The organism is Comamonas aquatica (assembly GCF_018064205.1).
GTDB lineage: Bacteria > Pseudomonadota > Gammaproteobacteria > Burkholderiales > Burkholderiaceae_C > Comamonas > Comamonas aquatica.
Genome location: NZ_CP072916.1, coordinates 285,153 through 510,059, shown reverse-complemented (window position 1 = coordinate 510,059; position 224,907 = coordinate 285,153). Strand labels below are relative to the sequence as shown.

The 224,907-nt window shown below is 65.8% G+C and carries 211 protein-coding genes, 3 tRNA genes, 1 other RNA gene and 1 riboswitch (1 of these 216 cut by a window edge); of the genes, 93 read left to right on the top strand and 122 right to left on the bottom strand.

The features are described from left to right. The first annotated feature begins 455 nt into the window (after positions 1-455). The 8 genes from pilV (at position 456) to KAQ61_RS02340 (ending at position 11,108) form a co-directional block, all read left to right on the top strand. Positions 456-1,082 (top strand): type IV pilus modification protein PilV, encoded by a 627-nt coding sequence (gene pilV / locus KAQ61_RS02375; RefSeq protein WP_210930375.1) that lies wholly within the window; start codon positions 456-458, stop codon positions 1,080-1,082. 3 nt (positions 1,083-1,085) lie between these two features. Beyond that, positions 1,086-2,096 carry a PilW family protein gene (locus KAQ61_RS02370; RefSeq protein ID WP_045267275.1) on the top strand — a complete coding sequence of 337 codons (1,011 nt, stop codon included), beginning with the start codon at positions 1,086-1,088 and terminating at the stop codon, positions 2,094-2,096. A gap of 10 nt (positions 2,097-2,106) precedes the next feature. Further along, positions 2,107-2,718 (top strand): pilus assembly PilX family protein, encoded by a 612-nt coding sequence (locus KAQ61_RS02365; protein WP_045267276.1) that lies wholly within the window; start codon positions 2,107-2,109, stop codon positions 2,716-2,718. Between the two features lie 10 nt (positions 2,719-2,728). Continuing rightward, positions 2,729-7,096: a pilus assembly protein gene (locus KAQ61_RS02360; RefSeq protein WP_210930374.1), complete on the top strand. Its 4,368-nt coding sequence runs from the start codon at positions 2,729-2,731 to the stop codon at positions 7,094-7,096. Further along, on the top strand, positions 7,090-7,521 hold the full coding sequence (locus KAQ61_RS02355) for a type IV pilin protein (RefSeq protein WP_210930373.1): 432 nt from the start codon (positions 7,090-7,092) through the stop codon (positions 7,519-7,521). The genes KAQ61_RS02360 and KAQ61_RS02355 overlap by 7 nt, the downstream gene beginning before the upstream one ends. 3 nt (positions 7,522-7,524) lie before the next feature. Then, positions 7,525-8,115, top strand: coding sequence for a GspH/FimT family pseudopilin (locus KAQ61_RS02350; RefSeq protein WP_045267279.1), 591 nt, complete (start codon positions 7,525-7,527; stop codon positions 8,113-8,115). A gap of 38 nt (positions 8,116-8,153) precedes the next feature. Continuing rightward, entirely contained in the window at positions 8,154-9,245 is a 1,092-nt protein-coding gene (gene ribD, locus KAQ61_RS02345) for a bifunctional diaminohydroxyphosphoribosylaminopyrimidine deaminase/5-amino-6-(5-phosphoribosylamino)uracil reductase RibD (protein WP_210930372.1), read from the top strand. Positions 9,246-9,317: 72 nt separating this feature from the next. Next, positions 9,318-11,108 (top strand): phospholipase D family protein, encoded by a 1,791-nt coding sequence (locus KAQ61_RS02340; RefSeq protein WP_210930371.1) that lies wholly within the window; start codon positions 9,318-9,320, stop codon positions 11,106-11,108. Positions 11,109-11,138: 30 nt separating this feature from the next. Here the strand turns inward: KAQ61_RS02340 and KAQ61_RS02335 are convergent, their stop codons facing one another. Continuing rightward, positions 11,139-12,203 (bottom strand): tRNA dihydrouridine synthase, encoded by a 1,065-nt coding sequence (locus tag KAQ61_RS02335; RefSeq protein ID WP_210930370.1) that lies wholly within the window; start codon positions 12,201-12,203, stop codon positions 11,139-11,141. A 183-nt stretch (positions 12,204-12,386) separates the two neighbouring features. On the opposite strand from KAQ61_RS02335, the gene KAQ61_RS02330 reads away from it, so the two are divergent. Then, complete coding sequence (locus KAQ61_RS02330; protein ID WP_210930369.1) at positions 12,387-12,875, top strand: hypothetical protein; 489 nt, start codon at positions 12,387-12,389, stop codon at positions 12,873-12,875. Between the two features lie 18 nt (positions 12,876-12,893). Here the strand turns inward: KAQ61_RS02330 and KAQ61_RS02325 are convergent, their stop codons facing one another. The 5 genes from KAQ61_RS02325 to clpB all read right to left on the bottom strand — a co-directional run bounded on the left by KAQ61_RS02325 (position 12,894) and on the right by clpB (position 19,391). Further along, positions 12,894-14,066 carry a methyltransferase gene (locus tag KAQ61_RS02325; protein WP_210930368.1) on the bottom strand — a complete coding sequence of 391 codons (1,173 nt, stop codon included), beginning with the start codon at positions 14,064-14,066 and terminating at the stop codon, positions 12,894-12,896. Between the two features lie 61 nt (positions 14,067-14,127). Further along, positions 14,128-14,649: a GNAT family N-acetyltransferase gene (locus KAQ61_RS02320; RefSeq protein WP_042411160.1), complete on the bottom strand. Its 522-nt coding sequence runs from the start codon at positions 14,647-14,649 to the stop codon at positions 14,128-14,130. A gap of 206 nt (positions 14,650-14,855) precedes the next feature. Next, complete coding sequence (locus tag KAQ61_RS02315) at positions 14,856-16,301, bottom strand: coniferyl aldehyde dehydrogenase (protein ID WP_210930367.1); 1,446 nt, start codon at positions 16,299-16,301, stop codon at positions 14,856-14,858. 56 nt (positions 16,302-16,357) lie between these two features. Further along, complete coding sequence (locus KAQ61_RS02310) at positions 16,358-16,729, bottom strand: hypothetical protein (protein ID WP_154163741.1); 372 nt, start codon at positions 16,727-16,729, stop codon at positions 16,358-16,360. Between the two features lie 52 nt (positions 16,730-16,781). Further along, positions 16,782-19,391, bottom strand: coding sequence for an ATP-dependent chaperone ClpB (gene clpB / locus KAQ61_RS02305; protein WP_043379218.1), 2,610 nt, complete (start codon positions 19,389-19,391; stop codon positions 16,782-16,784). Positions 19,392-19,629: 238 nt separating this feature from the next. Here clpB and KAQ61_RS02300 point away from each other — a divergent pair, with 238 nt between their 5' ends. From KAQ61_RS02300 to KAQ61_RS02290, 3 genes are all read left to right on the top strand, one after another. Beyond that, complete coding sequence (locus KAQ61_RS02300) at positions 19,630-20,190, top strand: cytochrome b (RefSeq protein ID WP_210930366.1); 561 nt, start codon at positions 19,630-19,632, stop codon at positions 20,188-20,190. Positions 20,191-20,233: 43 nt separating this feature from the next. Next, the gene (locus KAQ61_RS02295; protein ID WP_210930365.1) at positions 20,234-20,806 is read left to right on the top strand and encodes a YceI family protein; all 573 of its coding nucleotides are present in this window, start codon (positions 20,234-20,236) and stop codon (positions 20,804-20,806) included. A gap of 141 nt (positions 20,807-20,947) precedes the next feature. Then, complete coding sequence (locus KAQ61_RS02290) at positions 20,948-21,520, top strand: YceI family protein (protein ID WP_210930364.1); 573 nt, start codon at positions 20,948-20,950, stop codon at positions 21,518-21,520. Positions 21,521-21,632: 112 nt separating this feature from the next. On the opposite strand, the gene KAQ61_RS02285 is transcribed toward KAQ61_RS02290, so the two are convergent. Both KAQ61_RS02285 and moaE read right to left on the bottom strand, forming a co-directional pair. After that, positions 21,633-22,166, bottom strand: coding sequence for a type 1 glutamine amidotransferase domain-containing protein (locus KAQ61_RS02285; protein WP_210930363.1), 534 nt, complete (start codon positions 22,164-22,166; stop codon positions 21,633-21,635). 193 nt (positions 22,167-22,359) lie between these two features. Beyond that, complete coding sequence (moaE, locus tag KAQ61_RS02280; RefSeq protein WP_210930362.1) at positions 22,360-22,833, bottom strand: molybdopterin synthase catalytic subunit MoaE; 474 nt, start codon at positions 22,831-22,833, stop codon at positions 22,360-22,362. A 116-nt stretch (positions 22,834-22,949) separates the two neighbouring features. Here moaE and KAQ61_RS02275 point away from each other — a divergent pair, with 116 nt between their 5' ends. Both KAQ61_RS02275 and KAQ61_RS02270 read left to right on the top strand, forming a co-directional pair. Next, positions 22,950-23,204 (top strand): hypothetical protein, encoded by a 255-nt coding sequence (locus KAQ61_RS02275; protein ID WP_045267287.1) that lies wholly within the window; start codon positions 22,950-22,952, stop codon positions 23,202-23,204. 9 nt (positions 23,205-23,213) lie between these two features. Continuing rightward, positions 23,214-23,540: a hypothetical protein gene (locus KAQ61_RS02270; protein ID WP_045267288.1), complete on the top strand. Its 327-nt coding sequence runs from the start codon at positions 23,214-23,216 to the stop codon at positions 23,538-23,540. 91 nt (positions 23,541-23,631) lie between these two features. On the opposite strand, the gene KAQ61_RS02265 is transcribed toward KAQ61_RS02270, so the two are convergent. Continuing rightward, entirely contained in the window at positions 23,632-24,519 is an 888-nt protein-coding gene (locus KAQ61_RS02265) for a LysR family transcriptional regulator (protein WP_183301097.1), read from the bottom strand. Positions 24,520-24,651: 132 nt separating this feature from the next. On the opposite strand from KAQ61_RS02265, the gene KAQ61_RS02260 reads away from it, so the two are divergent. Both KAQ61_RS02260 and KAQ61_RS02255 read left to right on the top strand, forming a co-directional pair. Beyond that, complete coding sequence (locus tag KAQ61_RS02260; protein ID WP_210930361.1) at positions 24,652-25,866, top strand: CaiB/BaiF CoA transferase family protein; 1,215 nt, start codon at positions 24,652-24,654, stop codon at positions 25,864-25,866. A 31-nt stretch (positions 25,867-25,897) separates the two neighbouring features. Next, positions 25,898-26,896, top strand: a complete 999-nt coding sequence (locus KAQ61_RS02255; RefSeq protein ID WP_042411189.1) for a Bug family tripartite tricarboxylate transporter substrate binding protein — start codon at positions 25,898-25,900, stop codon at positions 26,894-26,896. A 124-nt stretch (positions 26,897-27,020) separates the two neighbouring features. Here KAQ61_RS02255 and KAQ61_RS02250 read toward each other — a convergent pair whose 3' ends face one another. The 7 genes from KAQ61_RS02250 to KAQ61_RS02220 form a co-directional block, all read right to left on the bottom strand. After that, positions 27,021-27,356 (bottom strand): recombinase family protein, encoded by a 336-nt coding sequence (locus KAQ61_RS02250; protein WP_210930360.1) that lies wholly within the window; start codon positions 27,354-27,356, stop codon positions 27,021-27,023. Between the two features lie 3 nt (positions 27,357-27,359). Continuing rightward, positions 27,360-27,611 (bottom strand): molybdopterin converting factor subunit 1, encoded by a 252-nt coding sequence (gene moaD, locus KAQ61_RS02245; protein ID WP_042411193.1) that lies wholly within the window; start codon positions 27,609-27,611, stop codon positions 27,360-27,362. Positions 27,612-27,631: 20 nt separating this feature from the next. Then, complete coding sequence (locus tag KAQ61_RS02240) at positions 27,632-28,876, bottom strand: molybdopterin molybdotransferase MoeA (RefSeq protein ID WP_210930359.1); 1,245 nt, start codon at positions 28,874-28,876, stop codon at positions 27,632-27,634. Further along, the gene (mobB, locus tag KAQ61_RS02235) at positions 28,873-29,436 is read right to left on the bottom strand and encodes a molybdopterin-guanine dinucleotide biosynthesis protein B (protein WP_210930358.1); all 564 of its coding nucleotides are present in this window, start codon (positions 29,434-29,436) and stop codon (positions 28,873-28,875) included. Before mobB ends, KAQ61_RS02240 begins: the two co-directional genes overlap by 4 nt. Positions 29,437-29,515: 79 nt before the next feature. Further along, complete coding sequence (gene thrC / locus KAQ61_RS02230; RefSeq protein ID WP_045267294.1) at positions 29,516-30,940, bottom strand: threonine synthase; 1,425 nt, start codon at positions 30,938-30,940, stop codon at positions 29,516-29,518. A gap of 155 nt (positions 30,941-31,095) precedes the next feature. Further along, a complete protein-coding gene (locus KAQ61_RS02225) occupies positions 31,096-32,430 on the bottom strand; it encodes a homoserine dehydrogenase (RefSeq protein WP_154163753.1) in 1,335 nt (444 codons plus the stop codon). A gap of 73 nt (positions 32,431-32,503) precedes the next feature. Then, a complete protein-coding gene (locus KAQ61_RS02220) occupies positions 32,504-33,787 on the bottom strand; it encodes a pyridoxal phosphate-dependent aminotransferase (RefSeq protein WP_154163754.1) in 1,284 nt (427 codons plus the stop codon). A 171-nt stretch (positions 33,788-33,958) separates the two neighbouring features. Here KAQ61_RS02220 and KAQ61_RS02215 point away from each other — a divergent pair, with 171 nt between their 5' ends. The 4 genes from KAQ61_RS02215 (at position 33,959) to KAQ61_RS02200 (ending at position 37,350) form a co-directional block, all read left to right on the top strand. Then, entirely contained in the window at positions 33,959-34,327 is a 369-nt protein-coding gene (locus KAQ61_RS02215; RefSeq protein ID WP_210930357.1) for an Mth938-like domain-containing protein, read from the top strand. Positions 34,328-34,465: 138 nt separating this feature from the next. Continuing rightward, positions 34,466-34,954, top strand: coding sequence for a peroxiredoxin (locus KAQ61_RS02210; RefSeq protein ID WP_042411211.1), 489 nt, complete (start codon positions 34,466-34,468; stop codon positions 34,952-34,954). A gap of 170 nt (positions 34,955-35,124) precedes the next feature. Next, on the top strand, positions 35,125-36,942 hold the full coding sequence (locus tag KAQ61_RS02205) for a PhoH family protein (protein ID WP_210930356.1): 1,818 nt from the start codon (positions 35,125-35,127) through the stop codon (positions 36,940-36,942). After that, positions 36,943-37,350 (top strand): hypothetical protein, encoded by a 408-nt coding sequence (locus KAQ61_RS02200; protein ID WP_210930355.1) that lies wholly within the window; start codon positions 36,943-36,945, stop codon positions 37,348-37,350. It begins immediately after the preceding gene. A 164-nt stretch (positions 37,351-37,514) separates the two neighbouring features. Here the strand turns inward: KAQ61_RS02200 and dnaB are convergent, their stop codons facing one another. The 5 genes from dnaB to rpsF all read right to left on the bottom strand — a co-directional run bounded on the left by dnaB (position 37,515) and on the right by rpsF (position 40,617). Continuing rightward, positions 37,515-38,942: a replicative DNA helicase gene (gene dnaB, locus KAQ61_RS02195; RefSeq protein WP_043379136.1), complete on the bottom strand. Its 1,428-nt coding sequence runs from the start codon at positions 38,940-38,942 to the stop codon at positions 37,515-37,517. Between the two features lie 235 nt (positions 38,943-39,177). After that, entirely contained in the window at positions 39,178-39,630 is a 453-nt protein-coding gene (rplI, locus tag KAQ61_RS02190) for a 50S ribosomal protein L9 (protein WP_042411223.1), read from the bottom strand. A gap of 12 nt (positions 39,631-39,642) precedes the next feature. Continuing rightward, positions 39,643-39,924: a 30S ribosomal protein S18 gene (gene rpsR, locus KAQ61_RS02185; RefSeq protein WP_042411225.1), complete on the bottom strand. Its 282-nt coding sequence runs from the start codon at positions 39,922-39,924 to the stop codon at positions 39,643-39,645. An 18-nt stretch (positions 39,925-39,942) separates the two neighbouring features. Continuing rightward, on the bottom strand, positions 39,943-40,233 hold the full coding sequence (gene priB / locus KAQ61_RS02180; protein ID WP_045267300.1) for a primosomal replication protein N: 291 nt from the start codon (positions 40,231-40,233) through the stop codon (positions 39,943-39,945). A gap of 21 nt (positions 40,234-40,254) precedes the next feature. After that, on the bottom strand, positions 40,255-40,617 hold the full coding sequence (gene rpsF, locus KAQ61_RS02175) for a 30S ribosomal protein S6 (RefSeq protein WP_042411228.1): 363 nt from the start codon (positions 40,615-40,617) through the stop codon (positions 40,255-40,257). Between the two features lie 194 nt (positions 40,618-40,811). On the opposite strand from rpsF, the gene grpE reads away from it, so the two are divergent. The 4 genes from grpE to KAQ61_RS02155 all read left to right on the top strand — a co-directional run bounded on the left by grpE (position 40,812) and on the right by KAQ61_RS02155 (position 47,140). Further along, a complete protein-coding gene (gene grpE / locus KAQ61_RS02170) occupies positions 40,812-41,366 on the top strand; it encodes a nucleotide exchange factor GrpE (protein WP_043379129.1) in 555 nt (184 codons plus the stop codon). A 91-nt stretch (positions 41,367-41,457) separates the two neighbouring features. After that, complete coding sequence (gene dnaK / locus KAQ61_RS02165; RefSeq protein ID WP_210930354.1) at positions 41,458-43,407, top strand: molecular chaperone DnaK; 1,950 nt, start codon at positions 41,458-41,460, stop codon at positions 43,405-43,407. Between the two features lie 95 nt (positions 43,408-43,502). Beyond that, positions 43,503-44,645, top strand: a complete 1,143-nt coding sequence (gene dnaJ, locus KAQ61_RS02160; protein ID WP_043379119.1) for a molecular chaperone DnaJ — start codon at positions 43,503-43,505, stop codon at positions 44,643-44,645. Between the two features lie 380 nt (positions 44,646-45,025). After that, entirely contained in the window at positions 45,026-47,140 is a 2,115-nt protein-coding gene (locus tag KAQ61_RS02155; RefSeq protein WP_210930353.1) for a TonB-dependent receptor, read from the top strand. Here the strand turns inward: KAQ61_RS02155 and KAQ61_RS02150 are convergent. Then, a complete protein-coding gene (locus KAQ61_RS02150; RefSeq protein WP_210930352.1) occupies positions 47,118-47,390 on the bottom strand; it encodes a hypothetical protein in 273 nt (90 codons plus the stop codon). The genes KAQ61_RS02155 and KAQ61_RS02150 overlap by 23 nt on opposite strands. 41 nt (positions 47,391-47,431) lie before the next feature. On the opposite strand from KAQ61_RS02150, the gene KAQ61_RS02145 reads away from it, so the two are divergent. The 12 genes from KAQ61_RS02145 to accD all read left to right on the top strand — a co-directional run bounded on the left by KAQ61_RS02145 (position 47,432) and on the right by accD (position 61,110). Further along, positions 47,432-48,373: a LysR family transcriptional regulator gene (locus tag KAQ61_RS02145; RefSeq protein ID WP_154163759.1), complete on the top strand. Its 942-nt coding sequence runs from the start codon at positions 47,432-47,434 to the stop codon at positions 48,371-48,373. Positions 48,374-48,415: 42 nt separating this feature from the next. Next, entirely contained in the window at positions 48,416-49,837 is a 1,422-nt protein-coding gene (gene leuC, locus KAQ61_RS02140) for a 3-isopropylmalate dehydratase large subunit (RefSeq protein WP_210930351.1), read from the top strand. A 35-nt stretch (positions 49,838-49,872) separates the two neighbouring features. Further along, positions 49,873-49,998 carry an entericidin A/B family lipoprotein gene (locus KAQ61_RS02135; RefSeq protein WP_042411248.1) on the top strand — a complete coding sequence of 42 codons (126 nt, stop codon included), beginning with the start codon at positions 49,873-49,875 and terminating at the stop codon, positions 49,996-49,998. A 26-nt stretch (positions 49,999-50,024) separates the two neighbouring features. After that, on the top strand, positions 50,025-50,681 hold the full coding sequence (leuD, locus tag KAQ61_RS02130; RefSeq protein ID WP_210930350.1) for a 3-isopropylmalate dehydratase small subunit: 657 nt from the start codon (positions 50,025-50,027) through the stop codon (positions 50,679-50,681). Positions 50,682-50,805: 124 nt separating this feature from the next. Further along, entirely contained in the window at positions 50,806-51,882 is a 1,077-nt protein-coding gene (gene leuB / locus KAQ61_RS02125) for a 3-isopropylmalate dehydrogenase (protein ID WP_043379091.1), read from the top strand. 380 nt (positions 51,883-52,262) lie between these two features. Then, the gene (gene asd / locus KAQ61_RS02120) at positions 52,263-53,375 is read left to right on the top strand and encodes an aspartate-semialdehyde dehydrogenase (protein ID WP_043379089.1); all 1,113 of its coding nucleotides are present in this window, start codon (positions 52,263-52,265) and stop codon (positions 53,373-53,375) included. 402 nt (positions 53,376-53,777) lie between these two features. Then, the gene (locus KAQ61_RS02115) at positions 53,778-56,456 is read left to right on the top strand and encodes a motility hub landmark protein FimV (protein ID WP_210930349.1); all 2,679 of its coding nucleotides are present in this window, start codon (positions 53,778-53,780) and stop codon (positions 56,454-56,456) included. A 49-nt stretch (positions 56,457-56,505) separates the two neighbouring features. Continuing rightward, complete coding sequence (gene truA, locus KAQ61_RS02110) at positions 56,506-57,321, top strand: tRNA pseudouridine(38-40) synthase TruA (RefSeq protein ID WP_210930348.1); 816 nt, start codon at positions 56,506-56,508, stop codon at positions 57,319-57,321. 35 nt (positions 57,322-57,356) lie between these two features. Next, the gene (locus KAQ61_RS02105; RefSeq protein WP_210930347.1) at positions 57,357-58,082 is read left to right on the top strand and encodes a phosphoribosylanthranilate isomerase; all 726 of its coding nucleotides are present in this window, start codon (positions 57,357-57,359) and stop codon (positions 58,080-58,082) included. Further along, complete coding sequence (gene trpB, locus KAQ61_RS02100) at positions 58,082-59,350, top strand: tryptophan synthase subunit beta (RefSeq protein ID WP_210930346.1); 1,269 nt, start codon at positions 58,082-58,084, stop codon at positions 59,348-59,350. Before KAQ61_RS02105 ends, trpB begins: the two co-directional genes overlap by 1 nt. Then, complete coding sequence (gene trpA / locus KAQ61_RS02095) at positions 59,347-60,168, top strand: tryptophan synthase subunit alpha (protein WP_210930345.1); 822 nt, start codon at positions 59,347-59,349, stop codon at positions 60,166-60,168. Before trpB ends, trpA begins: the two co-directional genes overlap by 4 nt. Before the next feature lie 60 nt (positions 60,169-60,228). Further along, positions 60,229-61,110 carry an acetyl-CoA carboxylase, carboxyltransferase subunit beta gene (gene accD / locus KAQ61_RS02090; RefSeq protein WP_042411272.1) on the top strand — a complete coding sequence of 294 codons (882 nt, stop codon included), beginning with the start codon at positions 60,229-60,231 and terminating at the stop codon, positions 61,108-61,110. 87 nt (positions 61,111-61,197) lie between these two features. On the opposite strand, the gene KAQ61_RS02085 is transcribed toward accD, so the two are convergent. After that, complete coding sequence (locus tag KAQ61_RS02085; RefSeq protein WP_154163765.1) at positions 61,198-61,764, bottom strand: YggT family protein; 567 nt, start codon at positions 61,762-61,764, stop codon at positions 61,198-61,200. A 127-nt stretch (positions 61,765-61,891) separates the two neighbouring features. On the opposite strand from KAQ61_RS02085, the gene KAQ61_RS02080 reads away from it, so the two are divergent. From KAQ61_RS02080 to KAQ61_RS02070, 3 genes are all read left to right on the top strand, one after another. Further along, positions 61,892-62,512, top strand: coding sequence for an LON peptidase substrate-binding domain-containing protein (locus KAQ61_RS02080; RefSeq protein WP_210930344.1), 621 nt, complete (start codon positions 61,892-61,894; stop codon positions 62,510-62,512). A 250-nt stretch (positions 62,513-62,762) separates the two neighbouring features. Next, on the top strand, positions 62,763-64,310 hold the full coding sequence (gene lysS, locus KAQ61_RS02075; protein WP_045267311.1) for a lysine--tRNA ligase: 1,548 nt from the start codon (positions 62,763-62,765) through the stop codon (positions 64,308-64,310). 182 nt (positions 64,311-64,492) lie between these two features. Then, positions 64,493-65,116, top strand: a complete 624-nt coding sequence (locus KAQ61_RS02070; RefSeq protein WP_045268033.1) for a mechanosensitive ion channel family protein — start codon at positions 64,493-64,495, stop codon at positions 65,114-65,116. A gap of 72 nt (positions 65,117-65,188) precedes the next feature. On the opposite strand, the gene ppk2 is transcribed toward KAQ61_RS02070, so the two are convergent. Next, complete coding sequence (ppk2, locus tag KAQ61_RS02065) at positions 65,189-66,109, bottom strand: polyphosphate kinase 2 (protein ID WP_210930343.1); 921 nt, start codon at positions 66,107-66,109, stop codon at positions 65,189-65,191. A gap of 292 nt (positions 66,110-66,401) precedes the next feature. Here ppk2 and KAQ61_RS02060 point away from each other — a divergent pair, with 292 nt between their 5' ends. The 5 genes from KAQ61_RS02060 (at position 66,402) to KAQ61_RS02040 (ending at position 71,390) form a co-directional block, all read left to right on the top strand. After that, entirely contained in the window at positions 66,402-66,914 is a 513-nt protein-coding gene (locus tag KAQ61_RS02060) for a rhodanese-like domain-containing protein (protein ID WP_210930342.1), read from the top strand. 40 nt (positions 66,915-66,954) lie between these two features. After that, entirely contained in the window at positions 66,955-67,929 is a 975-nt protein-coding gene (gene epsC, locus KAQ61_RS02055; RefSeq protein ID WP_210930341.1) for a serine O-acetyltransferase EpsC, read from the top strand. Between the two features lie 2 nt (positions 67,930-67,931). Continuing rightward, complete coding sequence (locus KAQ61_RS02050; protein WP_210930340.1) at positions 67,932-68,219, top strand: helix-turn-helix domain-containing protein; 288 nt, start codon at positions 67,932-67,934, stop codon at positions 68,217-68,219. 93 nt (positions 68,220-68,312) lie between these two features. Continuing rightward, complete coding sequence (locus KAQ61_RS02045) at positions 68,313-69,251, top strand: family 2A encapsulin nanocompartment shell protein (RefSeq protein WP_045267315.1); 939 nt, start codon at positions 68,313-68,315, stop codon at positions 69,249-69,251. A gap of 174 nt (positions 69,252-69,425) precedes the next feature. After that, on the top strand, positions 69,426-71,390 hold the full coding sequence (locus KAQ61_RS02040; protein ID WP_476728543.1) for a family 2A encapsulin nanocompartment cargo protein cysteine desulfurase: 1,965 nt from the start codon (positions 69,426-69,428) through the stop codon (positions 71,388-71,390). Between the two features lie 247 nt (positions 71,391-71,637). Here KAQ61_RS02040 and purT read toward each other — a convergent pair whose 3' ends face one another. Then, the gene (purT, locus tag KAQ61_RS02035; protein WP_210930339.1) at positions 71,638-72,855 is read right to left on the bottom strand and encodes a formate-dependent phosphoribosylglycinamide formyltransferase; all 1,218 of its coding nucleotides are present in this window, start codon (positions 72,853-72,855) and stop codon (positions 71,638-71,640) included. 303 nt (positions 72,856-73,158) lie between these two features. Between purT and KAQ61_RS02030 the strand changes: the two genes are divergently transcribed. After that, positions 73,159-74,724 carry a methyl-accepting chemotaxis protein gene (locus KAQ61_RS02030; RefSeq protein WP_210930338.1) on the top strand — a complete coding sequence of 522 codons (1,566 nt, stop codon included), beginning with the start codon at positions 73,159-73,161 and terminating at the stop codon, positions 74,722-74,724. Positions 74,725-74,766: 42 nt separating this feature from the next. Here KAQ61_RS02030 and KAQ61_RS02025 read toward each other — a convergent pair whose 3' ends face one another. The 24 genes from KAQ61_RS02025 to KAQ61_RS01910 form a co-directional block, all read right to left on the bottom strand. Next, positions 74,767-75,249 (bottom strand): hypothetical protein, encoded by a 483-nt coding sequence (locus KAQ61_RS02025; protein ID WP_042411287.1) that lies wholly within the window; start codon positions 75,247-75,249, stop codon positions 74,767-74,769. 116 nt (positions 75,250-75,365) lie between these two features. Then, positions 75,366-77,159, bottom strand: coding sequence for a methyl-accepting chemotaxis protein (locus KAQ61_RS02020; RefSeq protein WP_210930337.1), 1,794 nt, complete (start codon positions 77,157-77,159; stop codon positions 75,366-75,368). A 192-nt stretch (positions 77,160-77,351) separates the two neighbouring features. Next, on the bottom strand, positions 77,352-78,416 hold the full coding sequence (locus KAQ61_RS02015) for a 6-phosphofructokinase (RefSeq protein WP_210931663.1): 1,065 nt from the start codon (positions 78,414-78,416) through the stop codon (positions 77,352-77,354). Positions 78,417-78,433: 17 nt separating this feature from the next. Continuing rightward, a complete protein-coding gene (gene nagZ / locus KAQ61_RS02010; protein ID WP_210930336.1) occupies positions 78,434-79,522 on the bottom strand; it encodes a beta-N-acetylhexosaminidase in 1,089 nt (362 codons plus the stop codon). 175 nt (positions 79,523-79,697) lie between these two features. Further along, on the bottom strand, positions 79,698-80,096 hold the full coding sequence (gene acpS / locus KAQ61_RS02005) for a holo-ACP synthase (protein WP_210930335.1): 399 nt from the start codon (positions 80,094-80,096) through the stop codon (positions 79,698-79,700). A 68-nt stretch (positions 80,097-80,164) separates the two neighbouring features. Beyond that, on the bottom strand, positions 80,165-80,938 hold the full coding sequence (locus KAQ61_RS02000; protein ID WP_042411298.1) for a pyridoxine 5'-phosphate synthase: 774 nt from the start codon (positions 80,936-80,938) through the stop codon (positions 80,165-80,167). Beyond that, positions 80,935-81,699 (bottom strand): DNA repair protein RecO, encoded by a 765-nt coding sequence (recO, locus tag KAQ61_RS01995; RefSeq protein WP_210930334.1) that lies wholly within the window; start codon positions 81,697-81,699, stop codon positions 80,935-80,937. The genes KAQ61_RS02000 and recO overlap by 4 nt, the downstream gene beginning before the upstream one ends. A gap of 165 nt (positions 81,700-81,864) precedes the next feature. Then, on the bottom strand, positions 81,865-82,995 hold the full coding sequence (gene era, locus KAQ61_RS01990; RefSeq protein ID WP_045267320.1) for a GTPase Era: 1,131 nt from the start codon (positions 82,993-82,995) through the stop codon (positions 81,865-81,867). Continuing rightward, entirely contained in the window at positions 82,992-83,675 is a 684-nt protein-coding gene (gene rnc, locus KAQ61_RS01985; RefSeq protein WP_042411308.1) for a ribonuclease III, read from the bottom strand. The genes era and rnc overlap by 4 nt, the downstream gene beginning before the upstream one ends. Beyond that, a complete protein-coding gene (locus tag KAQ61_RS01980) occupies positions 83,676-84,032 on the bottom strand; it encodes a DUF4845 domain-containing protein (RefSeq protein ID WP_043379037.1) in 357 nt (118 codons plus the stop codon). 69 nt (positions 84,033-84,101) lie between these two features. Next, a complete protein-coding gene (lepB, locus tag KAQ61_RS01975; RefSeq protein ID WP_042411314.1) occupies positions 84,102-85,076 on the bottom strand; it encodes a signal peptidase I in 975 nt (324 codons plus the stop codon). A gap of 11 nt (positions 85,077-85,087) precedes the next feature. Then, positions 85,088-86,896 carry a translation elongation factor 4 gene (gene lepA / locus KAQ61_RS01970; protein WP_042411317.1) on the bottom strand — a complete coding sequence of 603 codons (1,809 nt, stop codon included), beginning with the start codon at positions 86,894-86,896 and terminating at the stop codon, positions 85,088-85,090. 417 nt (positions 86,897-87,313) lie between these two features. Then, on the bottom strand, positions 87,314-88,831 hold the full coding sequence (locus tag KAQ61_RS01965; protein WP_420839369.1) for a DegQ family serine endoprotease: 1,518 nt from the start codon (positions 88,829-88,831) through the stop codon (positions 87,314-87,316). 248 nt (positions 88,832-89,079) lie between these two features. Beyond that, positions 89,080-89,694 carry a sigma-E factor negative regulatory protein gene (locus KAQ61_RS01960; RefSeq protein ID WP_210931660.1) on the bottom strand — a complete coding sequence of 205 codons (615 nt, stop codon included), beginning with the start codon at positions 89,692-89,694 and terminating at the stop codon, positions 89,080-89,082. A 50-nt stretch (positions 89,695-89,744) separates the two neighbouring features. Then, positions 89,745-90,374, bottom strand: a complete 630-nt coding sequence (gene rpoE, locus KAQ61_RS01955) for an RNA polymerase sigma factor RpoE (protein WP_042411650.1) — start codon at positions 90,372-90,374, stop codon at positions 89,745-89,747. Positions 90,375-90,451: 77 nt separating this feature from the next. Next, complete coding sequence (locus KAQ61_RS01950; protein ID WP_210930332.1) at positions 90,452-90,901, bottom strand: hypothetical protein; 450 nt, start codon at positions 90,899-90,901, stop codon at positions 90,452-90,454. 99 nt (positions 90,902-91,000) lie between these two features. Then, positions 91,001-92,245 (bottom strand): beta-ketoacyl-ACP synthase II, encoded by a 1,245-nt coding sequence (fabF, locus tag KAQ61_RS01945; protein ID WP_045267326.1) that lies wholly within the window; start codon positions 92,243-92,245, stop codon positions 91,001-91,003. Between the two features lie 42 nt (positions 92,246-92,287). Continuing rightward, entirely contained in the window at positions 92,288-92,527 is a 240-nt protein-coding gene (gene acpP / locus KAQ61_RS01940) for an acyl carrier protein (RefSeq protein ID WP_019575021.1), read from the bottom strand. Between the two features lie 105 nt (positions 92,528-92,632). Next, positions 92,633-93,370 (bottom strand): 3-oxoacyl-ACP reductase FabG, encoded by a 738-nt coding sequence (gene fabG, locus KAQ61_RS01935; protein ID WP_210930331.1) that lies wholly within the window; start codon positions 93,368-93,370, stop codon positions 92,633-92,635. Then, positions 93,367-94,311, bottom strand: a complete 945-nt coding sequence (gene fabD, locus KAQ61_RS01930; protein WP_210930330.1) for an ACP S-malonyltransferase — start codon at positions 94,309-94,311, stop codon at positions 93,367-93,369. The genes fabG and fabD overlap by 4 nt, the downstream gene beginning before the upstream one ends. Positions 94,312-94,371: 60 nt before the next feature. Beyond that, complete coding sequence (locus tag KAQ61_RS01925; RefSeq protein ID WP_042411331.1) at positions 94,372-95,349, bottom strand: beta-ketoacyl-ACP synthase III; 978 nt, start codon at positions 95,347-95,349, stop codon at positions 94,372-94,374. Positions 95,350-95,355: 6 nt separating this feature from the next. Next, positions 95,356-96,408: a phosphate acyltransferase PlsX gene (gene plsX / locus KAQ61_RS01920; protein ID WP_210930329.1), complete on the bottom strand. Its 1,053-nt coding sequence runs from the start codon at positions 96,406-96,408 to the stop codon at positions 95,356-95,358. A gap of 122 nt (positions 96,409-96,530) precedes the next feature. Beyond that, positions 96,531-96,713: a 50S ribosomal protein L32 gene (rpmF, locus tag KAQ61_RS01915; RefSeq protein WP_042411339.1), complete on the bottom strand. Its 183-nt coding sequence runs from the start codon at positions 96,711-96,713 to the stop codon at positions 96,531-96,533. 252 nt (positions 96,714-96,965) lie between these two features. After that, a complete protein-coding gene (locus tag KAQ61_RS01910; protein ID WP_183301055.1) occupies positions 96,966-97,520 on the bottom strand; it encodes a YceD family protein in 555 nt (184 codons plus the stop codon). 25 nt (positions 97,521-97,545) lie between these two features. Between KAQ61_RS01910 and KAQ61_RS01905 the strand changes: the two genes are divergently transcribed. Together KAQ61_RS01905 and KAQ61_RS01900 are read left to right on the top strand one after the other, a co-directional pair. Beyond that, positions 97,546-98,148 (top strand): Maf family nucleotide pyrophosphatase, encoded by a 603-nt coding sequence (locus tag KAQ61_RS01905; protein ID WP_210930328.1) that lies wholly within the window; start codon positions 97,546-97,548, stop codon positions 98,146-98,148. Next, complete coding sequence (locus KAQ61_RS01900; protein WP_210930327.1) at positions 98,145-98,918, top strand: SAM-dependent methyltransferase; 774 nt, start codon at positions 98,145-98,147, stop codon at positions 98,916-98,918. Before KAQ61_RS01905 ends, KAQ61_RS01900 begins: the two co-directional genes overlap by 4 nt. 140 nt (positions 98,919-99,058) lie before the next feature. Here the strand turns inward: KAQ61_RS01900 and KAQ61_RS01895 are convergent, their stop codons facing one another. The 4 genes from KAQ61_RS01895 to KAQ61_RS01880 all read right to left on the bottom strand — a co-directional run bounded on the left by KAQ61_RS01895 (position 99,059) and on the right by KAQ61_RS01880 (position 102,112). Then, on the bottom strand, positions 99,059-100,099 hold the full coding sequence (locus KAQ61_RS01895) for a S49 family peptidase (RefSeq protein WP_210930326.1): 1,041 nt from the start codon (positions 100,097-100,099) through the stop codon (positions 99,059-99,061). A gap of 78 nt (positions 100,100-100,177) precedes the next feature. Continuing rightward, positions 100,178-100,837 (bottom strand): HAD family hydrolase, encoded by a 660-nt coding sequence (locus tag KAQ61_RS01890; RefSeq protein WP_210930325.1) that lies wholly within the window; start codon positions 100,835-100,837, stop codon positions 100,178-100,180. Between the two features lie 28 nt (positions 100,838-100,865). Then, the gene (locus tag KAQ61_RS01885; RefSeq protein ID WP_338026741.1) at positions 100,866-101,870 is read right to left on the bottom strand and encodes an RluA family pseudouridine synthase; all 1,005 of its coding nucleotides are present in this window, start codon (positions 101,868-101,870) and stop codon (positions 100,866-100,868) included. Next, positions 101,867-102,112 carry a hypothetical protein gene (locus tag KAQ61_RS01880; protein WP_210930323.1) on the bottom strand — a complete coding sequence of 82 codons (246 nt, stop codon included), beginning with the start codon at positions 102,110-102,112 and terminating at the stop codon, positions 101,867-101,869. Before KAQ61_RS01880 ends, KAQ61_RS01885 begins: the two co-directional genes overlap by 4 nt. A 352-nt stretch (positions 102,113-102,464) precedes the next feature. Between KAQ61_RS01880 and KAQ61_RS01875 the strand changes: the two genes are divergently transcribed. From KAQ61_RS01875 to queF, 4 genes are all read left to right on the top strand, one after another. Next, complete coding sequence (locus KAQ61_RS01875) at positions 102,465-105,404, top strand: Rne/Rng family ribonuclease (protein ID WP_210930322.1); 2,940 nt, start codon at positions 102,465-102,467, stop codon at positions 105,402-105,404. A 78-nt stretch (positions 105,405-105,482) separates the two neighbouring features. Then, on the top strand, positions 105,483-106,259 hold the full coding sequence (gene yaaA, locus KAQ61_RS01870; protein WP_210930321.1) for a peroxide stress protein YaaA: 777 nt from the start codon (positions 105,483-105,485) through the stop codon (positions 106,257-106,259). Positions 106,260-106,312: 53 nt separating this feature from the next. Beyond that, a complete protein-coding gene (locus KAQ61_RS01865; protein ID WP_244982960.1) occupies positions 106,313-107,173 on the top strand; it encodes a 2OG-Fe(II) oxygenase in 861 nt (286 codons plus the stop codon). A 69-nt stretch (positions 107,174-107,242) separates the two neighbouring features. Further along, positions 107,243-108,091, top strand: coding sequence for an NADPH-dependent 7-cyano-7-deazaguanine reductase QueF (gene queF / locus KAQ61_RS01860; RefSeq protein ID WP_210930320.1), 849 nt, complete (start codon positions 107,243-107,245; stop codon positions 108,089-108,091). Positions 108,092-108,180: 89 nt separating this feature from the next. Here the strand turns inward: queF and KAQ61_RS01855 are convergent, their stop codons facing one another. From KAQ61_RS01855 to KAQ61_RS01825, 7 genes are all read right to left on the bottom strand, one after another. Then, complete coding sequence (locus KAQ61_RS01855; RefSeq protein WP_210930319.1) at positions 108,181-109,089, bottom strand: carbohydrate kinase family protein; 909 nt, start codon at positions 109,087-109,089, stop codon at positions 108,181-108,183. A gap of 29 nt (positions 109,090-109,118) precedes the next feature. Continuing rightward, positions 109,119-110,342 (bottom strand): zinc-ribbon and DUF3426 domain-containing protein, encoded by a 1,224-nt coding sequence (locus KAQ61_RS01850; RefSeq protein WP_210930318.1) that lies wholly within the window; start codon positions 110,340-110,342, stop codon positions 109,119-109,121. A 92-nt stretch (positions 110,343-110,434) separates the two neighbouring features. Next, positions 110,435-111,322: a 50S ribosomal protein L11 methyltransferase gene (gene prmA, locus KAQ61_RS01845; RefSeq protein WP_210930317.1), complete on the bottom strand. Its 888-nt coding sequence runs from the start codon at positions 111,320-111,322 to the stop codon at positions 110,435-110,437. A gap of 84 nt (positions 111,323-111,406) precedes the next feature. Next, complete coding sequence (accC, locus tag KAQ61_RS01840; protein ID WP_045267338.1) at positions 111,407-112,762, bottom strand: acetyl-CoA carboxylase biotin carboxylase subunit; 1,356 nt, start codon at positions 112,760-112,762, stop codon at positions 111,407-111,409. A gap of 81 nt (positions 112,763-112,843) precedes the next feature. Further along, positions 112,844-113,305 carry an acetyl-CoA carboxylase biotin carboxyl carrier protein gene (gene accB, locus KAQ61_RS01835; protein ID WP_042411374.1) on the bottom strand — a complete coding sequence of 154 codons (462 nt, stop codon included), beginning with the start codon at positions 113,303-113,305 and terminating at the stop codon, positions 112,844-112,846. Between the two features lie 134 nt (positions 113,306-113,439). Beyond that, complete coding sequence (locus KAQ61_RS01830) at positions 113,440-113,994, bottom strand: TlpA family protein disulfide reductase (RefSeq protein ID WP_210930316.1); 555 nt, start codon at positions 113,992-113,994, stop codon at positions 113,440-113,442. Next, positions 113,991-114,590 (bottom strand): hypothetical protein, encoded by a 600-nt coding sequence (locus tag KAQ61_RS01825; RefSeq protein ID WP_210930315.1) that lies wholly within the window; start codon positions 114,588-114,590, stop codon positions 113,991-113,993. Before KAQ61_RS01825 ends, KAQ61_RS01830 begins: the two co-directional genes overlap by 4 nt. A 417-nt stretch (positions 114,591-115,007) precedes the next feature. Between KAQ61_RS01825 and mpl the strand changes: the two genes are divergently transcribed. After that, the gene (gene mpl, locus KAQ61_RS01820) at positions 115,008-116,408 is read left to right on the top strand and encodes a UDP-N-acetylmuramate:L-alanyl-gamma-D-glutamyl-meso-diaminopimelate ligase (RefSeq protein WP_210930314.1); all 1,401 of its coding nucleotides are present in this window, start codon (positions 115,008-115,010) and stop codon (positions 116,406-116,408) included. A gap of 103 nt (positions 116,409-116,511) precedes the next feature. Here mpl and KAQ61_RS01815 read toward each other — a convergent pair whose 3' ends face one another. The 5 genes from KAQ61_RS01815 to rodA form a co-directional block, all read right to left on the bottom strand. After that, entirely contained in the window at positions 116,512-116,823 is a 312-nt protein-coding gene (locus KAQ61_RS01815) for a hypothetical protein (protein WP_043378962.1), read from the bottom strand. 214 nt (positions 116,824-117,037) lie between these two features. Next, on the bottom strand, positions 117,038-118,198 hold the full coding sequence (locus KAQ61_RS01810) for a 3-deoxy-7-phosphoheptulonate synthase (RefSeq protein WP_210930313.1): 1,161 nt from the start codon (positions 118,196-118,198) through the stop codon (positions 117,038-117,040). Between the two features lie 324 nt (positions 118,199-118,522). Continuing rightward, on the bottom strand, positions 118,523-119,983 hold the full coding sequence (tldD, locus tag KAQ61_RS01805; protein ID WP_042411388.1) for a metalloprotease TldD: 1,461 nt from the start codon (positions 119,981-119,983) through the stop codon (positions 118,523-118,525). A 64-nt stretch (positions 119,984-120,047) separates the two neighbouring features. Continuing rightward, positions 120,048-120,389, bottom strand: coding sequence for a YegP family protein (locus KAQ61_RS01800; protein ID WP_210930312.1), 342 nt, complete (start codon positions 120,387-120,389; stop codon positions 120,048-120,050). Positions 120,390-120,499: 110 nt separating this feature from the next. After that, positions 120,500-121,672, bottom strand: coding sequence for a rod shape-determining protein RodA (gene rodA, locus KAQ61_RS01795; protein ID WP_210930311.1), 1,173 nt, complete (start codon positions 121,670-121,672; stop codon positions 120,500-120,502). Positions 121,673-121,763: 91 nt separating this feature from the next. On the opposite strand from rodA, the gene KAQ61_RS01790 reads away from it, so the two are divergent. The 5 genes from KAQ61_RS01790 (at position 121,764) to KAQ61_RS01770 (ending at position 127,102) form a co-directional block, all read left to right on the top strand. Continuing rightward, positions 121,764-122,348: a YqiA/YcfP family alpha/beta fold hydrolase gene (locus tag KAQ61_RS01790; RefSeq protein ID WP_210930310.1), complete on the top strand. Its 585-nt coding sequence runs from the start codon at positions 121,764-121,766 to the stop codon at positions 122,346-122,348. A gap of 171 nt (positions 122,349-122,519) precedes the next feature. Beyond that, positions 122,520-124,595 carry a ribonuclease catalytic domain-containing protein gene (locus KAQ61_RS01785; protein ID WP_210930309.1) on the top strand — a complete coding sequence of 692 codons (2,076 nt, stop codon included), beginning with the start codon at positions 122,520-122,522 and terminating at the stop codon, positions 124,593-124,595. Beyond that, positions 124,592-125,452, top strand: coding sequence for an energy transducer TonB (locus KAQ61_RS01780; RefSeq protein ID WP_042411400.1), 861 nt, complete (start codon positions 124,592-124,594; stop codon positions 125,450-125,452). The genes KAQ61_RS01785 and KAQ61_RS01780 overlap by 4 nt, the downstream gene beginning before the upstream one ends. A gap of 52 nt (positions 125,453-125,504) precedes the next feature. After that, positions 125,505-126,359, top strand: a complete 855-nt coding sequence (gene aroE / locus KAQ61_RS01775) for a shikimate dehydrogenase (RefSeq protein ID WP_210930308.1) — start codon at positions 125,505-125,507, stop codon at positions 126,357-126,359. Continuing rightward, positions 126,356-127,102, top strand: a complete 747-nt coding sequence (locus tag KAQ61_RS01770; RefSeq protein WP_210930307.1) for a transglycosylase domain-containing protein — start codon at positions 126,356-126,358, stop codon at positions 127,100-127,102. The genes aroE and KAQ61_RS01770 overlap by 4 nt, the downstream gene beginning before the upstream one ends. Positions 127,103-127,209: 107 nt before the next feature. Here KAQ61_RS01770 and KAQ61_RS01765 read toward each other — a convergent pair whose 3' ends face one another. Both KAQ61_RS01765 and KAQ61_RS01760 read right to left on the bottom strand, forming a co-directional pair. Continuing rightward, positions 127,210-127,416 carry a hypothetical protein gene (locus KAQ61_RS01765; RefSeq protein WP_210930306.1) on the bottom strand — a complete coding sequence of 69 codons (207 nt, stop codon included), beginning with the start codon at positions 127,414-127,416 and terminating at the stop codon, positions 127,210-127,212. A gap of 42 nt (positions 127,417-127,458) precedes the next feature. Then, positions 127,459-127,995, bottom strand: coding sequence for a hypothetical protein (locus tag KAQ61_RS01760; protein ID WP_210930305.1), 537 nt, complete (start codon positions 127,993-127,995; stop codon positions 127,459-127,461). 140 nt (positions 127,996-128,135) lie between these two features. Between KAQ61_RS01760 and ruvC the strand changes: the two genes are divergently transcribed. Further along, the gene (gene ruvC / locus KAQ61_RS01755; RefSeq protein WP_183301037.1) at positions 128,136-128,693 is read left to right on the top strand and encodes a crossover junction endodeoxyribonuclease RuvC; all 558 of its coding nucleotides are present in this window, start codon (positions 128,136-128,138) and stop codon (positions 128,691-128,693) included. A gap of 190 nt (positions 128,694-128,883) precedes the next feature. Here the strand turns inward: ruvC and KAQ61_RS01750 are convergent, their stop codons facing one another. From KAQ61_RS01750 to KAQ61_RS01615, 28 genes are all read right to left on the bottom strand, one after another. Beyond that, on the bottom strand, positions 128,884-129,324 hold the full coding sequence (locus KAQ61_RS01750; RefSeq protein ID WP_052369779.1) for an RcnB family protein: 441 nt from the start codon (positions 129,322-129,324) through the stop codon (positions 128,884-128,886). 185 nt (positions 129,325-129,509) lie between these two features. Continuing rightward, a complete protein-coding gene (locus KAQ61_RS01745) occupies positions 129,510-129,692 on the bottom strand; it encodes a hypothetical protein (RefSeq protein WP_042411411.1) in 183 nt (60 codons plus the stop codon). A 33-nt stretch (positions 129,693-129,725) separates the two neighbouring features. Beyond that, on the bottom strand, positions 129,726-130,649 hold the full coding sequence (gene lpxC, locus KAQ61_RS01740; RefSeq protein ID WP_042411414.1) for a UDP-3-O-acyl-N-acetylglucosamine deacetylase: 924 nt from the start codon (positions 130,647-130,649) through the stop codon (positions 129,726-129,728). A gap of 170 nt (positions 130,650-130,819) precedes the next feature. Then, positions 130,820-132,073 carry a cell division protein FtsZ gene (gene ftsZ / locus KAQ61_RS01735; protein ID WP_210930304.1) on the bottom strand — a complete coding sequence of 418 codons (1,254 nt, stop codon included), beginning with the start codon at positions 132,071-132,073 and terminating at the stop codon, positions 130,820-130,822. A 121-nt stretch (positions 132,074-132,194) separates the two neighbouring features. Further along, positions 132,195-133,424: a cell division protein FtsA gene (gene ftsA, locus KAQ61_RS01730; RefSeq protein WP_042411421.1), complete on the bottom strand. Its 1,230-nt coding sequence runs from the start codon at positions 133,422-133,424 to the stop codon at positions 132,195-132,197. Position 133,425: 1 nt separating this feature from the next. Then, positions 133,426-134,280 carry a cell division protein FtsQ/DivIB gene (locus KAQ61_RS01725; protein ID WP_042411423.1) on the bottom strand — a complete coding sequence of 285 codons (855 nt, stop codon included), beginning with the start codon at positions 134,278-134,280 and terminating at the stop codon, positions 133,426-133,428. Beyond that, positions 134,280-135,260 carry a D-alanine--D-alanine ligase gene (locus tag KAQ61_RS01720; protein WP_210930303.1) on the bottom strand — a complete coding sequence of 327 codons (981 nt, stop codon included), beginning with the start codon at positions 135,258-135,260 and terminating at the stop codon, positions 134,280-134,282. Before KAQ61_RS01720 ends, KAQ61_RS01725 begins: the two co-directional genes overlap by 1 nt. Beyond that, a complete protein-coding gene (gene murC / locus KAQ61_RS01715) occupies positions 135,257-136,690 on the bottom strand; it encodes a UDP-N-acetylmuramate--L-alanine ligase (RefSeq protein ID WP_210930302.1) in 1,434 nt (477 codons plus the stop codon). The genes KAQ61_RS01720 and murC overlap by 4 nt, the downstream gene beginning before the upstream one ends. Further along, complete coding sequence (gene murG, locus KAQ61_RS01710) at positions 136,687-137,751, bottom strand: undecaprenyldiphospho-muramoylpentapeptide beta-N-acetylglucosaminyltransferase (RefSeq protein ID WP_210930301.1); 1,065 nt, start codon at positions 137,749-137,751, stop codon at positions 136,687-136,689. Before murG ends, murC begins: the two co-directional genes overlap by 4 nt. After that, positions 137,751-139,016 carry a putative lipid II flippase FtsW gene (gene ftsW, locus KAQ61_RS01705; protein WP_210930300.1) on the bottom strand — a complete coding sequence of 422 codons (1,266 nt, stop codon included), beginning with the start codon at positions 139,014-139,016 and terminating at the stop codon, positions 137,751-137,753. The genes murG and ftsW overlap by 1 nt, the downstream gene beginning before the upstream one ends. Next, the gene (gene murD, locus KAQ61_RS01700) at positions 139,013-140,908 is read right to left on the bottom strand and encodes a UDP-N-acetylmuramoyl-L-alanine--D-glutamate ligase (RefSeq protein ID WP_210930299.1); all 1,896 of its coding nucleotides are present in this window, start codon (positions 140,906-140,908) and stop codon (positions 139,013-139,015) included. Before murD ends, ftsW begins: the two co-directional genes overlap by 4 nt. 5 nt (positions 140,909-140,913) lie before the next feature. Further along, positions 140,914-142,092 carry a phospho-N-acetylmuramoyl-pentapeptide-transferase gene (gene mraY, locus KAQ61_RS01695; protein WP_042411443.1) on the bottom strand — a complete coding sequence of 393 codons (1,179 nt, stop codon included), beginning with the start codon at positions 142,090-142,092 and terminating at the stop codon, positions 140,914-140,916. Beyond that, a complete protein-coding gene (locus KAQ61_RS01690; protein WP_210930298.1) occupies positions 142,083-143,480 on the bottom strand; it encodes a UDP-N-acetylmuramoyl-tripeptide--D-alanyl-D-alanine ligase in 1,398 nt (465 codons plus the stop codon). Before KAQ61_RS01690 ends, mraY begins: the two co-directional genes overlap by 10 nt. Beyond that, the gene (locus KAQ61_RS01685; RefSeq protein ID WP_210930297.1) at positions 143,477-144,976 is read right to left on the bottom strand and encodes a UDP-N-acetylmuramoyl-L-alanyl-D-glutamate--2,6-diaminopimelate ligase; all 1,500 of its coding nucleotides are present in this window, start codon (positions 144,974-144,976) and stop codon (positions 143,477-143,479) included. The genes KAQ61_RS01690 and KAQ61_RS01685 overlap by 4 nt, the downstream gene beginning before the upstream one ends. After that, positions 144,973-146,715, bottom strand: a complete 1,743-nt coding sequence (locus tag KAQ61_RS01680) for a peptidoglycan D,D-transpeptidase FtsI family protein (RefSeq protein ID WP_210930296.1) — start codon at positions 146,713-146,715, stop codon at positions 144,973-144,975. The genes KAQ61_RS01685 and KAQ61_RS01680 overlap by 4 nt, the downstream gene beginning before the upstream one ends. Continuing rightward, on the bottom strand, positions 146,712-146,993 hold the full coding sequence (ftsL, locus tag KAQ61_RS01675; protein ID WP_042411451.1) for a cell division protein FtsL: 282 nt from the start codon (positions 146,991-146,993) through the stop codon (positions 146,712-146,714). The genes KAQ61_RS01680 and ftsL overlap by 4 nt, the downstream gene beginning before the upstream one ends. A gap of 37 nt (positions 146,994-147,030) precedes the next feature. Then, on the bottom strand, positions 147,031-147,957 hold the full coding sequence (gene rsmH, locus KAQ61_RS01670; protein WP_210930295.1) for a 16S rRNA (cytosine(1402)-N(4))-methyltransferase RsmH: 927 nt from the start codon (positions 147,955-147,957) through the stop codon (positions 147,031-147,033). 12 nt (positions 147,958-147,969) lie between these two features. Next, the gene (gene mraZ, locus KAQ61_RS01665; RefSeq protein ID WP_042411458.1) at positions 147,970-148,398 is read right to left on the bottom strand and encodes a division/cell wall cluster transcriptional repressor MraZ; all 429 of its coding nucleotides are present in this window, start codon (positions 148,396-148,398) and stop codon (positions 147,970-147,972) included. A 319-nt stretch (positions 148,399-148,717) separates the two neighbouring features. After that, complete coding sequence (gene hslU, locus KAQ61_RS01660) at positions 148,718-150,037, bottom strand: ATP-dependent protease ATPase subunit HslU (RefSeq protein ID WP_210930294.1); 1,320 nt, start codon at positions 150,035-150,037, stop codon at positions 148,718-148,720. A 122-nt stretch (positions 150,038-150,159) separates the two neighbouring features. Next, entirely contained in the window at positions 150,160-150,705 is a 546-nt protein-coding gene (gene hslV, locus KAQ61_RS01655; protein WP_042411461.1) for an ATP-dependent protease subunit HslV, read from the bottom strand. A gap of 69 nt (positions 150,706-150,774) precedes the next feature. Beyond that, a complete protein-coding gene (locus tag KAQ61_RS01650) occupies positions 150,775-152,463 on the bottom strand; it encodes an STAS domain-containing protein (protein WP_210930293.1) in 1,689 nt (562 codons plus the stop codon). 42 nt (positions 152,464-152,505) lie between these two features. Further along, on the bottom strand, positions 152,506-153,180 hold the full coding sequence (gene dksA, locus KAQ61_RS01645; RefSeq protein ID WP_406539789.1) for an RNA polymerase-binding protein DksA: 675 nt from the start codon (positions 153,178-153,180) through the stop codon (positions 152,506-152,508). A gap of 228 nt (positions 153,181-153,408) precedes the next feature. After that, positions 153,409-154,521, bottom strand: coding sequence for a CobW family GTP-binding protein (locus KAQ61_RS01640; protein ID WP_210930292.1), 1,113 nt, complete (start codon positions 154,519-154,521; stop codon positions 153,409-153,411). Positions 154,522-154,740: 219 nt separating this feature from the next. Then, positions 154,741-157,143, bottom strand: a complete 2,403-nt coding sequence (locus KAQ61_RS01635) for an EAL domain-containing protein (RefSeq protein ID WP_210930291.1) — start codon at positions 157,141-157,143, stop codon at positions 154,741-154,743. A gap of 181 nt (positions 157,144-157,324) precedes the next feature. After that, positions 157,325-158,260 (bottom strand): tyrosine recombinase XerC, encoded by a 936-nt coding sequence (locus KAQ61_RS01630; protein ID WP_210930290.1) that lies wholly within the window; start codon positions 158,258-158,260, stop codon positions 157,325-157,327. 8 nt (positions 158,261-158,268) lie between these two features. Continuing rightward, entirely contained in the window at positions 158,269-158,973 is a 705-nt protein-coding gene (locus KAQ61_RS01625; protein WP_210930289.1) for a DUF484 family protein, read from the bottom strand. Continuing rightward, entirely contained in the window at positions 158,970-159,848 is an 879-nt protein-coding gene (gene dapF / locus KAQ61_RS01620; RefSeq protein ID WP_154163828.1) for a diaminopimelate epimerase, read from the bottom strand. Before dapF ends, KAQ61_RS01625 begins: the two co-directional genes overlap by 4 nt. A 201-nt stretch (positions 159,849-160,049) precedes the next feature. Then, on the bottom strand, positions 160,050-160,640 hold the full coding sequence (locus KAQ61_RS01615) for a BPSL1445 family SYLF domain-containing lipoprotein (protein WP_045267360.1): 591 nt from the start codon (positions 160,638-160,640) through the stop codon (positions 160,050-160,052). Positions 160,641-160,918: 278 nt separating this feature from the next. On the opposite strand from KAQ61_RS01615, the gene KAQ61_RS01610 reads away from it, so the two are divergent. After that, entirely contained in the window at positions 160,919-161,308 is a 390-nt protein-coding gene (locus KAQ61_RS01610; RefSeq protein WP_210930288.1) for a DoxX family protein, read from the top strand. 66 nt (positions 161,309-161,374) lie between these two features. Here KAQ61_RS01610 and KAQ61_RS01605 read toward each other — a convergent pair whose 3' ends face one another. From KAQ61_RS01605 to KAQ61_RS01590, 4 genes are all read right to left on the bottom strand, one after another. Continuing rightward, positions 161,375-162,133 carry an RNA pseudouridine synthase gene (locus KAQ61_RS01605; RefSeq protein ID WP_210930287.1) on the bottom strand — a complete coding sequence of 253 codons (759 nt, stop codon included), beginning with the start codon at positions 162,131-162,133 and terminating at the stop codon, positions 161,375-161,377. Then, on the bottom strand, positions 162,120-163,799 hold the full coding sequence (locus KAQ61_RS01600) for an MBL fold metallo-hydrolase (RefSeq protein ID WP_210930286.1): 1,680 nt from the start codon (positions 163,797-163,799) through the stop codon (positions 162,120-162,122). The genes KAQ61_RS01605 and KAQ61_RS01600 overlap by 14 nt, the downstream gene beginning before the upstream one ends. A 186-nt stretch (positions 163,800-163,985) precedes the next feature. Beyond that, positions 163,986-164,323, bottom strand: an RNA gene (rnpB, locus tag KAQ61_RS01595) — RNase P RNA component class A. 34 nt (positions 164,324-164,357) lie between these two features. Continuing rightward, positions 164,358-164,528 carry a hypothetical protein gene (locus KAQ61_RS01590; protein ID WP_210930285.1) on the bottom strand — a complete coding sequence of 57 codons (171 nt, stop codon included), beginning with the start codon at positions 164,526-164,528 and terminating at the stop codon, positions 164,358-164,360. A 185-nt stretch (positions 164,529-164,713) separates the two neighbouring features. On the opposite strand from KAQ61_RS01590, the gene cysK reads away from it, so the two are divergent. The 4 genes from cysK (at position 164,714) to KAQ61_RS01570 (ending at position 170,290) form a co-directional block, all read left to right on the top strand. Beyond that, positions 164,714-165,634 (top strand): cysteine synthase A, encoded by a 921-nt coding sequence (cysK, locus tag KAQ61_RS01585; protein ID WP_042411483.1) that lies wholly within the window; start codon positions 164,714-164,716, stop codon positions 165,632-165,634. 231 nt (positions 165,635-165,865) lie between these two features. Then, positions 165,866-167,710, top strand: a complete 1,845-nt coding sequence (locus KAQ61_RS01580; protein ID WP_210930284.1) for an ABC transporter ATP-binding protein — start codon at positions 165,866-165,868, stop codon at positions 167,708-167,710. A 361-nt stretch (positions 167,711-168,071) separates the two neighbouring features. Beyond that, complete coding sequence (locus tag KAQ61_RS01575) at positions 168,072-169,742, top strand: methyl-accepting chemotaxis protein (RefSeq protein WP_244982959.1); 1,671 nt, start codon at positions 168,072-168,074, stop codon at positions 169,740-169,742. 293 nt (positions 169,743-170,035) lie between these two features. Beyond that, positions 170,036-170,290, top strand: a complete 255-nt coding sequence (locus KAQ61_RS01570) for a hypothetical protein (RefSeq protein WP_042411488.1) — start codon at positions 170,036-170,038, stop codon at positions 170,288-170,290. 17 nt (positions 170,291-170,307) lie between these two features. On the opposite strand, the gene KAQ61_RS01565 is transcribed toward KAQ61_RS01570, so the two are convergent. Further along, the gene (locus KAQ61_RS01565; RefSeq protein WP_042411490.1) at positions 170,308-171,264 is read right to left on the bottom strand and encodes a Bug family tripartite tricarboxylate transporter substrate binding protein; all 957 of its coding nucleotides are present in this window, start codon (positions 171,262-171,264) and stop codon (positions 170,308-170,310) included. 355 nt (positions 171,265-171,619) lie between these two features. Between KAQ61_RS01565 and sbcD the strand changes: the two genes are divergently transcribed. The 8 genes from sbcD to KAQ61_RS01525 all read left to right on the top strand — a co-directional run bounded on the left by sbcD (position 171,620) and on the right by KAQ61_RS01525 (position 180,333). Next, on the top strand, positions 171,620-172,855 hold the full coding sequence (gene sbcD / locus KAQ61_RS01560; RefSeq protein WP_210930283.1) for an exonuclease subunit SbcD: 1,236 nt from the start codon (positions 171,620-171,622) through the stop codon (positions 172,853-172,855). After that, positions 172,852-176,307, top strand: coding sequence for an AAA family ATPase (locus tag KAQ61_RS01555; protein ID WP_210930282.1), 3,456 nt, complete (start codon positions 172,852-172,854; stop codon positions 176,305-176,307). Before sbcD ends, KAQ61_RS01555 begins: the two co-directional genes overlap by 4 nt. A 153-nt stretch (positions 176,308-176,460) precedes the next feature. Next, on the top strand, positions 176,461-178,242 hold the full coding sequence (locus KAQ61_RS01550) for an NAD(P)/FAD-dependent oxidoreductase (RefSeq protein WP_210930281.1): 1,782 nt from the start codon (positions 176,461-176,463) through the stop codon (positions 178,240-178,242). Between the two features lie 24 nt (positions 178,243-178,266). Beyond that, positions 178,267-178,815 carry a VUT family protein gene (locus KAQ61_RS01545; RefSeq protein ID WP_045267369.1) on the top strand — a complete coding sequence of 183 codons (549 nt, stop codon included), beginning with the start codon at positions 178,267-178,269 and terminating at the stop codon, positions 178,813-178,815. Positions 178,816-179,023: 208 nt separating this feature from the next. Next, positions 179,024-179,941 (top strand): NAD(P)-dependent oxidoreductase, encoded by a 918-nt coding sequence (locus KAQ61_RS01540; protein ID WP_210930280.1) that lies wholly within the window; start codon positions 179,024-179,026, stop codon positions 179,939-179,941. A gap of 83 nt (positions 179,942-180,024) precedes the next feature. Continuing rightward, positions 180,025-180,100 (top strand) — tRNA-Lys (locus KAQ61_RS01535). A gap of 36 nt (positions 180,101-180,136) precedes the next feature. Further along, positions 180,137-180,212, top strand: a tRNA-Lys gene (locus tag KAQ61_RS01530). A 45-nt stretch (positions 180,213-180,257) separates the two neighbouring features. Next, a tRNA-Lys gene (locus tag KAQ61_RS01525) sits at positions 180,258-180,333 on the top strand. 255 nt (positions 180,334-180,588) lie between these two features. On the opposite strand, the gene KAQ61_RS01520 is transcribed toward KAQ61_RS01525, so the two are convergent. Together KAQ61_RS01520 and orn are read right to left on the bottom strand one after the other, a co-directional pair. Continuing rightward, entirely contained in the window at positions 180,589-182,592 is a 2,004-nt protein-coding gene (locus tag KAQ61_RS01520; protein WP_210930279.1) for a DEAD/DEAH box helicase, read from the bottom strand. A 317-nt stretch (positions 182,593-182,909) separates the two neighbouring features. Next, on the bottom strand, positions 182,910-183,524 hold the full coding sequence (gene orn / locus KAQ61_RS01515) for an oligoribonuclease (protein WP_210930278.1): 615 nt from the start codon (positions 183,522-183,524) through the stop codon (positions 182,910-182,912). 29 nt (positions 183,525-183,553) lie between these two features. On the opposite strand from orn, the gene KAQ61_RS01510 reads away from it, so the two are divergent. Next, on the top strand, positions 183,554-184,876 hold the full coding sequence (locus tag KAQ61_RS01510; RefSeq protein ID WP_210930277.1) for a M48 family metallopeptidase: 1,323 nt from the start codon (positions 183,554-183,556) through the stop codon (positions 184,874-184,876). After that, complete coding sequence (gene rsgA / locus KAQ61_RS01505) at positions 184,873-185,853, top strand: ribosome small subunit-dependent GTPase A (protein WP_210930276.1); 981 nt, start codon at positions 184,873-184,875, stop codon at positions 185,851-185,853. Before KAQ61_RS01510 ends, rsgA begins: the two co-directional genes overlap by 4 nt. A gap of 104 nt (positions 185,854-185,957) precedes the next feature. Here the strand turns inward: rsgA and KAQ61_RS01500 are convergent, their stop codons facing one another. The 6 genes from KAQ61_RS01500 to rpsP all read right to left on the bottom strand — a co-directional run bounded on the left by KAQ61_RS01500 (position 185,958) and on the right by rpsP (position 189,974). Continuing rightward, positions 185,958-186,944, bottom strand: coding sequence for a CobD/CbiB family protein (locus tag KAQ61_RS01500; RefSeq protein WP_043380335.1), 987 nt, complete (start codon positions 186,942-186,944; stop codon positions 185,958-185,960). Between the two features lie 57 nt (positions 186,945-187,001). Next, positions 187,002-187,715, bottom strand: a complete 714-nt coding sequence (locus tag KAQ61_RS01495; protein WP_270151531.1) for a CoA pyrophosphatase — start codon at positions 187,713-187,715, stop codon at positions 187,002-187,004. Between the two features lie 74 nt (positions 187,716-187,789). Beyond that, on the bottom strand, positions 187,790-188,179 hold the full coding sequence (rplS, locus tag KAQ61_RS01490) for a 50S ribosomal protein L19 (RefSeq protein ID WP_042411516.1): 390 nt from the start codon (positions 188,177-188,179) through the stop codon (positions 187,790-187,792). Positions 188,180-188,290: 111 nt separating this feature from the next. Continuing rightward, a complete protein-coding gene (trmD, locus tag KAQ61_RS01485; protein WP_210930274.1) occupies positions 188,291-189,055 on the bottom strand; it encodes a tRNA (guanosine(37)-N1)-methyltransferase TrmD in 765 nt (254 codons plus the stop codon). 13 nt (positions 189,056-189,068) lie between these two features. Beyond that, on the bottom strand, positions 189,069-189,638 hold the full coding sequence (gene rimM / locus KAQ61_RS01480; RefSeq protein WP_183301006.1) for a ribosome maturation factor RimM: 570 nt from the start codon (positions 189,636-189,638) through the stop codon (positions 189,069-189,071). An 81-nt stretch (positions 189,639-189,719) separates the two neighbouring features. Further along, entirely contained in the window at positions 189,720-189,974 is a 255-nt protein-coding gene (rpsP, locus tag KAQ61_RS01475; protein ID WP_042411519.1) for a 30S ribosomal protein S16, read from the bottom strand. Positions 189,975-190,100: 126 nt separating this feature from the next. Here rpsP and KAQ61_RS01470 point away from each other — a divergent pair, with 126 nt between their 5' ends. Both KAQ61_RS01470 and KAQ61_RS01465 read left to right on the top strand, forming a co-directional pair. After that, complete coding sequence (locus KAQ61_RS01470) at positions 190,101-190,625, top strand: GNAT family N-acetyltransferase (protein WP_210930273.1); 525 nt, start codon at positions 190,101-190,103, stop codon at positions 190,623-190,625. A 7-nt stretch (positions 190,626-190,632) separates the two neighbouring features. After that, positions 190,633-191,079 (top strand): TM2 domain-containing protein, encoded by a 447-nt coding sequence (locus KAQ61_RS01465; protein WP_210930272.1) that lies wholly within the window; start codon positions 190,633-190,635, stop codon positions 191,077-191,079. Positions 191,080-191,183: 104 nt separating this feature from the next. On the opposite strand, the gene KAQ61_RS01460 is transcribed toward KAQ61_RS01465, so the two are convergent. The 3 genes from KAQ61_RS01460 to KAQ61_RS01450 form a co-directional block, all read right to left on the bottom strand. Further along, positions 191,184-192,194, bottom strand: coding sequence for an inorganic phosphate transporter (locus KAQ61_RS01460; protein WP_042411527.1), 1,011 nt, complete (start codon positions 192,192-192,194; stop codon positions 191,184-191,186). A 25-nt stretch (positions 192,195-192,219) separates the two neighbouring features. Next, entirely contained in the window at positions 192,220-192,867 is a 648-nt protein-coding gene (locus KAQ61_RS01455; RefSeq protein ID WP_042411531.1) for a DUF47 domain-containing protein, read from the bottom strand. A 362-nt stretch (positions 192,868-193,229) separates the two neighbouring features. Next, positions 193,230-194,558, bottom strand: coding sequence for a replication-associated recombination protein A (locus KAQ61_RS01450; protein ID WP_244982958.1), 1,329 nt, complete (start codon positions 194,556-194,558; stop codon positions 193,230-193,232). A gap of 337 nt (positions 194,559-194,895) precedes the next feature. Here KAQ61_RS01450 and brnQ point away from each other — a divergent pair, with 337 nt between their 5' ends. Continuing rightward, positions 194,896-196,218 carry a branched-chain amino acid transport system II carrier protein gene (gene brnQ / locus KAQ61_RS01445; protein WP_210930270.1) on the top strand — a complete coding sequence of 441 codons (1,323 nt, stop codon included), beginning with the start codon at positions 194,896-194,898 and terminating at the stop codon, positions 196,216-196,218. A gap of 170 nt (positions 196,219-196,388) precedes the next feature. Here the strand turns inward: brnQ and lolA are convergent, their stop codons facing one another. Together lolA and KAQ61_RS01435 are read right to left on the bottom strand one after the other, a co-directional pair. Further along, positions 196,389-197,024 carry an outer membrane lipoprotein periplasmic chaperone LolA gene (gene lolA, locus KAQ61_RS01440; RefSeq protein WP_042411539.1) on the bottom strand — a complete coding sequence of 212 codons (636 nt, stop codon included), beginning with the start codon at positions 197,022-197,024 and terminating at the stop codon, positions 196,389-196,391. A gap of 42 nt (positions 197,025-197,066) precedes the next feature. After that, positions 197,067-199,391 carry a DNA translocase FtsK gene (locus tag KAQ61_RS01435; RefSeq protein ID WP_210930269.1) on the bottom strand — a complete coding sequence of 775 codons (2,325 nt, stop codon included), beginning with the start codon at positions 199,389-199,391 and terminating at the stop codon, positions 197,067-197,069. A gap of 308 nt (positions 199,392-199,699) precedes the next feature. On the opposite strand from KAQ61_RS01435, the gene trxB reads away from it, so the two are divergent. The 3 genes from trxB to rpmG all read left to right on the top strand — a co-directional run bounded on the left by trxB (position 199,700) and on the right by rpmG (position 201,305). Beyond that, positions 199,700-200,647: a thioredoxin-disulfide reductase gene (trxB, locus tag KAQ61_RS01430; protein ID WP_210930268.1), complete on the top strand. Its 948-nt coding sequence runs from the start codon at positions 199,700-199,702 to the stop codon at positions 200,645-200,647. A 233-nt stretch (positions 200,648-200,880) separates the two neighbouring features. Beyond that, the gene (gene rpmB / locus KAQ61_RS01425; protein ID WP_003058229.1) at positions 200,881-201,114 is read left to right on the top strand and encodes a 50S ribosomal protein L28; all 234 of its coding nucleotides are present in this window, start codon (positions 200,881-200,883) and stop codon (positions 201,112-201,114) included. A 20-nt stretch (positions 201,115-201,134) separates the two neighbouring features. After that, entirely contained in the window at positions 201,135-201,305 is a 171-nt protein-coding gene (rpmG, locus tag KAQ61_RS01420) for a 50S ribosomal protein L33 (RefSeq protein WP_042411550.1), read from the top strand. Between the two features lie 174 nt (positions 201,306-201,479). Here the strand turns inward: rpmG and KAQ61_RS01415 are convergent, their stop codons facing one another. Continuing rightward, positions 201,480-202,976, bottom strand: a complete 1,497-nt coding sequence (locus KAQ61_RS01415; RefSeq protein ID WP_210930267.1) for an aminotransferase-like domain-containing protein — start codon at positions 202,974-202,976, stop codon at positions 201,480-201,482. Positions 202,977-203,182: 206 nt separating this feature from the next. Here KAQ61_RS01415 and KAQ61_RS01410 point away from each other — a divergent pair, with 206 nt between their 5' ends. Together KAQ61_RS01410 and KAQ61_RS01405 are read left to right on the top strand one after the other, a co-directional pair. Next, positions 203,183-203,608, top strand: a complete 426-nt coding sequence (locus KAQ61_RS01410) for a hypothetical protein (RefSeq protein WP_210930266.1) — start codon at positions 203,183-203,185, stop codon at positions 203,606-203,608. A gap of 60 nt (positions 203,609-203,668) precedes the next feature. Further along, positions 203,669-203,823: riboswitch (FMN riboswitch) on the top strand. Between the two features lie 118 nt (positions 203,824-203,941). Continuing rightward, positions 203,942-204,466, top strand: coding sequence for a 6,7-dimethyl-8-ribityllumazine synthase (locus KAQ61_RS01405; protein ID WP_210930265.1), 525 nt, complete (start codon positions 203,942-203,944; stop codon positions 204,464-204,466). Between the two features lie 585 nt (positions 204,467-205,051). Here KAQ61_RS01405 and KAQ61_RS01400 read toward each other — a convergent pair. Together KAQ61_RS01400 and KAQ61_RS01395 are read right to left on the bottom strand one after the other, a co-directional pair. After that, positions 205,052-205,417 carry a hypothetical protein gene (locus KAQ61_RS01400; protein WP_210930264.1) on the bottom strand — a complete coding sequence of 122 codons (366 nt, stop codon included), beginning with the start codon at positions 205,415-205,417 and terminating at the stop codon, positions 205,052-205,054. A 170-nt stretch (positions 205,418-205,587) separates the two neighbouring features. Beyond that, entirely contained in the window at positions 205,588-206,358 is a 771-nt protein-coding gene (locus tag KAQ61_RS01395; protein WP_210930263.1) for an SOS response-associated peptidase, read from the bottom strand. 257 nt (positions 206,359-206,615) lie between these two features. Between KAQ61_RS01395 and KAQ61_RS01390 the strand changes: the two genes are divergently transcribed. Together KAQ61_RS01390 and KAQ61_RS01385 are read left to right on the top strand one after the other, a co-directional pair. After that, positions 206,616-207,113 carry a helix-turn-helix domain-containing protein gene (locus KAQ61_RS01390; RefSeq protein ID WP_210930262.1) on the top strand — a complete coding sequence of 166 codons (498 nt, stop codon included), beginning with the start codon at positions 206,616-206,618 and terminating at the stop codon, positions 207,111-207,113. A gap of 119 nt (positions 207,114-207,232) precedes the next feature. After that, complete coding sequence (locus KAQ61_RS01385) at positions 207,233-207,562, top strand: DHCW motif cupin fold protein (protein ID WP_154163223.1); 330 nt, start codon at positions 207,233-207,235, stop codon at positions 207,560-207,562. 102 nt (positions 207,563-207,664) lie between these two features. Here KAQ61_RS01385 and KAQ61_RS01380 read toward each other — a convergent pair whose 3' ends face one another. Further along, a complete protein-coding gene (locus tag KAQ61_RS01380) occupies positions 207,665-208,936 on the bottom strand; it encodes an RsmB/NOP family class I SAM-dependent RNA methyltransferase (RefSeq protein ID WP_210930261.1) in 1,272 nt (423 codons plus the stop codon). Positions 208,937-209,097: 161 nt separating this feature from the next. On the opposite strand from KAQ61_RS01380, the gene KAQ61_RS01375 reads away from it, so the two are divergent. Both KAQ61_RS01375 and KAQ61_RS01370 read left to right on the top strand, forming a co-directional pair. Continuing rightward, positions 209,098-209,397 (top strand): DUF1653 domain-containing protein, encoded by a 300-nt coding sequence (locus KAQ61_RS01375; protein WP_051519372.1) that lies wholly within the window; start codon positions 209,098-209,100, stop codon positions 209,395-209,397. Positions 209,398-209,422: 25 nt separating this feature from the next. Continuing rightward, the gene (locus KAQ61_RS01370) at positions 209,423-210,061 is read left to right on the top strand and encodes an FMN-binding negative transcriptional regulator (protein WP_210930260.1); all 639 of its coding nucleotides are present in this window, start codon (positions 209,423-209,425) and stop codon (positions 210,059-210,061) included. Here the strand turns inward: KAQ61_RS01370 and purN are convergent, their stop codons facing one another. Then, on the bottom strand, positions 210,062-210,643 hold the full coding sequence (gene purN, locus KAQ61_RS01365) for a phosphoribosylglycinamide formyltransferase (RefSeq protein ID WP_210930259.1): 582 nt from the start codon (positions 210,641-210,643) through the stop codon (positions 210,062-210,064). It abuts the gene before it with no gap. 21 nt (positions 210,644-210,664) lie between these two features. Here purN and KAQ61_RS01360 point away from each other — a divergent pair, with 21 nt between their 5' ends. The 3 genes from KAQ61_RS01360 (at position 210,665) to KAQ61_RS01350 (ending at position 213,874) form a co-directional block, all read left to right on the top strand. Further along, a complete protein-coding gene (locus KAQ61_RS01360) occupies positions 210,665-211,342 on the top strand; it encodes a YceH family protein (RefSeq protein ID WP_210930258.1) in 678 nt (225 codons plus the stop codon). A gap of 126 nt (positions 211,343-211,468) precedes the next feature. Further along, entirely contained in the window at positions 211,469-212,650 is a 1,182-nt protein-coding gene (locus KAQ61_RS01355) for an acyl-CoA dehydrogenase family protein (protein ID WP_210930257.1), read from the top strand. Positions 212,651-212,755: 105 nt separating this feature from the next. Beyond that, positions 212,756-213,874: an acyl-CoA dehydrogenase family protein gene (locus KAQ61_RS01350; RefSeq protein ID WP_210930256.1), complete on the top strand. Its 1,119-nt coding sequence runs from the start codon at positions 212,756-212,758 to the stop codon at positions 213,872-213,874. A gap of 86 nt (positions 213,875-213,960) precedes the next feature. On the opposite strand, the gene KAQ61_RS01345 is transcribed toward KAQ61_RS01350, so the two are convergent. After that, a complete protein-coding gene (locus KAQ61_RS01345) occupies positions 213,961-214,908 on the bottom strand; it encodes a bestrophin family protein (RefSeq protein WP_210930255.1) in 948 nt (315 codons plus the stop codon). 54 nt (positions 214,909-214,962) lie between these two features. Further along, positions 214,963-215,562: an HNH endonuclease gene (locus tag KAQ61_RS01340; RefSeq protein ID WP_210930254.1), complete on the bottom strand. Its 600-nt coding sequence runs from the start codon at positions 215,560-215,562 to the stop codon at positions 214,963-214,965. A 159-nt stretch (positions 215,563-215,721) separates the two neighbouring features. Here KAQ61_RS01340 and KAQ61_RS01335 point away from each other — a divergent pair, with 159 nt between their 5' ends. From KAQ61_RS01335 to KAQ61_RS01320, 4 genes are all read left to right on the top strand, one after another. Continuing rightward, positions 215,722-216,756, top strand: coding sequence for a bifunctional riboflavin kinase/FAD synthetase (locus KAQ61_RS01335; protein ID WP_045267397.1), 1,035 nt, complete (start codon positions 215,722-215,724; stop codon positions 216,754-216,756). A gap of 103 nt (positions 216,757-216,859) precedes the next feature. Beyond that, positions 216,860-219,715: an isoleucine--tRNA ligase gene (gene ileS, locus KAQ61_RS01330; protein WP_210930253.1), complete on the top strand. Its 2,856-nt coding sequence runs from the start codon at positions 216,860-216,862 to the stop codon at positions 219,713-219,715. A gap of 139 nt (positions 219,716-219,854) precedes the next feature. Further along, positions 219,855-220,376 (top strand): signal peptidase II, encoded by a 522-nt coding sequence (gene lspA / locus KAQ61_RS01325; RefSeq protein ID WP_210930252.1) that lies wholly within the window; start codon positions 219,855-219,857, stop codon positions 220,374-220,376. A gap of 229 nt (positions 220,377-220,605) precedes the next feature. Then, entirely contained in the window at positions 220,606-222,261 is a 1,656-nt protein-coding gene (locus KAQ61_RS01320) for a Na/Pi cotransporter family protein (protein WP_042411598.1), read from the top strand. Between the two features lie 72 nt (positions 222,262-222,333). Here KAQ61_RS01320 and KAQ61_RS01315 read toward each other — a convergent pair whose 3' ends face one another. Continuing rightward, the gene (locus tag KAQ61_RS01315; RefSeq protein WP_234687702.1) at positions 222,334-223,137 is read right to left on the bottom strand and encodes an NUDIX hydrolase; all 804 of its coding nucleotides are present in this window, start codon (positions 223,135-223,137) and stop codon (positions 222,334-222,336) included. Positions 223,138-223,174: 37 nt separating this feature from the next. Continuing rightward, complete coding sequence (locus tag KAQ61_RS01310; protein WP_183303453.1) at positions 223,175-224,167, bottom strand: quinone oxidoreductase family protein; 993 nt, start codon at positions 224,165-224,167, stop codon at positions 223,175-223,177. A gap of 98 nt (positions 224,168-224,265) precedes the next feature. On the opposite strand from KAQ61_RS01310, the gene KAQ61_RS01305 reads away from it, so the two are divergent. Then, a protein-coding gene (locus KAQ61_RS01305; protein WP_210930250.1) for a DMT family transporter crosses the window boundary here: on the top strand, positions 224,266-224,907 show its 5' portion. The gene runs 270 nt beyond the window's last position; only the first 642 of its 912 coding nucleotides appear in the window; its start codon is at positions 224,266-224,268; its stop codon lies off the right edge, out of view.

Here is a 224,907-nt window from a genome sequence, read left to right as displayed (position 1 = left end):
GGCTTTTGCGGCCAATCGGTATCATTTCAGCAGCCAATGGCAGGACTGCACAAGAAAGTGACGACCACCACAATGCCTGTCATCTCCCTTTTATCAGAAGGCTCCATGCTCCGCCTGCCACCCTCTCGCTCATACATCCGCGGTTGACCACATGTATCCTGCTGCTGTCGCTGCTGGATTTCACTGCTCTTCGTACACGCCAAGCCCTACGACAATCGCGCAGCTACTGAAACTCCCTCCCCAAAGAAAAAGAACAACAAGCCGACGATCAAGCCTTCGCGCAACAACTCGGAAGAGGCCCGTACCGAGAGGTAGCACCGACTGATGCGGACCTGCAAGGGCGACACTAGCAGTCGCTGTGTATCTCCGCCCAGCGGTCATATGGCGCCGATGACCGGCTGTCTGCCTGCGTTTCATTTTTTTACCATGCGAAAGCCACACCCTCAGGTTCTCCCATGCGCAACCTTGCCCCGTATCCACTGAACCAAACTACAGCAGGCTTTACCCTGTTAGAGGTACTGGTTGCAATCATCATTCTGAGCTTTGGTGTGCTGGGCGCCGTCGGTTTGCAAGCCAGCTCCTTGCAGGCCAACCGTGAAGCACGTTTGCAATCCACCGGGTTGCGGCTGGCAGAAGAACTGGCCGAGATGATGCGAAGCAATCACACCATTGCCATCAAAACCGCCGCCGCAGACAACCCCTACATTTACAGCGCCACCAGCACCCTGACTAATCCCAACTGCGGCCTGCCAACGGCCAGCACAGCCAGTTGCGGCAGCGCATTGGCCATTGCCCAACGCGATATGCGGGAATGGTTGTTCCGGGTGCTCAACGAATTGCCTGGAGCGAGAGTGGTGGTCTGCCGGGATGCCACCCCTTATGAATCGTCGACCGGCTTGCCCCAATGGACATGCAGCAATACCGGCGACACCTTTGCCATCAAGATCGGCTGGACACGGGCCAACACCTTGCGTGGCGCCACAGGCACCGATGCCACCGCAACGGGTACAACCAACTCAGGGGCGTTTGACAAGGCCCTGCGCCCCGCCGTCATCCTGCCCCTTATTCCCGGAAGTGCGTGAACCATGCAGACGCAACCCTTCTCGCGCCAACGTGGCCTTACGCTGGTTGAACTCCTGGTCGCCGTAGCGCTGGCTTCCTTGGTTGCCATCGCTGCGGTGGCGTCGCTCATCGTCGCACGCCAAGGCTTCACCTCCGTGGACACCGCCACTCAATTGCGCGACAACGGCCGGTTTGCCGCCGGCCTTATGCGCCGCATCATCCTGCAGGGTGGTTATGTCAGCACCCAGTACGCGATTGATCGCTCGCATCAGTTCAAGCTAGACGCCACCGCTCCGGAACCCTATATCAAGGGCTTCAACAATGCGAGGTACGTCCAAAGCTTGGCGATAGGCACCACCAATACAGTGGGCAGTTCCGCGAGAGGAATTAACAATAGCGACATGCTGGTCGTGCGCTATCAGAGCGGCCAAACCATCACTGGCGGTGTTACCGATGCAGCCATGATCAATTGCAGTGGAGCCACTGCCACGGCCCCCGTGAACGTGGGCGATCGCATGTTCAGCGCATTCCACATCGCGACCAGCACAACAACTGGCGAGCCCACATTGATGTGTACATGGTTCAACGACTCAGGAACCGAAAGCAGGCAGCCCTTGATTGAAGGCGTGGAGAGCTTGCAGATTCTTTATGGCACTTATGGCGTCACACCCAACACAGCACCAACAGCCCTTGCAGCCAATACCTTGACACCTCCGCCGGACCGCTATCTGCGCGCTGACCAACTGGTGGTATCCGGCGACGATGCGGCCACCATTGCCAACTGGGAGCGTGTGCGTTCCGTGCGCATTGGCCTGGTGTTGCGCGGCCCCACCGGCTCCGCCCCTGAAACCACTGTTCCTGCCCAATATCCTTTTGGCAAGACCAAGCAGTCTGGCGATGCCAGCAGCGTGCCCGACAGCATGATGGCGAGCACCGACGATCCCGGCAGCAGCTTGGCGGCCCAGTCAGACGGGCGACTGCGGCAAACCCTGACCTTTACCGTGCATCTGCGCAACCCGCAGGACGCACTCTGAAGACCGCTATATGCAAACCCAGACCTTCGCCCATTCACAGTCGCGCCGGCAACAAGCCGGAGCTTCGCTGATCATCGTGCTCATCCTGCTGGGGGTCATGATGGCCCTGGGCGCCGGCGCAGTGCAACTTTCCATGATGGGCGAGCGCAGTGCCCGCAACGACCGTGATTACCAGGTCGCATGGCAGGCCTCCGAAGCGGCATTGGTGGATGCAGAGTTGGATATCGATATCAAAAATGCTGGCACATCCACCCGCATGGGCAGCTTTACCGAGAACAACTCCATCGATTTCCTGGCCAACTGCGGCAGCTCGGGTGTCAACAAAGGGTTGTGCCTGCCCAATCAAACGGGCAAGCCCGTGTGGCTGGCAGTGGACTTTTCGGCCACAGACTCCCCCAGCGTGGAACTGGGCGACTTTACATCAAGCGAGTTTGACAGCGGCACCAGCGGCCTCAAGCCACGTAAGAAACCGCGCTACATCATTGAAATTTTGACCGACACCGCATCACGTGGCGACGCCAGCATTGGCGGTGACCAGCGGTATGTGTACCGCGTCACCGCGATGGGCTTTGGGCCCCGCACCGACATCCAGGCCATGACCCAGATCATCTACCGCAAATAAGGTAGCAGCCATGAAACATCTACTGCCCCGCAGCAAAGCTGCACGTCTCACCTTTTTGACTCTGGCCCCTTGTATTGCCGGTTATGCGCTGCTTGCACTGAGTCAACAAATCAGTTCAAACCCCAATACCGCAAACGTGGTGGAAACGGCTTTGGCAGCAGACCCGTTGTATGCCCAGGGCGCAGGGCAAAAACCCACGCTGACCCTGGCTCTTTCGGTTGAATTTCCCACGGTGGGCGCCGCCTACCGTGACAACTACGCGCAAAGTACCACCTATGTAGGCTACTTCGACAGCGAGAGTTGCTACCGTTACAACAAGACCGACAACTATTTCGAGCGCTACGGCGCATCCACCAACCATGGCTGCGCCGGTGCGGGCTTCAGCGGCAATTTCATGAACTGGGCCAGCACCTCGGCCATCGATATTTTGCGGCTGGGCCTCACAGGCGGCGACCGCATCACCGACGATGCCAGCCTGACCGTGCTGCAACGTGCCGTAATTCGCACCGATTTCTACAACAACGGCAATTACTTTCCGGCAAAGACACTGCCAAGCGCCTCGGTCAACAACGCAGTTCCTACCGCTCTGAAAACCAAGAACGATGGCTCCACCCACACGGGCGACATCAAGATTGCCAGCTGCCTGAACCGCATTCACTTCGGCACTGAAACCACGGGCAATTGCACCACACCTGGAAACAACGCCAACCTGGGTTACACCGCTTATGCGGATGGCCGCATCGGTGACATCAATAAAAGCGAAGTCAGCACCAGAATAGATCTGACGCTGTATCAAACAGCCACTTGTGCAGATGGCTCAAACTGTTCATTTACAGGTGTAAGAAAAGTTTATTTTGGCAGACAAGAATCTGGAAGAAACGGAAAGGCATACTGGCATTGGGCTCATGTAAAAAACACGTTTAACTGCAATCAGTCCGAATCTTCCATGGGCGATCCGTCACCAGGAACCACAAAATTTTGCTATGTATCAAACGCTAGTTACGACCATCTTTTTCCTGGAATTGGGCTGAGCAATAACGCATATTTCTTTACGCGCGCCAAGGTTTGCGACTTCAGCGGATCAACATTGAGCGACCCCCGCGGCACCACATACTGCCAACGTTATCCCAATGGCGGCTACAAACCCGTGGGCAACATGCAGCGCTACAGCGACCGCATCCGCTTAGCTGCGTTCGGTTATTTGATGGAAGACGGCAACGCGCGTTATGGTGGTGTGTTGCGGGCACCCATGACTTACGTAGGGCCACGTGCTTATGACGCCAACGGTAATGCCATTTCCGGCACCAACACCTTCCAAGAGTGGGATCCGAATACCGGAATCTTTATCAGTAATCCTCGAGGTGCGACAGATGAAGCGAATAGTGGGGTGATCAACTACCTCAACAAATTCGGCCGAACTGCGGGCTACGAAGGCATCTACAAAAGCAACGACCCTGTGGGCGAGCTGTACTACGAAAGCTTGCGTTACCTGCAGGGCCTGCAACCCACTGCGGCAGCTGTGTCGAATATCGACTCCGCGAAGCGCGCGGGCTTTCCTGCATACAGCACCTGGACAGATCCATTTGATGGGGGCTCTGCCAACAATAACTACGCATGCTTGCGCAACAGCATCTTGCTGATTGGCGACGTCAATACCCATAATGACAAATCACTACCAGGCAATAACCGAACAAGCGGCAGTGGCGATTTTGATCGCACAGCCGAAGTCAATCTCTCCAACAATATCCCCGACTTCAAGGAGTGGACCCGCGTAGTGGGTGGTTTTGAATCTGGTAATGCGGTGAACTACACCGATGGCGATGGCAGAAACCGTACCACCAGCAATCCCTCAAGCAGCCCCAATACGGCTCGCTGGGGCATGGAGAACCAGAACACAGGCTCCTCCAATGCCGCGTACTACATGGCGGGCGCGGCCTACTGGGCGCACACCCACGACATCCGTGGCAGCCAGTGGAGCGTGGCGGCCAAACGGCGACCCGGCATGCGCGTCACGACCTATGTGATTGACGTCAACGAAAGCAACAACCAAAACAACAACAACAACAACCGCTGGAACAGCCAGTTTTTCTTGACCGCCAAATACGGAGGGTTCAGCGACTTGGATGGGGATGGCAATCCTTTTACGCCGGCCACCACAGATGATGCCCTGGGTACTAAATACTGGGCCAAGGACACTGCCCCCACCGAAGCCAAAACCTATTTTCTGGCCAGCGATGCCAATGCCATGCTCAAGGCACTGGATGATATTTTTGTGGCCGCCACCCAGGTGAGTAGCTCGATTGCTAAACCTGCGCTGTCCAGCAGCCGACTCACGACCTCGGACAGTTATGTCTACCAAGCAGATTTTGATCCCGAATACTGGTCAGGGGATGTCAAACGACGCGCACTGCGTGTCAACTCCAGTGGTGGTGTCGAATTGAGCGACGAAACCGATGCGCTGTCTGCGGCAAAAGTCCTGGATGCACGCACGAATGCAGACATGGCCAATCGCAAAATATTTGTCGGGAAAACCAGTGGCACCAGCAGCGGCTATGCCACGGCATTCACATGGAGCACCATCGAAAGTGCTTTGCAAACCGCACTCAACAAAGCGACGCCCACGGCCACGGCCGATAGCAACGGACAGCTCCGCCTGAGCTTTCTGCGTGGAGATCGGAGCCTGGAAGCAACCACCTTCCGCAAGCGCGCATCACGGCTTGGCGACATCGTGAATTCAGGCATCACCTACTCTGGAGCACCGACCACCCGCTATGCCGACACGGCATACAAAACCTTTTATACAAACAATCTGGCACGCACCAAAGCTGTTTTTGTGGGCGCCAACGACGGCATGCTCCACGCGTTCAATGCCGACACACTCGAGGAATTGTTTGCCTACATTCCCAGTTGGATGGGTACCAAGCTCTCCACCTTGACCACCAGCGACTACAACTCCAGCCGCCATACCAGCTATGTGGATGCCACGCCAGTTGTGGCCGAAGCCCAAGTGGGCAGCAACTGGAAAACAGTGCTTGTCTCTGGCACCGGCGGCGGGGGTCAAGGTGTTTTTGCATTGGACGTCACCGACCCCAGCCAGTTCAGCGCAAGCAGCGTCATGTGGGAATTCACTGATGCGGACGACGCCAGCCTTGGCAACGTCGTAGGCCAGCCTAAGATCCTGAAGCTGCGCACCAGCGCGCCCAATGCAAGCACCATCACATACAAGTGGTTTGCCGTCATTGCCAGCGGAGTCAACAACTACCAGGAAGACGGCACGGGACGTTTCAGCACCACCGGTGAACCGGCTTTGTTCCTGCTTGACCTAGCCAAACCCACCAGCACGAGCTGGGCCCTGGGCACCAACTATTTCAAGATCACCCTGCCCTTGATCAAAACCACCGATAGCGGCACTCAGCTTGTCACAAACGGCACCGTGGTAAAGCCATCGGGACTTATCAACTTCGATGCCATCGGCAATGCAGACGGCTCTGTGCAGTTCTTTTATTTCGGTGACCTGCATGGCCAGTTCTGGAAACTGGACATGAATGCGGCAAATCTATCCTCCAGCACAGCCAGCGCTTGGAGCTTGAACACTTTGTCCTATTACAAAAGCAGCGGAACCGCAAGGCCCATGTACATTGCCCAGTCTTCAGATGGGAAAGTGCAGCCGATCAGCATGACACCCAGTCTGGCGTATGGACCTCAAGGTGCTTACATCATCAGTTTCGGCACGGGAAAATATCTGGAAGCGACGGATAACGCCATCAGTGGCAGCCAGACACAGTCTTTTTACGTGCTGTATGACTTGCCGGATCAGCAGCTGGACACCAAAGGCACTGCGCGTTTCAATGGACGTGAGCGTTTACAGCAGGGCACCGTATCCGGCTCCACCGTATCCACCACCAGCTTCTTCTGGGTGGCACCGAGAGATGCCACCACGACAGATACCAACAAAAAGGCCGGCTGGTTCATTGACTTCCCCTACAGCGGAGACCGGGGTGGCGAGCGCCAGATCACAAATGCCGTACTGTTTGGCAAACAAATCCTGTTCAACAGTTTGTTGCCACCGACGGCCTCCGGCAGCGCATGCGGAGGGGGCTCAAGCTACTCCTACGCAGCAGACTTAGCCAGCGGCGCGGGGAGTGTGTCGGGTCTGTCAGAAGGTGCCCTGGGTGCCCCCATTCTGCTCAAGCTCGGCAGCGACCTGTCGGCGGCTAGCACCACAGGTGGCAGATTCAAAACAGAAAATGTTGGCGTACTCAACCCTTCGGCCAAGGGCCTGAGCAACATTTCAACGCAGAGCGCTACGTACCCCGTGGGTCGCCTGAGCTGGCGCCAGATCAACAACTACCAAGACCTGAAAAACAAATCATGGTGACCTTCCGTCGACCTCACGGTTTCACACTCATCGAATTGATGATCACTGTGGCCATCATCGCCATCCTGGGGGCTGTGGCGTTCCCCAGCTATATGGAGTCGGTGCGCAAATCCAAGCGTGCCGAAGGCCGGGTCGCCATGATGGAGGTGCTGCAGCAGCAAGAGCGCTACATGACACAAAACAATACCTACCTGCCGTTTGCGAGCAATGCCACCGATGTCCCCTTCAAAAATTTTTCCGGTGACCAGCGTGCCAGAGCTGCCTACCTGATAGGCGCAAGGGCCTGCACCGGGCAGACGATTGCCGACTGCGTGGAAATTTTTGGCGCCCCGCAATACTCCGACCCCTTTGTGACGGAGCTCACCATCACCAGCACGGGGGTCAAAAGCTGCACCGGCAACCGCACCAGCGTGTGCTGGAACTGAACCATGCGCCGCAACCACTTGCCCCACCTGCTTCCACGCGGCTTCACGCTGATCGAGCTCATGGTCACTTTGGCTCTGCTGGCCATCTTGGCGAGCATCGCAGCCCCCAGCCTAGGGACCTATCGCAGAAATGCAGAGCTGACTTCCGTCACCAACAGTTTGGTCGCCGCACTGAATGCTGCACGCAGCGAAGGCATGAAACGCAATATGAATGCCATGGTCACCCCCTTGAGCAATGACAACCAATGGGTGAATGGCTGGCGTGTGTTCATCGATGTCGATCGCAGCGGCGCCTACAACAGTGGGGACATTGTGGTCATGGAGCAGGCAGCACTCCCCAGCTACCTCGCAGTTACGGCCAATGGAACCAGCGCGGAGTCTCCCAGCTACATTCTTTATGACGGATCGGGCTTCTCCAAAACCAAGGCGGGAGCATTTGGTGCGAACACCCTGGAAATCAAACGCGGTGATGTTGGCACCACCAATTTCCGCGAGATTCGGCGGCTGAAAATTGCAGCGACCGGCAGAATTCGGACCTGCACGCCAAAATCGGCCAGCGATACCGCTTGTTCCGCCACTGGAGCCGATAGTTGACTGTTTGTTTGTTCCCTGAATCCTCCAGCGCCCCCTTCATGCCCCAGGCTCTGTCCCTGGCCGCTCAGGCGCTTTTCATTTCCAATCCCAACCCACGCGTTGGCTGCGTTTTAGTCAATACCCAAGGCCAAGTCATCGGTCAGGGCTTCACCCAGCAAGCCGGCGGGCCGCATGCCGAGGTCATGGCGCTGCGCGATGCGGCGGCGCAAGGCCACAGCACCCAGGGGGCCACGGCCTATGTCACGCTGGAGCCCTGCTCCCACACCGGACGCACAGGCCCCTGCTGCAACGCGTTGATTGATGCCGGCATCGCCAAGGTGGTCGGCGCCATCACCGACCCCAATCCGCAGGTGGCTGGACAAGGTTTTGCCAAGTTGCGGGCCGCCGGGGTGCAGGTCGAGGTGGACGCGGCCGCCGGCCTGGCTTCGCGCGAGTTGAACCTGGGTTTCTTCAGCCGCATGGTGCGGGGCACACCCTGGGTGCGCATGAAGGCGGCCACCTCGCTGGATGGCAGTACGGCCTTGCACAACGGCCGCAGCCAGTGGATCACCGGCCCCGATGCGCGTGCCGACGGACACGCCTGGCGGGCCCGGGCCTGCGCCATCCTGACGGGCATCGGCACCGTGCTGCAGGACAACCCGCGCCTGAATGTGCGCGAGGTGGCCACGCCCCGCCAGCCCAAAGTGGTGGTGGTAGACAGCAAGCTGGACATGCCACTGGATGCTCATGTTTTAAAAGCAGCTAGTGGTTGCACCATCTACACTTCAAGCACTAACCCATCTAAAACTGAGGCTTTGCAGGCGCTGGGCGCTACTGTGATTGCACTGCCAAACGCACACGGCAAGGTCGATCTGGCCGCCATGCTGCGCGATCTGGGCGCCCGCGGCACCAACGAGTTGCATGTGGAAGCCGGCTTCAAGCTCAACGGCTCCCTGCTGCGCGAAGGCCTGGTCGATGAGCTGCTGCTCTACCTGGCCCCCCAGTTGCTGGGCACCGGCGGCATGGGGCTGGCCAACTTCGGCCCGCTGGACGAGCTGGCACAGGGTGTGCCGCTGCAGTGGCAGGACGTCAGCCGCATCGGCAATGACCTGCGCATCGTGGCACGCGTGGCGGGGCGCGACCAGTTTTAGGTCTGCGCCCCCCGTGCAAAACCTCTGGCGTCTGACAGGCCCGCGCCACCGCGCCGTCTTATAAATTCCTGCATGCCTTTTCTTCTGCCTGCACGCTTTGGCCGCGCCCGGCGGCGCCTGGCCCTGTACGGCCTGCTCTGCGCCAGCGCCCTGGGCTTGACGGCCTGCGGCAGCCTGCCGCCCATGCCGCCACGCACGGCCAGCACGGCGTTAGCAGCCCCACAGGCCACGCCACTGGGGCAGATGGTGCAGACCCAGCGCCAGGCCGCCAGCACGCGCTACACCTCGGGCTTCACCCTGCTGGGTGGCGCCCAGGCGGCTTTCACCAGCCGCCTGGCCCTGGTGCAGGCCGCCACCCAGACGCTGGACCTGCAGTACTACGCCATCCACGCCGATGCCAGCACCGCCCGCCTGCTGGAGGCCCTGGTCCAGGCCGCACAGCGCGGGGTGCGCGTGCGGGTGCTGCTGGATGACTTCCATGGTGCCGGCAAGAACGCGCAGGTCATGCGCCTGGCGTTTGTGCCCGGCATCGAGATGCGCATGTTCAACCCGCTGACGGGGCCACGCGGCTCGACCGTGCTGCGAGCACTGTCCACGCTGACCGATTTCCAGCGCGCCCAGCAGCGCATGCACAACAAGCTGTTCATTGCCGACAACAGCATCGGCATCACCGGCGGACGCAACCTGGGCGACGCCTACTTTGACGCCCTGGACAGCGACAACTTCATCGACCTGGATGTGATGGCGGCAGGTGCCGCCGTGCGCCAGCTTTCCGCCAGCTTCGACCGCTACTGGAACGACGCCCGCGCCTACCCCGTCAGTGCGCTGGTGTCCGAGCCCGAACTGCTGCGCCTGCGCGCGCACGCCAGCGAGGACCAGGAACAGGCGCTGGTGCAGGCCGCCATCGCCACCAGCAAAACCGCAGGGCTGCAGCCCATGGATTTGCAGGCCGTGCCGTGGATCTGGGCACCTGCCCTGGTGCTGGCCGATGCCCCGGGGAAGATTCCGCCGCCGCCCGAGGACGCCCCGCCAGACACCGGCAGCGCCGCCGCCGGCGACACGGCCACACCGCCGGCCGATACTGAGGACAACCATGCCACCCAGTTGCTGCCGATCCGCCTGCCGCCCACGCAGGAGGCCGCGCCGCGCAGCCAGCCGACCTCACCCAACCGCCAGGCCCTGCGCCAGGTGCTGGCCCCGGTGGTCGGCCAGGACAATGTGGTCAGCGGCCTGCTGGCCCTGATCGACCAGGCCAGCAGCGACATCCTCATCGTCTCACCCTACTTCGTGCCGGGCGACGACATGAAGCAGGCCTTTGCCCGTGCCCGCGCGCGGGGCATCCGGCTGCGCATCCTGACCAACTCGCTGGCCTCCAACGATGCGCCGCTGGCCCATGCCGGCTATGCGCGCCACCGCCTGGCCTTGCTGCAGCAGGGGATCGAGTTGTATGAGTTGCGCAGCCTGCAGGACGGCCGCGTCGGCACCGGCACGCTGCGCGGCACGGCGGGCACGATCACCGGCTCGCAAGGCCAGTCGCGCGCCATGCTGCACTCTAAGATGCTGGTGCTGGACCACAAGCTGACCGTGGTCGGCTCCATGAACCTGGACATGCGCTCGCAGCTGCAGAACACCGAGATCGCCCTGCTCATCGCCTCGCGCCAGCTGGCCCAGGAAGCCACGGCCAACATCGAGGCCACGCTGCAGGAGGCCGCCTGGCGGGTCGAAGACACGCCGCACGGCCTGGTGTGGCGCGCCCCGGCGGGCAGTGACTGGGGCGACCGCCGCAGCGAACCCGATGCCAGCCTGCCGCTGCGGCTGATGATCCAGCTGATCGGCCCGCTGGCGCCTGACCATTTGCTCTGAAAAGCGCAGCTGCCTGCGCTGGTCAGTGCTTCATTCCAGCACGTAATCGCCGTCAGGCATCCGGTCTTCGTACGCGGCAAGCTCTTGTTTGTGTAGCAGGAAGGGCACGCCGCAGCGCGCGCACTCCTGCTCGATCCACGCCGTCACCAGGCTTTGCTGGGTGATCACACGCACGCACTGGAATGCCACCTCGGCCTCGGGGTAGCGGCGGCGCATCAGGTTCAGCCACTGCTTGAGCCGGCCAGCGCGCTGGTTGGGCGTCAGGTCGCGACAGACCATCCACCAAAAGCGCTGGATGTGGGGCAGCAAATCCGCCCAGGCCACCACGGGCGGCAGCGCGGCCGGCAGCGCGAGTGCCTCCTGCGCGCCCTGCGCCAGCGCCTGGCGCACCGCCAAGGCCAGACCCGGGTCGGCCACGCTGCCGCGGCCCAGCATCAGGTCGCTGCAGCCGGACTGCGCACGGCAGCGCAGCGCGTCCTGCACGGTCCAGATCTCGCCATTGGCCACCACGGGCACGCGCACGGCGGCCGCAATCTCGGGGATCAGCTCCCAGTAGGCCGGCGGGCGGTAGCCCTCCACCTTGGTCCGGGCGTGCACCACCAGCTCGCAGGCGCCGTTTTCGGCCATGGCCAGCGCGCACTCGCGCATCAGGCTTTTGTCGTTGAAGCCCAGGCGCATCTTGGCCGACACCGGCAGGTGCACCGGCACGGCGCGGCGCACGGCGGCCACCAGGGCGGCGATCGCCTCGGGGTCCTGCAGCATCGACGCCCCACCGCCGTGGCGGTTCACGGTCTTGGCCGGGCAGCCGAAGTTCAGATCGATGCCCTCGGGCTGCAGGCGCGCCAGCGCGGCCGCGTTCTCGGCCATGCTGACCGGGTCCGAGCCCAGCAACTGCGCCCGCACCGGCACGCCGGCCAGGGTGCGGCTGCCGTGCCGCAGCTCCGGCATGTAACGCAGAAACACCCGGTCCGGCAGCAACGAGCCGCTGACGCGGATGAACTCCGAGACGCAGCGGTCCACCCCGCCCACCCGGGTCAGCACATCGCGCAGCACAAAGTCCAGCAAACCCTCCATCGGGGCCAACATCAGTCTCATGGAATTTTCAGCGGCACCCATGGGTGCATTCAGATCAAAATCACGCTCCAGCGCTTGCCCAGCAAGCGCAGGCAGCTATCAATATGGAGGGCTTGTCGCCATCCAGCCTGCCATTGTCGCAAGCCTGGGGCATTCCTGCCGCGGCTTCATCGTGCTGTCACACAGCTTGTGTGCAATCGACCGATGTCCCTGCAACGCACGCCCAAAGCCCTGCTGGAGCTGGCCCCTGGCCAGCGCCACCTGAGCCTGCGCGAGCGTTCCCTGCTGCTGCTGGCCGAGGGCACGCCCCTGGCCCAGCTGCAGGCCATGTACCATGGCCAGGGGGCGGCGCTGGTGCAGCGTCTGCTGCAGGACGGCTACCTGCAGCAACCCAGTGCGGCACGGACCACGGCAGCGTCCGAGTCCCCCAGTGCCACCGCACCCATCAGCCTGGCGGGCGTGCGCATGCACCTGTTCGACCTGTGTGAACGCATGTTTGCCAACCGCCTGCACGACACCGCCCACCACCTGCGCCAGATGCTGCGCGAAGCCCGGGATGTGGACAGCATGCTGCACGCCCGTGATCAGCTGCTGCGTGCCGTGCACCTGCATGCCGGTGCCGAGCGGGCCGAAGCCCTGCGCCAGCAGCTGGCCGACATGCTGCCCGAGCGCAGCCTGGACACGCCCAGCTGAAGCCGTCTCAGCCCGCCATCAACGCGCCTGCAGGCGCCACAGCGAGGTGACTTCCTGCGCGCGCGCAGCGTGCAGCGGGTCGCTCGTATCCTGTGCCTTGCCATGGCGCGGGCGCACGTCCAGCTTGCCCACCACCTGCAGGCCGGCGGCCTCGATCCAGTCCAGCAGCTCGGCACGGCTGCGCAGGCCCAGGTGCTCGGCCAGATCCGACAGGATCAACCAGCCCTCGCCCTGCGGCAGTAGGTGCGCGCGCAGACCGGTCAGGAATCCCCGCAGCATGGCGCTGTGCTCGTCGTACACGGCCTGCTCGAGCGTGGTCACGGCGCGGGCCGGCAGCCAGGGCGGGTTGCAGACGATCAGGCCGGCCTGCCCTTCGGGGAACAGGTCGCAGGCCTGCAGCTGCACGCGCTGCGACAGGCCCAGGCGCTGCAGATTCTCCTGGGCGCAGGCCAGGGCGCGTGGCGACAGGTCCGTACCTACCACCTGGCGCACGCCACGCTGCACCAGCAGCGCCGAGAGCACGCCCGTACCCACCCCGATGTCGAAGGCCAGCGCCTGGCCCACGGCCGGCAAGGGCGCCTGGGCGACCAGGTCCACATACTCCCCGCGCACCGGCGAGAACACGCCGTAGTGCGGATGGATGCGCGCCTGCGCCCCCAGCACCGGCATGGCCACGCCCTTCTTGCGCCACTCATAGGCACCCACCACGCCCAGCAACTCGCGCAGCGCCACCGCCTGCACACCGGCATCACCGCTGGGCGCACCCCAGGCCTGGGTGCAGGCTTCGCGCCAGTCGGGCGCACGGCGCAGCTGCATGCCGTAATCGGGCTGCAACGGCACCAGCAGGCTGTTCAACACCCGGGCGCGCTGGCCCTGGGCCTGGCGGTGCAGGTGGAAGGCCTGGGCCGGGCTGACCGGCTCCGCGGCAGGGCGCGGCTTGCCCCGGCCTGCGGCCTTGCCGGCCGGCTTGCGCGCGGGCTTGTCCAGGCGGCGCTTGAGCGCATCCAGCAGGTGCCGCGCGTTCTGGAAGTCTCCCTGCCACAGCAGGGCCGTGCCCTCGCACGCCAGGCGGTAGGCGGTATCGGCGGACAGGGTGTCGTCCGCCACCACCACGCGGCGCGGCGCGGGCAGGCCGCTTTCACTGCGCCAAGCAGCTTGGTGGTCAACGCCTTGGTGGTGCCAGTGCAGCATGGAAATTTCCTTGGTCAGGGTACAAAAAAATCGGCCCGCCGAAGCGGGCCGTGGACAGCGATCAGTTCAAGGGCCGCTTGAGGCGGACTTCCTCGATCTTGATGCCGGCAATCACCGCCGTCTTGGCGGTCGACATCTCGCGCTTGAAGCCTGCCATCTCATGGAAATGCAGGGCACGCTCGTTGCGCAAAGGGACCCAGGCGGTGACGTTGGTGCAGCCTTCTTCAAGCAGGCCTTCGCGGGCAGCGTCCCACAGGGTCACGCCGACGCCCTTGTTCCAGTGCGAAGGGGCCGCGTAGATGGCCCAAATTTCGCCAGTGGTCTGGCGCGACTTCTCGTCACGGGAACGGTCAAAGCCAACAAAGCCTACGATCTTGTCGCCGTCGATGGCCACTTGCACTTGCGGCTCGCAGTACTCAATGGCCTCACGCCAGTAAGCTTGGCGCTTCTCGACGGAAGACATGGCTTTCAGTTGATCGTCAGGCACGATGCCACGGTAGGCTTCCAGCGCAGAAGCAGTGTGGATTTGTGCAATCGCCTTCGCATCGCGAAGGGTTGCAGGACGAACCTGGTAATTGGACATGGAAAAACCGGAAACGGGAACAGGTGTTGAAAACGAAAGTCGGCAATTGTCAGTGAAAACGGTTTTTCACCTCAGGCCTTTCGTTTGTAGCCATTTGCCCAAGTACGGCTGTATCCGGTTTCTTGCCCCTTCAAAAAGGATGTGCTAGGCCTGTCGCAGCGCAAGCCACGCCAGGCCATTCGGGGCGTTTTCAGAGTGGCAAGCGCTCAGTGCAAGCGCTTGAGGAGCGCCATGACACGCTCGAACTTGGCGCCATACGGGGGGTAGAGCCAAGCAGCAGGGCTCCATTTTGCTTGCAAAAAGACCCCCTTTTGGTGAGAAAAGCGTAAAAATCCATGCTCTCCGTGGTACGCACCCCAGCCGCTGGAGCCCACGCCGCCAAACGGCAGGTTGTCGTGCGCGACGTGCATCAGGGTGTCGTTGACGGTCACGCCACCGCTGACCGTGCGGCGCAGCACGCTGTCACGCTGCTGCACATCCTGCCCGAACCAGTACAGGGCCAGCGGCCGTTCCCCGGCGTTGATGGCCTTCACCACATCGTCCAGGTGGTCGTAGCTGATCACCGGCAACAAGGGACCGAAGATCTCCTCGCGCATGATGTCCATCTCGGAGTGCACATTCCACACCAGGGCCGGCGTCATCTGGCGCTGCACCGCATCGCCCCAGCCAGGGGCGGCCGAAGCGGGGCTGGCACTGGCAGGGCCGGCCTCCAGCCACTGCACATGCGCGCCCTCGCTTTCCGCCTGCTGGGCCAGGTTGCGCAAGCGGTTGAAATGCTTCTGGTTGATGATGGCCGCATAGTCCGGGTTGCCGGCCAGGGCGGGAAACAGCTGGGCCACGGCCTTGCGGTAGGCCTGCTCGAAGGCCTGCTCGCGCCCGCGCGGCAGCAGCAGGTAGTCGGGGGCGATGCAGGTCTGCCCGGCATTCAGCAGCTTGCCGTGGGCGATGCGCACAGCAGCCTGCGCCAGATCGCAGTCGTTGCCGATGATGCAGGGGGACTTGCCACCCAGCTCCAGCGTCGTCGGCGTCAGGTGCTGGGCCGCAGCCATCGCCACCTTGCGGCCGACGGCGGTCGAACCGGTGAACACCAGGTGGTCGAAGGGCAGGCCGGCAAACTGGCTGGCCACCTGGGCATCGCCCTGGATGACGCAGAACTCCTCGGGGCTGAAGAACTGGCCGATCACGTGCGCCAACTGGGCCGAGGTGTGCGGTGTCAATTCGCTGGGCTTGAGCATCACGCGGTTGCCGGCCGCCAGGGCCGCGATCGCCGGGCCCAGGGCCAGCTGCAGGGGATAGTTCCAGGGCGAGATGATGCCCACCACCCCCAGCGGCTGGCGCTCGATGCGCGCCGTGGCGGGCAACAGGTGCAAGGGGGTCCAGACGCGCTGCGTGCGCATCCAGCGCTTGAGCTGGCGCAGCGTCTGCTGCAGCATGGTGCGCAGCACCATGAGGTCGGCCATCTCGGTCAACTGGGGGGAGCGCACGCCGAAGTCGGCCTGCACCGCGGCCGCCAGGGTGGTGCCATGTTCGTGCAGCAGCTTCTGCAGGCGCAACAGGCGTTCTCGGCGCACCAGCTCGGGCACGTCCACGTGCTGGCGGCTGGCCTGGTATTGCAGCTCAAAGGCTTGCTGCCAGGGGGAAGGAAGGTGCATGCTGGCGTTGTCTCCGTCGCGTTCTCTCTCGTTGGGACCTTCCTGGGAAGGCCGGCTCAGCGCTCGTGGACTTCGCGGGGTTGCACGTCGCTCACATCACCGGCGACCTGGGACAGGATGCCGCCGCGCTTGCTGCCGGGCGCAGTGCTGAAAGGGGGCGCCGTTTCGGCAGCCGCCGCCGATTGCGCAGCCATGCCGCCAAAACCGCCGGCGCGCTGGTACATGCTGGTCCAGCTGCTGGCCGCGCGCATGGGCATGACCCAGGGCGTCACGGGCTGACCGGTGAGCTTGGCCCACAGCGCCCGCAGCCCCCACAGGGCCGCCAGCAGACAGCCCACGGTGAGCAGGCTCAGAAAGAACACGACACCGACCATGAGCAGGACGATGCGGACGGTCCAACGGGTGGCCCAGTTCAAAAAATCGTTCAAAGCAATCCCTTTCTCAATGCGGCCAGCCCCTTGCGGCGCTGGCCGTCCCGGATCAGGCGCCGCCGTCGGCGGCGACCAGACCGAAATTGAAGACTCCGGGGGCCTGGACAGGGTCCACCGAAACCTCGATCCGGCTCTTGGGCGGGAACTTGCCTTCCAGCAACAGGCGCGAGAGCGGGTTCTCGATGCGCTGCTGGATGGCCCGCTTCAGCGGACGTGCGCCAAAGACCGGATCAAACCCTACTTTAGCCAACTCTGCCAAAGCAGGCGCTGTCACGTGCATTTCCAGGTCCATCTTTTGCAGACGGCGCTGCAGCAACTGCAGCTGGATCTGGGCAATGGCCTCGATGTGCGCCGCATCCAGTCCGTGGAAGACCACGGTTTCATCGATGCGGTTGAGGAATTCGGGTCGGAAATGGGATTTAAGTTCCCCCCACACCGCGTCCTTGATGTCCTCGCTGTCCTCACCGACCATGGCCTGGATCAGGTGCGAGCCGATGTTGCTGGTCATCACGATGACCGTGTTCTTGAAGTCCACAGTGCGGCCCTGGCCGTCCGTCAGGCGGCCATCGTCCAGCACCTGCAGCAGCACGTTGAACACGTCGGGGTGGGCCTTTTCGACCTCGTCCAGCAGCAGCACGCTGTAGGGTTTGCGGCGCACGGCCTCGGTCAGGTACCCGCCCTCTTCATAGCCCACATAGCCGGGGGGCGCGCCAATCAAGCGTGCCACGCTATGCTTTTCCATGAACTCGCTCATGTCGATGCGCACCAGGTGCTCTTCGCTGTCGAACATGAAGCCGGCCAGCGCCTTGCACAGCTCGGTCTTGCCCACGCCCGTGGGGCCCAGGAACAGGAAGCTGCCCAGCGGCTTGTTGGGGTCGGACAGGCCCGAGCGCGAGCGGCGGATGGCGTTGGCCACGGCCGAGATCGCCTCGTCCTGACCCACCACGCGCTCGTGCAGCTTGGCTTCCATGTGCAGCAGCTTGTCCTTTTCGCCCTGCATCATCTTGGACACGGGAATGCCCGTGGCGCGGCTGACCACCTCGGCGATCTCTTCGGCCCCGACCTGGGTGCGCAGCAGCTTGTGCTTGGGCGCCTCGCCATCGGCCTCGCTGGCCTGGGCTTCCTTGAGCTGCTTTTCCAGCGCGGGCAGCTTGCCGTACTGCAGCTCGGCCACCTTGTTGAAGTCGCCCTTGCGCTTCCACTCCTCGATCTGGGTGCGGATGGCGTCCACTTCCTTGCGGATCTGCTCGGAACCCTGGGCGCTGGCCTTTTCGGCCTTCCAGATTTCCTCCAGGTCGGCGTACTCGCGCTCCAGCTCGATCAATTCGTCCTCGATCAGCTGCAGGCGCTTTTGCGAGGCCTCGTCCTTTTCCTTCTTCATGGCCTCGCGCTCGATCTTCAGCTGGATCATGCGGCGCTCGAGCTTGTCCATGCTCTCGGGCTTGGAATCGATCTCGATCTTGATCTTGGCCGCGGCCTCGTCGATCAGGTCGATGGCCTTGTCGGGCAGGAAGCGGTCGGTGATGTAGCGGTGGCTCAGCTCTGCTGCAGCAACGATAGCGGGGTCCGTAATGTCCACGCCGTGGTGCGCCTCATAACGTACTTGCAGACCGCGCAGAATGGCGATGGTGTCCTCCACCGAGGGTTCTTCCACCAGCACCTTCTGAAAGCGCCGCTCCAGCGCCGCGTCCTTCTCGATGTACTTGCGGTACTCGTCCAGCGTGGTCGCGCCGATGCAGTGCAGCTCGCCGCGCGCCAGCGCGGGCTTGAGCATGTTGCCGGCGTCCATGGCGCCTTCGGCCTTGCCGGCGCCGACCATGGTGTGGATTTCGTCGATGAACAGGATGATGCGGCCCTCGTCCTTGGCCACGTCATTGAGCACGGCCTTCAGCCGCTCCTCGAACTCGCCGCGGTACTTGGCGCCGGCCAGCAGGCCGGCCATGTCCAGCACCAGCACGCGCTTGTCTTTCAGGGTTTCGGGCACTTCGCCCTCGACGATGCGCTGCGCCAGGCCTTCAACGATGGCGGTCTTGCCCACGCCGGGTTCACCGATCAGCACGGGATTGTTCTTGCTGCGGCGCTGCAGCACCTGGATGGCGCGGCGGATTTCGTCGTCGCGGCCGATCACCGGGTCCAGCTTGCCCATGCGGGCACGCTCGGTCAGGTCCAGGGTGTATTTCTTCAGCGCCTCGCGCTGGCTTTCGCCCTCGGCGCTGTCCATGGTCTGGCCGCCGCGCACGGCGCTGATGGCGGCCTCCATGGCCTTGCGGGTCAGGCCATGCTCCTTGGCGATCTTGGCGGCCTTGGTGTCGCTGTCGGCCAGCGCCAGCACAAACAGCTCGCTGGCAATGAACTGGTCACCGCGCTTGATGGCTTCCTTTTCCGTGGCCTGCATCAGCTTGCCCAGCTCGGAGCCGATGGTGACCTGGTCGTGGCCCTGAACCTCGGGCAACTGCTTGACGGCGTTTTCCACGGCCGTGGACATGGCTGCCACATTGGCGCCGGCACGCTGCAGCAGGGCCTTGGGGCCGTCGTTCTGGCGCAGCATGGCGGCCAGCAGGTGCAGGGGGTCGATGTAGGCGTGGTCGTTGCCCAGAGCCAGGGTCTGGGCGTCGGCCAGGGCTTCCTGGAATTTGGTGGTGAGCTTGTCGATGCGCATGGGTGGCTTCCTTCAACAGCAAATCAATAACTGCTTCACAGCTAAGGGCTTGGCCAGGGTTTTCAAGGGCTGCCTGGCCTGAAAAGGCCCCATCCATCCGGCCCGGTGCCGGCCCGCGATGCCGGCTTGTGCCGCAAAGTTCCTTGCAATCTTTTGAATCTTGTCATCAAGTGCATTGAATGCTGTGTCAGAGGAGGCCTTCTAGACTGCCTGCTTTTGCCCCCCTTTGTCCCGCACCATGCCCACCTCCCCCGCCCACCGCTACACCACCACCGCGATTGCCCTGCACTGGGTGCTGGCCGCCGCCCTGCTGGGTCTGCTGGTGTTCGGCTGGTACATGGTGGGGCTGCCGTTCTCGCCCGCCAAGCTCAAGTACTACAACTGGCACAAGTGGGCCGGCGTCACCATCCTGCTGCTGAGCGTGCTGCGCCTGGTCTGGCGCCTGGTCCACCGCCCACCGGCCCTGCCCGCGCGCATGGCCGCCGCCATGCCGCGCTGGCAGCACCTGGCCCACCATGGCGTGCACCACCTGCTGTACGCGCTGTTCTTCGCCGTGCCGCTGATCGGCTGGGCCTACAGCTCGGCGGCGGGCTTTCCCATCGTCTGGTTCGGCCTGTGGCAGCTGCCCGACTTCGTGCCCGCCAGCCCGGCCCTGGCCGAGGCCATCAAGCCCTGGCACATGCTGACGGCCTACACCCTGGTGGCCCTGGCGGCCCTGCACATCGCCGCCGCGCTCAAACACCAGGTGATCGACCGCGACGGGCTGCTGCGCCGCATGTGGCCCGGCAGCGTGCGCTGACCCCCTTCCATCCCGTTGTTTGCGAACGCCACAAGGATTGACCATGACTTTCACCTCCCCACTGCGTGCCACCGTGCTGGCCAGCGCCGCCCTGCTGGGCACCGCCGCCATGGCGCAGCAGGCCCTGGTGCCTGCGCAAAGCAGCATCCAGTTCAGCGCCAAGCAGCTCGGCGTGCCCGTCAGCGGCCACTTCAAGCAGTTCAGCGCGCAGGTGCAGTTCGACACCGCCAAGCCCGAGACCAGCAAGATCCACTTCACCGTGGACACCGGCAGCGCCACCATGGGCTCCAAGGAGACCGACAGCAACCTGTTCAGCGCCGACTGGTTCAACATCGCCAAGTTCCCCAAGGCCACGTTCGACTCCAGCGCCGTCAAGGCCCTGGGCGGCGGCAAGTACCAGATCGACGGCACGCTGACCATCAAGGGCCAGGCGCAGAAGGTTTCCGTGCCCGTGCAGCTGACGCAATCGGGCACCATCACCACGGCGTCCGGGACGCTGCCGCTCAAGCGCCTGAGCTTCAAGATCGGCGACGGCGACTGGGCCGACACCTCCATGGTGGCCGACGAGGTGAACGTGCAGTTCAAGCTGGCCCTGACCGGCGTGGGCAAGCTCTAAGCCCTGTTTTGGAAGCAGCTGGCGCGCGCTGCACTTGGGTTTCCGATGCTTTACGGCTTGAAACCTAATGAATTCGCGCGCAGGCAGCTCTCTTTTTTATCTGTGTTCTTTGTTCCCGCTTTTCACCAAGGAGATTCCACCATGCGCTCGACCCTGATTGCCCTGACTGCCACCGGCCTGCTGGCCACCGCCGCCCACGCGGCCCCTGCGGCCTACGCCATCGACCCCACCCACACCTTCGCGACCTTCGAGATCGACCACTTCGGCGCCTCGACCAACCGCGTGCGCTTTGACAAGAAGAGCGGCACCGTGCAGTTCGACAAGGCCGGCAAGAGCGGCAAGGTGGAAGTGGCGCTGGACATGAACTCCGTGAACTCCGGCACCGCCGCCTTCGACAAGCACCTCAAGAGCGCGGAAATCTTCAACGCCGAGAAGTTCCCCGAAGCCAAGTTCGTCTCCGACAAGTTCGTCTTTGACGGCGACAAGCTCAAGGAAGTGACCGGCCAGCTGACCCTGAACGGCCAGACCCACCCCATCACCATCAAGTCCAACAAGTTCACCTGCTACGACAGCCCCATGCTCAAGCGGGAAGTCTGCGGCGGCGACTTCGAGGCCACCATCGACCGCACCCAGTGGGGCGTGAACTACGGCGTGGACTGGGGCTTCCCCAAGAACGTGCGCCTGGTGCTGCAGATGGAAGCCGTCAAGCAGTAAGCGCGACACAGCATGCGGGAAGGCGGCCTTGCGGCCACGCTTCCTCGCACAGCCAAAAGCGGGCCCCTGGGCCCGTTTTTTCATGCCCGCGCGGTGCAGCGGGGCGCGCGCTTCACAGCGGCGGGTGGTGCTCGGCCAGCAGTTGCAGCATGGCGGTGTTGAACAGCGGCAGGTCTTCCGGCGTGCGGCTGGTGACCAACTGGCGGTCGGCCACCACCACCGGGCTGTCCTCATAGCTGGCGCCCGCGTGCTGCAGGTCGTCCGCAATCTGTGCCACGCCGGTCATGGCGCGGCCGCGCACCACGCCGGCGCTGACCAGCAGCAGCGGGCCGTGGCAGATGGCAAAGATCGGCAGCCGGCGCGCATCGCAGTCGCGCACGAACTGCAGCACCCGCGGGTCGCGGCGCAGCACACCGGGCGAACGCCCGCCTGGGATCAGCAGGCCCGCATAGTCGGCCGCCCGCGCCTGCTCGATGCCCAGATCGATGCGCAGCGGCAGTTGCTCCGCGCGGCTCTTGACGATGCGCCCTGGCTCCACATCGATGTTGAAGATGGCATAGCCTGCGGCCCGCAGGGCGTCCACGGGCGAGAGGTATTCGCTGTCCTCAAACCCCTCGGTGACCAGCACCGCAATCGACCGGCTCATGGCAGCCCTCCTTGGCCCAGGTGGATCCTGCCGGCCATGGTGGCCCGCCGCGCAACCGACGTCTGTCGGCCAAGGTGGCGCCCCGCTGTCGCCCGGGCCTGACGCCGTCGTGCGGCCTGCGTTGGCGGCATGGCAGCACCGCCGGCCACCGGGGAGAAGCCCGTCGCGCCCCGGCCTGCGCCGGCGCAGGGTGTCAGTGGGCGGGTGTCTCGGCCCAGCGGGACAGGGCCTGTTCGTCGCTGACGCGCGCATCCACCCAGCGTGCGCCTTCGGGGGTCTGCTCTTGCTTCCAGAACGGGGCCTCGGACTTCAGGTAGTCCATGATGAACTCGCAGGCCTGAAAGCTCATGCCACGGTGGGCCGAGGTGACGGCCACCAGCACGATCTGGTCCAGCGGCTGCAGCGGGCCGATGCGGTGGATCACGCGCGCGCCGAAGATGCCGAAGCGCGCCACGGCGCGGTCGATGATGGCCTCGATGCACTTTTCCGTCATGCCGGGGTAGTGCTCCAGCTCCATGGCCGAGACACTGGCGCCCTCGTTGCGGTCGCGCACCGTGCCGACGAAGCTGCACACCGCCCCCACGCGCGCATCGCCCGCGCGCAGCGCGGCCAGCTCGGCGGAAACATCAAAATCTTGGTGCTGGATCAAAACACGGGGTGCAGTCATGGCGCAGATTGTGGCGTAGGTCGCGCAGCACATGCCCACATGCCAGCGAAACCCTGCCCAGCCACGGTAGCATTGCGGCCCCGCGGCTTTTCGCCACCCTCTTTTTTGTCTTTCGCATGGCCACCCAAACCATCGACACGCCGGAGTACATGCTGTACCCCTCGCCCCGCAACGAACACCGTGTGGTGTTCGAGCACCAGTGCTTCGTGCCCCACCCCTACGCCATCATCCACCTGCCGGACTACGACTTCGAGGGCCGGGCCACGCTGTTCTCGGCCCAGCGCAAGCAGGACGGCCGCATGGGCCAGCTGGTGACCTGCGAGCTGGAAATCGACATCGTGCGTTTCGAGCGCCTGTTCGACCCCGACTGAGCGCCCCCGATGGACGACACCAGCCAGATCCAGCCCCCGGCCAGCTTTGCCGACCTGTTCCGCAGCCGCGCCGGCGTGCTCAAAACCCCGATCGCCGAGGTCGTGGCGCGCTACGAGCTGTGCGAGGACCTGGCCTGCCACCTGGTGGAGCAGGCCCAGACCCTGTACCACAGCGGCAACTCCAGCGAGGAAGGCGTGCTGCTGGGCTTTCACAGCGCGCTGGCGGCCGAGGGCTCGGTCGTCACGGCCGTGGAGGCCGGCTGGGTGATCCAGCGCCTGGCCGAGCTGCTGGAGTGGAAGGCACCGCGACTGCCCGATGGCACGGAATCTGCCTGAAATACGCCTTCAGCCCAGCACCCACGGGCGCTGACTGCTCACAAAAAAGCCGCCTCCAGGGGCGGCTTTTGCATGCCGGCACCACCCCGGCTCAGGCGGCCACGGCCGGGGCCTGCGCCTTGTCCAGCAGGAAGGCCATCAGCGTCTGCTGGGCCTTGGTCTGGTAGCGCGACGGCATGTGCAGCAGGTACAGGTTGGAGCGCAGAAAGGCCAGGTCGCGCTGCGGCACAGACAGCCGCAACAGGTGGCCGGAGGCGATCTCGTCGGCCACCATGTAGTCCGGCACCAGGCCGGCGCCCAGGCCCTGCAGGATGGCGTCGCGCAGGAAGAAGAAGTTGGCCGACATCAGCCGCGGGCGGATGTCCGCGCTCTGGCCGGCCAGCTTGAGCTTTTCGCCCGTCAGCTCCGAGGTGATCAGCGGCAGTTGCTTGAGCGCGGCCAGCGTCTGCACCGGACCGTAGGTCGCCACCAGCTGCGGCGCGGCACAGGCTGCATATTCCACCGTGCCCAGGTTGTGCGTCACCAGGTGGCTGGGCGCATCGCCCATGACGCGGATGGCAAAGTCCACCGCGCCCTTGACCAGGTCCTCGATGGCGTTGTCGAAGATCACCTCCAGCGTCACCTCCGGGTAGCGGCGCATGAACTCCATCAGCCACGCCGCCATGGTGTGCTGGCCGTAGCCGCTGGGCACGCTCAGGCGCACCGTGCCGCCCAGGCTGCGCCCCAGGTGCTGCAGCGACTCCTCGGCCGCCATCAGCTCGTGGCGGATTTTCTTGCCGTGCGCATACAGCTGGCGCCCCAGCGCCGTGGGCTCCAGCTGGCGCGTGCTGCGCTTGAGCAGTTCGGCCCCCAGGCTTTTCTCGAAGTGGTTCAGCCGCTTGCTGACGTTGGCGCGGCTCATGCCCAGCTTCTGCGCCGCACGGCTGAGGTTGCCGCTGTCGATGATGTCCACCAACAGGGCCAGGGCGTTCAGGTCCATTGTCAACTTTCAGTTTTCATATCTGTTGAATATTAATTGCAATTGTCAAAAATTAATACCAATCCGACAATGCAAGCACTGTGCGATGGCCGCCGCAGTTGCGACAGGCCACCCTGACGGAGACCCACACCCATGCCTGCATCCATCCACGCAGCCCACCTGCCCCTAGCGGGGGTCCGCGTCCTTGACCTGTCCCGCGTGCTGGCCGGCCCCATGTGCGCCATGGCCCTGGCCGACCTGGGCGCCGACGTCATCAAGGTCGAGCACCCCGCCCGCGGCGACGACACCCGCGACTGGGGTGTGCGCGTCGGCACGCGCAACACTTCCTACTTCAACAGCGCCAACCGCAACAAGCGCTCCATCACCCTGGACCTGCAAAGCCCGCAGGGCGCGCAGATCGCCAAGGACCTGGCGGCGCAGTGCGACGTGGTGATCCAGAACTTCAAGGTCGGTGGCGCCGAAAAGCTGGGTCTGGGCTATGAGCAGCTGCAGGCGCTGAACCCGCGGCTGGTGTACTGCTCGATCTCGGGCTATGCCCGCTTCACGCCCGAGGCCCAGCGCCCTGGCTACGACCTGGTGGTGCAGGGCGAATCGGGCGTCATGGCCACCAATGGCGAATACGGCCAGGGCCCGCTGAAGTTCGGCGTGGCCGCCGTGGACATGTTCACGGGCATGTACTCCGCCCAGGCCATCCTGGCAGCCCTGTTCGCCCGCCAGCGCAGCGGCCAGGGCCGCCATGTGCAGATGGCCCTGTACGACTGCGGGGTGATGATCACCTCCTACTACGGCATGGAAGCCCTGCTCAAGGACGGAGACCCGCCCAAGTTCGGTAATGCCCACCCGTCCATCGTGCCCTACGGCGTGTTCGAGGCCGCCGACGGCCCGCTGGTCATCACCGTGGGCAACAACGGCCAGTTCCAGCGCTTTTGCCAGGACGTGATCCAGCGCCCCGACTGGGCGGCCGACGAGCGCTTTGCCACCAACACCGGCCGCTCGGCCCACCGCGAACTGCTGCTGCCGCAGATCCGCCAGGCCCTGCAGGGCTTCACGCGGGCCGAGCTGCTGGAGCGCCTGGTGCGCGCGCAGATTCCCTGTGGCGAGGTGCTGGGCATGCTGGACGCGCTGCAGTCCGAGCGCACCGCCCAGGCCGGCCTGCTGCACCGCTACGACGACGCCGAAGCCGGCACCCAGGCCGTGCTGGCCCCGCCCTATGCCATGGACGGCCAACGCCTGCCCGTGCGCCGCCCGCCCCCGCACCTGGGCGAGCACACCCACAGCGTGCTGCAGGAGCTGCTTCAGCTGGACACCGCGGCCCTGGCCGCATTGCAGGAAAACGGCGTCATCTGACGCCCGTGTTTGTACAACAAGGAGACATCGCATGAACCCCTCATCCATCCGCCGCCGCCAGTTGCTGGCCTGGAGTGCCGCCGCCCCGCTGCTGGGCTGGACCGGCTACAGCCGGGCCCAGGGCGCCTGGCCCAGCAAGATCATCAAGATGGTCGTGGCCTTCCCCGCGGGCGGCCCCACCGACACGGCGGCGCGCATCGTGGCGCAAAAGCTGAGCGAGCGCCTGGGCCAGCAGATCATCATCGAGAACAAGCCCGGCGCTTCCGGCTCCATCGGCACCGCCAGCTTCATCAAGAGCCCGGCCGACGGCTACAACCTGTCCATGTTCGGCATGCCGGCCCTGCTGGCGCCGCTGATGTACAAGAACAATGCCTACGACGTGACCAAGGACTTCGCCGCCGTCGCCACCGTCTACGACCTGCCCATGGCGATCGTGGTCAACCCCGCGGTGATTCCGGGCGTGGACGACCTGGCCGGCCTGATCCGTTTCATCAAGGAGAGCAAGGAGCCGCTGAACTTCACCAGCTCGGGCACCGGCAGCTTCGGCCACCTGGCGATGGAGCAGCTCAAGGAACTGGGCAAGTTCGACCTGATGCACGTGCCCTACCGTGGCAGCGCCCCGGCCGTGGCGGACCTGCTGGGCGGGCAGATCGGCATCATGTTTGCCGACGTGGTGGCGGCCCTGCCCCACATCCATGCCGGCAAGCTCAAGGCCATCGCCCTCAGCTCGCCCAATGCCAAGGCCTTGCTGCCCAAGACCAGGACCGTGTCCGAACAAGGCTTCCCGGGCTTTGACTTCGACTCCTGGGGCGGCCTGATCGCCCCCCTGGGCACGCCCCAGGCCATCCTTGACCGCATTGCCAGCGAGACGCGCGACATCGTGGCCAAGGACAAGGAGCTGCAGCAAAAGCTGCTGACGGCCGGCGCGATCGCCTCGTTCCAGGACGGCAAGCAGATGCAGGCGCGCCTGAACAAGGACTACGAGCGCTGGAGCGCCATCGTCAAGGCCAAGGGCATCAGCGCCACCTGAGCCCCGCCGCAGGACACAGCCCCCAAAGCCATCCCCGTGCCACATGGGGATGGCTTTTTTTTAGGGCCGGGCCCCAGCCGGGGCGCAGGGCCTGGAGGGTCCGCAGCCGCGCGCCGGGTCGCCGTCAGGCCGAAGCGGCCTGGGCCCAGTCGGCGTAGCGGTTCAGGATGCGCTGCACCTGGCCGTGGGTCCACGGCCCGCCCTTGGCGGCGGGAATGCCGCGTGCGTTGAGGACTTCGGCCATCTTGCGGTGCGTCAGGCCCTGCGCCACGAATTCGGCAAACAGCGCTGCGTGCTGCTTGGCAAAAGCGTCTGCGACGCTCTTGCGCTTTTCCACCGTGGCGCGGAGGTTGTCCGCACCGGCCTTGCCCAGCTGCACGCCGCGGGCCTTGGCCTCGCTCAGGGCCTGGCGCGTGCGGCGGCTGATGGCGGCATCCACCGCCTTGGGAGCATCGTTCATGGCTCAGCCCCCGGTGACAGGGGGAAAGAACGCGACTTCATCGCCGGCCTTCAGGGGCGCATCGCCCTGGCACAGGTCCTGGTTCAGGGCCATGCGCACAGCCTTGCCCGGGGCCAGGGCGGCCGCGGCCGCGGGGCTGCGGGCCATCAGCGCCTCACGCAGCGCCCCCACGGTGGTGGCACTGGTCTGCAGCGCTTCGCTGCCGGTGCCCATGGCCTCACGGATGGAGGCAAAGTAACGCACAGTGATATTCATAGAGTTGCTCTCCGGGGTGCTCACATCAACTCGGTGAAGGGGATGAAGCGCACGCTGTCGCCGGGCTGGATGGGCGTCAGCGGCGGGTTGTCGATCAGGCCATCGCCCCACACGGTCGAGGTCAGCACGCCCGAACCCTGGTTGCCGAACAGCTGCAGCCCGCCCTGGCCGTCGTGGCGGGCGCGCAAAAACTCGCGGCGCTTTTCCAGCTTGGGCCAGGCGAACTGCGCGGTGACCGTCGTGGCCCTGGGGGCGACGTCCTGCAGGCCTTGCAGGCGCAGGACAAAGGGCCGCACCAGCAGCAGGAAGGTGATGAAGCTGGAGACCGGGTTGCCGGGCAGGCCCATGAAATGCGCCACGCCCTGGCGGGCATCCTGGCCGTTGCGGAACACCTGGCCATACGCAAACGGCTTGCCGGGCTTCATGGAAATCATCCACAGGTTCAACGCGCCCTGCTGCTCCACGGCCGGCTTGACGTGGTCTTCCTCGCCCACGGACACGCCGGCGCTGGACAGCACCAGGTCGCAGTCCTGGGCCACACGGTGAATGGCCTCTGCAGTCTGCGCGCGGTGGTCGGGCAGGATGCCGCCATCCACCACCTCGCAGCCCAGCCGCTGCAGCAGCGCGCGCAGGAAATAGCGGTTGCTGTTGTAGATGCTGCCGGGGCGCATGTCCTGCGGGGCCACGGTGCCGGGCAGCACCAGTTCGTCCCCCGTGGAGAACAGCGCCACGCGCGGCTTGCGGCCCACGGGCAGCGTGGCCATGCCGATGCTGGCGGCCAGGCCGATGGCGGCGGGCGTCAAGCGCGTGCCGGCGGCCAGCACGGTGCTGGCCAGGGCAATGTCTTCGCCCGCACGGCGAATGTTCTGGCCCGGCTTGGGCGTCGCGTTGAACTGCACGCGCCCGTCTTCCAGCACGGTGGTGTCTTCCTGCATCAGCACCGCGTCGGCACCGGGAGGCACGGGGGCCCCGGTGAAGATGCGGGCCACGCTGCCGGGCTGCAGTTCGGTGCCGACATGGCCGGCGGGGATGCGCTGGCTCACGGGCAGGGCCACGCCGGCGACGGGGAGGTCGGCCACGCGCACGGCGTAGCCATCCATAGCGGAGTTGTCCTGGGGCGGCACCTGCAGGGCCGAGGTGCAATCGGCACGCAGCACGCGGCCATCGGCGTTGAACAGGTCGACATGCTCCACGCCCAGTGGCAGGGCCTGGGCCAGTACGGCGGCCAGGGCTTCGTCCAGGGTGGTCAGGGCTTGGGGCTTCATGCGTGCTCTCCTTGTGGGCGACGGTATTCAAAACGGCTGGCATTGGCCAGCATCCAGTCCGCGATCTGTGCGGGCTGGTTCATGTCGAGCAACTGCACATGGGCCGGCGGCTGCTGAGGCAGGGCCGCCGCATCGTCGGTGGCCAGCGCCACCACCTGCGGATCCTCGGGAAAGCGCAGGGGCTTGGCGGGCTTGCCACTGGCGGGGTCGGGCTGGCGCCAGATTTCCACCTTGGGCAGGTCGCCGTGCTTGAAGCCTTCGATCAGCACCCAGTCGACCTGGGGGCTCAGCTCGGCCAGCATGGCATGCACGTCCAGGTCCTGTGCGGTGCTGAACTCGCGCACCAGGGCCAGGCGCCGGTCGCAGACCAGCAGCACCTCCTGGGCACCGGCCTGGCGGTGGCGCCAGCTGTCCTTGCCCGGCAGGTCGATGTCCACGTCGTGGTGGGCGTGCTTGACGGTGGACACGGTCTGCCCACGCGCACGCAGTGCGGCGATCAGGTGCTCCAGCAGGGTGGTCTTGCCGGCGCCGGAGTAAGCGGCAAAGCCCAAGGCTTTCATGCGTTGTGCTCTCTTCCAAATAGCAACCGGCGCTTGTGGAACAAGCGCCGGCGCTCAGTTTCATGCCTAAAGCCCAGGCTCAGTCGCAGTGCTGCTGAATATAGGCTTTGACCTTTTCCACATCCGCCGGCATGACCACCACACGCTTGGGCAGGTCTTCGATGCCGTCGAACTTGGCGGGACGCTCGGGCTGGCGGCCCAGGGCTTCCTCGATGGTGGCCGCGAACTTGATGGGCAGCGCGGTTTCCAGCACCAGCATGGGCTCGTGGCGCAGGTGCTCACGGGCCACCTTCACGCCGTCTGCGGTGTGGGTGTCGATCATCTGGCCCAGACGCTGGTAGCAGTCCTTGATGGTAGCCAAACGGTCGGCGTGCGTGCTCTTGCCGCTGACAAAGCCGTACTTCAGGGCCGCATCCTGGAAGCAGGCGTCCTGGCTCAGGTCGAACTTGCCTTGCTTGGCTACGCCTTCGGCAAACAGCGCCTGGGTGCGCGCGCCATCCCGGCCGACCAGGTCGAACACAAAGCGCTCGAAATTACTGGCCTTGGAAATGTCCATGGACGGGCTGGAGGTCTCGTAGGTGTTGACCGCGCCGCGCACCTGGTAGACGCCGGTGCGGAAGAATTCGTCCAGCACGTCGTTCTCGTTGGTGGCCACCACCAGCTGGGCAATCGGCAGGCCCATCTGGCGCGCCACATGGCCGGCGCAGATGTTGCCGAAGTTGCCCGAAGGCACGGTGAAGCTGACCTTCTCTTCGTTGCGGGTCGTCGCCTGCAGGTAGCCGGCAAAGTAGTACACCACCTGGGCCAGCAGGCGCGCCCAGTTGATGGAATTGACGGTGCCGATCTTGTACTTGGCCTTGAACGCATGGTCGTTGGACACGGCCTTGACGATGTCCTGGCAGTCGTCGAACACGCCTTCGATGGCGATGTTGTGGATGTTGGCGTCCTGCAGGCTGAACATCTGCGCCTGCTGGAAGGGGCTCATGCGGCCGTGGGGGCTGGTCATGAACACGCGCACCCCCTGCTTGCCACGCATGGCGTACTCGGCCGCGCTGCCGGTGTCGCCAGAGGTGGCGCCCAGGATGTTCAGGGTTTCACCACGGCGGGTCAGCTCGTACTCGAACAGGTTGCCCAGCAGCTGCATGGCCATGTCCTTGAAGGCCAGCGTGGGGCCGTTGGACAGGGCTTCAATCCGCAAATTGCCTTCCAGCGTGCGCACGGGCACGATGGCCTCGGTGCCAAAGACTTCCTGGGTGTACGTCTTGGCGCACAGGGCGCGCAGGTCGTCGGCAGGGATGTCGTCGATGTACAGCGACAGGATCTCGAACGCCAGCGCGGCATAGCCTTGGGTGGCCAGCGTGGTGCGCAGCTGGGTCAGCTTGGCATCGTCGATCTGGGGGTACTCGACCGGCAGGTACAGGCCGCCATCGGGCGCCAGGCCTTCGAGCAGGATGTCGCAAAAGCGTTTGCGGTCGGCATGACCACGGGTGGACAGATAAAGCATGGTGCTTCCTCGTCAATATTCGATTCAAAAGCCCTGCTTGCGTGTCCATGCCAACTTTCGCCAAGGACGCCGAGCAAGGGCCGCCCCGCAGCGAGGGCGTCGTCCCCCTCCAGCGCAGCCAGAGAGGGGGAAGGCGCACAGCGCCTCAGGGGGAGTTAGTTCAATTCCTCTTTGCGGATGCGCGTGATCGGCGCCAGCACGGTGGGCAGGCCCTGGATTTCAGCCAGCGCCTTGTCCATATCGCCTTCGCGGGTGTCGTGGGTCAGGATGATCAGGTCGGTCTGGGTCGAACCTTCGCCGCCCACTTCATCGGCTTCGCGCTGCAGCACGGCGTCGATGCTGATGCCGGCATTGGCCAGCAGCGTGGTGATCTTGGCCAGCACGCCGGCTTCGTCGGCCACGCGGATGCGCAGGTAATAGCTGGTCACCACCTCGGCCATGGGCAGCACGGGCAGTTCCTTGCCGGCAGCGCCCAGGGTGCTGCTTTGGAAGGCCAGGGGCGGCACGCTGTGGGCGGGGTCTGCACCGTGCAGGCGGGCGATGTCCACCAGATCGGCAATCACGGCCGACGCGGTGGGCTCGGAGCCCGCACCCTTGCCGTAGTACAGCGTGGTGCCCACGGCGTCGCCGTTCACCACCACAGCGTTCATGGCGCCTTCGACGTTGGCGATCAGGCGCTTGGAGGGCACCAGCGAGGGGTGCACGCGCAGCTCAATGCCCTTGTCCGTGCGCTTGGTGATGCCCAGCAGCTTGATGCGGTAGCCCAGCTGTTCGGCGTACTTGATGTCGGCGCCTGCCAGCTTGGTGATGCCTTCCACATAGGCCTTGTCGAACTGCACGGGGATACCGAAGGCAATCGCGCTCATCAGCGTGGCCTTGTGCGCGGCGTCCACGCCTTCGATGTCGAAGGTGGGGTCGGCTTCGGCATAGCCCAGGCGTTGCGCTTCCTTGAGCACCACGTCGAAGTCCAGGCCCTTGTCACGCATTTCGGACAGGATGAAGTTGGTCGTGCCGTTGATGATGCCGGCCACCCACTGGATCTGGTTGGCGGTCAGGCCTTCGCGCAGCGCCTTGATGATGGGGATGCCACCGGCCACGGCGGCTTCATAGGCCACGATCACGCCCTTGTCGGCCGCCGCCTTGAAGATTTCGGAGCCGTGCACGGCCAGCAGCGCCTTGTTGGCGGTCACCACGTGCTTGCCCGCAGCGATCGCTTCCAGCACCAGGGCCTTGGCGATGCCGTAGCCGCCGATCAGCTCGACCACCACGTCGATGTCGGGGTTGGCGATGATGGCGCGGGCATCGCCCACCACCTGGACGGCATCACCGACGACTTGCTTGGCGCGCGTGGTATCCAAGTCGGCCACCATGGCAATCTCAATGCCACGACCCGCGCGGCGGCGGATCTCTTCCTGGTTGCGCTGCAGCACGTTGAAAGTGCCGCTGCCCACGGTGCCAATGCCCAACAGGCCTACTTGGATCGGTTTCATAGTCTCATTACGCTTTCACGTCAAAAAGGGCTGTAGCGCTTACGGGGTCTGCGCTTACAGCTATCAAAAATGCTTAGGCCGCAGCGTCGGCCTTGGGTTTGGATTTGGCGGCCGGCTTGTTCAGCAGCTTGTCCGTGCCATGGCGCTGGCGGTACTTGGCCAGGAAGGTGGCCAGGCGGTTGATGGCCTCGCGCAGATCGGGCTCATGCGGCAGGAAGACGATGCGGAAGTGGTCGGGATTGGGCCAGTTGAAGCCCGTGCCCTGCACCAGCATGACCTTGGTTTCCTGCAGCACTTCGAGGAAGAATTCCTGGTCGTCCTTGATGGGGTAGATCTCGGGGTCCAGGCGCGGGAACATGTACAGCGCCGCCTTGGGCTTGACGCAGGACACGCCGGGGATGGCGTTGATCAGCTCCCAGGCCACATCGCGCTGCACGCGCAGGCGGCCGCCTTCCTTGACCAGCTCGTCGATGCTCTGGTGGCCGCCCAGTGCCGTCTGCACGGCCCACTGCCCAGGCACATTGGCGCACAGGCGCATGTTGGAGAGCATGTTCAGGCCCTCGATGTAGTCCTTGGCGGGCTTCTTGTCGCCGGAGATCACCATCCAGCCGGCGCGGTAGCCGCAGCTGCGGTAGGCCTTGGACAGGGAGTTGAAGGTGATGGTCAGCACGTCGGCGGACAGGCTGCCCAGGGGCGTGTGCTTGACGTCGTCGTACAGCACCTTGTCGTAGACCTCGTCGGCAAACACCACCAGGCCGTGCTCACGCGCCAGTTGCAGGATCTCCAGCAGCAATTCCTTGGAGTACAGCGCACCCGTGGGGTTGTTGGGGTTGATGACCACGATGGCCTTGGTGCGGGGCGTGATCTTGGCGCGGATGTCCTGCAGGTTGGGCATCCAGCCGTTGTCCTCGTCGCACATGTAGTGCACGGGCGTGCCACCGGACAGGCTGGTCACGGCCGTCCACAGCGGATAGTCAGGCGCTGGCAGCAGCATCTCGTCGCCGTTGTCCAGCAAGGCGTTGGTGGCCAGGGCGATCAGCTCAGAGGCGCCATTGCCCAGGTAGATGTCGTCCAGCGTCACTCCCTTGATGCCCTGGCGCTGGGTTTCGTGCATCACGGCCTTGCGCGCCGCGAAGATGCCCTTGCTGTCGGAATAGCCGGCCGAGTTGGGCAGGTTGCGGATCATGTCCTGCTGCACTTCCTCGGGGGCATCGAAGCCGAACACCGCCAGATTGCCGATGTTCAGCTTGATGATCTTGTGACCGTCCTCTTCCATCTGCTTGGCCGCATCCATGATCGGCCCTCGGATGTCATAGCAGACGTTGGACAGCTTTGCGGATTTTTGGACAGTCTTCATGGAAATATGCCACCTATTGCTTCAACAGCGCCAAGGCGCGCCCGCGCCCCGGTGAAACCTATAATTTGACCACACTTCGGCCGGCCGCCCTCCCCGCAAAATGCGGTGGCCATGCTCCCGGTATACCAGGCAGCGCCCTGGCCCACGCCGCCATCACAAGGAACACCCTCCATGAAACTCCACGCTGACCACTCCGACGTGCAAATGGTCACGGGGTACGGCCCCGGCTGGCTGACCGTCAACAAGCAGGAACACCGCGGCAACCTGCTGCTGGGCGCCAGCGGCTTCCTGCGCCCCTGGGACTGCACGGACTTCGCCTCGCTCACGCCCCAGCACTTCGCCGCACTGGCCGAACTCAACGCCGAACTCATCATCTTCGGCTCCGGCAGCAAGCTGCGTTTCGTGCACCCCGCCTGGCTGCAACCACTGATGCACAAACGCATCGGACTGGAGACCATGGACACCCACGCCGCCTGCCGCACCTACAACGTGCTGGCCGCAGAAGGCCGCAATGTGATAGCCGCACTGCTCTTGGAGTAATATCCGCACGGGGCTCGTCAAAATTCGCGTTTCGGGGTAAAATCGCAGGTTGCGGTCGGGGGCGTACCTACCCATAAAAGCAATACACACCCTACACCCCTCGGCATTCCAACGACTACTCCCGAGAGATCAAAGCGCATGGCGATCGTTGTCAACAAACCCCTTCCCGAATTTGAAGCCAACGCGACAGGTGGCGTGAAGGTATCCAACACCTCGCACACCGGCCAGATTGTGATTCTGTACTTCTACCCGAAGGACAACACCCCTGGCTGCACCACCGAGGCCATGCAGTTCCGTGACAAGTTCAAGGACTTTGAAAAGGCCGGTGCCGTGGTGTTCGGCGTGTCGCGCGACAACATGAAGTCGCACGACGACTTCAAGGAAAAGCTGGAACTGCCCTTCGAGCTGATCGCCGACACCGAAGAAAAGATGTGCCACATGTTCGGCGTGGTCAAGAACAAGATCATGTACGGCAAGAAGGTCAAAGGCATCGAGCGCTCCACCTTCCTGGTGAATGCCGACGGCATCCTGGTGCAGGAATGGCGCGGCCTGAAGGTTCCCGGCCACGTGGACGAAGTCCTCAAGGCTGTCAAGGCACTGAAGACTGCCGCCAAGCAAGCCGCCTGAAATACCACGCCACAGCGCTGACATCGGTGTCGGCACCAAGGCATGCATAATGGGTCTCATGCCTTTGCGCGTTTTGACCCTGCATTGCAAACCCACCTCCCCCAAAGCCGCCTGGGCCTGTGCCCGGCGGCTTTGTGTTTTTTACAGCCCTCACAAGGACTGACTCGCTTATGCCATTGCCTCCCGCCCCGACCAAACGCGCCGCCCGTGTAGCCAAGGAAGCCTTTGACGTCACCGCACGCACCAGCAAACGCGCGACAGCCGCCGCCAGCCCGGACACCGAGGACACGCTGCCGACACCCCTGCCCAGCACGCCTGCGCCGGCCTTGACACCGCCGCCCGCGCGCAGCGGCAAGAAAGCCGCCAGCACCGCCACGGCCAGTGCAGCAACCACGGCAGCCGCGCAAAGCCTAGCGCAGCAACGTGCTGCCGTGCAGCAAAAGGCGGCGACCGCCGCCCCTGCGCCAAAGGCAACCCCTGCACCCGCACCGGCCACGCCCGCGGCCAGCAACCGCAAGCGCAGCACCACCCCCGCGACGGCGGCACCCGCAGCGGTCGCCAGCAACCCGGCACGCCCGACCAAGAAGCGCACGGGCCAATCCTGCCTGTTTGTTCTGGACACCAATGTGCTGCTGCACGACCCCACCAGCATCTTCCGCTTCGAAGAGCACGACATCTTCCTGCCCATGGTGGTGCTGGAAGAGCTGGATGCCCACAAGAAGGGCATGACCGAAGTGGCCCGCAACGGCCGCCAGGTCAGCCGCATGCTGGATGCCCTGGTGGACGCGCAGCAGAGCGCCGATCTGGCGATTGGCCTGCGCCTGGACGCCAGCGGCAACAAGGGCTCCACCGGCCACCTGTTCTTCCAGACGGTGCCGCTGGACTACCGCCTGCCCGCCAGCCTGCCCCAGGGCAAGGCCGACAACCAGATCCTGGGCGTGGTCCAGGCCCTGCGCGCGGCCAAGCAAGGCCAGCAGGAAGTCATCCTGGTGTCCAAGGACATCAACATGCGCGTCAAGGCGCGCGCCCTGGGCCTGCCGGCCGAGGACTACCGCAACGACAAGGCGCTGGACGACGGCGACCTGCTGTACACCGGCAGCCTGGCCCTGCCCGCCGACTTCTGGCGCAAGGCCAAGAACGTCGAAAGCTGGCAGCAGGGCGGACGCAGCTTCTACAGCCTGAGCGGCCCCGTCACGGCGCCCATGCTGATCAACCAGTACGTGTACTTTGAAGCGCCGGGCGAGCCCAGCCTGCATGCCCGCGTGACGGAGATTCGCGACAAGACCGTGGTGCTGGAGACCCTGCGCGACTACAGCAGCAGCAAGCACAACGTCTGGGGTGTGAACGCACGCAACCGCGAGCAGAACTTCGCCCTGAACCTGCTGATGGACCCCGAGGTGGACTTCGTCACCCTGACCGGCACGGCCGGCACCGGCAAGACGCTGATGGCCCTGGCCGCCGGCCTGTGCCAGGTGCTGGACGAGCGCCGCTACACCGAGATCATCATGACCCGCGCCACCGTCAGCGTGGGCGAGGACATCGGTTTCCTGCCCGGCACCGAGGAAGAGAAGATGGGCCCCTGGATGGGTGCCCTGGACGACAACCTGGAATTCCTGGCCAAGGGCGACGGCGGCAACCCCAACGAATGGGGCCGTGCCGCGACCAATGAGCTGATCCGCAGCCGCATCAAGATCAAGAGCATGAACTTCATGCGTGGCCGCACCTTCCTGAACAAATACGTCATCATTGACGAGGCCCAGAACCTGACGCCCAAGCAGATGAAGACCCTGATCACCCGTGCCGGCCCCGGCACCAAAATCATTTGCATGGGCAACCTGGGCCAGATCGACACCCCGTACCTGACGGAAGGCAGCTCCGGCTTGACCTTTGCCGTGGACCGCTTCAAGGGCTGGCCGCACAGCGGTCACATCCAACTGGCGCGCGGCGAGCGCTCGCGCCTGGCGGACTTTGCCAGCGAGGTGCTGTAAATGGCGATCAGCTGGGTGGCAGCCCTGAAGATGGTGCCCTGGACCGATGTAATCCAGGCGGCACCGCACGTGCTCAAGGCCGCCAAGGGGCTGATAAAGAAAAGCCCCGAGCAGGAGGCGGCCGACGCGATGGCGACGGCCGCCCCCTCCGCCCACCACACAGCCAGCCTGCCCAGCAGTGCGGGCGAGCTGGCGCTGCAGCAGGTGGCACAGCTGGAAGCCCGCGTGCAGCAGCTGGAGGCCGCCCAGCGCGCCTCGGCCCAGGTGCTGGAGCAGATGGCCGAGCAGCAGGCGCAGATCGTGCAGACCGTGGGCCTGCTGCGCACCGGCGCCACCCGCCTGGCCTGGGCCTGCGGCGTGCTGGGCGTGTGCGTGCTGGGGCTGCTGATCGCCTTGCTGCGTCAATAAAAGAAGCAGCCTGCGCTGGAAAGACGAGAGTTTCAACACCTCAAGGACTGCAACTCTATGAATAACCAGCGCTGACAGCTCCTCTTTTTGAGGCACCCTCCAACAAAAAGGGCCTTGCCGCCATGGCAAGGCCCTTTTTTCATTGCTTCGCGCCGGGTACGCCCTCAATAGGCGTCGCTGTCGTAGCCCATGGCCAGGTTCTCGAAGCGCGTCTGGTTCTTCTGGAAGAACAGCTTCACCGTGCCCGTGGGGCCGTTACGCTGCTTGCCGATGATGACCTCGGCAATGTTCGGCTCCTTGGAGTCCTTGTTGTAGTAGTCGTCGCGGTAGATGAACATGATGATGTCCGCGTCCTGCTCGATGGCGCCCGATTCACGCAGGTCGGACATCATGGGGCGCTTGTCGGTGCGCTGCTCCACCGAACGGTTCAGCTGCGACAGCGCAATCACCGGGCACTGCAGCTCCTTGGCCAGCATCTTCAGGCCCCGGGAGATTTCCCCCAGCTCGGTCGCGCGGTTGTCACCGCCACCGCCGCTGGAGCCACTCATCAGCTGCAGGTAGTCGACCACGATCAGACCCAGCTTGCCGCACTGGCGCGCCAGGCGCCGCGCATTGGCGCGCAGCTCGGACGGCGTCAGCCCTGGCGTCTCGTCGATGTGCAGCGAGATCTGGCTGAGCTTTTCCACCGCCTCGGTCAGGCGCGCCCACTCATCGTGCTCCAGCTTGCCGGTGCGCAGATTGCCCTGGTTCACCTTGCCGATGGAACCCACGATACGCACCGCCAGCTGGGCGGCGCCCATTTCCATCGAGAAGATGGCGACCGGCAGGCCTTCGTTGAGCGCCACGTGCTCGGCAATGTTCACCGCGAACGAGGTCTTGCCCATGGACGGGCGCGCCGCCAGCACGATCATGTCGCCGGCCTGCAGGCCACTGGTCATGCGGTCCAGGTCGGCAAAGCCGGTGGGAATGCCGGTCACATCTACCGGGTTGTCCGCCATCTCCTGCACCCGGTCCAGCAGGTCGCCCACCAGGGTGTCCATGCTCTGGAAGCCCTGCTTCATGCGCGAGCCTTCCTCGCCGATGGCGAAGATCTTCTGCTCGGCCTCGTCCAGGATGCGCTCCACCGGCTTGCCCTGGGGGTTGAGCGCATTCGTGGCGATCTCATCACTCACCGTCAGCAGTTTGCGCAGGATGCCCTTCTCACGCACGATCTCCGCATAGCGGCGGATGTTGGTCGCGCTGGGCACGTACTGGGCCAGTTGGTTGAGGTAGAGGATGCCCCCCACCTCTTCGGCCTTGCCCATGCTTTGCAGGTGCTCGAAGACCGTGATCACGTCGGCCGGTTTGCTGTCGTTGATCAGCTTGCCGATGGCGGCATAGATCTGCTGGTGCTCGTGGCGGTAGAAATCGCGCTCGGTCAGCAGGTCCCCCACCCGGTCCCAGGCGTTGTTGTCCAGCAGCAGACCGCCCAGCACGCTGGATTCGGACTCCATGGAGTACTGCGGCAGGCGCAGCTTGGCCACCTGCTGGTCCTCGGCGGCAGCCGGCGCGCCAAAAACATCATCATCCAACGGAGGCATCACAGAAGACATGGTCGACCCACAAAAAGACAAGCCCATGATCGTAGCGCCGCCGTCGGCTGCCGTCATCCACCGATGCAGGCAGCCCAGCGTCGGCATGGACTTCGCGGCCAGGGATAGCCCCTGAACCGCTGAAATAAAAAGAGCTGCAAGCGCAGGTTCAGCAAGCGCCAGCGCCTGTTTTCATCCTGAAAACACAAAAGCCGCCCGAGGGCGGCTTTTGGTGTGTCGGAAAGTTTCCGAAAGCTTAGGCAGCTTCGCCAGCCACTTCCACGGTCACTTCGACCAGCACGTCGGTGTGCAGAGCCACTTCCACGGTCGAAACCGACACGGTCTTGATGGGACCGTTGGGCATGCGCACTTGTGCCTTGTGCACGCCAAAGTTTTGTGCCTTCAGGGCGTCAGCGATGTCGTGGTTGGTCACGGAACCAAACAGACGGCCGTCCACGCCAGCCTTTTGCGACAGCTTCAGGGTGAAGCCGTTCAGCTTCTCGCCTTCGGCTTGGGCAGCAGCCAGCTTCTCGGCAGCAGCCTTTTCCAGTTCGGCGCGCTTGGCTTCGAACTCGGCCTTGGCAGCAGCCGTGGCGCGACGGGCTTGGCCCGAAGGGATCAGGAAGTTGCGAGCGTAGCCGTCCTTGACCTTGACGATATCGCCCAGGTTACCCAGGTTCACAACCTTTTCGAGCAGGATGATTTGCATGGTTGTGACTCCTTAGATCTTGTGCTGGTCGGTGTAGGGCAGCAGAGCCAGGAAGCGAGCGCGCTTGATGGCAGTGTTCAGCTGACGCTGGTAGATGGCGCGCGTGCCAGTCAGGCGAGCGGGGATGATCTTGCCGTTTTCGGCGATGAAGTCACGCAGGGTGTCGACATCCTTGTAGTCGATCTCTTCCACACCAGCCACGGTGAAGCGGCAGAAGCGCTTGCGCTTGAACAGCAGCGACTGGGTGTTGCGCTTGGGGCGCTTGTCTTTGTTGAATTTCTTGAACGTGGCCATTGCTGGACCTCTTGAAAATTAATTTTGTTGAATATCCTGGATGTGCAGCACCACGGTTTTGCTGTTGCGCGGTGTGGCCAGAAAACCTTGGAATCTCCAAGAACTTCCGGGTGCCTGGCGGGCGAGTCGCTCGGCCAACGCACCAAATGCCACCGCTTTCACAGCTGCCGAGACCTTGCGCGGGCTGCCTGCTTCCATCTGGGAGGATTCGTGCACCAGGCGCAAATCCAAGGCGGGCAATCCGGCGGGGGTGTACCGCAGAGCGGGCAGCTCATCGATACAGGCGGTCAGGACAACGTGGTTTTCCACTCTCCAAGCGAAGGCCTGAAATTAGGCTTCAGCGGCTTGGTTGGCCTTGCGGGCTTCTTCGCGCTCGACAGTCTTCATCATGGAAGAAGCGCCGGTGTCGGCCTTCTTCTTTTGCACTGTCAGGTGACGCAGCACGGCATCGTTGAACTTGAACGCGTGTTCCAGTTCAGCCATCACAGCCTGGTCGGCTTCGATGTTCAGGCAGATGTAGTGGGCCTTGGCGAGCTTGTTGATCATGTAGGCCAGTTGACGACGGCCCCAGTCTTCTTCACGGTGCACTGCACCGCCGCCGGCGGTGATCATGCCCTTGTAGCGCTCCAGCATGGCTGGAACTTGCTCGCTTTGATCCGGATGGATCAACAAAATGATTTCGTAATGACGCATGAAAACTCCCTTTTGGGTTAAGCCCCCCGCTGCGCCTGTAGCGGTGGAGCAAGGCAAAACGCGAGATTATAGACACTCCTCTCCAGGCTTGTACACTTGTCCCTGCAATACCCTTTGGGTGACCCGGCCCTTGAAAGCCGCCAAGGCACCCCCATGTGAACTGGCAAGGTTCATTCTTCTGAGACGCTATCCACATGTCCGAACAACACACTACGCCCCACACAGCCCCTGTTGACGCCTCGACCGAGGAACTGGAGGCTGCGATGGCTGCCAATGTGGCCGACGAAATCTCTCGCCTGCAGGCCGAGCTGGCCGAACTCAAGGCCAAGAACGCCGACATGGCCGACCAATTCCTGCGCGCCAAGGCCGACGCCGAGAACATGCGCCGCCGCGCCGAGGAGGAAGTCAGCAAGGCGCGCAAATTCGGCATCGAAAGCTTTGCCGAAAGCCTGCTGCCCGTGTGCGACAGCCTGGACGCCGCCCTGGCCATCCAGAACGCCACGGCCGAGCAACTGCGCGAGGGCTCGGACGCCACCCTGCGCCAGCTGCAGCACGCGCTGGAGCGCAACAAGGTGGTCACCATCGCCCCCGCGGCGGGCACCAAGTTCGACCCCCACCACCACCAGGCCATCTCCATGGTCCCCGCCGACCAGGAAGCCAACACCGTGGTCAGCGTGCTGCAAAAGGGCTACCTGATTGCCGACCGTGTGCTGCGCCCCGCGCTGGTGACGGTCGCGGCGCCCAAGTAAGGCCACGTAAAAAATCTTGACACCATGGCTTGAAGCCCCGGGAACAACCCTTAGCTAAGAGCCAATCAACCAAACATTCGGAGCATTTCAAATGGGCAAAATCATCGGTATTGACTTGGGCACCACCAACAGCTGCGTGGCCATCATGGAAGGCAACACCACCCGCGTGATCGAAAACAGCGAGGGTGCGCGCACCACGCCTTCGATCATTGCGTACCAGGAAGACGGTGAAATCCTGGTCGGCGCCTCCGCCAAGCGCCAGGCCGTGACCAACCCCAAGAACACCATCTACGCCGCCAAGCGCCTGATCGGCCGCAAGTTCGACGAGAAGGAAGTGCAAAAGGACATCGACCTGATGCCCTTCACCATCACCAAGGCCGACAACGGCGACGCCTGGGTGGAAGTGCGCGGCCAGAAGCTGGCACCTCCCCAGATCAGCGCCGAAGTGCTGCGCAAGATGAAGAAGACCGCCGAGGACTTCCTGGGCGAGACCGTGACCGAGGCCGTGATCACCGTGCCCGCGTACTTCAACGACGCCCAGCGCCAAGCCACCAAGGACGCCGGCCGCATCGCCGGCCTGGAAGTCAAGCGCATCATCAACGAACCCACCGCTGCAGCCCTGGCCTTCGGCCTGGACAAGGTGGGCGCCGGTGACCGCAAGATCGCCGTGTATGACCTGGGTGGCGGCACGTTCGACGTGTCCATCATCGAAATCGCCGACGTGGACGGTGAAAAGCAGTTCGAAGTGCTGTCGACCAACGGCGACACCTTCTTGGGCGGCGAAGACTTCGACCAGCGCATCATCGACTACATCATCAGCGAGTTCAAGAAGGAACAGGGCGTGGACCTGTCCAAGGACGTGCTGGCCCTGCAACGCCTGAAGGAAGCCGCTGAAAAGGCCAAGATCGAGCTGTCGAACTCCGCACAGACCGACATCAACCTGCCTTACATCACGGCCGACGCCACCGGTCCCAAGCACCTGAACATCAAGCTGACCCGCTCCAAGCTGGAAGCCCTGGTCGAGGACCTGATCGAGCGCACCATCGCCCCTTGCCGCACCGCGATCAAGGACGCCGGCATCTCCGTGTCCGACATCCAGGACGTGATCCTGGTCGGCGGCATGAGCCGCATGCCCAAGGTGCAGGAAAAGGTCAAGGAATTCTTCGGCAAGGACCCCCGCAAGGACGTGAACCCCGACGAAGCCGTGGCCGTGGGCGCTGCCGTGCAAGGCCAGGTGCTGGCCGGTGACCGTTCCGACGTGCTGCTGCTGGACGTGACCCCCCTGTCCCTGGGTATCGAAACCCTGGGCGGCGTCATGACCAAGATGATCACCAAGAACACGACCATCCCCACGAAGTTCGCGCAGACCTTCTCGACCGCGGACGACAACCAGCCTGCGGTGACCATCAAGGTCTTCCAGGGTGAGCGTGAGATGGCCTCGGGCAACAAGCTGCTGGGTGAATTCAACCTGGAAGGCATCCCTGCCGCACCCCGTGGCGTGCCCCAGATTGAGGTGAGCTTCGACATCGACGCCAACGGCATCCTGCACGTCGGCGCCAAGGACAAGGGCACCGGCAAGGAAAACAAGATCACCATCAAGGCCAACTCGGGTCTGTCGGAAGAAGAAATCCAGCAGATGGTCAAGGACGCGGAACTGAACGCGGCCGACGACAAGAAGAAGCTGGAACTGGTGCAGGCCCGCAACCAGGGTGAAGCCGCCGTCCACAGCGTCAAGAAGAGCCTGAGCGAGCACGGCGACAAGCTGGATGCCGCCGAGAAGGACGCCATCGAAGCCGCCACCAAGGAGCTGGAAGAAGCCCTGAAGGGCGAGGACAAGGACGCCATCGAAGCCAAGACCACGGCCCTGATGACCGCCAGCCAGAAGCTGGGCGAGAAGGTCTACGCCGAAGCCCAGGCTGCGGCCGCCGCCGGTGGTGGTGCCGAAGCCGCCGACGCGGGTGCCGCTCAGCAGCAGCAAAAGCCTGCGGGGTCCAACGATGACGACATCGTGGATGCCGAAGTCAAGGAAGTGAAGAAGTAATTCGAAGCAGCGGCATTCCTGACCGCTTGCCGCCGCGCCGCCCCAGCTGATGGGGTCTTGCGCGGCGTTCCTGTTTTTTATTGGCTGTAGCAACCATGTCCAAACGCGACTATTACGAAGTCCTCGGCGTCGCCAAGACGGCCTCGGACGATGAGATCAAAAAGGCCTACCGCAAGCTGGCCATGAAGTACCACCCGGACCGCAACCAGGGTGACAAGGCGAAGCAGGCCGAAGAGCAGTTCAAGGAGGTCAAGGAGGCCTACGAAATGCTCTCGGACAGCCAAAAGCGCGCGGCCTACGACCAGTACGGCCACGCCGGCGTCGATCCCAACCGGGGCATGGGCGGCGGCGAAGGCTTTGGCGGCGGCGGCTTTGCCGAAGCCTTTGGCGACATCTTTGGCGACATGTTCAGCCAGGGCCGGGGTGGCCGTGGCGCTGGCGGTGGCCGCCAGGTGTACCGTGGCAACGACCTGAGCTATTCCCTGGAAATTTCCCTGGAAGAAGCGGCCAAGGGCAAGGACGCCCAGATCCGCATCCCCAGCTGGGACAACTGCGACACCTGCCACGGCAGCGGCGCCAAGCCCGGCACCAGCCCCAAGACCTGCACCACCTGCGGTGGCAACGGCTCGGTGCAGATGCGCCAGGGTTTCTTCAGCGTGCAGCAGACCTGCCCGCACTGCCGCGGCACAGGCAAGATCATTCCCGAGCCCTGCACCACCTGCAGCGGCCAGGGCAAGATCAAGCGCCAGAAGACGCTGGAAGTGAAGATCCCCGCCGGCATCGACGACGGCATGCGCATCCGCTCCACTGGCAACGGCGAGCCCGGCATGAACGGCGGCCCTCCGGGTGACCTGTACATCGAGATCCGCATCCGCGAACACGACATCTTCGAACGCGATGGTGATGATCTGCACTGCCAGGTGCCGGTGAGCTTCATCACCGCCGCCCTGGGGGGCGAGATCGAAGTGCCCACGCTGCAAGGCAAGGCGGCGATCGACATCCCCGAAGGCACGCAAGCGGGCAAGCAGTTCCGCCTGCGCGGCAAGGGCATCAAGGGCGTGCGCTCCAGCTACCCCGGCGACCTGTACTGCCACATCGTGGTGGAAACGCCGGTCAAGCTGACCGAGTACCAGCGCAAGCTGCTGCGCGAGCTGGAAGAGTCGCTGAAAAAAGGCGGCGCCAAGCATTCACCCAGCGGCGAAGGCTGGACCGACAAGCTCAAGCGCTTCTTCAGCTGATCCAGCACACCCCATCCAGGCCCGCCGTCGCGGGCCTTTTTCATGCGGCGGTCGCTGCGGACCACCGCTCCTCCATCCATAGCTGCCTGCGCTGATGCTGCCTGGGCTGGATGCCTCCAGCGCGCTTCATGCTGAACACCCGCCTCCACACTGCGCGCCTGCGGGCTGCGGGCTGCACACCGATCACCGCACACCCGGGCGGATCCGCAACCCACCTACAGACAACGCCACACGACCCGGCGCATCCTCGCCAGCGGGGCCCCCAAAAGCTGCGGCGCAGATGGGGGTTCTTGGCGCCGATCCTGCCCACCAGTATGCCCGCCTTTAGCATTAGGAAAAGTTTATGTACTTTTTTGTCCATACGAATTTCTAATTTCCGCATGCCAGTCACCGCCACCTGCCGGCCGCCCGCCCTCGCCCTCCTGCTCACCGGCCTGGCCGCGTCGGCCCACGCCCAGACCGAGGCCCCCACGCTGGAGGCGGTTGAAGTGCGCTCCGCCCCCGGCACCCCCAGCCTGCAGGCCCTGCCCACCTCGGCCACGGTGCTGGATGGCGAGCAGTTGCGCGACCGCCAGCTGCAGGTCAACCTGTCCGAAGGCCTGACCGGCGTGCCCGGCCTGCAGATCAAAAACCGCCAGAACTACGCCCAGGACCTGCAACTGTCCGTGCGCGGCTACGGCGCCCGCTCCACCTTCGGCGTGCGCGGCGTGCGCCTGTATGTGGATGGCATTCCCGCCACCATGCCCGACGGCCAGGGCTCGCTGTCGCACATCGACATCGCCAGCCTGGAGCGCGTGGAAGTGCTGCGCGGCCCTTACTCGGCGCTGTACGGCAACTCGGCCGGTGGCGTGGTCAGCCTGTTCACCGAAACGCCCGAGGGCCGGCCCTTTGTCGAAGGTGGCGTCAGCTTTGGCAGCGACGGCCAGCAGCGCTTGTCGGCCAAGGCCGGCGGCCAGACCGCCCAGGGCCTGAGCTATGTCGTCAGTGCCAGCCGCTTCATGACCGACGGCTGGCGCGACCACAGCGCCGCCGACCGCAACGTGGCGAATGCCAAGCTGAGCACCGCGCTGGGCGACGATGCCCGGCTGACCCTGGTGGCCAACACCATGGCCTCTGACGCGCAGGACCCCCAGGGCCTGACCTGGGCGCAGTACCAGGCGACCCCGCGCCGCGCCTCCTACCGGGCCGACAACGGCGCGGCCGTGGCCGAAAGCTTCAACACCCGCAAATCGCTGCAGCAAACCCAGGTGGGCGCCACCTATGAACGCCGCCTGGACGGCGTGCACAGCGTGGCCCTGACGGCCTATGCCGGCCACCGCAGCATGGCGGCGCAGTACCAGTCGATTCCGGCTGCCACCCAGGCCGCTGCCGGCCATGCCGGGGGCGTGATCGACATGTCGCGCAACTACGCCGGCGTGGACGCCCGCTGGACCGGCAGGTTCAGCGACGCGCCAGTGCCCGTCACCGTGACGGCCGGCCTGGCCGTGGACCGGGTGGACGAAGACCGCCAGGGCTATGAGAACTTTGTCGGCAGCACCCTGGGGGTGCAGGGTGCACTGCGCCGCGACGAGAAAAACACCATCACCAACGTCGACCCCTACATCCAGGCCACCTGGCAGCTGGCCCCAGCCTGGAGCCTGGACACCGGCCTGCGCTACAGCCGCGTGAAGTTCGTGTCGGACGACCATTACCTGCGCCCCGGCAACCCCGACGATTCGGGCACGGTCACACACCACCAGGCCCTGCCCGTGGTGGCACTGTCCCACCAGGTCACCCCCGACGCCACGGTCTATGCCAGCGCCGGCCGCGGTTTTGAAACCCCCACCTTTGCCGAGCTGTCCCACCGCCCCGACGGCACCGGCGGCCTGAACCTGGCGCTGCAACCCAGCGTCAGCACCCAGTACGAACTGGGCTGGCGCCAGCGCCTGGCAGGCCACATCCAGGGCCTGTGGAGCGCGGCCGTATTCCACAGCCGGACCGACGACGAGATCGTCAGCGCCGGGGGCACGGGCGGGCGCACCACCTTCCGCAACGCCGGCACCACCCGCCGCTACGGCGCCGAGCTGCAGGCCGATGTGCGCCTGGCACGCCAGTGGGCGTTGCAGGCCGCCTATACCTACCTGGATGCCGAGTTCCGCGAGGGTGAGTTCGCGGGCCGCATGCTGCCCGGCCTGTCCAAGCAGCACCTGTTCGTGGGTCTCAATTACCGTCCCACCGCAGCTTGGCGCCTGGGCGTGTCGGCCCAGCACGCCGGCAAGGTGTACGTGAACGATGCCAACAGCGAAGCCGCGCCGGCCTTCACCATCGCCTCGGCCAGCGTGGGCTACACCCGCCAGCTGGGCGACTGGACGCTCAACGCCTTTGCGCGGGTGGACAACCTGTTCGACCGCCAGTACGTGGGCTCGGTCATCGTCAACGACGGCAACAGCCGCTATTACGAAAGCGCACCAGGCCGCAACTGGGCCACCGGGGTCAGCTTGCGCTACAACTTCTAAAGCACGCCCCGGCCATCGGGGCACCCAACTGCGGCACCCGCTTCTGAATCAGGAGCTGGTGCCGCTGTGTTTTCGGGCATCTCCATGCCCAATCCACTGTAAAAGCCGTGAAATCGCGCGCCAGCAGCTCCTGATTCTGGGTTCCGGCACGCAAACCATCGCGAAACACGATGGCTTGATTGGCACAACAATAGCCAAAGTCTTCGCATTGCGCGATGCCAAAGCGCTGAACATGGTGAGAAAATCGCATCAACTTCTCAAAATGAGAAGACTTGATAAGTGTGCCCCGCCATGAAGAATTCCGAGCGCAGTTTTGCCCGCCGTATCGACCTGACCTCGTTGCAGCTGTTTGTGGCTGTGTGCGAGCTTGGCAGCATTGGTCGTGCCGCCGAACGTGAATACATCGCCGCGTCTGCCGTCAGCAAGCGCCTGTCCGACCTGGAGGCCGCCGTCGACACCGCGCTGCTGTACCGCCACAGCCGCGGCGTAACGCTGACGCCCGCCGGCGAAAGCCTGCTGCACCATGCCCGCAACGTGCTGTACGGGCTGGAGCGCATGCAGGGCGAGCTGTCCGAATACGCCGACGGCGTGCGCGGCCATGTGCGCGTGCACGCCACCATCTCGGCCATCGTGCAGTTCCTGCCCGAGGACCTGGGCGCCTTCAGCAAGGAGCACCCGCAGATCAAGATCGACCTGCAGGAACACCTGTCGGCCGACGTGCTGCAGGCGGTGCACGAAGGCACGGCCGACCTCGGCATCTGCAACATGGGCCAGGCCAACACCAACGGCCTGCAGACCCGCCCCTACCGCACCGACCGCCTGGTGGTGGTCATGCCCGAGGCCCACGCCCTGGCCCAGCGCGAAGCCATCAGCTTCGAGGAAGTGCTGGAATGGGACATCGTCGGCCTGCAGGGCGGCAGCTCCATCAGCCTGGCCATGCGCGGCGCGGCCGCGCGCTCCGGCCACCCCCTGCACCAGCGCATCCAGGTCACGAGCCTGGACGCCATGTGCCGCATGATCGACAACGGCCTGGGCATCGGCCTGATCCCCGACCGGGCGTTCGAGCTCATGCACGGCGTCGGCCACCTGAAAAGCGTGACCCTGACCGACGCCTGGGCACAGCGCACCCTGAGCCTGGTGGCCCGCGACTTCGAGGCCCTGCCGGTGACATCGCGGTTGCTGGTGGAACACCTCGGCAAAGGCTGGGAGCCTGCCCCCAAACCCGCGGCCTAAAATTTCGAGAGACAACCTCCCTACCCACGAGAAGAGAACACCATGGGACGCACCCTTTACGACAAGATTTTTGACGAGCACGTCATCCACACCGAGGAAGACGGCACCTCCATCCTCTACATCGACCGCCACCTGGTGCACGAAGTCACCAGCCCGCAGGCCTTCGAAGGCCTGCGCCTGGCCGGTCGCAAGCTGTGGCGCATCAACTCCGTGGTCGCCACGGCCGACCACAACACCCCCACCACCGGCTGGGAGCGCGGCTACGACGGCATCGAAGACCCGATCAGCAAGGAACAGATCACCACGCTGAACACCAACATCGCCGAATTCGGCGCAGCCGCCTTCTTCCCCTTCATGGACAAGGGCCAGGGCATCGTCCACGTGATGGGCCCCGAGCAGGGCGCCACCCTGCCCGGCATGACCGTGGTCTGCGGCGACAGCCACACCTCCACCCACGGCGCCTTCGGCGCGCTGGCCCACGGCATCGGCACCTCCGAGGTCGAGCACGTCATGGCGACCCAGACCCTGCTGGCCAAGAAGGCCAAGAACATGCTGGTGCAGGTCAACGGCAAGGTCGCGCCCGGCGTGACCGCCAAGGACATCGTGCTGGCCATCATCGGCAAGATCGGCACCGCCGGCGGCACGGGCTACACCATCGAGTTTGCCGGCCAGGCCATCCGCGACCTGTCCATGGAAGGCCGCATGACCGTGTGCAACATGGCCATCGAGGGCGGCGCCCGCGCCGGCCTGGTGGCCGTGGACGAAAAGACCATCCAGTACGTCAAGGGCCGCCCCCTGGCGCCCACCGGTGCCGAATGGGAGGCCGCCGTCGCCTACTGGAAGACGCTGCACTCCGACGCCGATGCCCAGTTCGACCACGTGGTCGAGCTGAACGCCGCCGACATCGTGCCCCAGGTCACCTGGGGCACCAGCCCCGAGATGGTGCTGGGCGTGGACGCCACCGTGCCCGATCCCGACAAGGAAAAGGACCCCAACAAGCGCGGTGCCATAGAGCGCGCGCTGACCTACATGGCGCTGGAGCCCGGCAAGCCGCTGAACGACATCTTCGTCGACAAGGTGTTCATCGGCTCGTGCACCAACAGCCGCATCGAGGACATGCGCGAAGCCGCCGCTGTGGTCAAGAAGCTGGGCCAGAAGGTGGCCAAGAACATCAAGCTGGCCATGGTCGTGCCCGGCTCCGGCCTGGTCAAGGAACAGGCCGAGCGCGAAGGCCTGGACGTGATCTTCAAGGCCGCCGGCTTTGAATGGCGCGAACCCGGTTGCTCCATGTGCCTGGCCATGAACGCCGACCGCCTGGAACCCGGCGAGCGCTGCGCCTCCACCTCGAACCGCAACTTCGAAGGCCGCCAGGGCGCGGGGGGGCGCACCCACCTGGTCAGCCCGGCCATGGCCGCGGCCGCAGCCATCCACGGCCACTTCGTGGACATCCGCAAGTTCGCCTGAGTCCGCCCCAGATCCCACGAGACACGGAGACCCTCATGAAGCCTTCCTTCACGATTCTTTTGCTCGGCCTGGCCTTCACGCTGGCAGCCTGCAACACCGTCCAGGGCATTGGCCAGGACGTGCAAAAAGCCGGCAACGCCATTGAGCGCGCCGCCCGCTGATCTGCCACCCCACCGATTCGAACGCCATGCAAAAATTCACCATCCACCAGGGCCTGGTGGCCCCCATGGACCGCGAGAACGTCGACACCGACGCCATCATCCCCAAGCAGTTCCTGAAGTCGATCAAGAAGACCGGCTTTGGCGCCAACGCCTTTGACGAATGGCGCTACCTGGACCAGCCCGGCCAGCCCGGCGTGCCCGAAGCGCAGCGCAAGCCCAACCCCGACTTCGTGCTCAACCAGCCGCGCTACAAGGGCGCCAGCATCCTGCTGACGCGCAAGAACTTCGGCTGCGGCTCCAGCCGCGAGCACGCGCCCTGGGCGCTGGACCAGTACGGCTTCCGCGCCATCCTGGCGCCCAGCTTTGCCGACATCTTCTTCAACAACAGCTTCAAGAACGGCCTGCTGCCCATCGTGCTGCCCGAGGCCACGATCGACCTGCTGTTCCACGAAGTGCAGGCCTTCCCCGGCTACGAGCTGACCATCGACCTGGAGCGCCAGGTCATCGTGCGCCCCCAGGGCGAGGAAATCCCGTTCGACGTGATTCCCTTCCGCAAGTACTGCCTGCTCAACGGCTTTGACGACATCGGCCTGACCATGCGCCACGCCGACAAGATCAAGGCCTTCGAAGCCGAACGTCTGGCGCAAAAGCCCTGGCTGTCGCGCAGCCTGGTCCAGGGCTGACCCGCTTTCCATAACTATGAATCCATGAGCTGACAGCGCGCATCACACAAGGGTTTCAGAGTCTTTTCCACTTGAAACCCTTGCAATACGTGCGCAAGCAGCTCTCAAAACTTCGAGGAACACCATGAAAATTGCAGTCTTGCCCGGCGATGGCATCGGCCCCGAAATCGTTGCCGAAGCCGTGAAGGTGCTCAACGCCCTGGACCTGGACATCGAGATGGAATCCGCCCCCGTGGGCGGCGCCGCCTACGAAGCCGCCGGCCACCCCCTGCCCCCGGCCACACTGAAGCTGGCCCAGGAAGCCGACGCCATCCTGTTCGGCGCCGTGGGCGACTGGAAGTACGACACGCTGGACCGCCCCCTGCGCCCCGAGCAGGCCATCCTCGGCCTGCGCAAGGCCCTGGGCCTGTTCGCCAACTTCCGCCCCGCCATCTGCTACAAGGAACTGACCCACGCCTCCAGCCTCAAGCCCGAGCTGGTGGCCGGCCTGGACATCCTCATCATCCGTGAGCTGACCGGCGACATCTACTTCGGCCAGCCGCGCGGGCGCCGCGTGGCCACCGACGGCCACTTCCCCGGCACCGAGGAAGCCTTCGACACCATGCGCTACTCGCGCCCCGAGATCGAGCGCATTGCCCACGTCGCCTTCCAGGCCGCGCAAAAGCGCGGCAAGAAGGTCACCAGCGTGGACAAGGCGAATGTGCTGGAAACCTTCCAGCTGTGGAAGGACGTGGTCACCGAAGTCGGCCAGCAGTACCCCGACGTGGCCCTGGACCACATGTACGTGGACAACGCCGCCATGCAGCTGGTCAAGGAACCCAAGCGCTTTGACGTGGTGGTCACCGGCAACATGTTCGGCGACATCCTGTCCGACGAAGCCTCCATGCTGACCGGCTCCATCGGCATGCTGCCCAGCGCCAGCCTGAACGACAAGAAGCAAGGCCTGTACGAGCCCAGCCACGGCTCGGCCCCCGACATCGCCGGCAAGGGCATCGCCAACCCCCTGGCCACCATCCTGTCGGCCGCCATGATGCTGCGCTTCAGCCTGGGTCAGGAAGCCGCCGCGCAGAAGATCGAGGCCGCCGTGCAAAAGGTGCTGGCCGATGGCCTGCGCACCGCCGACATCTACAGCGAAGGCACCACCCGCGTCTCCACCCGCGAAATGGGCGATGCCGTGGTCGCCGCCCTGGCCGCGGTCTGAGTCCGCGCCCTGAACCACCGCGCCCGGGGTGCGGCGGTTCAGGCAAACTCATGCACCTGCAGAAAATTTCATGGCCGGTGCACCGGGTTTCCGCGCCACAATGCGGAACCCAAAACCCTGCGGAGGGCAGAGATTAGTTTCTCTAAACCTGCATTAGTTCAGCTACAATCCACATCTTATGTTTGCCGCCCACTCCCCCACTGCCTCTCACAACGCTGCCTTGCTGGCAGGTGTGGCCGTGCGCGCGACAACCATTACGACGATCAAAGGCTGACCCAGCCCGGTTCGTCGCGCGCCCTCCCCCGGCCAGACGAGCCGGGCCCGGAAAGCAGGATTGAGCACATTCACATCTGTTTTCGCAACTCGGAAGGGCGTTTCAAATGAGCAAGCAATTGGTAGGTTTGGTGGGCTGGCGCGGCATGGTCGGCTCGGTGCTGATGGACCGCATGCAGGCCGAAGGTGACTTCGATCTGATCGATCCCGTGTTTTTCTCCACCTCCAACGCCGGCGGCAAGGCCCCGGCCATGGCCACGGTGCACACCCAGCTCAAGGATGCCAACGACATCGCCGAGCTGGCCAAGTGCGACATCATCATCACCTGCCAAGGCGGTGACTACACCAAGGAAGTCTTCCCCAAGATCCGCGCGGCCGGCTGGAACGGCCACTGGATCGACGCAGCCTCCTCGCTGCGCATGGAAGACGACGCCGTCATCGTGCTGGACCCCGTCAACGACGACCTGATCCAGGCCAAGCTGGCCGCCGGTGGCAAGAATTGGATCGGCGGCAACTGCACCAACTCCATCCTACTGATGGGCCTGGGCGGTCTGTTCAAGGCCGGTCTGGTGGAGTGGGTCTCCTCCATGACCTACCAGGCGGCTTCGGGCGGCGGCGCCAACCACATGCGCGAGCTGCTCAAGGGCATGGGCGTGGTGCACGCGGCCGTGGCCGACGAGCTGGCCACGCCAGCATCCGCCATCCTGGACATCGACCGCAAGGTGGCCACCACCATCCGTGAAGACGTGCCCACCGAGTTCTTCGGTGCGCCCCTGGCAGGTGGCCTGATCCCCTGGATCGACGTGCAACTGCCCAATGGCCAGTCCAAGGAAGAATGGAAGGGCCAGGCCGAGGTCAACAAGATCCTGGGCACTGCCGCCACCATCCCCGTCGACGGTCTGTGCGTGCGCATCGGCGCGATGCGCTGCCACTCGCTGGCTTTGACCCTGAAGCTGAAGAAGGACCTGCCCCTGGCAGAGATCGAAGCGCTGATCAAGGGCGGCAACCCCTGGGTCAAGTTCGTGGCCAACGACCGCGCCGAGACCGTGCAGCAGTTGACCCCCGCCGCCACCACCGGCGGCCTGGAAGTGGCCGTGGGCCGCGTGCGCAAGCTGAACATGGGCCCCGAGTACGTGTCGGCCTTCGTGATCGGTGACCAGCTGCTGTGGGGCGCGGCCGAACCGCTGCGCCGCATGCTGCGCATCCTGCTGGCACGTTAAGCACGGCGCCGGCCCAGCCCACAGGGAAGCCACATGGCTTCCCTTTTTTTGTGGCTGCAGCGCCTGCGCCGACCCCGGCAGACCCGGGTGTGGCTGTGTCGCAGCGACAACATTGCTTAACAATTCACTGCGCCAATCCACGGGCGCGCGGGCTGCCCGCCGAAAATCCCAGGCAGCCGGACAATCGCGCGCGGGGGCCGGCCATCCGGGGCAAGGGCTTGCCATAATGGCGTCCCGCCCCAGCGAAGCCTGGAAAAGGCTTGGATTCCCGTGCTTTGTGCGCGCTTGTCTGCCCCTGGTAATGCTGCTAAGGTCGTTCGCAAGTGCCTACGCCCGGGCGCGCCCCTCCCCATACTTGCTGCCACCGCAGCGGCACAACACCTTTTGAACGTGACTGCAAACATGCATCGTTGGAAACTTTCAGCCCTGGCCGCCGCGGCCTTTGTTTCTGTGGCCCTTGCCCCCACCGATGCCGCAGCCCTGGCCCTGGGTCCCATCCGCATCCAGTCGGCGTTGGGTGAAAACCTGCGCGCGGAGATCGCGATCCCGCAGATCACCGCAGCGGAAATGAACAGCCTGAGCGTGCAGATCGCCGCCCCCGAGGTCTTCCGTGCCCAGGGCATGGACTACAGCAGCGCCGCCCGCAGTGTGCAGGTCAGCCTGCAGCGCAACCCCGACGGCACGGCCAGCCTGCGCCTGAGCAGCAACACCCCGATCAATGAGCCGTTTGTCGACCTGGTGATCGACTCGCAGTGGAGCACTGGCAATCTGGTGCGCACCTATACCCTGCTGCTGGACCCCCCAGCCAGCCAGCGCCGCGCGGCCCCTGCGCCCACGCCTGCCCAGGTGACGCCCCCCGTGGCCGCTGCGCCGGCCGCAACGCCCAGCCCCGCCCCACGCCCACGCGCCACCGCACCCACCCCGGCCGCCGCGGCGCCTGCGGCAACAGAGCCCCGCAACGACAGCCTGCGGGTGCAGGCCGGCGACACAGCCGGGCGCCTGGCGAACGCCAACCGCCCCAACGGCGTGTCGCTGGACCAGATGCTGGTGGCCATGCTGCGCAGCAATCCCAAGGCGTTCATCAACGGCAACGTCAACCGCATCCGCGCCGGTGCCGTGGTGCAGATGCCCAGCCGCGAACAGGCGCTGGAGACCTCCGCCAGCGAGGCACGCCAGATCGTCGCCGCGCAAAGCCGTGACTTCAACACCTACCGCCGCAGCCTGGCCTCCAAGGCCCCGCAAGCGACCGTGCAGGCAGCCGACCGCAGCTCCGGTGGCCAGGTCCAGGCCCACGTCGAGGATGCCAGCGCCGCCGCGGCCACGCCGGACAAGCTGACCCTGTCCAAGGGCGCCGTCCAAAGCGCGGCCGCCGAAGAAAAGATGGCCATCCAGAAGCAGGCCGAAGACCAGAGCAACCGCCTCAATGAGCTGCAGCGCAATCTGGCCGAGCTCAACGAACTGGCCCAGAACAACGCCGCGGCCAAACCCGCCGTCCCTGCCACCGCGCCAGCACCCGCTGCGGGCGAGCAGCCCGCCAGCACAACCGCCACCCCGGGTGTGGAGGTCGCTGCCAACACCCCCGCGATCACGGCCGCCGCCCCCGAGGCGCCCCCCGCCAGTGGCGACAAGGCCCCCGAAGCCACACCACCTGCGGCCAGCGACGCACCGCCCCCCCAGGCAGCGGCCCAGCCGGCCCCCAAGCCAGCGGTCGCGCCGGCAGCGCCCTTGGCCGAAGCCTCCCTCACCGACGAGCTGCTGGACAATCCGCTGGTCCCCGCCGGGGGCGCCGCCGTGGCACTGCTGCTGGGCCTGCTGGGCTATACCGCCTGGAAACGCCGCCGTGCCCAGTCCAAATCCGAGGACCCCGCGCTGGGCGACAGCCAGTTGCAGCCCGATTCGTTCTTCGGCGGCAGCGGCGGCCAGCAGGTCGACACCAGCAATGCCGAAGGCAGCGCCACCACCATGGCCTACTCGCCCAGCCAGCTCGATGGCGGCGGCGATGTCGACCCCGTGGCCGAGGCCGATGTCTACCTGGCCTATGGCCGCGACGTACAGGCCGAGGAAATCCTCAAGGAAGCGCTGCGCAACCAGCCCGAGCGCCTGTCCATCCACCTGAAGCTGGCGGAAATCTACGTCAAGCGCCATGACATCAAGGCCCTGGAGAACACGGCCCGGGGCATGCAGCCCGTCAGCCAGCCCCAGGACCCCGAATGGCAGCGCGTGGTGGAAATGGGCCGCAGCCTGGACCCCACCAACACCTTCTTTGCCGGCGCCGACACTGGTGCCTCGGCCACTGGCAGCAAGCCCGCCTCCTCGTTTGCCGCAGCCTTGAATGCGGCCAAGCCCGAGCTTGCGACACCCGTGGCTGCGGCGGCGGGCGCGGTGGCGGCCGCCGCCGCAGCTAACACGCCCGATCTCCCGGATCTGGACCTCAACCTGGACCTGCCCGAGGGCTTGATCACCGCCAATACCCCTGCTGTGGCGGATGTCCCGGCGGCGCAGCCACCGTCGGACGACGACTTTGCGGCGCTGGAGCTGCCCTCGACCCTGGACAGCCAGCTCGACGTAACGGCCCCTCCGGCTGTCGAGGACCCACCCACCCTGGTGCAGGACACCGTCATCGGCGAAGAAAGCCGCCAGGGCCTGGAAGGGCTGGATCTGGACCTGTCCGGCTTTGACGTGCCTGCGCCTGTGGCGGACACCCCACCACCCGCCGCCCAGGGCGCCGAAACGGATCTGGGTGCTGGACTGGACTTTGACCTGGACAGCCCATCCCCCGACACCGCTGCACCTGTCGGCACGGCCGCCGAGCCCGCCCCCGCACCGGCGGTGCCGCAGGACCTGGAATTCGACCTGGGTTCCCTGGATCTGGATTTGGGCACCGACGCCGCGCCTGCAGCCGAACCCCAAGCCGTGCACAATGCCGCGGACGACCCCCTGTCGACCAAGCTGGACTTGGCCCAGGAATTCAACTCCATCGGCGACAGCGAAGGCGCCCGGGCCTTGATCGAGGAAGTGCTGGCCGAGGCCAGCGGCCCGCTCAAGGACCGTGCCCAGAAGATGCTGTCCGAACTTGATTGATGCACCGTATTTTTTCTGAAGCGGCCCGGCCGCTGGCCTGGGAGCCACCATGCGCATAGCCCTGGGCGTGAGCTACAACGGCCAGGCCTACAACGGCTGGCAAAGCCAGCCGAACGGCAACACCGTTCAAGACAAACTCGAAGCGGCCCTGGGCCGCTTTGCTACTCAGGGCGTGTCCACCTTGTGCGCCGGCCGCACCGATGCCGGGGTGCACGGGCTGATGCAGGTGGTGCACTTTGACACCGCATTGCAGCGGCCGGAAACCGCCTGGGTGCGCGGCACCAACACCTTCCTGCCCCCCGACATCGCCGTGCAGTGGGCGCGGGCCGTGCCCGACGCCTTCCACAGCCGCGCCTGTGCCACGGCGCGGCGCTACGCCTATGTACTGCTGCAGTCGCCGGTGCGCCCCAGCGTGGAAGCCGGGCGGGTGGGCTGGGTGTTCAACCCGCTGGATGGCGAGGCCATGCGCCAGGCCGCGTCCTGCCTGATTGGCGAGCATGATTTCACCTCGTTCCGCGCCTCGGCCTGCCAGGCGCTGACACCGGTCAAGACCCTGCACCGCATCGACATCACGCGCCGCACCGTGGCCTCGGCCCAGCACCGCGAGATGGAATGCTGCTACTGGCGCTTCGAGTTCGAGGGCAATGCCTTCCTGCACCACATGGTGCGCAACATCATGGGCTGCCTGGTCTACATCGGCCAGGGTTCGCACCCACCCGAATGGATGGCCCAGGTGCTGGCAGCGCGCTCGCGCGACGCCGCAGCGCCGACGTTTGCACCGCATGGTCTGTACTTCCTGGGGCCTGTGTACGATCCCCAGTGGCAACTGCCCGACCGTGTGCCCGGCTTCGACTGGCTGCCCTGAGCATCAATTCCACGCCAAATTGGCATGAGACCCTTATGGACCAAGCGCTGAACGCTCCTATTTCACGCACCCGCATCAAGGTCTGCGGCCTGACCCGCGAAGCCGATGTCGACGCGGCGGTGGCCGCCGGTGTGGACGCCCTGGGTTTTGTGCTCTACGCCCCCAGCCCACGTGCCGTGAGCCTGGCGCGCGCGGCCGAGCTGGCACGGCGCCTGCCCCCCTTCGTCACCCCGGTGCTGCTGTTCGTCAACGCCACGGCGGCCGAGATCGCCGCCGCGCTGGCCGCCATTCCCCACGCGCTGCTGCAGTTTCACGGCGACGAGAGCCCGGCCGCCTGTGCGGACGCCACGGACCAAGGGCGCCACCGCTACCTGCGGGCGGCACGCATACCCCTTGGGGATGACGCCCGGGACTTTGACCTCGTAAAATACGCCCATCAATACTCTCAGGCCCAGGCCATTCTGTTGGACGCCCATGTGGACGGCTACGGTGGTGCAGGCAAAGCATTCAATTGGTCACTCCTTCCAACAAGCGTCAACGCTCACCTCGTCTTGTCTGGTGGGCTTACGCCTGCAAACGTGACCGATGGCATCCGTCTGGTACGACCCCGCTGCCTGTCTTTGGCAGTTGATGTCAGCTCCGGCGTCGAAGCCACCCGCCCTGACGGCACGCCGCTCAAGGGTGTCAAGGATGCTGAAAAGATTCAACGCTTCGTTGCAGCCGTGCGTGCTGCCGATGCACCCATTGCCCCCCAATCCTGATGTACGAATATTCCTATCCCGATGCCCACGGTCACTTCGGCCCCTATGGCGGCAGTTTCGCCAGCGAGACGCTGACCCACGCCCTGGCCGAGCTGCGTGACGCCTATGCCAAGTACCAGCACGACCCGGCCTTCGTCGCCGAATTCCGCTCCGAGCTGGCGCACTTCGTCGGCCGTCCCTCGCCCGTCTACCACGCCGCGCGCATGTCCCAGGAGATGGGCGGCGCGCAGATCTATCTGAAGCGCGAAGACCTGAACCACACCGGCGCGCACAAGATCAACAACGTGATCGGCCAGGCCATGCTGGCCAAGCGCATGGGCAAGCCGCGCATCATCGCCGAGACCGGCGCGGGCCAGCACGGGGTGGCCACGGCCACCATCTGCGCGCGCTACGGCCTGGAGTGCGTGGTCTACATGGGTGCCGAGGACGTCAAGCGCCAAAGCCCCAACGTCTACCGCATGAAACTGCTGGGCGCCACCGTGGTGCCTGTGGAATCCGGCTCCAAGACCCTCAAGGATGCGCTGAACGAAGCCATGCGCGACTGGGTGGCCAACGTCGACAACACCTTCTACATCATCGGCACGGTGGCCGGACCGGCTCCCTACCCCGCCATGGTGCGTGATTTCCAGAGCGTGATCGGCGAAGAGTGCCTGACACAGATGCCCGAGATCTTCAAGGAACTGAAGATGGCCGGTGAGCAACCCGATGCCGTTGTCGCCTGCGTGGGCGGTGGCTCCAACGCCATGGGCATCTTCTACCCCTACATCCCGTTCGAGAACACCCAGCTGATCGGCGTGGAAGCTGCGGGCGAAGGCCTGGACACTGGCAAGCACTCGGCCTCGCTGCAAAAGGGCAGCGCGGGCGTGCTGCACGGCAACCGCACCTTCATCATGCAGGACGAGAACGGCCAGGTGCTGGAGACTCACTCCATCAGCGCCGGCCTGGACTACCCCGGCGTAGGGCCCGAACACGCCTGGCTGCAGGAGATCGGCCGTGCCCAGTACGTGGGCATCACCGACAAGGAAGCGCTGGAAGCCTTCCACTACCTGTGCCGCGTCGAAGGCATCATCCCCGCGCTGGAGTCCAGCCATGCTGTGGCCTATGCCATGAAGCTGGCCAAGACCATGAAGCCCGAACAATCCATCCTGGTCAACCTGTCAGGCCGGGGGGACAAGGACATCGGCACCGTGGCCGACCTGTCGGGCGCGGATTTTTATGACCGCCCATCGATGCGCGGTCTGACCGTCAAGGGAGGGCCCGCTGCATGAGCCCGCAACCATCCAGAATTGCTGCCACTTTCGAAAAACTGAACCAGGAAGGCCGCAAGGCCCTCATCCCCTTCGTCACGGCCGGCTACCCGTTTGCCGCCATCACGCCCTCGCTGATGCACGGCATGGTGGAAGCCGGCTCGGACATCATCGAGCTGGGCGTGCCGTTCTCGGACCCCATGGCCGATGGCCCGGTGATCCAGAAGGCCGGTGACCGTGCGATTGCCAATGGCGTGGGCCTCAAGCACGTGCTGGCCTATGTGCGCGAGTTCCGCCAGAAGAACCACACCACCCCCGTGGTGCTGATGGGCTATGCCAACCCGGTGGAGCGCTACGACCAGGTGCACGGCACGGACGCCTTCGTCAACGATGCGGCCGAAGCCGGCGTGGATGGCGTGCTGGTCGTGGACTACCCACCGGAAGAAAGCGAAGCCTTTGCCGCCAAGCTGCGCGCCAAGGGCATGGACCAGATTTTCCTGCTGGCCCCCACCAGCACCGACGAACGCATGCAGCAGGTGGCCCGCGTGGCCAGTGGCTACGTGTACTACGTCTCGCTCAAGGGGGTGACCGGCTCCAACGCGCTGGACCTGGACGCCGTGGGCGAGATGCTGCCGCGCATCAAGCAGCACGTGCACATCCCAGTCGGCGTGGGTTTTGGCATCCGTGACGGCCAGACGGCCCACGCGGTGGCCCAGATGGCCGACGCGGTCATCATCGGCAGCAAGATCATCCAGCTGCTGGAAGATCAACCCCACGAAAAGATTGTCCCGCTGACCATTGACTTTCTGCGCGGCGTGCGCAAAGCGATGGACGCATAATGCGACCCCGGGCGGCCGCCGCACCGGCCCGCTGCCCGATCGCCTTGAAGAGGAAACCGTATGTCCTGGCTCGAAAAACTTCTGCCTGCCAAAATTCAGCAAACCGAACCCAAGGATCGCCAACAGCAGATCCCCGAGGGCCTGTGGGTCAAGTGCCCCAGCTGCGAGTCGGTGCTCTACAAGACCGATCTGGAAAGCAACCAGAACGTGTGCCCCACCTGCGGCCACCACCACCGCATCGGTGCGCGTGCGCGCCTGAACCATTTTCTGGACGGCGAAGGCCGCTATGAAATCGGCCAGGAAGTGATTCCCGTCGATGCCCTGAAGTTCCAGGACAGCCGCAAGTACCCCCAACGCCTGAAGGAAGCCCTGGAAAATACGGGCGAGACCGATGCGCTGATCGTCATGGGCGGCACCGTCAAGGGCATCGAGCTGGTGGCCGCCTGCTTCGAGTTCGACTTCATGGGCGGTTCCATGGGCTCCGTGGTGGGCGAGCGTTTCGTGCGCGGCGTGGAAACCGCCATCGCACAGAAAGTGCCCTTCCTGTGCTTCACCGCCACCGGCGGCGCCCGCATGCAGGAAGGCCTGCTGTCCCTGATGCAGATGGCCAAGACCAATGCCGCGCTGACCCGCCTGGCACAAAAGGGACTGCCCTACATCTCCGTGCTGACCGACCCCACCATGGGCGGCGTGTCGGCCGGCTTCGCCTTCGTGGGTGACATCGTGATGGCCGAGCCCAAGGCGCTGATCGGCTTTGCCGGCCCCCGCGTGATCGAAACCACCGTGCGCGTGAAGCTGCCCGAGGGCTTCCAGCGCTCCGAGTTCCTCAAGGAAAAGGGTGCCGTGGACATGATCGTCGACCGCCGCGAACTGCGTGACACCGTGGCCAGCACCCTGGCCATGCTGCAGCGCCTGCCGGCCGATGCCGTGGTGCAGGACTGATCCAGCGGCTGTGTGCCCAACAAAAAGGCTCCCGGTTGGGAGCCTTTTTTCATGCCGGCACGCAGGCCGGGGCCATGGCGTGCCGCTTCAGCCACCAGTGGCCATGCTGGCCAGCACGCCGAACTGCACGTTGCCCAGCACCATCAGCAACACCTGCAGGGCGATGATGGCCACCAGGGCCGACAGGTCCACCCCGCCGATCAGGGGAATCAGCTTGCGCAGCGGCCGCAGCAAGGGCTCGCTCAGGCGGTGCAGGATGCCGGCGATCGGCGAGTGCGGCTGCACCCAGGACAGGATGGCGTAGACGATCAGGATGCCAATCAGCCCGGTCAGCACCATGCGCAACAGGCCGAACAGCGCCAGCACGGGCACCAGGCCGGGGTTGCCATTGGCGCCCAGCAGCAGCCACAGCAGCACGTACTGCACCAACATCACCAGCACCGCGGCCACCAGGCTCGACAGGTCGTACTGGCTGCGGCTAGGGATGATCTTGCGCAGCGGCATCACGATCCAGTCGGACAGTGCGAACACCAATTGCCCCACCGGGTTGTTGAATGGAATGCGCTGCGCCTGCATGTACAGGCGCAGCAAGCAGGCGCCAGCGATCAGGCCGCTGACGACCTCCAGCAGGAATTGAAGAATTTGAACAATCATGGAGATCACAAAGGTTGAAGAACTACGCGCACAACCATATCCCACATGCAGGTCCGCGCGTTGTCAGCCTACGCCCACCGGCAGGCACTGGCGGCCATCATAGCCAGCAGAATCACCGCATGCAGCCATGACCTCGCCGTTAACGCTCATTTCGCTACCGCTGTTTCCCCTGCATGCGGTGCTGTTTCCCGGCGGTCACCTGCCATTGCGGGTGTTTGAGGCCCGCTACCGCAACATGGTGCACGGCTGCCGCGAAGCCGGTGCGCCCTTCGGCGTGGTCACGCTGCTGAGCGGACAGGAAATCCACCAGCCCCACCTGCCGCCCGAAACCTTCTATGCCACCGGCACGATTGCCGCCATCGCCTCGCTGTCACCGCTGAGCACCGGACTGGAGCTGCTGCACTGCAGCGGCCGGGAGCGCTTTCACATCGCCACGGCACGCAAGCTGCCACTGGGCCTGTGGGTGGCCGACGTGGAGCTGCTGCCCGCCGACCACACCATCCCCATCCCCTCCTACCTGCGCCATACGGCCACGACCTTGCGCCTGGTGCTGCAGAAGATTCCGCAAAACCACCTGGAAGGCGCCACCGACGCCCAGTTCGCCGACTGCGGCTGGGTGGCCAACCGCTGGTGCGAACTGCTGCCCATGGAGCGCAAGCTGCAGCTGTGCCTGCTGGAGCTGGACAGCCCCCTGGTGCGCCTGGAGCTGGTGGCCGACACGCTGGAGCGCGCCGGCATCACGCCCTGAGGTCAGGCGCGCCGTACTACACAAAACCATAGCTGCTGGCGCAGATGGACAGCCCATCTTCAATACATTTGCGTGCAAAACCTATACAAATCAACCGCTTGCCGATCTTTTTCTGCAAGCACCGCGCCCCATCGCCCCCGGCCGTTCAGCGGATTCACAGAGATTCCCACGCCGGCCTGCCGATCGGGCGCAAAAAAACTAAAATCTCCGGTTTTGGCTTGTTTCCTCAGCCTTTGCGCTGCGCTCATCCATGTCTGAACAACACAACTCCCCCGAGGCAGAAGTCGCTGCCCCCCAAGACGAAAACAAACTGATTGCTGAGCGCCGCGAAAAACTGAAAGCCTTGCGCGAGTCCGTCAAGGCCCACGGTGGCGTGGCCTTCCCCAACGACTTCAAGCCCGCCGACCGTGCCCTGCCGCTGGTCGAGGCCCATGGCAGCAAGGAAGCCGAGGCGCTGGACACCGAAGCCATCACCGTCTCCGTCGGCGGCCGCATGATGCTCAAGCGCGTCATGGGCAAGGCCAGCTTTGCCACCGTACAGGACGCCACCGGCCGCATCCAGGCCTACATCACCCGCGACGCTGTGGGCGAAGAGGTCTACGCCGACTTCAAGAAGTGGGACCTGGGCGACATCATCGCCGTCGAAGGCCAGCTGATGAAGACCAAGACCGGCGAGCTGTCGATCAAGGCCACGCGCATCCGCCTGCTGACCAAGAGCCTGCGCCCCATGCCCGACAAGTTCCATGGCATGGCCGACCCCGAGCAGAAGGTGCGCCAGCGCTACGTTGACCTGATGATGAACGAAGACGCCCGCAAGCGCTTCGTGGCGCGCAGCAAGGCCGTGGCCGGCATCCGCGACTTCATGGTGCAACATGGCTTCCTGGAAGTCGAAACGCCCATGCTGCACCCCATCCCCGGTGGTGCCAACGCCAAGCCCTTCGTCACACACCACAATGCGCTGGACCAGGAGATGTACCTGCGCATTGCGCCCGAGCTGTACCTCAAGCGCCTGATCGTCGGTGGCTTTGAACGCGTGTTCGAGATCAACCGCAACTTCCGCAACGAAGGGGTGTCGGTGCGCCACAACCCCGAGTTCACCATGATGGAGTTCTACGCGGCCTACTGGAACTACCAGGACCTGATGGACTACACCGAACAGCTGGTGCGCGACGCCGCCATGAAGGCCGTGGGCACGCTGGAGTGCACCTACGGTGGCAAGCCCGTGGACCTGACCAAGCCGTTTGAGCGCCTGACCATCCCCGAAGCCATCGTCAAGTACACCGAAGCCGGTGACAACGTGACCAACCGCGACTGGCTGACCAACGCGCTGAAGAAGCTGGGCATGAACGAGGAGAAGGACAAGCTGTCCAGCCGCTCGCTGGCCAGCCTGCAGGTGCTGTACTTCGAGGAAGTGGTCGAAGAGAAGCTGTGGAACCCCACCTTCATCATGGAGCACCCCACCGAAATCTCGCCGCTGGCGCGCGCCAACGACGAGCGCCCCGAAGTGACCGAGCGCTTTGAGCTGTACATCACCGGCCGTGAATTCGGCAACGGTTTCTCCGAGCTGAACGACGCCGAAGACCAGGCCGCGCGCTTCAATGCCCAGGTGGAAGCCAAGGACGGTGGCGACGACGAAGCCATGTACTTCGACCACGACTTCGTGCGCGCCCTGGAATACGGCATGCCCCCCACCGGAGGCTGCGGCATCGGTATCGACCGCCTGCTGATGCTGCTGACCGACAGCGCCAGCATCCGCGACGTGATCCTGTTCCCCGCCCTGCGCCGCGAACAAACCTGATCCTCCGCGATCCAACCACTTCCAAAGGGACCTGCGGGTCCCTTTTGATTTCTGCCATGCCCCCAAGCGCCGGGGCATGGACCCCGCTTCGTTAGTATCGGAAGAAGAACACCGCTTTGAATTTACCGACCGTGACCCTGATCGACCGTATTTCTGGCCTGCGTACCCGCCTGCCTGCCTGGATGCAGGACTGGCTGGAAATCGCCATTCCTGTGCTGCAGATCCTGCTCATCGTGCTGGTGGCCTGGCTGCTGCACCGCCTGTTCAAGCGCGTCATCCAGCGCGCCAGCGACCACTACGAGTTCCCGAACGAGCTGCTGATGCCCATCCACACCGTGGTGCGCTGGCTGATCATTGCGGGCTCCGTGCTGCTGATCCTGGAGCGCATGGGCGTCTCGGCCAGCGTGCTGTGGTCGGCCTTCACCGGCTTTGCCACCGTGGGCGCCGTGGCCTTCTTTGCCGCCTGGAGCGTGCTGTCCAATCTGTTCTGCGCCTTCCTGATCTTCACCGTCGGCCCCTTCCGCGTGGGCGACCACATCGAGGTGCTGGACACGGCCGAGAAGCCCGGTGCCCTGGGCCGCGTGATCGACATCAACCTGCTCTACACCACGCTGGAAGATGCCACCGCGCCCATCCCCGGCACGCTGATCCAGATCCCCAACTCGCTGATCTTCCAGCGCGTGGTGCGCCGCTGGCGCATGGGCACCCCCTTGCCCGAGGACAAGCTGCACAAGCCCGCCGCGCAGGTGCCGGCCCCGGAAGCGGCAGAACCTGCCCCAGCCCCCAAGAGCGCCAGCTTCCCCTGACGCACCGGCGCCCCTGGCCCCAGCCCTGCTGCACCGCACCAGGGCTTTTTTCATGCCCCGGGGGCGTGTGGCTCAATACAGCTGGGGCACCAGCATGCTGGCGGGTACCGGATGGCGGATGTAATCCGCATGGCGCACGCGCTCCGGCAGGCTGGTTTCGGGCCGGGGCACCTCGTTGTAATCGAACTGCGTCAGCAGGTGGCGGATGCAATTGAGCCGCGCCTGCTTCTTGTGATCGGCCGGCACCACCCACCACGGCGCCTCCGGGATGTGGGTGCGCTCCAGCATCACCTCCTTGGCGCGGGTGTAGTCCTCCCAGCGGCGGCGCGACTCCAGATCCATCGGCGAAAGTTTCCACTGCTTGAGCGGATCATGGATGCGCCCCAGAAAGCGCAGGTGCTGCTCTTCGTCGGTGATGGAGAACCAGTACTTGATCACGCGGATGCCCGAGCGCACCAGCATGCGCTCGAACTCGGGCACGGAGCGGAAAAACTCCTCGTACTCGTCGTCCGAGCAAAAGCCCATCACCCGCTCCACGCCGGCGCGGTTGTACCAGCTGCGGTCGAACAGCACCATCTCGCCCGCGGCCGGCAGGTGGGCCGCATAGCGCTGGAAGTACCACTGTGTGCGTTCACGGTCGTTGGGCGCCGGCAGCGCCACCACGCGGCACACGCGCGGGTTCAGGCGCTGGGTGATGCGCTTGATCACGCCGCCCTTGCCGGCGGCATCGCGCCCCTCGAACAGGATCACGGCCTTTTGCTTGGTGGAGGCCACCCAGTCCTGCAGCTTGACCAGCTCGCCCTGCAGGCGGAACAGCTCCTTGAAATACGCCACGCGCTGGGCATGGCTTTCGGGGGCCCCCTCTGCCCTACCCGGCACGGCGCCCAGCACGCCCGTGCGGTCCTCGATCTCCAGCTCCAGCTCTTCGTCCAGGCTGTCCAGCAGGTCGCTCTCGATACGGCGCACCAGTTCTTCTCGGTTGTCCCAATTCATCAATCACCTTCGTGGTTGGCAGTTTGTGGCTTTGCCACACAGGCTACGCGCCGCCTGCGACGCTTTGATGACAACCGGGTACGCACTGCGCGCAGCGTCTGCGGGGCGCCTCCATCGCCAGGCAGCCGCAGCCCGCGCGCCACGACCGCAGGCGGCCGGCACACGGCCCGCAGCCCTTAGTCGTTTTGCGCGCAAGCACATCCATTTTTGTTCGTTGGAGCGCCCGCCACCGGCTCGCAAGATGGTGGCTATCGCCATCTTCCTGCGATGGATTGCACCGAAAGGCCACGCCATGACACACGCCACCACCGACACCCCCGCCGCAGCCGCGGCCGCCCCCCAGCAGCCCCCCGCACTGCCTGCCGTGCTGCAGCAAGCCCTGGCACAGGCCCAGGCACAAGGCCTGCCCTACGCCGGCAGCGTGACCCCGCTCCAGGCCTGGCCTCTGGTGCAGCAAGGCCAGGCCCTGCTGGTGGATGTGCGCACCGCCGAGGAACGCAAGTTCGTCGGCCAGGTCCCGGGCAGCGCCCATGTGGCCTGGGCCAGCGGCACGGCGCTGACCCGCAACCCGCGCTTTGCCCGGGAGCTGGCCGCCCTGCACGCCAAGCAGCCCCAGCTGCTGCCCGTGCTGCTGCTGTGCCGCAGCGGCAAACGCTCGGCCCTGGCGGCCCAGGAAGCGGCCAAGGCCGGCCTGGTCCATGTCTTCAACGTCAGCGAAGGCTTTGAGGGCGACCACGACGCTCTGCAGCAACGCGGCCATTTCAATGGCTGGCGCTTTTACGGCCTGCCCTGGGTGCAGGACTAGGACGAACGCCCCTCCTCCGCCCTTTCACCGGACTGCCCCCATGAGCACCTTCGACATCAGCACCATCGTTCAGCAACTGCGCCAGGTCCGCGACCATTGGCGCGAGCAGCAGAACCGCACCGACCCCGGCCACCGCGAATTTCCCGCGCGCGCCGCGATTGCCCAGGCCCTGGAGGGACTCAAAGGCGTGCTCTACCCGCTGCGCCTGGGCCCGCCCGACCTGCGCCACGCCAGCGAAGACTTCTACGTGGGCCACACGCTGGACACGGCACTGCAGGTTCTGCAGACCCAGGCCCAGATCGAGCTGCACTACCGCCACCGCAGCACGGGCGCGGCGGCCCAGGACCACTTCGCCCTGGCGCTGCAGACGGTGCAGGCCTTTGCGCAGCAGCTGCCCCGCCTGCGCCAGTTGCTGGACACCGACGTGCTGGCCGCCTTCCACGGCGACCCGGCCGCGCGCAGCGTGGACGAGGTGGTGCTGAGCTACCCCGGCGTGCTGGCCCTCATCCACCACCGCATCGCCCACGCCTTCTACCGCCTGGATCTGCCGCTGCTGGCGCGCATCGTGGCCGAGCTGGCCCATGGGCAGACAGGCATCGACATCCACCCCGGTGCGCAGATCGGTCCGGGCTGCTTCATCGACCACGGCACGGGCGTGGTGATCGGCGAGACCGCCGTCCTCGGCCAGAACGTGCGCATCTACCAGGCCGTGACCCTGGGCGCCAAGCGCTTCCCCAAGGATGCCCAGGGCCACCTGCAAAAAGGCTGGGCACGCCACCCCATCGTCGAGGACGACGTGGTGATCTACGCCGGCGCCACCATCCTGGGGCGGGTGACCATCGGCCAAGGTGCGGTCATCGGCGGCAATGTCTGGATCACCGAGGACGTGCCCGCCGGCGCCCATGTCAGCCAGGCCAGCCTGCGCCAGGCCGTGGAACACAGTGGCGGCGCCGGTGTCACCACACCGGTGGCATCTGCCATCCTCCCCACCACCACCGCCCGTGTGGCAGCCTGAACATGCCAGGGCCCCACGTGATCCAGGACTTCGGCCTGGCCGTGCGCCAGCTGCGCGAAGGGCGCGGCTGGTCGCAGGAGCAACTGGCGGCCCAGGCCGACCTGAACCGCTCCTATGTGGGCGAGGTCGAGCGCGGCCAGGTCGCCCCCTCGCTGCTCACGCTGCACAAGCTGGCCCAGGCGCTGCAAGTCAGCAGCACCACGCTGCTGGCGCATGCCGAACGCATCTGCCAGCAGCGCGACCACCAGCGCCAGCGCCTGGCGGCCAGCTTGGTGGCGATAGCCGGTTGAAGCCGCACCGCCCCCGTTGAACACTGGCGCAGAGCTTGGTGCTCCGCCTACCCCCATTTTTTCCCGCCCCGCATCCACCAGGAGCCTTTTCCCATGACAGCAACCGTCGGCGGCACCACCGCCCTGGGCGACAACGCCGCCCGCCAGCTGGCCAATGCCACCAAGACCGCACCGCAGCTAGCCAACATCACGCCCCGCTGGCTGACCCATCTGCTGCAATGGGTGCCGGTGGAGGCCGGCATCTACCGCGTCAACCAGGTCAAAAACCCGGAGGACATCCAGGTCACCTGCACCGCCAAGCAGCACGAGAACCAGCTGCCGCGCACCTATGTGGACTACGACGCCCAACCGCGCGAGTACTTCCTGAACGCGGTCTCCACCGTGCTGGATGTGCACACCCGCATCTCCGACCTGTACAGCAGCCCGCACGACCAGATCAAGGAACAGCTGCGCCTGACCATCGAGACCATCAAGGAGAACCAGGAAAGCGAGCTGATCAACAACCCCGACTACGGCCTGCTGGCCCAGGTGACGGACGAACAACGCATCTTCCCGCTGACCGGCGCGCCCACGCCAGATGACCTGGACGAGCTACTGACCAAGGTCTGGAAAGAGCCCGCCTTCTTCCTGGCCCACCCGCTGACCATTGCCGCCTTCGGCCGTGAAGCCACGCGCCGTGGCACGCCCCCGCCCACGGTCAGCCTGTTCGGCAGCCAGTTCATCACCTGGCGCGGCGTGCCGCTGATTCCGTCGGACAAGGTGCCGGTGGCCGACGGCAAGAGCAAGATCCTGCTGCTGCGCGTGGGCGACCGCCGCCAGGGCGTGGTCGGCCTGTTCCAGCCCGGCCTGCCCGGCGAACAAAGCCCAGGCCTGTCGGTGCGCTTCATGGGCATCAACAACCACGCCATCGCCAGCTACCTGATCTCGCTGTACTGCTCGCTGGCCGTGCTCACCCCCGATGCCGTGGCCGTGCTGGACGACGTGGAAATCCACAAGTACCACGACTACTCGGTGCTGGACACCTACAAGTAAGCCCCGCGCTGCGCGGGCGGTGGTTGTGCATCAAAACCGCCAACCGCGCATAGCCAGAGCGCGCAAGCAGCTCACCTTTTCATATCGCGCACCACAGGAGATGCGGTTTTGAGCACCACCCCCGCGCACGCGCCCACGCTGGCGGCCGCCCAGGCGGCCCCGCTGGCGCCCTCGCTGCCTTCGCCCCCCGCCGCACCGCTGGACACCGGGGCCCTGGCCCAGCTGGCCACGGCCCTGTTCCGCAGCCTGCCCGGCAGCGCCACGCCCCAGCCACCGTCCACGGCCGCCTTCGGCGCCCAGCCGCCCACCACCTGGGCCCCGGGCGGCTCGCCACTGGCCAGCCCGGCAGGCTTTTCCCCCAATGTGCCTGGCACGCCCATTCCCCAGGGGCAGATTCCGGGCACCAACCTGCTGCCCAGCGCCCCCGGCACCGTGCTGGCCCTGGGCCACCGCGCCGAAGCACTGCGCCCCCACGCGGTGGCCGGCAACGGCGTACCCGACCAGGCGTTTGCCGCCTTGCCCGCCTATGAGCCCCGCTTGGGCCATGCCACCGATGGCGTGCCCCAGGCCACCGCCGCCGACGCGGCCACACTGCGCCCCGCGGCGGATGGCGCGGTGCCCCAGGCCGGTTCGACCGCCGCGCCCCACGCCGGGCTGGATGCACTGAGCCAGCAGGCCGTAGCGGCCTTGGGCCGCTCTGGGCCTGCTTCCGGCACGCCCTTCGTGCCCGGCATCCCTGCGGGCCTGCTCGCGGCACCCGCCGCGCCTGCGGCCGGACTGCCTGGCAGCGGCCATGCCGCTGCCCCGCAGTTCTACTTTGTCGATGCTGTGCAGTTGCCCAGCGGTTTTGTCACCCCGGCCAAGGCCCATCCCCATGGGGAGCAAGCCAGCACACCGCAGGCCCAGGCCGACCGCCACCCCGGCTTTGACGTGCAGGCGGTGCGCCGCGACTTTCCCATCCTGCAAGAGCGCATCCACGGCAAGCCACTGGTCTGGCTGGACAACGCCGCCACCACGCACAAGCCACGCCAGGTGATCGAGCGCATTGCGCACTTCTACGCGCACGAGAATTCCAACATCCACCGCGCCGCCCACACGCTGGCGGCCCGCGCCACGGACGCCTACGAACACGCCCGGGAAGTGGTGCGCCGCTTCATCCACGCGCCCGAGGTGAACGAAGTCATCTTCGTGCGCGGCACGACCGAAGCCATCAACCTGGTGGCCAAGGCCTGGGGCGGGCAGAACGTGGGCGAAGGCGACGAAATCATCGTCAGCCACCTGGAGCACCACGCCAACATCGTGCCCTGGCAGCAACTGGCCCAGGCCAAGGGGGCCAGGCTGCGCGTGATTCCGGTCGATGACCAGGGCCAGATCCGCCTGGACGCATACGACCAGCTGCTGAACGACCGCACCAAGATCGTCGCCATCGGCCATGTGTCCAATGTGCTGGGCACCGTGGTGCCGGTCAAGGAGGTGGTGGCGCGTGCCAAGGCGCGTGGCATCACCACGCTGATCGACGGCGCGCAGTCCATCGCCCACACGCCGGTCGATGTGCAGGATCTGGGGGCGGACTTCTTTGTCTTCTCGGGCCACAAGATCTTTGCCCCCACCGGCATCGGCGCACTCTGGGGGCGCCGCGCCGTGCTGGAGGCCATGCCGCCCTGGCAGGGCGGCGGCAACATGATTGCGGACGTGACGTTTGAGAAAACCGTGTTCCAGCCGCTGCCCAACACCTTTGAAGCCGGCACCGGCAACATCGCGGACGCCGTGGGCCTGGGCGCCGCGCTGGAGTATGTGGAACGCATCGGCATCGCGGCCATCAGCCGCTACGAACACGCCCTGGTGGACTACGGCATGCAGCAGCTGGCCACCATCCCCGGGCTGCGCCTGATCGGCACCGTGCCGGGCAAGGCCAGCGTGCTGTCGTTCACGTTGGAAGGCTATACGACGGAGGAAGTCGGCAAGGCGCTGAACGCCGAAGGCATTGCCGTGCGCACTGGCCACCACTGCGCACAGCCCATCCTGCGCCGCTTTGGCGTGGAGACGGCGGTGCGCCCCTCGCTGGCCTTCTACAACACCTTCGAGGAGGTCGACCTGCTGGTGCGCGAGGTGCGCAAACTGGCGGCCCAGCGCCGCTAAAGCAGTGCACGCCCCTGTGGCGCTGCGCGCCTTCCTCTCGCGCTCGCCGTGCTGCGCACCGCGGGCAAGGGGACGACACCTTCGCTGCGGGGTGGCCCTTGCTCGGCGTCCCTGGCATGGGCCACGCCAGTTGCGCACACCGCGTGCGGTACCAAGCCGCTGTGTAGAAAGTGCTGCACAGCGGCTTGATGCTTTTTAAGCCGCTAGCCCTTATCCAGAGAGCGCCAGCAGCTATTTATTTTGCGTTTCAGGGCTTGCGCGGTTGGACCTTGCTGGCGGCCAGCTTGGCCGCCACGCGGGCCTGCTCCACGTCCGCAGCGCGCGCCAGGGCCACGCCCATGCGGCGCTTCACAAAGCTTTCGGGCTTACCGAACAGGCGCAGGTCGGTGCCAGGAATGGCCAGCGCTTCGTCCACACCGTCGAACACCAGGCCTTCGGCATCCTGGCCGCCGTAGATCACGGCGCTGGCGCCGGGGTTGCGCAGGCTGGTGTCCACCGGCAGGCCCAGAATGGCACGGGCATGCAACTCGAATTCGCTCTGCCACTGGGTGCACAGCGTCACCAGGCCGGTGTCGTGCGGGCGCGGCGAGACTTCGCTGAACCACACTTGCTCCCCCTTGACGAACAGCTCCACGCCAAACAGGCCCAGGCCTCCCAGGTTGTCGGTCACGGCCTGGGCAATCTGCTGCGACTTCGCCTGGGCCGTGGCGGACATGGGATGGGGTTGCCAGCTTTCCACATAGTCGCCCGCCTGCTGGATGTGGCCCACCGGATCGCAGAAATGCGTTGCGACCTGGCCATCCACCCCCTTGGCGCGCACGGTCAGCTGGGTGATTTCGTAGTCGAAGTCGATGAAGCCTTCAACGATCACGCGGCCCTTGGCCACGCGGCCACCGGCCATGGCGTAGTCCCAGGCTTGCTGCACATCGGCGGGGCCGTCGATCTTGCTCTGGCCCTTGCCCGAACTGCTCATCACCGGCTTGACCACGCAGGGGTAGCCGATCGCGCCCTGGCCGTCGCTGCCGTCGATGGCGGCCTGCAGCTCCTCCTGCGAATCGCAGAAGCGGTAGGGGCTGGTGGGCAGGCCCAGGGTTTCGGCCGCCAGGCGGCGTATGCCTTCGCGGTCCATGGTCAGGCGCGTGGCGCGCGCCGTGGGGATGACCGTGACCACGCCGGCGGCTTCCAGCTCTTCCAGCATGGGCGTGGCAATCGCTTCGATCTCGGGCACGACCAGATCGGGCTTTTCGGCTTCGATCAAGGCCTTGAGCTGGGTCGGATCGCTCATGGTGATGGTGCGCGCATGGTGGGCCACCTGCTGGCCGGGGGCGTGGTCATAGCGGTCGACCGCGATGGTCTCCACGCCCAGGCGTTGCAGGGCGATCAGCACTTCCTTGCCCAGCTCGCCGCTGCCCAGCAGCATGACTTTGGTGGCGTGGGGGGTGAGGGGGGTTCCGAGGGTGGTCATGGCAAGCTTCAAATCCAGAAAAAAGTGGGCATCCCGCACACCCCGGACAGCCCCCAGGGGCCCCGGCATGCGCACACTGCGCAGCATCATAAAGTTTTGCGCGCCCTCTACCCCCCAAGCGGCGTGCGTCGATCACGGCGCCCCCCCTCAGGGCCATGCAGCCGTGCGGTACCCCGCAGTGAGCCCCGCTTAACCCCTGGTCCCCCTTGGCTAAGGCGGCTGCCCGAAGATGCGGGCCTGCGCGCGCCAGGGCTGCCTACCGCTGCCCGCATGCGCCTGGTTCCGTCTGTTGCCCCCTCCCCTATGAAGCTCCGTCTCCAACTGCCGCTGGTGATTGCCAGTGCCCTGCTGCTCATGCTGTGCGCAGCCCTGTTTGGCTTGCTGCGCCAGCAACAGGCCCTGTCGCTGTACCACGACGATGTGGCCCGCCACATGGCGCACGAACGGCTGACCAGCCTGATGCTCAACGATTTCAAGCTGCAGGCCCAGGAATGGAAGAACATCCTGCTGCGCGGCCACCAGGACCAGGACCGCACCCGCTACTGGCAGGCCTTCGAAAGCCAGGAGCAGGCCATCCAGGCGCACAGCCAGCAATTGCTGGACCAGTTGCCGGCCGGCCCAGCCCGCCAGCAGGTCGAACAATTCCTGCAGGCCCACCGCCAGATGGGCCAGGCCTACCGCACCGGCCTGCAGGCCTTCATCGACAGCGGCCACGACCCGCGCGTGGGCGACGCCCAGGTCCGCGGCATCGACCGCCAGCCCGCCGCCCTGCTGGAGCAGGCCGCCCAGCAGATCGCCGCCGACAGCGCCGCCCTGTCCGAGCAGGCCCAGGCCATGGCCGAGCGGGCCCGCTGGCTCAGCCTGGGTGTGTGCCTGCTGGTGTTTGCCGTGGGGCTGGCGACCAGCGTGGGCTACAGCCGCCACATCACCCGCCCGTTGGCCCAGGCTGTGGACGTGGCCCGGGGCATTGCCGCGGGCGATCTGCGCCAACCGATCACCATCGCAGGCCACAACGAGATCACCGACCTGATGCAGGCCCTGCAGCACATGCAATCCAGCCTGTCCGAGCTGGTGCAGCAGGTGCGCGCCGACGCCGAGCAAGTGGCCACGGCCAGCCAGCAGATTGCCGGCGGCAACCACGACCTGTCACGCCGCACCGAAAGCCAGGCCAGCGCCCTGCAGCAAAGCAATGCCAGCATGGAGGCCCTGGCCGGCAACGTGCGCCACACCGCCGACAACGCCCAATCCGCGCTGGCGCTGGCGCGCCAGGCCAGCCAGGTGGCCACCGACGGCCGCGGCAGCATGTTGCAACTGGTGCAGACCATGCAGGACATCGAACACAGCAGCCAGCGCATTGCCGACATCACCAGCCTGATCCACAGCATCGCCTTCCAGACCAACATCCTGGCGCTGAATGCGGCGGTGGAAGCCGCGCGCGCCGGCGAGCAAGGCCGCGGCTTTGCCGTGGTGGCCAGCGAGGTGCGTGCCCTGTCGCAGCGCACCACGGCAGCGGCCAAGGACATCAGCACGCTGATCGCGCGCAGCGCCGAGCGCGTGACCGCCGGCGTGCAGCAGGCCGGCGCCACCGGCAGCACCATGGACAGCATCGAAGCCACCATCCACCGCGTGACCGCACTGGTGCAGGACATTGCCCAGGCCAGCCAGGCGCAGAGCACGGGCGTGCTGCAGATGGGCGGTGCCCTGTCCGACATCGACAACAGCACCCAGCACAACGCCGCTCTGGTGGAAGAGATGGCCGCCGCGGCCAGCAGCCTACACAGCCAGTCCCAGGGCCTGCTGCGCAGTGCCAGCGCGTTCCAGACCGACGCGGGCACGCCTCGCTTGGCCGTCCCGGCCCTGCAGGCCTGAAGCCCCGCCGCCCGTGCCCCCGCTGGCGGCCCGGCGGGCAGCTCAGTGCGTGGTGGCCGGCCCGGCGGCGGCGCCACCACCGTCGCGGCGCGGGATGTGGCCCAGGGCAAAGTCCATGTCTTCGGTCCACACCACGCTGTCCCACAGCCAGGGGCTGCTGGCGGTCTCCAGGCTCAGCAGTTGCACACCGGCCGCATCCTGCAGGCGGCCGCGCAGCCAGTCGATCTGGTCATCGCGCACGAACACCAACAGGCCGATGCTCCAGTCACTGCCCGTCACCTGCAGGCGCTGCAGCTGCTCCAGCAGCGGCGCATACCATTTCTCCACGCGCTGGTTCACCTTGTCCACCAGGCCCAGCGGGTAGCCGGAGGCCGAGACCTCAACCACCCAGACCTGCTTCTTGGCCGGGCGCAGCGCCACCAGGCTGGGCCGCATCCAGCCAGCCGCCACGTCGTAGTGCGCCGCGATGAAGGTGTCCCCGTTCGCAGTCATCAGCTGCATCACCGCCTCTTCGTGCCGGTCCATGGCATTCCTTTAAAAGTTTGATAGCTGTCTGCGCTGATGGAATCTGCGCCCAAGGCCTATTTTGCGCATAAAAAAAGGAGCCGCAAGGCTCCTTGACCGGTGCGCGACCGTCGGGCTCAGAAGGTTTCCCAGTCGTCGTCGTTGGGGGCCGTGGCCTTGCTGGACAGCGGCGCGGGCTTGAGCAGCTGGGGCGCTGCCGCCGGCTTGGCCGCAGCGGGGGCCTTCTTGGCCGGGGCCGGTGCCACGGCGGCAGGCGGGGTCACGGCGGGCTGGGCGCTGGCCACGCCCTGGGCGCCCCGCTGGGCCGGGGCCGCAGCGGTGCGCACAGCAGGCGCGGCCACGGTTGGCCGGGCCAGGGCCGCCACGGCCCCCTGCCCCACGTTGAACACGGCCACCACATCGGCCAGGCGCTGCGCCTGCTCGTTCATCGAGGTGGCTGCCGCGCTGGATTCCTCGACCAGGGCGGCGTTCTGCTGCGTCATCTGGTCCAGGTTGCTGACCGCCTGGTTGACCTGGCCGATGCCGTCGCGCTGCTCGGTGGCCGAGGCCGTGATCTCGCCAATCAAATCCGTCACGCGGCGCACGCTGGCCACGATCTCCTGCATGCTCTCGCCGGCCTGCGCCACCTGGGCCGAACCGGTATCCACATTGCCCACGCTGGCGGTGATCAGCTGCTTGATCTCCTTGGCCGCCTCGGCGCTGCGCTGCGCCAGGCTGCGCACTTCACCGGCCACCACGGCAAAGCCGCGGCCCTGCTCGCCGGCCCGCGCGGCTTCCACGGCGGCGTTCAGCGCCAGGATGTTGGTCTGGAAGGCGATGCCATCGATCACGCCGATGATGTCGCTGATCTTGCGGCTGGAGGCATTGATCTGCTCCATGCTGTGCACCACCTGCTGCACCACCTCGCCGCCACGCTCGGCGGCCTGCACCGCCGTGGAAGCCAATTGGTTGGCCTGGCGCGCGGTGTCAGCCGACTGGGTCACGGTGGCGGTCAGCTCCTCGATGCTGGCCGCAGTTTCCTCCAGGTTGGCGGCGGTCTGCTCGGTGCGGGCCGACAGGTCCTGGTTGCCCATGGCAATCTGGCTGGCAGCCGAAGAGACAGAATCCACACCGTTGCGCACCTCGCCCACCACGCTGCGCAGCTTCTGCGTCATGGCACTCAGGCTGCGCAGCAGCTCGCCCAGTTCGTCCTTGCGGTCGTCGTGCACGTCCTGCGTCAGATTGCCGGCCGCAATCGCATGCGACAGCGCCACGGCCCGCGCCAGCGGGGCGGTCAACTGGCGCACCAGCCAGACGGCCAGCAGCAGGCCTAACACCACCACCACGGCCAGGGCCGCCAGCCCCAGGGCATAGCTGGTCGTGCGTTCACGCTCGGCCTGCGCCAGGGTGCTAGCCAGCATCTGCTCCTGCAATTGCACCAGGGCGTTCAGGTCCGCGATGAAGCTCTCGACCGCCGGCACCAGGTCGGCACGCACCAGGCGCACCACGTCGCCGTCGTTGCGGCGCTCCAGGCCCACCTGCTCGGCCACGGTGTTGAGCTTGGCGCGCTTGTCCACGATTTGCTGGAACAGGGCCCGGCCTTCGGCACTTCGCAGGCGCGATTCGGTCGACTGCATCAGCTCGGTCATGTGGGCCGCCGCCTGGCCAAACTTGCCCTCGAAGAACTGCATGGACTCGCTGTCCTGCGCCAGGTTGCCGGCGATCAGGTAGCCCGCCGCCGTCTCCACACTGCCGCGCAGCTCCACCACCAGGCGGATGCGCTCCTCCATGGTCTGGACTTCTTCGCGCAGGTGGCTTTCCAGCTGCTTCATGCTGGCGGTCATTCCCACCCCGGCCAGCAGCATGGCCGCCATCACCAGGAGCATCAACAGCCAAATCTTCTTGGCAACGGACAAATTTTTGAACTGCATACCGACTCTGAAAAGGAAAAGCCGCGAAGCCAACGCATCGCGGCACAGGGGCTACAAACGGCAACAATTACACAGGGAATACCCGTAATCTCCAAATTTTTTTAACGTTTGCTGACATAAATCGCTGCGGATTGCATGCAACAAAAAAGCAGCCCGCGGGCTGCTTTGCTGTGCGATCGGCGCAAAAACCGCTCAATGCGCAGCTTCCCCCAGGCAAATGCCAATATCGCGCGCCATGGTCAGCAAGGGGTGTGCCAGGTCGATCCTGCGTTGCGTATTGGCAACCTGGGCGATCTCCACGCTGCCAATCTGGCCCTGCTGCAGCGTGACCATGCGGCCAAAGCGGCCCGACAGCACCAGCTGCGCGGCATGGTGGCCGAACTGCGTGGCCAGCACCCGGTCGAACGGCGTGGGATCGCCCCCGCGCTGCACGTGGCCCAGCACCGTGGTGCGGACCTCGCTGCGCAGGTGGGGCTGCAGGCGTTCGCGCAGCACATGGCCGACGCCGCCCAGGCGCACCGGGTCGGGGCTGTGGGCGATGGTCTCGCGCACCGTCAGGCTGTGGCCGCTTTCCTTGGCGCCCTCGCCGATGCAGATGATGGTGTAGCGCTGGCGCTGCTCGCGCGCCCGGCAGACGTCGACGATGGCCTGCAGGTCGTAATCGATCTCCGGCAGCAGGATGATGTCGGCCGCACCGGCCACGCCCGCCTCCAGCGCCAGCCAGCCGGCGTTGCGGCCCATGGTCTCGACGATCATCACGCGGTGGTGGCTGTTGGCCGTGCTTTCGATGCGGCGCAGCGCCTCGGTGGCCGTGGCCACCGCCGTGTCGAAGCCAAAGCTGCGCTCGCAGCTGGCAATGTCGTTGTCGATGGTCTTGGGCACGCCCACGCACTGCATGCCCACGGCATTCGCCAAGCCGTTGGCCAGGCTCATGGTGCCGTCGCCCCCGATGGCCACCACCACGTCCAGGCCCAGCGCCTGCACATTGCTTTTCACCTGGGCCAGCGTGGCCTCGCTTTTGAGCGGGTTGGCGCTGTTGCTGGTGCCCAGGATGGTGCCGCCGATGTGCAGGATGCCCGAGACCTCGTCCCAGGTCAGCGGCTTGACGCGGGGCGTGGCCCCCATCAGGCCCTCGAAACCATCGGCGATGCCGATGACCTCGCACTGGCCCTGGCTGATCAAGGATTTCGTGACCGCGCGGATCACGGCATTCAGGCCGGGGCAATCGCCGCCGCCTGTCAATACGCCCACTTTCATTGCTTGCTTCATTCCGTTCACTTCAACAAACCCAGGGCGTCGCGGTAGGCCGGCTGCAGCATCAGCTCGTCCCACGGCTGGGGCACGGTCTCGGGCAGCAGCGCCACGCGGCGCGATTCGGAGTCGGCATCGGGCACCCAGCGCCCGGTGCGCAGGGCATCGTCCATGCCGTCCAGCAGTTCATCCACGTGCGCGCCCAGGCTCTGGTTGCACAGCAGCACCATGTCGCAGCCGGCGGCCAGAGCGCGCAGCGCGGCCTCGGTGTAGCTGATGACCTGGCCGTCGATGCGGCGCGCCGCCTCCATGCTCAGGTCGTCGCTGAAGATGGCGCCGTCGTAGCGCAGCTCGCCGCGCAGGACGTCCTGCAGCCAGACCTTGGAAAAGCCCGCGGGCAGCGCATCGACCTTGGGGTAGATCACATGGGCCGGCATGACGGCGGTGAGCACGCTGGACAGCCAGGGATAGGGCGCGGCATCGTCGGCCAGGATCTTCTTGAGCTTGCGCTTGTCCACCGGCATGTCCACGTGCGAATCCAGCGTGACATGGCCGTGGCCGGGGAAATGCTTGCCGCAGTTGCCCATGCCGGCCTGCAGCAGGCCGTGCATCAGGCTCTTGGCCAGGGCGGCGACCACGCGCGGGTCGCGGTGGAAGCTGCGGTCGCCGATCACGCCGCTGGCGCCATGGTCCAGGTCCAGCACGGGCGTGAAGCTGAAATCCACGCCGCAGGCACGCAGCTCGCTGCCCAGCACATAGCCGGCGGCCGTGGCGGCGTTCATGGCGCGCATGGCGCCGTGGCCTTTGTGGCGCTTCTTGCCCTTGCCGTCGTCCATCCACATCTCGCCGAAGGCGCGCATGGGTGGCAGGTGGGTGAAACCATCGGTCTTGAAGCGCTGCACGCGGCCGCCTTCATGGTCCACGCAGATCAGCAGGTCGGGCTTGACGGCCTTGATGTCCGCGCACAGCTGCACCAGCTGGGCACGGTCCTCCCAGTTGCGGGTGAACAGGATGATGCCGCCAACCAGCGGGTGCGCCAGGCGGTCACGGTCGGTATCGGTCAGGGCCTTGCCGGCGATGTCGATGATCAGGGGTGCGTGGAGTGCGGTCATACGGGCCTTCGGTGTCACAGGCGCGGCGGGGCGCCTGCCATGCCATAAAGCCTCCAGTATGACCGCGAAGCAGGCCCGTCGGAATCTGCCGCGGGGCGCCGGGGGCTCAGACGTTGAGGGACGTCAGCAGCACCCACACCAGGGCCAGGCCGGCGAGGGGAAACAAGACTGGCATTTATTCCCCCTTGCGCTCCACCACGCAGAAGCTGGCGGCGTATTCGCTCTCGTCGGTCATGGTGATGTGGGCGGTCAGGCCGCGCGCCTCGAACCAGTCGCGCAGCGCGCCGTACAGCACGAGGGTCGGCTGGCCGCTGGGCAGGTTGGCGATCTCGCAGCTGCGCCAGGTCATGGGCATGGTCATGCCCAGGCCCACGGCCTTGCTGAAGGCTTCCTTGGCCGAAAAGCGCGTGGCCAGGTACTTCACGCCGCGCTCGGGCCAGCGGCTGCTGCGCAGGCGCCAGACGGCCAGCTCGTTGGTGGTGAGGACTTTCTCGGCAAAGCGATCGCCGTGGCGCTCCAGGCTGGCGCGGATGCGGCGGATGTCGCAAATGTCGGTGCCGATACCGTAAATCATGATTACAAGCTAAATTGGCATCCAGCGCTTGCCCAGCAAGCGCCAGCAGCTCATCTTTTAGAAAAACCTCAAGGGCGTTGCGCCATGCCGGCGTCGATGCAGGCCTGGTAGGCCGCCACGGTCGCCGCATAGCCCAGCTCCAGCGCGTCGGCAATCAGGGCGTGGCCGATGGAGACCTCGGCCAGCCCCGGCACCTGGGCCACGAAGGCGGCCAGGTTGTCACGGTTCAGGTCGTGGCCGGCGTTGACCTCCAGCCCTGCGTCCAGCGCCGCCTGGGCCGCCTGGGCATAGAGTGCCAACTGCGCGTTTTGTTCCGCCGTGCCCCAGGCTGCGGCATAGGGCTCGGTGTACAGCTCGACACGGTCGGCGCCCACGGCCTTGGCGGCCGCCATCTGCACAGGCACGGGGTCCATGAACAGGCTGACGCGCACGCCCAGGGCCCGGCATTCGGCGATCAGCGGCGCCAGGCGCTCGGCATCCTGCGGGAAGTTCCAGCCGTGGTCGCTGGTGAACTGGTCCTCGCTGTCGGGCACGAAGGTGGCCTGGTGCGGGCGCACCTCGCGGATGAAGGCCATCAGGTTCTGCGTGGGATTGCCTTCGATGTTGAACTCGGCCTGCGGCCAGTCGCGCATCAGCGCGGCCAGCTCGAACACGTCGGTGCCGCGGATGTGGCGCTCGTCCGGGCGCGGGTGGATGGTGATGCCCTGCGCGCCCGCCGCAAGGCACAGCTGGGCCGCGCGCGTGACCGAGGGAATGCCCAGGTGGCGCGTGTTGCGCACCAGGGCGACCTTGTTGACATTCACGGACAGGGCCGTGCGGCGGGAGGGGGTCGAAGCGGTCATAGGGTTTGCAGGTCCATCATCAGCTGCCGCGTGCGCAGCAGCGGGCTGCCGCAATGGTATTGCAGCAGGTGTCTCAACTGGGGCTTCAGGGCCGTGGCCACGGCGGCGCAGGCGCGCACGGTGGCCGGGTAGGCGCTCTCGCCCTGGGCCAGCGCCTGCTGCAGCAGGCCCCACTGGCGCCCGGTCAGCGCGGCACGGTCGCTGTCCAGCGCCGGGCGCAGGCCCATCTCGGCCACCAGCACGTACAAGGCCTCCGGCTGCAGCGGCTGCAGCGTCAGGGTTTCCTCGTGCAGCGTGGGCAGCAGGCCCAGCTCGCGCAGCACGATCAGCTCGAAGGCGCGCAGCACCGGCTCGATCACCTCTTCAGACTGGGTGGCCAGCAGCTTGACCACGGCGCCATAGACGTCGAACAGGTAGGCGTACGGGTCGTCACGCGCCAGCAGGCGCATCAGCAGCTCGTTCAGGTACAGGCCGGTGAGCAGGTTGTTGCCCATGGGCATGATGTGGCCGCCGGCCCATTCCGCGCCCTTGAGCACGTGGATGTCGGCCTGGCCGTCGCCCGACAGGGTGTAGCTGACCTTGAGCGGCTGCAGCGCCAGCAGCACCGGCCGGAAGTTGGAGGTGTGCTTCTTGGCCCCCTTGGCGACCAGCGCCACGCGCCCGCGGTGGCGCGTGAACACCTCCAGGATCAGGCTGGATTCACTCCAGTCGTAGCGGTGCAGGATGAACGCGGGCTCTTCGCCCACCCGTTTGGCGGCCATAGGTTTTCACAAAGACAAAAAGGCCTCGGAGAGACCTTTTGAACAAGCACGGTGCTGCAAGTGTCGCACAGCCGGGAGCCGGTGACCGTGGGGGGGTGGCCCGCAGACCGCGGCAGGGCCACGGCCAGCGCAGGCCCCAGTCCTCGGCCACGCCAGGCCCTCGATTTATTCGTAACCGAAGGATTTGACGCGGGCCTCGTCGTCGGCCCAGCCGGAACGCACCTTGACCCACACTTCCAGGAACACCTTGGCGTCCAGCAGCTTTTCCAGCTCCTGGCGCGCTTCGGAGGAGATGCGCTTGAGGCGCTCGCCGCCCTGGCCGATGACCATGGCCTTGTGCCCATCGCGCTCGACCACGATGGTCGCGGCAATGCGCATGAAGCGCTTGTACATCTTGCTGGGTTCTTCCTCGAACTTGTCGATGACCACGGTCGAGGTGTAGGGCAGCTCGTCGCCGGTGAAGCGGAACAGCTTCTCGCGCACGGTCTCGGAGGCCAGGAACTTCTCGCTGCGGTCGGTCAGCTCGTCCTCGCCGTAGAACCAAGGCTGCTGCGGCAGGTACTTGCTGCAGATGCCGAACAGGCGCTCGATGTCGCCCTTGTTCTTGGCCGACATGGGCACGAACTCGGCGAAGGGGTGGCGCTCCTGCATGCTCTTGAGCCAGGGCGCGATCTCATGGCGGCGGCCCACGGCGTCCAGCTTGTTGGCGATCAGCAGCGTGGGAATGCCGGGCTTGAACAGGCTCAGCACCTTGGCGTCGGCCAGGGTGAAGTTGCCGGCCTCGACCACGAACAGGATCAGGTCCACGTCACCGATCACGCCCATCACGGCCTTGTTCAGCGACTTGTTCAGCGCCGTGGAGTGCTTGGTCTGGAAACCGGGCGTGTCCACGAAGATGAACTGGGTGGCTTCCTTGGTGCGGATGCCGGTGATGCGGTGGCGCGTGGTCTGCGATTTGCGCGAGGTGATGGAGATCTTCTGCCCCACCAGCGCGTTCATCAGCGTGGACTTGCCCACGTTGGGCTTGCCGACGATGGCGATCAGGCCGCAGTGCTGCTCCTCGGGCGCGTAGATGCGCACGGGCACCTCGGCTTCCACGGCCTTCTCGGCCTCGATCTCGTGGGCGCGGGCCACCAGCGAGGGCGTGGCCCCGGGCTTGGCCGCCGCCAGCATGGCGTCCAGCTCGGCCATGCTCTGGCCGGCCGGCGTCACGTCGGGCAGGTTATTGGTCTCTTTTTTGCCTTTGGCGCCCTTGGCGCCTGCGGTGCTAGCTACTTTTTTCGCAGCATCGTTCATGGGTGTTTCGCTTTCAAAATTTCCAGCATGGCGGCCGCAGCGGCCTGCTCGCCGGCGCGGCGCGAGCCGCCTTGGCCCCGCGCGCCCAGGCGCAGTTCGGGAATCACGCATTCCACCTCAAAGGTCTGCTTGTGCGCAGCGCCTGTGATCTGGGACACACTGTATTGCGGCAGCTGCATGCGCCGCCCTTGCAGCCACTCCTGCAACGCGGTCTTGGGGTCCTTCTCGGCCGCGCGCATGTGGGGGTTGATCTCCACGCCCTCGAACAGGCGGTGCACCACCTGCTCGCCGGCGGCGTAGCCGGCATCCAGGTACACCGCACCCAGGATGGCTTCCACGGCATCGGCCAGGATGGAGGGGCGCGCCTTGCCGCCGGACTTGGACTCGCCCTCGCCCAGGCGCAGCAGCTCGGGCAGGCCCAGCTGCAAGGCGATCTGGTGGAGCGTGCCTTCCTTGACGAGGTTGGAGCGCACGCGCGAGAGATCGCCCTCGGGCAGATCGTTCAGGCGCTGGTACAGCAGGCTGGAGATGGCCAGGCTCAACACCGAGTCGCCCAGGAATTCCAGCCGTTCATTGTTGTCTGCCGAAAAGCTACGGTGCGTCAGTGCGCGCTGCAGCAAGGCAGGGTTTTGGAAAGAATGCTGCAGCTGGCGCTGCAGGTCGTGCAGGGTGATTGGCACCTATTTGGTCTGGTAAGAAAAACGGTAAACAAGGTAGGCCGGGCCTACCAGCGGGATGTCGCGCTCGTACTCGAAGCCCACCACCACGCGCTCATTGACTTTGCTGACGTCCAGGTCCTGACCACGCAGGCTCTTGATGTCGTCGATCTGTGCGGCACGGTCGAAGATGTTGCGGACTTCGGGCACGGTGGTGCCTTCGTTGGCGGCCTTCTGGGATGCTTTCTTGGCGGCTTGGTATTCCAGCCACATGGGCAGCGATTGTCCGCCAATCGCAAAAACCGCGACGGCCAGCACAGCAATCAGCACAAATCCGATGAAGGACAGCCCCTTCTGGCTGTGACGTGGTGCACTACGCATGATCCCCCCTCCTCTAGTGAAAGTGGCCGCATCAGCGGCCACAGAATCTTTGGATGACGCCCCAGGCGTTCAGTTGAAACTGCCGATGCGTTTGAGATTACCGAAATTCATCCAAACGAAAAAGGCCTTTCCGACAATGTTCTCGTCCGGCACGAAGCCCCAGTAGCGCGAATCCAGCGAATTGTCGCGGTTGTCGCCCATGGTGAAGTAGTGGCCTTCGGGCACCTTGCAGGTCACCCCTTCGACGGTGTAAGTGCAGTTCTCACGGAAGGGAAACTCGCTGGCGCCCTGAACGAAGGCCGGCATGCCCTTGGTGTTCAGCAGACGGTGCGGCTTGTCGCCCAGTTGCTCCTCGAACTGCGCGAAGTAGCGCATGGCATCGGTGTCGAAGAAGTCGGGCAGGTCCTTGGTCGGCACTTCCTGGCCGTTGATGGTCAGGCGCTTGTTCAGGTAGGCCACGGTGTCCCCGGGCACCCCCACCACGCGCTTGATGTAGTCCAGCGTGGGCTGCGGGGGATAGCGGAACACCATCACATCGCCGCGCTGCGGCGCGTTGCCCTGCGTCACCTTGGTGTTGAGCACGGGCAGGCGGACGCCATAGGTGTACTTGTTCACCAGGATCAGGTCGCCCACCAGCAGGGTGGGGATCATGGAGCCGGACGGAATCTTGAACGGCTCGAACAGGAACGAGCGCAGCACGAAGACCACGAACAGCACGGGGAACAGGCCGGCCGTCCAGTCCAGCCACCAGGGCTGCTTGAGGATGCGGGTCTCGCCCTCGGTGGTGTCGACCATGTCATGGCGCAGGCCCTGGCGCTCCAGCTCGGCACGGCGCGCGGCGGCCTCGGCGTTCAGGCGCTCGGCCTCCTTCTTGCGCTGGGGCCAGAAGTAAAAGCGCTCGGCCAGCCAGTACAGGCCGGTGATGAAGGTGGCCAGGAACATCAGCAAGGCGAAGTTGCCTTCGATGGCACCGGTGTACCAGGCACCGATGTAGCCGACAAAAGCGGCCAGGATGACCGCGGTGATCCACTGCATGGCTTGCATGAGTTTCCTTGTTAGTCTTCGACCTGCAGGATCGCCAGGAAGGCTTCCTGGGGCACTTCCACCGCGCCGATCTGCTTCATGCGCTTCTTGCCCGCCTTCTGCTTTTCCAGCAGCTTGCGCTTGCGGGTGATGTCACCGCCATAGCACTTGGCCAGCACGTTCTTGCGCAGGGCCTTGACGGTTTCGCGCGCAATGATGTTGGCACCGATGGCGGCCTGGATGGCCACGTCGAACATCTGGCGGCTGATGATCTCGCGCATCTTGGCCACCACGGCACGGCCGCGGTACTGCGACTGGCTGCGGTGCACGATGATGGACAGCGCATCCACCTTCTCGCCGTTGAGCAGGATGTCGACCTTGACCACGTCCGAGGCACGGTATTCCTTGAACTCGTAGTCCATGGAGGCGTAGCCGCGCGATACGCTCTTGAGCTTGTCGAAGAAGTCCAGCACGATCTCGCCCAGCGGCATCTCGTAGGTCAGCATGACCTGGCGACCGTGGTACTGCATGTTCATCTGCACACCGCGCTTCTGGTTGGCCAGGGTCATCACCGGGCCGACGTAGTCCTGGGGCATGTACAAGTGCACGGTGACGATGGGCTCGCGCACTTCCTCGATGCGGCCGGCGTCGGGCATCTTCGAGGGGTTTTCCACGTCGATCAGCTCGCCATCGCCCTTGAGCACTTGGTAGACCACGCTGGGCGCGGTGGTGATCAGGTCCTGGTCAAATTCGCGCTCCAGGCGCTCCTGCACGATTTCCATGTGCAGCAGGCCCAGGAAGCCGCAGCGGAAGCCAAAGCCCAGCGCCTGCGAGACTTCGGGCTCGAACTGCAGCGCCGCATCGTTGAGCTGCAGCTTTTCCAGGGCATCGCGCAGCTGGTCGTATTCCGAGGCTTCCGTGGGGTACAGGCCGGCGAACACCTGAGGCTTGACTTCCTTGAAGCCGGGCAGCGCCTTCTCGGCCGGGCCCAGGTTGTTCGGCAGCTTCTTTTCGAGGGTGATGGTGTCACCCACCTTGGCGGCCTTCAATTCCTTGATGCCGGCAATGATGTAGCCCACCTCGCCCGCCTTCAGCGCATCGCGCGGCGAGTTGGCCGGCGTGAACACGCCCACGTTGTTGGCTTCATAGGCCGCGCCCGTGGCCATCATCTTGAAGCGCTCGCCCTTCTTGAGCTGACCGTCCACCACGCGCACCAGCATCACGACGCCCACATAGGGGTCGAACCAGCTGTCCACGATCATGGCGCGCAGTGGCGCGTCGGGATCGCCCTTGGGCGCCGGCACCTTGGCCACGATGGCTTCCAGGATCTCGTCGATGCCCATGCCGGTCTTGGCCGAGCAAGGGATGGCGTCGCTGGCGTCAATGCCGATCACGTCCTCGATCTCGGCCTTGGCGTTGTCCGGATCGGCCTGGGGCAGGTCCATCTTGTTCAGCACGGCGAACACCTCGACCCCCAGGTCCAGCGCGGTATAGCAGTTGGCCACGGTCTGGGCTTCCACGCCCTGCGAGGCATCGACCACCAGCAGCGCACCTTCACAGGCCGACAGCGAGCGCGAGACTTCGTACGAGAAGTCCACGTGACCGGGGGTGTCGATCAGGTTCAGGTTGTAGACGTTGCCGTCCTTGGCCTTGTACTGCAGCGCCGCGGTCTGTGCCTTGATGGTGATGCCACGCTCTTTCTCGATGTCCATCGAGTCCAGCACCTGCGCCTCCATCTCACGCTCGGCCAAGCCACCACAGCGTTGGATCAAGCGGTCGGCCAGCGTCGATTTGCCGTGGTCAATATGCGCAATGATGGAAAAATTTCGGATGTGCTTCATCAACGATAAGCGTCTGTAAATAAAGGGGAAAGCGGGCTCTTGGCAAGAAAAAAGGGCGCGTCTTCAAGCGACGCGCCCTGAACCAACAATCTCTGGCAACTGCGATTGGTTGGATGGCCGATTGTAGGCAAAACTGCCCAAAATCCAAGCATCCATTTCCGATGGCTGGGGCATAGCTGGATGCCTCAAAACCACTTATCTACAATTTATCCACAGCTCCGTTGGTCACTCACAGGCGGGGAACCGGGCCCTTGTCTGCTTTCCGTTCACAGCAAGTGCTCGCTCGTGCATGGCCTGTAGCCGCGCTCATTACTCGGGCATTCTACCCAAGGCCCCGGGTAAAACCCGGGAGGCCCTCAGTAGGTCAGTCCTACACAAGGAATAGCCTCCCCTGTACAGGACCGACAGGGCGGCACTTTACTTGCCGTTGGGACGAATGAGGACGTACTGTGTCCACTCGCCACGGCGCACCAGCAGGCTCAGGGACTTGCTCTTGTCCACCTTGGCCAGCACGGCTTCGAAGGCCTTGACGTTGCTCACTTCGCTGTTGGCGATCGCCAGCACCACATCGCCCTCGCGCAGGCCTGCACGGGCGGCTGCATCTGCGGCCGAGACGATGCGCACCCCGCCCTTGATGGCCAGCGACTTCTTCTGCGCCTCGGTCAGGTCGGCCACCACCAGGCCAATCTGCTTGGCCGTGGCTGTGGCCCCGGGGGAGGACTTGCCTTCGGCACGCGCCACCTGGGCCTCGTCGGGCTCCACCTCGGCCACGGTGATGGTCAGATCGCGCATCTGCCCGCGGCGGAACACGCTGATGCTGCTCTTGGTGCCGGGCTTGGTGTTGCCCACCAGGCGTGGCAGGTCGGCGACCTTGTCGATGGACTTGCCATCGTATTTCACGATGATGTCGCCGGCCTCGATGCCGGCCTTGGCCGCGGGCGAATCCGGCTCCACCGCCGACACCAGGGCGCCGCGCGCCGTGCCCAGGCCGATCGACTCGGCCACATCCTTGGTCACCTGGCCGATCTGCACGCCGATGCGCCCGCGCGTGACCTTGCCGGTGGCACGCAGCTGGTCGCTGACCCGCACCGCCTCATCGATCGGGATGGCGAACGAAATGCCCATGAAGCCGCCGGAGCGCGAGTAGATCTGGCTGTTGATGCCCACCACCTCGCCGCGCATGTTCAGCAGGGGACCGCCCGAGTTGCCGGGATTGATGGCCACGTCGGTCTGGATGAAGGGCAGGTAGTCGCCGGTGTCGCGCTGCTTGGCGGAGACGATGCCGGCCGTCACCGAGTTCTCCAGGCCGAAGGGCGAGCCGATGGCCATCACCCATTCACCAACCTTCAGGCGGCCGACGTCACCGATCTTCACCGCGGGCAGGCCCTTGGCGTCGATCTTGACCACGGCCACGTCGGTGCGCTTGTCCGAGCCGATGATCTTGGCCTTGAACTCGCGCTTGTCGGTCAGCGTCACGATCACCTCGCTGGCGCCTTCGACCACGTGGGCATTCGTCATCACGTAGCCGTCAGGGCTGAGGATGAAGCCGGAGCCCACGCCGCTGGGGCGCTCCTCGCCCTCGTCGGCATTGCCGCCGGGCGCGCCCTGGCGGGGCACATTCGGCACAGGCAGGCCGAAGCGGCGGAAGAACTCGAGCATGTCCTCGTCCATGCCGCTCATCGAGGGCTGGGTGGAGATTTTTTCCGTGGTGCGGATATTGACCACGGCGGGGCCGACGGCGTCGACCAGTTGCGTGAAGTCGGGCAGGCCCGTCACCAGCGGCGCGGTGGCCGGCGCGGTCTGCGCGTGGGCCGGTGCGATCAGCTGGTGGTCCGAAGCGCCCCACCACGCACCGGTGGCGGCACCCGCAGCAATCGCCAGGGACAGCACCGCGGCATGGATGGGCTTGGGTTGCATAGAAGGCATTGTGGTCATCCTTTCCAAAATCACAGCCTGCGCAGCGCGCAGTTACATCCTCAGAAAACCGCCACGCGATTTGGTTCCCGCATCCTGCGGTTTTTGCACGTGACAGTGGTGCCTGCAAGGCAAGGTGTACAGCAAAAAAAAGAGCGCCTTGCGTGCGCTCTTTCTTGAGTTCATGGTGTTTTACCGCTGAAACGCTTGATATTCAAGCGCAGCCAGCTCACTTTTTTTGTCAGCCAGACGCTCGAAATGACCAACGGTCACTGGTTAGCGGCCTGCGTGCTGCGCGCCGCAAAGCTGGCGTTGCGCAGGAAGTCGGCGGGCGCCTGCAGGGCGGCGCGGTACTGCTGGTGGCTGGCCATCAGGGCGTCCAGGCGCGGATCGCGCAGCACTTCGCCGTTCTCGGTGGCCACCACCACGGGCGCAGCGCCCAAGCCATTGCTGGCCAGCTGGGCCCCCTGGCCGCCGGCCGGGGTGGTGCTCACCAGGTTCCAGCCCAGCGCCGCCACGGCGGCGACGGTGGCAAAACTGGCGGCCACCTTCCAGCGGAACACCGAGGTGTTGGCCGCCGGGTCGCGCAGGGCCACCACCGGGGTCTGCTGTGCCAGGCCGGCCGTGACCTGCTCCAGCTGCGCGGGCTGCAGGCGCAGCGCCGGCTCGGCTGCCAGCTGCTGGCGCAAGCCGGACAGCAGGTCGTGCTGGCTGTGGTGCGCCAGGTCGGGCGAGCGCAGCACATCCCCCACCAGGTGGTACAGCTCCCAGCTTGCGCAGCCGTCGGCACTTTCCGCGCAGGCCAAGGCCTGCTCCAGCTCATCGCCGTGGAGCTCACCGTCCACCAGGGCGGACAGCAATTCCTTGTTCATCTGTTGTTCCATCTTGATCATGGGTTCACCTGCTCACTGGCTTTTGACCGATGTCGCTTCCATCACCACCGTTTGCCCCCCTGCCGCTCCAGCAAGGGCTTGACACGTGCCGAGATGGCCTCACGGGCCCGGAAGATGCGCGAACGCACCGTGCCGATGGGACAATTCATGGCAGCCGCAATCTCTTCATAGCTCAGACCCTCGATTTCGCGCAGCGTCACGGCTTGGCGCAAATCTTCAGGCAGCGCTTCCATGGCCGCATTCACCGCGGCGGCAATCTCTTGCGCAGCCAAGACGGTCTCAGGCGTCTCGTCGGTGGTTGGTTCATGGCGAGGGCGGAAAGTTTCATCCTCGTCGTCGGAAATGTGTAACGCACTCTCCAGCACCACCGGGTCGCGCCGCATGTCCACCAAGGCCTTCTTGGCCGTGTTGACGGCAATCCGGTACAGCCAGGTGTAGAACTGCGCTTCACCGCGAAACTGGTGCAGGGCTCGGTAGGCCCGCAAAAAGGTTTCCTGCGCGATGTCCTGCACCAGATCCGGGTCGCGCACCATGCGCGCAATCAGGCGCTCGATGCGCCGCTGGTACTTGATCACCAACAGCTCGTAGGCGCGCTGATCGCCGGCGACGGTGCGCTCGACCAGTTGCAGATCGCTGTCAGAGGAAGAAGAAGGCGCAGAGGCAGATGTCATGAATGCGAAGTCTCGCGAGAACGCCTGGCCGCAGTGCTGCGTCCGGCGCCCTCCCGGGCTGGAAGCGTCGGCACATCTTACGGAGGATGGGCTGGTGAATATACCGCACGCCGCACATCGTCCCAGGCATGCGGTGCCCAATCCCTCTGCAGCCAAAAGCGCTGGCCCCGCTGTGCGCTGCCAGGCCAGCGCAGCAACAGCAGCGACTGCCCGTCCAGCACCACCTGCACGCCGCCCGCCAGCACGGCCGACGCCCTGGTGCCCTGCCAGGTCCAGACACGGCCATCCCACTGCAGCACCCCCGCCGGCATCGCACGCCAGGCCTGCCAGCCCCAGACGGCACAGCCACCCCAGATGGCCACCGCCCCCGCCATGCGCAGCCATTGCCAGCGGCCATGGCCTGCGCCCTCGACAGCCCACAGGGCCAGAAGCACGGCCTCCAGGACCAGCACCGCCCACAGGCCGTTGCGCAACAGCGGCGCAGCGCGCAAGGGGTAGGTCACTGCGGGGCTGTGGCGTTCTGGCATGGCCGGCTCGCTAGCCAAGAAAAAACCCGCTGCTTGGCAGGCAAGCAGCGGGTTGCAGGAGGGTCACAGAAGGCATGTGCGCCCTTGTGCCGTCGGGGTTCAGATGCGCTTGAAGATCAGCGAACCGTTGGTGCCGCCGAAACCGAAGTTGTTCTTCAGCGCGACGTCGATCTTGGCATCCCGCGCCACATTCGCGCAGTAATCCAGATCGCAGTCGGGATCCTGGTTCAGCAGGTTGATGGTCGGCGGGATCTTCTGGTCATGGAGGGCCATCACCGTGAACACGCTTTCCACGCCACCGGCACCACCCAGCAGGTGGCCGGTCATGGACTTGGTGGAGCTGACCACGGTCTTGTAAGCGGCATCGCCCAGCGCAGCCTTGATGGCGTTGCTCTCGTTCTTGTCGCCCAAGGGGGTCGAGGTACCGTGCGCGTTCAGATAGTTGATCTGGTCCGGGTTCACACCGGCATTGCGCATGGCATTGATCATGGCGCGGCGGGGGCCGTCCATGTTGGGCGCCGTCATGTGGCCGGCATCGGCACTCATGCCGTAGCCACCCAGTTCGGCGTAGATCTTGGCACCGCGTGCCTTGGCGTGCTCGTACTCTTCCAGCACCAGCACACCTGCGCCTTCGCCCAGCACGAAACCATCGCGATCACGGTCCCAGGGGCGCGAGGCAGCCTGGGGATCGTCGTTGCGTGTGGACAGGGCGCGCATGGACGCAAAGCCACCGATGCCCAGGGGGGACACGGTCGACTCAGCGCCACCAGCGACGACGATGTCGGCGTCGCCGTATTCAATCATGCGCCCGGCTTCGCCGATGCAGTGCAGGCCCGTGGTACAGGCTGTCACCACCGACAGGTTCGGGCCCTTGAAGCCGAAGCGCATGGATACGTGACCGGCCACCATGTTGATGATGGAGGCGGGCACGAAAAATGGGGTGATGCGGCGGGGACCGCGATTGGACAGTTCGATCTGGGTGTTCTCGATCAGGGGCAAGCCCCCGATACCGGACCCGATCACGCAACCGATGCGGGTAGAAAGATCATCGGACAAGGCCTCGCCCGTGGGCAGACCTGCATCCCTGACCGCTTGCTCCGCTGCCGCAATGCCAAAGTGAATGAAAGTGTCCATGGTGCGCGCATCCTTGGCGCTCATGTACTCCTCCACGTTGAATCCCTTGACCTCGCCTGCGATTTGGCAGGAAAAGTTCGAGGCATCAAACTTGGTGATGCGGTCAATGCCGGACTTGCCGGCCAAAAGATTGGCCCAGGCATCAGCCACCGTGTTACCCACGGGGCTGATACATCCCAGGCCGGTCACGACAACGCGACGACGGCTCATGCGTTCAAACCTTATTCTTATCGCTCGGTGCGTAAAGACCTATTAGGCCTTGTGGTGGGTGTTGGCGTAGTCGATGGCGTTTTGCACCGTCGTGATCTTTTCAGCATCTTCATCGGGGATTTCGATGCCGAATTCATCTTCCAGGGCCATCACCAGTTCGACCGTGTCCAGGGAGTCAGCGCCCAGGTCAGCCACGAAGGCCTTTTCGTTGGTCACTTGGGACTCTTCAACGCCGAGTTGTTCAGCAATGATTTTTTTGACACGTGCTTCGATATCGCTCATGGTTTCCCTCAGGGGGTTGTGAATGAACCCGCGATTCTAGCCGCTTCGAGGAACTTGCCTCTGTTCGGCCTGCCGTCGCGAGGAAACGGCTTAACTTTCGTTAATTTACATGTACATACCGCCATTGACATGCAATTCTTGGCCGGTGATGTAACCCGCGCCTTCGGAGGCCAAAAAGGCCACGGCATGTGCAATGTCGGAGGGCTTGCCCAGATCCCCCATGGGGATCTGAGAAGTCAGCGCCTTCTTCTGCTCTTCTGGCAGAACCGATGTCATATCTGTAGCAATGAAGCCAGGCGCCACGCAGTTCACGGTGATTCCGCGGCTGCCCAGCTCGCGCGCCAGCGCACGGCTCATGCCGGCCACGCCGGCCTTGGCGGCCGCGTAATTGGCCTGACCGGCATTGCCCATCGCGCCGACCACACTGGTCACGCTGATGATGCGCCCAAAGCGCTGTTTCATCATCGGGCGAATAGCCGCACGGCTGAGTCGGAAAACCGCTTGCAGGTTGGTGTCGATGACGGCGGACCAGTCGTCGTCCTTCATGCGCATGGCCAGGGTGTCGCGGGTGATGCCGGCATTGTTCACCAGCACATGCAGGCCGCCGTCGGTCTTGAGGATGTCGTCCAGCAGCGCATCCACGCCGGCGGCGTCGTTCACGTTCAGGTTCACGCCGCGGCCGCCCTTGGCAGCCAGGGTTTCGCCGATGCGGGCCGCGCCAGCGTCGGTCGTGGCCGTGCCGATCACGGTGTAGCCGCGCTCGGCCAGCTCCAGCGCAATCGCGGCGCCAATGCCACGCGAGGCACCGGTCACCAGCGCCACTTGTTTCTTTTGTTCGGTCATGCGAGCAATTCTTTCACTTCAGCCAGGGTGGCCGGGTCATACAGGGCCACGCCCACCAGGTCCGCATCGATGCGCTTGGTCATGCCAGCCAACACCTTGCCAGGGCCGCACTCTACCAAATGCGAGATGCCACGGGCTTTCATGGCCTGCACGCATTCCACCCAACGCACGGGGCCAAAGGCTTGACGGTACAGCGCATCGCGGATAGCAGCCGCTTCGGTCTGCACCACCACATCGATGTTGTTGACCACGGGGATCTGGGGCACACCCAGCACCAGCGCCTCCAGCGCCAGCTTCAGCTTTTCGGCCGCAGGCTTCATCAGGCTGGAGTGGAAAGGGGCAGACACCGGCAGCGGCAGGGCACGCTTGGCACCCGCTTCCTTGACGACCGCGCTGGCCGCCTCGACCGCGGCCTTGGAGCCAGCGATCACGGTCTGACCGGGGTCGTTGAAGTTCACGGCTTCCACCACTTCAGCACCACCCAGTTGCGCCGTCACGGCAGCGCAGACTTCGCGGACCTTGTCGGCGGGCAAGCCCAGCACGGCGGCCATGGCCCCCGTGCCCACGGGCACGGCTTCCTGCATGGCAGCGGCACGCAGGCGCACCAGCGGCGCTGCCTGGGCCAGCTTCAGCACGCCGGAGGCCACCAGGGCGGAATACTCACCCAGCGAATGGCCGGCCACCGCAGCGGGGGTCGCCCCGCCTTCGGCCTGCCACACGCGCCATGCAGCGACGCCAGCCACCAGCATCACGGGCTGGGTGTTGGTGGTCAACGCCAGGTCTTCCTTGGGGCCGTTCTTGATCAGCGCACCGATGTCTTCACCCAGGGCGTCCGAGGCTTCCTGCAGGGTCTGGGCCACCACCGGGTGATCTCCCCAGGCATCCAGCATGCCCACCGATTGCGAGCCCTGGCCGGGAAAGACAAATGCAAATTTGCTCATATTGCGGTCTCTCATTCTTCGTAAAAAAGGCTTAAACGCTTGCACAGCAAGCGCTTACAGCTACATATTCAAAAGCACCGCACCCCAGGTGAAGCCCCCGCCCACCCCTTCCAGCAGCACGGTCTGACCGGGCTTGACCTGGCCGTTGCGCACGCCATGGTCCAGCGCCAGCGGGATCGAGGCCGCCGAGGTATTGCCATGCTGGTCCACGGTGACGATCACCTTGTCCATGGGCAACTTGAGCTTGCGGGCCGTGCTCTGCATGATGCGGATGTTGGCCTGGTGGGGAATCAGCCAGTCGATGTCGGCATCGGTCTTGCCCGCCTTTTCCAGCGTGGCACGCGCCGCTTTTTCCAGCACGCCCACGGCCAGCTTGAACACCGCCTGACCGTCCATGGTCAGCAGGGGCGAGCCCAGCACCTGACCTCCCGAGACGTTGCCGGGCACGCACAGGATGCCGACGTGGCTGCCATCGGCGTGCAGGTCGCTGGCCAGGATGCCTGGCGCGTCGGAAGCCTCCAGCACCACGGCACCGGCGCCGTCACCGAACAGCACGCAGGTCGTGCGGTCGCTGAAATCCAGGATGCGGCTGAACACCTCGGCCCCGACCACCAGCGCACGGCGTGCCCCGCCGGAGCGGATCATGGCGTCGGCCACGGTCAAGGCATAGACAAAACCGCTGCACACGGCCTGCACGTCAAAGGCTGCACAGCCGTTGGCGCCCAGCTTGTTCTGCAAGATGCAGGCGGTTGAAGGGAACACCATGTCGGGCGTCGAGGTCGCGACGATGATGAGGTCGATGTCCTGCGGCGCTAGGCCTGCGGCCTCCAGCGCCTTGCGCGAAGCCTCCAGCGCCAGATCGCTGCTGCTGGTGGCGGCATCGGCAAAGTGGCGCGCCTCGATGCCGGTGCGCTCCACGATCCATTCGTGCGAAGTCTCGATCCCACGTTCAGCCAGCTCGGCCGCCAAATCGTGGTTGGTCAGACGGCGCGGAGGCAGATAGCTGCCCGTGCCGGTAATGCGTGCGTAACGTGTCATCTCGTCTCAATCTGCCGCAGCAGCAGGCGCGGAAGGGGTGCCCGACGCCGCCAACAGCGTGGCCGCCTGGGCAATCCGACCTTGCACACGGTCTAGAAGGTTGTTGCGGGCTGCATCATAAGCGCGGTTGAGCGCATGCTCGTAAGCCGACTTGTCTGCGGAACCATGGCTCTTGAACACCAGGCCGCGCAAGCCCAGCAAGGCGGCGCCGTTGTAGCGGCGGTGATCCATGCGCTTCATCAGCGCTTTTAGTACCGGATAGGCCACGATGGCCGCAAGTTTCGTCAAGATATTGCGCTTGAATTCGGTCTTCAGCCCACCCACGATCATGGCTGCCACGCCTTCGGAGGCTTTCAACGCCACATTGCCGACAAAACCGTCACACACGACGATGTCCACGCTGCCCTTGAAGATGTCGTTGCCTTCCACGTTGCCGATGAACTGGATGGCCTTGGCGTCACCCGCCGCACGCAGCAGTTCGCCCGTGCGCTTGATGACTTCGTTGCCCTTGATGGCTTCCTCACCGATGTTCAGCAAGCCCACCGAAGGTTCGGCATGGCCGGCGTCCAACGCCGTCACCAGCGCCGAGCCCATGACGGCAAACTGCAACAGGTGCTCGGGCTGGCAATCCACGTTGGCCCCCAGGTCCAGCACCGTGGTGGCGCCACCCTGGTCGTTGGGCAGTTGCGTGGCAATCGCCGGGCGGTCGATGCCATCCATGGTCTTGAGCAGGTAGCGCGACACGGCCATCAAGGCGCCGGTGTTGCCGGCGGACACCGCCGCATGGGCCTTGCCGTCCTTGACCTGCTGGATGGCCACACGCATGGAGGAATCTTTTTTGCGACGTAAGGCCACCTCGACGGCTTCGTCCATGGTCACAACTTCCGAGGCATGCAGGATCTCGGCGCGCTCATGCGCCTGCCACCCCGCAAACGCTTGCGGCAGGCCGACCAGCAGCAAGCGTACATCCGGGTGGGTGGAGAGAAATTGGCGGCACGCGGGAAACGTGACGCTGGGGCCATGGTCGCCCCCCATGCAATCGACTGCCAGTGTGATCATGAATAGCATTACCCGTCTGCACGAGACCGGCAACCAGTGACTAATAAATAAGCGGCATTAAAAAGCACAAAAGCCCGAGCTACAACAAAAGTAGCTGCGGGCCTTGGGTCAGCCGAGGCGAATTAGGCTTCGGACTTGTTCTTCAGCACTTGACGGCCACGGTACACGCCGTTGGGGCTGATGTGGTGACGCAGGTGCACTTCACCGGTGGTGGTTTCCACAGCGATGCCGGGCACATTCAGAGCGTTGTGCGAACGGTGCATGCCGCGCTTGGAAGGGGACTTTTTGTTTTGCTGAACAGCCATGATGGCTCCTGGTCTTGAAAGGGTTGGTGAAAAACGCGATCAGCCCATTAAAGACACGAGGGGGTTTCGCGCGAAGCCCCCGATTATAGCTCAAACCCTTGGAACAAAGCGAACCACCCCGCAACTTGGCAGGATGACCTCGGTACGCACCGGTTCACACCACGTGTCTTCCACAGCTTGGTCGCTGGGTTACCCACAGCGCACCAACAGGAAACCGCCTTGCGGCGGCTTGCAACTGATCACCAAAAAACGTCAGTCTTGGCCGCCATTCTTGCGCAGCCCGGCCAACACTGCAAACGGATTGGTCTTTTCCGTGACGGCCTGCTCGAAGTCTTCATCGCTGGAGGCCATGGGCACCACGGCCGGGCACACCTCGTGCATGGGCACCAGGGGCAGCTCCATCAGCAGCTCATCCTCGATCAGCTCGCGCAGATTGAAGTCCTTGCTGAGGGCCAGCAGGTCTTCTTCCGCCTCATCGTCCAGGACTTCGGCCGTGGCCTCGTCCTTCACAAAGCGGAAGGAGCGATCGGCATGCAGCGCAATCTCGGCCACTTCCAGGCAGCGCTGGCAGACCATGGGCACGCTGCAGTCGGCCTGCAGGTGCAGCCAGATGTGGCCCGCGCCACCCATTTCGGCCACATGCTCGCCTTCGGCACTCCAGGTGACGACCGCCGTATCCTGCACCGGGGCTTGCGCTTCGTGCTGCAGACGCTCATACATCGATAGCGGATCCTGACCTTCCAGCAGCGCGCCAGCCTTGGCAAACGCGGCCACATCAAGGTGATCCGGAGAAAAGTCCTTGCTCATGGCGGCAGTGTAAGAGAATCCCAGCATGTCTGAATCCCACACCCCGCAGCGCCCCTTGATCTTGGGGTCCACCTCCCGCTACCGCCGTGAACTGGTGGAGCGCCTGAACCTGCCCTTCACCACCGTTTCGCCCGACGTTGACGAAACCCCGCTGCCTGGCGAAGCCCCCGGCGCGCTGGCCCTGCGCCTGGCCCTGGCCAAGGCCCATGCCGTGGCCGCCCTGCACCCCGAAGCCATCGTGATCGGCTCCGACCAGGTCTCGGACCTGAACGGCCAGCCCATGGGCAAGCCCGGCACGCACGAGCGCGCGGTCGAGATGCTGCGCGCCATGCGCGGCCAGACGGTGATGTTCCACACCGCCGTGGCTGTGGTGTGCCAGGCCACCGGATTTGCGCAAAGCGATGTCGCCGTCATCCGAACCGTGTTCCGCAGCGACCTGAGCGATGACGCGATCGAGCGCTACCTGCGTGCCGAGCAGCCCTACGACTGCGCCGGCAGTGCCAAGAGCGAGGGCCTGGGCATCAGCCTGCTGGACGCCATCCACAGCGACGACCCCACGGCCCTGATCGGCCTGCCCATGATCCGCACCTGCCGCATGGTGCGTGCTGCCGGGATTGCCCTGCCATGAGCACGCCGGGCACGCTGTACCTGGTCCCCGCGCCACTGGACTTTGGCTGCGCCACGCAATCCCCCATCACCGATGTGCTGCCGGAGCTGACGCTGCGCACCGCCGCGCGCCTGCAGCACTGGGTGTGCGAGAACGCCAAGAGCACCCGCGCCTACCTCAAGCGCGTGGGCGAGCACCACCCCCTGGCCGTGCCGCTGCAGCAGATGCAGCTGCAGGAGCTGCCGCGCGAAGCCCATAAAAAAGGCGACCACGGTGGCCAGGGTGGCGCGGTGTTTGATGCCAAGGCCCTGCTGGCGCCCGCCCTGGCGGGCCACGACATGGGCATGGTCAGCGAGGCCGGCATGCCCGCCGTGGCCGACCCTGGCAGCTCCATCGTGCGCGCGGCGCACGATGCCGGCATCCCGGTGGTGCCCCTGGTCGGCCCCGTGTCGCTGCTGATGACCCTGGCGGCCAGCGGCCTGAACGGCCAGAACTTCGCCTTCGTCGGCTACCTGCCGCAGGACGCCGGCCAGCGCGTGCAGCGCATCAAGGAACTGGAGCAGTTGACCCAGCGCCACAACCAGGCCCAGCTGTTCATCGAAACACCCTACCGCAACCCAGCCCTGTGGCAGGCGCTGCTGGGCAGCCTGCAAGCCGGCACCCGCCTAGCCCTGGCCAGCGGGCTGACGCTGGAGAGCGCGCGGATTGCCAGCCGCAGCGTGAAGGACTGGAAGAAGCTGGGCACCGAGCCGGACAACCGGACCCCGGTGGTGTTTGCCATCGGCCAATAGGCAACCACCAACAACCAGAGCGCCTTGCGCTTGGCCTGCAAGACTTTCAGAGGCAAAACCATCTGAAAACCACAGCAGACCAGCGCAAGGCGCTCTTTTTTTATGCAGAACCCACCGCTGCAGCAGCGGCGGGCTGACGATCAGCGGATGGCGGGCAGCATGCCGTGCAGCGCATCCACCGCACCACCGCCCACGGCAGCGCCGAAGCGCTTGGCAAAGCGCTCGGCAATGTTCTCGCTGCGTGTGTAGTCGATCACCTGCTCGGCCTGCACCACATCGCGGGCCACGCTGTCCAGGGTGCCGTACTTGTCGGCCAGGCCCTGCTCGATCGCTTCCTGGCCCGTCCAGAACAGGCCGCTGAAGGTGTCATCGGTTTCCTTCAGGCGCTCGCCGCGCCCCTGGCGCACCACGTCGATGAACTGCTGGTGAATCTGGTTCAGCATGGTCTGCGCGTGGGCGCGCTGCCCAGGCTCCAGCGGGCTGAAGGGGTCCAGCATGCCCTTGTTGCTGCCGGCGGTCAGCAGGCGGCGCTCCACGCCCAGCTTGTCCATGGCGCCGGTGAAGCCAAAGCCGTCCATCAGCACGCCGATGCTGCCGACGATGCTGGCCTTGTCGACAAAAATCTCGTCGGCCGCGGCGGCAATGTAATAGGCCGCCGAGGCGCAGGTCTCCCCGACCACGGCGTAAATGGGTTTCTGGTGCTGGGCCTTCAGGCGGCGGATTTCGTCGTTGATCATGCCGGCCTGCACGGGGCTGCCGCCGGGCGAGTTGATCATCAGCACCAGGGCGCGCGAGCCCTGGTCTTCCAGCGCGCTGCGCATGGCGGCAATGATGAATTCCGCATTCGCGTTCGCATCGCTGGCGATGGCGCCCTTGATCTCGACCACCGCCGTGTGCGGCCCGCTCATCGCCGCCGTGGCGCTGTCACGCCCCAGCCACCAGAACGTGGCCAGAAAGGCGCCCAGCCAGGCGAAGCGCCAGAAGATGCGCCAGCGCCGCGCGGCGCGCTGCTCGCGCACCGTGGCGAACACCAGGCGCTCCAGCACATCCCGCTCCCAGCCCGGAGCGGCAGGTGCCGCCGCCTGCGGGGCACCCGATGCGGCACGCGCCCACAGGTCCTGCCCCGGCTGCGGTTCAGACGATGTAAACCCCTCGCGATCGGGGGTGGATGGTGTGCTCATGGGTGCTCTATTCTCAAAATCAGGCCAGAACGGCAGTATGCCAGCGCGGCCGCGGGCAGCGGGGGCAAAGTGCGCCGCTCAGGCATTGCTGCGCAGCCACTGGTGCAAGTCTGCGACATCCGCCGCCACATGCAGGGGCTGGCAGGCCTGCAGGTCCCGGGGGGCGTGCGCGCCATAGGCCACCGCCACGCTGGCGCAACCGGCGTTGCGCGCCATCTGCAGGTCGTGCGTGGTGTCGCCAATCATCAGCAGGCGCTCGGGCGGCACGTCCAGCTCGGCCATCAGTTCCTGCAGCATCAGCGGGTGGGGTTTGCCGGCGGTCTCATCGGCCGTGCGCGAGCTGTCGAACATGCCGCGCAGGTCGGCATGCTGCAGCGCCTCGTTCAACCCCCGGCGGCTTTTGCCCGTGGCCACGGCCAGCCAGTGGCCGCGCTCGCGCAACGCTTCCAGCATGGGCAGCACGCCGGCAAACAGGGTGATCAGCTCCTGCTGCTTCAGATAGTGGTAGCGGTAGCGGTTGGCCAGGTCGTTGTACTTCTCCTGGGGCACGTCGGGCGCGGCATGGGCCAAGGCCGGCAGCAGCGCCATGCCGATCACGTACGAGGCCTGGGCGTCCGACGGCACCGTGCCGCCGACATCGGCCACCGCCAGCTGGATGCTGCGGGTGATCGCCGCGGTGGAGTCGAACAGGGTGCCGTCCCAATCGAAGGCAATCAAATCAAATTTACGAGCAGACATCGCAATACAGTTCAAGGTTGCAGGCCATTCAGGCCACAAAGTCCGCCAACTCCGGCGGCAGTTCGGCCCGTAGCTCGATGCGCTCGTCCGTGGCCGGGTGGTTGAACTGCAGGCGCCAGGCATGCAGGAACATGCGCTTCAGCCCCTGCTTGGGCAGGCGCTTGTTCAGGTCGAAATCACCATATTTGTCGTCCCCCGCAATCGCATGCCCTTGCGAGGCCAGGTGCACGCGGATCTGGTGGGTGCGACCGGTCTTGATGGTGACTTCCAGCAGACTCATCGCCGGCAGCCCCTGCAGCGGGCGCGGCGCATGCTGGCTGCGCACCTTCACCAGGGTCAGGGCCCGCATGGCATCGGGATCGTCGGCCGTGGTGGTGCGCACACGGCGCTCCCCGTCGGGCAGCAGGTATTTGTGCAGCGGGGTGTCGATGACCTTCTTGTTGGCCGGCCAGACGCCGGGCACCAAGGCCAGGTAGGTCTTGCCGGTTTCGCGCTCGCGGAACTGGTCCTGCAGCTTGGTCAGCGCTGAGCGCTTCTTAGCCACCAGCAGGATGCCCGAGGTCTCGCGGTCCAGGCGGTGCACCAGCTCCAGGAACTTGGCCTGGGGCCGCGCCTGGCGCAACTGCTCGATCACGCCGAAGCTCACGCCGGAGCCACCATGCACGGCCACGCCGGCCGGCTTGTCCAGGGCGATCAGGTGGTCATCCTCAAACAGGATGGGAAACTCGCGCGCGGGCGCCGGACGCTCGGCCTTTTCCTGCACCCTCTCGGAAATGCGCACCGGCGGCACGCGCACCACATCCCCAGCTTCCACTCGGGTATCGGCGTGGCAGCGCCCCTTGTTGATGCGCACTTCGCCGCTGCGGATGATGCGGTAGACATGGGTCTTGGGCACGCCTTTCAGGTGGCGCATCAGAAAGTTATCCAGGCGCTGGCCCGCACCATCTTCGTCCACCGCAATCAACCGTACAGCGGAAGCTGCGGGGTTCTGGGTAGGTTCTGGGGGCTGTTTGCCCTCTATAATGTGTTTCACCTGCGCGTTATATAGTGTAAGTGGTTGATTTTTCTGGATTTTAGTCCACACAGCCATTTCCCCGGCGCAGGCAGGTCGATGCCACGGATGCCGTGCCCATCAAAATCCACCCGATTGTCGGTGGTCTCGGGGCGGGATCTGGCTGGTTGACGCATTGAAACACTGAACGGAATCTTCACGTGGATGGTGGTGTTTGGAGCCGCTTGCTCCGAGCCATCCATGTCTTCGAAATCGGCGAGCATGTGGGTACTTCTTTCTTGGTTGCTTGGTATGACGCAGCGGCAGATGCCGGTGCTGCGTGCCCGCACGCCAGGCGCCCACCCAGTCGTTCACGCTGCCACAGGCCATCACCGCACGGTGCGGGGCCTGCGCACAGCGTCACTCGCCCCCTGCCCCCTGCCCTTGCCACCGTTGCTGACCTAAGCAACGCCACCGCAATCAGGCCCAGGTCGATTCCCCTTCTTTTCGTTTCAACGCGGCAACCCGGCATCTTCGGCTCCTACAGAGCCTGTCTTTGATGAAGAGTCAAAGGCGTGTCGGTACCGCAGCGCGTTGCTGCTGGCCGGCCGCCACACAACGAAAAGGATATGCATCATGAAACGGATGCTGATTAACGCGACGCAGTCTGAAGAACGCCGCCTGGCCATCGTAGATGGCCAAAAGCTGCTGGACTACGAGATCGAGATCGAAGGTCGCGAACAACGCAAGGGCAACATCTACAAGGCGGTGGTCACCCGCGTAGAGCCCTCGCTGGAAGCCTGCTTCGTGGATTACGGCGAAGACCGCCACGGCTTCCTGCCCTTCAAGGAAATCTCCAAGCAGTACTTCGCCGAAGGCGTGGCCCCCAGCCAGGCCCGCATCAACGATGTGATCCGCGAAGGCCAGGAACTGATCGTCCAGGTCGAGAAGGAAGAACGTGGCAACAAGGGCGCGGCCCTGACCACCTTCATCTCCCTGGCGGGCCGCTATGTGGTGCTGATGCCCAACAACCCCCGTGGCGGTGGCGTCTCGCGCCGCATCGAGGGCGAAGAGCGCGCCGAACTCAAGGAGGCGATGGACCAGCTCGAGTACCCCAAGGGCATGTCCATCATCGCGCGCACGGCCGGCATCGGTCGCTCCGCCCCCGAGCTGCAGTGGGACCTGAACTACCTGCTGCAACTGTGGACCGCCATCGACGGCGCAGCCAAGGGCGGCAAGGGTGCCTTCCTGATCTACCAGGAATCCAGCCTGGTAATCCGCGCCATCCGCGACTACTTCAACAATGACATCGGTGACATCCTGATCGACACCGACGACATCTACGAGCAGGCGCAGCAGTTCATGGCGCACGTCATGCCCGAGCATGCCGCCCGCGTGAAGCGCTACCGCGACGACGCCCCGCTGTTCAGCCGCTTCCAGATCGAACACCAGATCGAGTCGGCCTACTCCCGCGTGGTGCAGTTGCCCTCCGGCGGCGCCATCGTCATCGACCACACCGAAGCCCTGGTGTCGGTGGACGTGAACTCGGCCCGCGCCATCAAGGGCGGCGACATCGAGGAAACCGCCACCCGTACCAACCTGGAAGCCGCCGACGAAGTGGCCCGCCAGATGCGCCTGCGCGACCTGGGTGGTCTGATCGTGATCGACTTCATCGACATGGAAGAGTCGAAGAACCGCCGCGAAGTGGAAAACCGCCTGCGCGACGCCCTGCGCCAAGACCGCGCCCGCGTGCAGTTCGGCACCATCAGCAAGTTCGGCCTGATGGAAATGAGCCGCCAGCGCCTCAAGCCCGCGCTGAGCGAAGGCGCCCACATCAATTGCCCACGCTGTGGCGGCTCCGGCCACATCCGCGACACCGAGTCCTCGGCGCTGCAGATCCTGCGCATCATCCAGGAAGAGTCCATGAAGGACAACACGGCCGCCGTGCACTGCCAGGTGCCCGTGGAAGTGGCCTCCTTCCTGCTCAACGAGAAGCGCACCGAGATCGCCAAGATCGAACTCAAGCAGCGCGTCTCCGTGCTGATGGTGCCCAACAAGTCGATGGAGACGCCGCACTACAAGCTGGAGCGCCTCAAGCACGACGATCCACGCCTGGAAAACCTGGACGCCAGCTACAAGCTGGCCGAGGAAACGGAAGACGTGACCAAGGTCACCCGCCGCTCGCAGGAACCCACCAACAAGCAGACGCCAGTCATCAAGGGTGTGCTGCCCGATGCGCCGCCCGCGCCCGAAGCGCGCCCCCAGCCTGCCGCCCGCAACGCCGACAAGCCACGCACCGGTGGTGCCCAGCGCCCCCAAGCCGCCGCAGCGGCTGCGCCACGCACCGAAGTGCGCGAGCAAGGCTTCTTTGCCTGGCTCAAGAGCCTGTTCGGTTTCGGCGCCAAGCCGGCGGTGGAACATGTGGCACCGGCCAAGGCCGAGACCCCGCGCGAAGGCCGCCAGGGCGAGCGCAATGGTCGCAACGGTGAACGCAATGGCCGCAATGGCGAGCGCGGCAACCGCCGTGGCGAGCGCAGCGAACGCGGTGACAACAGCGAACGCGGCCCCCGCAACGAAGCCGGTGGCAGCGAACGTGGCCGCCGTGGCGAACCGCGCAACGACCGGAACGAGCGCAGCGAACAGCGTTCGGGCGACAGCAACCGCCCCCAGCGTGAGCCCCGTGGCCGTGAACGCCAGCCACGCAATGCCGAGGTGAGCGAGCAGCGCAACCTGCAAGCTGCGGCCCCTGGTGACGCCAGCCTGCAAGCTCCGGAGACCGAACGCGCGGAACGTACCGAGCGCCAGCCACGCCGCGAGCGCGGTGAGCGCCGTGACCGCCGCCAGGGCGACGCACCGGCCCTGCCCGTGGTCGACACCAACGTGCAGGACGTGACCGGGGATCTCCAGGCCGTGGAAGGCCAGGACCCCAGCGCGACCAGCACCGAAGACGCGCCCCGCAATGGCCGCCGCTCGCGTGACCGCTACGGCCGCGATCGCCGCAACGGCCGCGACCGCAACGGCGCGCCCCGTGACGAGGACGCCGTGAACGGCGAGGAAGACGCTGCCGTGGTGGCCCCTGCCGCCGTGGACGCCGACGCCGAGACCGTGGTGGACAGCGCACCGCGCCGCAGCTACTTCAGCCAGGTGACGGCCGCCGAAGAGGCCACCCCGGCCGCCGCAGACACCGCCGTGGCTGCACCGGTCGAAGCCGCCCCTGTCGCCGCGGCACCCGCCCCAGCGGTTGTGGCCGAAGTGGCAGTGGCCCCCGCAGCCCCTGCTGTGGCACCCGCCGCCCCGGCCGCTGCAGCCGCCATGCCCCGTGTGCAGGCCTATGCCCTGCCAGTGGGTGACCTGGTGCAGCTGGCACGCGATGTGGGCCTGGAATGGGTCAACTCGGACGCCGACAAGGTGGCCGCCGTGCAGGCCGCGATTGCCGCAGAACCACAACCCGTGCGCATCCCGCGCGAACGTCCCCCCGTGGTGGTGATCGACGAAGGCCCACTGGTCCTGGTCGAGACCCGCAAGGACCTGAGCGACATGGTCCTGCCGTTCGAGCAGACCAGCACCACAGCCTAAAACGCTGACAGCTACCGGGGGCCTAGGGCCCCCGGTGCTTTATTGACGCCCGCTGTTGCCGCCCTACCGACCGTGCCCATGCTGTTGTTGCTCTCGCCCGCCAAATCCCTGGATTACGAACGTCCGCTGCCTGCCGGACTGCCCCACACCCTGCCCCCCTTCATTGCGCAATCCGCCGAACTCATCGCCCGCTTGCGCCAGCTGCCGCCCCAGGACGTGGCAGCGCTGATGTCGATCAGCGACAAGCTGGCCCAGTTGAACACGGCGCGCTACGCCGCCTGGCAGCCAGAGTTCACGCCCGACAACGCGCGCCAGGCGCTGTTTGCCTTCAACGGCGACGTGTACGAGGGGCTGGATGCCTATTCCCTGAGCTCCGACGACATCGCCTGGGCGCAGAACCACGTGCTGATGCTCAGCGGCCTGTACGGCGCCCTGCGCCCACTGGACTGGATGCAGCCCTACCGCCTGGAAATGGGTACACGCCTGGCCACGGACCACGGCAGCAACCTCTACCAGTTCTGGGGGACACGCATCGCCCAGCTGCTCAACGAACGCCAGGCCCGCAGCGCACAGCCGGTGGTGGTCAATCTGGCATCGCAGGAATACTTCAAGTCCGTCGACCTGAAGCACCTCCAGGCCCGCGTGGTGGAGTGCGTGTTCGAAGACTACAAGGGCGGCAAGTACAAGATCATCAGCTTCCATGCCAAACATGCCCGCGGGCTGATGGCACGCTATGCCATCCAGCACCGGCTGACCCGGCCCGAGCAGTTGATGCAGTTTGACGAAAAGGGCTACGCTTACGCCCCAGAGGTCTCGTCCCCCGACCGCCTGGTCTTCCGGCGCAACGCCGCCTGAGCCCGCAGGCGACCCCGCCACCCTGAGGACGCGCCCACGACAAGGAGATTGCCGTGCCCCAGTCTTTGGAACAGTTGTCGGCCCAGGTCCCCGGCAGCACTCCCGCCCTGCTGCAATGGGTGCAGACCCAGCTGGCCGCCGGCCACAGCCCGGCTGCGCTGCAGCACAGCCTGGTCACCGCGGGCTGGTCGGCACCCATTGCCCAGGCCGCCACCGACCTGCTGCTGCGCCCGGCCGCCGTCGCACCGAGCGCCCCCATGGAGATGCCGGATCTGCGCCTGCAGGACGGCTGCAACGCGCTGGACACCGGTGACCGCCACGTCCAGGTGCTGCTGTCCATGCAGCGTCCGCGCCTGGTGCTGCTGGACCAGTTGCTGAGCCCCGAGGAATGCGCCCAACTGATTGCCGAAGCCCGCCCGGCGATGGCCCGCTCCAGGACCGTGGCCAAAGAGGCCGGCGGCGAAGAGATCAACCCCGACCGCACCAGCGATGGCATGTTCTTCCAGCGCGGCCAGACCCCGACGGTGCGCGCCCTGGAGGCCCGCATCGCCCACCTGCTGCAGTGGCCGGTGGAACGCGGCGAAGGCCTGCAGGTGCTGAACTACCGGCCCGGCGCGCAGTACAAGCCCCACCACGACTACTTCAACCCGCAGGACCCGGGCAGTGCGCCGGTGCTGCGCCGCGGCGGGCAGCGCATCGCCACCCTGGTGATCTACCTCAACACGGTGAGTGCCGGCGGCTGCACCTATTTCCCTGAAAGCCAGCTGCGCATTCACCCACGCCCGGGGCAGGCGGTGTTCTTCCGCTACCCTCGCCCCGAAGCCCAGAGCCTGACCCTGCACGCCGGCGACCCGGTGCTGCAGGGCGAAAAATGGATCGCCACCAAATGGCTGCGCGAACAGGCCTTTGCCTGACCCCTCAAAGTTTGACCCCCAATCGCCCGCCAGCGCGCACCCAGCCTGCGCAGGCAGCTATGAATATCTATGAATACACCTGAACAATCGCAACTGGGCAAGGCCTCCGCCTATGCCGACCAGTACGACCCCAGCCTGCTGTTTCCCATTCCGCGCAGCGGCAAGCGCGAGGAAATCGGCATCACCGGGGCCCTGCCCTTCTTCGGCGCCGACCTGTGGACCGCATTCGAGCTGTCGTGGCTGAATGCCCGCGGCAAACCCCAGGTGGCGCTGGCGCACTTCACCATCCCCTGCGAGACCCCGCACATCATCGAGAGCAAGTCGTTCAAGCTGTACCTCAACAGCTTCAACAACAGCCGCTTCGACAGCCTGGAGGCCGTGCAGGAGCGCCTGCGCGAGGACGTCAACGAGGCCCTGTGGCGCGGCGCCGCCGTGCGCCAGTCGTCGGCCAGCGTGCGCGTCATCGCCCAGGATGCCTTCGAGCTGCAGAAGGTGCAGGAGCTGCAGGGCCTGAACCTGGACCGCCTGGACATCGAATGCAGCGACTACACGCCGCGCCCCGACCTGCTCAAGGCCGACCACGACAACCCGCCCGTGACCGAGACCCTGGTCAGCCACCTGCTCAAGAGCAATTGCCTGGTCACCGGCCAGCCCGACTGGGGCAGCGTGCAGATCAGCTACACCGGCGCGGCCATCGACCAGGAAAGCCTGCTGCGCTACATCGTGAGCTTTCGCAACCACAATGAATTCCACGAACAATGTGTGGAACGCATCTTCATGGACATCACGCGCCAGTGCCAGCCTATGAAGCTCAGCGTCTATGCGCGCTATACGCGCCGTGGCGGTCTGGACATCAACCCGCTGCGCACCAGCCACCCCATGGCTTTGCCGCCAAATGTGCGCACAGCCCGCCAGTAGCCTACGCAGACAGCTATGAAAAAAAGGAACCCAAAGGTTCCTTTTTTTCATGGACACGGTCCGCAGCAGGCCTGCGGGCCGGCATGGCCTCAGGCAGCAAAAGTAGCGGGATCGAAATCCAGCACATAGTTCTGCGGTCCCTTGGACGCCACCTTCAGTGCCCCCACGCGGTTGCCCAGCGCCGCGCAGCGCGCCAGCGACCAGCCCTGCTCCAAACCGAACAGCAGCGCACCGCGCCAGGCATCGCCGCAGCCGGTGGGGTCGACCACCTCGGTGGGCGCCACCGGCGCCACCAGGGTCTTCACGCCCTGCTCCCAGACTTCGCAGCCCTGGGCGCCCAGGGTCACCACCAGGCCCTGCACCTTGTGGCTCAGCGCCGCCAGGTCCAGACCGGTGCGGTCGCACAGCATCTTGGCCTCGTAGTCGTTCACGGCAATCCAGCTGGCCTGCTCGACAAAGTTCAGCAGCTCCTGGCCATTGAACATGGGCAGGCCCTGGCCGGGATCGAACACAAACGGAATGCCCGCGGCCTGGAACTGCGCGGCGTGCTGCTGCATGGCATCACGGCCATCGGGCGAGACGATGCCCACGGCGGCGCCTTCGCTGCCGTCGATGACGTTGACATGGGCCTCGGTCATGGCACCGGGGTGGAAGGCCGTGATCTGGTTGTTGTCGCTGTCGGTCATGATCATGGCCTGGGCGGTGTAGGTGTCGTCCAGCTGACGCACATAGCGCGTCTCGATGCCCAGAGTGCGCATGCGGCCCAGGTAGCTGGCGCCATCCTCGCCCACGGTGGCCATGGGCAGGGGCTGGCCGCCAAGCAGCTTCAGGCTGTAGGCGATGTTGCCGGCGCAGCCACCGAAATCGCGGCGCAGCGAAGGCACCAGGAACGACACGTTCAGGATGTGCAACTGCTCCGGCAGGATCTGATTGGCAAACTTGCCCTCAAAACTCATGATGGTGTCAAAGGCGAGGGAACCGCAAATCAGTGCAGCCATGGTCAAACTTTCGTGATGGGAAAAAGAAATCAGGGATAGAAGGCCAGCACCCGGTAGCCGGAGACGGCCAGGTGCAGCCCTTGGGTGACCACCGACAGGCTGCCTTCCCATTCGGTCTGGGCGGCCAGCTCGACCGGCGCGCCGATGTCGCTGGGCAGCAGCACCTTGCGCACCAGCACCTGGTCCTGGGCATCGGTCAGCGTCAATTCCACCGCCGGCGTGGCCACCGAGGTGGTCGCCTGGTTCTGGATGCTCAGCTCCAGACGGTAGCGGTGAGGTTGCGCATCCTGGCGGAACGAAGAACCGGTCAACACCACGGCCGCAATGTGCTGGCGCGGCGCCAGTTCACAACGCAGCGCAATGCACATGGTCTGGAAAAAGGGGCGCCACTGGGGTTTCCAGGCGACCAGGGTGTTGCGCTCGTGCACGGCGATCTGCAGCAGCAAGGCCAGCGGCAGCAGGATCACCAGCATGCCCATGGCAAAGCGCACGCCAGGCTGGTTCCACCAGGCCTTGCGCTGGGCTTCCTTGACAAAGCTGGGCAAGGCCTCGGCTTCAAGATCGTCGGCTTCTTCGGCCGGCAGGGCCTCAGGGGCCGTGGGCGCGTGCACTGCCGGTTCTGGTGCCACGCCCTCCTGGGCCTCCAGCTCCGTGGCCATCGGGGGCAGCGGCTCGGGTTCGGACTGCGTTTGGGGTGGGGTCTGCAGCACCTGCTGCCAGGCCTCTGCCTGGGCTTCCTCGGCGGGCAAGGCCTGCTGCGGCTCCCAAGGCACGGCCTCCTCCCAGACGGGCTCGCGCGGTGATGTGGCACCCACGGCACCGGCAGCAACAGCCCGCCACACTGGCGCATCGTGCACTGCCGCCATCGGCTGGTCCAGCCAGGCTTCCGGGGCCAGCTCGCTGTCCGTATCCACCGGCGCGGGCAGTTCATAGCCCGCCGCCACGGGCTCGGCGCGCGGCGCCGGCGTGGACAGCTCCACAGGCACGGCCGCCAATGGCACAGCAGGCAGGGAGAGGGACTCTGGCTCTGGCTCTGGCTCTGGCTGGGTGACGGTCACCGCCACAGGTGCCAGCACCTCAGGCGCAGCAGGCACGGGCGCGGGCGCCACCGGGGGTGCCTCTTCCAGGGCCTGGGCTGCATCGAACACTTCCTGACAACGACCGCAGCGCACCCAGCCATCGGAGATGCGCAGTTGATCGGCCACCACACGGAATTTGGTGCCGCAAGAAGGACAGCAGGTAATCAGGCTCATCGCGCGTGGATTGTAGAAGCTGGGGCGCACGCCCCTGGCAGGCAGAAGATGTCCGATGTTAATCAGCCACGCGCCAGGGCACGCGGCCAGGTTCAGGCGCGGTGCGCGGTCATCAGAATCCAGCCGTCCTCGCTGTCGGCCACCTCCAGCTGCAGGTAGGGCGCGTAGGCTTCCTTCAGCTCGTCGGCCTGGCGCTCCAGGATGCCGGCCAGCACCAGATGGCCGCCGGGCTGCACATGCGCGCACAGCAGGGGGGCCAGGACCTTAAGCGGCGTGGCCAGGATGTTGGCCAGCACGGTCTGGTAGCTGCCCTGAGCCTTGTCCGGCAGACCGGCCTTGAGCGTGACCTCATTGGCCTGGGCATTCAGCTCGCACGACACCACGGCATCCTGGTCGATGTCGACCGCATCGATGTCCTGTGCGCCGAACTTGGCCGCACCGATCGCCAAAATGCCGGAGCCGCAGCCATAGTCCAGCGTGCGGCCCAACGAGCCTTGGGGCTGGCGTGCAATCCAGCGCAGGCACATGCGGGTCGTGGGGTGGGTGCCGGTGCCGAAGGCCAGGCCGGGGTCCAGGCGGATGCTGACCTTGGCGGCTGGCGGCAGTTCGTGCCAGGTGGGCACGATCCAGAATTCGGGGGTGATGTCCACGGGCTGGAACTGGGACTGCGTCAGGCGCACCCAGTCCTGCTGCTCGACTGCCTGGATGCCCAGCACCTGGCAGCCGGCAAAGAAGTCCTGCAGTTGCAGCAGCACCTGGGCCTGCTGGGCCGCGTCCTCGGTCGGGAAGAGGGCCACGATGCGGCTGCGGTTCCAGCCTTCCTTGGGGGCTGGCATGCCGGGTTCACCGAACAGGGGCTGCTCGGACTCGGTTTGCGCATCCATGTCTTCGACCGAGACGCTCAGGGCATCCAGGGCATCGAGCGCATCGCTCACATCTTCGACCCGTTCTTCGGGACACATCAGGCTGAGCTCAAACATGAGGCAGCTCCTTCAAGCTTTATAAAAACGAAATGCTGGCCCCCGTCGCCAGGGGCCAGCATGTGGGTGCTCAATGCACGGGGATCAGCGCTTGCGCTGCTCCAGCCATTGTTCCAGGTAGTGGATGTTGGTGCCGCCTTCGGCGAACTTGGCGTCCACCATCAGGTCCTGGTGCAGGGGCACATTGGTCTTGATGCCTTCAACCACCACTTCCGACAGGGCCGTGCGCATGCGCGCCATGGCCTGCTCGCGGGTGTCACCGTAGACGATCAGCTTGCCGATCATCGAGTCGTAGTTCGGTGGCACGAAGTAGTTGTTGTACACGTGGGAGTCCACACGCACCCCGGGGCCACCGGGCATGTGCCACATGGTCACACGGCCGGGCGAGGGGATGAACTTGTAGGGATCTTCCGCGTTGATACGGCACTCGATCGCATGGCCCCGCATCTGGCTGTTGACCTGGCGCTGGGTGAAGGGCAGCTTTTCGCCGGCCGCCACCATGATCTGTGTCTTCACGATGTCGATGCCGGTGATCAGTTCGGTCACGGGGTGCTCGACCTGCACGCGGGTGTTCATTTCGATGAAGTAGAACTCGCCGTTTTCAAACAGGAACTCGAACGTCCCCGCGCCACGGTAGCCGATCTTCTTGCAGGCGGCCACGCAGCGCTCGCCCACCTTCTCCACCAGACGGCGGGGAATGCCAGGCGCAGGCGCCTCTTCGATCACCTTCTGGTGGCGGCGCTGCATGGAGCAGTCGCGCTCGCCCAGGTACACGGCGTTCTTGTGCTGGTCGGCCAGCACCTGGATTTCGACGTGGCGGGGGTTCTGGAGGAACTTCTCCATGTACACCGCAGGATTGCCGAAGGCGGCACCGGCTTCGGCCTTGGTCATCTGCACGGCATTGACCAGGGCGGCTTCGGTGTGCACCACGCGCATGCCGCGACCACCGCCGCCGCCGGCGGCCTTGATGATCACGGGATAGCCGATCGCCTTGGCGATGCGCTTGATTTGACCGGGATCATCGGGCAGTTCGCCATCCGAACCGGGCACGCAAGGCACGCCGGCCTTGATCATCGCCTGCTTGGCCGACACCTTGTCGCCCATGATGCGGATGGAATCGGCCGTGGGGCCGATGAACTGGAAACCGCTTTGCTCGACGCGTTCGGCAAAGTCGGCGTTTTCGCTCAGGAAGCCATAGCCGGGGTGGATGGCTTCGGCGTCCGTCACCTCGGCGGCCGAGATGATGGCCGGCATGTTGAGGTAGCTCAGGGGCGATGCGGCGGGGCCAATGCACACCGCTTCGTCGGCCAGCTTGACGTATTTCGCGTCGCGGTCGGCCTCGGAGTAGACCATCACGGCCTTGATGCCCATCTCGCGGCAAGCGCGCTGGATGCGCAGGGCGATTTCACCCCGGTTGGCAACCAAAATTTTCTTAAACATGGAAGTCCTCGTTGTTCACCGCCCCTCGCGGGGCGAATCGTGGAATCTGGCCAGTCCCACAGCGGGGGACTGCAACAGACCTCACTCGATCACGAACAGCGGTTGTCCGTATTCCACGGCTTGGCCATTGTCGACCAGGATGCGGGTCACGGTACCCGACTTGTCAGCCTCGATCTCGTTGAGGATCTTCATGGCTTCGATGATGCACAGGGTCTCGCCTTCCTTGACCTGGGCGCCGACTTCCACGAACGCTTTGGCGCCAGGGCTGGAAGCACGGTAGAAGGTACCCACCATGGGGGACTTGACCTGGTGGCCAGCCACGGCCGCAGGAGCGGCAGGTGCTTCGGCAGCAGCAGGGGCAGCGGCAACAGGGGCGGCGGCTTGCACGGGGGCGGCTTGCATGGGCGCGGCAACGAACTGCTGCACCACGTTGCCACCGCTCTTGACGATGCGGACTTTGCCCTCTGCCTCGGTAATTTCCAGTTCCGAAACATTCGATTCGGACACCAAGTCGATGAGGGTCTTGAGTTTACGCAGATCCATGGAAGCTCCAACGGCTAAAACTAAATAAGGGCGCGAATTTACCCTAAATCCGCCCTTCTGCGCGCTTTGTTAGATATTTTTCGCCATCGCCATTGAGGTTTTTTTGATAAAACCCGGCTTGGTGGTCGTGGTCACTAGCTGAAAGTGACCCATTGCTGCAGTTCTTTTTCTGAAAGTTCGCCGATTTTACGCGCTTGCACATGACCCTTGCCGTCCAACAAGATGGTGAACGGCAAGCCCCCATTGATATTGCCCAGGCTGCGTGTCAGCGTGACCCCTCCGGCACCGGCCAGGGCCACGGGAAAGCTCAGGGGCTGACGCGCCAGCCATTTGTTCACCGCGGCCGCCTGGTCCACGGCAATGCCCAGCACACGCACGGCATGCGTCCCCCGCGCGGCCTGGCCCTGGGCAAACTGGTTGATCAAGGGCAGCTCGCGCACACAAGGGGGGCACCAGGTGGCCCAGAAATTCACCAGCAGGGGCTGGCCGCGCAGCGAGGCCAGGGCTAGGACGCCCCCCTCGGGCTGCTGCAGCTGCAATTGCCAGAATGCCTCCAGTGCGGCGTCGTTGCTGGTGGCGCTGCGGGTTTGCTCCCAGGCCAGCCAGGCGCCGCCTGCGGCCGCGGTCAGCGCCACCCCACCGGCCAACCAGCGCCGCCGCGCCACAGACATGGGCGGGTGCGCGCTCATACCGCCTCCTCGGCCAGCAACTGGCGCACGGCCTCGGCGTCGCCACGTTGGCTGCGCCCTTGTGCATCGTTGCGACGGGCCCCGCGCAGGTCGTCATAGTCGTACACCATCAGGTGCACGCCCACCACTTCGTTCAGGGGCTTGCACAGGCTGCTGATGCTCAGCGCATCCACCGCCTCGCCATGGAAGCCTGCGACCTGGGTCACGTCGTACTGGACGTTGTTGTTGATCAGCGCGATCTCGGCCGACTTGGAATCGTCGCAAAACAGCTGGATATAGATGTCGGAGTTGCGCGTGGCCGTGCCGCGCCACACGGCCCCGGCAAGGTGGGGGCGGAACTCCTGCAGCCGGTCCATCCACACCAGGGCCAGCTCGCGCAGGGCCCGCAGCTCCTGCGGCTGGGTATCGGCGCAAAAGATCTCGATGTATTTGCGCACGGCGGCTTCCAGCGCATCGTTGTCAGGCAAAGGGGTGCGCGGCGGCAACCCCAGCTGCTTGGCGGCGCGGCGTTTAGCGGGGCCCCATTCCAGCCCTTCTTCCACCACCATGCGGGCGGCAGTCTGGGCGATTTCGTGCAGGGCGGAAGATGAATGCATGCCGTGTTCTCTGGTCAACCATCAAAGCCCCGATTATGGGAAGCCAGCGGCCACCCGGGTGGCAGACAGCCCGTCACCCCCAGGGGTTAAAGCCCGCCGCCGCCCGATGGTTCCCATCCCTGGCGCCCCCCTGGCCGCCCGCTGCCCAGCCGCCCTGCACCGGACTGTGCATATTTGCTATCTAAAACAAGAGCTGCTTGCGCTGATACAGAAAGCGTTTACTGCTCATATCTATCTGAAGTGCCTGCTGATGTTGCACAGACCGCTACTGTTTCCATGGATTGAGGCTGTTACCGCTGCTTGCACCAGCTGCCACCAGACGGCCAGCGAGGCGGGCGAAGCCACCAGGGCACGCCAGCGAGGCCACCAGTCCCTGCCGATGGCAGCACAAGCATGAACACGCCCTAGAATCCGGGCATGCATATTCATATCTTGGGCATTTGCGGCACGTTCATGGGTGGCGTCGCCGCGCTGGCACGCGAAGCGGGCCACACCGTGACCGGCTGCGACGCGGGCGTGTACCCGCCCATGAGCGACCAGCTGCGCGCCCTGGGCATTGAGCTGATCGAAGGCTTTGGCACCGAACAACTGGCCCTGCAGCCCGACATGTTCGTGGTCGGCAACGTGGTCAGCCGCGCCCACCTGGCCGATGGCAGCCCCAAGTTCCCGCTGATGGAAGCCATCCTGGACCAGGGCCTGCCCTACACCAGCGGCCCGCAATGGCTGAGCGAGCATGTGCTGCAACGCCGCCATGTGCTGGCCGTGGCCGGCACGCACGGCAAGACCACGACCACCTCCATGCTGGCCTGGATCCTGGAATGCGCCGGCCTGACCCCGGGCTTTCTGGTCGGCGGCGTGCCGCTGAACTTCGGTGTCTCGGCCCGGCTGGGTCAGTTGGCCACCGCCCAAGAGCGCCCCCTGTTCGTGATCGAGGCCGACGAGTACGACACGGCCTTCTTCGACAAGCGCAGCAAGTTCGTGCACTACCGCCCCCGCACGGCGGTGTTGAACAACCTGGAGTTCGACCACGCCGACATCTTCCCGGACCTGGCCGCCATTGAGCGCCAGTTCCACCACCTGGTGCGCACCGTGCCCGCTTCGGGCCGCGTGGTCTGGAACGGGCTGGAGGAAGCCCTGGCCCGCGTGCTGCACCAGGGCTGCTGGAGCACCCAGCGCAGCTTTGGCGCCGCGGTCAGCGACTTCACCGCCGAAGGCGCCCACCATGCCTTCGATGTGCTGCAGCAAGGCCGCAAAGTCGGCCGCGTGGAATGGGAGCTGAGCGGCGAGCACAACCAACTCAACGCGTTGGCCGCCATCGCCGCAGCCGAGCACGTCGGTGTCTCTCCAGCCGTGGCCGCCGAGGCGCTGGGGCGCTTTCACAACGTCAAGCGCCGCATGGAACTGCGCGGCAGCGTGCGTGGTGTCACCGTCTACGACGACTTTGCCCACCATCCGACGGCCATCCGCACCACGCTGGACGGCCTGCGCCAACGCATCGGCCAGCAGCAGCGCATCCTGGCCGTGTTCGAGCCCCGCAGCAACACCATGAAGCTGGGCACCATGAAGGCCCAGTTGCCCTGGTCGCTCAAGGAGGCCGATCTGGCCTTTTGCCACACCGCCGGCCTGGACTGGAATGCCGCCGAAGCGCTGGAGCCGCTGGGCGATGCCGCCTTCACCACCGACAACATCGATACCCTGGTGCAGCAGGTGCTGGCCCAGGTGCGCCCTGGTGACCACATCGTCTGTATGAGCAATGGCGGCTTTGGCGGTGTGCACGGCAAGCTGCTGGAGGCGCTGCAAGTGCACCTCGCGACCTGACCGCACATGCCTGGCACCGGGACAACAAAAAAACCGACTGGGAACAGTCGGTTTTTTGTGGCGGCCCGGCGCGCTGCAGCCGCAGCGGACGGGTGGCACGGACTCAATAGGTCACGGTCATGGCGGCCACGTCGACCTTGATCATCGGGCGCGCCAGCACGGCATGGGCAGCGCGCGCATAGGTCTGGAACCAGGCCTCATCGCCCAGACGGCGGGCACCTGCCTCACGCGCCACCACCAGCACCTTGTCGGCCAGCAGCACCTTGCCACTGGGGCGCAGGGGCTCGCAATCCAGGGCGATGAACTGCTCATCCAGCCAGCGGCGCGCCTCTTCGTTGCCCATGGGTGCCAGGCGGTCCACATCGGCACGGAACTGCTGGTCGGCGCTGAGTTGCACAATGACTTCACTGATCATGGGGAGCCTTTCCGAAAAGCGGTGTTCCGTGGCGCTGCAGCGGGCCCCGAACGCCCTGGGGCGTGAAGGAGGGATGCCCGCTGGACACCACGGAAACATATAGAAAACAAGAGCTACCTACACAATACCAGCAAGCGTTTGCGGCAAAAGTCACTGCAAAGACAATCCCCGCAGATCTTCCGCACACCGGGCCTGCCGGGCAGGCCCGGTGTGCTCAGGCCGCCACGACGGCAGCGGCCTGGGGCTGCACCACGCCGCGGCGTTTTTGCACGGCGCCCGACAGGCGATCCAGCACCTCCAGCGTATCGTTCCAGCCGATGCAAGCATCGGTGATGCTCTGGCCATAGTGCAGGCCGCAGACCTCGTCCTTGCCGGGGGTGAACTTCTGCGCCCCTGCGACCAGGTGGCTTTCCAGCATGACACCGAAGATGCTGCGCGAGCCAGCTTCCATCTGCGCAGCAATGTCGGCCACCACGTCCTTCTGGCGCTCGTGCTGCTTGAGGCTGTTGGCATGGCTGCAGTCCACCATCAGGCTGGCCGGCAGGCCGGCCTTGCCCAGGTCGGCACAGGCCGCCTGCACACTGGCGGCATCGTAATTCGGCGTCTTGCCGCCGCGCAGGATGACATGGCAGTCCTGGTTGCCGGCGGTGTGGACGATGGCGACCTGGCCGTTCTTGTGCACGGACAGGAAGTGGTGGCCGTGACTGGCGGACTGGATGGCGTCGGTAGCGATGCGGATGTTGCCGTCCGTGCCATTCTTGAAGCCGATGGGCGCCGAGATGCCCGAAGCCAGTTCGCGGTGGATCTGGCTTTCGGTGGTGCGCGCGCCGATGGCGCCCCAGCTGATCAGGTCACCGATGTACTGGGGCGAGATCACGTCCAGGAACTCGCTGGCAGCCGGCACGCCCAGGCGGTTGATGTCGATCAGCAGCTGGCGGGCAATGCGCAAGCCCTCGTCAATGCGGTAGCTGCCGTCCAGGTAGGGGTCGTTGATCAAGCCCTTCCAGCCGACAGTAGTGCGGGGCTTTTCGAAGTACACACGCATCACGACTTCCAGCGTGTCCTTGTACTGCTCGCGCACATCGGCCAGACGGCGGGCGTAATCCAGCGCAGCCGCTGGATCGTGGATGGAGCAAGGCCCGACAATCACCAGCAGCCGGTCGTCGTTGCGCCCATGCATGATGTTGCGGATGGCGCGGCGCGTGTTGCTGACCAGCGACTCCACGGGTGTGCCTTGGATGGGGAAGAAGCGGATGAGGTGCTCGGGAGGGGGCAACACGGTAATGTCCTTGATACGTTCGTCGTCAGTCTGGCCAGTCTTTTGTACAGAGCTGCGATACCAAGCGTCGCCGGTGGAGGTGTTGTGAGCGTTCATGTCTGCCTCGTGGTCCTGTGGAGTGTTGGAATACATGGGTGAAAAAAAACCGCCGGGCTTTTCAGCTTCGGCGGTTTTTTGGAGGGTGTTCGTGTGTGCGAGCGCTTGCCTCTCATCCGCCTGGGACCGAGAACCAAAAGTAAAAATAGAAAGCGCTACGTACTTGCATGGCGAAAGACTTTAACACCAGGAATCGTGCACTGCAACACAGCGCAGCGCACATCATTCAGGAAAAAACCAAAAATACCTACAAAAAAGGCTGATCCATCGAAACAAATCAGATTTTTTCACAATCACCGCAGGAATACTGCAAACAATTCCAAATTAAGCCGTACCACCCACGGTCAATCCGTCGATGCGCATGGTCGGCTGACCCACCCCCACGGGCACGCTCTGGCCTTCCTTGCCACAAGTACCCACACCGCTGTCCAGACGCATGTCATTGCCGATCAGGCTGACCTTCTTCATGCACTCGGGACCGTTGCCGACCAGCGTGGCCCCCTTGACGGGATACTGGATCTTGCCGTTCTCCACCCAGTAAGCCTGACTGGCCGAGAACACGAACTTGCCGCTGGTGATGTCCACCTGACCGCCGCCGAAGTTGGTGGCGTACAAGCCCTTCTTGATCGAAGCGATGATTTCCTGTGGATCCTTGTCACCGCCCAACATGTAGGTGTTGGTCATGCGTGGCATGGGCAGGTGGGCATAGCTTTCGCGACGACCATTGCCGGTGGGCTTGACGCCCATGAGGCGCGCATTCAATGCATCCTGGATGTAGCCTTTCAGGATGCCGTCCTCGATCAAGACATTCGCCTGCGAGGGGCAGCCTTCGTCGTCCACGTTCAACGAGCCACGGCGATCAGCCAGCGTGCCGTCGTCCAGAATCGTCACACCCTTGGCTGCCACCCGCTGACCGATGCGGCCACTGAAGGCGCTGGAACCCTTGCGGTTGAAATCACCCTCCAGACCATGGCCCACGGCTTCGTGCAGCAGCACGCCAGGCCAGCCAGGGCCCAGCACCACGGTCATCTCGCCGGCAGGGGCGGGTCGGGATTCCAGATTGACCAAGGCCTGATCGACCGCTTCGTTCACATACTCGGCAATCTGTGCATCGCTGAAATAGGCCAGGCCAAAGCGGCCGCCACCACCGGAAGAACCCACTTCACGGCGCCCGCTCTGCTCTGCAATCACGGTCACCGACAGGCGCACCAGGGGACGCACATCGGCGGCCAGCGTACCATCCGCACGCGCCACCATCACCACGTCGTACTCGCTGGCCAGGCCGGCCATCACCTGCACGATGCGCGGATCCTTGCCGCGGGCCAAGGTTTCCACCTTGCCCAGCAGGGCCACCTTCTCGGTGCTGTCCATCGTGGCGATGGGGTCAAGGCCGGGATACAAGCTGCGCGAAGGCGCCACCTTGGCCTTGGGAATGCGCACCTTGCGCTCCTGGTGGTTGCCGGAAATGGCACGCACGGCATGGGCTGCATCCAGCAAGGAGGCCAGCGAAATGTCGTCGGAATAGGCAAACGCGGTCTTCTCGCCACTGACGGCGCGCACCCCGACACCCTGATCGATGGAGAAGGAGCCGGTCTTGACAATGCCCTCCTCCAGGCTCCACCCCTCGGCACGGGTGTACTGGAAGTACAGATCTGCATCGTCCACCTGATGAGCGCGGATTTCCGCCAGTGCACGCGACAGGTGGGTTTCATCCAGGCCGAAAGGCTCTAGCAACAGTTGCCGGGCCGTGGCCAGGCGCTCGATGGTGGGTTCGCGAGAGATCATGGTTGCCATTGTAGGCAGGCTGCCATGCCCTCATCACCCAATGGTCTGCCCGCTAAGCCCTGCGTCAGGACACTGCGCTTTGGTCATCCAGTGCAGCATCTGCGGCATTTTTCATGACCGAAGCGATACCGTTGTCCCGCGCGGCCACCGACGAATACATTTCACTGTGACCGACGATATGACCATTGGCAGCTTTGAGGGTGAAGTAAGGCGAGCCGTCCTTGGCAATCAGCCTGTCGAAGCTGGTTTCGAGCACCCCATTTTTACGCACCGAATCGATCCCACTCAGGGCACCAGCCCGGGATTCATACATCTCGCTGGACAGGATGGGCTGGCCATTAGAGGCCTGCAGGTTGAAAAAGAATTTGCCGTTCTTGGCCTTTTTGAGCACGTACTTACCCGCCATCACACACTCCTTGAAAAAGAGGGGCAGGCACAGCCTTTTGCTGCACCCGCCCATATTGTTGAACAGATGTGCGTCACGTAACAACAGCTGTTTGTGGTGATCTTAAGGATTTACAACGTATGTTTGGGCTCGGCCATGGACAGCCGCTGCGCGCGGGCGATCGACATCAGCACCCCCAGGGCCAGCCCCAGGGTCACCATGGCCGTGCCGCCGTAGCTGATGAATGGCAGGGGCACGCCCACCACGGGCAGGATGCCGCTGACCATACCCATGTTCACGAAGGCGTAGGTGAAGAAGATCATCGCCACGGCCGAAGCCATCAGGCGGCCGAACAGGTTCTGCGCCTTGACGGCGATGGCCAGGCCACGCCAGACCAGCAACAAAAATCCCAGCAGCAGGCACAGGTTGCCGATCAGGCCGAACTCCTCGGAGAACGCCGCAAAGATGAAGTCGGTGGTGCGTTCGGGGATGAATTCCAGGTGGGTCTGTGTGCCGGCCATGAAGCCCTTGCCCCAGACGCCGCCGGAGCCGATGGCAATCATGCCCTGGATGATGTGGAAGCCCCGGCCCAGCGGGTCGCGCATCGGGTCCAGCAGGGTGCACACCCGCGTGCGCTGGTAGTCGTGCAGGAAGTACCAGCTCAGGCCGTCCTGGCACAGCCAGGGCTCGTTCCAGATCAGCCAGGCGATGCCCACGGCCCCCAGCACCACGGGCGGCACCACCAGCTTCCACGGCAGGCCGGCAAAAAAGATCACCGACAGGCCCGCCGCCATCACCAGCAGGGCCGTGCCCAGGTCCGGCTGCTTCATGATCAGGGCCACAGGTACCATTAGCAGCACAAAGGCAACCACGAAGTCGATGGCCCGCAACACGCCTTCCCGCTGGTGGAACCACCAGGCCAGCATCAGCGGGCCGGCGATCTTCAAAATCTCGGAGGGCTGGATCACCACGCCCACATTCACCCAGCGCTGCGCCCCCTTGCGCGTGATGCCGAACAGCAACACCGCCACCAGCAGCACCACCCCCAGGGTGTACAAGGGCACGGCCACGGCCATCAGCTTGTGCGGGGGGATCTGGGCCACCACAAACAGGATGGCCGCCGCCAGCAGCATGTTGCGCCCATGGTCGACAAAGCGCGTGCCATGGTCGTAGCCAGCCGAATACATGGCCAGCAGGCCCAGGGACGCCATGCCGGCGATGATCAGCAGCAAAAGCGGATCAAAGCCACGAAACAGCGGCAAGATGCGTTGGAGAATGTTGGGCTTGTCAAATTCGGCGGCCATAGTCCACCATTATCTGCTGCCCGCTTTGCCCCTGGAACGTGTGGACGCTCCCCAGCGGCGCAGCCCCCCGCCCATCCACAGACACCTGCCCATGCCCACCACCCACCTGCTGTACCTGCACGGTTTTCGCTCCTCGCCCCAGTCCACCAAGGCCCGCACCATGGCCGAGTACGTGCAGCGCCGGCATCCGCAGGTGACTTGGTACTGCCCGCAGCTGCCGCCCTCGCCGCGCGCCGCGATGGAGCTGGTGATGGCACAGGTGCGCGACTGGCCCGGGGAGCGCATGGCGGTGATCGGCTCCTCCCTGGGGGGCTACTACGCCACCTGGGTGGCGCACCACAAGCACTGCAAGGCCGTGCTGCTCAACCCCGCCGTCTGGCCGGACCACTCGCTGGAGCAGTACATCGGCCAGCAGACCAGCTGGCACCACCCCGAAGAAGCCTTTTTCTTCCGCCCCGAATACATCCAGGAGCTGCGCGACCTGGCCCTGCACGAACAGGCCGCCACCGCCCCGCAGCTGGGCGTGTTTGCCAAGGGCGACGAGGTGCTGGACTGGCGCCAGATGGTGGCGCGCTACCCGGAGGCCGAGCAGCTCATCCTGGAAGGCGGCGACCACGCCCTCAGCGACTTTGACAGCCACCTCTCGCGCATCCTGGACTTCCTGGACCTGGCCTGAAGCAAAAAAAATAGCTGGTTGTGCACGCTGGACAAGCACCTCAAGCTGAAAACGCTTTGAAACGGCCGTTGCACGTACGCGAACCGCTTTTCTTTGGATAGCTTGCCGCTGGCACCGCCGCCGCGGGCAAGCGCCCTCCGGGGGAAATTCGCGGCGTGGGACAATCGCGGCATGCACGCATTGTTTGAAGATGCCGGTAAGTTTTTGGCCGGCCGTATCCTGTCCGAGGCCGATGCCTCCTCCCAAATCGAGCTGGCCTCTGGCAAGCGCGTCAAGGTCAAGGCCGCCAACGTCCTGCTCAAGTTCGAGAAACCCGAGCCCGCCGAGCTGATGGCCAAGGCCGAGGCCATCGCCGCCAGCGTCGAGCTGGACCTGGCCTGGGAATTCGCCCCCGAAGAAGAGTTCGGCTTTGCCGACATTGCGCGCGACTATTTCTCCGAGTCCGCCCCGCTGAGCGAACAGGCCGGCATGCTGTTTGCGCTGTACGGCGCGCCGCACTACTTCCGCCGCGCCGGCAAGGGCCGCTTCAAGAAGGCGCCGGCCGAAATCCTGCAGCAGGCCCTGGCCGCCATCGAGAAGAAAAAGCAGCTGCAGGCGCAGATCGATGCCTGGGCGCAGGAGCTGGTCGCCGGCACCTGCCCGCCCGCCGTCCGCGAGCAGCTGTACAAGATCCTGTTCAAGCCCGACAAGAACGCGCCCGAGTACAAGGCCGTGGTCGAGGCCAGCCGCAGCGCGCAGAAAGCCCCGCTGGAGCTGCTGCAGGCCGCTGGCGCCATCGACTCGGCCTACCAGTTCCACTGGAAGCGCTTCCTGTTCGAGAACTTCCCCAAGGGCACGGCCTTCCCCGCCGTCACCGCCCCCCAACCCCCGGCCGACCTGCCGCTGGCCGCCGTGCAGGCCTACTCCATCGACGATTCCATGACCACGGAAATCGACGATGCCCTGTCCGTGCAGGGCCTGGGCACCGGCACCGTCACCGTGGGCATCCACATTGCCGCGCCCGGCCTGGCGATCACGCCCGGCTCGGACCTGGACAAGCTGGGCCGCGCCCGCCTGTCCACCGTCTACATGCCAGGCTACAAGATCACCATGCTGCCCGACGAGGTGGTGCAGATCTACACCCTGGACGAAGGCCGCGCCAACCCCGCCGTGTCGCTGTACGTGACCTATGACGAGGCCACGCTGGAGGTCAAGGACAAGGTCACCAAGCTGGAACGCGTGCCCGTGGCCGTCAACTTCCGCCACGACAAGCTGGACCACATCGTCACCGAAGCCTGGCTGCAAGACCCCAGCATTCAGGTCGAAAACACGCCCCAGCCCTTGCTGGACAAGCGCGAAGAGCTATCGTTCCTGCACCGCCTGGCCCAGCACCTGAAGGCCGGTCGCGAACAGGTGCGCGGCAAGCCCGAGAACTTCTCGCGCCCCGACTACACCTTCCGCCTGGACGGCAATGGCGACAACGAACCCCAGGGCCACGAAACCGTCAGCATCACCGTGCGCAAACGCGGCGCGCCGCTGGACCTGATCGTGGCCGAGGCCGCCATCGTGGCCAACAGCACCTGGGGCCTGATGCTGGCCGAATACGGCGTGCCCGGCATCTACCGCAGCCAGGCCAGCCTGGCCCCGGGCGTCAAGGTGCGCATGTCCACCAAGGCCCTGCCGCACGCCGGCATCGGCGTGAAAGCCTATTCCTGGGCCACCTCGCCGCTGCGCCGCTACACCGATCTGGTCAACCAGTGGCAGATCATTGCCTGCGCCCGCCACGGCGCCACGGCCGCCCTGGCCGCACCGTTCAAGCCCAAGGATGCCGAGCTGTTCGGCATCATCAGCAGCTTCGACGGTGCCTACAGCGCCTACAACGGCTACCAGGCCGGCATGGAGCGCTTCTGGACGCTGAAGTACCTGGAGCAGAACGCCATCACCGAGCTGGACGGCGCCGTGATCAAGGACAACGGCCCCAACGGCGTGCTGGTGCGCGCCGACAGCCTGCCGCTCGTCATCAGCGTGGCCGGCGCCCAGGCCCTGCCGCGCGGCGCGCGCGTGCGCGTGAAGCTGGGCGAGATCGACGAGATCACCCTGGACATCCACGGCACCGTGACCGAGCGACTGGACGACCCGCAAGATCCCAGCGATGATGCGCCCCTGGACGACAGCGCCGACGACGAAGAGGACGTGGCCGGCCCCATCGCGATTGCGGTGGACGTCAACGAGTCCGACAGCCCCAGCGCCGATAATTCCAACCCGTGAAACTGCCCGCCGCGCTCCGCTCCATGTCCACCCTCAGCCTGACGCTGGGGGTGTCGATCGCCATTCACGCAGCCCTGCTGACGGTGCGTTTTGTCGCCCCCGAGCAGTTCAACCGGGTGTTCCAGGACACGCCGCTGGAAGTGATCCTGGTGAATGCGCAGACGCAGGAGCGGCCGGAAAAGGCCCAGGCCATCGCCCAGGCGGCCCTGGCCGGCGGCGGCGATGCCGCCCGGGGACGGGCCACCAGCCCGCTGCCCTACTCGGCCCTGACCGCCATCGGCGACGACTTCGAGGAGCGCCAGAAGAAGCTGGACGCCATGCAGGAGCAGCAGACCGTGATGCTGACCCAGCTGCGCAAGCAGCTGTCGTCGATGCCGCAGTTCGACCCGCGCGAGCAGTCCCAGCAGCAGGACCGCGAGCAGCAGGAGCAAAAGCGCAAGCAACTGATCAAGCTGCTGGCCGAGATCGAGAAGCGCATCAACGAAGAGAACGCCCGCCCCAAGAAACGCTACATCAGCCCCGCCACGCGCGAGGAGGTGTATGCCGTCTACTACGACGGCCTGCGCCGCAAGGTGGAAGACAAGGGCACGGAGAACTTCCCCGAGCACAAGGGCAAGAAGCTGTATGGCGAGCTGGTCATGGTGCTGACCGTGAACCACGACGGCCGCGTGCTGGACACCGAGATCGTGCAGGGCTCGGGCATCCCGCAGCTGGACACCCGGGCCCAGGCGATTGCGCGCGCCGCGGGGCCGTTCGGCCACTTCGGCCCGGCCATGCGCGCCAAGGCCGACCAGATTGCCGTGGTCTCGCGCTTCAAGTTCACGCGCGAGCAGACGCTGGAAACCAATGTCCGCTGACGGTGCCCGCGCGCCCGTCCACCCCCTGTCCGTTTTTTTGCCGTTGCACCGAATGACCACCACCGATGTGTACTGCGTTGTGGGCCACCCCGTGGCGCACAGCCGCTCGCCCTGGATCCACACGCGCTTTGCCCAGCTGACCGACCAGGCCCTGCGCTATGAGCGCCGCCTGGCGCCGCTGGAGGGCTTTGCCGCCGACCTGCAGGCCTTCATCCGGGCCGGTGGGCGGGGCTGCAACATCACCGTGCCCTTCAAGCTGGACGCCGCCCAGGCCGCGCACAGCCACAGCCCGCGCGTGGCCCTGGCCGGCGCCGCCAACACCCTGGTGATTGCGGCCGATGGCCGCATCCATGCCGACAACACCGACGGCCTGGGCCTGGTGGCCGACATCACGCGCAATGCCGGCTTTGCCATCGCTGGTAAGGATGTGCTGCTGATCGGCGCCGGGGGTGCCGCCGCCGGCGTGCTGGGTCCAATGCTGGAGCAGCAGCCGCGCAGCATCACCGTGTGCAACCGCACGGCGGCCAAGGCCCAGGAGCTGGTGCGCCAGCATGCGGCCCTGGCCAACTCGCAAAAAGTAGAGCTGCAAGCGCAGGAGCAGCAAGGGCTAAATGGCAATTTTGATCTGATCATCAACGCAACGGCCGCCAGCCTGCAGGGCGCTGGCATCCCCGTGCCAGCCAGCGTGCTACGCCCGGGTAGCCTGGCCTACGACATGATGTATGGCGCCGCCGCCGCTCCGTTCCTGGCCTGGGCCCAGGCCCAGGGCGCCACTGGCCGCGACGGCCTGGGCATGCTGGTGGAGCAGGCCGCCGAATCGTTTGCGCTGTGGCGCGGCGTGCGCCCGCCTTCGGCCCAGGTGCTGGACGAGCTGCGCGACGTCCTCGCGCGCGAAGCCGCGGCATGAAGGCGCTGGGCCGCTGGCTGGCCGTGCTGCTGTGCGCAGCCCTGGCGCTGCAACTGTTCTTCATCGCCCGGATTGCACTGTCCGCCTGGTGGGACCCGCAGTCCACCAGCTTCCAGCGCTCGGAGATGTGGCGTATCTGGCAGCAGTCGGCCCAGCAGCGCCACTGGCAGCAGCAGTGGGTGGACTACCCGCGCATCTCGCCCCACCTCAAGCGCGCCGTGCTGACCGCCGAGGACGATGGCTTTGTCGACCACGACGGCGTGCAGTGGGATGCCATCGAGCGCGCCTGGGAGCGCAACCAGCAGGCGCTGGAGCGTGCCCAGCAGGCGCTGGAGCGTGCCCAGCGCAGCCAGCGCCTGAGCGCCAAGCCGGTGCCGATCTACGGCGGCTCCACCATCACCCAGCAGTTGGCCAAGAACCTGCTGCTGTCGGGCGAGCGCAGCTTCTTGCGCAAGGGCCAGGAGCTGGTGCTGGCGCATGCACTGGAGCTGTTCCTGAGCAAGGAACGCATCCTGGAGATCTACCTGAACAACGTGGAATGGGGCCAGGGCATTTTTGGCGCCGAGGCCGCCGCGCGCCACTACTTCCGCAAGAGCGCCCAGCAGCTCAGTCCGGCCGAAAGTGCCCGCCTGGCCGTGATGCTGCCGCGCCCCCGCTATTACGAGCAGAACCCGCAGTCGCGCTACCTGCAATCGCGCACCAGCGCCATCCTGCGCCGCATGGCGACCACGCCGCTGCCCTAGCGTCCCACCACAACCACGCCCTGCACCGGGCCGTCCAACCACCGGCCACCACTGCCTGCTAGCACCACCACGCGGCCACCCACCGGCGCCAGGGCGGCCAACGGCGCTCAGCCGCCCATCTCGCCATACAGGAACAGCACCTGCAGCGCGGTCAGCGTTTCTTCGTGCAGTGCCGTCAGGGCAGCCACCCGAACCGGGTCCAGGATGGGCCGCCCCTGCCCGTCCACCGCAAAAGGCCGGCCCAGAATCTCGGCCATGTCGATGGTGTAGTAGGACCGGTCGCCATAGGGGCGCTTGCCGTCGATGGCGGGCATGGGCCACAGCGGTGCGGCCTCGGTGCTCTCGGCCAGCCATTCCTACAAGGCCTCGCCCTCCACCTCGCGCCACATGGCGGCACGCAGCAGGGCCAGGTGCTCGGCCCGCAGCTGGAACTGGCCGTGCTGCACACCGGGCAGCCAGGCGGCCATGTCGGCCGGCACGGCATAGCGCCCCGGCGCCAGGTGGGCCTGGGTCACAAATGGCCGCACCCAGCGTGCCACTTCGGCCAGCCGCTGCGTGGCCAGGGTGGTGTCGTCGGTGGCCAGCAATTGCTGGGCGCGCTGCACGGCAGGGATCTCACCGCGCAGCGGCTGACCGGGGTCGACCCCGGGCGCCCCGGATTCGACCGGCAGCCACCACACCCGCAGCGCGCGCACCAGTTGCAGATGCTGCGGGGTGAACACCGGCAGGGGGTCCGCGCGGAACACCTGCTGCACCACCTCGGCATGGCGCGGTGTGGAGGCTGTGGCCAGCACCACGATGCGCCAGCCCACCAGCACCAGCACGGCCGCCCCCAGGCCCAGCAGCAGGCGCAACAACACACGGAACAGGCGACGAAGGACAGGCACAGGCATTGGCAGACACGGCAAGGAACACACACAAGGGGCGCAGTGTACCCAGGGCAGTGCCAGTTCCACGGCGGCCGTGCGGGCATGCGGCACAATCGCAAGCAGGCGCAGCCTGCGTCGCCCTCCCCTTGTTCCCAGCACTTTCCATGCGAATCCTTGGCATTGACCCCGGCCTGCAGACCACCGGCTTTGGCGTGATCGAACGCGACGGCCACCAGCTGCGCTATGTGGCCAGCGGCACCATCCGCACCACGCGCACCGAAGGCGTGGCGCTGGGCGATCTGCCGGGGCGCCTGAAGATCCTGTTCGAGGGGGTGAGCGAGGTGGTGGCGCGCTACCAGCCCGACACGGCGGCCATCGAGATCGTGTTTGTCAACGTGAACCCGCAGTCCACCCTGCTGCTGGGCCAGGCGCGCGGTGCGGCGCTGACCGCCCTGGTGACCCGGGACCTGCCCGTGGCCGAGTACACGGCGCTGCAGATGAAGAAGGCCATCACCGGCCATGGCCGTGCGGCCAAGGGACAGATCCAGGAAATGGTCAAGCGCATGCTGCAGCTGCCCGGCCTGCCCGGCACCGATGCGGCCGACGCCCTGGGCCTGGCCATCACGCACGCCCACGCCGGCGCCATGCTGGACAAGCTGGCCCAGGACTCCGGCCTGCAGCGCCGGCAGCACGCCATGCTCAAGGCCGGCCGCGCCTACTGAACCGCTGTCGCCCGGCTGTGCCAAAAGGCTGTACGCCAAAATCGCCTGCAGCCCTTATCCAGTAATCGCAGAGTGCTCTGCTTTTGATGCAATCAACCATGGCCTGCCACTGGGCACAGCAGGTCATGGCAAAGGGCCATCACGGCGGGACACCCCATGCGCAGCGGCGCGTCCCGGCACCAAGCGACCCTCAATACATGCTGTGGATGATGAGCTGCGAGATCACGCCGGTCGCAATCGCCACCAGCATGTAGTCACCGCCGTAACGCACCCAGTGGTAGCCGCGGGGCGGCTGGTGCAGGCGGTGGCCGCGCCAGTCGTGCACCACGTAGCGCGTGGCGCGGTACTGCGGGGGCAGGCGCGTGCCCTTGACCCAGTTGTGCTGCGGGCCCGCGCCGCGGTAGTAGCGGTGGCCCGGAGGCGGAGGCCGGTGGCCGGGGTGCGCCTGCGGACCGTGTGGCCCACGGTCGCGGTGCCAGCCGGCAGAAGGCCCGGGCTTGTGGCGGTGCTGCTGGGCGTAGGGTGCGTCATGGTGGCGGCCGCCGTGCGGCTGGGCCTGGGCCACGGCACTCACCCCCAGGGTCAGGGCCACGGCGGTGGCGATCGAAGCAGTGAAGCGTTGCAGTTGCATGGTGCGTCCTTTCCAAGGCAGAAAGCAAGCAGCCGGAGCGGCTGCCACGACGCCATCATGCGAGAAAAAACGGGCCGCCCAGGCCGGAGCAGCCCAGCTTTACGGAACTTTGCCCCTGCCCCGCACCGCTTTGCACAGGCTTTACAGATGCAAGCAAGTGCACACCCCTGCACGGGCCCGTGCGCTCAGATCAGCAGGAAGCGCGACAGGCCGAGCACGGCAAAAAAGGCCAGTCCGGCGATCACGGCCCACTTCAGAATCACCAGCCCCCAACGGCGATAGTGCGGCCGCCCCGTGCCCAGGTAGAAGACAAAGCACAGGGCCGAAGTGATCAACAAAGCAAAAAGCAGCCAGCGAAAAATCAGCATGGCTGCTTTATACCGTGATTCCCGGGGCGGGACTTACCAGGCCAGGGCGGTCTGGGCAAATCCGGCGGGGGCCTTGCGTTCGTTGTCGAAGGTGACGAACTCCCAGTTGGCGGCATCGGCCAGCACGGCACGGATCAGCTGGTTGTTCATGCCATGGCCCGAGCGGAAGGCGCTGTAGGCGCCCAGGATGGGATGGCCGATGACGTACAGGTCGCCGATCGCGTCCAGGATCTTGTGCTTGACGAACTCGTCGTCGTAGCGCAGCCCGTCACTGTTGAGCACCTTGTAGTCGTCCATGACGATGGCGTTGTCCAACCCGCCGCCCAGCGCCAGGCCGTTGGTGCGCAGCATTTCCACGTCTTTGGTAAAGCCAAAAGTGCGGGCGCGCGCGATGTCGCGCATGTAGTTGCCTTCGCCCATGTCGAACTCGAACGACTGGCCGGTGGAGTCCACGGCGGGGTGCGAGAAATCGATATCGAACTTCAGCTTGAAGCCGTGGTAGGGGTCAAAACGCGCCCATTTGAGGTTTTTTCCTTCCCCTTCACGCACCTCCACGGTCTGCTTGATGCGGATGAACTTCTTGGGCGCGTTCTGCAGTTCGATGCCCGCGCTTTGCAGCAGGAACATGAACGAGGACGAGGAACCATCCAGGATGGGCACTTCCTCGGCCGTGATGTCAATGTACAGGTTGTCGATGCCCAGCCCGCACAGGGCGGACATCAGGTGCTCGATGGTGTGCACCTTGGCACTACCCACCCCGATGGTGGAGGCCATGCGCGTGTCCACCACCGCCTGGGCCGTGATGGGAATGTCGACCGGCTCTGGCAGGTCCACCCGGCGGAACACGATGCCCGTATCCGGCTGCGCAGGGCGCAACGTCATCTCGACACGCTGGCCGCTGTGCAGCCCCATGCCGACGGCACGGGTGAGGGTCTTGATGGTACGTTGCTGAAGCATGGGGCAATTTTAGGGGCGGAGGGCATTTTTCCGCCCCGCCAAGGACATGGAAATTTCTATAACGCCGATTGACGCCTGCCGTTGACCCCGGTGTGTTGGCCAACGTTACAAGCATAAAAAAAACCGGGTTCAGGAACCCGGTTTGGTGACCGCGCTGGCGCGCTGTCGGATCAGTCCGCCTGCTTGCGCAGGAAGGCAGGGATTTCCAGGTCGTCCATGCCACCCGAGGACAAGGCATCCACACGGGCTGCGGCCTGGGTACGGTTGGTGCGCCAGACGCTGGGCACGCTCACATCGGCATAGCCACCGCCCACGCTGGCGGCACCACCCATGGCAGGCGCCGTGGCAGCGCCCATGTTCACGCCGCCCATGGCGGCTGTGGGAGCGCCGGCGTAGGCGAAATCGCCGTCCGTGCCGGTGCGCAGGCCACCCTGGACCACGGACATGGCCTGGCGGCGGGCCGCAGGACGCGACAGGCCGGTGGCCACCACGGTCACACGGATGTCGTCACCCAGCGAATCGTCGTAGGCGGCGCCATAGATCACGTGTGCATCGGGCGAGGCGTAGGCGTTGATGGTGGACATGGCCAGACGCGATTCGGCCAGCTTCAGGCTGCCCTTGGCGGCCGTCACCAGCACCAGCACGCCCTTAGCGCCGGACAGGTCGATGCCTTCCAGCAGCGGGCAGGCCACGGCCTGCTCGGCCGCGATGCGTGCACGGTCGGGACCGGAAGCGCGGGCTGTACCCATCATGGCCTTGCCAGGCTCGCCCATCACGGTGCGCACGTCTTCGAAGTCGACGTTCACATGGCCGTATTCGTTGATGATTTCGGCGATACCGCCCACGGCGTTCTTGAGCACGTCGTTGGCCTGCGCAAAAGCTTCTTCCTGGGTGATGTCATCGCCCAGCACTTCCAGCAGCTTTTCGTTCAGCACCACGATCAGCGAGTCGACATTGGCTTCCAGCTCGGTCAGACCGCCATCGGCGTTCTGCATGCGGCGACCGCCCTCCCAGTCAAACGGCTTGGTCACCACGCCCACGGTCAGAATGCCCATCTCCTTGGCCACGCGAGCGATCACCGGGGCCGCACCGGTGCCAGTACCGCCGCCCATGCCGGCCGTGATGAACAGCATGTGCGCCCCTTCGATCGCAGCACGGATGTCTTCCACGGCGGCTTCCGCGGCTTCACGACCCTTGTCGGGCTTGCTGCCAGCACCCAGACCGCTCAAGCCCAACTGGATGGTGCGGTGCGCGTTGCTGCGGATCAATGCTTGCGCATCGGTGTTGGCGCTGACGAATTCAACGCCTTGCACATTGCAAGCAATCATGTGCTCAACGGCGTTGCTGCCGCCGCCGCCCACACCGATCACCTTGATCTGCGTGCCTTGATTGAATGTTTCGGCTTCGATCATTTCGATGGTCATGTTGGTGCTCCTGGAGATTTTTGAAATGGGTTCAGTGGTGCTGTATAGGGGGCTTCTCTTCGTCGTCGGTATCGAAAATCCGTGGGAGGCCCGGTAATGCGCATACGTCGAGAGCACATAGTTAGAAGTTTCCCACAATGAAGTCTTTAAATCGACCAAAAGCGGTCTTCATGGACCCACTCTTTTGTGCCACCTTGAAACCGCGCAATCTTGCTTGTCGCGCTTCTTCCAGCAAACCCATCACCGTCGCGGAGCGCGGCTGCGCCACCATGTCGGCCAATGCACTGGAATACTTGGGCACGCCGCGGCGCACGGGCTTGAGGAAAATGTCCTCGCCCAGCTCCACCATGCCCGGCATCACGGCACTGCCACCGGTGAGCACGATGCCCGAGGACAGGACTTCCTCGTAGCCGGACTCGCGGATGACCTGCTGTACCAAAGAGAAGATTTCTTCCACACGGGGTTCGATCACACCGGCCAGCGCCTGCTTGCTGATCATGCGTGGGCCGCGATCGCCCAGGCCCGGCACTTCCACCTGGCTGTCGGGATCGGCCAGCATCTGCTTGGCATAGCCGCTTTCCACCTTGATGTCTTCGGCATCCTTGGTGGGGGTGCGCAGCGCCATGGCGATGTCGCTGGTGATCAGGTCGCCGGCGATCGGAATCACGGCGGTATGGCGGATCGCACCGCCGGTGAAGATGGCGACGTCGGTGGTGCCGGCGCCGATGTCGACCAGGGCCACACCCAGGTCGCGCTCATCGTCGGTCAGCACCGCCTGGCTGGCCGCCAGCGGGTTGAGCAGCAGCTGCTCCACCTCCAGGCCACAGCGGCGCACGCACTTGATGATGTTTTCCGCTGCGCTTTGCGCGCCGGTCACGATGTGCACCTTGGCCTCCAGGCGGATGCCGCTCATGCCCACGGGTTCCTTGACGTCCTGGCCGTCGATCACGAACTCCTGGGGCTCCACCAGCAACAAACGCTGGTCCGAGGAGATGCTCACCGCCTTGGCGGTTTCGATCACGCGCGCCACGTCGGTGGGCGTGACTTCCTTGTCCTTGATGGCCACCATGCCGCTCTGGTTCAGCCCGCGGATGTGGCTGCCGGTGATGCCGGTGTACACACGCTGGATCTTGCAGTCGGCCATCAGCTCGGCCTCTTTGAGGGCCTGCTGGATGCTCTGGACCGTGGCTTCGATGTTCACCACCACGCCACGCTTGAGGCCGTTGCTTGGCGCCACGCCCAGCCCTGCCAGCTTGAGCTCGCCGTTGGGCATGACCTCGGCGACCACGGCCATCACCTTGGCAGTGCCAATGTCCAAACCGACGACGACGTCTTTGTACTCTCTTGCCATATCAGTGCCTGCCCTCAGTAGGTCGTGTTTTTTTGCTATCTTTTTGTTGCTGTGCTGCTTGGCGTCTGGCCATTTCCAATGCCTTTTCTCGCGACACGGTGGTCACGCCACGCAAGCGCAAGGCGTAGCCATCGGGGTAGCGCAGATCTGCGTACTCCAAGGCCTCGGCCGTGCGCTGGTATTGCTGGGTAATCTGCGGCAGCGTCCGTACAAAACGCTGCGTACGCTGCAGGACTTCTTCCGGCTTGCCGCTGCCCAGCTCGATGCTGGCGCCGTTGTCGAGCTGCACCAGCCAGCTGCCGCGGTCACGCCAGGTCAGCGCATCCACAGGCGCCCCGATGGCGGTAAAGACGGGGTCCAAGGCGTAGTACATGCGCAGCACCTCGACGGCCGAGCCCTCGGGGCCAGAAAGGCGAGGCAAGCCTTCACGCTCCACCTCGCCCACATTCGCCTCGAACACTTCACCCATGGTGTTGACCATCGCGGTCCCGGTCTCCGGCCCCCAGTACGCCTGGGGCTCGTGCTCGTGCAGGATGACGCGCAAGCTGTTCGGATACTCGCGGCGCACCTCGGCCTGGCGCACCCAGGGCACCTGCTCGAAGGCTTCGCGCGCGTCCTTCAGATCGATCGTGAAGAAATTGCCGGTCAGGTGCGGGGCCACATTCGCCCGCAGGGTCACGGCATTGTTGTGCAGCATCTCCCCTTCGACCACGATGCGTGCAATCGAGAAGGCCGGATGGCGCACCGCCCACCAGCTCACCACCGCCAGCATGAGGATGGCCACCCCACCGAACATGGCCGTTGCGGTCACGTTCATGAGTTTGACATCCAAAGGGGCTGGCATGGAGTAGCTCATCAGGCCGCACGCTCCTCTGACGACGTGCTGTCCAGCGAGGCCGAAGCCAGGATGGTCAGGCACAGTTGCTCATAGCTCATGCCGCGCGCACGCGCGGCCATGGGCACCAGCGAATGGCTGGTCATGCCGGGCGAGGTGTTGATCTCCAGCAGGAAGGGCTGGCGATCGCTCTGGCGAATCATCACGTCGGCACGGCCCCAGCCGCGGCAGCCCAGGGTGCGGAAAGCCTTTTCCACGATCTGCTGGATGCGCGCTTCCTCGTCCGCCGGCAGGCCGCTGGGGCAGTGGTACTGCGTGACGTCGGTGAAGTACTTGTTCTGGTAGTCGTAGTTGCCGTCGGGCGCCACGATGCGGATCACGGGCAGGGCTGCGGCCGCTGCGCCTTCGCCCAGGACAGCGCAGGTGGTTTCCTCACCGGCGATGAACTGTTCGCACAGCACTTCGTCGTCGTACTTGGCGGCCAGGGCATAGGCTGCGGCGCACTGGCTGGCTTCCGTCACCTTGGTCAGGCCCATGCTGGAGCCATCGCGGGCGGGCTTGACGATCATGGGAGCGCCCAGGGCCGCCAGGGCCGCCGTGGTTGCCTCGGGGCTGGACACCATGCGCCAGTCTGGCGTGGGCAGGCCTTCGAAGCGCCAGATGCGCTTGGTCATGATCTTATCCATGGCCATGCTGGACGCCATCACACCGGAGCCGGTGTACGGAATGCCCAGCAGTTCCAGCGCACCCTGCACCGTGCCGTCTTCACCGAAACGGCCATGCAAGGCGATGAAGCAGCGCGCAAAACCTTGGGCTTTCAGCGCGCCCAGCTCCTGCTCGGCGGGATCGAAGGCGTGGGCATCCACCCCTTGGGCACGCAGGGCGTCGAGCACGCCCTGACCCGACATCAGGGACACCTCGCGCTCGGACGAACGGCCGCCCATCAGCACGGCCACCTTGCCCAGGGCACGCGGATCGATTTTCTTCATGGAATTGCTCATGGCGCAGATCCTTTCTGCGCTTGCAGCTCTTTGTTCTCTAGCATTTCAACCAGTTGCGCGGGGACCGCGCCAATCGACCCTGCGCCCATGCACAGCACCACATCCCCAGGCTGCGCATTGTCCGCAATTGCCCGGGGCAAATCCGCAATTGTCTCAATAAAAATGGGCTCCACACGCCCTGCAACGCGCACGGCGCGTGCCAGCGCGCGCCCATCCGCGGCCACGATGGGGGCTTCGCCGGCGGCGTAGACCTCGTTGAGCAGCACCGCATCGGCAGCGCCCAGGACTTTGACGAAGTCTTCGAAACAGTCGCGCGTGCGGGTGTAGCGGTGGGGCTGGAAGGCCAGCACCAGACGGCGCCCGGGGAAAGCGCCCCGTGCAGCGGCCAAGGTGGCGGCCATTTCCACCGGGTGGTGGCCGTAGTCGTCGATCACGGTGAAGCTGCCACCCTGTGCGCAAGGCAAGTCGCCATAACGCTGGAAACGGCGGCCGACGCCCTTGAAGCCTTCCAGGGCACGCAGCAAGGCGGCATCGGGCAGCTCCAGCTCCATGGCCACCGCCACGGCCGCCAGCGCGTTGAGCACGTTGTGCTCGCCCGCCAGGCTCAGGGTCACGTCCAGCGCGGGATAGGTCTGGCCGTTCTGGCGCAAGACCTTGAAGCGCATCTGGCCATGCTCGGCACGCACCTCCACGGCCCGCACCTGCACATCGGGGGCAAAGCCATAGGTGGTCACGGGCCGCGCCAGCGCGGGCAGGATGTCGCGCACCGCCGGGCTTTCGGCACAGACAATGGCACGCCCGTAAAACGGCATGCGGTGCAGGAAGTCGACAAAAGCCTGCTTCAGCTTACCGAAGTCGTGGCCATAGGTTTCCATGTGGTCGGCATCGATGTTCGTGACCACCGCCATCACCGGCAGCAGGTTCAGGAACGAGGCATCCGACTCGTCGGCCTCGACCACGATGTAGTCGCCCTGGCCCAGCTTGGCATTGGCACCGGCGCTGTTGAGCTTGCCACCGATGACGAACGTGGGGTCCAGCCCGGCCTCGGCCAGCACGCTGGTCACCAGGCTGGTGGTGGTGGTCTTGCCATGGGCGCCAGCGATCGCGATGCCCTGCTTGAAGCGCATCAGCTCGGCCAGCATCAGGGCCCGGGGCACCACGGGAATCTTGCGCGCACGCGCTTCCAGCACCTCGGGGTTGTTGGCCTGCACGGCGGTGGAGGTCACAACCACATCGGCGGCCTGCACCTGGGACGCGGCATGGCCCACAAACGTCTGGATTCCCAGCGCCTGCAGGCGCTGCAGGGTGGCGCTTGGCGCCAGATCGGAGCCGGAGACGGTATAGCCGAGGTTGTGCAAAACCTCGGCGATCCCGCTCATGCCGGAGCCACCCAGACCCACGAAGTGGATGTTTTGAATGGCGTGTTTCATGCGGCGAGCTCCTCGCACGCAGCGACCACCTCGCGGGTGGCATGAATCTTCTGCATCGTTTTCGCTTTAAGGGCAACGTTCAAGAGTGTTGAACGCTGCATATTCTGTAGCATTTCTGCCAGTTTTTGTGCATTCAATGCAGCTTGTGGCATTAACCATCCACCCCCGGCATCCACCATGAAGTGCGCGTTCGTGGTCTGGTGGTCATCGACCGCGTGCGGGAAGGGCACATAAATCGCCGCCACACCAACGGCCGCCAGCTCGGTCACGGTGCTGGCACCGGCGCGGCAGATGACCAGGTCCGCATCGGCAAAGGCCTGCGCCGTGTCTTCGATGAAGGGCGTCAGCTCGGCCTGCACCCCGACGGCGGCATAGTTGGCGCGCAGGGCATCGATCTGTTTGGCGCCGCTCTGGTGCACCACCTGCGGGCGCGCCTCGGCCGGCAGCAGGGCCACGGCCTGGGGCACGATGTCGTTCAAGGCCTTGGCACCCAGGCTGCCGCCCACCACCAGCACCTTGAGCGGGCCGCTGCGACCGGCAAAGCGCTCGGCCGGCTCCGGCTGCTGCAGGAAGGCCTGGCGCAAGGGGTTGCCCACCCACTGCGCCTTGGGCAGCGCATTCGGGAATGCCGCAAACACTTTGTCGGCGACGCTGGCCAGCACCTTGTTGGCCATGCCAGCCACGGAGTTCTGCTCGTGCAGGATCAGCGGCTTGCCCGCCAGCACGGCCATCATGCCGCCGGGGAAGCTGATGTAGCCCCCCAGGCCGATCACCACGTCCGGCTTGACGCGGCGCACCACCGACAGCGCCTGTGCGAAGGCCTTGAGCAGGCGCAGCGGCAACAGGGCCAGGGTGAGCAGACCCTTGCCGCGCACCCCCGAAAAATCAATTGTTTCCAGCGGGAACCCCTGGGGCGGCACCAGCCGCTCTTCCATGCTGCCGGGCGCCCCCAGCCAGTGCACACGCCAGCCTTGCTCGCGCAGCGCGTGGGCCACGGCCAAGCCCGGGAAGATATGCCCCCCGGTGCCGCCTGCCATGACCAAAGCCACTTTCTCTTGCATCACTTCCTCACCTTTGGACTGATGAGCTTGTTCTCATAGTCAATCCGCAATACCACCGCCACCGCGACCAGGTTCATCAACACCGCCGAGCCGCCGAAGCTCATCAGCGGCAACGTCAGCCCCTTGGTGGGCAAGGCCCCCAGGTTCACGCCCATGTTGATGAAGGCCTGAAAGCCAAACCACAGCGCCACGCCCTGGGCCACCAGGCCGGAAAACACCTTGTCGTGGAAGATCGCCTCCCGGCCGATTTCGATGATGCGGCGGGTCAACCAGACAAAGGCAACGATCAGGATCAGGATGCCGATGAAGCCGAACTCCTCCCCAATCACGGACAGCAGGAAGTCGGTGTGCGCCTCGGGCAGCCAGTGCAGCTTCTCCACACTGCGGCCCAGGCCCACGCCGAACAGCTCGCCCCGCCCGATGGCGATCAGGGCGTGCGAGAGCTGGTAGCCCTTGCCCAGCGCATGGTCCACCGAGAACGGGTCCAGGTAGGCAAAGATGCGCTCACGCCGCCAGGGCGAGAAGGCGATCATCAGCACAAAGGCCCCGACCACCAGCGCCGCCATCAGAAAGAACATGCGCGCATTCACGCCGCCCAGGAACAGGATGCCCATCGAGATCACCACGATCACGAGGAAGGCCCCCATGTCGGGCTCGGCCAGCAACAGCACGCCCACGACGAACACGGCCGCGGCCATGGGCAGCACGGCGCGGAAGAAGCGTTCCTTCACGTCCATGCGGCGCACCATGTAGTCGGCGGCATAGACCAGCACGGCGAACTTGGCCAGCTCCGAAGGCTGGAAATTCATCACCCCCAGCGGCAGCCAGCGCCGCGCGCCATTCACGACCAGGCCCACGCCGGGCACCAGCACCATCACCAGCAGCAGCAGGGCCAGCAGGAACATGGGCACGGCCAGCCGTTCCCAGGTCTTCATCGACACCTGGAAGGCCAGCAGCGCCGCCACGAAGCCCACGCCCAGGCTCATCGAATGCCGCAACAGGAAGTGGTAATGCTCGATCTTGCCGAAGCGCGGGTTGTCCGGCATGGCGATCGAGGCCGAGTACACCATCACCAGCCCCCAGGCCAGCAAGGCAATCACCACCCAGATCAGGGCCTGGTCCAGCCCCAGGGCCGTGGGCGGCAGGGCCCGGGTGTTGCGATACTCCGTGCCCCCCACGCGCACGGGCAGCACGTCGACGGGCTTGTCGGCCGCGCCGGCCAGCCAGCCTTTCAGGCGTTCGCGCACATGGGTCAGGCTGCTCATGCGTCGTACCCTCCCAGGATCTGACCGGCCTCGTCGGCCAGCTCCTGCACCGCCGCCACAAACACCTGGGCGCGGTGGGCATAGTCACGGAACATGTCCATGCTGGCGCAGGCGGGCGACATCAGCACGGCATCGCCCTCCCAGGCCTGGGCACTGGCCCGTTGCACGGCCTGCGCCATGTCGGCGGCCTCCAGCAGGGGCACGCCTTCGCACTGCAGGGCTTGCTTGATCAATGGGGCATCGCGCCCGATCAGCACCACGGCGCGCACATAGCGCGCCACCGGGGCGGCCAGCGGGGTGAAATCCTGCCCCTTGCCCAGCCCGCCCAGGATCAGCACGATGCGCCGGTCGGCCCCCAGGCCGGTCAAGGCGGCGACGGTGGCCCCCACGTTCGTGCCCTTGCTGTCGTCGAAATATTCCACGCCCTGCACGATGCCAATCGGCTCCACGCGGTGGGGCTCGCCGCGGTATTCACGCAGGCCGTACAGCATGGGGCCCAGCGCAGCACCGGCCGCCTGGGCCAGCGCCAGCGCGGCCAAGGCGTTGGTGGCGTTGTGGCGGCCGCGGATGCGCAGGGCATCGGCGGGCAGCAGGCGCTGCAGGTGCAGCTCTTCCTGCGGATCGCGCGCGCGGCGGCCCGCCTGGTCCACCTCCAGCGCGCGCACCAGCCAGGCCATGCCAGCCACCATCTCGATGCCATAGTCGCCGGGGTTGCGCGGCAGGTCGGCGCCAAAGCTGATGTGGGCGCGCTGCTGCGGCTTCTGCAGCTTGACCTTGACCGGTGCGGGGAGCATGTCCATGACAGTGCGGTCCTCGCGGTTCAGCACCATCAGGCCGTGCTCGCCGAAGATGCGGGCCTTGGCGGCGGCATAGGCATCCATGCTGCCGTGCCAGTCCAGGTGGTCCTGTGTGACGTTGAGCACCACGGCGGCAGTCGGCTCGAAACCCTGCACACCATCGAGCTGGAAGCTGGACAGCTCCAGCACCCAGACCTGGGGCAGGTCCTGCGCGTCGATGCGCGCGCTCAGGGTGTCCAGCAAGGTGGGGCCGATGTTGCCGGCCACCCCCACGCTCAGGCCGGCATGCTCCAGCAGCTTGCCGGTCAGCGAGGTCACCGTGGTCTTGCCATTGGTGCCGGTGATGGCCAGCAGCTTGGGCTGGTAGCCGTGCGCCTGGGCCATGCCCTGCAGGGCCGCGGCGAACAAATCCAGCTCGCCCCCGACAGGCAGGCCGATCGCACGCGCGGCGTCCGCCACGGGCGCGATCACGTCCGGCGCCAGGCCGGGGGAACGGTACACGGCGTTCAGGCTCTGGCCGTCCACCAGGGCACTGGTCAACGGACCGCCCACAAACCGCGCCTGCGGCAGCTCGCTGTGCAACAGCGCCAGCTGGGGCGGGGCTTCGCGGGTGTCGGCCACGGTGACTTCGGCCCCGGCACGCACGCACCAGCGCGCCATGGCCAGGCCCGAGGCGCCCAGGCCCAGGATCAGCACGCGCCGGCCCTGCAGGTGCTGCGCCTGGTCCTGCGGCCATTGCGCAGGCACGGGGGGCAGCGCCACCGCAGGGGCGGCATCCACGGGCACGGCGGTGACGTCGGCGTCGGCCGCATCCGACATGCTGGGGTCGGTGAAGATTTGCGCCACAAAGGCGGCCGCGTCCTTGGCGGCGCTCAGGCTGCTGACGTCGGGCACGGGTTCCGCCCAGGCGGGCAGCGCCTCTTTTTCAGGAGCAGCTGGCGCTTGCGATTCGGCCACTTCAGACACGTTTGTATCGCCATCCAAGGACAAATGCGCGCTGACTGCTCCTGAATTCTCCAGCTGCACCGCAGCGTCGACCGGCGCCACCGCGGTGTCGGAGTGGGGTTGGGCCGGGGTGAAGTCTTCGGTGTGCATGGGGCCTACCTCAGCTTCAGCGTGGACAGACCGATCAGGCACAGCAGCATGGTGATGATCCAGAAGCGGATCACGACCTGCGTTTCCTTCCAGCCGCTCTTTTCAAAGTGGTGGTGCAGCGGCGCCATCTTCAGCAGGCGGCGGCCTTCGCCATAGCGTTTCTTGGTGTACTTGAACCACACCACCTGCAGCATCACCGACAGGGCCTCGGCCACGAAGATGCCGCCCATGATGGCCAGCACGATCTCCTGGCGCACGATCACGGCGATGGTGCCCAGGGCGCCGCCCAGGGCCAGCGCGCCCACGTCGCCCATGAAGATCTGCGCGGGGTGGGCGTTGAACCACAGGAAGGCCAGACCAGCGCCGGCCATGGCGCCGCAGAAGATCATCAGCTCGCCCGTGCCGGGGATGCTGGGGAAGTGCAGGTACTTGGCGTAGCTGACGTTGCCGGTGACATACGCAAAGATGCCCAGCGCCGTGCCGACCATGATCACCGGCATGATGGCCAGGCCATCCAGGCCGTCGGTCAGGTTGACGGCATTGCTGGCGCCAACGATGACCAGGTAGGTCAGGATGACGAAGCCCAACACGCCCAGCGGGTAGCTAACTTCCTTGAAGAACGGCACCTGCAGCCCGGCCTGCGGCGGCAGGTCCATGGAGAAGCCCGACTGCACCCAGGTCACGAACAGCTCGAAGGCGCGGCTGTTGGTGTTTTCGGAAATGCTGAACACCAGGGCCACGGCGGCGATCAGGCCGATCACCGACTGCCAGAAATACTTCTCGCGCGAGCGCATGCCCTCGGGGTCCTTGTTGACCACCTTGCGCCAGTCATCGACCCAGCCGATGGCGCCAAAGCCCATGGTCACCACCAGCACGATCCAGACGAAGCGGTTGCTCAGGTCAAACCACAGCAGGGTGGACGCGGCGATGGCGAACAGGATCAGCACCCCGCCCATGGTGGGCGTGCCGTTCTTTACTAGATGGGTCTGCATGGCATAGCCGCGCACGGGCTGACCCACCTTCAGCGCGGTCAGCATACGGATGGCCTTGGGGCCAATCCACAGGCCGATCACCAGGGCGGTCAGCGCCGCCATCACGGCGCGGAAGGTGATGTACTGCACCACGCGCAGGAAACCGAAATCGGGCGACAAGGTCTGCAGCCACTCAGCCAAGATCAGCAGCATGCTGCGCCCTCCCCGCAGGCGCTTTCCAGGGCCTGCACCACGTGTTCCATCTTCATACTTCTCGAACCCTTGACCAGCACGCTGCCGGTCTGCCCCATGCGGGCCTGCACCGCTGCCACCAGCGCTGCCATCTCTTCAAAATGCGTAGCACCCTGCCCAAACGCAGCCACGGCGTGCTGCATTTGTGACCCCAATGCCAGGAAAGTTTCAATGCCGGCCTGCCGGGCACTGGCGCCGACTTCCGCGTGGAAGGCCGGACCCTGGTCGCCCACCTCGCCCATGTCCCCCAGCACCAGCAGGCGCGGCGCGGGCAGCTCGGCCAGCACGGCAATCGCGGCCTGGACGGAGTCAGGGTTGGCGTTGTAGGTGTCGTCCACCACGTCCACGCGCCGGCCCGCGCACACCACCGCGGTAGAGCGCGAGCGGCCCTTGACCGGTTGGAAGGCGCTCAGCCCCTGGGCAATCGCCGCCAGGGGCACGCCCGCCGCCAGGGCACAGGCCGCAGCCGCCAGCGCATTGCGCACGTTGTGGCGGCCGGCGATGTGCAGCGCGCAGTCGAAGCGGCCTTGCGGGGTCTGCACCTGCACCTGCCACGCGCTGTCGGCCCAGGTGGCATGCAGGCTGCACACGTCGGCGTCCTCGCCCCCGAAGGTCAGCACCGGGCGCTGGCCTGCCAGGCTGCGCCACAGGGGGGTAAAGGCCTCATCGGACGGGAACACGGCCACGCCATCGGCGGGCAGGTAGGCCAGCACGCTGCCGTTTTCCTCGGCCACGGCCTGTACGGTGTGCATGAATTCCTGGTGCTCACGCTGGGCGTTGTTGACCAGGGCCACCGTGGGCTGGGCGATGCGCGCCAGCTCGGCAATCTCGCCGGGGTGGTTCATGCCCAGTTCCACCACGCCCAGCTGGTGCGCAGCGCTGAGGCGGAACAGGGTCAGCGGCACGCCGATCGCGTTGTTGAAATTGCCCTGGGTCGCAAACGCCGCATCGCCGGCCTGGGCCTTCAGGATGCTGGCGATCATCTGCGTCACCGTGGTCTTGCCATTGCTGCCGGTGACGGCAATCAAGGGCAGGCCAAACATGCTGCGCCAGCCGGCCGCCAGGGCCCCCAGGGCCTGGGTGGTGTCCGGCACCTCGATGCCGGGCAGGCCCAGCGCCTCCAGGCCGTCGTGGGCGATCGCCGCAGCGGCCAGGCCCTGCGCCCGCACCTGGGGCAGAAAGTCATGTGCATCCATGCGCTCACCCTGGAGCGCCACAAACAGATCGCCCGCCTGCAGGCTGCGGCTGTCCGTGTGCACACGCAGCAGGGGCGTGGCACCATCGCCCACCAGTCGCGCCTGCGGCTGGAAGGCCTGGATCCACTGCCATGCCTGTTGCAAAGTCATCATTGCTGCATTCCCTCTCGCCGGAGCAAGGCGGCACGCGCCTTGTCCATGTCGGAAAACGGGTGCTTCACACCCTGGATTTCCTGGTAGTCCTCATGGCCCTTGCCCGCCAGCAGCACCACATCCTGGGTGCCGGCCTGGGCAATGGCCTGTTCAATCGCCTGCGTGCGGTCCACCACCACCTGCACGCCATCCAGCCGCATGCCGGCCGTGATCTGCTGCACGATGGTCTGGGGGTCTTCGCCACGCGGGTTGTCGCTGGTCACCCACACCACGTCGGCCTGGCGCTGCGCAGCCTGGCCCATCAGGGGGCGCTTGCTGCTGTCGCGGTTGCCGCCACAGCCGAACACGCAGTGCAGCCGGCCGCCCCGCGCGCGCGCCACGGGCTGCAAGCCCTGCAAGGCCTGCTCCAGCGCATCGGGGGTGTGGGCATAGTCCACCACCACCAGGGGCTGATCAGCCTGGGCAATCTGCTGCATGCGCCCTGGCACCGGCGCCAGCCCCTGGCACAAGGCCACGGCGTCCGGCAGCGTCCAGCCCCAGCTGCGCAGAACGGCCAGCACGCCCAGCATGTTGCTGACGTTGTACTGGCCGATCATCTGGGTGGTCATGGTCACGGACTGCCCGGCTTCCTGTACCTCGAAGCACAGGCCCTGCAGTCCATGGCGCACGTCCGTGGCCCGCAAGCGTGCCGGGGCGTTCACCGCCACGGTCCACAGATCCAGGCCTGCGCGCCCCTGCAACTGCTGCGCCAGCAACTGCCCATGGGCATCGTCGACGTTGAGCACGGCCACCTGCAGGCCTGCCCAAGCAAACAGCTTGGCCTTGGCCTGCCAATAGGCTGCCATGCTGCCGTGGTAGTCCAGGTGGTCCTGCGTGAAATTGGTGAACACCGCGGTGTGGATGTGCGTGCCATCCAGGCGGTGCTCCTCGATGCCGATGGACGAAGCTTCGATCGCGCACGCGGCCAGGCACTGCTGCACGTAATCGGCAAACGCATACTGCAGGCAGACAGGATCGGGGGTGGTCATGCCGGTGCTGACCACCTGGGGCGGCACGCCGATGCCCAGCGTGCCCACCATGGCACAGCCCTGGCGCCCTTGCAGCTGGAACCCGGCCAGCGCATGCGCCAGCCACCAGGCGGTGGAAGTCTTGCCGTTGGTGCCGGTGACGGCGACCACCCGCAACTGCTGCGAAGGGTGCAGGCACCATTGCGCCGCCAGCTCGGCCGTGGCGGCCTTCAAGCCACGGTAGCTGGCCACCGCGCCGGTCAGGCTGAAGGCCTCCACGCCGTCGTGCTCAACCAGGCACGCTACCGCTCCGCGTGCGATGGCCGAGGCCACATGGGCGCGGCCATCGGTCACGCCACCGGGCCAGGCGATGAAGCCATCCCCGGGCTGCACCTGGCGGCTGTCGGTACGCAGTTGGCCAGTGACACGGGCGTGCAGCCAGGCCAGTGCCTGGGGCAGATCATGCAAAAACTCAGGGGCGCAACTCACAGCGATTCCTCCACGGGGTTGGCGACGATTTGCGGCTGTACCGCCATGTCGGGCGCCACCCCCAAGAGACGCAAGCTCTGCTGCACCACCGTGCTGAAGACGGGCGCCGCCACCGTGCCCCCGTAATAGGTGCCGTTGCTGGGCTCATCCACCATCACTGCCACAATCACGCGCGGATCTTCAATCGGCGCCATACCGGTAAACCAAGCGCGGTATTTTCCTTGGGCATAGCTTTTGCCCACTTGCTTGCGGGCGGTACCTGACTTGCCACCCACGGAATACCCGACCGTCTGTGCGCGCTGCCCCGTCCCGCCCGGGCCGGTGGCCAGGGCCAGCATCTTGCGCACCTGCTCGGCGGTCTTCTCGGAAAACACCGGCACGCCCACGGGGGGCTTGTCCAGCTTCAGCATGGTGGCCGGGATCACCTTGCCGCCGTTCGAGAACACGGTATAGGAACGCGACATCTGCAGCAAGCTGGCCGACAGGCCATAGCCGTAGGACATGGTGGCCTGCTCGACCGGGCGCCAGGTCTTGTAGGGGCGCAGACGGCCACTGGCCGCGCCGGGGAAGGCGATCTGCGGCTTCTGGCCGAAGCCCACGGCCGAGAACGTCTCCCACATCTCCTGCGCAGTGAGCTGCTGGGAGATTTTGGTCGTGCCCACGTTGCTGGACTTCTGGATCACCCCCTCGACCGTCAGCACCCCGTAATTGTGCGTGTCGGAAATGGTGGAGCCGGTCACATTGATGCGCCCGGGCGTGGTGTCCACGATCGTCGAGGGTTTGAACTTGCCGCTCTCCAGGGCGATGCCGACCGTGATCGGCTTCATGGTCGAGCCCGGCTCGAACACGTCGGTGATGGCGCGGTTGCGCAACTGCTCCCCGGTCAGGTGCTTGCGGTTCGAGGGGTTGAAGCTGGGGTAATTGGCCAGGGCCAGCAGTTCACCGGTCTTGGCATCCATGACCACCACCGTGCCGCCCACGGCCTTGTGGGCCAGCACCTGCTCCTTGAGCTTTTGGTAGGCAAAAAACTGGATCTTGCTGTCGATCGACAGCTGGATATCACGGCCATCGATCGGGGGCACCTCTTCGCCCACGCCATCGACCACACGCCCCAGGCGGTCCTTGATCACACGGCGCGAGCCGGGCTTGCCCGCCAGGTCCTTTTCGAAGGCCAGTTCCATGCCTTCCTGGCCCTTGTCCTCGACGTTCGTGAAGCCCACGATGTGGGCCGCCGCCTCGCCTTCGGGGTATTGGCGCTTGTATTCGCGGGTCTGGTAGATGCCCTTGATGCCCAGGGCCTTGATCTGCAGACCCACATCCCAGTCCAGCTGGCGCTTGACCCAGACAAAGCTCTTGTCCTCGGCCAGCTTCTTTTTCAGCTGGTCCAAAGGCATGTCCATCAGCTTGGCCAGCTTGGGCAGCTTGGCCAGGTCTTCCGGGGTGTTCTTCTCCACGTCTTCGGGGATCGACCAGATGCTGGCCGCCGGCACGCTGGAGGCCAGGATCAGTCCATTGCGGTCCAGGATACGCCCGCGGTTGGCCGACAGCTCCAGGGTCCGGGCAAAGCGGACCTCGCCCTGGCGCTGGAAGAAATCGTTGTCGATCACCTGCACCCAGGCCGCACGCGCGGCCAGGCCCGTGAAGGCCAGCACGATGCAGCCCATCACGAACTTGCTGCGCCAGGCCGGCGTCTTGCTGGCCAGCAAAGGGCTGGAAGTGTAGGCCAGACTGCGTCTCACCGGGCACCTCCGGCAGGTTGTTCATCGCGCACATAGTGCGTGATGGCGGGCGATGCCCCCTGCAAGCCCTGGGCCACAGCCAGGGACTCGATGCGCGAAGGCGAGGACTGCGCGCGCAGCTCCACCTGCAGCCGCTGGTACTCGGTCTCCAGGTTGCGGGCCTCGTTCGTCGCACGGTGCAGCTCGGTGAACAGGCGGCGCGACTCGTACTGGGTCTCGACCAGGTACAGGCCGCTGAGCAGCACCGCCACCAGCAACAAGAGGTTCAGGCGCAGCATGCCGCCTCCTGGATGCTGGGCCACTGTGGGCGGGTGGTCATGCAGGCACCTCGGTGCGTTCGGCCACGCGCATCACCGCGCTGCGCGAGCGCGGATTGGCGTCCACCTCGGCCTTGCCAGGCTTGATGCGCTCCAGCGCCTTCAGGTGCATGGGCTTGGGTGCGGCAAACGGGGTGCGGCGGTCGTAGACCTCTTTGGCGTGCTCGGCAATGAACTGCTTGACGATGCGGTCTTCCAGGGAATGGAAGCTGATCACCGCCAGGCGGCCACCCGGCTTGAGCACACGCAGACTGGCCTGCAGCGCTTCTTCGAGCTCCACCAGTTCGGCATTGATAAAAATCCGCAGGGCCTGGAACGTGCGCGTGGCGGGGTTCTGTCCATCACGGCTTTTCACAATCTTGCCCACCAGATTCGACAGCTCCGTGGTGGTCTGCAGTGGGCCATGCGCTTCACGGTGCGCCACGATGGCCTTGGCAATCGGGAACGCCATGCGCTCCTCCCCATAGTCACGGATCACATCGGTGATCTGCTGCACCTCGGCGTCGGCCAGCCACTCGGCCACACTCTGGCCGCGCGTGGTGTCCATGCGCATGTCCAACGGCCCCTCAAAGCGGAAGCTGAAGCCGCGGTCGGCCTGGTCGATCTGGGGCGAGCTCACACCCAGGTCCATCAGGATGCCATCGGCACTCGCCGGCGGCAGTTCGCCGATGTGGCGAAACCCTTCGTGGCGGATAGAAAAACGGGCGTCTTCGATACGCCCGGCTTCTGCAATCGCCAATGGGTCCTTGTCGAAGGCTATCAGCCGCCCCTGCGGGCTCAGCCGGGAGAGAATCAATCGCGAATGGCCGCCACGGCCAAAGGTTCCGTCCACATACGTGCCATCGGCCGCGGACGGATCACCGCCCAACAAGGCATCGACGGCCTCGTGGAGCAAAACTGTGATGTGTTGGAGGGGCTGGTTCAACGCTCGCCCTTTTCAGAAAGCAAAGTCTTGGAATACATCGGGCATGGGCGCCTGCATGGCTTGCGCCTCATGGGCTTCATAAGTGGCTTTATCCCAAAGCTCGAAGTGATTGCCCATGCCGAGCAGGATCACCTCTCTCTCAAGACCGACCGCCTGGCGCAGCTCTGGCGAGACCAGCACACGCCCGGTGCCGTCCATGTCCACATCCATGGCGTTGCCCAGGAAGATGCGCTTCCACCACTGGGCCGACATCGGCAACTGGCCGATGCGGTCGCGGAACAGCAGCCACTCGGGGCGGGGAAACAGCATCAGACAGCCATGGGGGTGCTTGGTGATGGTGAGCTGGCCTTGGGCCTGCGTGACCAGGGCGTCACGATGCCGGGTCGGCACTGAAAGCCGCCCCTTCGCATCGAGAGTCAGCGAAGACGCCCCTTGAAACACGATGGATCACCCCGTTTGCTTGGACCTTGAGCGCCCGCATGTGGGCGGTTAAGGGAATTCTCACCACTTAATTGCACTTTTTTGCACTGTAGCAGCAATTTGATCCGGCGCCACCCGGAAAAGCACATGCTTTTGCAATGAAATCAATGACTTAGAAATTGCAAACTTGTGAAAACTCGCAAAAAACCCATTGGATTCAATCACTTAGCCACTCATCAAAAAGCAGCACTCGTCCTACGCACCATTTACGTTCTTTATCAAAACAAATCCCCCCAGGCGCCATGGCAGCGCGCGGGGGGATGGGAAGGCTGTTTTTTAGTTACAGGATGTATCTGGACAGATCTTCGTCCTGGCTCAGCATCTGCAGGCGTGCATCGACGTACGCGGCATCGATGGTGACCGTCTGGCCTGCCAGCTTGACGGCATCGAAGCTGACTTCGTCCAGCAGGCGCTCCATGACCGTGGACAGGCGGCGCGCCCCGATGTTCTCGGTGCGCTCGTTGACCGTGAAGGCCGTGTGGGCCAGGCGGGTGATGCCATCGGCGGTGAAGGCCAGGGTGACGCCTTCCGTCTCCAGCAGCGCCTGGTACTGCTTGACCAGGGACGCGTGGGTCTGCGTCAGAATGGCCTCAAAGTCCTGCACCGACAGGGAATCGAGCTCGACCCGGATCGGGAAGCGCCCTTGCAGCTCGGGAATCAGGTCGCTGGGGCGCGACAGGTGGAAGGCCCCGGAGGCGATGAACAGGATGTGGTCGGTCTTGACCATGCCGTACTTGGTGGACACGGTCGTGCCCTCCACCAGGGGCAGCAGGTCGCGCTGCACGCCCTGGCGCGAAACATCGGAGCCGCTGGTTTCCTGGCGCGTGGCCACCTTGTCGATCTCGTCGATGAAGACGATGCCGTTCTGCTCCAGGTTGGCCAGCGCGCGCGACTTGGTCTCTTCCTCGTTGACCAGCTTGGCCGCTTCCTCGTCGATCAGTTGCTTGAACGCCTCCTTGATCTTGAGCTTGCGCGTCTTGCGCTTCTCCTGGCCCATCTGGCTGAACAGACCGCGCAGCTGCTCGGCCATCTCCTCCATGCCCTGGGGGCCCATGATCTCCAGCTGGGGCTTGCCCTCGGCCAGGTCGATCTCGATCTCCTTGTCGTCCAGCTGGCCTTCGCGCAGCTTCTTGCGGAAGATCTGGCGCGTGCTGCTGTCGGCGGGCGCGGTGTCGTGCGTGCGCGCCTGCGGCAGCAGCACATCGAGGATGCGTTCCTCGGCCGCATCTTCGGCGCGCATGCGCAGCTTCTTCACCTCGCCCTCGCGCGCCTGCTTGACGGCGATCTCGGCCAGGTCACGGATGATGGAGTCCACATCCTTGCCCACGTAGCCGACCTCGGTGAACTTGGTGGCTTCGACCTTGATGAAGGGCGCATCGGCCAGGCGCGCCAGGCGGCGTGCGATCTCGGTCTTGCCCACGCCCGTGGGGCCAATCATCAGGATGTTCTTGGGGGTGATTTCCTGGCGCAGGCCATCGGCGACCTGCTGGCGGCGCCAGCGGTTGCGCAGCGCGATGGCAACGGCGCGCTTGGCACCGGCCTGTCCCACGATGTGCTTGTCCAGCTCGGAGACGATTTCCTGGGGGGTCATGGAGGACATGGTCAAAATATCCATCAAATCTGGCTTTGACGCTTATGCAGCAAGCGTCAACAGCTATCAATTATTTAAATTCCACGCGCCAACGGCGTACGGCGGTGCCGTGGCCAGCCAGCGGGCCGCGCTCACAGCGTCTCGATGGTGTGGTTCATGTTGGTGTAGATGCACAGCTCGCCGGCGATTTCCAGGGACTTCTTCACGATGTGCTCGGCCGACAGCTCAGTGTTGTTCAGCAGCGCCTTGGCCGCCGAATGGGCATAGGCGCCGCCCGACCCGATCGCCACGATGCCCTGCTCGGGCTCCAGCACATCGCCGTTGCCGGTGATGATCAGCGAGGCCGTGTGATCGGCCACGGCCAGCATGGCTTCCAGCTTGCGCAGCACGCGGTCGGTGCGCCACTCCTTGGTCAGCTCGATGGCGGCACGCGTCAGGTGGCCCTGGTGCTTTTCCAGCTTGGCCTCGAAACGCTCGAACAGCGTGAAGGCGTCGGCTGTGGCGCCGGCAAACCCGGCCAGCACTTTGCCGTGGTAGAGCTTGCGCACCTTGCGCGCCGTGCCCTTGACCACGATGTGGCCCAGGGTGACCTGGCCGTCGCCGCCGATCGCGACCTGGATGCCTTCGGGCGTCTGCCGACGCACGCTGATGATGGTGGTGCCGTGATACTGTTCCATAGCAATTGCAGATGGGGCCGGCACGCGGCTTTGCAAGCGCGCCGCTGCCACTTTTTACACATCCGCCGATCAGGTGGCGACGGCCTGTACGGTGGCGTGCTCGTGGATGCCAATAATGTGGAAGAACTCCGCCACCAGCTGGTGCAGCTGTGTGAATCGCAGCTCATGGCCGTGGTTCTGCATCTCGGCCGCCCAGTTCAGCACGCTGCCAGCGGCCACAAAGTCCAGGCGGATGAGGTTGGCGCAGGAAATCTCCAGCACCTGCCCGCGGCGCGCCTGGGCACCCAAGACATCCAGCCAGGGCTGGGCATCGCCTTCGATCACACCGGCCAGGCCCTGCCCCACCGGCATCGCCCCAGGGGCTGCGCCTTCCTGCGGCACCACCACCCCCGCCTGCACCGACTGCAGGGAGGCCTCGTGCAGCACCGAGACATCGGCCTCGCCCTCTTCCTGCACGATGCAGTGGCACGCCGGCTCCACCCAGGACGGTGGCGACACCTCGTAGGTCACGCAATAGTCCAGCGCCACCTGCTCGTAGGCCTCCATGCGGTGCACCAGGCGCAGCACCGCCATGCGCAGCAGCCACCAGGCTGCCGGACGGTGCGACTCGCCCACGGGGGTCTGTTGCTCCAGCAATTGCAGCAACTTGCCGGCATCGGACAGCACGAACTGGCCCTCGCTGTCGGCCCAGGCCGTGCACAGCCGGGTCAGCGGCAGCAGCGCGGCGTCGTCGATGGCCACCAGCCGCAGCCAGGACATGCACCAGGGCTGGGGCGCATCCTCTTGGGACGCGCGCAGGGCCGTGACCGCGCCCACGGTCAGCAGCGCAGGGCTGGACCACAGGAACTGGCGCTTGCCGGGGTCCTTGCGCACCGCCCCCGCCAGGGCCGTCTGGCCCAGCCGGGCCGGCAGGGAGGACCACAGCGGCGCCGAACGGCCAAAGTGCTCGGCATAGTCGATCGCCAGGGGCTCGAAGGTGTCCTCGTCCCCGGTGGCGCGGCACCAGTCGAGCATGGCATGCCACAGCCGGCACACCTTGTCCTCGTCCCGGGGCGTGGCACTGAGTGACTGCACCAGTTGCTCCAGCAAGCGGGTGCGGGCGCCTTCCAGGTCGCCATGGGCAAAGAGGATGGCGGCTTCTTCCAGGTCCGGATGGGGCTGGAACGCCCGCACCACGGGTGGGGGCACCACCACGGGGGCAGCGACCGCTGCTGCCACAACCACGGGGGCCGCGCTGGGTATGGCCGGTGGTTCGGTCGGGACGGTGGCCGCCACCTCCACGCTGGGGGCGGCCGGTTGCACCACACTGTCTTCGCCCAGCACCGGCAGGCGGCTCCAGCTGCGGGCCGGGCCACGCCGGCCGGCGGCATGCGGGGCCGCGGCCGCACCGGCCGCGGGCGGCTGGCGCCACCACTGGCCGGACATCTGGGCCTCGATCTCGTCGATTTTCTGCAGGGTGGCCGTGCTGCGCGTCTCCTGGCCCAGCAGCGAGGACAGGACCTCGGCCTCGCGCTCGGCCCCAGCCTCGTGCACCTGGCCGATGGCCTGGTTGCGCTGGCGCAACTGCCGCAGCTGGGCAAACTCCTGCTGGCGGATGGCGTCGTTGCGGCGCTTGCGCGCCATGACCTCCTGCAGCGCCTCACGGGCCGTCAGACTGTCGGGGTCGGGCGGAGCGTCAGCCTCCGTGGCGGAGGTTCCGCGCACGATGTGCATGACCTTACGAAAGAAACCGCCGGATTTGCCGCTGTCTGGTTGCATGGTGCTGCGCATGAAAAACCGTGCACTGGGCACGGTCCTGAATCAATCTCCGAACATCTTCTGCTTGAGTTCGCGCCGCTGTTGCGCTTCGAGCGACAGCGTGGCGGTCGGGCGGGCCAGCAGGCGGGGAACGCCGATCGGCTCGCCGGTCTCATCGCAGTAACCATAGTCGCCAGCGTCGATCCGGGCAATGGCCTGTTCGATCTTTTTGAGCAGCTTGCGCTCACGGTCGCGTGTGCGCAACTCCAGGGCGTGCTCTTCCTCGATCGTGGCGCGGTCGGCGGGATCGGGGACGACCACGGTGTCTTCACGCAGGTTTTCTGCGGTTTCACCGGCGTTCTGGTGCATGTCCTGCTTCAGCTTGACCAGCTTGGCACGGAAATAGGCCAGCTGCACATCGTTCATGTACTCGTCATCGGACATGGCCACGATTTCAGCGTCGGTCAGTTCTTCGAGAGACTTGGTCTTCCAGTTGTTGGCGAGCTTGGGGTCGCGCTTGGTCACGATGGAAGTGGGCGCAGAAGTAGTCGTTGGCATGGTCTTGTTGGAAGCGGCCTTGGTGACTGCAGCAGGGGCTGCTGCAGTGGCCTTGGTTGGTTCATGGGTCACAGTGCGGGATGGGCTGCCCGCGGCGGTCTTGGCAGCAGCGGTGCTGGACTTGGCGGCCGTTTTCTTGGCCGCCGGCTTGTCCTTCTGCTCAGCGGTGGTGGCAGCCACTTTGGTGGTGGCTTTTTTCTTGCTCGTCTCGACTGCTGTCACTTCCTGTCTCCTCACAGTACTGGCACGGCCCCGTTGACGCCCCCTCGTGGCTGGAAGCTCCCGGGTTCTTCATTAGGGGCGCGATTGTATCGGTCAGATACTGCCATGCCCCTAAAGTTGCACATAACGCACAGACTTGTCTGGTTTAGCCCTGCCCTGCGCAGTGCGATGAGGACCCGCGCGGGCCTAGACCAGGCACTGATCCAGGCCTTGGCGCAGGATGTCTTGCGGCAGGTCAATGCCGATGAAGACCATCTTGCTCTGTCGTTTTTCATCCGCGGCCCACTCGGGGCCCAGGTCGCTACCCATCAGCTGGTGCACGCCCTGGAAGATCACCTTGCGGGTGGTGCCGCTCATGTGCAACACGCCTTTATAGCGCAGCATCTTGGGGCCGTAGATGTTCACGATGGCGCCCAGGAAGTCCTCCAGCTTGGCGGGATCGAAGGCCTTGTCCGCACGGTAGACGAAGCTCTTCACATCGTCGTCGTGGTGATGGTGGTGCGGGTGGTGGCAGTGCTCGCCATGCGCATGGTCGTGGCCGCAGTCAGGGCCGTGGCCATGGTGGTCGTGCGCATGTCCGTGCTCACAGTGGCCATGGTCGTGGTCGCAATCGCTGTGGTCGTGCGCATGGTCGTGGTCGTCTTCCTTGAGGAAGTCGGGGTCGATGTCCAGCTTGGCGTTCAGGTTGAAGCCGCGCAGGTCAAACACCTCATTCAGCGCCACATCGCCAAAGTGCACGGCCTTGATGGGCGCGCGGGGGTTCATGTGCTTGAGGCGGTGGATCAGCGCCTCCTTGTCGTCCTCGGTCACCAGGTCGGTCTTGGACAGGAAGATCTGGTCGGCAAAGCCCACCTGGCGGCGCGCCTCCTGGCGGTCGTCGAGCTGCTGGTTGGCGTGCTTGGCATCGACCAGGGTCAGGATGGAGTCGATCAGGTAGGTTTCGGCGATCTCGTCGTCCATGAAGAAGGTCTGGGCCACGGGGCCGGGATCGGCCAGGCCGGTGGTCTCGATCACGATGCGGTCAAAGTCCACCAGGCCCTGGCGGCGCTTGGCGGCCAGCAGCTGCAGCGCTTCGCGCAGGTCTTCGCGGATGGTGCAGCAGATGCAGCCGTTGCTCATCTGCAGGATCTGTTCCTTGGATTCGGTGCGCAGGATGTCGGTGTCGATGTTTTCCTCGCCGAACTCGTTTTCGATCACGGCGATCTTCATGCCATGCGACTCGCTGAGCACGCGCTTGAGCAGCGTGGTTTTGCCCGAACCCAAAAAACCGGTGAGGATGCTGACGGGAATGAGTGCCATGGAAATACAACCTTGTCGCAATGCGCGCGCAACCGCGGCTGCGCTGCGCGGAAAGAGAAATCAAACCAGGGTGCCCAGACAGGGTGCCGGGCGCCGGAGGCGGAAAGTGTAGCCATGCCGCGAAGCACGTGGCGCCACCAGGGGCGTGTGCATTCTGAAGGTTTTTGGCAGTAAACCCAGGCACAGCCAGCGCTATCAGCTATGAATATTCATAGATCTTCACGCCGCCACCCGGTTTTCCAGCAGGCTGGCCATGGACGCCAGGTTCAAATCCCCCACCAGCACGCCGGTGAAGCGCCCCTGCGGCCCGTGGATGGGCACGGCAATCGTCAGGCAGAAGTCCTCGGTGGCGCTGGACAGGTAGATGGGCGAGACAAAGGGCTGGCCGCTGTCGCGCACATGCACGAAGTAGGACTGGCTGCCGCGCTGGGCGCCGGCACCGCCGCCGCGGATGCGGCCGTACATGGCCGGGTTGATCCAGTTGGCGCAGATCTGCTGGCCGTCGGCGTCCAGCTCGAACAGCACCTCGAAGAAGGGGTAGGCCTTGAACACATGGTCCAGCGCATGCGCATCCAGCCCGCGCGGCTCCTGCAGCAGGCGCTGCAGGATGTCCAGCACCTGCACTTCCCAGCCAGACATGCTGGGGCTGCTGCTCTCGGGCTGGACCACCCGGGGGTGGGCCGCCTCCACCACGATGACGTTGCCACCCGAGGTCTTGCCCACCTTCTTGAGCTTGGCGGCGCGCGCCGAGGCCTCCACGCTGTCCTGGGGCATGCCGGTGCTGCCGTTGACGCAGGACACGGACATGCTGGCCACCGGGTGGGCCTCGCCGTCCTCGGTGACGAAATAGCCGCGCTGCAGGTCCTCGGTGTCGTACAGGTGCCGCGCCAGGGCATGGAACTGCGCCATGGCGCGCTGCAGCTGCGGGATCAGCAGGGCCACGGGGCGGTCGAACAGCACGATGAAGTCATCGCCGCCGATGTGGCCCAGGATGCAGTCCGGGCTGCTGGCGAACACGTGGCGCAGGATTTCGGCCAGCGTGCGGATCATGGCATCGCCGCGCACAAAACCATAGCGGTCGTTGAAGGCCTTGAAATGGTCCAGGTCGATGTAGACCAGCTCCAGCATGCCGTGCTTGCGCGCAATCCGCATGTCGATGGCCTGGCGCAGCGTGGGCCCGGTCGGCAGCTGCGACAGCGGGTGCAGGCTGGCGCCGTGCTCCTGGCGCGCCAGCAGGTGGGAGACCAGCATCATCGGCTCCAGCGTGCCGATGTAGCAGCCGCGCTCATCGACCACGGCCCAGGGGGCGGCGTCCATGCGCTCCAGGTACAGGCGGCGGGACAGGGCCGTCAGCCCGATGTTGTAGGGCAGCATGCGCTGCAGCGGCTGCGCACCCTGGGCCACGGTGCGCAGGCCGGGCGACAGCGCCCTACCCCGGTGCAGGACGCCCACCGGATGCCCGGAATCGGTCAGCATGCACCAAGGCAGGTCGGGCGTGTCGCGAAACGCCTGGCGCACCAGCGTCAGCGGGGTCTGGATGTCGAAGGACGGCGGGGTCTCGATCACGTCGGTGATGGAAAACCGGTCCAGCCGCGCCATGGCGACCGTTTTGTCGGCCGTGGGCAGGGCCAGACTGCCCCGCAACGGTGCATAGGCCGGCTTGGCAAACAGAAAGCCCTGGACCAGATGGATGCCCAGCGAGCGGCAGAAGGCCACGTCCTCCTGGCGCTCCAGGCCCTCGGCGACCACGATGGAGCCCAGGCGCTCGGCCATGGAGACCAGGGCCTCCAGCAGCACCGAGCGCACCCGGCTGCCGCGCGCCTGGTGCACCAGGCCCCGGTCCACCTTGATGAAGTCCGAACGCACCATGGCCAGCACCGACAGGCAGTTGAAGCCGGCGCCCATGTCGTCCAGCGCAATCCGCAGCCCCTGGGAGCGCAGCGCGTCGCAGCGCTGGGCCAGGCCAGCGGGGTCGACCTGCTCGCTCTCGACCACCTCGATCACCACCTCGTGGTGCGGTATATCCAGGTCGTGCAGCCACTGCAGGAACTGGCTGGCCCAGGCCGGCTGCAGCAGGGTGGACGGCAGCACGTTCAGGAACAGGATGGCGCCGGGCTCCAGGTCGGCCACCTTGCGCTGCAGCGCCTTGTACTGCAGCGCCACGTCCAGCGCGTCGAGCCGGCCCAGGTGGCGCGCCAGGGTGAAGGTCTCGTAGCCCGACAGCAGCTCGCCCTGGGGTGTGCGCAGCCGGCACAGGGCCTCGTGGGCATAGATGCGCCCGCCGTCGGCCAGATCGATGATGGGCTGGAAGTGCACCTCCACGTACTTGTCCATGCCCGCCTGCAGCCAGGGGTAACGCAGCCGCGTCAGCAGCACCATGAAGGGCACGGCGTTGTCCAGCAGCAGGGCCGGCGACTGCTGGTCCGCCACGCGCACCACCGCCACCAGGGTCAGGGCCAGCACCTCGGCCTCGGTCTCCTGCGCCAGCTGGTCCATCACGCCCTGCAGCGCATCCGGGTGCGGCAGGCGGAACACCCAGACATTGCGCCCCATGCGCATGCCGTGCAGTCGGGCCCAGACCCGGGGAATGTGGTGACCTTCGTATTTCAGGAGCAGTTCCATGACGCCATGCCGCAGATTTGTATAAATCTGTAAAAAGCAAAATTTGCACCACCTGCCGCTGAAGAAAATGTGAGCACACTGCGCTGATGGCGATGGATGATCCAGCGCAAAAGCACCTGAAAGTCATGAAAAATAAGCGCTGACAGCTCCTGTTCAAGGAGCATCCACCGCCCGCTCAGGGCTATTTCTTGCGTGCCCGCGGGTGGGCCTGCTCATAGGCCTGGGCCAGGTGCTGGAAGTCCAGCCGCGTATAGACCTGCGTGGTGGTGATGTTGGCGTGGCCCAGCAACTCCTGCACGGCGCGCAGGTCGCCGCTGGACTGCAGCACATGGCTGGCAAACGAATGGCGCAGCACGTGCGGGTGCACGGCGGCCGCCAGCCCGGCCTGCTGGCTGCGCTGGCGCAGGCGCAGCCAGATGGTCTGCGGCGTGATGCGCGCGCCGCGCACGCCCAGGAACAGGGCCGGCGCACTCCAGCCGGCCGCAAAACGCGTGGGACGGATCGCCAGCCAGCGCTGCACGGCGGCACGCGCCGGCGCCCCCACGGGCACGCTGCGGCGCTTGCCGCCCTTGCCGGTCACATGCACCAGGCCGGCCTGCAGGTCCAGCCAGCCCAGGCCGTCACCGGCCTGCACATCCAGGTTCGCCAGCTCGCTGACGCGCAGGCCGCTGCTGTACAGCAGCTCGGTCATGGCCGCGTCGCGCGCTTCTTCCCAGGGGTCGGCTTCCGGGTTGCGGTAGTCCGCCAGCTGCACGGCGGCGTCCACCCCCAGCGCCTTGGGCAGGGGCTTGGGCGTTTTCGGCGCGCGGATGCCCTCGACGGGGTTGCGCTCCACCCAGCCCTGCCAGGCCGCCCAGCGGAAAAAGCCGCGCCAGCACGACAGCCACAGCGCAATGCTGCGGCCATGCCGGCCCTTGGCGTGCAGGCTGGCCACGAAGCGGCGGATGTGCTGGGGCTGCAGCGCCAGCACCGCGGGCCCGGCCTCGGCCGCCAGGGCCTGCAGCTGCTGCAGGCCTTCGGTGTACAGGGCCACGGTGCGCGGGGCCAGCCGCCGCTCGCTGGCCACATGCTGCAGGTAGGCCTGCAGCTGCGGCGCGAGCGCGGCGGTGTCGGCCATGCGGGGACTCAGTTGCCCGTAGGCATGACGCGCAGGCGCCCCAGGGCGGCGCTGGCCTGTTCGGCGATGCGCGAGAGGAATTCCGTGCCCATGGTGGCATCGAAGCGCAGCGGATCGGTCGAGCCCAGCACCAGCAGGCCGAAGGCGGGCGACTGGCTGTCGTTGGGGCCTTCGCGCAGCGTCAGCAGCGCCAGGGACTGCACCGCGTCGGGCTTGGGCAGCCAGGCGGTGGGCTCAAAGCCCAGGTTGGGGCCGCAGAACGGCATGGTCAGCGAGGTGGCGAAGGCCTTGGCGTCCTCGCTGACGCCCATGGTGAACATCGAGCCCAGGTAGGGACCGGCCACGCCCCAGACGCGGATGCCCACCTGGGGCACGTCGAACTCCTTCTGGATGCCTTCGGCGATCGCGTGCGGCAGCTGGCGCACGTCGGACACCGCCGCCAGGGCACAGCTCCAGCGGTGGATCTTGTGCGCGATGGCCGAGTTCTCGCTGCTGTTGCGCACCATTTCCATGATGCGCTGCTCCAGCCCTTTGATCTTGTCGCGCAGCATCTCCGCCTGGCGCTCCTGCAGGCTCACGGCACGCTGGCCATGACCGCTGCTGAGCTGCACGCTGGTCAGCATTTCGGCATGGCGCTCAAAAAACTCGGGGTGCTGCAGCAAATAGTCGGCAATGCTGGCTTCATTCATGGCGGGTGTATCGATGCTGTTCATAGTTCGTCAGGAAGATGGATCTGGCCTTCAAACACGGTGGTGGCGGGGCCGGTCATCAGCACGGCATCCTGCGCGCCGCCGGCCCATTCGATGGTCAGCAGGCCGCCGCGAGTATGCACGTCCACGCGGTGATCCAGTTCACCCAGAAGGATACCGGCAACCACCGCCGCACACGCCCCGGTGCCGCAGGCCAGCGTCTCGCCGGCCCCACGCTCGAACACGCGCAGCTTGACCGCCGTGCGCGACAGCACCTGCATGAAGCCGGCGTTGACACGCTGCGGAAAACGCACATGGGTTTCGACCTGCGGGCCGACCGTGGCCACCGGGGCGGTGTCCACGTCCGGCACCAGCTGCACGGCGTGGGGGTTGCCCATGGACACAGCCACCACCTGCACCTGGGACACCGGGGCCGGTGCCTGCAGGGCCAGCGGCCACACCAGGGCCTGGCCCTGGCGCTGCTCGGGCAGCCCGCTGGCGTCGAACGGCACACGCGCCGGCTCCAGCACGGGCGCGCCCATGTTGACCGTGACGCGGCCATCGGCGGCCAGCGCCGGCGCGATCACACCAGCCAGGGTCTGCACCCGGATCACGGTCTTGGGGGTCAGGCCCTTGTCGTGCACGAAACGCGCAAAGCAGCGGGCACCGTTGCCGCATTGCTCCACCTCGCCGCCATCGGCGTTGTGGATCACATATTCAAAGTCCACCCCTTCGGTGGGCGCGGGGCGCACGGTCAGGATCTGGTCGGCCCCAACGCCGAAATGGCGGTCCGCCAGGAAGCGGTAATGGGCCGGCGTCAGCCCCAGGCGCCCCTGGGTTTCGTCGAGCACGACAAAGTCGTTGCCAGCGCCTTGCATTTTGGTGAAGCGGATGTGCATAGCAGTGCAGCGGTTGAGCAATGGTTTCAGCGCGGTCCGCGCGCACCCCGCCCACGGGGGACGCACTGGACCCAAACCCCGGCATCCTACCCCCCAAAACCCGGCCCTGCAGGCACCCTGCCAGACAAAGCACGGCCCGCCCCCCGGTTCGGCATAAAAAAAGACCGGCAAGGCCGGTCTTGGGGGTGCCGCACGGGGCGCTTACATGCTGATCTTGCTGATCTTGCTGCCGTTGACGGACACGCCAGCTTCCAGCCCGGTGTTGTTCAGCACGTAGCTGCTGACCGGCGCGTTGGCCGTGGTGGTGTCGATGCCGCCATTGGCGCCGGCCTTGCCCACGGCCACATTGGCGTCAGCCCCGACGGACCAGCCATCGCTGCTCAAGAATTTGTTGTAGGCATCCTGGGCGCTGAACACATAGATGACGGCCTTGGACTGGCCCCCCGCCTGCCAGCCGATCGAGGCCGCCGTGGTGCTGTAGTAGCCGCGCGTGGTGCCGTTGGAGCGCAGCACGCACTTGCCGTGCTCAGCACCGATCACAAAGCTGCCGCCGATCACGGCCGGGCACACCAGCACGCCGCGCGACTTGGCCACCAGCTCACGGGTGCCAGGCATGGCGCTGTACAGGCGGTTGAGCGCCGCCGTGGCCTGGGACTCCAGCTCAGCACGGCTGGAGGGCGCTGCCCCCTTGCCCTGGGTGTTGCCCGTGGTCGTACAGCCCACCATCGCCACGGCCGCCGCCGCCATGCCGGAAGCCAGCACCAGGGAACGCACAGAAAAAGACTTTTGCATAGGAAACCCCTCGACAGTGAAAACGTTGTGGAAACCTGCCCATCCCCCTTGTGGTATCCGTCTGGCCGACGTCCCGGGTGGTGGGCGGTGACAAGCATCGTAGGCGCTGCGCCACCGGCTGGCACGCACCCTGTCCAGTTCCCGCCGCTGGCCTACAGCCAGCCGGCAGCCTGTCTGCCATCGGTGCCGGAATGCGCGCACAAGTGCAGCAAGAAAGCCGTTTTTTCCCTGTTTTCCCGCAGACCATCCGCACAGCGCATGCTTTAGGCTGGGCAGCCATGAGCTTCTGGAAACATTTTCACCATCCCCTGGCCGCCATGGTGCTGTTGCGCGTCACCCTGGCTGTGCTCCTGCTGTTCCACGGCTGGGCCAAGATCACCGGTGGCATTGCCGGCATTGAAGCCCTAGTGGTCAAGGCCGGGCTGCCCGCCTTCCTCGCCTATGGCGTGTTCATCGGGGAAGTCATCGCCCCGCTGCTGCTGCTGGTTGGCCTGTGCGTGGTGCCGGCCGCGCTGCTGATCGCCGTCAACATGCTGGTGGCCCTGGTGCTGGTCCACGGCCCGCACTGGCTGCAAATCAGCAAAAGCGGCGGCTGGGCACTGGAGTTGCAGGCCTTTTTCCTGATCACCGCCCTGGTCGTGGCGATGAGCCACAGCAGCAGCAAATAAACCCGCCGGGCACAAAAAAGCGCGCCCGGGGCGCGCGAGGGTGCAGGGTCTGTGTGCCGACCCGAATCAGAAACGCTCCCAGGGCATGGCATAGCGCCACTGCCCTTCGGCCAGCTTGGCCATGGAGATGCGCCCCATGCGCAGGCGCTTGAGGCCCAGCAGCTTCAAACCCACGCCGGCGCACATGGCCTCGATCTCCTCGGGGTAGATGCCCTTGAGCGCAAAGCGCAGGTGGTGGTCGCTTTGCCAGCTGACCTTGGTGCGCGGCAGGCGCTTGCCGGGGATGGCCGTGCCGTTGCACAGGCGCTCCAGCCCTTCGGCATCGAGCTGGCCCTGCACCTGGGCGATGCACTCCTGCTCCAGGTACAGCACGTCCTCGGTCAGCTTGCGCGCCACGCGCCGGTCCTGGGTGAACACGGTCAAGCCGCTGGCGGGCACGGGCAGCGGCTCCAGGCACTCCAGGTGCTGGAAATGCTTGTGCAGCAGGCGGATGGGCGCCGGGGTATCGCCCTGGTTCCAGCGCTCCGGCACCAGCAGGTCCAGTGCGCTGCGCGGGCCGCCCGCCTGCACCGAATAACCGGCGGGCTTGTGCAGCAGCAGGGTGACCGGGGGCACCGGTTCGGGCTTGGCACCGGCGGTGACGGTCAGGACCTGCGCCGGGCCCACGCGGGCGCCGGCTTGCTCGACGGTCTGGCCATCCACCTGCACGGCGCCGGACTCGATATACAGCTCCGCCTCGCTGCGCGAGCACTGCAGTTGCCCCGCCAATCGCTTGGACAGGCGCACGGTGTTGTCGTTGTTGTGGGGAAATTCAGTCGGTGACATGCAGCAAGCCTAAAGCACGAATGCGTTCCACGTGCGCCATCAGGCTTCTTTCGGCCAGCTTCCACAGCGCCGTGGGCGTGTCGGCATAGGCCTGGGCCACCCAGTCCTGGACCGAGCCCTCGGGCTGCTGGCGCATGGCGGCCAGCACCTTGGCCTCGCGCGCCAGGCGGTGGGCCTTGAGCCGGGCGATCACGCCCTGCGCATCGCCCAGCACGTAGCCATGGGCCGGCAGCACGAACTCTACGCCCTGCGCAGCGCACAGCGCGGCCAGCTTGTCCAGGCTGTCGAGGTAGTCGCGCATATTGCCATCGGGGATGTCGATGACCGGCGTGGTGCCGTTCAGGATGTGGTCGCCGCTGAACAGCAGGGCGTCCTCTTCCAGCAGCAGGCACAGGTGGTTGGCCGCATGGCCCGGCGTGTGCACGGCGCGCAGCGTGTGGCGGATGCTGGAGGCCTTTTCAGCCTCCAGCCCAAGCGGAGCGAGCGTGATGCGCTCTCCATCTTGCAGCACCACATCGGGCACGAACTGGCTGTTGGCACGCGCCGTCGGGGCCGAGGGCAGGCCATGGATTAAGGGCTTGTCCCGCCCCTGCTGCACGCACAGCGCCTGCAGCAGGAAGGCTCCCGGGGAGTGGTCGGCGTGCGAGTGCGTGCAGACGATGTGGCGCACGTCGCCCCCGGCGGCCTCCCACAGGCGCTGCACGTGGTCGGCATCGGCCGGGCCGGGATCGATGGCGATGAAGCCCGTGGCTGCTTCGCCGACCAGGTAGCTGTTGGTGCCCGGGCCGGTCATCACATTCGCGTTGGGTGCCGTCAGGCGCCACAGGTTCTTGCGCAGCGGCACGGCGCGCTCGCTCTGCCAGTCCAGCGGGTGCAGGATCTGCCCATCGGGGCAGACCATGGCCAACTCACCAAACGGGGCTTCGTCCTCCATACAGCGGTGCTGCTCGCCACGCAACAGGCCAGAGCGCGGCGCGCTGGCCCACAGCGGTCCGGCGGCCACGGCGTCCAGTACCGCCTGCACGCTAGGGTAGCGCGCCAGGCGCGCCAGGGTGCGCAGCGTGGGAAAGATCATGGGCATCTGCCCGCCGGCATGGCGGTCCAGGGCCTGCTGCGGGTGGATCCAGACCGGCTCGAACTGCTCGGCCTCATCGGCCACCGGGATCTGACCGTCAGGCATGCGCGCCACGAAGAAGGGCACGGCAAAGCGCTTGGGCAGGTTGCGGTCGGCCGTCCAGTGTGCCAGCTGCCAGACGCCGCGCACGTCCAGGCGCAGGCCGCGCTGCGCCAGCTGCGGCCACAGCGGGGCGTGGCGGTCCAGGGCATCGACATCGGCCTGGGTGGCGGGCCGTCCGTCGGCATGCACGGCCAGCAGCAGGCCCATCTCTTCCAGGCTTTCGCGCAGGGCGGCAATGGCGGCGGTCAGCGCCCCGGGCGCCATACCATCACGGTGCGCCACCTGGGCGTGGGCCTGGGCGTCCTGGGCCTCGATGCCGCCGCCCGGAAAGACGTAGGCGCCGGGCACGAAGCTGGCTTGGTCGGAGCGGCGCGTCATCAGCACCTCCCAGCCCCCTTCGGGGCGGTCGCGCAGCAGCAGCAAGGTGGAAGCCTCCAGGGGCGTGACCGGCACGCGCTGGGGGTGGAGCAGTTGTTCAGGTCGCAGCATGGCGCCCATTATTGATGCGGACGCGGGCCGCGCGCTGTCGCCCGTGGGCACACCGCCAGGGCCTTGTGCGGGTCTGCCGTGCACCGCCGCCAGGTGTGCGGGGTGCGGGTGTGCCGAAGGGCGGCACGGAGCCCCCTAAAAACACAGGGCCCAGTCGATGACCGGGCCCTGTGGGGTGTCTGCAAAGTGTGAAGTCCGCCGATAAGCCGGATTCTGTGCATGGGCTTGCGCCCATGTGACTGCCATTACTCTGGGCCGGGGGTCGCCCCACCGGCTCGATGCTACCTACCCGCACACTCCGGGGGCCCCGTCAACGTGTGCCTACTTGGTATTGCTGCGCGTAGAGATTGCCCGTTTCACCCGGGCCGGTTTACCTTGCGGTACGCCTGCCCGACTACGTCTCTGTTGCTCTGATCCTCACCTCACGGTGGACAGCCGTTAGCTGCTACGCTGCCCTATGCAGTCCGGACGTTCCTCCAGTGCCGTGTTTCCACGCTTGCACCAGCGGCAGTCTGGCGAACTTCACGGGCACCATTATCGTCCATGGGCCCGGCGTTTTCAGGTGCTCGCCGAAATCACCCGGATGTCGTAGACGATCACCCCCATCAGGCCCAGCACCGCCAGCTGCATCAGCAGGATGCCCCAGCGGCTTTCACGGTAGGAAAAGCCCACCATCAGTGACACACAGACCACCGTCATGGCCACCATGTTGATGTGCAAAAGTGACATGGACAACGCCCTCCTTCTTTTTGGTGCTGCAAAAAGTATGCGCCATGGCCCCGCAAAATCGAAGTGCGGCGCAAAGGCCGCCTGAAACACTGCGCTTATCCAGACCGGCATATGCATATCGCCGGAGGTATGAACAAGTGCGCCAGAATGTGCAGCCTGTGCCCTCATCCACCCAAGGAGATGCCATGAAATTCGACAACGTCCTGCAGACCATCGGCAACACCCCCATCATCCGCATGCACCGCGTGTTCGGCGCCGGCGCCAACGTCTGGATCAAGTCGGAGCGCGGCAACCCGGGCGGCTCCATCAAGGACCGCATCGCCCTGTCCATGGTCGAGGATGCGGAAAAGTCCGGCGCGCTCAAGCCCGGTGGCGTGATCATCGAGCCCACCAGCGGCAACACCGGCGTGGGCCTGGCCCTGGTCGCTGCCGTCAAGGGCTACAAGCTGATCCTGGTGATGCCCGAGAGCATGTCCATCGAGCGCCGCCGCCTGATGCTGGCCTACGGTGCCAGCTTCGACCTGACGCCCAAGGAAAAGGGCATGAAGGGCGCCATCGCCCGCGCCCAGGAACTGGCCGCGCAGACGCCCGGCGCCTGGATCCCGCAGCAGTTTGAAAACCCCGCCAACGTGGCCGTGCATGCCGCCACCACGGCCCAGGAAATCCTGGCCGACTTCCCCGAAGGCCTGGACGTGCTGATCACCGGCGTGGGCACCGGCGGCCACCTGAGCGGCGTGGCCCAGGTGCTCAAGGCCAAGTTCCCGCACCTGAAGGTGTTTGCCGTGGAGCCCGCGGCCTCGCCCGTGATCTCCGGCGGCAACCCCGCGCCCCACCCCATCCAGGGCATTGGCGCGGGCTTTGTACCCAAGAACCTGGACACCAGCCTGCTGGACGGTGTGATCCAGGTCGAGGCCGAGCCGGCGCGCGAATACGGCCGCCGTGCCGCCCGCGAGGAAGGGCTGCTGGTCGGCATCTCCTCCGGCGCCACGCTGGCGGCGATTGCCCAGAAGCTGCCCGAGCTGCCCGCCGGCGCCAAGGTGCTGGGCTTTGCCTACGACACGGGCGAGCGCTACCTGTCGGTCGAAGGCTACCTGCCCACGGCCTGAGGCCCCCCTCGCGCAGCGGCCCGCAACACGGCCGTCGCCCCCAACCACCACACCGGCGTGTGGTGGTTTTTTTTATAGCTGCTGGCGCAAGCCCCTGGCCCAAACCCCAGGCTTTCGCGCTGAAACACTGGCTGGACAAGCGCCATCCGCTCTTATTTTTGATTTTCATTCTCCTTGCCCTGCCGAGGGCATGCCTGCCGCCTACCATCGAAGGCACAAGGAGAAGTCATCTTGTTCGGATATTTTGAAAAACGGGTGCCGCCCTATCCGGCGGAAGATCCCCAACTGCCCCCTGCGGGCTTCATCGCTTTTCTGTGGGCCTGCACGCGCGGCATGCGCGGCTGGATCGTGCTGCTGACGCTGACCAGCGCGGCCCTGTCCATCTACGAAGCCTTTCTGTTTGCCGTCATGAGCCAGGTGGTCGACTGGCTCAGCGCCACGCCCATGGGCGATTTCTGGCAGCAGCAGCGCGGCAGCCTGCTGGGCATTGCCGCCATCTTGCTGGGCAGCATCGGCCTGCTGGCGCTGCACACCATGGTCATGCACCAGGTGCTGGCCATCAACTTCCCGATGCGGCTGCGCTGGGTCTTCCACCGGCTGATGCTGGGGCAGAGCATGTCCTTCTACGCCGATGAATTCGCCGGCCGCATCACCACCAAGATCATGCAGACCGCGCTGGCGGTGCGCGAGGTGGTGTTCATCGTCGTCGACGTGCTGGTCGGCGTGGCCGTGTACTTCCTCAGCATCCTGCTGCTGGCCGGCAGCTTCGACGCCTGGCTGCTGCTGCCCTTCGGCCTGTGGCTGCTGAGCTATGCCGGCGCCTGCTGGTACTTCGTGCCGCGCCTGGGCCAGATCGGCAAGCAGCAGGCCGATGCGCGCTCGCTGATGACCGGCCGCGTCACCGACGCCTACACCAACATCGCCACCGTCAAGCTGTTCGCCCACACGCGCCGCGAGGCCGAGTACGCGCGCAGCGCCATGGACGACTTCAAGCGCACCGGCTACGCGCAGATGCGCCTGGTCAGCCTGTTCGAGCTAACCAACCACATCATGATCACGCTGCTGATCCTGAGCAGCGCCAGCATGGCGCTGTGGCTGTGGGCCCAGGGCCAGACCGGTGCCGGCGTGGTCGCCGCGGTGATCGCCATGGCGCTGCGCATCGCCGGCTACTCGCACTGGGTGATGTGGCAGATGACGGGCCTGTTCGAGAACGTGGGCACCATCCAGGACGGCATCACCACCCTGACCAAGCCGCGCACCATCACCGATGCGCCCCACGCCCAGCCGCTGCGCGTCACCCAGGGCGCCATCGCCTTCGAGGACGTGCACTTTGCCTACAAGGACGGCGGCAAGCAGGTCATCGACGGGCTGAACCTGCACATCCGCCCCGGTGAGCGCATCGGCCTGATCGGCCGCTCCGGCGCCGGCAAGTCCACGCTGGTGAACCTGCTGCTGCGCTTCCATGAGGCGCAGTCGGGCCGCATCACCATCGACGGCCAGGACATCACCCAGGTCACGCAGGACAGCCTGCGCGGCGCCATCGGCATGGTGACGCAGGACACCTCGCTGCTGCACCGCTCGATGCGCGACAACATCCTCTATGGCCGCCCCGACGCCAGCGAGGCCGAGATGCGCGCCGCCGCCGAACGCGCCGAAGCGGCCGAGTTCATCGACACCCTGACCGACCGCCACGGCCGCAGCGGCTACGACGCCCAGGTGGGCGAGCGCGGCGTCAAGCTGTCCGGCGGCCAGCGCCAGCGCGTGGCGATTGCACGCGTGATGCTCAAGGACGCGCCCATCCTGCTGCTGGACGAGGCCACCAGCGCGCTGGACAGCGAGGTCGAGGCCGCCATCCAGCACAGCCTGGACAAGCTGATGCACGGCAAGACCGTGATTGCCATCGCCCACCGCCTGTCAACCATCGCCGCCATGGACCGCCTGATCGTCATGGACCAGGGCCGCATCGTGGAAGCCGGCACGCACCAGCAACTGCTGCAGCTGGGTGGCATCTACGCCAAGCTGTGGACCCACCAGAGCGGCGGCTTCCTGAGCGAGCTGGCCGAAGGCGAGGTCTGAGCCACCGCACCGCACCGCACCGCACCGCACCGCCCCGCCGCCCAACCCAGGGCACGGGGTGGCGCCCGCAAGGATTGCGCGTGCGCCCAATGGGGCGACAGGGGGGGCACAACGGCATCGCCAGGCCCCCGGCGCAGGGGGCGTGCCGGACCCCGCCAGGCGCCCTCGGGCAGACCGTGGCGGGGCGCAGACGCAGCGGCCGCCAACCCTTGATCCAGCACAAATCCCGCACACATTCGGCCTTCCAGGGCCGATGAACGGCAGCGTGTCTAGACCCGGTCTACCTAGCATGTGAGGCCGTTTGGCGCCATCCACCATCAGGCCTGGGGCGCCGGCAAGCACTCACCCCAAGGGACACCACATGCACGCCACCATCGAACGCCCCCCGGCCCCGGCCGCACGCCGCGTTCCCGCCCCCGCTGCGGCGCCGTCGGCCCGCACCCCAGGCCCCGCTGCCGGGCCGGCCCCCCGCACGGCGCCGCCCCCCCAGCCCGTGGTGGCGCGCGATGAAGAGTTCCTGGTGCCCGAGTCCGAGCTGCTGATGTCCACCACCGACCGCACGGGCCGCATCACGCACTGCAACGCTGCGTTCACACATGTCAGCGGCTATGCCATGGACGAGCTGATGGGCCAGCCGCACAACATCGTGCGCCACCCCGATATGCCGCGCGAGGCCTTCAAGGACCTGTGGACCACCATCGGCCATGGCCGCGCCTGGTCGGGCGTGGTCAAGAACCTGCGCAAGGATGGCCGCTACTACTGGGTGCGCGCCTACGTCACGCCCATCATGGAACACGGCAAGCCCGTGGGCTACATGTCGGTGCGCGTCAAGCCCACGGACAACGAGGTGCGCGCCGCCAGCGCGCTGTACGAGCGCCTGAACAACGGCACCCAGGGCAACGCCTACCTGCACGCCGGCAGCGTGCGCCACCATGGCCTGCTGAACCAGCTCGGCAAGCTGCAGCGCGCCAGCTTCACCCAGCGCCTGGCGACGCTGCTGCTGCCAATGGTGGCCGTGGCGCTGCTGTTTCCGCTGATGGGCTGGACCCAGGGCTGGCAGACCGGCCTGCAGGCCGGCGTGCTGGCCCTGCTGACGGCCTTGACGCTGTACCGCCAGCATGTGCGGGTGACGCGTCCCTTCGAAGACGTGGCCTTGCTGGCTGGGGACATCGCGGGCTGCAAGCTCGACGGCGCCCTGCCGGCCTACCAGGGCCGCCACCCCATGGCCTTCTTGCTGGAGCGGCTCAAGCAGGTGCACATCAACCTGCGCGCCGTGGTGGGCGATGCGCGGCATGAGATCGACGGCTTCACCGTGATGTCGCGCCAGCTGACCCAGGGCTCGATCAACCTGGCCCAGCGCACCGACCGCCAGGCCCAGGACCTGCAGGAGACCGCCGCCGCCATGGAGCAGCTGTCCGCCACGGTCGCCAATGCCCAGCAGTCCACCGAAGAAGTCAAGGTCCACAGCGAGCAAAGCGCCCAACTGGCCGTGCAGGGCGGCAAGGCCATGGAGGAAGTGGGTGCGCTGGTGCAGGGCATGGCCCAGTCGTCGCAGCAGATGGGGCACATCATCTCCACCATCGAAAGCATTGCCTTCCAGACCAACATCCTGGCGCTGAACGCCGCCGTCGAAGCGGCGCGCGCCGGCGAACAAGGCAGGGGTTTCGCCGTGGTGGCCGGCGAGGTGCGGGCCCTGGCCCAGCACAGCGCGCAGGCGGCCGGCGAGATTCGCCAGCTGATCGCGCAGTCCAGCGAGCAGATGGACCAGAGCGCCCGCCACATGCAACAGGCCGGCCACACCATCCACCAGGCGGTCAACTCCGTCACCCAGGTCAGCGCCCTGATCCACAGTGTGGTCACCGCCACGCGCGAGCAGACCCAGGGCATTGCCCAGGTCAACGACGCCCTGAACGACCTGGATGCCGTCACCCAGGACAACGCCCGGCTGGCCGAGGAGTCGGCCCACTCCGCCCAGCACATGGACACCAACGCCGGCATCCTGCGCCGCACGCTGGACGTGTTCCGCATGTAGGCCGGCCCACCCAGACCGCGCTCCAACCTGCCCCTTCGGGGGCTTTTGGTTTTGGTAGCGGCCTGCGCGCGCCAGCGTTCGGTATTCCACCGAAATCTGCAGCAAATGCACTATCGGTGTGCGCTGGGCGCTCTGGTTTTTTATCCACCCGTGCGCCAGCGGCCTGGCCTCTGCGCTGCATCAAACCCGGCGCAGACCGGTGCCTGGGCTGCACGGCGTTTGACCGCGTCGCTGGACAGGCACGGCCTGCGCTTTCTATGGTGGCGATCCCCCTCACCACCCAACCCGTACCCATGAACGCCACCGCCACCCTGCCCGAATACCTGCACATCTTTGGCGAAGACGGCCCCGTGGCCGTGGAAGTCCACGGCCCGGCGGGCCCCTTGCCGCTGCCCGCGCGCCGCATCTGCGCCGAAGACATCGCCTGGCTGGTCAGCGGCGACGGCCAGCGCCTGCGCACGGCGCTGCAGTTCGACGGCCAGGAGCGCGCCGTGCTGGCCTGCGAGCTGGACCCCGTGCAGCAGTGCATCCGCCTGCGGGTGGCCTGAGGGCGCCCGCGCCGCGCTCAGTCCAGGCCGATGCCCTGGACGATGGCCTTTTCCTCGGCAAACGCCTGCTGCGCGAATGCCGCGTAGGCCTGGTGGTCCCGGTAGTCGGTGCGGATGCCGTAGTTGGCCACCACCTGCTGGAAGCCGGGGTCGTTCATCGCCGCCTTGACGGCGGCATCCAGCTTGCGCACCACCTCCTGCGGCAGCCCCTTGGGTCCGGCAATGCCCAGCGGCGAAGGCACGTCAAAACCATAGCCCGCCTCGCGGAAGGTGGGCACGTCGGCAAAGGCCTCGGGCCGGCGGTCGGCCGCGGTGGCCAGGGCGCGCACCTTGCCGGCCTGCAGCTGCGGCAGGATGCTGTTGGCAAAAATGGCCGACTGGATGTGCCCGCCGGCCAGGGCGCTGATGGCGTCCGCATCGCCCTTGAAGGGGGCGTGGTTCAGCTGGATGCCGGTCTTCTTCTCCAGCAGGGCCATGGCCACGTGGTTGGCCGTGAACTTGCCCGGCGTGCCATAGCTCATCTGCCCTGGGTGCTGGCGCGCCCAGGCCACATAGTCCTGCAGCGTGCGGATGGGCGAGCTGGCCGGCACGGTGAGGATGAAGTCGTAGGTCATGAAGCTGGCGATGTAGGTCAGGTCGCGCACCGGGTCATAGGCCACCTTCTGGATGTAGGGCTGCCGGAAGATGCCCACGGGCGCCAGCGTCAGGCGGTAGCCATCGGGGCGGGCGGTCAGCATGTCCACCACGCCCATGGCGCCCGCCGCCCCGGCCTTGTTCTCCACCACCACGGTCTGCCCCAGGGTCTTGCCCATGCTGGCCCCCAGCGCCCGGGCAATCACATCGGTCACACCCCCCGGCCCGTAGGGCACGATCAGGGTGATGGGTTTGTTCGGAAAAGCGTCGCCCTGCGCCTGTGCCACCCCCATGCTGAGGGTGGTGGCCACCACCGCTGCCATCCAAGTCCGTCGCTGCATGCCTGCCTCCTGGTCATCGTCCGTGGAACATGGGTGCAATCTACGGCCTGGCGTGCCGCCCGCCTTGCGGGTCTGCCCCAGGAAATGCCGTCCCTAGGGCAAACCACATCGTGCAGCGCAACACCTGGGTCCCACCGCCCGGCAGGCCCGGCCGGTGCTGGCGCGGGCCTTGGGCCCACGTGCTGCAGGACCTGCAGGAACGCCGCCGCCGCGTCCTGCAGGTGACAGGCTGGGGATGCGAATGCGCCCGTCCAATCCGCAGGCCCCTGCGGCGAAATGCGGCCCCGCACGGTGCTGCGGGGACAGGAGGTTGATAGCATCGACCGTGATTGCCTCTTTTGGATCCCCCCTTCCCATGCGCCTGCTGCACACCTCGGACTGGCACCTCGGCCAGAGCTTCATGAACCACAGCCGCGAGCGCGAGCACACGGCCCTGATCGACTGGCTGCTGGAGCAGGTGCAGGTGCAGCAGGTCGATGCCGTGCTGATCGCCGGGGACATTTTTGACACCGGCACCCCGCCCAGCTACGCCCGGGCGCTGTACTACCGCCTGATTGCCGAGCTGCACCGCCTGAACGTGGCCCTGCTGCTGCTGGGCGGCAACCACGATTCGGTCAGTGTGCTGGGCGAAAGCCTGCCCTTGCTGCAGCACCTACAGACCACCGTCATCGCCAGCACCGGCAGCGCCGCACAGCACCTGGTCACCCTGCCGCAGCGCGCCAGCGGCCAGCCCGGCTGCATCGTCTGCGCCCTGCCCTTCATCCGGCCGCGCGACGTGCTGCACAGCCAGGCCGGCCAGAGCGCGCAGGACAAGCAACGCAGCCTGCAGGCCGCCATCCAGGACACCTATGCCCAGGTCTATGCCGCAGCGCAGGCCCAACAGGCCGCCCACCTGCAGGCGCACGGCGTGCGCCTGCCCATCGTCGCCACCGGCCACCTGACCACCGTGGGGGCCAGCAGCAACGAATCGGTGCGCGAAATCTATGTGGGTGCGCTCGAAGCCTTCCCCACGACCGCCTTCCCGCCGGCCGACTACATCGCGCTGGGCCACATCCACAAGCCGCAGAAGGTGGGCGGCCTGGAACACATCCGCTACAGCGGCTCCCCGATCGCGCTGGGCTTCGACGAGGCCCGGCAGAACAAGGAGGTGCTGCTGGTCGAGCTGGGCGCGGACGGCCTGTCCTCGGTCACGCCGCTGCCCACCCCGGTGTGCCAGGCCCTGGTCTCGGCCAGCGGCAACCTGGCCAGCCTGCCCGCCACCCTGCGCGCGCTGGCCGCCCAGGGCACGGCGGAGCACCCAGCCTGGCTGGAGGTCACCGTGCAGGACGACGACTACCTGCCCGATCTGGCCCCGCGCATCGAGGCCATGGTCCAGGACCTGCCGCTGGAGGTGCTGCGCGTCAAGCGGCAGCGCGGCACGGCCACGCCGGGCCTGTGGGCCGAGGACGCCGCCTCGCTGCATGAGTTGTCGCCGCGCGAAGTCTTTGCGCGCCGCCTGGCCCAGGAGACGCTGCCGGCGGAGCTGGAAGCGGCCTTGCGCGCCCGCTATGACAGCCTGCTGGCCACGCTGCACGCCGGAGGTGCGGCATGAAGATCCTGAGCCTGCGGCTGAAGAACCTCAACGCCCTCAAGGGCGAATGGCAGATCGACTTTCGCCAGCCCGCGTTTGCCGACAACGGCCTGTTTGCCATCACTGGCCCCACGGGCGCCGGCAAGTCCACCCTGCTGGATGCCATCTGCCTGGCGCTGTACCACGAGACCCCACGCCTGAACGCCGTGGGCGGCCAGAGCAACGAACTGATGACCCGCCACATGGCCGACTGCCTGGCCGAGGTGGAGTTCGAGGTGCAATCCACGGTCTACCGCGCCTTCTGGAGCCAGCGCCGCGCCCGCGACAAGGCCGACGGTGCGCTGCAGCCGCCCAAGGTCGAGCTGGCCCAGATCGAGGCCGCCACGGGCGCGGGCCACATCCTGACCACCCACAGCAAGGACAAGACCCGGCGCATCGCAGAGATCACCGGCCTGGACTTCGGGCGCTTCACCAAATCCATGCTGCTGGCCCAGGGCGGCTTTGCCGCCTTCCTGAACGCCAACGCCAACGACCGCGCCGAACTGCTGGAAGAGCTGACCGGCACCGAAATCTACGGCCAGCTGTCCCAGGCCGTGTTCGAGCGCGCCCGCGAGGCGCGCGAGGCCCTGGCGCGCACCCAGGCCCAGGCCGACGGCGTGCAGCTGCTGGCGCCCGAGGCGCGCGCGGAACTGCAAGCCCGCCACCAGCAACTGCACACCGCGCTGGCCGAGACGCAGACGGCCTGGGCCACCGCCCAGGGCCAGCACGCCTGGCTGCAGCAATGCGCCAGCGCCCAGCAGGCGGTGGAGCAGGCCACCGCGGCCGAGCAGCAGGCCCTGCAGGCCCAGCGCCAGGCCCACGACGCACTGCAACGCCTGGAACAGGATGCCCCCGCACAGCGCTTGCTGCCCCTGCACCAGCACTGGCAGCGCAGCCAGGATGCGCACCGCCAGACGCAGGAGACACTGCAAAAACTGCAGCAATCACTGCTAAATCAGCAAGCGCTGCAGGCCTATTTGCACCAGCATGCGGCGCAACAGGCGCAAGCCGAGGCCAGCACCGCCCGGCAGCAGCTGCAGGCCCTGCAGGCGGCCATGGAGGAGCTGCAGCGCTACCAGCGACAGCATGCCGCCGATGCCCAGCTGGGCGAACACCTGGGCGGCTGGCGTGCCCTGCTGCAGCAGCGCCAGCATGCCCTGCAACAGCAGGCCGAGCAGCAGCGCAACGCCGCACAGCACGGCGCCGACGTGGACCAACTGCAGCGCACGTTGGCGGCGCAAACGGCCCAGCTGCACGCCGCCGCGCAGGCGGAAACTGCTGCCAGCGATGCCCTGCAGGCCGCCACGGCGGCACTGCACCAGTTGCTGACCCAGCACGGCAGCGCCAGCCTGGCCGAGCTGCGTGCACGCTGGCAAGCCGCGCTGCAAGCGGTCGCCCAGGCCGAACAGCGCCAGGCATTGGCCGCCACCCGGCGCGAACACGCCCAGCACCAGGCGCAGTTGGAGGCCGCCCTCGCGGCCGGCACGGCCGCGCTCGACAAACAGACGGCGGCCCTGGCCGACCTGCGCCAGCGCTACGCCGCCCAGCGCGACGTGGTGGCCGACAAGCGCCAGTTGCTGGAGCAGGAGCGCCGCATCCAAAGCCTGGAGGCGCACCGCCAGGCCCTGCAACCCGGCCACGCCTGCCCCCTGTGCGGCGCGCTGGAGCACCCGGCCGTGGTGGCCTACCAGGCGCTGGATGTCTCGGCCACGCAAACCGCGCTGAGCGCTGCCGAGGCGGCGCTGGAACAGTGGAAGGAACAGGGCGAAGCCGCCAAAGCCGTCCTGGCCGCCGCACAGCAACGCCAGTCGGGGCTGCACGACCAGCTCCAGCAGTTGCACACCGCCAGCGCGCGCAGCGCCGCAGCCTGGCAGGCGCTGCCACCGCCCGAGGGCCCGACCGGCGACTGGCAGCAGCCCGGCCCGTGGGCTGAGACGCTGGACCAGGCGCACCGCCAGGCCCACGCAGTGCAGCACGCGCTGCAACAGGCCGAGGACGGCGAGCGGGCGCTGCACACCGCCACGGCCGCCCACTACCAGGCGACCCAGGCACGGCACGACGCGGCCCACCAGCACGACGGCCTGCAACAGCGCCTGCACGCAGCGCAGCAGCGGGTGCAGCAGGCACAACAGGCCGTGCAGCAGCAGGCCGACGCATTGGCCACGCTGGAGGCGCAGCTGCAGGCCAGCTTGGCAGACCACGGCCAGCACCTGCCCGACCCGGCCACCACCGCAGCCTGGCTGGACGCCCTGCAGCACGCCTGGCAGCGCTGGCAGGACAGCGGGCAACAGCTGCAGCAGCTGAACCCGCGCTGGGCGCTGCAGCAGCAGGCCTGTGCCCAGGCCGAGGCCACCGCGGCCCAATGGCAGACACGCAGCACCGCGTGCCCCATGCCCACGGCCCTGGCATCGCCAGCGCCAGACCCGGCCACACTGCCCCGCACCCTGGCCGATTGCGCCCCGGCGATTGCCGCGCAGGCCCAGCACCTGGCCCAGCTGCAAGGCCGGATCACCCAGACCCAGAGCGCCGTGGAGGCCGAGCAGGCCGCTGTGGCCCAGGCCCACAGCGCCTGGCTGCAGGCCCTGCAGGCCAGCCCGTTTGCCGATGTGCAGGTCTTCCAGCAGGCCTGCCTGCCCGAGGCCGAACGCCTGCGCCTGCAGCAGTGGCAGCGCACGCTGGCGGACGCCGTGCAAGCGGCAGCCACCTGGCGGGCCCAAGCGCTGGCGCAGCAGGCGCAGTTGCAGGCCCAGGCCCTGACAGCCCAGCCGCCCGAGGCCGTGCTGAACCAGCTGGAGGCCCTGGAGCTGCAACGCCGCGCCCAGACCGAGCAGCTCGGCGCCACGCGGGCCCGCCTGGAAGACGATGACCGCTACCGCGAGAACCAGCAGGCCCTGCTGGCGCAGATCGCCGCCCAGGCGCAGGACAGCGAGCTGTGGCAGCGTCTGAACGCGCTGATCGGTTCGGCCCAGGGCGACAAGTTCCGCAAGTTTGCGCAGGGGCTGACGCTGGACCACCTGCTGCAGTTGGCCAACCAGCACCTGGCGCGCCTGCACGAGCGCTATGTGCTGCGGCGCAAGCCCACGGGCGAGCTGGAGCTGGACATCGTGGACCGCTGGCAGGGCGATGTGGCGCGCGACACGCGCACGCTGTCCGGCGGCGAATCGTTCCTGGTCAGTCTGTCGCTGGCCCTGGCACTGTCGGACCTGGTCAGCCACAAGGTCTCGATCGATTCGCTGTTCCTGGACGAAGGTTTTGGCACGCTGGATGGCGACACGCTGGAGACCGCGCTGGCGGCCCTGGATGTGCTGAATGCCCGCGGCAAGATGATCGGCATCATCAGCCACGTCGAGGCGCTCAAGGAACGCATTCCCACGCAAATCCATGTCGAGAAGGGCGGCGGTGTGGGCCATTCCCGCCTGAGCATTCGCAGCTAAAAAGCCCGCCAGCGCTTGCCCTGCCTGCGCTGACAGCTATGCATTTTTTCCCTGCAGATTCCCAGCGCACCGCCCGGCCAAGCCGGGCGGGCGGGATGCGGGGGGGCGCTTTGCACTACCATGCCTGCCCTTGCTTGATAGGTACAAGCCACCATGATTCGCATCGCAGAACTGAAAATCCCGCTCTCGGCCCTGGAATACCACCCCGAGAACCACTCCGAATTCCTGCCCACCGCCCGCCTGACCGCCCTGGCGGCCGAACGCCTGGGGATTGCCGCCGATGCGATCGCCCAGGTCCATGTGCACAAGCGCAGCTTCGATGCGCGCAAGGCCGAGCTGCTGGCCGTCTACATCGTCGACGTTGCCCTGGCCGATGCCAGCCAGGAAGCGGCGCTGCTGGCACAGTTTGCCGACCACCCCCACGTCCATCCCACGCCCGACATGGCCTGGACGCCCGTGGGCCAGGCCCCTGCGGACCTGCCGCACCGCCCCGTGGTCGTGGGCTTTGGCCCCTGCGGCATGTTTGCCGCGCTGGTGCTGGCGCAGATGGGCTTTAAGCCCATCGTGCTGGAGCGCGGCAAGACGGTGCGCGAACGCACCAAGGACACCTGGCGCCTGTGGCGCAAGCGCGAGCTGACGCCCGAATCCAACGTGCAGTTTGGCGAAGGCGGTGCCGGCACCTTCTCGGACGGCAAGCTCTACAGCCAGATCAAGGACCCGCGCCACCTGGGCCGCAAGGTGCTGCAGGAGTTCGTGACCTATGGCGCGCCCCCGGAAATCCTGTACGCCGCCCACCCGCACATCGGCACCTTCAAGCTGGTGAAGCTGGTGGAAGGCATCCGCGAGGAGATCGTGCGCCTGGGCGGCGAGATCCGCTTCGAGCAGCGCGTGACCGACCTGCAGATTGCCGGTGAGGGCGAGGAGCGCCACGTCACGGCCATCGACGTACGCAACCAGGCCACGGGCGAGGCGTACACCCTGGAGACCGACCAGGTCGTCATGGCCCTGGGCCACAGCGCGCGCGACACCTTCACCATGCTCTACGAACGTGGCGTGTACATGGAGGCCAAGCCCTTCTCCGTGGGCTTTCGCATCGAGCACCCGCAAAGCGTGATCGACCAGGCCCGCTGGGGCAAGCACGCGGGCCACCCCCTGCTGGGTGCCGCCGACTACAAGCTGGTGCACCACGCCCAGAACGGCCGCGCCGTCTACAGCTTCTGCATGTGCCCCGGCGGCACCGTGGTGGCCGCCACCAGCGAGCCCGGCCGCGTGGTCACCAACGGCATGAGCCAGTACTCGCGCGCCGAACGCAATGCCAACGCCGGCATGGTCTGCGCCATCGAGCCCAGCGACTACCCGCAGGACGCGGCCGCGTTCGCCTGGGCTTTCGACGGCAAGACCTATGGCGTGGAACACCAGCCACCCGGCAGCCACCACCCGCTGTCCGGCGTGGTGTTCCAGCGCCAGCTGGAGTCCAAGGCCTATGAGCTGGGCGGCTGCAACTACAACGCCCCCGGCCAGCTGGTGGGCGACTTCGTCGCCGGCCGGCCATCGCGCGAGGTAGGCCACGTGCCGCCCTCGTACAAGCCTGGCATCACCTGGGGCGACCTGCACCAGGCCCTGCCGGCCTTTGCCATCGAGGCCATGCGCGAAGCCCTGCCGGCCTTCGGCAAGAAGCTGCGCGGCTACGACATGCACCAGGCCGTACTGACCGGCGTGGAGACGCGCACCTCCTCGCCCGTGAAGATTGCCCGGGGCGCCAACTTCCAGAGCGTGAACACCCGCGGCCTGTACCCGGCGGGTGAAGGCGCCAGCTACGCGGGCGGCATCCTGTCGGCCGGTGTGGACGGCATCAAGGTGGGCGAGGCCGTGGCCTGCGCCATCCTCGGCCTGGACGTGCCCTCGTCCGGCGTGCGCAACTCCGGCGCCTACTGAGCCCGCCGCAAAGGAAGCACCACCATGCGCTACCCCCACCCCAGCCGTTCGCAACTGACCCTGGCCGTGCTGGCCATGGGCGTGGTCGTGCTGTCGTCCAACATCCTGGTGCAGTACGCCATCAACGACTGGCTGACCTGGGGCGCCATCACCTACCCCTTCGCCTTCCTGGTGACGGAGCTGGTCAACCGCGCCTTCGGCCCCGCCCAGGCGCGGCGGGTGGCCTGGGTCGGCTTTGCCGTGGCCGTGGCCGCATCGGCCATCCTGGCGCCGGCGCGCATCGCGGCCGCCTCCGGCCTGGCCTTCCTGCTGTCGCAGATGCTGGACATCGCGGTGTTCGACCGCCTGCGCCAAAGCCGCTGGTGGCGCGCACCGCTGATCGCCACCGTGCTGGCCGCCGTGCTGGACACCGGCGTTTTCTGGGGCGTGGGCTTTGCCGGCGAAGACCTGCCCTGGGTCACCTGGGCGCTGGGCGATCTGGGTGTCAAGCTGGTCATGGCCGTGTGCCTGCTGCTGCCGTTCCGCCTGCTGATTGGCACGCGCGCGACCACCAACGCCGCCCCGTCGGCCTAGGCGGGCAACCGCCCATCCAGGATGGGCGGCACGCAGCGGCCGGCCATCGCCTGCGCCGGGCGTGACCCAGTCTGCGCAAGTTCATACAGTCGTTACTTTTATGCACTGCGCTTGCAAGCGATTTGCAAGCCTGTGTGAAAAAAAATCCTCATGATTGCGTCCTGGCATCTTTTGGCGCTGGTTTTTCAGCGCCATGCCGACGACAACAATGACGGAGACACCCTTGACCCCCTCCCCTATCCCCGGCCTGCGCATCGCCGTGCTGGGCTGCGGCCTGATGGGCGTGCCCATGGCCCGGCGCCTGCTGGCTGCCGGCCATGTCGTGCATGCCTGGAACCGCACCCGCGCCAAGGCCGAGCCCCTGGCCGCGCTCGGTGCCTTCGTCCATGACACGCCGCGCCAGGCCTGCATCAAGGCCGACTACGTGATCAGCATGCTGGAGAACGGCCAGGTCGTGGGCGACGTGCTGTTCGGCATGGGCCAGGATGGCGCCATCCACGGCATGCGCGCCGGCACCCTGGTGGTGGACATGGCCTCCATCCAGCCGCGCGAAGCCCGCGACCATGCCGCCCGCCTGAGCGAGCGTGGCCTGCGCCACCTGGACGCCCCGGTCTCCGGCGGCACCGTGGGGGCGGAAAACGGCAGCCTGGCCATCATGGTCGGGGGCAAGGCCGAAGACTTCGAGGCCGCCCAGGCCCTGTTCGCCCCCCTGGGCCGGGCCACGCACGTGGGCCCGCACGGGGCCGGGCAACTGGCCAAGCTGGCCAACCAGATGATCGTGGGCATCAGCATCGGCGCCGTGGCCGAAGCCCTGCTGCTGTGCGCCAAGGGCGGCGCCGACCCGGCCAAGGTGCGCGAAGCCATCACCGGCGGCTTTGCCGACAGCCGCATCCTGCAGCTGCACGGCCAGCGCATGGTGGAGCGTGACTTTGCCGCGCGCGGCAAAATGACGGTGCAGCTCAAGGACATGCGCAACGCCCTGGCCACGGCCCAGGAGATCGGTTTTGACGCCCCAATCACCCGCCTGTTCGAGCAGCTGTATGCCGACGGCGTGGAGCATGGCCTGGGCGATCTGGACCACAGCGGCCTGTTCGTGGAGCTGGCTAGCCGCAATGCGATGCAGTAAATCGGCGGGAAAAAGACCGTACTTTCCCGAGGCCGCCAAATTTTTGGTGCATAATAGCGATCTTGCTTGATTGGCAACGAAGTGGGCTCTTAGCTCAGCTGGTAGAGCAGCGGACTCTTAATCCGTTGGTCGAGTGTTCGAATCACTCAGGGCCCACCACTTCCCCTCCCAAGCAGCGATCTGGTTGATCCAGTCGGGCTCTTAGCTCAGTTGGTAGAGCAGCGGACTCTTAATCCGTTGGTCGAGTGTTCGAATCACTCAGGGCCCACCAAGTTTTCTCTTCACTGCGCCGCGCAGTGTTCCTTCCGGTTGCGAAGGGCTCTTAGCTCAGCTGGTAGAGCAGCGGACTCTTAATCCGTTGGTCGAGTGTTCGAATCACTCAGGGCCCACCAAACACAAAAAGCCGTCTTGGTCACAAGACGGCTTTTTTGTTATGCCCTCGTGAAATCCATAGCTACCCGCGCTGACACCACAAGGATTTGGCGCTTGCATCAGGCTTCAACAACGAGCAGATCAGTGCCAGCCGCTATGCTTTTCCCAACAGCGCACACATGACCACCGTGCAACAGGCATAAAAAAACGGCCCAAAGCCGGTTTTTTTTATGCCTCCACACCAGGGCTGCGCACCAGGCGCAACCCGAGCTGCATCAGCGGTCGCGCGAGAAGGTCTTGCGGCGGTCGCCACCGAAACCACCGCCATTGCGGTCATCGCGGCCACCACCAAAGGACTTGCCTTCGCGACGCTCGCCGCCACCAAAGCCACCGCGGTCGCCACGGCCTTCAAAACGGGGACGATCGCCACCGAAAGGCTTGCGCTCGGCGAAGCCGCCTTCACGACGCTGACCGCCACGGTCTTCAAAACGGGGACGGCCACCACCGAAACCACCGCGTTCGGGACGGTCACCAAAAGCAGGCTTGCGATCGGCAAAACCACCTTCACGGCGCTGGCCGCCACCGAAGCCACCGCGATCGCCGCCACGGTCTTCAAAGCGGGGACGGTCGCCACCAAAACCACGCTGGTCACGGTCGCCGCCAAAGCGGGGACGGTCACCACCGAAGCTGCCACGCTCACGGTCGCCACCAAAGCTACCTTCGCGGCGCTGGCCACCACCGAAACCACCACGGTCACCAAAGCCTAGCTTGCGGCCATAGCCGTCGCCGTCACGGCGACCACCAAAACCACCACGACCACCGGCGCCGGCACCGCCGCCACGACGGCCGTCGCGCTCACCGGCAGCCGGGAAACGTTGCTGGGGCTCCAGACCCGGAATGACCTCGGCCTTGAACTGCTGGCGGGTGTAGCCTTCGATGTCGAACACACGGCGACGGTCGCGGAATTCCGCAAACGTCACGGCCACGCCTTCGCGGCCAGCACGGCCGGTACGGCCGATGCGGTGGGTGTAGTCCTCGGCCTTCATGGGCAGGCCGTAGTTGAACACGTGGGTGATGGTGGGCACGTCGATGCCGCGGGCTGCCACGTCGGTGGCCACCAGCACCTGGATCTGACCATTGCGCAGCGCCATCAGGCGGCGGTTGCGCAGACCCTGGCTCAGCGCGCCGTGCAGGGCGGCGGCGGAGAAGCCGGCTTCCTGCAGATCGGTCGCCAGACCGTCACACTCCACCTGGGTGGAGGCAAACACGATGGCCTGGTTGATCGAGGTGTCACGCAGCCAGTGGTCCAGCAGCTTGCGCTTGTGCTGGGCGTTGTCGGCCCAGAACAGCACCTGCTTGATATTGGTGTGCTTTTCCTGCGCCGTGGAGATGGTCACCTTCTTCACGTTGGCGCCGCCGTCGTGCATCACGCGCATGGCCAGCTGCTGGATGCGGGGCGCGAAGGTCGCGCTGAACATCATGGTCTGCTTGCGCTGCTCGGTCAGCTGGTTGACTTCGGCCAGGTCGTCGGCAAAGCCCAGGTCCAGCATGCGGTCGGCTTCGTCCACCACCAGGAACTGCACCTTGTCCAGCTTGATCTGCAGCGAACGCTGCAGGTCCAGAAGGCGGCCGGGCGTGGCCACCACCAGGTTGGCGTTCTGCAGCTTGGCGATCTGCACTTGGTAGGGCATGCCGCCCACCACGTTGGCAATGCGCATGCCGCGGCAGTGCTTGACCAGCTCGATGGCGTCGTGCGCCACCTGCTGTGCCAGCTCGCGCGTGGGGCACAGGATCAGGGCGCCGGGCACGGCGGCCTTGAAGTTGCGGGGGTTGGTGGGGTCCTTGCGCTTGTTGCGCTTGGGAGCGGGTTCGCCACGGGCGGCCGCTTCGGCCACCAGACGGTCGTATTCCGTCTTGGCTTCGGCTTCTTCTTCGTTCTTCTGCTGAATCAGGGTGTTCAGCACGGGCAGCAGGAAGGCGGCCGTCTTGCCGGAGCCGGTCTGGCTGGAGACCATCAGGTCGATGAAACCACCGGTTTCTTCGCCAGCGCCCATGGCAAGGGGAATGGCCTGCGCCTGCACGGGCGTGGGCTGGGTGTAACCCAGATCGCCCACGGCACGCACCAGCTCGGGCGCCAGGCCCAGTTCTTCAAAAGGATTGGGACCTGCGGGCTCCGCGGCCTCCACCGTGTCCACGTCGGCCAGCATCTGGTCCAGGGTAGCGTCCAAAGAGGTATCTGCAGCGGCCACCAGGCCCTGCTCATTGAGGATGTCGTTCATGTGTTCTCACGCGGAAAGCAAACACCAATGCCCAGCGGCAGTGCTGCTTTCTTGACGGTTAGGGAAACATCAACCGTCAAACAAAGCACTTCCACGCTGGTGGATGTGGTGGGCCGTCGTATCGGCATCGCTGGCGGCCCGTGTGGGGCGGCCATGGCGAGCGGGTGTCGGTGAGCCCGGTGAGTGATGGGAGATGCGCAAATGGCTGAAAAAAGCGCGGACCTTGTTCCAAGGTTGCGTTCAGACAAGACTGCAATTATTGCACGCCTGGCTTTTCTCTTCAAACCCCAGGGGCTTATCCCCTGGGATCGCATGCCTTATGGCGCGGGATCGGCCACCGCTTCCTCGGCCGGCACCGGGCTGAGGAAGTGCGCACGGTAGTGCTGCAGCTCGTCGATGGACTCCAGCACGTCGGCCAGGGCGGTGTGGCGCTGGGCTTTCTTGAAGCTGCTGACCACCTCGGGCTTCCAGCGCCGTGCCAGCTCCTTGAGCGTGCTGACATCGACGTTGCGGTAATGCACATATGCCTCCAGCTTGGGCATGTAGCGCGCCAGGAAGCGCCGGTCCTGGCCGATGCTGTTGCCGCACAACGGCACCTTGCCCTTGGGCACGTACTTGCTCAGAAAGGCAATCAGCTGCGCCTGTGCCTGCTCTTCCGTCACCTCCGAGGCCTTGACGCGCTCAATCAGGCCGCTGCGCCCGTGCGTGCCCTTGTTCCAGGCGTCCATGCCGTCCAGCAGGGCATCGCTCTGGTGGATGGCGAACACCGGACCTTCCACCCGCACATCGAGGTTGGCATTGGTGATCACCACCGCGATTTCGATGATGCGGTCGTGCTCGGGGTTCAGCCCCGTCATTTCGCAGTCCAGCCACACCAGGTTGAGGTCGGACTTGGGCAGCACAGGGGTTTCGGGGGAGGCGGCAAGAGACATCCGCAAATTGTCGCCTACACTCGCCGCCAATGCCGACACACAACGCCCTTTCCCCTTCGCTGCTGCTGACGCTGGCCTTCGCGCTGATGCTGGCCCTGCACCTGCTGGTGCAGATGTGGCTCAACACGCGCCAGGTGCGCCATGTGGCCCAGCACCGCAACCAGGTGCCGGCGGCATTCGCGCACCGGATCGCCCTGGCAGCACACCAGAAGGCCGCCGACTACACCCTGGCCAAGGCCCGTTTCGGCCTGGTGCACATGGCCTGGGGGGCCGTGGTCCTGCTGGGCTGGACCCTGCTGGGCGGCCTGGACGCGCTGCACGCCGGCCTGCTGCAGTTCATGGCACCCGGCCTGGGCCAGCAACTGGCGCTGCTGGCAGCCTTCGCCCTGATCTCCGGGGCCCTCGACCTGCCATTCGCGCTGTACCAGACCTTTGTGCTGGAAGCGCGCTTCGGCTTCAACAAAAGCACGCCGGCGCTGTGGCTGACCGACCTGTGCAAGTCCACCCTGCTGGCCGCCGCCATCGGCCTGCCGATCGCCTGGGCCATCCTGTGGTGCATGCAGGCCACGGGCAGCCTGTGGTGGCTGTGGGCCTGGGGCTTCTGGACCGCCTTCCAGTTGCTGCTGATGTGGGTCTTCCCCAGTTTCATCGCCCCGCTGTTCAACAAGTTTGAGCCCTTGACCGACGCCACCCTGCAGGCTCGCGTCACCCAGCTGATGCAGCGTTGCGGCTTTGCCGCCAAGGGCCTGTTCGTGATGGACGGCAGCCGCCGCTCGGCCCATGCCAACGCCTACTTCACCGGTTTTGGCACGTCCAAGCGCGTGGTGTTCTACGACACCCTGCTCCAGCAGTTGAATGCCGACGAGGTCGAAGCCGTGCTGGCGCACGAGCTGGGCCATTTCAAGCACCAGCACATCACCAAACGCATGCTGGGCATGTTCGCCGTCAGCCTGCTCGGCTTTGCCCTGCTGGGCTGGGTGTCGCAGCAGGCCTGGTTCTACGCCGGTCTGGGTGTGACGCCCAGCGTGACCCTGGCCTTCGGCCAGCCCACCGACCAGCCGGGCCTGGCCCTGCTGCTGTTCGTGCTGGCCCTGCCGGTGTTCACCTTCTGGCTGTCGCCCCTGGTGGCCCATTTTTCGCGCCGCGACGAATTCGAGGCCGATGCCTACGCCATGGCCCAGGCCGACGGCGGTGCACTGGCCAGCGCCCTGCTCAAGCTGTACCAGGACAACGCCTCGACCCTGACGCCCGACCCGGTGTATGCGCGCTATTACTACTCCCACCCACCGGCGGTGGAGCGCCTGGCACGCATGCCGGCACCTGCCACCCCCCACCCCGTGAGCGCCGCATGAGCCGCAAGCACAGCAAAGCCGCCGTCGCCTCGGCGGCCGCCTCCACCGAAGGCCTGGTTGTCGGCAGCCATGGCCGCCACTGCATCGTGGAAACCGAGGACGGCAGCCGCCGCATCTGCCACCCGCGCGGCAAGAAAAGCCAGGCCGTCGTCGGCGACCGCGTGCTGTGGCAGGCCCCGCCCCCCGGCCAGGGCGAAGAAGGCACGATCGAGAAAGTGCAGGAACGCAGCAACCTGCTGTACCGCCAAGACGAGATCCGCACCAAGATGTTTGCCGCCAACCTGGACCAGGTGCTGATCCTGATCGCGGCCGAGCCGGTGTTCTCCGAAAGCCAGCTGGCGCGCGCCCTGATCGCGGCCGAGGATGCCGGCATCCAGCCCATCATTGCGCTGAACAAGTTCGACCTGCCCGAAGCCTTTGCCCTGGCCTGGCAGCGCCTGGAGGCCTACCGCGCCCTGCAGCGCCCCGACGGCAGCCCGCACTACCCCGTCATCCCGCTGAACCTGACCAGCGACGACCCCGAGCAGAAAGAGGCCTTGATGGACCTGCTGGCCGGCAAGCGCACCTTCGTGCTCGGTCCTTCAGGCGTGGGCAAGAGCACGCTGATCAACCTGCTGGTGCCCGGCGCGCAGGCCGCCACCAACGAAATCTCGCGCGTGCTCAACACCGGCAAGCACACCACCACCACCACCACCTGGTACTGGATGGACGCCGCGCGCACCACGGCCCTGATCGACTCCCCCGGTTTCCAGGAATTTGGCCTGTACCACATCGCCCCCACCGACCTGCCGCGCTGCATGCCGGACATCGGCGCCCTGGCCGACCAGTGCAAGTTCTACAACTGCACCCACCTGCACGAGCCGGGCTGCGCCGTGATGGCCGAGGTCGCCAAGGAAGGCAGCCCGCACTGCATCCACCCCAACCGCTACCGCATCTACGCCGAGCTGTTCGACGAGCTGAGCCAGATGCGCTACTGAAGCGACAGCACACGCCCCACAAAAAACCGCCAGGCAATCCCTGGCGGTTTTTTGTGGAAAATTGGCCTCTAGCCCAGATGCAGCCTGCGCAGAGTGCTATCCAATCAGCCGATGAGGCGCGCCAGACTGAGCAACGCCAGCAGCAGCATCCACACCACCACGCTGCGCCAGACCAGGCCCACCACGGCGCGCAGGTGGCCCACATCGGCCTCGCGCCCCGGGGTCACACCCGGGTCCTGCCAGCCGTCCTCGTCGTCGTACACGGGCGCGGTCTGCAGTTCCTCGCGCATCTTCAGCGCGTTGCCACCCAGGCGCACGTTGATGGCCCCGGCGGTGGCCGCCAGAATCACGCCATCGTTGTCGTTGGGAAAGTGCTTGGTGTGAAAGCGCCAGCCATCGATCGCTTCCTCAAAGCTGCCCACCACGGCAAACCCCAGCGCCGTCATGCGCGCGGGCAGCCAGTCGATCACCGTCCATGCCTGCTTGGCCGATTGCTGCAGCCGCTCGCTCACCGGGGCGGCACCACCGATTGACTTGCGCGACCAGTAGCGCGACAGGTATTCCGCCATGCGGTAGAGCACGGCGCCCGCCGGCCCCAGCCCCAGGGCCGCCAGCAGCGCAAACCAGAACAGCACGCCGAACACGTGGCGGTGGGCGCAGATGACCGAGTATTCGATCACATGGCGCACCACTTCGCTGCGCGGGACCTCGGCCGCATCCACCTGGCGCCAGTCCGCCAGACCTTCGCGCGCCGCCTGCTCGTCGCCGCTTTCCAGCGCGTCGCGGATGCGGGTGAAATGGTGGCTGAACTGGCGAAAGCCCAGGGTGACGTACAGCACGGCCACATTCCACAGCATGGCCGCCGGCCAGCCGACCCAGCGCATCAGCAGCCAGTACACCCCGACGACCAGCAGCACAGGCGGCACCATGGCCAGCCCCCAGGCCACCCAGCCATGGTGTTCACGACCCGCATCGAAGTTACGACGCACCGACACCGACCAGGCCCGAACGCCAGCGTGCACCGGGTTGCCCCGTGACAGCGGACGGGCCTGCTCCAGCAAGAGAGCAAGCAAGATGGCAAAGAAACTCATGGGACGATGATAGCGGCAAGCCTTCGCCTTGCCACCCCCACGCCAGCACGGGCTGCCTCAAGCCACCATGAAACGGTAGAAGTTGCGCAGCATGCCCGCCGTGGCGCCCCAGATGTAGCGCTCGCGCCCGGCATCCAGGTACGGCATGGAAAACCATTCGCGCTCCAGGCCCTGCCAGTGCAGCCGGTGGCGCTGGTGGTGGGCCGGATCGAGCAAGAAGCGCAGCGGCACCTCGAACACATCCGCCACTTCGTAGGGGTTGGGATGCAGCGGTGCATCGGGCTGCACCAGGGCCACGACCGGGGTGACCATGAAGGCCGTGCCGGTCTCATAGACCGGCAGGCTGCCCAGCACCTCGACCTGCCCGGGGTCCAGACCGACTTCCTCCTGGGCCTCCCGCAGGGCCGTGGCCGTGGCATCGGCATCCTCCGGGTCCTGGCGCCCGCCGGGAAAGGCCACCTGCCCGGAATGCGTGGACAGCTGCTCCGTGCGCTGGGTCAGCAGCACCGTCAGCTCCTCGCGCAGCACCAGGGGCACCAGCACCGCCGCATGCGCCGGCGTGCGCGGGGCAAAGCGAGCCTCCTTGCGGACTTCGGGCTGCCACCGCGGCGGGTGGGCAAAGCGCGCACGCAAGGCCTGGGGGGTTTGACCGGCGGCGGGCACGGCCGGCAAATGGCTGTCGGTGCCGATGACCGGCACCTGGCGCGGATCGAAGTTGGGGATGCTGGCGGTCAGCGACGCTGGCTGCCGGGACGCGGGCGAGGGGGTCAACAAAGCTTCTCCACGGGCATAAAAAAAGCCGCCACAGCGAACTGTAGCGGCTTTTACCTGACAAGGCTGCGCGATTACTCGGCAGCTGCAACAGCAGTCTTGTTGACGCGTTGTGGCAGCTTTTCCTTGATACGTGCCGACTTGCCGCTGCGCTGACGCAGGTAGTACAGCTTGGCACGACGCACATCACCGCGGCGCTTGACTTCGATGCCAGCGATCAGGGGAGAGTAAGTCTGGAACGTACGCTCCACACCTTCGCCGCTGGAAATCTTGCGCACGATGAACGCGCTATTCAGGCCACGGTTACGCTTGGCGATCACCACGCCTTCGTAAGCCTGCACGCGCTTGCGGTTACCTTCCACCACGTTCACGGACACGATGACGGTATCACCAGGCGCGAAAGCAGGGATGGTCTTGTTCAGGCGAGCAATTTCTTCTTGCTCCAGAGTTTGGATCAGATTCATGATTCATCCATCTTGATCTTGTCCGCGCCAGAATTGGCAAGCGCCGGGATTGGTGCTATGGCTGCATTCAAACCGATGCAGCGGCCGGATAGAGGATCAAAGAACCAAGGATTATAGCTGGGACGCGTTTTTTGCCAAAAACCCTTCGTCCTTGGCATTCAACAAGCCCTGGGCGCGGGCCTGTGCGATCAGCTCCGGACGGTACTGCGCCGTGATGCGCAGGCGCTGGTCACGGCGCCAGCGCTCGATGTTGCCGTGGTGGCCCGACAGCAGCTCGGGTGGCACCGACTGGCCTTGCCAGACTTCGGGGCGGGTGTAATGCGGGCAGTCCAGCAGCCCGTCCAGCGCGGGGTTGAAGCTGTCCTGCTGGAAGCTACCTGCATCGTTGAGCACCCCGGGCTGCAGCCGCGTGACCGCATCCAGCAGTACCAGGGCCGCCAGCTCGCCGCCGGAGAGCACAAAATCCCCCAGGCTCAGCTGGTGGGTCACATGCTGGTCGATGAAGCGCTGGTCGATGCCCTCGTAGCGGCCACACAGCAAGATGGCGCCCTGGCTCTCGGCCCAGTCGGCCACCACCTCGTGCTTGAGGGTCTGACCGATCGGCGAGAACAGCACCACCGGCGCCGGCGCTCCGCCCTCGGTGCGCGCCGCGCGGATGGCCTCCAGGCACAGCTGCAGCGGCTCGGCCATCATCACCATGCCGGGCCCCCCGCCGAACGGGCGATCGTCCACGCGGCGGTAGTTGCCCTGGGCATAGTCGCGCGGGTTCCACAGATGCACCGCCACCTGCCCGGAGGCATAGGCACGGCGCGTTACTCCGCTTTCCAGGAAAGGGGCGAACAGCTCGGGGAACAGGGTGATGATGTCGAAACGCATGCGTGCCAAGGGCTCAGTAGTCGGGCTGCCAGTCCGCGATGATGGTTTTGGCGGCCACATCCACCTTGTCGATGTAGGCATCGACAAAAGGAATCATGCGCTCGCGCTCCTTGCCACCTTCTTCGTAGGCCAGCACCAGCGTGGTCTGGGGCCCGGTGGCCAGCAAATCCTTGACCACGCCCAGCGCCACGCCTTCACGGTTGCTGACTTGCAGGCCCATCAGATCGACCCAGTAGTACTCGCCGTCCTCGGCCTGGGGGAAATGCTCGCGCGCCACGAAGATGCGGGCACCGCGCAAGGCCTCGGCCGCATTGCGGTCCAGCACGGCGGGCGAGGTGGCCACGATGGTGTCCGAGTGCGGGCGCACCTGCTTGACCGGCAGCAGCACCGTGCCCGTGAAATGCTTGGCGCCTTTTTCGGCCGGCAGCAAGAACCACTGCTTGGCGGCGAACAGGGCTTCAGGATCCGCACTGTAGGCAATGACCTTGAACCAACCCTTCACACCCCACGCATCGGCAATGCGGCCAATTTCCACCGCATCGTCCGGCAGTGCGGTGGGTTCCAGTTCAGGCATGTGGCTCATGACAATCTTCAAAAGACGAAAAAAGAAAAAACGGGTTCCGTCAGACTAGCCAACGGAACCCGTTTTCAATGGGGGTGCTGATTAGGCAGCAGCCTTGGCGGCAGCTTGCTTGAGCAGGCGTTCGACGGTGTCGGAAGCCTGGGCGCCAACGCCCTTCCAGTAGGTCACGCGGTCCAGCGCAATGCGCAGACCTTCTTCAGCGCCACGGGCGGTGGGGTTGTAGAAACCCACGCGCTCGATGAAAGCGCCATCGCGACGAACGCGCTTGTCGGTCACGACGATGTTGAAGAAAGGACGTGCCTTGGAGCCGCCGCGGGAGAGTCGAATAACGACCATGATTTATCCTTCGGGTGGTCGCAGCAAATTTGCTGCAAGAGTTTTTCACGGCGTTTGAGACACGCGACATGGCCACCCGGCCAGCGACACGCCGAAAACGCAAGATTATATAGGGTTCTGATTTTTATGCCTAACGTCCGCTCCAGCCAACCCCTGGATGTGCCCGCCATCACGGCGATTTACCGCCACCACGTGCTGCACGGCACTGGCACCTTCGAGATCGAGCCGCCCACTTTGGCCGACATGACGACCCGCCGCCAGGACGTGCTGAACAAGCAGCTGCCCTGGCTGGTGGCCGAAGGTGAGGACGGCAGCATCCTGGGCTATGCCTATGCCAACTGGTTCAAGCCGCGCCCGGCCTACCGGTTCTCGGCCGAGGATTCCATCTACGTGTCGGATCAGGCCCGCGGCCAGGGCATTGGCCGCTTGCTGCTGGATGCGCTGTGCCGGGAGTGCGAAGCCGTCGGCGTGCGCAAGCTGATCGCCGTGATCGGAGACAGCACGAATGCCGGCTCGGTGGGGGTGCACCGCGCCGCAGGCTTTGCGCATGTGGGCACGCTCAGCGCCGTGGGCTGGAAGTTCGACCGCTGGCTGGATGTGGTGATGATGGAGAAGTCCCTAGGTGCCGGCGCCAGCACCTCACCCGAATAATGGGGGCATGAAGAACAAGACCGTTGCAGCGTGGTTGGCATTCGTCGGAGGCCCCCTGGGGCTGCACCGGTTTTATCTGCATGGGATGGGCGACACCCTGGGCTGGGCCCTGCCCATTCCCACGGCGCTGGGGCTGTATGGCATCCAGCGCGTGCAGCAGTTCGGCCAGGATGACCAGCTCAGCTGGGCGCTGATTCCGCTGCTGGGCTTCACCATCGCCGCCTGCGCCCTGGTGGCCATCCTCTACGGTCTGCGCCACCCGCAGCAATGGAACGCACGCTTCAACCCGCAGGCCAGCGCCGATGCGCCGGCCGGCCTGACCAACTGGTTCACGATTGCCGCCATCGCGGCCGCCCTGATGGTGGGGGCGGCGGTGCTGATGGCCACCCTGGCCTACAGCTTCCAACACTACTTCGAATACCAGATCGAGGAAGCGCGCAAGATTTCCCAATGAGGACTTGGCTGCTTCCAACAACGTAGCAGCTTGCGCAGAAAGAAAAAGGACTTCAGAGTCATTCCACTCTGAAGTCCTTTTTGCATCAGCGCCAGGCGCTCTTTTTAATAGAGCTGCAGGCTGACCCAGTAGGCCACGGCCGCCACGAAGGCGCTGGCGGGGATGGTCAGAATCCAGGCCCAGACGATGTTGCCGGCCACGCCCCAACGCACCGCGCTCATGCGCTGGGTGGAGCCCACGCCGACGATGGCGCCGGTGATGGTGTGGGTGGTGGAGACAGGCACGCCCAGGAAGGTGGCGAAGAACAGCGTCATCGCGCCCCCGGATTCGGCACAGAAGCCGCCCACGGGCTTGAGCTTGGTGATCTTCTGGCCCATGGTCTTCACGATGCGCCAGCCACCGAACATGGTGCCCAGGCCGATCGCCGCATAGCAGCTGACGATCACCCAGATGGGCGGGCTGGATTCGGTGCTCGACATATAGCCCGTGCCCAGCAGCAGCAGCCAGATGATGCCGATGGTCTTTTGCGCATCGTTGCCACCGTGGCCCAGCGAATAGGCGCCGGCCGACACCAGCTGCAGGCGGCGGAACCACTTGTCCACCTTGCTGGGGCGCGTGCGGCGGCAGATCCAGGCGACGATCACCATCATCAGCGAGCCGAACAGGAAGCCCAACAGCGGCGATATGAAGATGAAGGCCAGGGTCTTGAGGATGCCGCTGGCAATCAGCGGACCGGTGCCGGCCTTGGCCACCACAGCGCCGACGATGCCGCCGATCAGCGCGTGCGAGGAGCTGGAGGGGATGCCGTAGTACCAGGTGATCAGGTTCCAGACGATGGCGCCGGCCAGGGCGCCGAAGACCACGTGGGTGTCCACGATCTCCGGATTCACGATGCCCTTGCCCACCGTGGCGGCCACGCTGAGGTGGAACACGAAGATCGCCACAAAGTTGAAGAAGGCGGCAAACACCACGGCCTGCGTGGGTTTGAGCACGCCGGTGGAGACGACGGTTGCGATCGAATTCGCCGCATCATGAAAGCCATTCATGAAGTCGAAGATCAGCGCCATCGCCACCAGCAGGATGACCACCCACAGGGCGGCTTGTACGGTTTCCATGGTCAGGATTCCCCGTGCTGGTCGATCAGGAGTTTTCGAGGACGATGCCCTCGATGGTGTTGGCGACGTCCTCGCACTTGTCGGTGATGGTTTCCATCAGCTCGTACACACCCTTGAGCTTGATCAGTTCGCGCACGTCCTGCTCTTCGCGGAACAGCTTGCTCATCGCGGCGCGCAGCACGCGGTCGGCATCGGATTCCAGGCGGTCGATTTCCTGGCAGGTCTTCAGGGCAGCCTCGGCCACCGACTGGTCGGCGATCTGGTTGAGCAGCTTGACGGCATCGCGCACGCGCTCGCAGCACTTGAGGCTCAGGTCGGCCAGGCGCGTCATCTCTTCGGTCATCTGGCGGATGTCGTACAGCGCCATGGCTTCGGCCGAGTCCTGGATCAGGTCCACCACGTCGTCCATGGTGTTGATCAGGCCGTGGATGTGCTCACGGTCCAGGGGGGTGATGAAGGTCTGGTGCAGGGTCTTGGTGACTTCGTGGGTCACACGGTCGGCGGCACGCTCGGCGTTGTCGACATCGCTGTTGTACTTCTCACGCAGGTGCGTATCGTTGTAGTTGGCCACCATCTGCGAGAACGCACGTGCGGCTTCCACGATGCGCTCGGCATGTTGGTTGAACATTTCGAAAAAATTGCCTTCGCGGGGCAAGAGCTTGCCAAACAGCATGAACGCTCCTTCAAGAGTTATGTATAGCGTTGGAAACTAGAAAGCCTACGCGTGGCAAACACGTAGGCTGCTGGATCTGTGGAAATGCGCGCAGCGCGCCATTCCTGTCGTTCCGGCGGGGCGACGCAGATGTCGCCGTTCCGGGTTGTGGCACCGGCCAAGGCGGCTGGTTGCCGCGCATTGTCCATGACAAAACAGTGAATATTTAATTAAATTTTTATGACAAATGTGTGACGAAGCATGAAACAACAAAAAAGAACGCAAGCGCACACTCATTGATCAAATTCGAAAAAAATTGAACATTTTGCCGCCGCAGCGAGGGCATGTCTGCCGCACCGCGGTGGCGCGATGCAGGCGGACCCTCACGGCTTGCGCTGCTGCTCTGCGGCCTCGTTGAGCTGGCGCAGTTGCGCCAATTTTTCACCGATCTTGATCTCCAGGCCGCGCGGCACGGGTTGGTAGAAGTGGGGATTGTCCAGCCCCTCGGGAAAGTAATCCTCCCCGGCCGCAAAACCACCTTCCTCGTCGTGGGCGTAGCGGTAGCCCTTGCCCCAATCCATGTCCTTCATCATCTTGGTCGGGGCATTGCGCAGGTGCATGGGCACGGGCCGCGTGCTGTCGGCTTTGACCAGGGCCTTCATCTGGTTGTAGGCCTGGTAGCCAGCATTGCTCTTGGGCGCCACGGCCAGGTAGAGCACGGCCTGGGCCAGCGCCAGCTCGCCTTCGGGGCTGCCCAGGCGTTCATAGGTTTGCGCCGCCTCGTTGGTGATCTGCATGGCACGCGGGTCGGCCAGGCCGATGTCCTCCCAGGCCATGCGGATCAGGCGCCGCGCCATGTAGCGCGGATCGGCGCCGCCATCGAGCATGCGCACCAGCCAGTACAGCGCGGCATCGGGGTCCGAGCCGCGCACCGATTTGTGCAACGCGCTGATGGTGTCGTAGAACTGCTCGCCGCCCTTGTCGTAGCGGCGCATGCGCTCGCCCAGCACCTGCAGCAGCCAGGCGTCGGTGATGCTGCCCACCTGGGCCTGCTCGGCCGTGATGGCCAGGGTCTCCAGCGTGTTCAGCAGGCGCCGTGCATCGCCGTCGGCATAGGCAATCAACCGATCCAGCGCTTCATCTTCCATAGCTGGCACCGCTTGCAGCGCCTGGGCTTTTGCCACAATTTGCTTCAAGTCGTCGGCCGTCAGGCTTTGCAGCACATAGACCGCCGCGCGCGACAGCAGGGCCGAGTTGACCTCGAAGGACGGGTTTTCCGTCGTGGCCCCGATGAAGGTGAACAGGCCGCTTTCCACGTGCGGCAGGAAGGCGTCCTGCTGGCTTTTGTTGAAGCGGTGCACCTCGTCCACGAACACGATGGTGCGCTGCGGCATCAGGCCGCTGCGCGCCAGCTCGGCCCGCTCCACGGCTTCGCGGATGTCCTTGACCCCGCCCAGCACGGCGCTGATGGCGATGAACTGCGCATCGAAGGCATCGGCCATCAGGCGGGCGATGGTGGTCTTGCCCACGCCGGGCGGGCCCCACAGGATGCAGCTGTGCGGGCGGCCCGACTCGAAGGCCAGCCGCAGCGGCATACCCGCGCCCAACACCTGCTGCTGGCCCACGACCTCCGCCAGGCTGCGGGGGCGCAAACGCTCGGGCAGGGGGACATGCAGGGCCGAATCCCCCGCGCCGGATGTGACCTTGGACAAATCAGCTGCGCCTTTCAGGGTTGTTTTGGAATTCGCCATATAACAGAACTTTATATGCGGCAAAATAGGTAAATCAGCGGATCACTACCCGTCATGCGCGATGCTTACCTGCGTTACCCATGATGGCTGTAGCCCGTGGACCGAAGCCACAAGCTTAATCGGCACGGAAACCCCTCGCCATTTGCTGCCCCTGCGACCCTCGGCCGGCAAGGCACCCTGCTCCTGTCGGCGCCGACATCCGGCCCACAGCGTACGCGCACGGAATCCGCATTCGTCGCTCTGCAACGCGGCTCGCACGCACGGCTGTGCTGCGGCCCTCTGGTTTTAGGTTTTCCCCATGACAACACTCAAGACGCGGGACATTCTTGCCCTCGGCTTCATGACTTTTGCGCTCTTCCTGGGCGCAGGCAACATCATTTTCCCGCCCAGCGTGGGCCTGGCCGCGGGTGAATTCCAATGGTCCGCCGCCCTGGGCTTTTTGCTGACCGGCGTGGGCCTGCCCCTGCTGGGCGTGGTTGCGCTGGCGCGCGTCGGCGGGGGGCTGGACACACTGACCAGCCCCATCGGCAAGCTGGCCGGCACCCTGATGGGCCTGTCCATCTACCTGACGATCGGCCCCTTCTTTGCCACGCCGCGCACGGCCACCGTGTCGTTCGAGGTGGGCATGGCCCCGTTCACCGGCAATACGCCCGAGGCGCTGCTGATGTTCACCATCGGCTACTTCGCGCTGGTGATGGTGCTGTCGCTGTTCCCCGGCAAGCTGATGGACAACATCGGCAAGATCATCACCCCGGCGCTGATCGTGGTGCTGTCCATTCTGGGCATCGCCGCTTTCGTGGCCCCGGCCGGTGACATCGTGACCACGCCTGCGCCCGACTACGCCTCGGCCGGCCAGGCCCTGGCCCAGGGCTTCCTGCAGGGCTACCAGACCATGGACGCGCTGGCCTCCCTGGTCTTCGGCATCATCATCGTGGCAGCCATCAAGGCCGCCGGCGTGACCGACACCCGGCTGCACACGCGCTACACCATCCTGGCGGGCCTGATCGCCGCCACCGGCCTGGGCCTAGTCTATGTGTCCCTGGTCTACCTGGGCGGCATGAGCGGCTCGGTGGTGGAAGCCGGCGCCAGCGGCGTGAAGATCCTGAACACCTACGTGGACAACACCTTCGGCACTGCTGGCAGCTTCCTGCTGGCCGCCGTGATCCTGCTGGCCTGCCTGACCACGGGAGTGGGCCTGGTCAGCTCCTGCTCGGCCTATTTCAGCGAACTGCTGGGCATGAAATACCGCACCGTGGTGATCGTCATGTCGGTCTTCAGCGCCGCCGTGGCCAACCAGGGGCTGGAGCAGCTGATCACAGTGGCCGTTCCCGTGCTGGTCGCCATCTACCCGGTGGCCATGGCGCTGATCGCACTGGGCCTGATGTCCAAGCTGTTCCAGCACCAGGCGCGTGTGTTCATCCCCGTGATGACCATGGCCTTGCTGTTCGGCATCGTGGACGCCCTCAAGGCCATGGGCTTTGGCAGCATCGTGCCCGCTGCGCTGGACAGCCTGCCCGGCAGCGCACTGGGTCTGGGCTGGCTGCTGCCCGTGGCGGCCACCCTGGCCCTCAGCGCCGTGCTGGACCGCATGCGCCCCGCACCCGCAGCCACCACCGCCTGATCCGGCTGACGCCACAAAAAAAGCCCCGCAGCCACAAGCTGCGGGGCTTTTTGCATGGCGCGCTCACACAAACAGAGCGGCTGGCGCGCACTGCGCCTGCGTTTCAAGCCACAAACATGCTGAAACTCAGAACCCATGCGCGCGAGGCGCTATCGCATTAACGCCAGCCATCACTGCTGCATGACATCGGCGCCCGCGGGCACTTCGAACTTGAAGTGCCCGGCCGGCAGCGCGGGCAGCAGCTTGAGCTGGCTGAAACGGATCACCGAGCGCTGACCGAAGCCGTCCAGGATGTCCATGGCCGCCAGGGTCTCGCCCTGGAAGCCCACGCGCACGCTCTTGAGCTGGCCGTCCGACGCCTTGGGCACGGCTTCAACCCACTGCAGGCCGTCGGCATCGGGCACGGGCTTGAGCGTGAAGTCCTTTTGCAGGCCCGACAGGTCGCTGGCCGACGCCAGAATCGCCGCCGGCGTGCTGCCCAGGGCATCGGCCTGCTTGCGCTGCGTGACCTGGTTCAGGTCCACATCGTAGAGCCACACCGTCTTGCCATCGGCAACGATGGTCTGGGCAAACGGCTTGGTGTAGGTGAACTTGAACTGACCGGGCCGCTGGAACGTGAAGTCGCCACTGCTGGTCTTGGTGCGCGGCGCCTGCCCTTCCTTGGCCGGCGCGGTCACGGTCTGCGTGAACTGCGCCTGCCCGGCTTTGGCCGTGCGCATGAAGTGTTCCAGGCTCTGCAGGCCATCGGCCCAGACCACGGCCGGCAGCAGCACACTCGCGGCCAGCACCCCCAACGACTTTGTCATATCCATCCTGTCCTTTCGCCCGGCAGCCAAGGCTGTCAGGCCTTATTCCGGCCGTGCAGGCACCAGCACTTCGCGCTGGCCGCTGCTGGTGAGGGCACTCACCAGCCCTGCCTGCTCCATCTGCTCCAGCAGATTGGCCGAACGGTTGTAACCAATGCGCAGCTTGCGCTGCACGTACGAGATGCTGGCCTTGCGGTCCTTGAGGACGATTTCCACGGCCTGGTCGTACATCGGGTCCTTCTCGCCCCCTTCACCACCACCGTCACCGTCCGGGCCGCCGTCTTCCGACAAGGTCGACTCCAACACCCCTTCGATGTAATCCGGCTCGCCTTGTTCCTTCAGATAGCTCACCACGCGGTGTACTTCATCGTCCGACACAAAGGCGCCGTGCACGCGGATCGGCAGCCCCGTGCCGCTGGCCATGTACAGCATGTCGCCCATGCCCAGCAGGGACTCGGCCCCCATCTGGTCCAGCACGGTGCGGCTGTCAATCTTGCTGCTGACCTGGAAGGCAATGCGTGTCGGAATGTTCGCCTTGATCAGGCCGGTGATCACGTCCACGCTGGGGCGCTGGGTGGCCAGGATCAGGTGGATGCCGGCCGCGCGCGCCTTCTGCGCCAGGCGGGCGATCAGCTCTTCGATCTTCTTGCCCACCACCATCATCAGGTCGGCCAGCTCATCGATGACGATGACGATGTGCGGCAGGCGGTCCAGGGGTTCGGGCGACTCCGGCGTCAGGCTGAAGGGGTTACCAATGATTTCACCCTTTGCCGTGGCTTCACCGATCTTGGTGTTGTAGCCGGCCAGATTGCGCACGCCCAGCTTGCTCATCAGCTTGTAGCGGCGCTCCATCTCGGCCACGCACCAGTTCAGGCCGTTGGCGGCCTGCTTCATGTCGGTCACCACGGGCGCCAGCAGGTGCGGAATGCCTTCGTAGACCGACATTTCCAGCATCTTGGGGTCGATCATCAGCAGGCGCACGTCCTTGGCCTCGGCCTTGTACAGCAGCGACAGGATCATGGCGTTGATCCCCACCGACTTGCCCGAGCCGGTGGTACCGGCCACCAGCACGTGGGGCATCTTGGCCAGGTCGGCCACCACGGGCTTGCCCTCGATGTCCTTGCCCAGCCCCATGGTCAGCAGGCTCTTGGCCTCGTGGTAGACCTGTGAGCCCAGCACCTCCGACAGGCGGATCGACTGGCGCTTGGCGTTGGGCAGCTCCAGCGCCATGTAGTTTTTACCGGGAATCGTCTCGATCACACGGATCGACACCAGCGACAGTGACCGCGCCAGGTCCTTGGCCAGATTCACCACCTGCGAGCCCTTGACGCCCGTGGCGGGCTCGATTTCGTAGCGCGTCACCACCGGACCGGGCGTGGCCTGCACCACACGCACCTCCACGCCGAAATCCTTGAGCTTTTTCTCGATCAGGCGGCTGGTCATCTCCAGCGTCTCCGGCGACACGGTTTCCTGCTTGGCCGGCGCGGCATCCAGCAGGTCCACCTGCGGCAGGCTGCCTTCTTGCATCTGCGAATCCTGGAACAGCGGCTTCTGGCGCTCCTTGAGCACACGCTCGCTGGGCTGCGGCGGCGCGGCCGTGGGCGTCACGATCAGCACCGGCTCGTGGTGGTGCTCCTCGATCTCGCTGCGCTCCTCGGCAACCACCTTGGCGCGCTCCTTGGCAGCCTTGCGGCCTTCGGCCTCGTCCTTGACCTTTTCCCGCTGCTGCTGGTTCAGGCGCACCAGGGTCTCAATGCGGCGACCCAGGCCCTCGGCAGCGCGGCCCCAGGAAAAGCGAAACACCAGCGATAGCGCCACCACCAGCAACGCAATGCCGATCAGGCCCGAGCCGGTGAAGCCCAGCCAGCGCACGCCGATCAGGCCCAGGGTGTAACCCACCACGCCACCGGCATGGCCGGGCAGCACGCTCTCGAAACGGTACAGGCGCGACCACTCCAGCGCGCAGCTCACGCCCAGCAGCAGTGCCACACCAGCCCACCACTGCAGGCGCTCGCCGACCGGCGTATCCAGCATGCTGTGGCCGCGCATCCAGCGCAGGCTGGACGCGCACAGCACATACAGGGCGATCAGCAGCAGCCACCAGGCCGACAGGCCAAAGCCGAAATACCAGGCATCGGCGAGCAAGGCGCCCAAACGGCCCATCCAATTGTTCACCATGACCACGTCACTGCTGCCCGATGTGGACCACGCGGGGTCGAGGGGCGAGTAGCTGACCATCGCCATCAGCCAGAACAGCAGGCCCAGCGCACCGGCGGTCAGGCAGATTTCATGGCCAAAGCGCGCCAATCCCTGGCGGGGCGCGGTCTTGGCCAGATTGGCATTCAGTGCATTCGAGGAATAAGTCATACGCAGTCGGGAGCTTACCTTAGGCGTGCGAGGCGCTACACAAATGGTTGCAACGCCTGTGCAAGCACTTGCAACAACCACGCGGGCGTGCGCGCACCGCCCGCAGCCCGGCCATGGCCGTCACACAGGCCGGTGCCGTTAGCTTCTGGCTATGCGCGTGTTTAGGGATACCTTGCCCCAGAATTTCCCCAGCTTTCTACAATGCATGGCTACCCCGTGCAAGCGGTGACACCTGCCCGACAGGTGCCGTGCGATTGTTCAACCGGTGTGGCGCATGCGCGCAACACCTCCCCCTTCGAAAAGCAACGATGTCCACCAACCAACACGCCAAAGTCCTGATTCTGGGTTCCGGCCCTGCCGGCTACACCGCGGCCATCTACGCAGCCCGCGCCAATCTGAACCCCATGCTGGTGACCGGCATGGCCCAGGGCGGTCAGTTGATGACCACCACCGAAGTGGACAACTGGCCCGCCGACGTCAACGGCGTGCAAGGCCCCGAACTGATGCAGCGCTTCATGGAGCACGCCGAGCGCTTCAAGGCCCAGATGGTCTTCGACCACATCCACAGCGTGGACCTGTCCCAGCGCCCCTTCACCCTGACCGGTGACAGCGGCACCTACACCTGCGACAGCCTGATCATCGCCACCGGCGCCTCGGCCAAGTACCTGGGCCTGCCTTCGGAAGAGGTCTTCATGGGCCGCGGTGTGTCCGGCTGCGCCACCTGCGACGGTTTCTTCTACCGTGAACAGCCAGTGTGCGTGGTCGGTGGCGGCAACACCGCCGTGGAAGAAGCCCTGTACCTGTCCAACATCGCCAGCAAGGTCACCCTGGTGCACCGCCGTGACAAGTTCACGGCCGAGCCCATCCTGGTGGACAAGCTGATGGAGAAGGTCAAGGAAGGCAAGATCGAGCTCAAGACCCACTTCACCCTGGATGAAGTGCTGGGTGACCAGTCCGGCGTGACCGGCATCCGCATCAAGAGCACGCAGGATGGCCACACCGAGGACGTGGCCCTGCAAGGCTGCTTCATCGCCATCGGCCACTCGCCCAACACCGACATCTTCAAGGGTCAGCTGGAGCTGGAAAACGGCTACATCGTCACCCAGGGGGGCCGCAAGGGCTATGCCACGCAGACCAGCGTGCCTGGCGTGTTCGCCGCCGGCGACGTGCAGGACGACGTGTACCGCCAGGCCATCACCAGCGCCGGCACCGGCTGCATGGCCGCGCTGGATGCCCAGCGCTTCCTGGACCAGTAAACCGCGCATGCCCGGGCGTGGGACAGGCTAAAACCCTGTCGACCCACGCCTTTTTCCAGAAAGCCCGTATAATCGCGGGCTTTGCTGCATTTAGCGCCTGTTCTTACAGGTTGTGGGGTGCGACAAATTCGGGCTACCGCCACCCTTTATCTGGCGAGGTGAGGCCTGCTGGCACATTGCACTGACCGTGCAATCTCCGTGCTCGCGGCCGTTTCAAATATCGGAGTGTCCAAATGGCACGCGTATGTGAAGTTACGGGCAAGAAGCCCATGGTGGGCAACAACGTTTCCCACGCCAACAACAAGACCAAGCGTCGTTTCCTGCCCAACCTGCAGTACCGTCGTTTCTGGGTTGAGAGCGAAAACCGCTGGGTGCGCCTGCGTGTTTCCAGCGCTGCCCTGCGTCTGATCGACAAGAACGGCATCGACTCCGTGCTCGCAGACATGCGTGCCCGTGGCCAGGCTTAATTTCCTCAAGGAGCATAAAAATGGCTGCTAAAGGCGGACGCGAAAAGATCAAGCTGGCTTCCACAGCTGGCACCGGTCACTTCTACACCACGACCAAGAACAAGAAGACGATGCCTGAAAAGATGTCGATCATGAAGTTCGACCCCAAGGCTCGCAAGCACGTCGAGTACAAGGAAACCAAGCTGAAGTAATTCAGCCGTTTCTTCGGACAAGAACCGCCGACAGCGCAAGCTGCAGGCGGTTTTTTGTTGCCCGCGCCCTGGGTGGATGGCGTGCGGCACCCGCTTTCGACCCGTGAGCGGGTTTGCAAGTGCGCGCCCACATCGCGGGCGACCCCACCCCAACAGGTGGCCGTCCCCCGGCCCTCAGCCGCGCGGCGCCTGTCCCAGTTGCTGGCAGGCCATGGCCCCCAGCAACTGCAGCGCCTGCTCCACAGCGGCATCCACCGGGTGGGTGCAGGCCAGCCGCAGGCAGTGTTCGTAGCGCCCGGAGTTGGAGAACATGCTGCCCGGCGCAATCCGTATCCCCTGGTCCAGGGCATCGCCGAACAGCCGGGCGCTGGAAAAGCCTTCGGGCAGCTCCAGCCACAGGCACAGGCCACCGCCCGGCAGGCTCATGCGCGTGCCGATAGGGAAGTGGCGCGCCACCAGCCGGGCCATGGCCTCGCGCTGCTGCTTGAGCTGCGCCTTCAGCCGCTCCAGGCTGCGCTGGTGCGTGGGTGAACCCAGCACCTCGGCCACCACCAGCTGCCCCAGGGTCTGGGTGTTGCGGCTCTGGGCGAACTTGAGCATCTGCACCCGGCCATGCCAGCGCCCGGCATTCATCCAGCCCTGGCGCAAGCCCGGCGCCAGGCTCTTGTTGAAAGCCTGGCAATAGATCACCTGGCCCGCCACGCTGTCCCAGGCCTTGAGGGGCTTCACCGGCTGCGAGCCTTCGACGAACAGGCCATACGAATCGTCCTCGATCAGCGCCGCCCCATAGCGCGCGCACAGCGCCACCAGCCGGGCCTTGTGTGCATCCGGCATGCGCGTGCCCAGCGGCATCTGCAACTCAGGCACCACCACCACGGCCTTGAGGCGCGGCTGGGTCTGGAAGGCCAGCTCCAGCGCCTCCAGCGACAGCCCCGTGCGCGGGCTGCACGGAATCTCCAGCGTCTGCAGCTGCAGCGACTCCACCACCTGCAGCAGGCCGTAATAGGTGGGCGACTCCACCGCCACCATGTCCCCGGGCGCGGCCACGGCCGCCAGCGCCAGGCTCACGGCCTCCGAGTTGCCGGTGGTCGCCAGCACATCGCCGGGGGCCACGCGGATGCCCGCCGCCAGCGCGTGCCGGGCCATGGCCTGCTGGAACAGCGGGTGGTTGCCCTGGTTGGCCAGCAGCGAGCGGCCCTGCGTCAGCAGTTGCGGGTGTTCGCGCAGCAGACGCGCCACGGTCTTGTTCAGAAAGCGGTGGTCGAACAGCTCCGGCGGTGGCGTGCAGCCGCCCACATCCAGGTGCACCTGGGCCTGGCGCCCGCGCTCCAGCAACAGGGAAATGTGTTCGTTGATGCCCACAAAGTGGGCCTGGGCGCCGGGCTGCACCGGCTGGCTCAGGTCTGGCTCGCGGGTCAGCGCCACCCCATCCAGCGCCCGCGCATCGCGCACAAAGTAGCCCACGCGCGGGCGCGCCTCCAGGCGCCCCTGCTCCTCCAGGTGGCGCAGCATCTGCAGGGCGGTGGACAGGCTGACCTGGTGGCGGCGCATCAGCTCGCGCACGGAGGGCATGCGCTCGCCCACCTGCAGGGTCCCCAGGCCCATGGCCTGGGCATAGTCCCCCGCCAGGCGGCGGTACAGGGGCAGTGAAGCAGCAGCAGCCAGTGTCATGGGCCGGATTTCCAACAGACAACAGAGCCGCCATCATGCCCCAGGCCTCTGCTGCGCAACAGATACAGATACAGCGCATAACGACCAGAACAGCAGCCCCCTAACCTGCACTGCTGCGGTGCGCCTGGCCCGCGGCTGTGCCTGTTGCGATGGCCCGCCGTAACCTACGCTGGAGCCCTTGTTTCACACCGTTTGCGCAGGCCCTTATGTCTTCGTTGCCTCCCCCGCCATGCCCCGGCCAGAACCCCAGGGCCGACCGCACCACCCTGTATCGCATCCCCGATGGTCTCCCCCACAGCCTGGCGCTGCCCGCCGGGGCCGAGGTGTTTTGCGCCAGCGGCCAGCTGCTGCTGCAGACCGCCCCGCTGGGAGGGATGGACGGCGGCCCCAGCCTGTCGCTGCACCTGCACACCGGCCAGAGCTGGCGGGCCCCGTGCGCGCTGTGGCTGCAGGCCACGGCCCTGCAGGGCCCGGCCCGGCTGCAATCCACCCTGCCCGCCGCCCCGGTCGGCCCCGCGCCATCCGGCACAGCGCCGCTGCCAGACACCGTCTGGGTGCACCTGGGCGCCACCGTGGCACGCTGGTGGGGGCAACGGCCCTTGCGCCAGCGCAAGGCCCAGTTACCTGGGTGACCAGCAGTGCCATGCCGGCGGCCTACAATGGCTTTGTCGCCTGGCTAACCACCAGGCGACATACGTTCTCAGGGCGGGGTGAAACTCCCCACCGGCGGTATGCAGCCCTGTGCTGTGAGCCCGCGAGCGCTTGGCAAAGCCTGCTTTGCCAAGGTCAGCAGATCTGGTGCGATGCCAGAGCCGACGGTCACAGTCCGGATGAAAGAGCAACGTGAAGACCTGTCCTCCAGCCTGCCGCTGGGTGCGGGCGTGCTTGCGCGCGCCAGCACCTGCCTGGGCTGCGTCTGCCTTCGCGCGCCCTGATTCATTTGTTGCACGTCTTGAAAGACACACATGAATCAGACTTTGACACCTTCCCAATCCTCCCACGCCACCCAGGCCACCTTGGCCACGGCCCGCATCGCCATCGTCAGTGCCAACTGGCACAGCGACATCGTGCACCAGGCCCATAACGCAGCCGCCGCACGGCTGCAGGCCCTGGGCGCCGCGCCCGCCCGCATCCACCAGGTGGAAGTGCCGGGCGCGTTCGAAATCCCGCTGATGGCGCAAAAGCTGGCCCAGTCCGGCCAGTTCGACGCCGTCATCGGCTGTGCCATCATCGTCAACGGCGGCATCTACCACCACGACTTCGTCTCTGCCGCCGTGGTCGAGGCGCTGATGCGCGTGCAGCTGGACACGGGCGTGCCCGTGTTCTCGGTGGCGCTGACGCCCCACAACTTCCAGCCCTCGGACGAGCTGCACGGCTTCTTCCACGCGCACTTTGTGAAAAAGGGCGAGGAAGCGGCCAATGCCTGCGCCGAGACCCTGGCCGCCCACGCGGCCGTGGATGCGCTGCTGGGCGAAGCGGTCACGGCTTAAAGTCTTTTCAGCATTTTCTGGCTCTGGCGCGCATGGGGATTGCGCTGACAGCTATCAAAACTATGGATAGCACCCGCCCTGCGTGGCACGGCGTGCCGTGCAGGGCAAGGGCCAGAAACTCGCCCTGGCGGGCTGGGCACGGGTGGGTCTGCGAGCAAGCCCGTGCGCCGCACGCTGGCGTGGGGCGGTGTTCACCGTGCCTGGTGGGGTGAACACAGGCCCACGCAGCGCATCGGCCCAAGGCGGCCGGCACCACCAGCGGCCCTGCAGCATCGCCAGGTTCCCACCGCAACGGCAAGTGGCAGGCTGGCCCCGCGGCGCGCACAGCGCTGGCGCGTGCAGGCAATCGGGGGAACGGCTGTGCACCGCATGGCGCGCTGAAAAGTGTTTTGCAGATGTGCTCCGCACACCGCCCTCGCACCGGATCTGGAATTGCAGCCAAAAAGACAGCCAACGCACGCCCAGTCAGCGTTGACTGCTATGAAAAATCAAAGCCTGTTGCCAGCCAGCCAGCAACAGGCTTTTCTGTGCGTCTGCCGCGCGTGGGCGGCAGACCACCACGGACCGCGCCCACCCAAGGCAGCTTCAGCGGTCCTGCCTGCCACAGCACATTTTTCGCAGTTGAAGGCCGATGCGGTAGAGCACGTAGAGCCCCCCCACGCTGACCACCACCCAGGGCAGGTACTGGGACACGGAGACAAACTTCCAGAGGGGCCCCTCGCCCACATAGTCAGGGCTGCTGCGCAGGGACAGGTGCAGCACCAGCGAGGCGGCGGTGCCGCCGCCGATGGCCGCGAGCATCGCCTTTTCGGCCCACGGCCGGAGCGCGTAGTGCAGTGCGACCACGGCAAACAGCAGGTAGCAAGCCAGAGACAGCCAGGCCAGGGCGTCAAAGGCGACGGAGTGCACAGGTGCCAGGGCATGCGCCCAGGCTTGGAAGGAAGTGAGCATGGCATCCACCGGGGTTCACGGTATGGCGGCATCGCGGCATGGGTGTGGGTGGCAGCCATCCCCCTCGCCGCAGGAGCAAGCCGGGAATCGTCGGTGCCCCGCAGCCGCTTGAACATCCAAGAGAAATAAGGCACTCACGCAGGCCCAGCCTGCGCCAGCTGCTATCCCCATCAATCAAACAGGCCCTTGGGCTTTTTGTCTTTCTTGTGCTCCACCGGGTTGGCCAGCAGCCAGTTCGCCGGGTACGCCCGCATGAACTCGCGCGCCTTGTCCTGGCGTGCCGTCAGCCAGGCGTCGTAGGTGCCCTCGCCCAGGATGGCCGGCATGCGGCGCTCCGCCCCCTGCGGGCCATAGCGGCGCATCAGCGCATGGCTGTTGGCGTTGAGGGTCAGCACGGCATAGCTCAGCAGCTCGGCCCCGGTGTCCGGGTCGGTCCATTGACTCCACACGCCCGCCACGCCCATGGGCTGGCCGTCCACGCGGGCGATGCGCGTGGGAATGGCCTTGCCGGTGCGCACATCGTCCACATAGAAGGCCTGCATGGGGATGATGCAGCGCTGGCCAGCCAGCCAGGCATCGCGGAAGGCCTGGGTGGTGCTCACGGTTTCATTCAGCGCCACCAGCAGCTTGGGCGCGCGCAGCTTGGCGTCCTTCTCGGACTTCACCCAGCTGGGCACCAGGCCCCACTGGGCAGGCACCCATTCGCGCGCGACCTGGGGGGCGGCTTTTTTGGCCGGCTCCGCCACGGCCGTGCCCTCGGGGGCTGCGGCGGCGGGATCGGCCGGCTCCACGGGGTCTGCCGCGGGCAGCAGCTGGCCACGGATGAAGCCGGACATGCGCCGGGCGCGCATCTGGCGCTCGGCGGGCAATTCGGCGGGGGAAACTTTGAAAAAGTCGGTCCACAGCGCAAGCGTGGCGAGGTTTTCGTATTGGGTCGTCATAGCCGGCTATCGTACGCTGCACCCGTGCCGCGCGGACCCGGCCGGGCGAGTCCCCTTGCACGGACCCTGGACGGCCGCCCGCCGCGCCAGCAGGCCCTGGGCTGGCCGACCATCGCACTGTGCGCCCGCAGCGCCCGCGACCTGACAGGCCCGACAGCCCGGCTGTCACCCCGGTGTCGTGCCCGTGTCGCCCTGCTGGCGTGGCGCTGTGCCTGGCGGGCCGGCATGCTCACAGGACGTGATCAAAAGGAATCCCCATGCAGGTACAGAAACTTAGGCTGCAACGCGGCTGGTCCCAACAACAGCTGGCCGAACTCAGCGGCCTGAGCGTGCGCACCATCCAGCGCATCGAGAACGGCAGCGCGGCCAGCACGGAATCCTTGAAGTCACTGGCGTCGGTCTTCGAGATCGACTTTTCCACCCTGTCCAGTGAGCCCGCCATGCCCGACACCCCGACCCCAACCTCCTCCCCCATCCACACGCCCAGCGCCAGCCAGCAGGAACAGCTGGCCCTGCTGGAGGTGCGCAAGCTCAAGGGCTTCTACCTCCATCTGGCGCAGTACGTGGTGGTGATCGCGGCGCTGTGCGCCATCAACCTGCTGACGACGCCGCACCGGCTGTGGTTCTACTGGCCCGCCCTGGGCTGGGGCATCGGCACCCTGGCGCATGCCGCTGCCATTTTTGGCTGGTTGCCGTTTCTGGGGGTGGGCTGGGAAAAGCGGCAGGTGGAAAAGCGCCTGGGTCGCCCGCTCTGAATGCGCCCCCAGGCGATGGCCCGCATACCCAAGGGCTAGGCCCAGGACAGTGCCAGGCCGATAAGCTGGCAGCCTGACCACCCCCGTCGCCGCACGCGGCAACTTCCGGAGTTTCTGGCATGCACATCAGCGCCATCCCCTTTGGCACGACCGACTGGTCGCGCATCACGCCGACCGAGCACCCAGGCGAACAAGGCTGCGCCTACTGGCGCACCCAGCAGTTTGGCGATCTGCGCGTGCGCATGGTCGAGTACACGCCCGGCTATGTGGCCGACCACTGGTGCGTCAAGGGCCACATCCTGCTGTGCCTGGAGGGCGAACTGCACACCGAGCTGGAGGACGGCCGCCGCTTCACGCTGACGCCCGGCACCAGCTACCAGGTGGCCGACCATGCGGAACCGCACCGCTCATCCACCACCACCGGGGCCAAGCTGTTCATCGTGGACTGAGGCCGCCGGCGCGCCAGGCCCAGGCGGCCGATGCGGGCACGCCGATGGGGCCCAGCGCCTGCGGGACCGTGCCGGGGCCCGGCCCTGCGCGCAGATTTGGATTTACTTGCGTTCCCAGACGGCGGCGAAGAAACCGTCGGTCTGGTGGCTGTGCGGCCACAGGCGCACATAGCGGGCGCCGCTCTCGCCGCCGGCGCACAGGCTGGCGGCGTGTTCCACCTTCAGCTGCTCCAGGGTCTGGCCCGCGTCCAGCGGCACGAAGTCGGGGTGCGCCTGCTGGAAGGCTTCGGCAATCCGTTCGTTCTCTTCGGGCAGCACCGAGCAGGTGGCGTAGACCAGACGGCCGCCCGACTTCACCATGCGCGCGGCGCTGGTCAGGATGGACTGCTGCTTGTCGGTCAGCTCGTGCACGGCCTGCTCGTCCTGGCGCCACTTCAGATCGGGGTTGCGGCGTAGCGTGCCCAGGCCCGAGCAGGGCGCATCCACCAGCACGCGGTCGATCTTGCCGGCCAGGCGTTTGACGCGCTCGTCGCGCTCGTGCGCCAGGGCGGCGGGGTGCACGTTGGACAGGCCGCTGCGCGCCAGGCGGGGCTTGAGCGCCTCCAGGCGGTGGGCGGACACGTCGAAGGCGTACAGGCGCCCGGTGTTGCGCATCTGCGCGCCGATCGCCAGGGTCTTGCCACCGGCACCGGCGCAGAAGTCCACCACCATCTCGCCGCGCTTGGCGTCCAGCAGCAGGGCCAGCAGTTGCGAGCCTTCGTCCTGCACTTCCAGGCGGCCTTCCTTGAAGGCGTCCAGCTTGGTCAGCGCGGGCTTGTCTTCGACACGCAGGCCCCAGGGCGAGTACGGCGTGGCGACGGCCTGGATGCCGGCGGCCGCCAGCTCCTTTTGCACGGCTTCGCGCTTGGCATGCAGGGCGTTGACGCGCAGGTCCAGCGGCGCGGGCTCCAGCATGCTGGCGGCCAGGGCCTCGAACTGCTCGCCCACCTGGGCCTGCAGGGCATCGGCCATCCACTGGGGCAGGTTGTGGCGGTGTTGCGGCAACAACTCCTCAGGCTTGACGGCATCGCACTGGTCCAGCCACTTGGCTTCCTGCTCGCTCAGCGCGGCCTTGAGGAAATTGCGCGGGGCGTGGAAGCCCAGGATGGCGAGGCGGCGCTCCTTGGGGCCGCTGCCCGAGCGGGCCAGCGATTCAAACAAGGTCTTCTTGCGCAGCACGGTGTACGCGGTTTCGGCCAGGGTGGCGCGCTCGCGCGGCCCCAGGTTGCGGTGGTCGCGGAAATAGCGGGACACCACGGCGTCGGCGGGGTGTTGGAATTGGAGGGTCAGCTTGACCAGTTCGGCGCAAGCGTCGAGGAGGGCTTTGGGATGCATAGCCCGTATTGTCCCATTGCCACCAAATCCCGGTGCTGCGCTGGCTGCTGCGGCGTGGCACCATCCGGGCTGGCGTGGCTGGGCGCCCAGGGATTCAAGGCTTTTTAGGCCTGCAGCCCAATACCCACCTGCGCTGACAGCTCCACTTTTGATATTGCTCCATGGCTTCCGAACACCTGCCCCCGCTGATCACCACCCCGCCCGGCCTGTACCGCCACTACAAGGGCATGCTGTACGAGGTGATCGACACCGTGCGCCACAGCGAGACGCTGGAGCCGCTGACGCTGTACCGCGCCCTGTACGGCGAGCGCGGCCTGTGGGTGCGCCCGGCGGCCATGTTCCAGGAGACCGTGGTGATCGACGGCGTGGCCCAGCCGCGCTTCACCCGGCTGCCGCCCGCCGGGCCTGGCACTGACACGGACCTGACGCACAGCCCCACCACCCCCATGCCGGCGGCATGATGGGCGTTTTGCTTGCGCGCCTGCCATGTACCTGCCTGCCCATTTCGCGGCCAGCACCGCCGATGCTTACGACCTGATTCGCCAACACCCCCTGGGTGCGCTGGTACACCAGCATGCCGGGGGTCTGGACGCCAACCATCTGCCGTGGGAACTGGAAACCCCGGAGGCTGCGCCTGCACGCCTGATCGGCCATGTGGCGCGCGCCAACCCGCTGCTGGAGCAACTGCACGATGGTGTTGACGTGCTTGTCATTTTTCAGGCGGAGCAGGCGTACATCTCGCCGAACTGGTATCCCAGCAAGCACGCGACGCACCAGCAGGTGCCCACCTGGAACTACCGCGTGGTGCATGTGCATGGCCGCCTGCAGTTGCACGACGACCGGAAATGGGTGCTGGGCGCCGTGGGTAAGCTGACCCGCACGCACGAGGCGCGCACACAAGGCGTTGTGCCCCACGCGGCAGGCGCCTGGAAAATCAAGGATACCCCGCCCGACTACCTGGAAAGGCAGCTCGCGCACATCGTCGGCATTGAAATCGCCATCACACGCGTGCAAGCCAAGTTCAAGCTCAGCCAGAACCGCAGTGCCGAAGACCGGCATGCGGCAGCCACATCGGTCGCCGCCGCCGGCCACCCCGCGCTGGGAGCGGCCATGCAGGGCGATTGATCAGCGTTGTTGCAGCAAGGCGGCCACGGCGCGGGGGTAGATGATGTGCTCCTGCGTGAGCACGCGCGCGGCCAGGGTCTCGGCCGTGTCGTCGGGCAGCACGGGCACCACGGCCTGGTCCAGGATGGGGCCCACGTCCAGCTCGGCCGTCACGCCATGCACGGTGCAGCCCGCAAACTTGCAGCCGGCATCGATGGCCCGCTGGTGGGTGTGCAAGCCGGTGAAGGCCGGCAGCAGCGAGGGATGGATGTTGACCATGCGGCCGGCGAAATGCTGCACGAAGCCGGGCGTCAGGATGCGCATGAAGCCGGCCAACACCACCACGGCGGGTTGGTAGGGGTCGATGCGCTGCGCCAGCGCGGTGTCGAAGTCCTCGCGGCTGGCAAACTGCCGGTGATCCAGCACCTCGGTGGCAATCCCCTGTTCCCGGGCAAAGACCAGGCCCTTCGCGTCGGCCTTGTTGCTGACCACGGCGGCCACGCGGGCGCCATAACGGCGTTCCCAATCCTGCTGCTTGGCCGCCTTCACAATGGCAGCCATATTGGACCCGCCGCCCGAGATCAAAATCACGATGTTTTTCATTGCGCCGCAATTATCCCAGCCATGACCTTCGACCATCAGAACCTGCCCCTGTCCCCGACTGAAGCGCGTGTGCTTGCCACCTTGATGGAAAAGGCCCGCACCGTTCCGGACAGCTATCCGCTGACCCTCAACAGCCTGGCCAGCGGCTGCAACCAGAAAACCAGCCGCGAGCCGGTGATGCAGCTCAGCGACGCCGAGATCCTGGCCACGCTGGACGCGCTGCGCGACCGCCACCTGGTGATCGAGGTCAGCGGCCAGCGCGCCATGCGCTGGGAGCACAACTTCGAGCGCGTGCTGGGTGTGCCCAGCCAGGCCAGCGCCCTGCTGGGCCTGCTGATGCTGCGCGGCCCGCAGACCGCGGCCGAGCTGCGCACCAATGCCGAGCGCTGGCACCGCTTTGCCGACACCGGCTCGGTCGAGGCCTTCCTGGAAGAGCTGCAGGACCGCAGCGCGGACAAGGGCGGTGCCCTGGTACAGCTGCTGCCCAAGGCCCCGGGCGCGCGCGAGGCGCGCTGGGCCCACCTGCTGTGCGGCGCACCCGTGCTACCCCTGCCCTCCGCCAGTGCCAGTGGCAGTGGCAGCAGCGCCACAGCGCTTGCCGGCGCCGAGGCGCAGCGCCTGGAAGCGCTTGAAGCCCGCGTCGCCGCCCTGGAAGCCCAGGTGCAACGCCTGTGCGCGGCATTGGGCGATTCCGTTTAGCGGAACACAGACACCGACGCGACAACTTTGCGCGTTCCCCCTGTTGCCGGGGCCCGGTGGTCGCAGGCAAGCTCTTTGGTGAACGGCGGGCCCTGGTCCCGCCTGGCTTACCAAGGAGACCGCCACATGGATTTGGCATACACGCCCGAAGAACAGGCCTTCCGCGAAGAAGTCCGCGCCTGGATCAATCAGCACCTCGACCCCGCCCTGGCCGCCAAGGTGCGCAACGGCCTGCGCCTGGAGCGTGACGACATCCAGGGCTGGGCCAAGATCCTGGGCAAGAAGGGCTGGCTGGCCTATGGCTGGCCCCAGGAATTTGGCGGCCCCGGCTGGGGTGCGGTGCAAAAGCACCTGTTCGCCGAGGAGCTGGCCCGCGCCGGCGCGCCGGCCATCCTGCCCTTCGGCCCGGTGATGGTGGCGCCCGTGATCATGGCCTATGGCACGCCCGAGCAGCAAAAGCGCTTTCTGCCCGGCATCGCCAGCGGCGAGGTCTGGTGGAGCCAGGGCTATTCCGAGCCAGGCTCCGGCTCCGACCTGGCCAGCCTGAAGACGCGCGCCGAGCGCCACGGCGACCACTACCTGGTCAACGGCCAGAAAACCTGGACCACGCTGGGCCAGCACGGCGACTGGATCTTCAACCTGGTGCGCACCAGCAACGAGGGCAAGCCCCAGACCGGCATCAGCTTCCTGCTGATCGACATGAAGAGCCCCGGCGTGACCGTGCGCCCGATCAAGCTGCTGGACGGAGAGTGCGAGGTCAACGAAGTCTTCTTCGACAACGTGAAGGTGCCCGCCGACCAGCTGATCGGCGAAGAGAACAAGGGCTGGACCTATGCCAAGCACCTGCTGGCGCACGAGCGCACCAACATCGCCGACGTGAACCGCTCCAAGCGCGAGCTGGAGCGCCTCAAGCGCATCGCCAAGCAGGAAGGCGTGTGGGAGGACAGCCGCTTTCGCGACCAGATCGCCCTGCTGGAGGTGGACATCGTGGCGCTGGAAATGCTGGTGCTGCGCGTGCTGTCGGCCGAAAAGAGCGGCAAGAACCCACTGGACATTGCGGGCCTGCTGAAGATCAAGGGCAGCGAAATCCAGCAGCGCTACGCAGAGCTGATGATGCTGGCCGCCGGACCCTACAGCCTGCCCTTCATCGAAGAGGCCATGCACGCCGGCTGGCAGGGCGACTTCCCCGGCGGCACCGTGGGCAACGCGCCCCTGGCCGGCACCTATTTCAATATGCGCAAGACCACCATCTACGGCGGCTCCAACGAAGTGCAGCGCAACATCGTCGCGCAGACCTTGCTGGGCTGATGCCGCACGGCGCCACCGCTTCACGCCCCCTTCGGCAGGGGGCTTTCGATTGAGCTTCGCTGGGCGCTGCGGCGCCAACCCGCCGCCCAGCCACAGGAGACAGGTATGGATTTCGATTTTTCTGACGACCAGCAGCAACTGCGCGATGCCGCCCGCCGCTGGGTGGACAAGGCCTACACCTTCGAGCACCGGCGCACCGCCGTGGCCGCCGGCGGCTTTCGCCGCGAGGCCTGGGACGCCCTGGCCGAGCTGGGCCTGACCGCACTCAACGTGCCCGAGGCCCACGGTGGCCTGGGCCTGGGCGCCGTGGACGCCATGGTGGTGATGGAGGAAATGGGCCGCGGCATGGTGCTGGAGCCCCTGGCCCAGAGCTTCATCACCGCCAAGGTCCTGGCCCAGTACGCCCCCGCTGCGGTGCAGGCCGACTGGCTGCCGCGCGTGGCCGCGGGCGAAGCCCTGGTGGTCCTGGCCCACCAGGAACGCCGCGCCCGCTACCACCTGGACAAATGTGAATCCAAAGCGGCGCTAACACCCGATGGATATGCGCTGACAGCTCACAAAAGCATAGTCCCCGCAGGCGACCAGGCCGACGCCTTCCTGGTGCCTGCGGTGCTGGACGGCCAGATCGCCCTGTTCCTGCTGGAGCGCGCGGCCCCCGGTGCCCGCACCCGGGGCTACCTCACCCAGGACGGCAGCCGGGCCGCCGAGCTGGAGGCCGAGCGCAGCCCCGCCACCCTGGTCACCACCGAAGGCCTGGCCGCGCTGGAGCTGGCCGTGGACACGGGCAGCGCCGCGGTCTGTGCCGAGGCCGTGGGCGTGATGGACCAGGTGCTGGCCATCACCGCCGACTACCTGAACCAGCGCAAGCAGTTCGGCGTGGCGATTGCCAGCTTCCAGGCGCTGCGCCACCGCCTGGCCGACATGAAGATGCAGTTGGAGCTGGCCCGCTCCATGAGCTACTACGCCAGCCTTCAGCTGGACCAGCCCGCCGAGCAGCGCCGCCGCGCCATCGCCCGTGCCCGGGTGCAGCTGGGCCAGTCCATGCGCGGCGTCGGCCAGCAGGCGGTGCAGCTGCACGGCGGCATCGGCGTGACCGACGAGTACATCGTCAGCCACCAGTTCAAGAAGCTGACCCAGCTGGAGATGACCTACGGCGACAGCCTGCACCACCTGGGCGAGGTGGCGGCGCGCATGCAGGCCACCGCCGGTGTGGTCGACCACTGAGTGCGCGGCACCCCCGAATCAAACAGCCCCGCAGTGCGGGGCTTTTTTTGTGGGCTGGGCGTGTGGCGTGTGGCGCCGGCGCTGACTCAGGTCAGCCGGTAGTCCACCGGCAGGATGGGCGCTGGGATGTCGGTGTCGCCCAGCAACTGCAGCAGGTTCATCTCCATCCCGCGGCACAGGGCGTCCAGCGGCAGGTCGTTGTTGTCGGTACCAAAGGGCTCTTCCAGCTCGTCCCCCAGGGCGTCCAGGCCGAAGAAGGTGTAGGCCACGATGGTGACCACAAACGGCGTCATGAAACCTGTCACATCCACCAGGCCAAAGGGCAGCAGGAAACAGTACAGGTGCGCCGTGCGGTGCACCAGCAAGGAGTAGGAAAACGGCATGGGCGTGTGCCGCAGGCGCTCGCACGACGCGGCGGCGAAGGTCATCTGGGTCAGGGTCTCGTCCAGCTTGGTGGCCATGCAGGGGTCGATCTGCCCGGCACGGATGCACTGCGCCAGATCGTGGGCATTGGCCTGGACGATGGCATCGCCACGGTGTGCCAGCGGCAGCCCACGCACCTTCTCCCAGTCGGCCGCGGTCAGCCAGCGCTCCACCGAGCGGTCGTCCACATGGTCGCGCAGCTGCTCACGCAGGGCGTGGGCATGGGCAATCGCCCGGTGCACCATGCGCACGCGCACATCGCCGTCGCGGTTGCGCGGCTCCAGCACCTGGGGGCTGTCGATCAGGCTCAGGCACTGGCGCGCCAGGGTGCGGGCGCGGATGTTCAGGTCGCCCCAGAGCTTGCGGCCCTCCCAGTAGCGGTCGTAGGCGGTGTTGTTGCGAAAGCCCAGGAAGATGGCCAGCGGCAGGCCGATCAGGGTGAAGGGGATGGGCGTGACCGTGATCTTGATGTCGAACAGGTAGCCATGCGCCAGGGTGACCAGCACCGCCAGCAGGATGTTCAGACACAGTTTCCAGCGGATGCGCTGCAGCACCGACCCCCGCAAGGTGAGGAACAGGGACAGCCCGGTGGGGCGCTCGCGAACGATCATGGCAAACCAGATTCAGGGAAAACCCTGGATTTCACCATAAGCCAAGGCCGATTTTCAGGCTGGGCTGCAGTTTTCAAACTCGGACACATGGTCATCGCCCTGCGCCAGCCGCGAGGACTTGGGCACGTGCATGCGCAGGAATTCCATCTGGTCGGCCAGGATGCGCCGGTTGCGCAGGATGAAGTCCTCCCAGATGCTGGGCACGTAGGGGGCATACAGCAGCGGCATGCGCGCCTGCTCGGGCGTGCGCGGGCCCTTGCGGTGGTTGCAGGATTTACACGCCGTGACCAGATTCATCCAGTGGTCCCGGCCCTGCTGGCACACCGGCACGATGTGTTCGCGCGTCAGGTGCGCGGCGTCGTACAGCTTGCCGCAGTAGGCGCAGACATTGCGGTCGCGGGCGAACAGCTTGGTATTGGTGAGTCCCGGGGTGAGTGCGTGCGGATTGATGCGCGGCACCCCGCGGGTGCCGATGATGCTGTGCACTTCGATCACCGACTGCAGGCCCGTCACGGCGTTGTGGCCGCCACGGAACAGCGCCACCGGGTGCCCCAGGGTCCAGCGCACATCGTCGGCGGCGTAGTACAGCACCGCCTCTTCCAGCGTGAGCCATGACTGTGGCAAGCCATGGGCGGACAGCATCAAGACTCTCACGTTCAGCCTCCTTGCAGACCACTGCGAACGCCCGCCGTCGCCCACAGTCGGGCCAACTTCGCCGTCCTTCTGAAGCGCAATATACTTGCTTTCGGTGACAAACAGCCACCAACCACGCGGGGCTGCAGGCCGTGTCAGCTATAAAAAACAAAGCGACAGATGAAAATTTTCCGAGGATTCAAGCACCCTGGACTGGCGCCAGAATGTGCCGTCACGATTGGCAATTTTGACGGTGTGCACCGCGGCCACCAGGCCATGCTGGCCCTGCTGTCGGCCGAGGCTGCGCAGCGCGGCATCCCCACCTGCGTGCTGACGTTCGAACCTCACCCGCGCGACTTCTTCGCGGAGAAATTCAAGAAGCCCGAGCTGGCCCCGGCGCGTGTGGGCACGCTGCGCGACAAGCTCTCGCAACTCAAGCTGTGCGGCGTCGACCAGGTGGTCGTGCTGCCCTTCAACGCGGCCCTGGCCAGCCAGTCGCCCGAGGCCTTCATCCAAGATGTGCTGGTGCACGGCCTGGGGGCGCAGTACATCCTGGTGGGCGACGACTTCCGCTTCGGCGCCCAGCGCGCCGGCGACTACGGCATGCTGGATGCGGCCGGGCAGCGGCAGGGCTTTGACGTGGCGCGCATGAACAGCTACGAGGTGCATGGCGAACGCGTGTCCAGCACCACGGTGCGCGCCGCCCTGGCGGCCGGCGACATGGCCGCCGCCGCGCAGATGCTGGGCCACCCCTACACCATCTCCGGCCACGTGGTGCACGGCCGCAAGCTGGGGCGGCAACTGGCCGAGTCGGCGCCCGGTGCCAGCGATGGCTTTCGCACGCTGAACCTGCGCTTCAACCACTGGAAACCGGCCGCCAGCGGCATCTTTGCCGTGCTGGTGCATGGCCTGGATGCGCAGCCGCTGCGCGGCGTGGCCAACCTGGGCATCCGCCCCTCGCTGGACCCCAACGACGTCAACGGCGGCCGCGTGCTGCTGGAGACGCACTGCCTGGATTGGCCTGCCGCCCTGGGTGGCGAAGGGGCCTACGGTAAAATCATCCGCGTGGAACTTTTGCACAAACTGCACGACGAGCTCAAATACGACAGTCTGGCCGCCCTGACCGCAGGCATCGCCCAGGACTGCGACGACGCGCGCGCGTTCTTCGCCACGTATACCGAAACCCGTCGCCAGACCACGCGCGACCGAATTTGACGCTCGCTCCCGTCAGCTCGGGCGCCGGCATCGCGCCCGGCGCTCTTCCCCTGCTTTTTTTCGCCCGGCTGCAGCCAGCCTGGCACGCCCTCAAGGTTCCCCCATGTCTGATTCCAAAGCCCACAAGCCCGAAGCGTCCGCCTACCGCGCCACGCTGAACATGCCCGACACCCCCTTCCCGATGCGCGGCGACCTGCCCAAGCGCGAGCCCGCCTGGGCCAAGGAATGGGACGAGCAAGGCGTGTACAAGAAGCTGCGCGTGGCCCGCGCGGGCGCGCCCAAGTTCATCCTGCACGACGGCCCGCCCTACGCCAACGGCAAGATCCACATCGGCCACGCCGTGAACAAGGTGCTCAAGGACATGATCGTCAAGAGCCGCCAGCTGGAAGGCTATGACGCGCTGTACGCGCCCGGATGGGACTGCCACGGCCTGCCCATCGAGAACGCCATCGAAAAGCTGCACGGCCGCAACCTGCCACGCGACGAGATGCAGGCCAAGAGCCGCGCCTTCGCCACCGAGCAGATCGCGCAGCAGATGGAGGACTTCAAGCGCCTGGGCGTGCTGGGCGACTGGGACCACCCCTACAAGACCATGAACTACGCCAACGAGGCCGCCGAGCTGCGCGCCTTGAAGCAGGTGATGGAGCGGGGTTTTGTCTACCGCGGCCTCAAGCCCGTGTACTGGTGCTTTGACTGCGCCTCCTCGCTGGCCGAGTTCGAGATCGAATACGCCGACAAGCAGTCGCAGACGCTGGACGTGATGTTCCCCGCAGCCGATCCGGCCAAGCTGGCGGCGGCCTTCGGCCTGCCCGCGCTGAGCAAAGAAGCTTTTGTGGTGATCTGGACCACCACCGCCTGGACCATCCCCGCCAACCAGGCGCTGAACGTCAACCCCGAGCTGGAATACAGCCTGGTGGACACCGAGCGCGGCCTGCTGATCGTCGCCTCCGCCCTGGTCGCCAAGTGCCTGGAGCGCTGGAAGATCGCCGGCAGCGTGGTCGCCACCGCCAAAGGCCAAGCGCTGGACCACATGCCCTTCAAGCACCCTCTGGCGCACGTGGACAAGGGCTTTGACCGCATCTCGCCGGTGTACCTGGCCGACTACGCCACCGCCGACGACGGCACCGGCATCGTGCACTCGGCCCCGGCCTATGGCGTGGACGACTTCAACAGCTGCGTGTCCAACGGCATGGACTACAAGGACATCCTGAACCCCGTGACCGGCAACGGCGTGTACGCGGCCGATCTGCCGCTGTTCGGCGGCCAGCACATCTGGAAGGCCGTGCCCGTCATCCTCGACGCGCTGAAGGTCGCGGGCCGCCTGATGGACACCACCAGCCTGACCCACAGCTACCCGCATTGCTGGCGCCACAAGACGCCCGTCATCTACCGTGCGGCCGCCCAGTGGTTCATCCGCATGGACGAAGGCGAAGGCGTGTTCACCGACCCCGCCCAAAAGCCCGAGAAGACGCTGCGCCAGATCGCGCTGGAAGCCATCGAGGAAACCAGCTTCTACCCCGAGAACGGCCAGGACCGCCTGCGCGCCATGATCGCCGGCCGTCCCGACTGGTGCATCTCGCGCCAGCGTTCCTGGGGCGTGCCCATCCCCTTCTTCCTGCATGTGGACACGGGCGCGCTGCACCCGCGCACCCTGGAAATCATCGACCAGGCCGCGGCCATGGTGGAGCAAGGCGGCATCGAGGCCTGGAGCCGCGTGACCGCGGAAGACATCCTGGGCGCTGAAGAGGCCCAGCACTACACCAAGAGCACCGACATCCTGGAAGTGTGGTTCGACTCCGGCAGTACCTTCTGGCACGTGCTGCGCGGCACCCACCCCGAGCACCACCACGACCATGGCCCCGAGGCCGACCTGTACCTGGAAGGCCACGACCAGCACCGCGGCTGGTTCCACAGCTCGCTGCTGCTGGCCTCGGCCATCTTTGGCCGCGCGCCCTACCGCGGCCTGCTGACCCACGGTTTCACCGTGGACGGCCAGGGCAAGAAGATGTCCAAGTCGCTGGGCAACACCGTGGCGCCACAGGACGTGTCCAGCAAGATGGGCGCGGAAATCATCCGACTGTGGGTGGCCTCGACCGACTACTCGGGCGACCTGGGCATCGACGACAAGATCCTGGCCCGCGTGGTGGACGCCTACCGCCGCATCCGCAACACGCTGCGCTTCCTGCTGGCCAACACCAGCGACTTCGATGCCGCGACCGACAGCGTCGCCTACCAGGACCTGCTGGAGATCGACCAGTACGCGCTGGCGCGTGCGGCCGAGCTGCAGCAGGACATCCTGGCGCACTACAAGGTCTACGAATTCCACCCCGTGGTCGCCAAGATCCAGCTGTTCTGCTCCGAAGACCTGGGCGGCTTCTATCTGGACGTGCTCAAGGACCGCCTGTACACCAGCGCGCCCAAGAGCCTGGCCCGCCGCTCAGCCCAGACCGCGCTGCACCAGATCACGCACGCGCTGCTGCGCTGGATGGCGCCCTTCCTGTCGTTCACGGCCGAAGAAGCCTGGAAGATCTTTGGCTCCAGCGAATCCATCTTCCTGGAGAAGTTCACCGACCTGCCGGCCGGCGACGAAGCGCTGCTGGCCAAGTGGCAGCGCCTGCGCGAGATCCGCGACGTGGTGAACAAGGACATCGAGGACGTGCGCACCACCGGCGCCGTCGGCGCCTCGCTGCAGGCCGAAGTCACGCTGACGGCCGAGCCCGAGGACCTGGCCCTGCTGCAATCGCTGGGCGACGACCTGAAGTTCGTCTTCATCACCTCCGCCGCACAGGCGGTCGCCGGTGAGGCACTGACCACCAGCGTCCAGGCCAGCGAACACGCCAAGTGCGAGCGCTGCTGGCACTACCGCGACGACGTGGGCGTGAACCCCGAGCACCCCACCCTCTGCGGCCGCTGCGACAGCAACCTGCACGGCGCAGGCGAAGCGCGCAGCAAGGCCTGAGGCGCGCAGGCACTCTCATGAATAATGAGAGCGCCTCGCGCTGGTGTTCACTTGGTTTCACAAGACTTTCATTGTAAAACCAAGAAAACACGTACGCTAGCAGCTATTGATTTTCAAGCACCTCGTTCAAAGGCATGCCATGAGCTCCTCGGCCTCCCTCCCCCACGGCGCCACCCGCAAGCCGGCGTACTGGCCCTGGCTGCTGTGGGCCGCCCTGCTGATCGGCATCGACCAGTTCACCAAGCAGTGGATCCTGAGCTTTTACGAATACGGTGACTGGACGCCCATCACCGGCTTCTTCAACATCGTGCGCGCGCACAACACCGGCGCGGCCTTCTCCTTCCTGGCCGAGCATGGCGGCTGGCAGCGCTGGCTGTTCGTGGGCATCGGCGTGATCGCCACGCTGCTCATCGTCTGGCAGCTGCGCAAGCACCCGGAACAGAAGTTCTTCTGCTTCGCCATCGCCAGCATCCTGGGCGGCGCCATCGGCAACGTGGTCGACCGCCTGATGCACGGCTATGTGGTCGACTTCCTGGACTTCCACTGGGGCGGCTGGCACTACCCGGCCTTCAACGTAGCCGACATCGCCATCTGCACCGGCGCAGCCTGCCTGGTGCTGGACGAAGTCCTGCGCAGCCGCCGCGCCCGGCGCTCCGCTTGAGCGTTCCCCGCCCCGGACCCAGCCCGCTGCTGCAGCGGGCTTTTTTTATGAGTTCGCACACTTGCCAGAGGCATTCGCCGGACCGCCTCCAGCAGGCCACGGCCTGCTTTTTGCGTGCCTAGTGCTAAACCCTGTATAGAAATCGCACCCTGCCGTGCGTTATTGAGTCTGTCTGGCACGCGGCTGCATGACTGCGGCGTATAGTCCCAAGCTCCCTTGTCGAGCACCCATGAAGCATTTACTGAATCTTTTAGCCGCCATTGCCCTGCTGGTCTGGGGCACCCAACTGGTTCGCACCGGCGTACTGCGCGTCTTCGGTGCCAATCTGCGCCAATTCATTGCCCGCGGGGTCAGCAACCGGCTGCGCGCCGTGCTGTCGGGGGTGGGGGTGACGACGATTGTGCAGTCCAGCACGGCCACGGCGCTGATCGTGTCCTCCTTCGTGGGCCAGGGCATGGTGTCGCTGACGGCAGCACTGGCGGTGATGCTGGGGGCCGACGTGGGCACCAGCGTGATGGCGGTGGTGTTCTCGCTGGACCTGTCGTGGCTGTCGCCGCTGTTCATCTTCGTTGGCGTGGTGATGTTCATCTCGCGCCAGGACACCACCGTGGGGCGTGTGGGCCGGGTGTTCATCGGCCTGGGGCTGATGCTGCTAGCGCTGCGCCTGATCACCGAATCGACCACCGTGCTCACGCAAAGCCCGGTGATGGTGACGCTGCTAGAGGCCCTGACCAGCGACATCACCATGGAGGTGCTGACCGGCGCCCTGATCGCCATCATTTCCTACTCCAGCCTGGCCACCGTGCTGCTGGTGGCCACCCTGGCCGCCTCGGGCGGCATCCCCGTGGATGTGGCCCTGGGCCTGGTCATCGGCGCCAACCTGGGCAGCGGCCTGCTGGCGGTGCTGACCACGCTGAAGACCAGCGTGCAGACACGCCAGGTGCCGCTGGGCAACCTGATGTTCAAGATGATCGGTGTGGTGCTGATGATCCCCCTGGTCAACCCCTGGTTCCACCACATGCGCCATGTCGTCCCCGATGTGGGTTCGCTGGTGGTGCTGTTCCACCTGGCCTTCAACACCGTGGTGGCGCTGGTGTGCATCTTGCTGACCGGCAAGGTGGCCTGGCTGGTGCAGAAGATCCTGCCCGTGCAGGTGCCCTCGCCCTCGACCTCGCGCCCGCACCACCTGGACGCCTCGGCGCTGAGCACGCCCTCGCTGGCCATCTCCTGCGCCGCACGCGAGGCCCTGCACCAGGCCGACGTGGTGGAGTCCATGCTGATCGGCCTGCAGCAGGTCTGGCAGACCGACGACCAGAAGCTGGCCCAGGACCTGCGCAAGCTGGACGACGAAGTCGACCAACTGTACTCGGCCATCAAGTACTACATGACCAAGATCTCCCGCGCCGAGCTGGACGAGACCGAAGGCCGCCGCTGGACCGACATCATCAGTTTCACCATCAACATGGAGCAGGTGGGCGACCTGATCGAGCGCGTGCTGCAAGACGTGGAGGACAAGAAGATCAAGAAGGGGCGCCAGTTCTCGCAGGCCGGCCTGGAAGAGATCAACCGCATGCACGGCCACCTGCTGGCCAACCTGCGCCTGGCGATGAGCGTCTTCCTGAACGGCAATGTGCGCGACGCGCAGAAGCTGCTGGAGGAGAAGGCGCGCTTCCGCGATCTGGAGCTGGCCTACTCGGCCAACCACCTGGACCGCCTGTCGGAAAACACGGTGCAGAGCATCGAGACCAGCTCGCTGCACATTGACCTGATCAGCGACCTCAAGCGCATCAACTCGCTGCTGTGCTCGGTGGCCTACCCGATCCTGGAATCGACCGGCGCCCTGGCCCCCAGCCGCCTGCGCGAGCCGGTCGGCACCCCGCACTGAAGCGGCCGCCTGCCGCCATGAAAAAAAGCCGCTGAGACAGCGGCTTTTTTTGTGGGCCATGCAAGCTGCGGCTCACAGCTGCAGGTACTGCGCCAGGACCAGGCTGGCCTCGGGCGTGAACTGTCCCTGCACCAGCCACTCCATCAGGGTGGCACGGTCGATGCACTGGAACTGCTGCACCTCGCCATCCTGGTTGACGGGCGCCAGACCGGCCGGCACCGTGGCGCTGAACCAGTCGATGCGCTCGCGCATGTAGGCCACGCCGCCGGGCACCTCGTCACTGGGGCAGGCCAGCTGCACCTGGCCGCCGTGCTGCACGTGCAGCAGCTGCGCCACGTCCAGGCCGGCTTCCTCCAGGGTTTCGCGGGCCAGGGCCTGCTCCAGGGTGTCGGTGGCCGCCACCATGCCGCCCATCAGCGTGTCCCACTTGCCGGGGTGATTCGGCTTGTGGTCGCTGCGCTGCTGCACCCACATGTGTCCATCGGGCGCCAGGCCCACCAGGTGCACGGCGTGTGTGGCCACGCCCAGCACGCGCACGGCCCCGCGCTCCACCGTGGCCACGCGCTGGCCCTGGGGCGTGCAGACGGCGATCTGCTCATCGCGCCAGGGGCCGCTGAGCCCGGTCTCGCGCAAGCGGTGCGCCAGCGCGTTCAGGCCGAAGCTGGCGTCGGGGGCGGTCACGCTCCAGACCTCCCCCAGGCCGGGGGTCTTCTTCTGGGAAATCACGATGCGCTGGCCCAGCAGGCAGTCCACCCCGACCGTATCCAGAAAACCCTGGGCCACCGTGCCGATGACCTGTCCGTTCCACAGCAGTGGCATGCGCGGTTGTGCTGGCGGGCGCTGGGCCTCGTCGCGGAGCTTCTCCAACCAATTCATCATCTCTCCTCGTGGAACTACCAAGGGCGCCGGCGCCTTACAGGGTCAGGATCGTCGACCCCGTGGTCTGCCGGGCTTCCAGCGCCTCGTGCGCTGCGCGCACTTCTTCGAGGGCGTAACGCTGCGCAATGTGAATCTGCACCTTACCGCTGGCCACCACCTCGAACAAGTCGTCCGCCATGGCCTGTGTGGCGTGGCGGCCATGGGCGTAGACAAACACGCTGGGACGTGTCACGTACAGGCCCTTGGGCGCCAGTGCCGCCAGGCTGATGGGGGGCACCGGGCCCGAGGCGTTGCCGAAGGAGACCATCAGGCCGAAGCGGCGCAGGCTGGCCAGCGAACCTTCCCAGGTGTCCTTGCCGACGCTGTCGTAAACCACCTTGACGCCCTGGCCCCCGGTGATGGACTGCACCTCGGCGGCAAAGTCCTGGCTGCGGTAATTGATAGCATGCGACGCGCCATTGGCAAGGGCCAGCTGGCATTTTTCATCGGATCCTGCCGTGGCGATCAGCTGCAGGCCCAGGGCCCGGGCCCACTGGCAGGCGATCAGGCCCACGCCGCCGGCGGCGGCATGGAACAGCACGTGGTCGCCGGGCTGCAGGCCCTGGGCGGGCAGGCACTGCTTGAGCAGGTACTGCGCTGTCAGCCCCTTGAGCATCATGGCGGCGCCGGTCTCGAAGCTGATGCTGTCGGGCAGCCGGCAGACCTGGGCAGCCGGCATCACGCGGCGCTCGCAGTAGCTGCCGGGCGGGTTGCTGGCGTAGACCACGCGGTCTCCGACTTGGAGATGGGTCACCCCGTCACCCACGGCCTCCACCACGCCTGCGCCTTCCATGCCCAGCTGCAGCGGCAGGGGCAGCGCGTACAGGCCGGAGCGCTGGTAGACATCGATGAAGTTCAGGCCGATGGCATGGTGGCGCAGCAGGATTTCACCGGCGCCGGGCTGGCCCACGTCGCGCTGCACCAGTTGCAGCACTTCGGGGCCGCCGTGGTGGGTGATCTGGATGGCTTTGCTGGTTGCGGTGGTCATGCGGTGGTGTCTCCTGTGTCTGTATGCATGCGGGCAAGACACCCATCGTGCCACGTCCGGGACCCAGGTTTGTGACACATGCGCGCTACCATTCGTTGATGAGTTCCCCATTGACATTCAGCACGGTGGCCATGCTGACCCTGGCGCCGCTGTTCTGGGCCGGCAATGCCATCGTCGGCCGCCTGGTCCATGACCTGATCTCCCCCTTCACCCTGAACCTGCTGCGCTGGTGCCTGGCCTTTGTGCTGCTGCTGCCGCTGGCTGGCCAGGTGCTACGCAAGAACAGTGCCATCTGGCAGTGCTGGAAGCAGTACGCCCTGCTGGGCATGCTGGGCATCGGCAGCTACAACGCCCTGCTGTACCTGGCGCTCAAGACCTCCTCGCCGATCAACGTCACCCTGGTCAGCTCCAGCATGCCGATCTGGATGCTGCTCATCGGCCGCCTGTTGTTCGGCACGACGATCGGCGGCCGCCAGGCGGCCGGGGCCGTGCTGTCGGTGCTGGGGGTGGCCGTGGTGCTGAGCCGCGGCGATGCCCAGCAACTGCTGGCCCTGCAGCTGGTGCCCGGCGACTGGTTCATGCTGCTGGCCACCATCGTCTGGTCGCTCTACAGCTGGCTGCTGGCCCGCAGCAGCGCGACCATGCCCAGCCAGGAGGCGGTGCGCGGCCACTGGGCGGCGTTCCTGATGGCGCAGATGGTCTTCGGCATCGCCTGGTCGGCCGTACTGACCGGCGGCGAA

Bases quoted from the DNA above. Each gene is read 5' to 3' on its own strand.
- murG (WP_210930301.1), bottom strand. From the start codon at position 137,751: ATGCAAGAGAAAGTGGCTTTGGTCATGGCAGGCGGCACCGGGGGGCAT.
- leuC (WP_210930351.1), top strand. From the start codon at position 48,416: ATGGGACGCACCCTTTACGACAAGATTTTTGACGAGCACGTCATCCAC.
- KAQ61_RS01615 (WP_045267360.1), bottom strand. From the start codon at position 160,640: ATGCAAAAGTCTTTTTCTGTGCGTTCCCTGGTGCTGGCTTCCGGCATG.
- KAQ61_RS02050 (WP_210930340.1), top strand. From the start codon at position 67,932: ATGCCAGGGCCCCACGTGATCCAGGACTTCGGCCTGGCCGTGCGCCAG.
- cysK (WP_042411483.1), top strand. From the start codon at position 164,714: ATGAAATTCGACAACGTCCTGCAGACCATCGGCAACACCCCCATCATC.
- KAQ61_RS01810 (WP_210930313.1), bottom strand. From the start codon at position 118,198: ATGAACGCTCACAACACCTCCACCGGCGACGCTTGGTATCGCAGCTCT.
- KAQ61_RS01380 (WP_210930261.1), bottom strand. From the start codon at position 208,936: ATGCATCCCAAAGCCCTCCTCGACGCTTGCGCCGAACTGGTCAAGCTG.
- KAQ61_RS02105 (WP_210930347.1), top strand. From the start codon at position 57,357: ATGGACCAAGCGCTGAACGCTCCTATTTCACGCACCCGCATCAAGGTC.
- KAQ61_RS01770 (WP_210930307.1), top strand. From the start codon at position 126,356: ATGAAGGCGCTGGGCCGCTGGCTGGCCGTGCTGCTGTGCGCAGCCCTG.
- trxB (WP_210930268.1), top strand. From the start codon at position 199,700: ATGTCCACCAACCAACACGCCAAAGTCCTGATTCTGGGTTCCGGCCCT.
- rpmG (WP_042411550.1), top strand. From the start codon at position 201,135: ATGGCTGCTAAAGGCGGACGCGAAAAGATCAAGCTGGCTTCCACAGCT.
- mobB (WP_210930358.1), bottom strand. From the start codon at position 29,436: ATGAAAGCCTTGGGCTTTGCCGCTTACTCCGGCGCCGGCAAGACCACC.
- KAQ61_RS02350 (WP_045267279.1), top strand. From the start codon at position 7,525: ATGCGCCGCAACCACTTGCCCCACCTGCTTCCACGCGGCTTCACGCTG.
- KAQ61_RS02295 (WP_210930365.1), top strand. From the start codon at position 20,234: ATGACTTTCACCTCCCCACTGCGTGCCACCGTGCTGGCCAGCGCCGCC.
- KAQ61_RS01830 (WP_210930316.1), bottom strand. From the start codon at position 113,994: ATGAGCGCGCACCCGCCCATGTCTGTGGCGCGGCGGCGCTGGTTGGCC.
- rplS (WP_042411516.1), bottom strand. From the start codon at position 188,179: ATGAATCTGATCCAAACTCTGGAGCAAGAAGAAATTGCTCGCCTGAAC.
- lepA (WP_042411317.1), bottom strand. From the start codon at position 86,896: ATGAAGCACATCCGAAATTTTTCCATCATTGCGCATATTGACCACGGC.
- murC (WP_210930302.1), bottom strand. From the start codon at position 136,690: ATGAAACACGCCATTCAAAACATCCACTTCGTGGGTCTGGGTGGCTCC.
- KAQ61_RS01855 (WP_210930319.1), bottom strand. From the start codon at position 109,089: ATGGCTGCACTGATTTGCGGTTCCCTCGCCTTTGACACCATCATGAGT.
- hslU (WP_210930294.1), bottom strand. From the start codon at position 150,037: ATGTCCTCCATGACCCCCCAGGAAATCGTCTCCGAGCTGGACAAGCAC.
- KAQ61_RS01790 (WP_210930310.1), top strand. From the start codon at position 121,764: ATGCCCACCACCCACCTGCTGTACCTGCACGGTTTTCGCTCCTCGCCC.
- KAQ61_RS01540 (WP_210930280.1), top strand. From the start codon at position 179,024: ATGACGGAGACACCCTTGACCCCCTCCCCTATCCCCGGCCTGCGCATC.
- KAQ61_RS02340 (WP_210930371.1), top strand. From the start codon at position 9,318: ATGCCTTTTCTTCTGCCTGCACGCTTTGGCCGCGCCCGGCGGCGCCTG.
- KAQ61_RS01350 (WP_210930256.1), top strand. From the start codon at position 212,756: ATGGATTTCGATTTTTCTGACGACCAGCAGCAACTGCGCGATGCCGCC.
- acpP (WP_019575021.1), bottom strand. From the start codon at position 92,527: ATGAGCGATATCGAAGCACGTGTCAAAAAAATCATTGCTGAACAACTC.
- lepB (WP_042411314.1), bottom strand. From the start codon at position 85,076: ATGCAAGCCATGCAGTGGATCACCGCGGTCATCCTGGCCGCTTTTGTC.
- KAQ61_RS02225 (WP_154163753.1), bottom strand. From the start codon at position 32,430: ATGAAACCGATCCAAGTAGGCCTGTTGGGCATTGGCACCGTGGGCAGC.
- KAQ61_RS01745 (WP_042411411.1), bottom strand. From the start codon at position 129,692: ATGCTGATTTTTCGCTGGCTGCTTTTTGCTTTGTTGATCACTTCGGCC.
- yaaA (WP_210930321.1), top strand. From the start codon at position 105,483: ATGCTGTTGTTGCTCTCGCCCGCCAAATCCCTGGATTACGAACGTCCG.
- grpE (WP_043379129.1), top strand. From the start codon at position 40,812: ATGTCCGAACAACACACTACGCCCCACACAGCCCCTGTTGACGCCTCG.
- KAQ61_RS01815 (WP_043378962.1), bottom strand. From the start codon at position 116,823: ATGATCAGTGAAGTCATTGTGCAACTCAGCGCCGACCAGCAGTTCCGT.
- KAQ61_RS01460 (WP_042411527.1), bottom strand. From the start codon at position 192,194: ATGGAAACCGTACAAGCCGCCCTGTGGGTGGTCATCCTGCTGGTGGCG.
- KAQ61_RS01910 (WP_183301055.1), bottom strand. From the start codon at position 97,520: ATGAGCAAGGACTTTTCTCCGGATCACCTTGATGTGGCCGCGTTTGCC.
- lpxC (WP_042411414.1), bottom strand. From the start codon at position 130,649: ATGCTTCAGCAACGTACCATCAAGACCCTCACCCGTGCCGTCGGCATG.
- plsX (WP_210930329.1), bottom strand. From the start codon at position 96,408: ATGATCACACTGGCAGTCGATTGCATGGGGGGCGACCATGGCCCCAGC.
- KAQ61_RS02290 (WP_210930364.1), top strand. From the start codon at position 20,948: ATGCGCTCGACCCTGATTGCCCTGACTGCCACCGGCCTGCTGGCCACC.
- fabD (WP_210930330.1), bottom strand. From the start codon at position 94,311: ATGAGCAAATTTGCATTTGTCTTTCCCGGCCAGGGCTCGCAATCGGTG.
- KAQ61_RS01630 (WP_210930290.1), bottom strand. From the start codon at position 158,260: ATGGCCGACACCGCCGCGCTCGCGCCGCAGCTGCAGGCCTACCTGCAG.
- acpS (WP_210930335.1), bottom strand. From the start codon at position 80,096: ATGATTTACGGTATCGGCACCGACATTTGCGACATCCGCCGCATCCGC.
- mpl (WP_210930314.1), top strand. From the start codon at position 115,008: ATGCATATTCATATCTTGGGCATTTGCGGCACGTTCATGGGTGGCGTC.
- KAQ61_RS02325 (WP_210930368.1), bottom strand. From the start codon at position 14,066: ATGCTGCACTGGCACCACCAAGGCGTTGACCACCAAGCTGCTTGGCGC.
- KAQ61_RS01385 (WP_154163223.1), top strand. From the start codon at position 207,233: ATGCACATCAGCGCCATCCCCTTTGGCACGACCGACTGGTCGCGCATC.
- KAQ61_RS02070 (WP_045268033.1), top strand. From the start codon at position 64,493: ATGCAGGACTGGCTGGAAATCGCCATTCCTGTGCTGCAGATCCTGCTC.
- KAQ61_RS01760 (WP_210930305.1), bottom strand. From the start codon at position 127,995: ATGCCTGTGCCTGTCCTTCGTCGCCTGTTCCGTGTGTTGTTGCGCCTG.
- era (WP_045267320.1), bottom strand. From the start codon at position 82,995: ATGAACGATGCTGCGAAAAAAGTAGCTAGCACCGCAGGCGCCAAGGGC.
- KAQ61_RS02210 (WP_042411211.1), top strand. From the start codon at position 34,466: ATGGCGATCGTTGTCAACAAACCCCTTCCCGAATTTGAAGCCAACGCG.
- KAQ61_RS02220 (WP_154163754.1), bottom strand. From the start codon at position 33,787: ATGAAGACTGTCCAAAAATCCGCAAAGCTGTCCAACGTCTGCTATGAC.
- rpmB (WP_003058229.1), top strand. From the start codon at position 200,881: ATGGCACGCGTATGTGAAGTTACGGGCAAGAAGCCCATGGTGGGCAAC.
- KAQ61_RS01370 (WP_210930260.1), top strand. From the start codon at position 209,423: ATGTACCTGCCTGCCCATTTCGCGGCCAGCACCGCCGATGCTTACGAC.
- KAQ61_RS02200 (WP_210930355.1), top strand. From the start codon at position 36,943: ATGGCGATCAGCTGGGTGGCAGCCCTGAAGATGGTGCCCTGGACCGAT.
- brnQ (WP_210930270.1), top strand. From the start codon at position 194,896: ATGACAACACTCAAGACGCGGGACATTCTTGCCCTCGGCTTCATGACT.
- rpsR (WP_042411225.1), bottom strand. From the start codon at position 39,924: ATGGCCACGTTCAAGAAATTCAACAAAGACAAGCGCCCCAAGCGCAAC.
- rpmF (WP_042411339.1), bottom strand. From the start codon at position 96,713: ATGGCTGTTCAGCAAAACAAAAAGTCCCCTTCCAAGCGCGGCATGCAC.
- KAQ61_RS01555 (WP_210930282.1), top strand. From the start codon at position 172,852: ATGAAGATCCTGAGCCTGCGGCTGAAGAACCTCAACGCCCTCAAGGGC.
- pilV (WP_210930375.1), top strand. From the start codon at position 456: ATGCGCAACCTTGCCCCGTATCCACTGAACCAAACTACAGCAGGCTTT.
- KAQ61_RS02115 (WP_210930349.1), top strand. From the start codon at position 53,778: ATGCATCGTTGGAAACTTTCAGCCCTGGCCGCCGCGGCCTTTGTTTCT.
- accD (WP_042411272.1), top strand. From the start codon at position 60,229: ATGTCCTGGCTCGAAAAACTTCTGCCTGCCAAAATTCAGCAAACCGAA.
- KAQ61_RS01335 (WP_045267397.1), top strand. From the start codon at position 215,722: ATGAAAATTTTCCGAGGATTCAAGCACCCTGGACTGGCGCCAGAATGT.
- KAQ61_RS01415 (WP_210930267.1), bottom strand. From the start codon at position 202,976: ATGACACTGGCTGCTGCTGCTTCACTGCCCCTGTACCGCCGCCTGGCG.
- KAQ61_RS02205 (WP_210930356.1), top strand. From the start codon at position 35,125: ATGCCATTGCCTCCCGCCCCGACCAAACGCGCCGCCCGTGTAGCCAAG.
- KAQ61_RS01400 (WP_210930264.1), bottom strand. From the start codon at position 205,417: ATGCTCACTTCCTTCCAAGCCTGGGCGCATGCCCTGGCACCTGTGCAC.
- KAQ61_RS02020 (WP_210930337.1), bottom strand. From the start codon at position 77,159: ATGCAGTTCAAAAATTTGTCCGTTGCCAAGAAGATTTGGCTGTTGATG.
- KAQ61_RS02250 (WP_210930360.1), bottom strand. From the start codon at position 27,356: ATGAACGATGCTCCCAAGGCGGTGGATGCCGCCATCAGCCGCCGCACG.
- KAQ61_RS01520 (WP_210930279.1), bottom strand. From the start codon at position 182,592: ATGAACGACATCCTCAATGAGCAGGGCCTGGTGGCCGCTGCAGATACC.
- rpsF (WP_042411228.1), bottom strand. From the start codon at position 40,617: ATGCGTCATTACGAAATCATTTTGTTGATCCATCCGGATCAAAGCGAG.
- KAQ61_RS01800 (WP_210930312.1), bottom strand. From the start codon at position 120,389: ATGGCGGGTAAGTACGTGCTCAAAAAGGCCAAGAACGGCAAATTCTTT.
- KAQ61_RS02260 (WP_210930361.1), top strand. From the start codon at position 24,652: ATGCCTGCATCCATCCACGCAGCCCACCTGCCCCTAGCGGGGGTCCGC.
- KAQ61_RS01905 (WP_210930328.1), top strand. From the start codon at position 97,546: ATGTCTGAATCCCACACCCCGCAGCGCCCCTTGATCTTGGGGTCCACC.
- KAQ61_RS01965 (WP_420839369.1), bottom strand. From the start codon at position 88,831: ATGACCACAATGCCTTCTATGCAACCCAAGCCCATCCATGCCGCGGTG.
- rplI (WP_042411223.1), bottom strand. From the start codon at position 39,630: ATGCAAATCATCCTGCTCGAAAAGGTTGTGAACCTGGGTAACCTGGGC.
- ftsA (WP_042411421.1), bottom strand. From the start codon at position 133,424: ATGGCAAGAGAGTACAAAGACGTCGTCGTCGGTTTGGACATTGGCACT.
- KAQ61_RS02085 (WP_154163765.1), bottom strand. From the start codon at position 61,764: ATGATTGTTCAAATTCTTCAATTCCTGCTGGAGGTCGTCAGCGGCCTG.
- KAQ61_RS01960 (WP_210931660.1), bottom strand. From the start codon at position 89,694: ATGGAACAACAGATGAACAAGGAATTGCTGTCCGCCCTGGTGGACGGT.
- KAQ61_RS01635 (WP_210930291.1), bottom strand. From the start codon at position 157,143: ATGGAACTGCTCCTGAAATACGAAGGTCACCACATTCCCCGGGTCTGG.
- KAQ61_RS01950 (WP_210930332.1), bottom strand. From the start codon at position 90,901: ATGCCAGAACGCCACAGCCCCGCAGTGACCTACCCCTTGCGCGCTGCG.
- KAQ61_RS02145 (WP_154163759.1), top strand. From the start codon at position 47,432: ATGAAGAATTCCGAGCGCAGTTTTGCCCGCCGTATCGACCTGACCTCG.
- dapF (WP_154163828.1), bottom strand. From the start codon at position 159,848: ATGCACATCCGCTTCACCAAAATGCAAGGCGCTGGCAACGACTTTGTC.
- KAQ61_RS01470 (WP_210930273.1), top strand. From the start codon at position 190,101: ATGCCTAACGTCCGCTCCAGCCAACCCCTGGATGTGCCCGCCATCACG.
- fabF (WP_045267326.1), bottom strand. From the start codon at position 92,245: ATGAGCCGTCGTCGCGTTGTCGTGACCGGCCTGGGATGTATCAGCCCC.
- KAQ61_RS02240 (WP_210930359.1), bottom strand. From the start codon at position 28,876: ATGAAGCCCCAAGCCCTGACCACCCTGGACGAAGCCCTGGCCGCCGTA.
- KAQ61_RS01575 (WP_244982959.1), top strand. From the start codon at position 168,072: ATGCACGCCACCATCGAACGCCCCCCGGCCCCGGCCGCACGCCGCGTT.
- KAQ61_RS01900 (WP_210930327.1), top strand. From the start codon at position 98,145: ATGAGCACGCCGGGCACGCTGTACCTGGTCCCCGCGCCACTGGACTTT.
- asd (WP_043379089.1), top strand. From the start codon at position 52,263: ATGAGCAAGCAATTGGTAGGTTTGGTGGGCTGGCGCGGCATGGTCGGC.
- KAQ61_RS02330 (WP_210930369.1), top strand. From the start codon at position 12,387: ATGTCCCTGCAACGCACGCCCAAAGCCCTGCTGGAGCTGGCCCCTGGC.
- queF (WP_210930320.1), top strand. From the start codon at position 107,243: ATGAATACACCTGAACAATCGCAACTGGGCAAGGCCTCCGCCTATGCC.
- KAQ61_RS02360 (WP_210930374.1), top strand. From the start codon at position 2,729: ATGAAACATCTACTGCCCCGCAGCAAAGCTGCACGTCTCACCTTTTTG.
- trmD (WP_210930274.1), bottom strand. From the start codon at position 189,055: ATGCGTTTCGACATCATCACCCTGTTCCCCGAGCTGTTCGCCCCTTTC.
- purN (WP_210930259.1), bottom strand. From the start codon at position 210,643: ATGAAAAACATCGTGATTTTGATCTCGGGCGGCGGGTCCAATATGGCT.
- rpsP (WP_042411519.1), bottom strand. From the start codon at position 189,974: ATGGTCGTTATTCGACTCTCCCGCGGCGGCTCCAAGGCACGTCCTTTC.
- ppk2 (WP_210930343.1), bottom strand. From the start codon at position 66,109: ATGAATTGGGACAACCGAGAAGAACTGGTGCGCCGTATCGAGAGCGAC.
- dnaB (WP_043379136.1), bottom strand. From the start codon at position 38,942: ATGTCTTCTGTGATGCCTCCGTTGGATGATGATGTTTTTGGCGCGCCG.
- KAQ61_RS02150 (WP_210930352.1), bottom strand. From the start codon at position 47,390: ATGCGATTTTCTCACCATGTTCAGCGCTTTGGCATCGCGCAATGCGAA.
- KAQ61_RS01500 (WP_043380335.1), bottom strand. From the start codon at position 186,944: ATGAGTTTCTTTGCCATCTTGCTTGCTCTCTTGCTGGAGCAGGCCCGT.
- KAQ61_RS02025 (WP_042411287.1), bottom strand. From the start codon at position 75,249: ATGGACCGGCACGAAGAGGCGGTGATGCAGCTGATGACTGCGAACGGG.
- lolA (WP_042411539.1), bottom strand. From the start codon at position 197,024: ATGACAAAGTCGTTGGGGGTGCTGGCCGCGAGTGTGCTGCTGCCGGCC.
- KAQ61_RS02030 (WP_210930338.1), top strand. From the start codon at position 73,159: ATGAAGCTCCGTCTCCAACTGCCGCTGGTGATTGCCAGTGCCCTGCTG.
- KAQ61_RS01465 (WP_210930272.1), top strand. From the start codon at position 190,633: ATGAAGAACAAGACCGTTGCAGCGTGGTTGGCATTCGTCGGAGGCCCC.
- KAQ61_RS02135 (WP_042411248.1), top strand. From the start codon at position 49,873: ATGAAGCCTTCCTTCACGATTCTTTTGCTCGGCCTGGCCTTCACGCTG.
- KAQ61_RS01690 (WP_210930298.1), bottom strand. From the start codon at position 143,480: ATGATGACTTTGCAACAGGCATGGCAGTGGATCCAGGCCTTCCAGCCG.
- KAQ61_RS02155 (WP_210930353.1), top strand. From the start codon at position 45,026: ATGCCAGTCACCGCCACCTGCCGGCCGCCCGCCCTCGCCCTCCTGCTC.
- KAQ61_RS01880 (WP_210930323.1), bottom strand. From the start codon at position 102,112: ATGCTCGCCGATTTCGAAGACATGGATGGCTCGGAGCAAGCGGCTCCA.
- KAQ61_RS02300 (WP_210930366.1), top strand. From the start codon at position 19,630: ATGCCCACCTCCCCCGCCCACCGCTACACCACCACCGCGATTGCCCTG.
- KAQ61_RS01360 (WP_210930258.1), top strand. From the start codon at position 210,665: ATGACCTTCGACCATCAGAACCTGCCCCTGTCCCCGACTGAAGCGCGT.
- truA (WP_210930348.1), top strand. From the start codon at position 56,506: ATGCGCATAGCCCTGGGCGTGAGCTACAACGGCCAGGCCTACAACGGC.
- KAQ61_RS02315 (WP_210930367.1), bottom strand. From the start codon at position 16,301: ATGCACCTTCCTTCCCCCTGGCAGCAAGCCTTTGAGCTGCAATACCAG.
- KAQ61_RS02000 (WP_042411298.1), bottom strand. From the start codon at position 80,938: ATGACCGCTTCGACCCCCTCCCGCCGCACGGCCCTGTCCGTGAATGTC.
- epsC (WP_210930341.1), top strand. From the start codon at position 66,955: ATGAGCACCTTCGACATCAGCACCATCGTTCAGCAACTGCGCCAGGTC.
- ftsZ (WP_210930304.1), bottom strand. From the start codon at position 132,073: ATGACCATCGAAATGATCGAAGCCGAAACATTCAATCAAGGCACGCAG.
- KAQ61_RS01650 (WP_210930293.1), bottom strand. From the start codon at position 152,463: ATGCAACCAGACAGCGGCAAATCCGGCGGTTTCTTTCGTAAGGTCATG.
- KAQ61_RS01785 (WP_210930309.1), top strand. From the start codon at position 122,520: ATGCACGCATTGTTTGAAGATGCCGGTAAGTTTTTGGCCGGCCGTATC.
- KAQ61_RS02080 (WP_210930344.1), top strand. From the start codon at position 61,892: ATGACCTCGCCGTTAACGCTCATTTCGCTACCGCTGTTTCCCCTGCAT.
- KAQ61_RS01610 (WP_210930288.1), top strand. From the start codon at position 160,919: ATGAGCTTCTGGAAACATTTTCACCATCCCCTGGCCGCCATGGTGCTG.
- KAQ61_RS01410 (WP_210930266.1), top strand. From the start codon at position 203,183: ATGTCTTCGTTGCCTCCCCCGCCATGCCCCGGCCAGAACCCCAGGGCC.
- orn (WP_210930278.1), bottom strand. From the start codon at position 183,524: ATGTCTCTTGCCGCCTCCCCCGAAACCCCTGTGCTGCCCAAGTCCGAC.
- accB (WP_042411374.1), bottom strand. From the start codon at position 113,305: ATGGATCTGCGTAAACTCAAGACCCTCATCGACTTGGTGTCCGAATCG.
- KAQ61_RS02365 (WP_045267276.1), top strand. From the start codon at position 2,107: ATGCAAACCCAGACCTTCGCCCATTCACAGTCGCGCCGGCAACAAGCC.
- KAQ61_RS02045 (WP_045267315.1), top strand. From the start codon at position 68,313: ATGACAGCAACCGTCGGCGGCACCACCGCCCTGGGCGACAACGCCGCC.
- KAQ61_RS01825 (WP_210930315.1), bottom strand. From the start codon at position 114,590: ATGCATTCATCTTCCGCCCTGCACGAAATCGCCCAGACTGCCGCCCGC.
- KAQ61_RS02215 (WP_210930357.1), top strand. From the start codon at position 33,959: ATGAAACTCCACGCTGACCACTCCGACGTGCAAATGGTCACGGGGTAC.
- tldD (WP_042411388.1), bottom strand. From the start codon at position 119,983: ATGATCTCTCGCGAACCCACCATCGAGCGCCTGGCCACGGCCCGGCAA.
- KAQ61_RS01510 (WP_210930277.1), top strand. From the start codon at position 183,554: ATGCCGACACACAACGCCCTTTCCCCTTCGCTGCTGCTGACGCTGGCC.
- KAQ61_RS02275 (WP_045267287.1), top strand. From the start codon at position 22,950: ATGGCCACCCAAACCATCGACACGCCGGAGTACATGCTGTACCCCTCG.
- ileS (WP_210930253.1), top strand. From the start codon at position 216,860: ATGTCTGATTCCAAAGCCCACAAGCCCGAAGCGTCCGCCTACCGCGCC.
- ftsL (WP_042411451.1), bottom strand. From the start codon at position 146,993: ATGCTGCGCCTGAACCTCTTGTTGCTGGTGGCGGTGCTGCTCAGCGGC.
- KAQ61_RS02255 (WP_042411189.1), top strand. From the start codon at position 25,898: ATGAACCCCTCATCCATCCGCCGCCGCCAGTTGCTGGCCTGGAGTGCC.
- KAQ61_RS01550 (WP_210930281.1), top strand. From the start codon at position 176,461: ATGATTCGCATCGCAGAACTGAAAATCCCGCTCTCGGCCCTGGAATAC.
- KAQ61_RS01345 (WP_210930255.1), bottom strand. From the start codon at position 214,908: ATGATCGTTCGCGAGCGCCCCACCGGGCTGTCCCTGTTCCTCACCTTG.
- KAQ61_RS01640 (WP_210930292.1), bottom strand. From the start codon at position 154,521: ATGGCACTCATTCCCGTCAGCATCCTCACCGGTTTTTTGGGTTCGGGC.
- KAQ61_RS02370 (WP_045267275.1), top strand. From the start codon at position 1,086: ATGCAGACGCAACCCTTCTCGCGCCAACGTGGCCTTACGCTGGTTGAA.
- KAQ61_RS01765 (WP_210930306.1), bottom strand. From the start codon at position 127,416: ATGCCCGCCATCGACGGCAAGCGCCCCTATGGCGACCGGTCCTACTAC.
- KAQ61_RS01405 (WP_210930265.1), top strand. From the start codon at position 203,942: ATGAATCAGACTTTGACACCTTCCCAATCCTCCCACGCCACCCAGGCC.
- hslV (WP_042411461.1), bottom strand. From the start codon at position 150,705: ATGGAACAGTATCACGGCACCACCATCATCAGCGTGCGTCGGCAGACG.
- KAQ61_RS01320 (WP_042411598.1), top strand. From the start codon at position 220,606: ATGAAGCATTTACTGAATCTTTTAGCCGCCATTGCCCTGCTGGTCTGG.
- ruvC (WP_183301037.1), top strand. From the start codon at position 128,136: ATGCGAATCCTTGGCATTGACCCCGGCCTGCAGACCACCGGCTTTGGC.
- rsgA (WP_210930276.1), top strand. From the start codon at position 184,873: ATGAGCCGCAAGCACAGCAAAGCCGCCGTCGCCTCGGCGGCCGCCTCC.
- dnaK (WP_210930354.1), top strand. From the start codon at position 41,458: ATGGGCAAAATCATCGGTATTGACTTGGGCACCACCAACAGCTGCGTG.
- KAQ61_RS01850 (WP_210930318.1), bottom strand. From the start codon at position 110,342: ATGAGCCTGATTACCTGCTGTCCTTCTTGCGGCACCAAATTCCGTGTG.
- KAQ61_RS01625 (WP_210930289.1), bottom strand. From the start codon at position 158,973: ATGAACAGCATCGATACACCCGCCATGAATGAAGCCAGCATTGCCGAC.
- ribD (WP_210930372.1), top strand. From the start codon at position 8,154: ATGCCCCAGGCTCTGTCCCTGGCCGCTCAGGCGCTTTTCATTTCCAAT.
- KAQ61_RS02060 (WP_210930342.1), top strand. From the start codon at position 66,402: ATGACACACGCCACCACCGACACCCCCGCCGCAGCCGCGGCCGCCCCC.
- KAQ61_RS02265 (WP_183301097.1), bottom strand. From the start codon at position 24,519: ATGGACCTGAACGCCCTGGCCCTGTTGGTGGACATCATCGACAGCGGC.
- KAQ61_RS01545 (WP_045267369.1), top strand. From the start codon at position 178,267: ATGCGCTACCCCCACCCCAGCCGTTCGCAACTGACCCTGGCCGTGCTG.
- trpA (WP_210930345.1), top strand. From the start codon at position 59,347: ATGAGCCCGCAACCATCCAGAATTGCTGCCACTTTCGAAAAACTGAAC.
- KAQ61_RS01375 (WP_051519372.1), top strand. From the start codon at position 209,098: ATGGCTTCCGAACACCTGCCCCCGCTGATCACCACCCCGCCCGGCCTG.
- KAQ61_RS01590 (WP_210930285.1), bottom strand. From the start codon at position 164,528: ATGTCACTTTTGCACATCAACATGGTGGCCATGACGGTGGTCTGTGTG.
- KAQ61_RS01315 (WP_234687702.1), bottom strand. From the start codon at position 223,137: ATGAATTGGTTGGAGAAGCTCCGCGACGAGGCCCAGCGCCCGCCAGCA.
- nagZ (WP_210930336.1), bottom strand. From the start codon at position 79,522: ATGACCGCACTCCACGCACCCCTGATCATCGACATCGCCGGCAAGGCC.
- moaE (WP_210930362.1), bottom strand. From the start codon at position 22,833: ATGACTGCACCCCGTGTTTTGATCCAGCACCAAGATTTTGATGTTTCC.
- fabG (WP_210930331.1), bottom strand. From the start codon at position 93,370: ATGACCGAACAAAAGAAACAAGTGGCGCTGGTGACCGGTGCCTCGCGT.
- mraY (WP_042411443.1), bottom strand. From the start codon at position 142,092: ATGCTGCTGATCTTGGCTGAGTGGCTGCAGACCTTGTCGCCCGATTTC.
- rodA (WP_210930311.1), bottom strand. From the start codon at position 121,672: ATGGCCGCCGAATTTGACAAGCCCAACATTCTCCAACGCATCTTGCCG.
- leuD (WP_210930350.1), top strand. From the start codon at position 50,025: ATGCAAAAATTCACCATCCACCAGGGCCTGGTGGCCCCCATGGACCGC.
- KAQ61_RS01750 (WP_052369779.1), bottom strand. From the start codon at position 129,324: ATGCAACTGCAACGCTTCACTGCTTCGATCGCCACCGCCGTGGCCCTG.
- aroE (WP_210930308.1), top strand. From the start codon at position 125,505: ATGACCACCACCGATGTGTACTGCGTTGTGGGCCACCCCGTGGCGCAC.
- recO (WP_210930334.1), bottom strand. From the start codon at position 81,699: ATGGCCGCCAAACGGGTGGGCGAAGAGCCCGCGTTCATCCTGCACCGC.
- thrC (WP_045267294.1), bottom strand. From the start codon at position 30,940: ATGCTTTATCTGTCCACCCGTGGTCATGCCGACCGCAAACGCTTTTGC.
- KAQ61_RS01455 (WP_042411531.1), bottom strand. From the start codon at position 192,867: ATGCTGTTTGGCAAGCTCTTGCCCCGCGAAGGCAATTTTTTCGAAATG.
- prmA (WP_210930317.1), bottom strand. From the start codon at position 111,322: ATGTTTGAGCTCAGCCTGATGTGTCCCGAAGAACGGGTCGAAGATGTG.
- KAQ61_RS01980 (WP_043379037.1), bottom strand. From the start codon at position 84,032: ATGCGTAGTGCACCACGTCACAGCCAGAAGGGGCTGTCCTTCATCGGA.
- trpB (WP_210930346.1), top strand. From the start codon at position 58,082: ATGTACGAATATTCCTATCCCGATGCCCACGGTCACTTCGGCCCCTAT.
- KAQ61_RS01435 (WP_210930269.1), bottom strand. From the start codon at position 199,391: ATGACTTATTCCTCGAATGCACTGAATGCCAATCTGGCCAAGACCGCG.
- KAQ61_RS01570 (WP_042411488.1), top strand. From the start codon at position 170,036: ATGAACGCCACCGCCACCCTGCCCGAATACCTGCACATCTTTGGCGAA.
- KAQ61_RS01565 (WP_042411490.1), bottom strand. From the start codon at position 171,264: ATGCAGCGACGGACTTGGATGGCAGCGGTGGTGGCCACCACCCTCAGC.
- murD (WP_210930299.1), bottom strand. From the start codon at position 140,908: ATGCACACCGAAGACTTCACCCCGGCCCAACCCCACTCCGACACCGCG.
- KAQ61_RS02270 (WP_045267288.1), top strand. From the start codon at position 23,214: ATGGACGACACCAGCCAGATCCAGCCCCCGGCCAGCTTTGCCGACCTG.
- KAQ61_RS01395 (WP_210930263.1), bottom strand. From the start codon at position 206,358: ATGACGACCCAATACGAAAACCTCGCCACGCTTGCGCTGTGGACCGAC.
- accC (WP_045267338.1), bottom strand. From the start codon at position 112,762: ATGTTTAAGAAAATTTTGGTTGCCAACCGGGGTGAAATCGCCCTGCGC.
- KAQ61_RS01875 (WP_210930322.1), top strand. From the start codon at position 102,465: ATGAAACGGATGCTGATTAACGCGACGCAGTCTGAAGAACGCCGCCTG.
- KAQ61_RS01600 (WP_210930286.1), bottom strand. From the start codon at position 163,799: ATGCTGCGACCTGAACAACTGCTCCACCCCCAGCGCGTGCCGGTCACG.
- purT (WP_210930339.1), bottom strand. From the start codon at position 72,855: ATGACCACCCTCGGAACCCCCCTCACCCCCCACGCCACCAAAGTCATG.
- rpoE (WP_042411650.1), bottom strand. From the start codon at position 90,374: ATGACATCTGCCTCTGCGCCTTCTTCTTCCTCTGACAGCGATCTGCAA.
- leuB (WP_043379091.1), top strand. From the start codon at position 50,806: ATGAAAATTGCAGTCTTGCCCGGCGATGGCATCGGCCCCGAAATCGTT.
- KAQ61_RS02320 (WP_042411160.1), bottom strand. From the start codon at position 14,649: ATGTCCAATTACCAGGTTCGTCCTGCAACCCTTCGCGATGCGAAGGCG.
- KAQ61_RS02285 (WP_210930363.1), bottom strand. From the start codon at position 22,166: ATGAGCCGGTCGATTGCGGTGCTGGTCACCGAGGGGTTTGAGGACAGC.
- KAQ61_RS01890 (WP_210930325.1), bottom strand. From the start codon at position 100,837: ATGTCTGCTCGTAAATTTGATTTGATTGCCTTCGATTGGGACGGCACC.
- KAQ61_RS02355 (WP_210930373.1), top strand. From the start codon at position 7,090: ATGGTGACCTTCCGTCGACCTCACGGTTTCACACTCATCGAATTGATG.
- KAQ61_RS01390 (WP_210930262.1), top strand. From the start codon at position 206,616: ATGCAGGTACAGAAACTTAGGCTGCAACGCGGCTGGTCCCAACAACAG.
- KAQ61_RS01310 (WP_183303453.1), bottom strand. From the start codon at position 224,167: ATGACCACCGCAACCAGCAAAGCCATCCAGATCACCCACCACGGCGGC.
- KAQ61_RS01925 (WP_042411331.1), bottom strand. From the start codon at position 95,349: ATGACACGTTACGCACGCATTACCGGCACGGGCAGCTATCTGCCTCCG.
- KAQ61_RS01895 (WP_210930326.1), bottom strand. From the start codon at position 100,099: ATGAGCACACCATCCACCCCCGATCGCGAGGGGTTTACATCGTCTGAA.
- lysS (WP_045267311.1), top strand. From the start codon at position 62,763: ATGTCTGAACAACACAACTCCCCCGAGGCAGAAGTCGCTGCCCCCCAA.
- ftsW (WP_210930300.1), bottom strand. From the start codon at position 139,016: ATGAGCAGCCTGACCCATGTGCGCGAACGCCTGAAAGGCTGGCTGGCC.
- KAQ61_RS01355 (WP_210930257.1), top strand. From the start codon at position 211,469: ATGGATTTGGCATACACGCCCGAAGAACAGGCCTTCCGCGAAGAAGTC.
- KAQ61_RS01605 (WP_210930287.1), bottom strand. From the start codon at position 162,133: ATGTCACCGACTGAATTTCCCCACAACAACGACAACACCGTGCGCCTG.
- dnaJ (WP_043379119.1), top strand. From the start codon at position 43,503: ATGTCCAAACGCGACTATTACGAAGTCCTCGGCGTCGCCAAGACGGCC.
- lspA (WP_210930252.1), top strand. From the start codon at position 219,855: ATGAGCTCCTCGGCCTCCCTCCCCCACGGCGCCACCCGCAAGCCGGCG.
- rimM (WP_183301006.1), bottom strand. From the start codon at position 189,638: ATGAGCCACATGCCTGAACTGGAACCCACCGCACTGCCGGACGATGCG.
- moaD (WP_042411193.1), bottom strand. From the start codon at position 27,611: ATGAATATCACTGTGCGTTACTTTGCCTCCATCCGTGAGGCCATGGGC.
- clpB (WP_043379218.1), bottom strand. From the start codon at position 19,391: ATGCGCATCGACAAGCTCACCACCAAATTCCAGGAAGCCCTGGCCGAC.
- KAQ61_RS02335 (WP_210930370.1), bottom strand. From the start codon at position 12,203: ATGAGACTGATGTTGGCCCCGATGGAGGGTTTGCTGGACTTTGTGCTG.
- KAQ61_RS02015 (WP_210931663.1), bottom strand. From the start codon at position 78,416: ATGAAAGTGGGCGTATTGACAGGCGGCGGCGATTGCCCCGGCCTGAAT.
- sbcD (WP_210930283.1), top strand. From the start codon at position 171,620: ATGCGCCTGCTGCACACCTCGGACTGGCACCTCGGCCAGAGCTTCATG.
- KAQ61_RS01725 (WP_042411423.1), bottom strand. From the start codon at position 134,280: ATGAGCTACTCCATGCCAGCCCCTTTGGATGTCAAACTCATGAACGTG.
- KAQ61_RS01720 (WP_210930303.1), bottom strand. From the start codon at position 135,260: ATGAGCAATTCCATGAAGAAAATCGATCCGCGTGCCCTGGGCAAGGTG.